Source organism: Streptomyces sp. 135, from assembly GCF_020026305.1.
In the GTDB taxonomy this organism is placed as follows: Bacteria; Actinomycetota; Actinomycetes; order Streptomycetales; family Streptomycetaceae; genus Streptomyces.
In genome coordinates this window covers 4315856-4546541 of sequence record NZ_CP075691.1, presented here as the reverse complement: position 1 = coordinate 4546541, position 230686 = coordinate 4315856, and the positions used below count along the sequence as shown (strand labels likewise).

The window sequence follows — 230686 nt, the reverse complement described above, 5'->3', positions numbered from 1 at the left end:
TCTCGATCGTCTCCGTGCGGCCCGGGCCCACGCCGATCGCGGAGATCGGGGCGCCGGACATCTCCTCCAGTGCCTTCACGTAGCCCTGCGCGTTCTTCGGCAGGTCGGAGAAGGTCTGGGCCTTGGTGATGTCCTCGGACCAGCCCGGCAGCATCTCGTAGATCGGCTTCGCGTGGTGGAAGTCGGTCTGCGAGTAGGGGAGCTCCTCCACGCGCTTGCCGTCGATCTCGTACGCGACGCAGACCGGGATCTGCTCCCAGCCGGTGAGGACGTCCAGCTTGGTGAGGAAGAAGTCCGTCAGGCCGTTCACGCGGGTCGCGTAGCGGGCGATCGGGGCGTCGAACCAGCCGCAGCGGCGGTCACGGCCGGTGGTGACACCGCGCTCGCCGCCGATGCGGCGCAGGTCCTCGCCGTCCTGGTCGAACAGCTCGGTCGGGAACGGGCCGGCGCCGACGCGGGTCGTGTACGCCTTGAGGATGCCGATGACCCGGCTGATCTTCGTCGGACCCACGCCCGTACCCGTGCAGGCGCCGCCCGCGGTCGGGTTCGAGGAGGTGACGAAGGGGTACGTGCCGTGGTCCACGTCCAGGAGCGTGCCCTGACCGCCCTCGAACAGGACGACCTTGTCCTCGTCGAGCGCGTTGTTGAGGATCAGGGTCGTGTCGGCGACGTACTGCTTGATGTTCTCGCCGTGCTCGAGGAGCTGCTCGATGATCTGCTCCGCCTCGATCGCGCGGCGGTTGTACAACTTCGTGAGCAGCTGGTTCTTGATCTCCAGCGCCGCTTCGACCTTCTGCTGAAGGATCGACTCGTCGTAGAGGTCCTGTACGCGGATGCCGGTGCGGTTGATCTTGTCGGCGTAGGTCGGGCCGATGCCGCGGCCGGTCGTACCGATCTTGCGCTTGCCGAGGAAGCGCTCGGTGACCTTGTCGACCGTGACGTTGTACGGCGTGATGATGTGAGCGTTACCGCTGATCAGCAGCTTGGACGTGTCGACGCCGCGCTCGTTCAGACCGCTCAGCTCGGAGAGCAGGACCGACGGGTCGACGACGACTCCGTTGCCGATGACCGGGACGCAGTCCGGGGAGAGAATCCCGGAAGGGAGGAGATGCAGCGCGTACTTCTGGTCGCCTACGACGACCGTGTGGCCGGCGTTGTTGCCGCCCTGGTAACGCACTACATAGTCCACGGAGCCACCGAGCAGGTCAGTGGCCTTTCCCTTGCCTTCGTCACCCCACTGAGCACCGAGCAGCACAAGTGCGGGCACAGGCGTACACCCCTTCCGGGCGGGGCATGTCCAAGGTCAGGGGCCGTAGCCGCCATATGGGTGTGCCTTGGATGCTGCCCCGGAATAGACGAAGCCCCTGGCGCAATAGCGCAAGGGGCTCTTGCACAAAGATGCTACCCGAGGTCTCAAAGAACGGCTAAAAGAAAGGGCGCAGGGTGTCGACTCGCGACCAGCTCCTAGTCGTCATCGACCCGGTCGCCCGGCGCACGGACGGTGAGTCGGTCCGGATCGCGAGGGACGTGCTCGGCGCGGGTGCGGCGGTGCGGGTGTGCCTGCCGGACGGACCCGAGGAGTTCACGAAAGCCCTGGCCAGGCGGGGTGCGCGCCGCCTCGTGGTGATCGGTGACGACCGGGCGCTGCTGCGGGCCGTGCAGGCGCTGCACCGGGAGCGGGGGCTGGCCGGGCCCGCGCTCGCCCTGATCCCCGTGGGCGCCGCGCAGACGCTCGCGCGCACGCTCGGCGTGCCCGCCGGGGCGGTCGCGGCGGCCCGTGCGGTCCTCGAAGGGGCCGAGCGGCGGCTCGATCTGCTGGTGGACGAGAGCGACGGGGTGGTGCTCGGCGACCTCCGGGTCCCGCCGGTGGACGGGGGGCTGCCGAGGCCGGGGGACCGGGCGGTCGCCTCCGCCGCGTCCGCCCGGATCCCGGGTCTTTCCCGTGCCTCCGCCGCCGACGGGCACGCGTGGCTGCGGTCCTGCCAGTCGTTCGTACGCACCCTGGCCACGCGCCCCTCGCGGGTGGCGGCGGCGCCGGTGGCGGGTCCTTCGCGGCTGCGGGTCGAGGCGGACGGCGTCACGCTGGTCGACCTGGACCAGCCGGTGGAGGGCGTGCGCGTCACCGCGGGGCACGGCGGCCTCGCGCAGGTGGAGGTGCGGCCGACCTCGGTGGGCGCGGAGGCGGCGCCGCTGCGGGTGCGGGCGCGGAGCGTCACGGTCTCGGGGGCGGACTTCCGCTACCGCGCCGACGCGACGGTGACGGGGCCGGTCCGCACGAGGACCTGGACGGTCCACCAGGGGGCGTGGGGGCTGACCCTGCCCCGCTGATCCTGCCGCCCGCGCGTCGGTCACGGCAGCCGTCAGCCGTGGTCGAACAGGGCCTTTCGGTGGGCCCGCCAGCGGTCCATCATCTCGGCCAGTTCGACTTCGAGGAACTCGAAGAACGCCAGCGTCTCCGCGAGCCGCCGCCCCGCCGGGGTGTCCGCGCCGAGGCCGGCCACGCCCTCCCGCAGCGCGTTCTCCCAGCGCTTGAGGACCGCGTCACGGCTGCCCAGCGCCTCGTACCACTGGTTGCTGTGCACCCGGAAGAGGTCGCGCCGCGTCCCGGGCTCCCGCTCGCGGGAGACCATGTGCTGCTGCGTCAGGTAGCGCACGGCGCCGGAGACGGCGGCGGGGCTGACCCGCAGCCGGTCGCCGAGCTCGGCCGCGGTGAGGGCGCCCGAGTCGGAGGCGAGCAGGGCGGCGAAGACGCGGGACGGCATCCGCGCCATGCCCGCCTCGACGAGCTGCGAGGCGAACTGCTCGACGAACCGGGAGACGACCTCCGCGTCAGCCTTTGTCCTGGCCTCCGCGTCCCCGGCGCTCCCGTCGCCCCGCGTCCGTTCCCGCTCGCGCGCGGCGTCCTCGCTCGTCATCTGCCGATCATCTCCCCTGGTCACCCGGGCCCGCCTCCAGCACCACGAGTTTATACGTTTCCTTAACTTCACAAGTTTGTGAAATTCCCGTACTTTCAGAACCATGGCCAAGGCAATCACCGTCTCGGGACTCCACAAGTCGTTCGGCAGGACACACGCCCTGGACGGTCTCGACCTGGCGGTCGAGACCGGCGAGGTGCACGGCTTCCTCGGGCCCAACGGCTCCGGGAAGTCCACGACCATCCGCGTCCTGCTGGGCCTGCTCCGCGCCGACTCCGGAGCCGCCCAGCTGCTCGGCCGCGATCCCTGGCGCGACGCCGTGGACCTGCACCGCCGCGTCGCGTACGTCCCCGGTGACGTCACCCTGTGGCGCAACCTCTCCGGGGGCGAGGTCATCGATCTGTACGGGAAGCTGCGGGGCGGGCTCGACCGGGCCCGGCGCGACGACCTCGTCGAGCGGTTCGAACTCGACCCCACCAAGAAGGGCCGTACGTACTCCAAGGGCAACCGCCAGAAGGTCGCCCTCGTCGCCGCCTTCGCTTCCGACGTCGACCTGCTGATCCTCGACGAGCCCACCTCCGGGCTCGACCCGCTGATGGAGGGCGTCTTCCAGCGCTGCGTCGCCGAGGAACGCGCGCGCGGGCGGACCGTCCTGCTCTCCTCGCACATCCTCAGCGAGGTCGAGACGCTCTGCGACCGCGTCAGCATCATCAGGAAGGGACAGACCGTCGAGAGCGGTTCCCTCGCCGAGCTGCGCCATCTGACGCGGACCAGCGTCCACGCCGAACTCGCGGGGCCGCCCGAGGGCCTCGCGGACCTGCCGGGCGTCCACCAGCTCGTCCGGCGGGAGACCGAGGGCGGGCGGGGGCACCGGGTGGAGCTGCACGTCGACACGGACAGGCTCGACGCCGTGCTCAAGTCGCTCACCGCGTCCGGCATCCGCTCGCTGACCAGCACGCCGCCCACCCTGGAGGAGCTGTTCCTGCGGCACTACCAGCAGGACGCGGCGGACGCGGCCGGCACGCAGGAAGAGGCGGTGGCGCGATGACCGCCGTCCTCGGCGCCGCCGCCGCACCCCGGAGCGGCGGGACGCGGCAACTCGCGGGCACCGGCGCCCTGCTGAGGCTCGCGCTGCGCCGCGACCGGGTCATGACGCCTATCTGGATCGTGGTCGTCGCCGGGCTGGTCCTGGCGATGCCGGGCTCCCTGGAGAGCGTCTACGCCACGGCCGCCGAGCGCGCCGACGCCATGGAGTCGATGAACGCCAACTCCTCGATGCGGGCGATGTACGGGCCCGTGTACGGCGACTCCCTCGGTGCCCTCACGGCCTGGCGCATCGGCTGCTTCGCGGGCATCCTCGCCGCCGTCATGAGCCTCGTCATCGTCGTACGGCACACCCGGGAGGAGGAGGAGACGGGGCGCCAGGAGATGCTCTCCGCGTCCATGGTGGGGCGGCGGGCGCCGCTCACCGCGGCCCTGCTCGCCGCGTTCGTCGCCAACGCCGGGGCCGGGCTGCTCATCGCCGTCGGTCTGGCAGGGCGGGGCGCGGCCGGGGCGCTCGCGCTCGGTCTCGGCGTCGCGGGCACCGGCATGGTCTTCGCGGGCGTGGCGGCCGTCGCCGCGCAGCTCACGCAGAGCGCGCGGCTCGCCAAGGGGCTGACGGCGGCGGTCCTCGGCACGGCCTACGTCCTGCGGGCCGCCGGCGATTCGGGAGACACGGGGGGCACGGGGGACACGGCCGGTTCGTCCGCCGCGACCTGGCTCTCGCCGCTCGGCTGGCAGCAGAACCTGCGGGCCTTCACGGGCGAGCGCTGGTGGGTGCTCGCGCTCGTCGGCGCCGTGATCGTGGTGCAGGGGCTGGCCGCGTACGAACTGGCGGGGCGCCGTGACGTCGGGATGAGCTTCCTGCCGACGCGGCCCGGTCCCGCGCGGGGACGTCTCGCCACGGCCGGCGCGCTCGCCCTGCGGCTCCAGCGGGGCAGTGTGGCCGGCTGGACGGCGGGCTTCCTGCTCGCCGGGCTCGTCTTCGGGCAGATGGCGTCCGGCGCGGCCGACATCGTCGGCGACAACGAGAACACCCGCGACATCTTCGAGCGGATGGGCGGCCAGTCCGGCCTGACGGACGCCTTCCTCGCCACGCTGGCCGGCCTCTTCGGCATGGTCGCCGGGCTGTACGTGGTGGCGTCCGTGCTGCGGCTGCACGGCGAGGAGACCTCGCAGCGCGCCGAGCCGGTCCTCGCGGGCGCGGTGGGGCGGCTGCGGTGGGCGGCCGGTCATCTGGTGATCGCCTTCGGCGGGACGGTGCTCCTGATGGCGGTCTGCGGCCTCGGCATGGCTGTCGGCCACGGCGAGGACATGGGCGCCGTGCTGGGCGCGTGCCTGGCGCAGCTGCCCGCGATCTGGGTCCTCGGCGGCCTCGCGGTGCTGCTCGTGGGGGCGTACCCGAAGGCGGCGGTGGCTTCCTGGGCCGTGGTCGGGACCTGCCTCGCGATCGGCTGGATCGGCCCGGCACTCGACCTGCCCCAGGCGGTCATGAACCTCTCCCCCTTCGGCCACCTCCCGAAGCTGCCGGGCACCGCGATGTCCTGGCCCCCACTGCTCACGCTCACGCTGCTGGCGGTGGTACTGACTGCCGGGGGCCTGGCGGGGCTGCGCCGCAGGGACATGATCACCTGAGGGGCGCCCCGTAAGGGGCGCGGGGAACTGCGCGACCAGCCACGACGCACCCGCGGCTCACACCTCCACGCACAGCTCCCGGAAGCCCCGGATCACGAAGCCCGGCGTCCGCTGCGGCTCCCCCGCGAGCCGCAGCGCCGGCGCCCACCGCAGCAACGCCCGCATCGACGCGGCCAGTTCGACGCGGGCCAGCGGCGCGCCGATGCAGTAGTGGATGCCCGCGCTGAAGGAGACGTGCGGGTTGTCGCGCCGGGCGAGGTCCAGCTCGCCGGGGCGGACGAACACCGCCGGGTCATGGTTGGCGGAGCCGAAGAGCAGGGCCAGTTCCGACCCGCGCGGAATCACCGTGCCGCCGATCTCGATCTCGTCGAGGACCCACCGTTCGAAGAGCTGGAGCGGCGTGTCGTAGCGCAGCAGCTCCTCCACGGCCGTGGGAACAAGCCGGTCCGGATCGGCGCGCAGGGCGGCCAGCTGGTCCGGGTGGCGCAGCAGCGCGTACCAGCCGTTCACCGTGGCGTTCACGGTCGCCTCGTGCCCCGCGTTCAGGAGCAGCACACAGGTGGAGATCATCTCCTGCTCGCTGAGCGACTGCCCGTCCTCGTAGGCGGCGATCAGGCCCGAGATCAGGTCGTCCCCCGGCTTCGCCCGCCGGGCGGCGATCAACTCCCGTAGGTAGGCGGAGAATTCGAGCGATGCGGTGACCGCTCGGGCCGCCGTCTCCTCGGACGGGTTCAGCTCGTACATCCCGCAGATCGCCGCCGACCAGGGCCGCAGCAGCGGCCGGTCGCTCTCCGGGATGCCCAGCATCTGGGCGATCACCGCCACCGGCAGCGGTTCGGCGACGCGCGCGGCGAGGTCCCCGCCTCCGTCCGCCACCAGGCCTCGCACCAGGCTGTCCGCCAAATCCTCCACGTAAGGGCGTAGTTCCTCGACCGTACGCGGTGTGAAGGCTTTGGCGACGAGGCGGCGGATGCGGGTGTGCGTGGGTGCCTCCAGGTCGAGCATGCCGTTGTCGTTGAGGACGTGGAACGGCTCGTGCTCGGGCGGCGGGGCCGGGCGGCCGAACTCCTCGTGGGTGAAGCGGTGGAGATAGGTGCGGCCGAGGCGGCGGTCGCGCAGCAGGGCGCGGACGTCCGCGTGGTGCGGGATCAGCCACTGGTCGGTGGGCGCGTTGTAGTGGGCGCGGCCCGCCGCGCGGAGTCGGGCGTACGCGGGGTAGGGGTCGGCCACGAACTCCGGTGCGGCGGGGGTGAAGATCTCGGAGGGGTCGAAGGGTGCGGGCGTCATGGCGCGACGCTAGGGGCTCCGCCGGTGTCGCGGATAGCCTGCGGGTGTGTGGGGGCTGGTCGCGCAGTTCCCCGCGCCCCTTGCGGGGGCGTGCCCGGCGCCATGAACCGACGGGACGCTGTGGGCTCCGCCGGTGTCGCGGATCGCCTGCGGGCCTGTGGGGGCCGGGCGCGCAGTTCCCCGCGCCCCTTGCGGGGGCGTGCCCGGCGCCACGAACCGACGGGACGCTGTGGGCTCCGCCGGTATCGCGGATCGCCTGCGGGCCTGTGGGGGCCGGGCGCGCAGTTCCCCGCGCCCCTTGCGGGGGCGCCATCCTCATCCCGGGGTCACCAGTCTCGCCTCGTACGCGAAGACCGCCGCCTGCGTGCGGTCGCGCAGACCGAGCTTCACCAGGACCCGGCTCACGTGCGTCTTGATCGTGGACTCGGCGACCACCAGGTGGGAGGCGATCTCCGCGTTCGACAGGCCCTGCGCGATGAGCACCAAAACCTCCGTCTCGCGCTCGGTCAGCTCGCCGTACTGCTGCGCCTGGACCGCCGCCGAGAGCCGCGGCGTCTGAGCCATCCGGGAGAACTCGGTGATCAGGCGGCGCGTCACGGTCGGCGCGAGGAGCGCCTCCCCCGAGGCCACCACCCGTACACCGTCCGCCAGTTGGCGGGCGGAGGCGTCCTTGAGGAGGAACCCGGAGGCGCCCGCGCGCAGCGCCTGGTACACGTACTCGTCGAGATCGAAGGTGGTCAGGACGAGCACCTTCGACACACCGTCGGACGCGACGATCTCGCGGGTCGCCTCGATGCCGTTCATCTCGGGCATGCGGATGTCCATCAGGACCACGTCGGGGGCGAGTTCGCGCACCCGCTCGACGGCCTGCCGGCCGTTGACCGCCTCGCCGACGACCTCGATGTCGGGCATGGCGTTGAGGAGGACGGAGAATCCCTCGCGGACCATCATCTGGTCGTCGGCGATGAGGACGCGGATGGTCATGCGCGCCCCTCCCCCGCCTGCCCCGCCTGCACCGAGTGGTCGGTCCGGTCGGCCAGCGGCACCGGCAGGAAGACGGTGACCTCGTAGCCGCCCTCGGGGGTCGGCTCCGCCGTCATCTCGCCGCTCAGCATGGTGACGCGCTCCCGCATGCCGGTGATGCCGTGGCCCGCGCCCGGGGAGGCCTTGACGAGGCCGGTCGCGGGGCCGTTGACGATGCGCAGGCCGAGGCCGCCGAGGACGTAGCCGACCTCGACGCGGGCCGGGGCGCCGGGCGCGTGGCGCAGGGCGTTGCTGAGCGCCTCCTGCACGATGCGGTACGCCGACAGCTCGACGCCCTGCGGCAGCTCGCGGACGGCGCCGGTGATCGCCTTGTCGACGGTCAGGCCCGCGTCACGGACGTTGTCCAGGAGCCGGTCGAGGTCGGCGAGGGTGGGCTGCGGGGCGTCCGGTGCCTCGTAGTCCTCGGCCCGTACGACACCGAGGACGCGGCGCAGCTCGGTGAGCGCCGACACCGCGTTCTCGCGGATCGTGACGAACGCCTGCTCCAGCTCGGGCGGCGGGTTCTCCACGCGGTAGGGCGCGGCCTCCGCCTGGATGGCGACCACGGACATGTGGTGGGCGACCACGTCGTGCAGTTCGCGGGCGATGGTGGTGCGCTCCTCCAGGAGCGTGCGCTTGTCGCGCTCGATGGCGGTGACGGTGCGCTGCACGGTGACCTCGCGCTGCGCCTCGCGGCGCACGTGCGCCATCGTGGTGACGAGCAGCCCGAGCGCCGAGAAGAACAGCAGCGCAGGGGCGTCGGAGCCGGCCCCGTAGTAGCCGTCGTCGATGAACCCTTCGGCGGCCAGGGAGTACGCCGCCGTGATGAGCCACATCCACAGGCCGGTGCGCGGGCGGGTGCGGGCGGCGACCACGACGATCACCACGATGTGCCCGAAGAAGGCGGCGGGGGTCCAGGGCCAGCCGTCCCAGACGTCCCCGGACGCCGCCGTGAGCGGCGTCGAGGCCAGCGACACCCAGAACGCGCCGACCGGCCTGACGAGTGTCATCAGCACGGCCGCGGCCGGGACGAGGCCCGTGAGGAAGTACGCGGCCTCGTTGCCCCCGATGCCCACCTGATAGGCGATGAACACGGTGATCAGGGCCGCGGCCACCACCAGGGCGTGCCGGGCCCAGACGGCGTACCCGCGTATCGCCCGCGGGAGGAGGCGGGCCGTCCGCCCGCCCGTCGTCCTGGGAGGCAGCAGCCGGTAGGCGAAGGCATCGCGGAACAGCGCTTCGCGCAGGCCGCCGAGGACCTCCCGCACGAGGTGGAACTCGGGGCTCTTGCGGCCTCTGGCCTTGAGCTGCTCAGTCGTATCGGTCACGCATACGACGGTACGGGGGCGCGGCGGCCGGGTCGTCCGCAGCGAGAGGGGTTCCGGCGGATCCGTCGCAGGTACTACTCGGCGTCCCGGGCACCGCCTCAGAACGCCAGCTGTGCGATCTCCTCCGCCACCACCGCGCACGCGTCCGCCGCCGGGTCGATGAGCGGGAAATGGCCCACGGCCTCAAGGAGCGTGAGGCCCACGACCTCGCCCGCCTTCGCCGCCGCGTCCGCGTACGACTCGGCCACGGGCTGCGGCACCACGATGTCCTCGCGGCCCTGTACGACGGTCGTGGCGATGCCCGTCGGGAGCAGCGCGGCCGGGTCGGCGTAGGGCAGGCGCTCCTCGAACCTGCCCTCACCGCCGAGCAGCTGGGCGGACGCGCCGCCGCAGACCTCCAGTGCCTCGGCGACCTTGAGGTCCGCGATCGGCGCGAGCGCGACGACTCCCCGCAGCGGGGCCGGGCGTTCGGTGCGCCACGGCGCGTCGGCGGGCAGCAGGTGCCGCGCCGCCGCCCACAGCGCGAGGTGGCCGCCCGCGGAGTGCCCGGTGACCACCGTGCGGCGCACGTCGGCCGCCGGCAGGGCCTTGCGTACCAGCGCGGGAAGCGCGTCGAACGCGGCGGCCACGTCGTCGAAGGTCTCCGGCCAGCGCCCGGCGACGGGACCCTTGCCGCCCTGCGCGGGGATGGAGCTGCCGCGCCGGTACTCGACGTTGGCGACGGCGAAGCCCCGGCGCGCGAGGAAGTCGGCGAACGGCGTGACGTGCCGCCGGTCGTACGGCGCGCGCCAGGCGCCGCCGTGCAGGACGACGACGAGCGGCGCGGGACGGGCCGTGTCGCCCCGGGGCGCGTAGAAGTCGACGACCTGGTCGGGGTGTGCGCCGTACGCGGCGGTGATGTCCGGCTCCACGGCGGGGTGCGAGAAGGCCGATGCCTCCTCGGCGGCATCGCGGGCCACGGCGGCGTCGTCCGGCATGCGGAAACCTTTCAACAGCGGTGCGGCTGGCGGGCAGGCCCCGCTCCGCACGGCGCGCGGAACGGGACCAAGATCCGCCGGACGCTACCAGCCCGGCGTACGCACGGGAATCACCCGCCCCGGGGGCCTCACGGCTCCAGGATCTCCGCGAGGACCCGCGCCGCCCGCTCGGCGTCGACGAAGGACACGTACAGCGGGGTGAATCCGAAGCGCAGCACGTCCGGCGCGCGGAAGTCACCGACCACGCCCCGCTCGATCAGCCGCTTCATGACCTCCCCCGCACCCTCACAGCGCAGCGCGACCTGGCTGCCGCGCTCGGTGTGGGCTGCCGGGGTCAGCGACTCCACCAGCCCCTGGGGTACGTACGCCTCCACGCACCGCAGGAAGAAGTCCGTCAGGGCGAGGGACTTGGCCCGCACCGCGTCCACGGACACGCCGTCCCAGACGTCGAGCGCCGCTTCGAGGGCGAGCATGGAGAGGATGTCGGGCGTGCCGACGCGCCCGCGCAGCGCGCCCTCGGCCGCCTCGAACTCGGGCCGCATCCCGAAGGGCTCGGCGTGGGAGTTCCAGCCGGGCAGCGGCGAGTCGAAGCGGTCCTGGAGCTCCTCGCGCACGTAGAGGTACGCGGGCGAACCGGGGCCACCGTTCAGGTACTTGTACGTGCAGCCCACCGCGAGGTCGACGCCGTGCTCGTCCAGGCCGACGGGCAGGGCGCCCGCCGTGTGGCACAGGTCCCAGACGGCGAGGGCGCCCGCCGCGTGCACGGCGGCCGTCAGACCCGGCAGGTCGTGCAGGCGGCCGGTGCGGTAGTCGGCGTGGTTGAGCAGCACGGCGGCGGTGCGGGGGCTCAGCGCCGCGGGCACCTCGGCCGGGGTGAGCGGGGTCAGCCGGCAGCCGGTGAGCCGGGCCGCGGACTGCGCGATGTAGCCGTCGGTGGGGAAGGTCGTGGCGTCGACGATGATCTCGTCGCGGCCGGCGTCCGCCTCGCCCCCGCCACCGTCGCCGCGGGCGAGCCGCACGGCCGCCACCAGCGCCTTGAACACGTTCACGCTGGTGGAGTCGCCGACCACGATCTGGCCGGGGGCGGCGCCGACCAGCGGCGCGATGCGGTCGCCGATCCGCTCGGGCGCGGTCCACCAGCCGCTCTCGTCCCAGGAGCGGATGCGCAGCCGGCCCCACTGGCGGGTGATGACGTCCGCGACGCGGTCCGGCACGTGGGCGGGCAGGGCGCCCAGGGAGTTGCCGTCCAGGTAGACGGTGTCATCGAGGACGAACTCGCGCCGCTTGAGCGCGAGTTCGTCCTCGGCGTCCAGGGCCTTGGCCCGGACATGCAGGTCAGACATGGCTCCTCGCCGTCCACAGCTCGGGGAACACGTTCTTCTGCGCGCGCTTCTCCAGCCAGGCCACGCCGGCCGAGCCGCCGGTGCCCGTCTTGGAGCCCATCGCGCGGCGGGTGGCGACCAGGTGGTCGTTGCGCCAGCGCCACACCAGCTCGGCGACGTCCGTCAGCGTCTCGCCGAGGCGGGCGAGGTCGCCGCTCTCGTCGCCGGAGTAGAGCTCGGTCCAGACGGCCTCGACCTCGGGCGACGGCTCGTACTTCTTGGAGAGGTCGCGCTCCAGGACGGCGGCCGGGACCGCGTACCCCCGGCGGTGGAGGAGCCGGAGCACCTCGTCGTACAGGCTCGGCTCGTGCAGCGCCTTCTCCAGCTCCGCGTGGACGCGCGGCGCGCCCCGGTGCGGCACCAGCATGGACGCCGACTTGTCGCCGAGCAGGAACTCCAGGCGGCGGTACATCGCGGACTGGAATCCGGAGCCCTCGCCGAGCGAGCCGCGGTAGGAGTTGAACTGCGCGGGCGTCAGCCCCGCCAGCGGCTTCCAGGAGTGGTTCAGGGCCTCCAGCTCGCGGATGCTGCGCTTGAGCGCGGCCACCGCGACGGGTATGTCGTCGCGGCGCAGGGCCTTCGCCGCGGTCTCCCACTCGTGGACGATCACGGTGAACCACAGCTCCATGACCTGGGTGGTGACCAGGAAGACCATCTCGCCGGGGTCGTTCGAGCGAAGGTGCTGGAGATGGGTGAGGACGTCCGCCTGGACGTAGTCCTCGTACGGGGTGGTGCCCGCGAAGTCGAGGTTCGGGGCCTCGGCCTCGTTCGCGGCCTCGGGCGTCTGCGCTGAGGCCTGCGCCTCGGTGGGCGTCTCAGGTGCCTCTGGGGACATCGCTGTCTCCTCGTACGTACTCCGGGTAGCGGTCCGCCCCTGCCGTTACCGGCACGGGGGCCCCGGTCCCCACCGGAATCCTCCGCAACTTTCCGGGAAACGGCAAGGCGCCACCGCTCGGTCAACAAGACCTAAAGCTGGACACTACTGTCACCCTTGTACGCGGCGACGCTCCCGGCAGGCCCGCAGGTGCGCGGCGTTCCCGCAGCCGCGCACCGAGTGCCAGACGCCGCTGTTGTTGCGGGAGCGGTCGTAGAACGCGGTGCGGCAGGACGTGTTCCGGCAGATCTTCAGGCGGCGCCAGACCCCCGAGGCCTGGGCGAGCAGCGCCTCGGCGAGCACGGCGGAGGCCAGCCAGCGGGCACCGGCGCCCTCCGGCTCCACGGTCAGCGTGCCGTCACCGGCGAGCCCGACGACCACCGGGGCGGAGGTGAAGCGCACCGCTTCCCCGCCCTGGTCGCCCGCGGCGAGCGCGCGCCGCACCTGGTCCCGCAGGCAGCGCAGCTTCGGCAGGTCCTCGTCCGCCAGTACGAGGTGCACGTCGGGCCGCCCCGTCTCACGGGCCCAGCCGCGCACGGCTCCGTCGGCCCACTCCTGGGCAGCGCGCAGCGCACCGTCGCCCAGGAGGTCGGGCAGGTCGGCGGGGCCGGGGCGGCCCGCGGGCGCGGTGTTCAGGAGCTCCTGGACGAGGGCGAGGCCGCCGGGCGCGGGGCTCAGGCAGTGGCGCTCGGTCGCTGGCCAGTTCATGCCTCTCAAGGTACCCGCCCTCAGGCCGACAACAGCAAAAGCCTTACAGTGCTGTCAATCGCGGGGGGTGCCCCGCGTACCGAGTGACCGACGAGAGCCCAGGAGGGCGACATGGAAGCCACGGAAGCCACGGAAGCGACGGAAGCGACACCGGAAGCCGCACAGCCGAACGGATCGGACGCCGCACGAGCCGCCCGCGTCCTCGGCCGCCCCTTCGACATCAACGGCCTGCCCCGACATCATGACCCGCGAACGGCCCACCGCGCTGATCGTCACCGCACGTACGTCGACCATGCGCGCGGGCTGGCAGCGCGTCGCCGAGGCCGTGCACGCGGCGGGCGGCGCGATCGTCCCGCAGCTGTGGCACGTGGGCGCGACCCGCGACGAGGGCCAGGGCCCGGTCCCCTCCGCGCCCCCGGCGGGCCCCTCCGGCCTCGGCCTGGACGGCGCCGCCAAGGGCCACGCGATGACGGGCGCCGACATCGACGCGGTCATCGGCGCCTTCGCCGACAGCGCTGCCGCCGCCGAGCGGATCGGCTTCGACGGCGTCGAACTCCACGGCGCCCACGGCTACTTGATCGACCAGTTCCTCTGGGGCACCACCAACCGCCGCACCGACGGCTACGGCGGCGACCTGGCCTCGCGCACCCGCTTCGCCCGCGAGATCGTCGAGGCGGTGCGCGCGGCGGTCTCGCCGGGCTTCCCCGTGATCTTCCGGCTCTCCCAGTGGAAGGCGAACGCCTTCGACGCGAAGCTCGCGGCCGGCCCGGCCGAACTGGAGTCCCTCCTCGCGCCGCTGGCGGCGGCCGGCGTCGACGCCTTCCACGCCTCCACGCGCCGCTACTGGCTCCCCGAGTTCGAGGGCAGCGACCTGAACCTCGCGGGCTGGGCCAAGAAGCTCACCGGCAAGGCCACGCTGTCCGTCGGCTCGGTCGGCCTCGACAAGGAGTTCGTGGGCCCGCAGGGCTGGGCGAAGGAGACCGCCTCCACCGGCATCGGCCTGCTCCTCGACCGCATGGAGCGGGACGAGTTCGACGTGATCGCGGTGGGGCGTGCGCTGATCGCTGACGCGGAGTGGGCGGACAAGGCGGTGACGGGCCGCCTGGCGGAGGCGGCGCCGTTCGACGCGAAGCTGCTGGGCGAACTGCGCTAGCGCCCCGAAGGGGCGCGGGGAACTGCGCGACCAGCCACAGCGGGCCCGCGGCCGAAACGACCACGGGCCCGCACAGACTCAGCCGAGCGTCTTCGCCGCCGTCTCCGACGAATCCCGCAGGAAGCCCGCGCAGCGCTCGTACTCCTCCTGCTCACCGATCGCCTGCGCCGCCCGCGCGAGGGCGTGCAGCGCGCGCAGGAAGCCGCGGTTCGGCTCGTGCTCCCACGGCACAGGGCCGTGGCCCTTCCAGCCGCTGCGGCGCAGGGCGTCCAGGCCGCGGTGGTAGCCGGTACGGGCGTAGGCGTACGACTCGACGACGCTGCCGCGCTCGAACGCCTCGTCGGCGAGCTGCGCCCAGGCGAGCGAGGACGTGGGGTACTTGGCGGCGACATCGGCGGACGCCGTGCCGTTCGCCAGCAGCTCGCGCGGCTCCGGGTCGTCGGGCAGGTGGGTCGGGGGCGGTCCCCCGAGCAGATCCTTGTGAATGGCCATGGGGCAAGTCTGCGCCATACGCGTACGGGCCCGGCACCCAGGGAAGGGTGCCGGGCCCGTATCGGTACGGACGCCTGCCGGACTACTTCAGCTTCGTACCGGTGGAGCGCAGGTTCGCGCACGCCTCGGTGACGCGCGCGGCCATGCCCGCCTCGGCCAGCTTGCCCCAGGTGCGCGGGTCGTACGTCTTCTTCGAGCCGACCTCGCCGTCGACCTTCAGGACACCGTCGTAGTTCTTGAACATGTGGTCCGCGACGGGACGCGTGAAGGCGTACTGGGTGTCGGTGTCGAGGTTCATCTTCACGACGCCGTTCTCCAGCGCGGTGGCGATCTCCTCGGCGGTGGAGCCGGAGCCGCCGTGGAAGACGAAGTCGAACGGGGACTGCTTGCCGTACTTGGCGCCGACGCCCTCCTGGAGGTCCTTGAGGAGCTCGGGACGCAGGACGACGTTGCCCGGCTTGTAGACGCCGTGGACGTTGCCGAAGGACGCGGCCAGGAGGTAGCGGCCCTTCTCGCCCAGGCCGAGCGCCTCGGCGGTGCGCAGCGCGTCGTCGACGGTCGTGTACAGCTCGTCGTTGATCTCGTGGCTGACGCCGTCCTCCTCGCCGCCGGTCGGGGTGATCTCGACCTCAAGGATGATCTTCGCGGCGGCGGCCTTCGCGAGCAGCTCCTGGCCGATGGCCAGGTTGTCGGCGAGGGTCTCGGCGGAGCCGTCCCACATGTGCGACTGGAAGAGCGGGTTGCGGCCGGCCTTGACGCGCTCGGCGGAGACGTCGAGCAGCGGGCGGACGTAGCCGTCCAGCTTGTCCTTCGGGCAGTGGTCGGTGTGCAGCGCGATCGTCACGTCGTACTTCGCGGCGACGATGTGCGCGAACTCGGCGAGCGCGACCGCACCGGTCACCATGTCCTTGCTGTACTGGCCGCCCAGGAACTCCGCGCCACCGGTGGAGATCTGGATGATGCCGTCGCTCTCGGCCTCCGCGAAACCGCGCAGCGCGGCGTGCAGGGTCTGCGAGGAGGTCACGTTGATGGCCGGGTAGGCGAACTTGCCTGCCTTCGCCCGGTCGAGCATCTCGTTGTAGACCTCGGGAGTTGCGATGGGCATGTGTCCGCTCCTTGTGATGTGCGGGTGGGGTGCTGTGTGCTGCTTGACCCTGACCTGGGGGCGACGACATCGTCGCCCCCATCTTTCCAGACTCGGCCGCCGGTACGGGCCCCGCCGTCAGTCCAGGCCGAGGTCGTCCTTGGAGTACGCGAAGAGGTACGGCACGCCCGCGCCCTCGGTGATCTTCTCGCCCGCCCCGGTGGCCCGGTCCACGATGGTGGCGACGCCGACGACCTCGGCACCGGCCTCGCGCACGGCCTCCACGGCGGTCAGCGGCGAGCCGCCGGTGGTGGAGGTGTCCTCGACGACGAGTACGCGGCGCCCCTTGATGTCCGGGCCCTCCACGCGGCGCTGCATGCCGTGGGCCTTGGCCGCCTTGCGGACCACGAAGGCGTCCAGGCGCCTGCCGCGCGCGGCGGAGGCGTGCAGCATCGCGCCGGCGACGGGGTCGGCGCCCATGGTCAGGCCGCCCACCGCGTCGAAGTCGAGGTCGGCGGTGAGGTCGAGCAGCACCTGGCCGACCAGGGGGGCGGCCTCGCCGTCGAGGGTGATGCGGCGCAGGTCGATGTAGTAATCGGCTTCGAGACCCGAGGAGAGGGTCACCTTGCCGTGCACCACGGCCTTGTCCTTGATCTGCTGGAGCAGCGCGCCACGTACGTCGTCAGTCATGCCTGTCAGCTTAAAGCCGCGTCCAGGTCCAGGTCGTCGCCGTCTCCAGCGGCTCGATGGGGGTGACCAGGCGCGGCGCGGTGTTGAGACCGTTGGGCGGGCCGGTCTGCGGCTCCACGCACACGGCCGCCTCCTGCTCGTCGTAGACGACGACCCACTGCTCGCGGCTCGTGACGTTCACCGCGAGGCGTCCGGGCCAGGTCAGCGTGATGTCGACGCCCTCGGGCATGCCGAAGCAGTCGTCCCAGGGGCCCGGCTCCGGGGCGATGCGGCGGCCGGTCGGCAGGTGGTCCTCGCCGCGCTCCTCCTGCCAGGCGGGGCTGAAGTCGACCCGTACGGGGTCGCCGCCGCCGTCCAGGGTGCGGTTGAACCACGGGTGCCAGCCCGCCTGCGCCGGGAAGGAGTCGCCGTACGTCTCGATGCCGAGGCGCAGCGTCAACGCGTCCTCGGTGAGTTCCACGATCTGGGTGACGCGCCCCGGGTAGGGCCAGGGGTCGGTGAGGTCGTACGTGAAGACGGCCTCCGTCCGCGAGGAGCGCGCCGTGCGCCATGCGGCGTCGCGGGCGAAGCCGTGGATGGCGTGCGGCGGGGAGTTCAGCGGCATCTGGTGGACGCTCGCGCCGTCGCGGAACCGGCCGTTCTCGATCCGGCCGCACCACGGGGCCATGGGGAAGGCGCCGTACCGCTCCCCCTGGCGCAGCAGCTCGACGCCGCCGATGCGCAGACTTCCGATACGGCAGCCGTTGCCCGGCCGCACGGTCACTTCCGCGTCGCCCGCGGTCAGAATCACGTCTTCGGTACTCATCCGGCCGACCCTACGGCGTACGCGGTCACCGGCGGCGGCGCAGGGCCCTGCCGACCACGATCGCCGAGGCGAGCGCGAGGGCCGCGGCGGGCGCGGCCCAGCGGAGCGTGGCGCTGGTCGACAGCGTCTCGGGGGCGGGCGCGGGGGCGTACCGGCCGCGCGGCGGGGCGTGGTCGACCTCCTCGGCGCTGCGGCCGATCATCGTGCGGCGGGCGTGGGCGGCCTCGGCGGGCGGCACGTCGAGGTCGCTGACGTCGTCGATGCCGTCGATGCCGTCGATGCCGCGCAGCTCCTCGTCGTCCTCGACGTTGACGGCGTCGTCGACCTCGATGTCGTCGAGGTCATCGTCATCGTCATCATCGTCATCAGCCTCGTCGATGTCGTCGCGGTCGTCGCTCAGCGGGTCGAGCGACGGCGGCGGCACCTCGGTCCCGAAGACGGTGGGCGCCCCGGCCGGACCGGAGTCCGCGGGCGCCGCCTCCGCGAGCCCCTCCGCGAACCGTTCGAGGAGTCTGCGCACAGCGGATTCCACAGCCTGTGGAGAACTTTCCGTGATCCGGCCCTCGGCGGCGGCCGTCCCGGCGAACACCACCGTGGTGCCCCCAGCGGCCGGCACGAGCCGCACGGTCAGCGTGAGCTTCACGGAACCGGAGCCGCGCACCTCCGCGCCCTCGCCCTCGATCACGTACGTCCCGTCGGCGCGGCCCACGGCCCGCGCCGCGCACCGGTAGGTGACGGTGTGCCCGCCCGCGCGCACCTTCAGACGCCCGGAGAGCGGCTCGGCCGCCTCCTCCGCGTCGCGCTGAAGCCCGGGGACCGCCCCGGCCACCCGCTCGGGGTCCGCAAGGACCTGCCGGAGACGCTCTGCCGAAACCGGAACGAACACCTCATGCTCCATGGCAGTCGAGCCTACCCACGCACGCGCGTCCATGTACGCCGGTTCGGCTGAGCGCGTACGTCAGTTCGCGTAACGCGGACGCACCAGCGTCGACACCGGGAGCCCCACCACCCTGGTCGGGCTTCGGCACGCACCAGGGGACGCAGCGCGGCCCGCCCGCGAGAGGCCAGCACGAACCCCCAGTCGCGTTCCCCGCGCGCCCGCTCCGACGTGCGGTCGGGCCCTGCGGCGAACCCGGACCGCCGGCCGCCCACGCGGTACGGCACGGTCCGCAGCCCCGCCGCCCGCACCGACGCCTCCACCGTCCAGAAGGTCCTCGGGCGGGTCGAGACGGGCCCGGCGTGCACGGCGAGGCGGCCGCCGGGGGCGAGGACGCGCGTGGCGAGGCCGTAGAACTCCAGGGAGTACAGCTTCGCGCCGGCGGTGATGCCCGGGTCCGGCAGATCGCAGAGCACCACGTCGTACGTCCCGCGCGCGGAGCGCAGCCAGCGGAACGCCTCGCCGTGGACCACCCGCAGCCGGGGGTCGCGGTAGGCGTGGCCGTTCAGCTCGCTCAGGGCCGGGTCGTGGCGCGCCAGGCCGACGACGCCCGCGTCCAGCTCGACGATGTCGACGCGGCGCACCCCGCGGTGGTGCAGCACTTCGCGCGCCGCGAGGCCGTCGCCGCCGCCGAGGACGAGCACGCGCGCGTGGGGGCCCCGCATCGCCGGTTCGACGAGCGCCTCGTGGTAGCGGCGCTCGTCGCGTCCGCTGACGCGCAGCCGTCCGTCCAGGAAGAGGTCGAGGGAGCGTCGCCTGCCGCCGGTGAGGACGACCTCCTGTACGTCGGTCCGGACGGCGACCCGCGCGTCCGCGCCGTACACCGCACGCCGCGCGGCCCGCTCGAAGTCGTCGACGAGCACGGCGGCGGAGGCGAGCACGGCAAGGACGAGGACGTTCGCGATGAGCACCGCCCAGCGGCCGCGCACGCTCAGGCCGCGCCCGAAGAGGCCGAGGACGAGCGCGCAGCCCACGACCGCGTTGACCGCGCCGGTGAACAGGGCGCCCGTGAGCTGTCCGAACGCCGGGAGCAGCAGGAAAGGAAAGGCGAGGCCGCCGACCAGCGCGCCCACGTAATCGGCGGCGAACACGTCGGCGACGGCGCCGCCCGCGTCCTGGCGCCGGATGCGCTGGATGAGCACCACGAGGAGCGGCACCTCGGCGCCGATGAGGACGCCGATGGCCAGGGAGAACGCGGCGAGGAGGTAGCGCGAGCCGCCCGCCCACGCTCCGCCGTGGTCACCCGTCCAGGCGAAGGCCGCGTACAACGCCATGGCGCTGCACCCGCCGATCAGCGCGAGCGCCGCCTCGACGAGGCCGAACCACATGGGGGCACGGCGCCGCAGACGCTTGGCGAGCAGCGAGCCGATGCCCATGGCGAAGACCATCACGGAGAGCACGACGGAGGCCTGGGTGACCGAGTCGCCGATCAAGTAGGCGGCGAGGGCGACGAGTTCGAGTTCGTAGACGAGCCCGCAGGCGGCGCAGAGGAACACGCCCAGCAGGACCAGGAACCGTCCCGTCCGGGCGGAGACCGGCAACCGCGCCGACGAATCGAGCATCCGAGAACGCTACGTCACGGACACCGCTACGCGGGCAGTGCGGCCCGTACTCCCACCCTCGACCGCGTGGCGACCAACTGGCCGTCCTGCGGGTACGCGTGCCACGTCCGCCACATCACCGCCCCCTCGTGCCGCTGCGCCAGCAGGGCCGTGAAGGCGTGCGGGCTGCCGGGGAACACCCCGGCGAGACCGTGCGGATGCTCGGTGACGAGGGCCAGCAACTCCTGGGCGCGGCCCGCGAATTGACCCTGCGAAAGCGTCTCGACGCGCGCGGCGAACTCGTACTCCCAGTCACCCACCCGTTTGGACACGCCCAGCGGGAGCGGTGTACTGCTGCCGGGAATGCAGGCCACGGTCTCCGAACAACTGCCCTGCTCCTCCTCCAGGAGCACCTGGTGCGAGGCCCCGAGAAGTCTCAACTGCACTCTGGCCTCGGCCAGTTCCACGTCGAGCGTGGCGAGCGCGGGCAACGGCTCGCGCCCCAGGGCCCAGGCCAGGTCCGCGGCGCGCGTGTCGGTGTAGACAGTCTTCAGGGTCGTGAGCATGGGTCGGCTCCGCTAACACGCAGTGGAAATGGGGCCGGCGCACCCGGATCGGTCACCGGGAGGTCGGAATACCGGCTCGTGCCCACGAGCACTTCCCCTACGGGTTTCCAGAGTTCGGTGCGTCAAACCCAGAAACCTGAAGGACGTCCGAGGGCGGTACTGACGTATAAGAGGGAATCATGGTCGACGACAGTGCCACAGCGTTTTTACCCAACTTCATAGGGTTTCCATCCCCCTGGGGGCTGCACAGTTCAACTGTTCAATGCCGCAACCATGCCGGACAACCTCAAAGCGCCCGGCGGGAGTTGCCTGCCCCGCCGGGCGCTTCCTCTGGGATCGGTGGACCAGCTGCCCCGTGTCAGCTGCCTCCGCCGCATCCGCCCCCGCCACCACCGCACGAGGAGCTGCCGCCCCCGCACGAGGATCCGCCTCCGCAGGAGTGACCGTCGTGGTGGCCCCCGTCACCACCGCCGCCCACCCACCAACTGCCGCCGCCCGCCGTGCTCGACGCGGTGCCCGAAGCCCACCGCGAGCGGGTGCGGCGCCTGCCGCTTCCGCCGCTTCCCCCGCTTCCCCCGAAGCGGATCGCCGCGACCACGGCGAAGATGAACACCGCACCGAAGATGAAGGCCACGAACACGGCCACCACGCCCCTTCCGTTCCCCCGAAGCGTGGTCCCCCGTGGGCCTCGCTTCTCGCGTGACAGGGGGATGCCCCCGGGCGCGGCGGCCCAAAGCAGAGTTGAGGAAGTCCAGAGGTTCGGCGCAGGATGGCCGCCATGACCTCCACTTCCGGGAGCGGGCGCCCGCTGCTCAACCGCCGCCTCGCCGAGTTCGGTACGACGATTTTCGCCGAGATGTCCGCCCTCGCGGTCACCACGGGCGCGATCAACCTGGGCCAGGGCTTTCCGGACACCGACGGCCCCGAGTCCGTCCGCGAGGCCGCGGTGCGGGCGCTGCGCGACGGGCGCGGCAACCAGTACCCGCCGGGTCCCGGCGTCCCGGAGCTGCGCACGGCCATCGCCGAACACCAGCTCGACCGCTACGGCCTCACCTACGACCCCGGCCTGGAGGTCCTCGTGACGGCGGGCGCGACGGAGGCGATCGCGGCGTCCCTGCTCGCCCTCGTCGAACCGGGCGACGAGGTCATCGCACTGGAGCCCTATTACGACTCGTACGCCGCCTCGATCGCGATGGCGGGCGGCTCCCGCGTCCCGGTGACCCTGCGCCCCTCGGAGGGCAGCTTCCGCCTGGACCTCGACGAGCTGCGCGACGCGGTCACGCCGCGCACCCGGCTGATCCTCCTCAACACCCCGCACAACCCGACCGGCACGGTCCTCACGCGCGCCGAGCTGACGGAGATCGCGCGGCTCGCCGTCGAGCGGGACCTGCTCGTCGTCACCGACGAGGTCTACGAGCACCTCGTCTTCGACGACGCCGAGCACATCCCGCTCGCCTCGTTCCCCGGCATGCGCGAGCGGACGGTCAGCATCGGTTCCGCGGGCAAGACGTTCTCGTTCACCGGCTGGAAGGTCGGCTGGGTGACCTCCACGCCCGAGCTGGTGGCGGCGGTCCGCTCGGCGAAGCAGTACCTCACGTACGTGGCCTCGGGGCCCTTCCAGTACGCGGTCGCGGAGGCCCTCGCCCTGCCGGGCTCCTTCTTCACCGACTTCCGCGCGGACATGCGGGCCAAGCGGGACCTGCTCAGCGAGGGCCTGACCGCGGCGGGCTTCGACGTCTACCGCCCGGCCGGCACGTACTTCGTGACGACGGACATCCGCCCCCTGGGCGAGACCGACGGCTTCACCTTCTGCCGCGCCCTGCCGGAACGGGCCGGGGTCGTCGCCATCCCGAACGCGGTCTTCTACGACCACCGCGACGCGGGCGCGCCGTTCGTGCGTTTCGCCTTCTGCAAGCGGACGTCCGTCCTCGAGGAGGCCGTGGCCCGCCTGAAGTCACTGGCGGGCTGAGGGCCCCGGGCATGGCGAGAGCCCGGCCGGGGTGGTGGTCGCCCCGGCCGGGCTCTCGTGCGCGCAGGGACCCTCAGGCCTCGTCGTCGCCCGGCTTCTCGCCCTCGGCGGAGTCCACCTCGGACTCCAGGCCGAGCTGCTCGACGAGCCAGCGGTCGAACTCGATCGCGGCGCGCACCCAGCTGACCGTCGACGACACGAAGTGCTCCAGGGAGACTCCGGTGCCGATCAGCATCTGGGCCTCGCCGATGAGGCGGACCGTGCCGTCGTCGTGCGTGTGGCTGTAGACCTTCGGCCACAGCGTGCGGCGGTTCCAGTCGTCGATCGACTCCAGAAGCTGCTGCTTCTGCTCGATCTGGTGGGGCCGGTCGTAGAACGTCCGCACCGAGAAGACCTGCTGGTCGTCCTCGCCACGGAACATGAAATACGTGCGGAACTCCTCCCACGGCGCCGCGAGGTCACCCTCGTCGTCGACGACGTGCTTGAGCTCCATCTGATCCAGGAGCTGCTTCACCAGGTCCTGGTCGGGGACGACGGGGCCCGCCGGTCCTGCGCCCTGCTGCGGTTCGGGCTGTCCCCCGAAATTCGGAATCGAGGACGGGTCGATGCTCACGTGCGGTGTCCCTTCGTATGGATGGGCCCATCCTCTCCCAGGATGGGCCCCCGGGGGCAAGCCCGGCCCCTCGTCTGCCGCGTTTCGGCCGTTCGCCGACCGCGGACAGGCTGTGGCTGGTCGCGCAGTTCCCCGCGCCCCTTGAGGGGCGGGGGGTGCGCCCCGTCAGGGGCGCGGGGAACTGCGCGAGGACGGACCACGGCCCGCAGACGGCATAGGCACCCGCCCGGCAGACGAGAAGCCGCTACAACGACTTCCCCGCGGCAGGGCCCACCCGCAGGCCCTCCCCCGCACGGTCCACCCGCACCGTGTCGCCGTCCTTGACCTCGCCCGACAGGATCTCCTTGGCGAGACGGTCACCGATGGCCGTCTGGATGAGCCGCCGCAGGGGCCGCGCCCCGTACGCCGGGTCGTTGCCCTCAAGGGCCAGCCAGTCCAGCGCCTCGGGAGTGACGTCCAGCGTGAGGCGCCGCTCCGCGAGCCGCTTGGCGAGGCGGGCGATCTGGAGCTCGGCGATGCGTGCCAGTTCGTCCTTGGTGAGCGCCGAGAAGACCACCAGGTCGTCCAGCCGGTTCAGGAACTCGGGCTTGAAGGACGCCCGCACCACTTCCAGGACCTGCTGCTTCTTCTCCTCCTCGCTCGTCAGCGGCTCGACGAGGTACTGGCTGCCGAGGTTGGAGGTGAGCACCAGGATGGTGTTGCGGAAGTCCACCGTGCGGCCCTGGCCGTCGGTGAGGCGGCCGTCGTCGAGGACCTGGAGCAGGACGTCGAAGACCTCGGGGTGCGCCTTCTCGACCTCGTCGAGGAGGACGACCGAGTACGGGCGCCGCCGCACCGCCTCCGTCAGCTGGCCGCCCTCCTCGTAGCCGACGTAACCGGGCGGGGCACCGACCAACCGGGCGACGCTGTGCTTCTCGCCGTACTCGCTCATGTCGATGCGGACCATGGCCCGCTCGTCGTCGAAGAGGAAGTCCGCGAGGGCCTTGGCCAGCTCGGTCTTGCCGACGCCGGTGGGGCCGAGGAAGAGGAAGGAGCCGGTGGGGCGGTCGGGGTCGGCGATGCCCGCGCGGGTGCGCCGCACCGCGTCGGAGACGGCGCGCACGGCCTCGCCCTGCCCGATGAGCCGCTTGCCGAGCTCGTCCTCCATGCGCAGCAGCTTCTGCGTCTCGCCCTCGAGGAGGCGCCCGGCGGGGATGCCGGTCCAGGCGCCGACGACATCGGCGATGTCGTCCGGGCCGACCTCCTCCTTGACCATGGTGTCCTTGGACTGGACGGCCTCCTCCTCGGCCTCGGAGGCGGCTTCGAGGTCGCGCTCCAGGGTCGGGATCTCGCCGTAGAGCAGCTTGGACGCGGTGTCGAAGTCGCCGTCGCGCTGGGCGCGCTCGGCCTGGCCGCGCAGCTCGTCGAGCTTCTCCTTCAGCTCACCGACGCGGTTGAGGGACTGCTTCTCCTTCTCCCAGCGGGCGGTGAGGCCGCGCAGCTCCTCCTCCTTGTCGGCGAGGTCGCGCCGCAGCTTCTCCAGGCGCTGCTTGCTCGCCGGGTCGGTCTCCTTGCTGAGCGCCAGCTCCTCCATCCGCAGCCGGTCCACGGCGCGCTGGAGCTCGTCGATCTCGACGGGCGAGGAGTCGATCTCCATGCGGAGCCGGGACGCGGCCTCGTCGACGAGGTCGATGGCCTTGTCGGGCAGGAAGCGGGAGGTGATGTACCGGTCGGAGAGCGTCGCGGCCGCCACCAGCGCGCTGTCGGCGATCTGGACCTTGTGGTGGGCCTCGTACCGCCCCTTGAGCCCGCGCAGGATCGCGATGGAGTCCTCCACGGACGGCTCGGCGACCAGGACCTGCTGGAAGCGGCGTTCCAGTGCGGGGTCCTTCTCGATCCGCTCGCGGTACTCGTCGAGGGTCGTCGCACCGACCATGCGCAGCTCGCCGCGGGCCAGCATCGGCTTGAGCATGTTGCCCGCGTCCATGGCGGAGTCGCCGCCCGCGCCCGCGCCGACGACGGTGTGCAGCTCGTCGATGAACGTGATGATCTGCCCGTCGCTCTCCTTGATCTCGGAGAGGACGGTCTTGAGCCGCTCCTCGAACTCACCGCGGTACTTGGCGCCGGCGACCATGGCGCCGAGGTCGAGGGAGACCAGCCGCTTGTTCTTCAGCGACTCCGGTACGTCGCCCTTGACGATGCGCTGCGCGAGGCCTTCGACGACGGCGGTCTTGCCGACGCCGGGCTCGCCGATGAGCACGGGATTGTTCTTCGTACGCCGGGAGAGCACTTGGACGACCCGCCGGATCTCCTGGTCCCGCCCGATGACGGGGTCCAGGCGCCCTTCGCGGGCCGCGGCGGTGAAATCGGTGCCGAACTTCTCCAGCGCCTTGTACTGACCCTCGGGGTCGGGTGTGGTCACCCGGCGCCCTCCCCTTGTCGTCTCGAATGCGTTCAGCAGCTTCTTGTCGGTGGCCCCGTGCCTGGCGAGGGCCTCCCCGGCCTGCCCGCCCTTGGCGGCGACGCCGATGAGCAGGTGCTCGGTGGAGAGGTACTCGTCGCCCAGCTCCTTCGCGCGCTGCGCGGCGTCGGCGATGACGGCCAGCAGCTCGCGGTTGGGCTGCGGCGGGGCGACGGTCGACCCGGTCACGCTGGGCAGCGCGGCGAGTACCCGCTCGGTGTCCGCGCGCACGGCCGCCTGGTCGGCGTCGACCGCGGCGAGCAGATCGATGATGTTCTCGTTGTCCTCACCCTCCAGCAGGGCGAGAAGCAGATGCGCGGGCGTCAGGTCGGGGTGCCCGTCCTGCACGGCCCGGTCGCCGGCCGCGTTGATGGCGGCGCGGCTCCTGTTCGTCAGCTCTGCGTCCACGTGCGCTCGTCCTCCTTACGGGTTCCCATGAACCACGGGTTCCAGGTTCCGGTGGGTTCAGACCCTTGACTCTGACCTGATCAACCTACACAAAGTTGAGTCTATTCCACTCAAGGGAGAAGCCGGAAGACGGGGCGGCTATGTTCCGGTCCATGAGCCCGAACGCATCCGCCCGGATCGACATACGCAAGCCGCCCGAGCCCTACCTCAGCTTCTGGCGTGAACGGCACCTGTGCACCTTGACGACGCTGCGGCCCGACGGGACGCCGCACGTGGTGCCGGTCGGCGTGACGTACGACCCGCAGGCGGGTGTCGCCCGCGTCCTCGCGCGCGGGACCAGCCGGAAGGTCGCGCACGTCCTGGCGGCGGCGGGCACCCCGGACGGCCCGGGGGCGCGGGTGGCGGTGTGCCAGTTCGCGGGGCGGCGCTGGGCGACGCTGGAGGGCCGCGCGACGGTCAGGACGGAGCCGGCGCTGATCGAGGAGGCGGAGCTGCGCTACGAGGAGCGCTACGAGCGGCGTCCGTCGCCCAACCCGGAGCGGATCCTGATCGAGATCGAGGTGACGCGGGCCCTCGGGAAGGTGTGAGGGGCGCAGGGGACCCACGGGGCGTGCGGGCACGGGGCGCCACCGTGTTGCTGCTGGGGAAGTGCCTGCGCGATTTACAACGACGGGGGAATCGCGTCAGGCACTGCGGGGGGTGGCTGTGGCGTTGTCCGGGGCGCCCGCCATCGCGCCCGGGTTTTGCTGTTCATGCTCTCCGACGAGCTGGTGGTCGCGCCGGTCGAGATTGACGAAGACCATCCCGTACCGAACGGCGCACCGCACGGGCTGCGGCGCGCCTCGCGGCCGCCGAAGGCACCGGTAGGCCCGGATCTCCTCCTCGTCGTCACGGGTGACGACGATCGGCTCACCGAGCAGGGTCACCATCAACGAGTCACCGCGGTGGGGGATCGCGGTCACGAGGTCGATGAAGTGCCAACCGGAGCGGTAGGCGGTGGCCATCTCCCTGCGGAAGGTGCGGTCGTCAGGAGGGGTGCTCATGCCTCGCCACCCTTCGGCAGGACATTCCACGACAGGTCCGACTGGGGAGCGGCTGTCACCGATCCGCCGGCCGGCACGCTGTTCCAGGAGAGATCCAGAGTGGTCACCGCGCCCAGGGCCAGCCCGACGGAGAAGGTGGTGACAAGCACCGAGCGAAGCATGCGCTTAAACATGGTCGGCTTCGTCCTCACTTGGTAGGTTCCTCTCCCCCGGCTCAACAAGACGATGTCTCAATCGAGCACGTCAAAGCCACAGGGTCGATGCATCATGTTCCTGCACGTTCAGGACCCTGGGGGGTGGAGATTTGCTCACAAGAGACGCCAAACCGACACATCCTCACCCCGCGACCCCACTTTGTGACGAGGGTGCGAGGCTTTACGCCAGCGCACTGAGCAACGGCCGTCTGGCACGGTCCGAGGCCGAGAACGCGCCCTGCCTCCTTGAGTCGAGCCTGTTGCGCCCGGACCCGGACGACGGCGCCTGGTTCCGTCCGATCTCCCCGTCCGCCGCACTCGCCCAGCGGATCAACCCCATCGAACGGGAGATTCAGGACCGGCGGCGACTCGCCGTGCAGCTCACCGACCTCTTCGAGCCATTTATGGCCATCACGGCCCGGACCGAGCCGACAGCGCACTCGATCACCGTGCTGGAGGACGTCGAGCACATCGACGCCGCGATCGAACGGGCCACCTCCGAATGCCGCTTCGAGATACTCACCGCCCAGCCGGGCGGCGGCCGCAGCGAGGACTCCCTCACCGTGGCGCTGCAGCGCGGCCAGACCGTACTCGAACGCGGCATCACCATGCGCACCCTCTACCAGCACACCGTCCGGCACAGTCAGGGCACTCTCGCGTACGCGGCGCGCATGGCCAAGGGCAACGTGCACATCAGGACCCTGGAAGAGCTGATCGACCGACTGATGATCTTCGATCGCACGGTCGCGCTCATCCCCGCCAGGGAGGACCGCCAAGTCGCCCTGGAACTGCGCCATCCCGGCATCGTCGAGTACCTCGCCAAGGTTTTCGAGCACCAGTGGAGCAGAGCGACGCCGCTGCTCGACGAGGTGCCGTACGCACCCTCCACCGACGGAATCACCGGCGTCCAGCGCTCCATCGCCAGGCTCCTCATCGAGGGCCACGTCGACGAGGCCATCGCGCGCCGCCTCGGCATGAACGTCCGCACCTGCCGTGCCCACATCGCCAAGATCGCCGCCGCCCTCGGCAGCGGCAGCCGCGCCCAGCTCGGCTACCTCATCGCCCAGTCGGGAATCCTCGACAAGGAGCGCCCCCAGTAGCTCCCGCGGCAACCCCCTCAGCGACCCCGGGGCGTCTCTGTACGGGAAGTGGACACTTCAATCAGAGGCCCGCACCCCTCCTCCGCGTCCTCTGCATAGAATCGCGGCGCTTCAACCGAGCGGGAGGGAGCACACATGAACACGGAGCACGTGCCACAGGGAGTGGAGGAACTCCGCGAGACAGGTTCAGCCGCACACCCGCGCGCCCTCCGCACCGGCCCGACCCCCACCGCCCCCGCCATCACCGTCCTCGACGGCCTCGACCGGATCAACGCGGCCATCGACCGCGCCATGGACGACGTCACGGAGGAGTTCCTCGCCATCCAGCCCGGCGGCACCCGCCCGCCCGAGACCCTGGCCGAGGCCTTCCCGCGCGACCAGGCGGTCCTCAGCCGGGGCTGCCGGATGCGGACCCTCTACCAGCACACGACGCGCCATTCCCTGCCCGTGCTCGCCTACTTCGAGCAGCTCGACGGCGACGCCGAGGCCCGCACCCTGGACGAGGTCACCGACCGCCTCTTCGTCTTCGACCGGACCGTGGCGTTCATCCCGGCGAGCAAGGACCGCACCGTCGCCCTGGAGCTGCGCCACCCGGCCCTCGTGGAGTACTTCGCCACCACCTTCTGGCGGCTGTGGCGCCTGGCCACGCCCATGTGGCCGCAGGCCGCCCCGCAGGTCTCCGAGGGCGGCATCACCCCGCGCCAGCGCGCCATCGCGGGCCTGCTCGTCGAAGGCCTCACCGACGCCGAGATCGCCGACCGCCTCGGCATGAACATCCGCACGGCCCGCGTCCACATCGCCAAGCTCGCCGCCACCCTGGGCAGTGAGAGCCGGGCCCAACTCGGCTTCCTCATCGGGCAGTCGGGCATCCTCGACCGGGAGCAGTGAGAGGCACGGCCGGCTTGCGCCTCACCCGTCGGTCCCCGCCCCGGCCCACTCCCTCAGCAACGCCTCCCGCTCCGCCGTCCTCGGCGTCCCCCCTTCCCGGCCGCGCCCCCACTCCGCCATCGCCGCCAGTGTCGTCAGGAGGGTGCCCGCGCCCTGGGTGAGGCGGGCGAGGAGGTCGCGCGAGAGGTCGTACTCCGTGGCGGAGTAGCCCGTCGCCGCGGCGGTGTACGCGGTCAGTTCATGCTCGGCGCCCCGCGCGTCGGCGAGCCGCACCGTCATCGTCGGCGCCGTGTCGCCACCGCCGAGGCCGACCGTCAGGGCCATGTCCACCAGGGCGCCCACCTGCCGCTTCAGCGTCCTCACGGGGGCGCCGTCGACCGCCAGGGCGTGTACGTCCTCCCAGGGCCACATCCCTGACTGCTTGTCACCGAGGGCCAGCACGCCCTCCGGGGTCAGGCGCACGCCGGCCGCCAGACCGGACGGTTTCGCGCCCACGTACACATCGCCCTCGGCGATCCAGAACAGCCCCACCATGGCCATGGAATCCCACTTCCCTCACGTCGCCCACCGCAACGCGCGAAGGGGCCGGGAGGTTCCCCTCCCGGCCCCGCGTGCGCCATGAGTCGGCGTCATGAGTCGTGTCTCATGAATGAGGGCGGTCGCTACTGCTCCGTCGTTCTCTTCGGCCGCCAGACCACCAGCGCGCTCGCCTGCTGCACGTCCTGGTACGGGACGAGGTCGCGACGGTACGAGGCGTGCACCGCCGCTTCCCGCTGCTGCATGGCGGCGGCTGCTCCCTCCACGGCCGCGGAGAGCTCCGCGACCCGTGACTGGAGCGCCGCGACCTGGTTCTCCAGCTCGATGATCCGCTTGATGCCGGCGAGGTTGATGCCCTCCTCCTGCGACAACTGCTGCACGGTGCGCAGCAGTTCGATGTCGCGCGCGGAGTAGCGGCGGCCCCGGCCCGCGGTGCGGTCCGGGGAGACCAGGCCCAAGCGGTCGTACTGGCGCAGGGTCTGCGGGTGGAGGCCGCTCAGCTGGGCGGCCACCGAGATGACGTACACCGGCGTATCGTCGGTGAGTTGATACGGATTGCGACGACGGCCGACCCTATCCATGGGTCACGCTCCCTTCGCGGCCTGGAACAGTTCTGCCCGCGGGTCGACGCCCGCAGTCGCCTTGCGGTAGGACTCCAGGGCTTCCTTCGCCGGGTCCGACAGGGAGGTCGGGACCGACACCTCCACCGTCACCAGCAGGTCGCCCCGCGTACCGTCCTTGCGGACGGCGCCCTTGCCGCGGGCCCGCATGGTGCGGCCGTTGGGCGTGCCCGGCGGCAGCTTGAGGGTGACGGGAGGCCCGCCCAGCGTCGGGACCTTGACCTCACCGCCGAGCACCGCCTCGGGGTACGTCACCGGCACCGTGACCGTGAGGTTGTCGCCCTTGCGGCCGAAGACCGGGTGGGCGTCGACGTGCACGACCACGTACAGGTCGCCGGCCGGACCGCCCCGCTCACCGGGGGCGCCCTTGCCGCGGAGCCTGATCCGCTGGCCGTCGCTGACCCCCGCCGGGATCCGCACCTGCATGGTGCGGGACGACTTCGCGCGCCCCGAGCCGTGGCAGACCTCGCACGGGTCCTGGGCGATCAGGCCCCGGCCCTTGCAGTCCACGCACGGATCGGTCAGCGAGAAACCGCCGCCGCCGCCCCGCGAGACCTGACCGGTGCCGACACAGGTCGGGCACACCCGCGGCGTGCCGTTCTTGTCGCCGGTGCCGGAACAGGCCTTGCAGGCGGCCTGGGAGGACATGCGCAACGGCACCGTCGCGCCGTCCACCGCCTCCGTGAAGCTCAGCGTGACCTCGGACTCGATGTCCTGGCCGCGCCTCGGCTGCGTACGCGTGCCCGTACCGGCACCCGCGCCGCCGCGGTTGAACAGGCCCCCGAAGACGTCACCGAGACCGCCCCCGAAGCCGCCGCCGGCCGCTCCGCCCCCGCCCTGGGCGCCTCCGAAGAGGTCGCCCAGGTCGAAGTTGAACGAACCGCCGCCGGCTCCGGGGCCCTGCCGGAATCCGCCGTTGCCGAAGAGAGCACGCGCTTCGTCGTACTCCTTGCGCTTCTTGGGGTCACCGAGGATGTCGTTCGCCTCGGAGATCTCCTTGAAGCGCTCCTCCGCCTTGGCGTTGCCCTTGTTGGCGTCCGGGTGGTTCTCGCGGGCGAGCTTCCGGTACGCCTTCTTGATCTCGGCTTCGGTGGCGTCCTTGGGGACGCCGAGGACCTTGTAGTAGTCCTTCTCGATGAAGTCCTTGGTGCTCATCCCCGACGTCCCTCCTTCCTACGTACGACAGATGCGTTGCTGACGTCAGCCCTCGTCCGGGCCACCGGTCTCCTTGTCCTTCGCCTCATCGGCGGAGGGGGAGTCGGCCGCGGCCGAGGACTCGTCGCCCTTGACCGTCTGCGCGCCGGGCTGCGGTTCGGCGACGGCCACCCGCGCGGGGCGGATGGTGCGCTCGCCGATGCGATACCCCGGCTGCAGGATCGCGACGCACGTCGTCTCGGTGACGTCCGGTGCGTAGCTGTGCATCAGGGCCTCGTGGATCGTCGGGTCGAAGGGCTCGCCCTCCTTGCCGAACTGCTGGAGGCCCATCTTGGCGACGACGGTCTCCAACGCCTCGGCCACCGACTTGAAGCCGCCGACCAGTTCGCCGTGCTCACGGGCGCGGCCGATGTCGTCGAGGGTCGGGAGGAGCTCGGAGAGGAGGTTCGCCGAGGCGATCTCCTTCACCGTGACCTTGTCCCGCTCCACCCGGCGGCGGTAGTTCTGGTACTCGGCCTGCAGCCGCTGGAGGTCCGCCGTGCGCTCGCTGAGCGCGGTGCGCACCTGGTCCAGCTGTGCGGTCAGGCTCACGTCCTGGGCGGACGTCTTGCTTTCCGCGTCCCCGGCCGGGGCCGCCGGGCCCTCCTCGGAGGAGGGCTCGGCGGCCTTCGGCGCCGCGTCGTCAGGGGTGGCGCCAGAGGGGACGTCAGGCTTCTCGGCGCTCTCGCCGAAACCCGGGGTCTCCTCGGTCATCAGACAGCGCCGCCCTTCGCGTCACCGGGCTTCTCGTCGTCGACGATCTCGGCGTCGACGACTCCGTCGTCCTCCTTGGCCTGGTCGGCGCCGGGGGCCGCGCCCTCGGCACCGGCCGCCTGCGCGCCCTGGGCGTCGGCGTACATGGCCTGGCCCAGCTTCTGCGAGACGGCGGCGACCTTCTCGGTGGCGGTGCGGATCTCGGCCGTGTCCTCGCCCTTGAGCTTCTCCTTCAGCTCGTTGACGGCTTCCTCGACCTCGGTCTTGACCTCGCCCGGGACCTTGTCCTCGTTGTCCTTGAGGAACTTCTCCGTCTGGTAGACGAGCTGCTCGCCCTGGTTGCGGGACTCGGCGGCCTCGCGGCGCTTGTGGTCCTCGTCCGCGTACTGCTCGGCCTCCTGGCGCATGCGGTCGACCTCGTCCTTCGGCAGCGAGGAGCCGCCGGTGACGGTCATCTTCTGCTCCTTGCCCGTGCCGAGGTCCTTCGCGGTCACGTGCATGATGCCGTTGGCGTCGATGTCGAAGGAGACCTCGATCTGCGGGACACCGCGCGGGGCCGGCGGCAGGCCCGTCAGCTCGAACATGCCGAGCTTCTTGTTGTACGCCGCGATTTCGCGCTCGCCCTGGTAGACCTGGATCTGGACCGACGGCTGGTTGTCCTCGGCCGTCGTGAAGATCTCGGAGCGCTTGGTCGGGATGGTCGTGTTGCGCTCGATGAGCTTCGTCATGATGCCGCCCTTGGTCTCGATACCAAGCGACAGCGGGGTCACGTCGAGGAGCAGGACGTCCTTGACCTCACCCTTGAGGACACCGGCCTGGAGCGAGGCGCCGATGGCGACGACCTCGTCCGGGTTCACACCCTTGTTGGCGTCCTTGCCGCCGGTCAGCTCCTTGACGAGCTCGGCGACGGCCGGCATGCGGGTGGAGCCACCGACGAGAACGACGTGGTCGATCTCGGAGAGCTGGATGCCCGCGTCCTTGATGACGTTGTGGAACGGCGTCTTGCAGCGCTCCAGGAGGTCGGACGTGAGCTGCTGGAACTGGGCGCGCGTGAGCTTCTCGTCCAGGTGCAGCGGGCCCTCGGCGGAGGCCGTGATGTACGGGAGGTTGATCGTGGTCTCCGTGGAGGAGGACAGCTCGATCTTGGCCTTCTCGGCCGCCTCGCGCAGGCGCTGGAGCGCCATCTTGTCCTTGGAGAGGTCCACGCCGTGGCCGTTGTTGAACTGCTTGACCAGGTAGTCGACAACGCGCTGGTCCCAGTCGTCACCACCGAGGTGGTTGTCGCCGTTCGTGGCCTTCACCTCGACGACGCCGTCGCCGATCTCGAGGAGCGAGACGTCGAAGGTGCCGCCACCGAGGTCGAAGACCAGAATGGTCTGGTCGTCCTTGTCCAGGCCGTAGGCCAGGGCGGCGGCGGTGGGCTCGTTGACGATGCGCAGGACGTTCAGACCCGCGATCTCACCGGCCTCCTTGGTCGCCTGGCGCTCCGAGTCGTTGAAGTACGCCGGGACGGTGATGACCGCGTCGGCGACCTTCTCGCCCAGGTAGGCCTCGGCGTCGCGCTTCAGCTTCTGGAGGATGAACGCGGAGATCTGCTGGGGGTTGAACCCCTTGTCGTCGATGTCCACCTTCCAGTCGGTGCCCATGTGGCGCTTGACCGAGCGGATGGTCCTGTCGACGTTCGTGACCGCCTGGCGCTTGGCGACCTCGCCGACGAGCACCTCGCCGTTCTTCGCGAAGGCGACGACGGACGGCGTGGTCCTGGCGCCTTCGGCGTTGGTGATGACGGTGGGCTCGCCGCCTTCGAGAACGCTGACGACGGAGTTAGTCGTGCCCAGGTCGATGCCGACCGCACGTGCCATTTCGGTTCCTCCAGAGGTACTTCTTGAGTGGATCTGGCTCAAGGATGCATGAGCGCTGCCCTGGCGTCAACAGATGTGAGTCTGGGGGGCTCAACTCTTATCCGGGGCTTACGCGCAACCTGGCCTCCCGGGGGCTCGGCGTTCGGCTGCGGGTCGCTTGCGGCTGGGCGCGCAGTTCCCCGCACCCCTAAAGGGGCGCGCCCTTTGGGGCGAGCGGCGCGGGAAGGGTTGCCTGAGCGACGCAGATCACCGGGTTGCTGGCTACAGTGCGGCGGAGTAAGTGGGTAGTCTCAGACGGACTGCATAAGTTACCGCTTAGTAATCACCACCTCGCAGGCCCGAGGAGCCCCCGAATGCAACTCGCCGCGATCATCGTGTCGCTGGTCCTGACCGTGGTCGGCGTAGCGCTGCTCGCTCGCGCCATCGGCCAGTTCGTCCGGTACTTCAAACTCGGACAGCCCGTGCCCGCCGGCCACCGGACCGACAACCCGTACCAGCGCAGCGTGACGCTGGTCAGGGAGTTCCTCGGTCACACCCGGATGAACCGGTGGGGCATCGTCGGCTTCGCCCACTGGTTCGTGGCCGTCGGCTTCCTGACGCTGCCGCCGACCATCGTCACCGCGTACGGCCAGCTCTTCCAGGCCGACTGGACGCTGCCGGTCCTCGGCGGCTTCCTGCCGTACGAGATGTACATCGAGTTCATCGGCGCCATGACCACCCTCGGCATCGCCGTGCTGATGGTCATCCGGCTGCTGAACCTGCCCTCGCGCCCGGGCCGCAAGTCCCGCTTCGCGGGCTCAAAGATGGGCCAGGCGTACTTCGTCGAGTACGTCATCCTCACCATCGGCCTGGCGATCTACGTCCTGCGCGGCCTCGAAGGCGCCCTGCACCACGTCGACCACTACGAGGCCGCGTACTTCGCCTCGTACCCGCTGGTCCTGCTCTTCAAGGGGCTCAGCGTCGCGACGCTGCAGACGCTCGTCTACCTCGCCGCCATGATCAAGCTCAGCACCACCATGATCTGGATGATCACGGTGAGCCTGAACACCAACATGGGCGTCGCCTGGCACCGCTTCCTCGCCTTCCCCAACATCTGGTTCAAGCGGGACGCGGACGGCTCCACCGCACTCGGCGAGCTCCAGCCGATGACCAGCGGCGGCAAGCCCATCGACTGGGAGGACCCGGGCGAGGACGACACCTTCGGCGTCTCCCAGGTCGAGCAGTTCTCCTGGAAGGGCCTGCTGGACTTCTCCACCTGCACCGAGTGCGGGCGCTGCCAGTCGCAGTGCCCTGCCTGGAACACCGGCAAGCCGCTCTCCCCGAAGCTCCTGATCATGTCGCTGCGCGACCACGCGCACGCCAAGGCGCCGTACCTGCTCGCGGGCGGCGGCAAGACCATGGAAGGCGAGGAGAAGGCGTCGGCCGAGCAGCTCGCCGATGTCCCCGCCGCCGCTCTCGCGGAGGCCGAGCGGCCGCTCATCGGCACCCTCGAAGAGAACGGCGTCATCGACCCGGACGTCCTGTGGTCCTGCACCACCTGCGGCGCCTGCGTCGAGCAGTGCCCGGTGGACATCGAGCACATCGACCACATCGTCGACATGCGCCGCTACCAGGTGATGATCGAGAGCGCGTTCCCGTCCGAGGCGGGCACGATGCTCAAGAACCTGGAGAAGAAGGGCAACCCCTGGGGGCTCGCCAAGAAGCAGCGCGTGGAGTGGACCAAGGAGGTCGACTTCGAGGTCCCGATCGTCGGCAAGGACGTCGAGGACCTCACCGAGGTCGACTACCTCTACTGGGTCGGCTGCGCGGGCGCCCTGGAGGACCGGGCCAAGAAGACCACCAAGGCCTTCGCGGAGCTGCTGCACATCGCGGGCGTCAAGTTCGCGATCATGGGCGGCGACGAGAAGTGCACCGGTGACTCCGCCCGCCGCCTCGGCAACGAGCCGCTGTTCCAGCAGCTCGGCCAGGAGAACGTCGCGATGCTGAACATGGCGTACGGCGAGGACGACGACGATCCGGAGACCAAGAAGCCGAAGTCGGCGAAGAAGATCGTCGCGACCTGCCCGCACTGCTTCAACACGATCGCCAACGAGTACCCGCAGCTCGGCGGTGACTTCGAGGTCATCCACCACACGCAGCTGCTCCAGCACCTCATCGACGAGGGCAAGCTGATCCCGGTGACGCCGGTCGAGGGTCTGATCACGTACCACGACCCCTGCTACCTGGGCCGCCACAACAAGGTCTACACGCCCCCGCGCGAGATCATGTCCGCCGTCCCCGGCCTCCGCCAGCAGGAGATGCACCGCCACAAGGAGCGCGGCTTCTGCTGCGGCGCCGGTGGTGCCCGGATGTGGATGGAGGAGCGGATCGGCAAGCGCATCAACACCGAGCGCGTCGACGAGGCGCTGTCCTTGAACCCGGACATCGTGTCGACCGCCTGCCCGTTCTGCCTGGTCATGCTGACCGACTCGGTCAACGGCAAGAAGAACGACGGCAAGGCGAAGGAGTCCCTCCAGGTCGTCGACGTCGCGCAGCTGCTGCTCGACTCGGTGAAGACGCCGGTCGACCCGGCGGGCGACGAGGAGTCGGCGGACGCGCCGGAGCCCGAGCCGGTCAAGTAACCGCCGCAGTACCGTGCCCAGGCCGGTTCCGCCCTTCGGGGCGGGACCGGCCTGACGCCTTTCGACCGAGGAGTCCCTATCCCTGAGATCCCTGAGGTCCCTGAGATCCCTGAGCGACAGCCGACGAGCCGGTGGGCGCGGTTTGGAGCGGCATGGGCCTGCGCCGCGTCCCTGCTCACCGGATGCGGTGTCCTCGGCCAGGGCGGCACGGACGACGAGGGCGGGCGGACGTTCGGGCGGCCGCCCGCGGGCAAGGCCGCCGAGGACCCCGCGCCGGGCGACTTCAACGGCGACGGGTACGACGACCTCGCCACCGTCCTGGTCTCCACCCGCAAGGACAAGGACGGCGACAAGCACCTGAGCAGCACGCTCACCGTCGTCTACGGCTCGGCGAAGGGCCTGCGCCCCGACTGGTCGCAGCGCCTGCCGGCGGGCACGAGCGACGGCAACACGGCGTTCGGACCGCTGCTGCGCGCCGACCTGGACGGTGACGGCTTCACCGATCTGGCCACCTATGCCGACGGCGACAAGTTCGCCCGGGGCACGTACGTCTTGTACGGCGGGCCGCGTGGCCTGTCCGGGCGCCGGCCCATCGAGGCGGAGGCGTTCCGGCCCGCCGCCGCGGGCGACTTCGACGGGGACGGCGCCGCGGATCTCTTCGACGGCAGGACGACGCTGTACGGCCCCTTCCGGCGCGGTGCCGGCACTGCCGCGCGCACGGCCACCGTCCCCGGCGGCCACACCGGCCCCCGGCAGGCCGTCGCGGGCGACTACGACGCCGACGGCCGTACGGACGTGGTCCTGACGTATCCGTTCAACGGCGACGACTACGAACAGAACGACGACCCGCCCACCGGCCGTCCTCCGCAGATCGACTATTACCAGGGCGGCCCCGGCGGGCTCAGGAACAGCGATCCCGTGCCGCCCGGCCTCGGCTCCATGGCCACCTATGAGGGACCGCGCCAGGGTGTGGCCGGGGATGTGGACGGTGACGGCGTCGACGACTTCGTGGCCAACGGCGAGCACCACGTCGAGGGCGCGGGTGCCCGGAGCAAGCTCACCGTCATCCACGGGTCGAAGGCGGGCCTCGGCCGCGCCAGGCCCCCCCGGGTCCTGACGGGGAGCGGCACCTGGTGGGGCAGCTCGCCGATGCTCGGCGACGTGACCGGCGACGAGAAGCCCGACCTGGTGGCGGCCCGGCCCGGCTTCAGCCTCACCGACACCGACCGGCTGCTCCTCTTCCCGGCGGGCGCGCGGGGGCCCGCCACGGAGGGGCAGCAGACCGTACGAGGGGACGACCCCGGCCTGCCCGGCGACCTGGAGGAGTTCAGCTTCGGGCCACTGGACCTGCTGGACGTGGACGGGGACGGCCGCCGGGACGTGATCGTCCACTCCCACAAGTACGGGCGTCCGTACGGGGACTTCGTGGTGCTGCGGGGTACGCCGAAGGGGTTCGTGCCGAAGGAGGCGCGGCACTTCACCTCCGACGACGTGGGGGTGCGGGTCGGCCGCCGCTGAGACAGCCCTGTTCACCCGGCGGTCACCGTGCCGCTTCCATCGCACAACCCTTCGTACGCCTCGCGAGTCACACACCCGGAAGCGAAGCCTTGCCCAAAGGCTCACTCTGAGCCCATTTCCGGGAGGACACGTGCGCGTAAGAAGCCTGGCGGTCACCGCCACCGTCGCGGCCCTCGCGGCGACGGGGCTGACGCTGCCGGTCGCGGGTCCGGCGAGCGCCGCCCCCTCCGCCCTGAAGGACGACTTCAACGGCGACGGCTACCGGGACCTCGCGATCGGCTCACCGCGCACCAACTCCGTCACCGTCACCTATGGTTCGGCGTCGGGCGTCGCCCCCGAGCGGGCCACCACCCTCACCCAGGACTCCACCGGGATGCCCGGCGTGACCGAGCCCGAGGACGAGTTCGGCGAGAACGTCACCACCGGGGACGTGAACCGTGACGGCTACGCCGACCTGATCGTCGGCGCCCCCGGTGAGCAGGCCGAGGGCAGGCCCTCCGGTTCCCTGACCATCCTCTGGGGCGGCAAGGGCGGCTTCACCTCCGGCGGCGTCGCCGTGAACGCGCCGGACAGCACGGCGGGCCGCTTCGGCGAGGCCACCACCTGGGCCGACGTCGACGGCGACGGCGCCGCGCAGCTGGCCGTGATCAGCGGCGACAACTGGTGGTTCTACGGCGACGACGGCGACCTCAGCCGCCCGCTCGGCCTGGAGTTCGACTTCCTCCCCGAGGGCGTCCGCCTGGCGGGCATGGTCGCGGGCAACTTCCGGCACAGGGACGGCATCGGCTTCGTCCTGTACGGCGAGCGCGCGGACGGCGGCGCCTACACCGCCCACATGAGCGGCGGCCCGGGCGACTACGGCTACGGCGCCGAGGTCATCGCCGAGGGCGACGACCCCACCGCCACCCGGGACGCGGCCACCGCCGGTGACGTCGACGGCGACGGCTACGCCGACCTCATCACCGGCAACTCCCGCGCCGGGGGAGGCGGCAAGGGCGGTTCGGTCACCGTACGGCTCGGCGGCGCGGCGAAGTTCGGTGCGCCGGTGACGTACGACCAGGACAGCCCCGGCGTACCCGGCGCCGACGAGGCCGACGACCGCTTCGGCGCGTCCGTCTCCGCGGGCGACGTGACCGGCGACGGCCTCCCCGACCTCGCGGTGGGCGCGCCCGGCGAGAGCGTCGGCACGGTGGCCGGCACCGGCAGCGTCACGCTCCTGACCTCCTCCGGCGGCTCCTTCGCCGCGGGCAAGGCCTGGCACCAGGAGACCGCGGGTGTGCCCGGCGTCGCCGAGCCGGGCGACCACTTCGGTACGTCCGTACGCCTCAAGGACATCAACAAGAACGGCAGGGCGGACCTGGCCACCGGCGCGACCGGCGAGGACATCGGCACGACGCGGGACGTCGGCGCCGTCTGGGTCCTGCGCGGCACGGCGACGGGCCTGACCTCGTCATACGCCGCCTCCTTCAACGGCGAGGACTTCGGCGTCGGCGCAGTGGACGCGGGCTTCGGCCACACGCTGCGCTGACACCGGCGCCTTGCCACCTTTCCCTCTCATCCGGCTGGAGACCTCTCAGTGACTCAGTACGTGCGCACGGCCGCGCGCAACAAGCTCATGGCGGCGGGCGCGCTGTGCGCCGCCACCGCCCTCGGCCTGACCGGCCTGACGGCGGGCAGCGCCGCCGCCGCCCCCGCGAAGCCGCGGGCCGACTACAACGGCGACGGCTACGCGGACCTCGCGGTCGGCGTGCCCGGCGCCACGGTCGGCGGCCAGGCCAAGGCCGGTTACGTCAGCGTGGTCTGGGGCGGCGTGAACGGCCTCGGCGGCCACGGCTCGACGACGGTCAGCCAGTCCACCGCGGGCGTGCCCGGCACGGCCGAGGCGGGCGACGAGTTCGGCAAGGCCGTCGACTCGAACGACATGAACGGCGACGGCTACGCCGACCTGGTCGTCGGCGCCCCCGGCGAGGACATGGGCACCGCCGCGAACGCGGGCAGCGTCGCGGTCGTGTGGGGCTCCGCGAGCGGCTTCAAGGGCGGCTTCACCGCGGTCTCCGGGAGCGACGAGTCCCGCGGCTTCGGCAGAATCCTCACCACCGGCGACTTCGACAAGGACGGCGACAAGGACATCGCCCTCAATACGCACAGCGACGAGACGAGTTCGCTCGCGATGCGGCCGGGACCCTTCACCGCGGGCTCGCCCGCCGCGTTGTCCCGGATCGACGGCTGGCACTTCGCTGGCCCGACCGTCGTCACCAGCGGCGACTTCGACGGTGACGGCGGGGACGACATCGCCCTGGCATACGGCGGCGGGGAGTCCAACGGCACCAGGGTGCTCAGCCGGGCGTCCGGCGAGTGGGAGCCGATCTGGGGCACCGGTGAGACCAGCCGCACCGCTCTGGCCGCCGGTGACTTCGACGGCGACGGCACCACCGACCTGGCCATCGGCGGTGTCCAGCCCAACCCTGAGTCCGAGGGCCCCGCCGCCTGCGAGGACCGGCTCGGCGGCGCCGTCCTCACCGTGTACGGCAAGAAGGGCGGCAAGCTCGGTGACGGCGGTGACTCCTGCACCACGCAGAGCAGCCCGTCGGTCGGCGGTGACGCGGAGGCCGACGACAACTTCGGCGCCCACCTGGCATCAGCCGACGTCGACCGGGACGGCATCGACGAGCTGATCGTCGGCGCCGACACGGAGGCGATCGGCACCGCCAAGAGCGCGGGCGCCTACTGGGTCCTCGCCTCGCTCGGCACCGGTGAGGCGTTCGTGGGCCCCTCCTTCAACCAGAACTCCACCGACGTGGCGGGCACCGCCGAGGCCGACGACCGCCTCGGCGCGGCCGTCACCACCGGCGACTACAACGGTGACGGCTACCCGGACCACGCGGTCGGCGCGCCGGGCGAGGACGGCAAGGGCGGCGTCTGGTACGCCCCGACCCCCAAGGACGGCCCGAACCCGCCGGTCACCTCGGTGACGCCGGGCAAGCTGGGACTCTCGGGTGTCACGCAGTACGGGGCCGTGCTGGGCCGGTAGACCGCCGGCGGCGTCACCGAACCCACGACCTCACGCGCCGGGCGGACCGGAGCTTCTCCCCTCCGCCCGGCATTTCCCTTTCCCACCAAACCCGGCAACCTCTGCCAACTCCCCGCCCCCATACAACCCTTGCCCTCCTCCGACGGTCTCCCCTTCGTCGACCACAGCGTGACGTCAGGGCCAATGCCCGGTGAACGCGCTGGTTCCGCAGCCCATTTGACCGCGGGTGCCCGCCAGGCATCCCCGCATGCCGCAGGAGAATCGCATGGCCAAGCACAAGCGCACCACCGACGCCGGACCCGGCCGCATACGCCTCGCGGCGGCCACGGCCGTCGCCGCCGCGATGTCCGGCGGACTGCTCGCCGCCACGGCGGGCACCGCCTCGGCCGCGCCCGCCGGCGCCACCCAGCCCGACGCCGACTTCAACGGCGACGGCGCCGCCGACCTCGCCACCTCCGCCTCGGGCGCCCACGTCGCCGGCAAGGACCGGGCGGGCCAGGTCACCGTGACGTACGGCGGCGCCGAGCGGCACCACACCACGTACAGCCAGGACAGCCCCGGCGTGCCCGGCTCCGCCGAGAAGGGTGACGGCTTCGGCGTCGACAGCGCGTACGGCGACTTCAACCGCGACGGGTACGACGACCTCGCGGTGGCCGCGATGGGCGAGGACGTCGGCTCCGACGTCGACGGCGGCACCGTACAGATCCTGTGGGGCTCGAAGAACGGCCTGTCCGGCGGCACCACGCTGAAGGACCCGCGCCCCACCAAGCACGACTTCTTCGGCGGTCCCATCCAGGCGGGCGACTTCGACGGCGACGGCAAGGACGACCTCGCCATCGGCTCCCGCTCGGGCGCGGCCACCATCGACGTGTACGAGGGCGGCTTCACCCGCGCCGGCGGCACCGGCAAGCACTACACCGTCACGCCGCCCATCCACAGCGGTGAGGGCGCGGGCCCGTTCAACCTGCACTCCGGTGACATCAACGGCGACGGCAAGGACGACCTGATCGTCGACGGCTACTCCGTCGCCGGCGGCGACAACGCGAACCTCTGGCTGCCCGGCAGCGCGAACGGCGTCACCACGACCGGCGTTCAGCGGCTCCCCGGCGGCGTCATCACCGACGTGGGCGACACGAACAGCGACGGGTACGGCGACATCGTCATCGGCATGACGTGGGACGACGGCATCGACGGCGCCCACAAGGGCGGCACCGTCTACGTCGTCAAGGGCAAGTCCACCGGCCCCTACGGCGGCAGCCAGGTGATCACCCAGGACACCGAGGGCGTGCCCGGCGCGGGCGAGAAGGGCGACTCGTTCGGCAACGAGCTGGACCTCGGCGACATCAACGGCGACGGCCACCTCGACCTCGTCGTGGGCACCCCCGGCGAGGACCTGGACGGTGTCTCCGACGCGGGTTCCGTCACCGTCATCTACGGCGCCACGGACGGCTCCGGCCTCTCCACGGCGGGCTCCGTCCTGCTCAGCCAGAACACCCCGGGCGTCCCGAACTCCAACGAGACGAACGACTTCTTCGGCTCGGACGTCCACATCGACGACCTCGACGACGACGGCCGCGGCGACATCGCGGTGGGCGCGGCCGGCGAGAATTCCGACAACGGCGCCCTCTACCTCCTGGACTCCAAGGCGGACGGCACGCTGTCCGGCGGGGCGGGCGTCTACACCTCCACGGTGGGCATCTCCGCCAAGGGCACCCCGAACTTCGGCTACAACTTCGCGGACTGACCTCCCCCCTGCCATGACCGCCGGGCCCGCACACCACGCGCGGGCCCGGTCGTCATCGTCCCCGGCGGCCCTCAGGGAACCGCCTCGGGCCTGAGACTCGACCACGCAAGAACTGGAGCCTCCGTGCGCACACGCATACGCACACGCACCCTCGCCCTCGCCGCGGCCACCACGCTGGCCGCCACCGGCCTGGCCCTCCCCCTCACGGCCACCGCGGCCTCCGCCGCGCCCTCCGAACGCCCGCCCCTGACCAGTGACTTCGACGGCGACGGCTACGCGGACCTCGCCGTCGGCGTGCCCTCCGGCACCGTCGACGGCAAGGCGCGGGCCGGCTACGTCAGCGTCGTCTTCGGCGGCGCTGACGGCCCGGGCTCCGGCGGCGTACGCCGCATCACCCAGGCCACCGTCGAGGTGCCCGGCACCCCCGAGACCGGTGACCTCTTCGGCGGCGCGGTCACCACCGCGCACGTGGACGACGACAAGTACGCCGACCTCGTCATCGGAGCCCCCGGCGAGGACATCGACGGCAAGGCGGACGCGGGCTCCGTCACCGTCCTGTACGGCACCGGTGACGGCTTCGCCCTGGCCGACACCGCCGCCCGCGGCGAGAAGGCCGGCGACGCGTACGGCATGTCGCTGGCCGCCGCCGACTTCACCGGCGACACCGACGTCGACCTGGCGATCGGCGGCAAGGACAAGGTCGTCGCCAACCTCAACCCGTTCGCGGCACGCACCGAGCCCGTCATGGCCGACCGCATGGGCGGCCGCGCCCCTGTCATGACGACCGGCGACTTCGACTCCGACGGCCGTCCCGAGCTGGCCATCGCGTACTACACGCAGAACCAGCCCTACACGCAGTCCCACATCCAGCTCTACAGCTACAACACGGACGTGTCCCGGTTCACCGGGTACTGGAACAGCGACAACGGCGCCGCGAACGCGCTGGCCGCCGGCGACTTCAACGGCGACGGCCACGACGACCTCGCACTCGGCAACTGCCGCGAGATAGCCGACGAGAACATCGACGATCCCTGCGGCCCGGAGCGGTTCGCCAAGGGCGGCGGCATCCACATCCACTACGGGAGCAGCCGCGGGCTCATATGGGAGGGCCAGACCCTCAACCAGGACACCCCGGGCGTGCCCGGCGTCGCCGAGACGGGTGACGACTTCGGCAACGCCCTCGCCGCCGCCGACATCGACGGCGACGGCAAGGACGACCTGATCGCGGGCGCCCCCGGCGAGGCCATCGGCAGCGCGGCCCGCGCGGGGAGCGTCACGGTCCTCAAGGGCGGCGCGAAGGGCATCCTCGACGCGTCGGGGGCGGCGAGCGCGGTCGCGTACCAGCAGGACTCCCCCGGCATCCCCGGCGTCGCGGAGAAGGGCGACGCGTTCGGCACGGCCCTCCTCACCGCCGACCACGACGGCGACGGCCGCCCCGACCTGTCCGTCGCGGCACCGGGCGAGAACGCCTCGGCGGGCGGCGTCTGGGAGCTGCCCTCCGTGACGGCGTCCGGCGTCACGGCCATCACGCCGAAGTCCATCGGCCTGCCCGCCTCTTCACACCCGTACGCGTACGGAGCGGTCCTGGCCCGCTGAGCGGCCTGGTCCGCGCCGCCGCGGCCGGCCCGTGGCGACCCCTGCGGGATTCCCTTAGGGGTTGTCACAGGTCGGCCGCAAAGCCTCTCTCCTCCCAAGGAGGGACGACCGCACTCCGTAAGACCAGGTACGTTCGATTCGTGGCTGGATTCAGGATCGGACGCGGCCGGGACAACCGCGCCCCGCGACCGCAACAACAACCGCGGCAGCAGCCGTACGGACAGCAGGCCCCCCAAGGGCAGCAGCAGCCGTACGGCTACCCACCCGCGCCGCCGAACCCGCAGCAGTACGGCGGCGGCGCACCCCAGTACGGCGGTGCCGGCCCCCAGTACGGAGGCGGTGGCCCGCAGCCCGGCAGAGGAGGCGGCCAGCAGTGGCCGCAGGCCGGCGGCGGTCACGGCGAGCCGGAGTACTTCGGCGGCCCGGGCGACCAGGGCCACGCCCCCCAGGGCGGCTACGACCCGTACGCGGCCAACAACCCCGGGCACACCCAGGCCTTCTCCATCGGCGAGGACCCCTACAACCAGGGCGACACCTACCGCGCGGGCCAGGCCCCCGCGGCGCCGATCGGACCGCGCCTGCACTGGAAGGACCTGCTGCGCGGCATCGTGCTGCGCCCGGGCCCGACCTTCCTCCAGATGCGGGACTACGCGATGTGGGCTCCGGCCGTCGTCGTCACGTTCCTCTACGGCCTGCTGGCGATCTTCGGCTTCGACGACGCCCGCTCCGACGCGATCAACGCCACGCTCTCGGCGGCGGTCCCGTACGTCCTCACCACCGGCGTCGCGATCACCATCAGCGCCTTCGTCCTCGGAGTGGTCACGCACACCCTGGCCCGCCAGCTCGGCGGTGACGGCGCCTGGCAGCCGACGGTCGGCCTCTCCATGCTGATCATGTCGCTGACGGACGCGCCGCGGGTGATCGTGGCGATGTTCTTCGGCGGCGGCCAGCCCTTCGTCCAGCTGCTCGGCTGGGCGACCTGGATCGCGGCGGGCGCGCTGCTGACGACCATGGTGAGCAAGTCCCACGACCTGCCGTGGCCGAAGGCGCTCGGCGCGGCCTCGATCCAGCTGTTGGCGATCCTGTCGATCGTCAAGCTGGGCACGTTCTAGCGGCGCCGCGACGAGGCAAGGGCCCGGCGGACTGAACGTCCACCGGGCCCTTCCTCATAAACGTACGACCCCGGTCAGGCGTCGAGAACCTGACCGGCCCGCTTCACTACGGGCGGCTCGACGCTCCACGGGAAGTTGATCCACTCATCGGTGCGCTTCCACACGTACTCGCACTTCACGAGCGAGTGCGACTTCTCATAGATGACGGCGGACCGCACCTCGGCGACATGGTCGAGACAGAAGTCGTGCACGAGCTTCAGCGTCTTGCCGGTGTCGGCGACGTCATCGGCGATCAGCACCTTCTTGTCGGTGAAGTCGATGACGTTGGGCACGGGCGCGAGCATGACGGGCATCTCGAGCGTGGTCCCGACGCCCGTGTAGAACTCCACGTTCACGAGGTGGATGTTCTTGCAGTCGAGCGCGTACGCGAGCCCGCCGGCGACGAAGACACCGCCGCGCGCGATGGAGATGATGACATCCGGCTGGTACCCGTCATCGGCGATGGTCTGCGCGAGCTCGCGCACGGCGCCGCCGAACTTCTCGTACGTAAGGTTCTCGCGTACGTCACTCATGCTGGATGTCACACCTGTGTCCGATGGAAATTGAGGAAGGACCGGGAGGCGGTCGGCCCGCGCTGCCCCTGGTAACGCGACCCGTACCGCTCCGAGCCGTAGGGCTCCTCGGCGGGCGAGGTCAGCCGGAACAGGCAGAGCTGCCCGATCTTCATGCCCGGCCAGAGCTTGATCGGCAGGGTCGCCAGATTCGACAGCTCCAGGGTCACGTGCCCCGAGAACCCGGGGTCGATGAACCCTGCGGTGGAGTGCGTGACGAGCCCGAGCCGCCCGAGGCTGGACTTGCCCTCCAGCCGGCTGGCGAGATCATCGGGAAGGCCGACGACCTCGTACGTGGAGGCCAGCACGAACTCCCCGGGGTGGAGGATGAACGGTTCGTCGCCCTCGGGCTCCACGAGCCGCGTCAGGTCGGCCTGCTCCACGGAGGGGTCGATGTGGGGGTAGCGGTGATTCTCGAACACCCGGAAGTAGCGGTCCAGCCGCACATCGATGCTCGAGGGCTGCACCATGGATTCGTCGTACGGGTCGATCCGTACCCGTCCGGAGTCGATCTCGGCCCGGATGTCCTTGTCTGAGAGAAGCACGCACCGAGGATACGCAGAGCGCGCGGGCCCGCCACAATCTCATGGACGGCAAGCCCCGCGCGCCCTGTGCTGTTACCGCTGTTACTGCCGTTACTGCTTGCTACCGCTGTGACTGCCGTTACTGCCGTTACTGCTTCTGCAAGGCCACCGGCACGGCGTGCCGGAGCCGGGCGCAGCGCGGACACCGGATGAGCCGGCCGGGCCCGAGCCGGTCGGCCTGCTGCATCGGGAACGACGCGGTGCTGAACACGTGCCCTTCGGCACATCGGACGACGGTGCGCTCCATCAAGTCCTCGAGTCCCTTCCCCAAAGCCGTGTGTGAACTCGTACGCCTGAGACCCGTTTCCGAGCCGACGACGAAAGCCCACATTACGGTACGAAAGGGGCGCCATTTCAAGCGGCACGACCAGAGGCGCGGCCCATCGACGGTCCGCCCACGGTACGCCCCAACTCCCTCCCGCCGCACGGCGCATCCACGTCCCGGACAGCGGGCGGGCCCCGCGGCGGGGGCGCCGGGGGCCGGTGATGAGGTAGAGTGTGCGACGGTACGCAACCGCTTCTGGCGGTGCGTTTTCGCGGGTGTAGTTTAGTGGTAGAACATCAGCTTCCCAAGCTGAGAGTGCGAGTTCGATTCTCGTCACCCGCTCCACGAAGAAGGCCCAGGTCATCGACCCGGGCCTTTTTGCTGTCCATCATGATCAGTTGTCGCGTGCCAGATTCGCGTCGGAACACTGATCGTCCGGTTTGTCCGGCGAGTGTCGCCGGGCGCGCACCGGCTCATCGCACCGAACCGTAAACCTCAGCGCTTGGACGTCGATGCCCCAGCGGCGGAGCCCGGCCAGCTCCTCGGGCTGGAGTGAACAGCTTCGTCGGGCGGTGCCCGAACCTCTAGCCCGCACCGACCATGGCATCACGACTCATCGCCTACTTAGGCCTGCGCAAACGCCTCGGAGCCGGTCCACGCATGCACCACACCACTGATGTCCAGCAATAAGAGCTGCCCACGGCGGCGTGCCGTTGGGAGCGACGTCTACCCCCTCACCACTGCCTCTCCCCCACCGGCGTGCCACCCGAGGTCGATGACGGCCGCCACGGCCGCGGGTTCGCAGAGGTCGCCCTCGAAGCGCGGGCGCACGAGCCAGTACGTGCCGGGGGGCCCTGTGCGGTCGAGCCCGGGTACGCCGAGGTAGGTGCCGCTGCTCAGGCGCGGTGCGCTGTCCTGGTGCTGCCACGCGCGCGCACGGGACGGCTTCGTCAGGGCGTAGTAACTGCCGCCCAGCGTGCGGCCGTCGTAGATGACAGGTCCCACGACGATCCGGGCGAGGCGGGCGGCGGCCTCCTGCGGGGCGGTGGCACCCACGGCTGCCTGCACCAGCGCCTCGGGAAGGCGGACCGCGTCGAACCGGCTTCCGAGCGGCAGCAGCGCCACACCGGATTCCTTCCACTCCCAGAAGGCATGCTCGGGGGCGGACTGACTGTGCGCGAACCACGCGCTCAGTGCCGTCACCGGGACTGAGGCTGGGGCCAGGGCTGTGCTTTCCGCGGTCGGCGTCCGGTCCGCGTTGTCGGCCATGTCGACTCCTTGGTGGTCGGCCATGCCCCGGGGCCGGACGTGTGCCTGCCTCGGGACGTTGTCTTCCACATGGAATCGTTCTTTCACACAGCGTGACAGGGACGTCGCGTCCTACTTTCGCGACGCTATTCGGCGACTCCCAGGGATTCCGCCAAGGGCCGTAGACCCGGCGGGTGGTTGGGGAGCGCCCACAGGTCACGCACGATGGCCACGGCCAAGGTGTGGTGCTGCATCCACGTGGGCGCCACGCGGTGCAGTGACTCCAGGGCCTTCACCGCGCCGGCCGCGTCGCCGAGGTCGGTGTGCGCCCGGGCCACATCCAACAGCAGCCACGTCCTCCAAGAGGCGGGCACTTCCTTGCCCAGGCGCATGCCCTTGGCCAGCGCCAAGGCTTCCTGCGGGTGGCCGTACTGCACGGCCAGCCGGACGCGCTCGATGCGTACCGATGACGGGCTGAACACGCTGACCATGCGGCTGTCGCTGCCAGGCGGCAGCTTGGCCACACGGGCGGCCTCTTCCTCGGCGTGCGCCATCAAGGCGGCTGCCCGCTCGTAGTCGTTGCTGCGCGCGGCCGATGTGGCCGCGGACATGGTCAGCGCACCCCAGACCTTCAGGCCGTCGGCGGTGTTCGTGTGGCCACCGTCCGCGGTGGCATCCGCGGCATGCAGGGCAATGCTCAGGGCATCGTCGAGCCGGCCCTGCCGCTGATACGTCCACGCAACGGAGTTGACGACTATGGGACGCAGCAAGGGATCACCGCAGCGATCCGCTGCGTCGATGGCCCGCTCCAGGCTGATCAAAGCGAGGTCGGTCTTTCCCATCCGTACGGCGACGTGCCCAGCGAGCTGCAGTGCCTTGCCCAGCGCCGCGAAACCGGCACCCTGGGCATCACCGTCGCCGTCGCCCAGGACGGTGGCCGCGCGCGCATCCGAGATCATGTCGGGCAGCGCCTTCATCACCGTGTCGAACTCGGCCGCGTGGTACTGAGTCCAGCCCTCCGCGACCTGCTCGCGCAGGACAGCGAGCGAGAAGCCGGGCCCAGGCGACTGCGGCTCCGGGCCCCCGAGCGCAGGCATGATGGCGCGCCGCACCGCCACGAAGCGTGGCCCGTCGTTCTCCCCGGTGGAGGAGACGGCAGGTGGGTCTCCAAGCAGCGTCGTCAGTTCCACGCCGAGACCATTCGCCAACGCGTGCAGCGTGGGCAGACGCGCCGAATGCTTCCGCCGCTGCTCAAGCTGCCGGATCACATCCACGCACACGCCCGAGCGCTCGGCCAAGTCCTCCTGTGTCAATGAGGCCAGACGGCGCAGGCGCCGGAGAGTCCGCCCCAAGTCATCGTTCGCCACGTAATCAAGGTACGCCGCCCCTCCAGGGCAAGCCGCTACAGGTCACGCAGACACGACGACCACCAAGTGGGCCGCCACTGCCCCGAAACCGGACGAGACGGGCTGTGCTCCTGCGGATTGGAATCACCCGAGGGCAGTCAACCCCCAGGGAGACACCGGCTGTTGAGCCTCATCAGACCGATTGAGTTACAACTTCCTCCACTGCTTTCAAGGCAGCTCGCTCCGCTCTCCACTCGCGGCCCAGCCGACCACCGGGCCTGTGCTCCTGCCTGTCCCGCTCCGCCGGCTGCCCGCACCGCGCGGCATCAGCGAAATACTCGTCGTGGCTTGCTACACCGATCTCTCACAAGGTCAAGAATCAGTAATAACCCAGTTCCGGGGCAGGCCACTCCTGTCGCGCAATACCACTGGAGAGCGCAATCTACCAGCGCCCTGGACAGCTTTTTGCAAAGCCACCTGCGGGTCCTTTGTCACGCTAAGCGCGCGCTGTACCGTCTCTCGCCGCTCAACATGCCCTCTCGGCTCATCGTCGAGAAATCTAATCTCTAAAGCGTCCGAAATTTTCACCTTACCAGCCAAGATTTCGGCGTCTCCGTCTCGGAGCATCCTCGCAGCTCTACTCGCAATTACATCGAACCCAAGAGCGATAGAGACCGCTTGGGTGCAGAAGTCCAGCAAATTTTGCGGCTGTACGTTAGCTTCCGGATTATGCGCAGCGGTGTGACGAAGACGCATAGCTTGATCGTACGCCGACTTCAATGGCAGGCTACCCGCGCCACAGCGGCTCGCTACGCGTGATATTTCGTTCCATGCATCCTGAGCGTTGAACGCAGTGAGAATACTTGCAATCTCTGAACTGCTCACATTCGACCCTAGGTACCCTAGGCTGTAGCGGCTTAGCTGCAGTGGACCTCCAGCAGTACTAGCCACGTGGCTAGCAGCAGCCTGCAACAAAGCCAAAGCGTCTTCGCCCGAGTTTTTAGCCATCTCCGCTCGAGCTCGAGCAGCCTTCATTGCACCCATCGTGGCAGCTTCCCGCAGGAGTGCAGGGAGATCAGAGAATGGGACCACTGTTCTACTGACAAGATCGAGCAGTTCGCCGGTTCGGGCGCGAATGAAATCCTCCAGAGAGGTGAACGCAACAACCATTAGGCCGTTCCTCAGCAGCTTGGCCCTGTCGTTGTGCTCAGCATCGGTCAGTAAACGGTCGATCAAAATCGGATCACTGGCCGCCTTCTGTATTGCCTCAACCCTGCGAAGCAAAGCATCATGACAAAACATTACTGGAGCCTCGACCTCTCCCTAGAAGGACGAGACCAGGTCCCAGACCTTGTCAATTCTATATTGCACACGTGAAGCGGTGTTAGTGGATACCCTGACAGAATTGTCGAACTGCGGATCCGTGAACAAAGCGCGCGTACCCTGCAGAACCTCACTCTTCCTTGAAATCATTGAGGCAATACGCCGTTCGTCGGCCAGCGTCACAGCGACCATTTGCGCGTCGAACATGCCTGCCAGCATCTGGTCGCGCCAGCCCTGACCGTCTGGCCGCTTGAAAGCGTACTCTCCCCAGACTGCTTCACAAGAGTCAAGAGCCCTTTTGAACTGAGATCTCAAGCTACCGATTTGGCTCTTCTTGATCCCAGCGTTACGCTCCATGAAGGCATCCATGGAATGGCGATAGTCACCAGAGAAGCTCTGCCACTCCTCGGCAAGAACAAAGTACCGAAGAACGAACTCGGCATCGGTCATAAGATTATAGGCCGACGATTTATTGTCCCGGATCTTAAGCTGCCTGCGAAGGAAGGGGGCTTCCGCCAACTCCATAATAAGATCATTCAGTGCGCCCCGATAGATGACGTTTCTAATCTCTTGCGCATTGAGCGGCTCGCCACCCGAGTTCAGACGATGGAATACCTCGTATTTAGTCGACCGGTCGGATTGCCTAAGGATCGTGATGGCGCGAATATACGGGCGAACGGTGAGTGAGTTCTGAAGCTGACTAGGAAGTTCCGAGAATTTCAGCCCGCTAATTTCATCGAACCTGTCAAGAGGACTTAGAGGGAATCGATCGGTCATGAAATCACGGATGGCTGTAATGCGCTGCTTCCCGTCGATCACCGAGTAGCTTCCATAATCGTCCTCCGACAGGTAGACGGGAGGAACTGGCACATTGAGCAAAAAGGATTCAATGAGCGCAGATTGGCGACGAACATCCCAACGCTCACGCCTTTGAAACTGAGGAGATACATCGATGGCTCCAGTCTGCGCCATCTGAGAAACTGTCTCCAGCGACAGATCGGACGCCTGAATTACGAGCGCATTCTGGGCGGATTTGAATTTTTCAACAATTTCCACTTCACTCGCCACTAAACTCTCCTTGGTCAGTCATGCTGCATGTGCAGTCAGCCAATTCTGCCCCACCTGCGGTTCGACTCGCTGCCCTTACCTCCAAAGTTGAGGCGACTACCCGCCTGGCAACGCTGACCAACAACGGCGGACGAGCGCGAACGTCTGTGGCCATCAGTGCAGGTATGCGCCACTCCGACCCAAGGCAGTGCCTCCCCCACTCAAGGTGCTTCGAGACGAAAAAGTCCGTGTACAAGGGCTCGTCACCACGGTTCCGAGGACGGGTGTCACGCTCTCATCACCTCGCGGCCCCGCAGTATGCCGCTGGCCTGCGGCTTCATGGCGCTCACCGGCGTCGATCCGGCATGAGAGCCCTCACCCTGCTCGCCCCGAGCGGCGCCGGACGCCTGAATCGCGTGTGACTCAGCTGCGCCCTGGGGCCTGCCTCATGTGTCAGCAAGGACCTGGCGCGTCGAAGCAGCGGGGGAAGGCGCTGGGGTGCTGGCGTGTCTGGACGTACAACCTTTCGTCCGGCGTACGTGTCATGGGGACACCTGTTTTTCGATCAAGGAGTTCCGTTGCGTAGAGCAGTCACGGCGGCCGCCGTGCTCACCGCTTCCGTCGCCGCCACCCTCAGCCCGGTGACGTCGTCTGCCGCCGCACCCTACAAGGGGGCCAACACGGCGGCCGTGCAGGACGACTTCAACGGTGACGGATACCGCGACCTGGCCATCGGAGCTCCGGGTGCCGCCAATGGGACGGTGGAGGAGGCCGGTTCGGTCGTCGTGCTCTATGGCTCCGCGTCCTCGGTGAGCACCACCCGCCGCACGGTCATCACCCAGGCGACCACCGACATCCCCGGCGCCGCCGAGGAGTCCGACCTTTTCGGGAGGACGGTGAGCAGCGCCGACCTGGACCGGGACGGTTATGCCGACCTGCTCGTCGGCGCCCCGGGCGAGGACGTCGACGAGGCCGAGTCGCGGGGCTCCGTGACCGTGGTGTGGGGCGGACCGAGCGGACTGAAGGGCGGCACGACCATCGCCCCTCCGGCCAAGTACGGGGAAGGCAGGACCTACTGTCGATTCGGCATGTCCATCGCCACCGGCGACATGAACGGTGACGGTGCCCCGGAGGTCGGCATCGGCTCCGGCTGCAGTCCCGCCTCCTACAGCGGCCCCTTCACCCGCACTGGCCAGGCCGCCGCCCGCTACCTGGAGTGGCGGAAGAACGCTCGTGGCGTGGTGATGGGGGATGTGAACGGCGACGGCAGGGCCGAGCGCTTCTACCTGGCCGGTCCCACCGATGGCGACATCCGGGGACCGGTGACCCTCGACGAGGGAGCCCCCGACTCCGAGGACCCGTCCGTCAACCAGGGCATCGAGCTGCCGGACGCCGACGGCCATGCGGGGCAGATCGGCGACATCAACGGCGACGGTTACGGCGACCTCGTCACCGGCATCGGGGGCGACGACTCCCACTTCAACGCACCCACCCCTGCGGCCCACCGTGGCGGCGAGATCCAGGTTCTCTATGGCGGTGCCCAAGGCATCACCGCCGGGCAGAAGCCGAAGGTCTTCCACCAAGGCACGGCGGGCGTCCCCGGCGCCGCAGAGTGGGGTGACTGGTTCGGCCAGTCCCTGAGCGTCGGTGACGTCGACGCCGACGGATACGCCGACGTCCTGGTCGGCTCGCCCGAGGAAGCGGTCGGGTCGCTCGCCTCGGCAGGCACCGCTGTCCTGCTGCACGGCTCCGCCTCCGGCCTGACGACGGCCAAGGCGGCCGGTTACAGCCAGAACACCGGGGGCGTACCCGGCACCGCGGAGGCCGGCGACGGGTTCGGCGCCGCCGTCCACCTCGCCGACCTGAACAAGGACGGCAAGGCGGAGACGGTCGTCGGCGCCCCCACGGAGAACTCCGACGGCTGCTTCTGGATCGCCCGCGGCTCGACGTCCGGCCCCCTCCTGAACGGCTCCGTCAACCTGTGTGGCAAGGCCGCCGGCATCGCCGTACGCGGCATGAATGGCTACTTCGGCGCCGCCCTGAGCAGCCCTCACGTGGAGAACTGATGCAGGCCGAGTCTGATGGGGCATGTCTGCGTCCTGGACACCGCCCTTCCTAGGGGGCCCTCCACACCACTCACTCCCGCCGAACCTCCTTCGCCGTCAGCAGGGCTGGAAGGACGGCAGCGGGACGTGAGCCGGGCGGCAGGGGGACGTGAGCGGGGTGCGGGAGGGTTGGGGATGTCAGCAGGTCAGCGCGGTCGCCGAGCGGTCGGGGTGGGCTTGTTTCGGCGCTTTCCGTATCGACTTCCGGGGGAACTCCCATGCGTACTTTCCGCAGCCGCACCACCGTCCTCGCCACCGCCGGCGCCGCCGTCTTCGCCCTCTCCCTCACCGCCTGCGGCGGTGACGGCTCGGGGGTGCGGTCCGCCGGGGCCGCTTCGGGTGACACCACCGTCACGGTGTCCTCATCGAAGTCGGCGGGGTCGTCGGACGTGGTGGGGGCCGCCAAGGGCTCGGACGGGTCGGTCGCGCGGGGCGCGAAGAGTGGTGGGGCCGGGGCCTCCGCCGCCGCCCCCGTCTGCACCACCAAGGACGTCTCCGTCAGTGCCACCCGCCACGGTGGTCCGCCGTACACCCACATCGTCCTCACCGCCGAGAACACCTCGGGCCGCAGCTGTGCGATGACCGGCTTCCCGGAGATCCAGTTCCTGGAGAGCCACCGCGAGAACGTGCCGCCGGTCGCCAAGAGCAAGCCCGCCGCGCCCGTCGTCCTCAAGGCCGGTGCCCCCGCCTACGCCCTCGTGAAGCTGTCGGACGGCGGGGCGCATGAGGACAACGAGGTCGTCACCGACTTCTCCGTGACGTTGCAGGGCGGTGGCGGCATGACCGCCGTCGCGGCTCCGGGCAAGGGCGGCATCGCCGTGGACCCGGCGAAGTGGGCGACCGGCTACTGGACGTACGAGCTGCGCAACGGTGCCGACGACTTCTGAGAGTCGTCCTCGGGGCGGGCGCTGAGCAGGGCGGGTGTTGAGTTGGGCGGGTGTTGCGTTGGGCGGGTGCTGAGCAGGCCGTACTAAGAGTTCGGGCTCGTGGCCAGGTCGGCCAGCGCCGCCGCCTCCTCCGTGCCCTCCTCCGCGCCGAACACATGCACCACCAGGCCGGGTTCGCCGGGCGCCGCCGGGACGTGGAGGCTCTCGAAGTCCAGGGTGAGGATGCCGGTCCGCGGGTGGCGCAGGCGTTTGCTGCCCGAGGCGCACATCACCACCTCCCCGCTGTCCCAGATGCGGCGGAACTCCGCGCTGCGCAGCATCAGTTCGGCTATGAGTGCGTCCAGTTCCGCGTCGTCCGGGTAGCGGCCCGCCGCCACCCGGAGCTGGCCCACGGCCTCCGCCGCCCGGTCGGTCCAGTCCGGGTGCACGTCGCGGGAGGCGGGGTCGAGGAAGACGTAGCGCGCGTTGTTGCGGTCGCGGCGGGCCGGGTCGGCGAGGCCGCCGAGGAGTTCGGCGCCGAGGGCGTTCCAGGCGACGACGTCCAGGCGGTGGTCGGTCGCGAAGGCCGGGAAACCGTCGGCCACGGCATCCAGGACGCGCCGCAGCAGCGGGCTGACCCTGGCCTCCGGCGCCGGGCCGCGTTCGGCGCCGGCGAGCGTGGTGAGGTGCGTACGTTCCGCCGTGTCCAGGGTGAGCGCTCGGGCCAGGGCGTCGAGCACTTCGGGGGACGGCTGGGTGGCGCGGCCCTGTTCGAGGCGTACGTAATAGTCGACGCTGATGCCGGCCAGCTGGGCCAGCTCCTCGCGCCGCAGGCCGCGTACCCGGCGGCGGGTGCCGCCCGGGAGACCGACGTGTTCCGGGGTGACCCGGGCCCTGCGGGCGCGCAGGAAGCCGCCCAGTTCCCGGCCCGTGTCTCTCCCGTCGCCCTGCGTCGCGCCACTGTCCATGGACCCCAGTATGGGTGGGACCGCCGGTACCAGGATTGCCGTTCCGCCGTCGCGCAGGGGGCTGGTCGGCGGTGCCCGGGCGGGAGAGCGTGGCGTCATGAACGCCAAGAAGGTCCTCGTCGTCAGCGCCCACCCCGAACCCCTGTCCCTCAATGCCGTCCTGGCCGACTTCGCCGTCGGCCATCTGCGCGCCGCCGGGCACGAGGTGCGGGTGTCCGATCTGTACGCGATGAAGTGGAAGGCCACGGTCGACGCCGATGACTACGAGGGCCCGGATGCCGGGTCCCGGCTGCGCGTGATGGCGGCTTCGCAGGAGGCCACCCTCGGCGGGCGGCTGACGCCCGATGTCGCGGCGGAGCAGGAGAAGGTGCGGTGGGCGGACGCGGTGGTGCTTCAGTTCCCGCTGTGGTGGTTCTCCGCGCCCGCGATCCTGAAGGGCTGGATCGACCGGGTCTTCACGGCCGGGTTCGCCTACGGGGCCGCCGTGCCGCCGCCGTACAGCGAGGGGGTCCTCGCGGGGCGGCGGGCGCTGGTGTCGGTGACGGCGGGGGCGCGCGAGACGTCGTTCTCGGACCGGGGCATCCACGGCGAGATGGCGGATGTGCTGTATCCGATCCAGCACGGCCTGTTCTGGTTCACGGGCATGGCGCCGCTCCCGCCGTTCGCCGTGTGCGGTGCCAACGAGCTGTCCGAGGAGCGGTTCGCGGCGGTACGGGAGGCGTACGCGGCGCGGCTCGACGGGCTGTTCACGGACGAGACGGTGCCGTTCCGTTCGCTCGTCGGCGGTGACTACGACCATGACATGCGGCTGCTGCCGGGGGTGGAGGAGCCGGGGGTCGGCGGGTTCGCGCTGCACCGCCGCCCCGGGCCGGCCCTTGTCCCTGTCCCGAGGGCTTGAGATCTGGTCCCCTTGCCCCGGGGGCTTGAGAACTGGTCCCCTTGCCCCGGGGGCTTGAGAACTGGTCCCCTTGTCCCTGGGCCTTGAGAGCTAGTCCCCGGAATTGTCGCTGCCGCCGCGGCCCTTCTTCGTGGCCGCGTTCTTGGTGGCCGCGGCGGCCAACTCGGCGGCCACGGTGGTGGCTTTGGCCACCCCGTGGACCCAGCGCGGGCCGCCCCGCGCCGCCCACACGACGGCGCCGAGGCCCGCCGCCGCGATCAGCACCCCCATGCTGAGCAGCAACACCATCATCGACATCCCCACCCCACCTGACGCGGGTCTCCGTAGAGCCCTTCGTTCGGGCCCCGATCATCTCAGACCCATGGGCAGAGCTTCACTGGTCCGTGGCGGTCCGCCTGGCCGGGAAGCCGTGGGTGCGGGAGATGACGACCACGAGCAGCACCGGGACCAGGAGCAGCAGGATCGTCCAGGGGAAGGCCGAGGTGCCGGCGAGGCCGAGGAGGACTCCGCCGATGACGCCGCCCGCCGCCATGGCCACGTTCCAGAGGGTGACCAGCATGGCCTGGGCCGCGTCCGCCGCGTCGCCGCCCGCGTCACCGGCGGCGGTCTGGAGGAGGGTGGGAGCGCCGCCCCAGCCGAGGCCCCAGAGGGTCACGGCGGCGTATACGAGCGCCGGGCTGTCGGAGAGCGTCGCCAGCACGGCCGCCGCCACGCCGACCAGGAGCACGGCGGCGAGGGTGAGCGCGCGCAGCCTGCGGTGGATCAGGGTGCCGACGATCCAGATGCTGAGCAGGGACGCGGCGCCGAAGACCAGGAGGACGAGGTCGGTGGAGCCGCCCATGCCGAGGCCGTCGAGGTACGTCGCGATGTACGTGTAGAGAACCGTGTGCGCGAGGACGAAGACCAGGGTGACGAAGAGGACCGGTGTCACGCCGGGTACGCGCAGCGCGCGCAGCATCGGCGGGGTCGCCCCGCGCGGCCGGCCGGGGTAGTCGGGCACGAGGGCCGCGATCCAGGCCAGGAGGCCCACCGTGAGGCCGGTCATCACGAGGAACGCCACCTGCCAGCTGAGCAGTTTCCCGAGGTAGGTGCCCGCCGGGACGCCGAGCGAGAGCGCCACCGGGATGCCCGCCATGGCGATGGCGATCGCCTTGCCCTGGAGGTGGACGGGCGCCATGCGGCGGGCGTACCCGGCGAGCAGCGCCCAGGCCAGGCCCGCGGCCACGCCCGCGATGAAACGGGCGGCCATCGTGAGGATGTAGTCGCCCGAGACCGCCGTGACGGTGTTCGCGGCGGCGAAGCCGGCCATCGCCATCAGGAGGAGCCGCTTGCGCCGCCAGCCCGCGGTGGCCGCGGTGAGCGGTATCGCGGTGAGGGCGGTACCGACGGCGTAGATCGTGACGGTCTGGCCGGTCGCGGACTCGCTGACGCCGAGGTCGGCGCTCATCGCGGGCAGCAGGCCCGCGGGCAGTGTCTCGGTGAGGCTGGTGATGAAGACGGCGGTGGCCAGGGCGAGGAGGGCGGCCAGGGGGAGTTTTTGGGGGTGCGGGTCGGGGGGTGGGGTGGCGGTTGTGGGGGGTGGGGTGGCGGTTGTGGGGGGTGGGGTGGTTGTGGGGTTGTGGGTGGCTGCGGGGTGCGCGGCTGCCGGAGTTGTGGGTGCGGGGTGCGTGGTTGCCGGGTGCGTGGCTGCGGGGTGTGCGGGTGCTGTGGGTGTGTGGTCTGTGGTGGTCATGGTGGTGACTCTGCTCGTGAGGGCTTCGGGAGTGCTGATGGTTCGCTGATGGTCGGCCCGGGGTCCGCTGGTGGGCGGTGTGTACGGTGATCCGTATGCGGTTCGGGGTGCTCGGTCCACTGGCGGTGTGGGACGGCGAGGGGGAGCCCGTGAGGGTGCCCGAGGTGAAGGTCCGGGCGCTGCTTGCCGATCTGTTGGTGCACGAGGGGCGGGCCGTCTCCGCCGACCGGCTCATCGACGACCTGTGGGGCGGCCGGCCGCCGGGTAATCCCGCCAACGCCCTTCAGGCCAAGGTCTCCCAGTTGCGCCGTGCGGTCGGGCGGGACCGTGTCGTGCGTCAGGCGCCGGGCTATCTGCTGCGGGTGGACCCGGCGGCGGGGGACGAGGTGGACGCGGTCCGTTTCGGTGAGCTGGTGGGCGGGGCGCGTGGCGAGGCCGATCCTCGGATACGGGCCGGACTCCTCACCGAGGCGCTTCAGTTGTGGCGTGGGCCCGCGTATGCCGACTTCGGGGACGCGGAGTTCGTACGTGTGTCGGCGCAGCGGTTGGCCGAGCAGCGCCTGGCCGTGCTGGAGGAGCGGGCCGAGGCGCGGCTTGCCTTCGGAGATCATGCTGCCGTCATCGGTGAGTTGGCGGAGCTGGTGGGGCGGCATCCGTTGCGGGAGCGGCTGCGGGGTGTGCAGATGCGGGCCCTGTATCTGGCGGGGCGGCAGAGTGAGGCGCTCGCGTCCTATGGGGAGCTACGGGAGCGGCTCGCGCGGGAGTTGGGGGTTGATCCCGGGCCCGAGTTGACCTCGTTGCGGGATGCGATTCTTCGGCAGGAGCTCTTGCTTGAGCCGGGTTCTTCCTTGCCGGCCCAGCCGCCCGCGGCCCCGCGGCCGCCTTCGCAGCGTAGGGGCCATGACCTCCCCCGTACCAACCTTCCCGCCCCCCTCACCGCCCTCGTGGGACGCGAGCCTTGCGTCGATGAGCTTCAGCGGCTGCTGGACGTCTCGCGGCTCGTCACGCTGACCGGGCCCGGCGGGGTGGGGAAGACGCGGCTCGCCGTCGAGGCCGCCTCGCGTGCGGTGGGGGGTGAGCGGTTTTCTGACGGCGCGTGGATCGTGGAGTTCGCCGGGCAGGGTGCGGGGGACGGTGTCGCCGGGCTCGCCCAGGTCGTCGCCGGTGTGCTCGGGGTCCGTGATGACGTGCCCGCCGGGGCGCCGGCGTCCGGGTCCGCCGCCGGGCCCCTCGAACGCCTCGCCGCCGCGCTGCGGGACCGCAACGTACTTCTCGTCCTCGACAACTGCGAGCAGGTCGTCGAGCAGGCCGCCGCGCTCGCGGAGGCGCTGCTGCGGGCCGCGCCGGGGCTGCGGGTCCTTGCCACCAGTCAGGAGCCGTTGGGGCTCACGGGCGAGGCGGTGTTCTTGGTGGAGCCGCTGCGGGGCGCCGACGCGGTCGAGCTGTTCGTTGCCCGTGCCGCTGCCGCGGCGCCGGGGTTCGCGCTCTCCGGTCCGCGGGACGCGGAGGCCGTCGCCGAGATCTGTCGGCGGCTGGACGGTATTCCGCTCGCTCTGGAGCTTGCCGCTACGCGCGTACGTGGCTTGGGCGTACGGGAGTTGGCCGACCGCCTCGGTGATCGCTTCCGGTTGCTCACGTCTGGGCAGCGGGGGGCGCCGGCCCGGCAGCAGACGTTGCGTGCGGTGATCGACTGGAGCTGGGAGTTGCTCAGCGAGCCTGAGCGCGTTGTGCTGCGGCGGCTTGCCGTGCATCGGGATGGGTGCACGTTGGAGGCTGCGGAGGCGGTGTGTGCGGGGGGTGGTGTGGGCCGTGAGGAGGTTCTCCACCTGGTGATGCGGCTTGTGGACCGGTCGCTGGTGGTGGTGGTGCCGGGCCGTGGGGGAGTGGGCGTCCGGTATCGGCTGCTGGAGTCCGTGGCCGCGTATGCGGTGGAGCGGTTGCGGGAGGCGGGGGAACTGGGCGGTGTGCGGGAGCGGCATCTGCGGCACTATCTGGCGTTGGCCGAGCGGGCGGGGGCGGGGCTTCGGGGTGGGGAGGGGCAGGGGGCTCGGGCGGCTGGATGCGGAGGCAGGGAATTTTCGGGCGGCGTTGGAGGAGGCGGTGGGGCGGCCTTGGCCTCGGGAGGCGGGGCGGTTGGTGGTGGCGTTGGCTTGGTGGTGGTTGCTTCGGGGGCGGTTGGTGGAGGGGCGGCGGGCGTTTGGTGCGGTGTGGGGGGTTGGGGGTGGGGGTGGGCCGGGGGTGTTGTGGGGGGAGCTTTGGTTGCTCGGCAGGGGGTTTGCTCTGTTGACCGGGGAGCGGGTGGGGGTGGAGGTGGGGGTGGGTTTGTGCGGGTGCGAGGGGGTTGTTCGCGCCGTTCCCCGCGCCCCTGAGGGGGCCGGGGCTGCGGTTGTGGGTTCGTGCGGGTGCGAAGGGGTTGCTCGCGCAGTTCCCCGCGCCCCTGAGGGGGCCGGGGCTGAGGTTGTGGGTTCGTGCGGGTGCGAAGGGGTTGCTCGCGCCGTTCCCCGCGCCCCTGACGGGGCGGGGGCTGCGGTTGTGGGTTCGTGCGGGTGCCGCGCCCCTGACGGGGACGGGGCTGCGGTTGTGGGCGGGGGTTTGTGGGCCCTTTGGTTTTGTGGGTATGGGCTGTTCAGTGTGGGGGAGTTGGGAGCGAGTCAGGACGTCAACTCTCGGGTTCTTCGGGGGGCCGAGGAGCGAGGCGATCTGTGGGGTCTTGCCGCTGGGCTTGCGCTTCGGGCCATGCATGCCTTGCTTCGGGGGGATCTCGACACCGTGGGGCGTGACGCGCTTCGGGCCGTCGAGGTGTTTCGGGGACTCGGGGACCGGTGGGGAGAGTTGCAGGGCGTCGCTCCGCTTGCCGTGCTCGCCGAGATCAAGGGGGACTACGACGAAGCCGCCCGCCGCCAGAACGAAGGGCTGCGCATCGCCCGTGAGCTCGGGCTGGACGCCGAGGTCGCCGCGCGGCTGTCCGGACTCGGGCGGCTCGCCCTGCTCACCCGGGAGTGGGAACGCGCCCGTGCGCTGCACGAGGAGGCACGGCGCCTCGCCGCCTCCCAGGGCTACCGCTACGGCGAGATCCACGCCGAGATGGGCCTCGCCCTGGGGGCCCGCCGCTCCGGGGATCTCGCCGCCGCCGAATCGTATCTGCTCCGCATCCGCGACCGCCACGCCGACGTGTCCTCCCCCGCCGGCGACCACCTGCTCCACGCGGAGCTGGGCTTCATCGCCGAACTCCGCGGCGACGCCACCCGCGCCGAGGCCGAGCACCTGCGTGGCCTGGAGATCGCCCGGCGTCTCGCCGAGCCGCGTGCCCTCGCCCTCTCCCTGGAGGGCCTGGCAGGAGCGGCGGCCCTGGGCGGTGACGCCGTGCGCGCTGCCCAGCTGCTGGGCACCGCCGACGCGGCCCGCCGTAGCGTCGGCGCCCCACTGCCGCCCGCCGAGCGAGGGGACGTCGATCGAATCACGGCGGCCACGAAAGCCGCCCTCCGCGATGCCGCCTTCGCCGAGGCGTTCGCGCGGGGCGCGAAGCTTCCACCGGACCACGATCACCCCGGCGACCCCACTGCCCCCGGCCACCCCGGTTAGGCTGGGCCAGATCCCGAGGCCGCGGCTCGTCCAGGTCACGGGGCATGGGGAACGATCCGCCGAGCGGATCCACACACTGGGGGGCCTGACATGGCACTTTTCGGCAACGCGCACACCATCGATCCGGGCAAGGCGCAGAACGAGTACGCCCGGCTGCTCGGCCACGGTGAGCAGGTGCACGCCGCGTACCTGCTGATACGCGACACCATGCTGTTCACCGACCGTCGGCTGATCATGGTCGACAAGCAGGGGATCACCGGCAAGAAGGTCGAGTACCACTCGGTGCCGTACCGCAGCATCACGCACTTCGCGGTGGAGACGGCCGGGCACTTCGACCTCGACGCCGAGCTGAAGATCTGGATCTCCGGCAACCAGGTGCCGCTCCAGAAGACGTTCACCAAGGGCGTCGACATCTACGAGGTGCAGGCGATCCTCACGCAGTTCGTGGCGCGCTAGGGCCTGTCTGACGATTCCCGTCGTCGCCCGGAGGGCGGCCTCGCGGCGCCCTGGCCTCCGGTCCTCCCGTGGCCATCCCTTCGGCCGGGGTCGCACAGACCTTCGGCCGATGGGCGTCGGGCACCCGCCCGCCAGGCTGGTGGTCCTACACCACACCACGGGAGGCGCAGTGCGTGACGCAGCGATCAGCAGGGCCCGGTTCCTCGCGGCGGCGGGGGCCGGGGCGGTGGCGATGGCGGCCGGTGGAGTGCCGGGCCTGACGGCCGGGCGGGCCGAGGCCGCGCCTGCCCGGGACCAGGAGCAGGAGCAGGAGCAGGCCCGGGACCAGGGCCAGGTCCAGGACCAACCCCGCGGTCTCACCTACCGCGGTGTCTGCTACCAGGTCGGCGACGGCGAGTCCCACGCCACCCGCTGGACCCCGGCCCGCATGCGCCACGACGTGCGGGCGATCCGGCGGGACCTCCACGCGAACTCCGTCTCCGTCTTCGGCGACGGCGTCGAGCGCCTCGCCGCGACCGCCTCCGAGGCCGCCGAGCGCGGCCTGCACGTCTGGCTCCAGCCGCGTCTCGCCGACGTACCGCAGGGCGACATCCTCGACCACCTCGCGGAGGTCGGCCGCCACGCCGAGCGGATGCGCCGCCAGGGGGCGCGGGTCCACCTCAGCGTCGGGTGCGAATTCGTGCTGTTCGTCCCCGGGATCGTGCCCGGCGCCACCACCATGGAACGCGTCGACAACTTGCTCAAGGGCGACTTCGACCCGCAGGCCATGGCGCGCGGGCTCCGCGACTTCATCGCCCGCGCCGCCAGGACCGGCCGCTCCGTCTTCCACGGCCCGCTCACGTACGGCGCGGCCCACGACGACGAGGTCGACTGGTCCCTCTTCGACATCGTCGGCGTCAACTACTACGGCTACCACCGCACCAAGGCCGCCTACGTGAAGGACCTGGCTCCGTACCAACGCTGGGGCAAGCCCATGGCGATCACCGAGTGCGGATCGTGTACGTACGAAGGAGCGCCCGTGGACGGCGGGATGGGCTGGTACGAGGCCATCGACCAGACCAAGGAGCCCGCGGAGATCAGCGCCGGCCTGCGTCGCGGCGAGCCCACCCAGGCCGCCTATCTCCTGGACGTCTTCGACGTCTTCGAGTCCATGAACCTGCACGCCGCCCTCGCCTACACCTTCGTCTCCCCCGAACTCCCGCACCACCCCGACGAGCCGCGCCATGACCTCGACATGGCGAGTCACGGCCTCACCAAGGCTGTCAGGGACCACTACGACGACCCCGAGTCCCGCTGGCACTGGGAGCCGAAGGAGTCCTTCCGCGCGCTGGCCCGCCACTTCGAACAGGCCACGCGGCCCTGACCGTACTTGGCACGCCGATGCCTTCCGCCCGGCGCCGCGCGTGTGCTTGCCTGGGGGTCATTTCAGCTGTCTGGGGCGGGAGTTGCCGGTGAGGAAAGTGTGGGCGGCGGCAGTGCTGGCCGGGGCGTTGCTCCTCGCCGGGTGCGGGGACCCGGGATCCGGGGGCGAGGCGGCGCCGCAGGACGTGCCGGACGCCCCGCGCGCCGCGCGGACCGAACGCGTGCCCTCCGCGCCGCCGCCCTCGGCGACCTCCACCACCCGGCAGCGGATCGCCGGCAGGCCCGGCACGAAGGTGCTCTATCTCGGGGACTCCCTGGCCATGGAGAACCAGGACGTCCTGGGCGCCCACCTCAAGGACCGCCTGGGCGCCCGCTACCGCAGCGCGCCGTACTCCGGCACCACCCTCTGCGACTACCTCGAAGGCACCGGAAAGGACTCCCTCGTCCCGGCCGCCGACAAGGCCGCCGCGCTGGTGCGCGCCGAGCGGCCGGACTACGTGGTGCTCCAGTTCTGGGGCAACGCGTGGGGCTACACGCCGTGCATGGACGGCATCACGTACGACAAGGCACGTGAGAAGTACTTCGACCGGTACGCCGCTGACGCGAAGGCCCTGGTCAGGCAGATCGACGCCGCCGCGGGAGCGGGCCGGACGCGCATCGTGTGGGTGCTTCAGGGCCCCGATCCGATCACGCCCGACCGGGTCCGCCGCGTCAACGCCCTCTACGAGGCGCGGGCCCGCGCATCCGGAGGTCTCGTGGCCGACGCGGGCAAGGCCGTGGCCCCGGCGTCCGCGCGGTACACCTGGGCCGAGAAGCTGCCGTGCACGTCGTACGAGACGCGGCACCCCGCGTACTGCACGGAGGCCGGGCGGAACCTCACCGCGCTCCACCGCGGCGACGACTACCTGCACTTCTGCCTGGCGCCGACCACGGCCAAGTCCCGTCCGTGCCCGGCCCGTTCGCCGGGCATTCGCCGCATGGCCTCCGCCATCGCCGGGGCTGTCGCGGCGGATCTGCGGTAGCCCGTTCGGAGTACGCCCGGTCGCCGCGCACGGCCCGCCGTCACAGGCTGTGAGTCCGTGACAGAGGAAAGAGGCGGGCCATGAGCAGCGCGACGCCCCATACGCCGGGCCACCACACGCCTGGTCACCACACGCCGGGCCAGGAGACGCCGGGCCCCCACCACCCGGTGGAGGAGAACCCGTGGGCCACCGGCGGCGCCATGTTCGCCGGTGTCCTGATGCTGGTGAACGGCGTCCTCGGCGTGTTCGTCGGCATCGCGGGCATCGCCAAGGACGACGTGTACGAACGTGTCGGCGACTACGTCTACAAGTTCAACCTCACCACGTGGGGCTGGATCCACCTCGTGCTCGGGCTCGTCATCGCGGTCACCGGCTGGGGCATCCTCAAGGGCGCGGCCTGGGCGAAGGCGACCGGCGTGGCGCTGGCGGCGCTCGGCGTCGTGGCGCAGTTCCTGTGGCTGCCGTACACGCCGGTGTGGGCGTTCATCTCCATCGCGCTCGGCGTCTTCGTCATCTGGGCCCTGTGCACGGACCGTTCGGACGTGGCCGGGCCCTGAAGCGGACGGGGAGTGTTGGTCAGTACGCGGCGGGGCCGCCGTTCGCCGCGACGGTGTCGCGGACCGCGCGGATGAACGCCTCGGAGCGGGCGTCGGTGCCCCCCGTGCGCCAGACCAGCGCGACGTCGGCGCAGGGCACGTCATGCAGCGGTACGAAGACGACATCCGGGCGGGAGTAGTACCGCTCCACGGAGGCGGCCATCGGGGAGATCCCCTGGCCGGTGGCGACCAGCGTCATCAGCTCCTGGAAGCCGGCGACGGCCCGGCCGCGGCGGATCTCGCGGCCGCTCGGCGTGCGGCGCGGCACGTGGAAGTCCCACCAGTAGGCGGGCGCGCCGTTGACGACGCCGAAGAAGGTCTCCCCCGCCAGCTCCTCCAGGGAGACCGAAGCCCTCGTGGCGAGCGGGTGGCCGAGCGGCACGGCGAGGACGCGCGGTTCGTTGATGACGACGGGGCCGACCGTCAGGTCCGGCTCGGCCACGGGCAGGCAGGTGAAGAGCACGTCGATCTCGCCGCCGCGCAGGGCGCCCAGCGGGTCCTGGTACTGCGTCTCGCGCATGGCGACCTCGCAGCCGGGGCAGCGTTCGCGGAACGTCGCGAGGATCGGGGCGGTCAGCGAGCCCGCGCCCGAGCCGAGGAAGCCGACGCTCAGCTCGCCCGCCACGCCCCGCGCGGTGTCCTTGGCCCGCGCCACGGCCGCCTCAAGGCGCGCGTGCAGCGGTGCCACTTCCTCGTACAGCTGCCGTCCCAGCGGTGACATCCGTACGACCCGGCTGGTGCGTTCGAAGAGGGGGGCGCCGATCTTGCGCTCCAGCTTCTTCACCGTCTGGCTGACGCGGGCCTGGGAGAGCAGGAGGCGCTCGGCGGTGCGGCCGAAGTGCAGCTCCTCGGCCAGCGTCAGGAAGGTCTCCAGCTCCTGCCGTTCCATCACGTTCCCCCTGTACCCCTGTGCGCCTGTGACCTGCATCGATAAGCGTGACCGCAGTGATCGTTCCATGGATCGCCATTGATCGTGCCGCGTGGCCGGTGGATCTTTGGAGAACCGAGGACCGAGAACCGGGCCCTTCCCCCTCAACTCCCTGGAGACCATGATGATTTCGCGTGCCCGTATGACCGCCGTCGCCACCGCCGCCGCCCTCGCGCTGACCGCGGGGTCCGTCCTGACCGGCGCCCACGCCATGTCGCCCGCTGATTCCCCCGCCAAGAAGCCGGAGGCGGGGTGGTCGGCCGCCTGGGCCGCCGCCCCGCAACGGCCGAGCACCGGCTTCAAGACCAACTGGTCGGAGGCCGGTTTCGCCGGGCAGACGCTGCGCCAGGTCGTCCGCGTCACCGAGGGCGGCGACCGGGCCCGCATCCGGCTCTCCAACCGGTACGGCGCCTCACCGCTGCGGATCGAGAGCGCCACCGTCGCGCGGACGGCGAAGGGGGCCGCGGTGGAGAAGGACTCGGTGCGGCGGCTCACGTTCGACGGGAAGGGCTCGGTCACGATCCCGGCGGGCGCCGACCTGTCCAGCGACGCCGCCGGCCTGCGTGTGGCGCCCCTGGAGTCCGTGACCGTCACACTGCACCTCGCGCAGACCACGGGCCCGGCCACCTTCCACGCCCAGTCCTTCGCCACCAGCTACCGCGCGGACGGCGACCACACCGCCGACACCGGCGCCAAGGCCTTCGGCGAGACGTCGGAGTCCTGGTACTACCTCGCGGGCGTGGACGTGAGCGGCGGCTCCGGGCGTGCGGCCGGGCGGGACGGTGTCGTGCTCTTCGGCGACTCCATCACGGACGGCTTCGCCTCCTCCACCGACCGGAACCGCCGCTGGTCCGACGCCCTCGCCGAACGCCTCGCCAAGGCGGACGACCGGCGGCCCGTGCTCAACGCGGGCATCGGCGGCAACATGGTCCTCAACGACTCGGCCTGGTACGGCGAGCGCAGCGCCAACCGTTTCGCACGGGACGCCCTCGACCTGCCCGGTGTCGGCACGGTCGTCGTCCTCGAAGGCGTCAACGACATCGGGTTCTACGAAGGCGAGCACCCCACGTACAAGCCCGCCCCGCGGATCACCGCCCGGCAGCTCATCAACGGCCACCGCAAGCTGATCCGCGAGGCCCGCGCCGAGGGCGTGCGGATCGTCGGCGCGACGCTGCTGCCGTTCGGCGGCTCCGACCACTACGGCAAGCACGCGGCGGCCGTGAGCGACGCGTTCAACACGTGGGTGCGTACGTCGGGCGAGTACGACGCGTACGTCGACTTCGACAAGGCCCTCGCCGACCCGGACCACCCGGAGCGGATCGCCCGCGCGTACGACAGCGGCGACCACCTGCACCCGAACGACGCCGGGTACCGGGCGATGGCCCGCGCGGTGGACCTGAAGTCGTTGTGACGCCGTTCCGCCACCGGGGCTGGCTCACTCCGTCGTGTAGTAGCGGTAGAACGTCACCGCGAAGACGCTCGCGGCGGCCACCAGCCCGAAGACCGTGGACCGCACCACGCTCGCCCCGCCCGCGCTGACCAGGAAGCCGAAGCTGATCCCCGCGAACGCCGCCCATGCCATGGCGCGCGGTTCTCGGGGGAGCGAGGGCGCCGCCCGGTGCAGGGCGTACATGAGGACGGCGAAGACGAGACCGGCGAGGACGCCGAACAGGGCGCTCCCCGCGGTGAGCGGACCGCCGTCGCGCCGGATCAGGCCGGCCCACAGGCCGTAGACGACGCCCATGAGCAGGGCGAGACCGGCCCAGCGGGCAGCGCTGGACGCGGCCCGCGAGCGACGGGAGCGGCGGAAGCGGAAGGCGGGTGCGGCGTGTGCCATGACGGTTCCCTTCTCTGGGGCGTTATCCGGTGCCGGTTCGTCCGGGGTCTTGGCGGTGCCGGTGTCCGGGGTCTTGCGCTGCCAGGCCCCGGGCCTTGCCGGTGCCGGTGTCCGGGTCTTGGCGGTGCCGGTGTCCGGGCCTTGGCGGTGCCGGGCCCCGGGCCTTGCAGGTGCCGGGCCCCCGGACCTTGCAGGTGCCGGTCACCGGGCCTTGGCGGTGCCGGTGTCCGGGGTCTTGCGCTGCCAGGCCCCGGGCCTTGCCGGTGCCGGTGTCCGGGTCTTGGCGGTGCCGGTGTCCGGGTCTTGGCGGTGCCGGTGTCCGGGCCTTGGCGGTGCCGGGCCCCCGGACCTTGCAGGTGCCGGTCACCGGGTCTTACCGGCGCCGGGCCCCCGGACCTTGCAGGTGCCGGTCACCGGGCCTTACCGGCGCCGGGCCCCGGGTCCACCAGCGCCAGCCTCCGGGCCGCGCCGGGCCTCGGGTCCACCAGCGTCAGCCTCCAGGCCTTACCGGCGCCAGCGCCCCGGGGGCCTTGCCCGTGTCGGCTGGGCGTCAGCGGTCACGGTTCGCGCACGGGTCGTGGTGGCAGTCACGGTCCCGCCACTGGGGGCAGGGGTCGGCGGAGCAGCTCGGGACGTGGCGGCCGTGGGTGTCCACGTACGCCGCGCTCACCCAGCCGCGGACGCCGGTCAGCCAGTACCAGTCCGCGTTGCCGTGCACCACGGTCGTGCCCCTGACGGCGCACTCGACGCGGTCCTGGCTGCCGTGCGGGAGCTTCGCGACGATCGCACCGTCGGTGCCCGGCCGGTCCCTCACCTTGAGGTCGGGGCCGGAGACGACGGTGCCCCAGATGACTCCGCGGTCGTTGTCGGCGGGGGTCGCGGCGGTGGCCGCGGCCGTGCTCCCGGCGGTACCTGCGGTCAGCACCGCCGCCGCGCACGCGGCCCCGAGGGTCAAAGCGATTCGCATGATCGGCCTCCTCGTTCCCACATCCGGGAAACGCCCGTTTCTCCAGGAAACACCCGTTCGGCCCAGCGCTCCACCCGAGCCTGTTCCACACTGGAGACCGATGAGTTTCCGGGGCGGACCCGGTCTACCCTCCCGACGACACTCCTTCGCGGAGACATTCGGCGAGAAAGCGGGCGGACATGAGCAGCATGGCCATCGAGACCGCGGGTCTGGTGAAGACCTTCGGCGACAACCGCGCGGTCGACGGCATCGACCTCGCCGTCCCGGCCGGCACGGTCTATGGCGTCCTCGGGCCGAACGGCGCGGGCAAGACCACCGCCGTCAAGATGCTCGCCACCCTGCTGCGGCCCGACGGCGGCGAGGCGCACGTCTTCGGCCACGACGTGGTGCGCGAGGCCGACGCCGTACGCAGCCGGGTCAGCCTCACGGGGCAGTACGCGTCGGTCGACGAGGACCTGACCGGCACGGAGAACCTGATCCTGCTGGCCCGCCTCACCGGGCACACCAAGAAGGCGGCGCGCGAGCGGGCCGGGCAGCTCCTGGAGGCCTTCGGCCTGACCGAGGCGGCGGCCCGCCAGGTGAAGAACTACTCCGGGGGCATGCGGCGCCGCATCGACATCGCCGCGTCCATCCTGAACACCCCCGACCTGCTCTTCCTGGACGAGCCGACGACGGGCCTCGACCCGCGCAGCCGCAACCAGGTCTGGGACATCGTACGCGCGGTCGTCGGCCACGGCACCACGGTCCTGCTCACCACCCAGTACCTCGACGAGGCCGACCAGTTGGCGGCGCGCATCGCCGTCATCGACCGGGGCAAGGTCATCGCCGAGGGCACCAAGGGCGAACTGAAGGCGTCCGTCGGCGCGGGCTCCGTACACGTACGGCTGCGGGACGCCGCACGGCGCGAGGAGGCCGCGCGGGTCCTCGGCACGGTGCTCGGCGCGCAGGTCCAGCTGGAGCCCGACCCCGTGGCCCTGACCGCCCGCGTCGGCACGGACGGCGCGCGCAACGGCCGCGGCGCCGCCGAGCAGGCCTCGCGCGCGCTCGCCGAGCTGGCCCACGCCGGGATCACCGTCGACGACTTCGCGCTCGGCCAGCCCAGCCTGGACGAGGTCTTCCTGTCCCTGACCGGTTCGGACACCGGCCACCACACCCCCACGACCGATCCGCAGAACCTCACGAAGGACCTCACGAAGGAGGCCACGGCATGAGCACCGCCGCCCCCGCCGAGACGCAGGACCTCGCGCCCGTCCGCACCGAGTCGCTCGCCGAGCTCCTCATCTCCACCGACCGGCCGCCGCGGCCGAGCGCGCTCTCCGCCTGTCTGACGTTCGGCTGGCGCGCCATGCTCAAGATCAAGCACGTGCCGGAGCAGCTCTTCGACGTCACGGCCTTCCCGATCATGATGGTGCTGATGTACACGTACCTCTTCGGGGGCGCGCTGGCCGGGTCGCCGAGCGAGTACATCCAGTACCTGCTGCCGGGCATCCTCGTGATGTCCGTCGTCATGATCACGATGTACACGGGCGTCTCGGTCAACACCGACATCGAGAAGGGCGTCTTCGACCGCTTCCGCACGCTGCCGATCTGGCGGCCCTCGACGATGGTCGGCTACCTCCTCGGCGACGCCCTGCGCTACGCCATCGCCTCCGTGGTGATCCTCACCGTCGGCCTCATCATGGGCTTCCGGCCGGACGGCGGGTTCGTGGGCGTCGTGGCGGGGATCGCGGTCCTGCTCGTCTTCTCCTTCGCGTTCTCCTGGATCTGGACGATGTTCGGGCTGCTCCTGCGCACCGAGAAGTCCGTGATGGGCGTCAGCATGATGGTGATCTTCCCGCTGACCTTCCTCAGCGACATCTTCGTGAAGCCGGAGACGATGCCGGGCTGGCTCCAGGCCTTCGTCAACAACAACCCCATCACCCACGTCTCCTCCGCGGTCCGCGCCCTGATGGACGGCACGTCGCCGACGACGGAGCTGGCGTGGACGTTCGGCTGGGCGCTGCTCCTTGTGGCGGTGTTCGGGCCGGTGACGATGCGGCTGTACAACCGCAAGTAGCGCGAATTACCCCATCTCCGGATTGCCCCATATGCAGTCGCCCCGGTCGCGTGCCACGCGGCCGGGGCTTTGCCTGTAGAGGTGCCGAAAACCGTCCTGTCCGCCGTCCTGCTCGTCCTCGCCTGCCTCCTGGTCCCGCTCGGCGCGCTCTCCACCTGGGCGAAGTACGAGATCGGGGACCGGGACAGCTACGTCGCCACGATGGCGCCGCTCGCCTCCGACGACGCGGTGCGCACGGCGGTGGCGGACGAGGTGACCGGTGCGGTGATGAAGGAGATCGACGTGGGGCCGCTCCAGGGCGCGGTCGAGGCGTTCGTAGGGGACGCGGTGCGGTCGTTCACGGAGACGGCGGCCTACCGGACGGCCTGGGACGCGGCGAACCGGGCGGCGTACGACGCGGTGCGGCGGGCCTGGGGGGATGACTCCGACGGTGCGGTCACCATCGACCTCGCGCCCATCACCGAGCAGATCAAGCGGCAACTCGCGGACGACGGGGTGCCGTTCGCGTCGAAGATCCCCGTGAAGCACACGGAGGTCACGGTGATGCGGTCCTCCGACGACCTCGGGTGGCTGCGGCGGGTCTTCGGCGTGCTCAGGTCGGCGGGGCTGTGGCTGCCGGTCGCGGCGGTGGTCCTCGCGGTGGCGGGGGTCCTCCTCGCCGCTTCCCGGCGGCGGGCGGTCGTCGCGACGGGGCTGGGTGGGGGGCTGGCGGCGGGGGTGCTTCTGGTGGGGGTCGCGGTGGGGCGCGGGGTGATGCTCGACGACTTGCCCGCGGAGGTTTCCCGTGGGGCCGCGGGGGCGGTGTACGACGCGTTGACTGCGTCGCTGTGGGCTGCGGCGTGGGTGTTGGTGGGGGTGGGGCTGGTGGTGGCACTGGGGGCATGGCTGTCCCCCCGATGGCGCAGTGCTCCGCGGGCCGGGCGGGGCTGGTCGCGCAGTTCCCCGCGCCCCTGAACGAGCCTCCGCCGGTCACACGTAGCCTGCGGGCCGGAGGGGCTTGCTCGTGCAGTTCCCCGCGCCCCTATCGGGGCCCATCCGCTCGCATCTCATCCGCGGGCCGAATGGGGTTGCTCGCGCCGTTCCCCGCGCCCCTGGCGGGGCGCCCGACCACCCACACCAGCCCCCGTTAGGGGGCGCGGGGAACTGCGCGACCAGCCACCGACCACCCGCACCCGACCAACCGCCCCTCAAGGGGCGCGGGGAACTGCGCGAGCAACCACCCACAACCCGCACCCGACCCAACCGCCCCTCAAGGGGCGCGGGGAACTGCGCGAGCAACCACCCACAACCCGCACCCGACCCAACCGCCTCTCAAGCGGCGCGGGGAACTGCGCGACCAGCCACGACCGGCCCGCACCCGACACACCCCGTACCCCGCATACGGCAGGATTCCGCACAGCCGAACACACCCGCCCCGCCCCACCCGAAAGCAGAGGCCCCGCCTTGGACAGCGTGACCGTCGCCCCGGACACCGAGCCGGAGGCGGCCCGCACCGCACCCCGCCGCCGAGGCCGAGCCGCCGCATGGACCGCGGCCATACCGCTGGCCGGCGTCAGCGCCGTCATCGGGTTCCGCGTCGCCGACTCCGACGGTTTCACACCCCTACCGCAACTGCTCGCCTTCCTGCCCTGGCTGCTCGTGCCCACTGCCGCCGGCCTGGCGCTGGCCCTGCTCGCCCGCTGGCGCCTCGGCATGGTGTGGGGCGTCGTCGTGCTCGGCCTCGTCGCCTGGTACATGGAGCCCTACGGGAACACCGACGCACCGCGCGGCGACGCCGTCGCCGAACTGCGCGTCATGACGTCCAACGTGGAGTACGGGCGCGGCACGAAGGGCCTGATCAAGGCCGTGCGCGAGGAGCGGCCCGATCTGCTCTTCGTCCCCGAGTGCGACCACGCCTGCGCCGCCCTGCTCCGCGAGGAACTCCCCCGCGCCGACTACCCCCACCGCGAGGCCGTCGCCGCGTACGGCCCCGAGGGCTCCGTCATCCTCTCCAAGGTGCCGCTGAAGGACCCGCACCGCGTGCGGGCCACGCTCGGAATGCCGGGTGCCATCGCCGACGTGAAGGGTCATCCGGTGCGGATTCTCCTCGCGCACCCCATGCCGCCGATGCCCCGCCAGGTCGACCTGTGGCGCTCGGAGATGCGCAAGCTCCAGGAGTACGCCGCCGACGGCGACGGCAGGTCCACGATCATCGCCGGGGACTTCAACGCCACCCAGGACCACGCCGCGTTCCGCTCGGTCCTCGACCAGGGGCTGCGCGACGCCGCCCGCCTCGCCGGCTCCTCGCGCACCCCCAGCTGGCCCACGGCCGTGCCCTCGCCGCTCGGCACGCAGATCGACCACATCCTCGCGACCCCGGACTTCGCGGCCCGCGACGCCCGTTTCCTGGAGATCGGCAACACCGACCACCGGGCACTCGTCGTCACGCTCACCCTGCACCGGCCGGACGGAACAGACCGCTGATCCACCGGCCAGGGCAAGCACCGTAAAGCGGCGATAATGGGCACATGCCCCGTGAGACCCCCGCCGCCCCACCGGAATCACGCGGCCCACTGCGCCCGCTCACCCCACCCGACTGGCTCGTCCGGTCCCTCAAGCCGCAGTCCGCGCCCATCCCCTGGGCGGCCGTCGCCCGCGCCTCGGTCGCCATGGCCCTGCCGCTCGCCGTCGGCATCCTCGCCGGACAGCCCACGTACGGCGCGCTCGCCTCCATGGGCGCCCTCTCCGGCGTCATCGGCGACACCGCCGACGCCTACCGCATGCGCGTCCTCAACATCGCCGTGCCGCAGCTCTTCGGCGCCCTCGGTGTCACCCTCGGCTCGCTCGTCTTCGGGCACGGCTGGGTGGCGGTCGGCGCCGTCACGTTCGTGGCGCTCGTCTCCGGGATGATGTCGACGATCGGCGCGGTCGCCTCCGTCGGCGGGCTGCTCCTGCTCCTCAACTGCGTGGTCGGCGCGGGCCTTCCGATGCCGGGCCAGTGGTGGCTCGCCCCGGCCCTGATGACCGGCGGCGGCCTCCTCGTCCTCGCGCTCGGCCTGCTCGCCTGGCCGCTGCGCTCCGGCGTCCCCGAACGCGCCGCCGTCGCCGCCTCCTACCGCTCGGTGGCCGCGCTCCTCGACGCCGCGGGCACGGACGCGTACGACGACGCGCGCGCCGCCGTCACCGCCTCCCTCAACCAGAGCTACGACCTCGTCCTCGCCCGCCGCACTCGTGACCACGGCCGCAACCCCGAACTGGTGCGGCTCGTCGCCCGGTTGAACGCCCTCACCCCGATCGTCGAAGCCGCCCCCGCCACCCATCTGAGCGCCCGCCACGCCTGCGTACGCCTGCCGCCCGAGATCCCCGCCGTCATCCGCGACATGGCGCGGGCGATCGAGCACGGCGGCGGCGCCCCGACCGCCTGGACCCCGGACCCCGAACGCCTCCCCGAACCCCGCGACCACGCCGCCCGCGCCCTCGACCACGCCGTGCTGCACGCCGTGGAGACGCTGGGCGACGCCGACCCGCTCGGCGTCATCAAGGCCGACGACCGGCTCGGCCACCCGGCGGCGCTGAGCGTCCGGATCCGCCGTGCCGCCCGCAACGTCGTCCTGTCCGGCGCCTCCTGGCGCTACGGCCTGCGGCTCGCGCTCTGCATCGGCATCGCGCAGGCCCTCGTCTCGCTGATCGACGTCCCCAGGTCGTACTGGGTCGCGCTCACCGTCACGTTCGTCCTCAAGCCCGACTTCGGCTCGGTCTTCTCGCGCGCCGTCCTGCGCGCGCTCGGCACGGCCGCCGGCCTGGTGGTCGCCGCCGCCGTCCTCGTCCAGGTGCCGCACGGCTGGTGGGACGTGCCCGTGATGATGCTGCTCGCCCCGCTCATCCCGGCCCTCACCACGCGCGGCTACGGCTACCAGACGGCGGCGATCACCCCGGTGATCCTGCTGCTCTCCGACATCCTCAACCACCAGGGGCTCGGCCTGGTCGTGCCGCGTCTGGTCGACAGCCTGATCGGCTGCGCCATCGCGCTCGTCGCCGGTTATCTGCTCTGGCCCGAGAGCTGGGGCACCCGGATCGGCGACCGGCTCGCTGACGCGGTCGCCGACACCGCCGGATATGTGGAGTCCGCGTTCGGGGCCGCCGTCGAACCGGCCGCCCGCGCCCGCATGCGCCGCCGCCTCTACCGCGACCTGTCCGTCATCCGCTCCGAGTTCCAGCGGGCCCTGACCGAGCCGCCGCCGACCGGCACGCGCGCCGCCGCCTGGTGGCCGCTGGTCGTCGCCGTCGAACGCATCCTGGACGCGACGACCGCCGCGAGGGTCCGCATCCGGCACGGAGCGCGGCCGCCGGCACCCGACGAGGTGGCCGAAGTGGCACGCGAACTACGGGAGTTGGCGGGCGGCCTGCGGGCGTCGGCGGTGCTCGAAGAGGTGCGTACGGAATTCACGGTCGGCCCGAAGGACAGCGTCCTGGAACCGTTGCGCCAAGAGGTCGGCGCGGCACGGGCCATCGCCTCCCCGAAGCCCTGAGCCCCTAAGCCCTGGCTCCCTGAAGGGGCGCGGGGAACCGCGCGACCGGCCACGACCGGCCCGCGGCTCCCCGACGACCGTTCCCTAGCGCACCTTGTGCAGCGCCTTCGCGAGCCCGTTGGCCCACAGCTGCTCCACCTTCGACCGCTCCGCCGCGTCCGGCTGCGCGTTCGTGCAGGACGGGCCGGGGCCGCCGCCCGACATCAGCTGGCTGCACGGCCCGTCGTAGGTGTCCGGCAGCCCGAGTACGTGCCCGGTCTCGTGGGTGGTGACGCGGGTCGCGTCGTACTCCTTGTTCTGCGCGTAGTCCAGGAAGATGTACCCCTTGCCGTGCCCGTCGGTGCTCGCGTACGAGCCGCGCGGGTCATTGCCCTCGCGGTACGAGAAGCTCGCGCCGGAGCTGCCCTGCTGCAGCTTGACGTTGGAGACCGCCGAGTTCCATATGGAGGTGGAACTCGCTATCTGCCGGGCGAAGGTGGGCGCTCCGGAGGCGTCGTAGACGACGGTCACGGACTTCGCCCCGGGGTTGGCCGCGCGCTTCTCGGCGACCGCCTTCACGACGGCCTCGAAGAACGCCTTGTTGGCCTTGGCCTCCCGCGCCGAACCCTCGTATGCCGATCCCTCGTACTGGGCGTACGAGGCGGAGGACGAGTTCAGGGCGGGGGTCGCGGCCGACGCCGACGTGGCGGCGCCACCGAGTCCGGTGACGGTGAGTCCGAGGACGGCCACGACGGACAGGTATCGCTTGCTCATGTGTGGGGGGGGCTCCCTACTCGTTCGACCGACCGTGGGGGGTCGATGAAAGGTGAACTTTTCGGTGGCTGTGAGTCTCGGGGAGCAGGGGGCGCGTGGGGATGATGGCAAGACGCGATAGCCCGGAGCTATCACCGGACTCGGCCGGTCCAGAACGGCTGGTTCTCACGGGGTTTGGGTGTCTGGTGCGGCGGCCGTACCGCCTCTACGCTCATCGACCATGGAGCTCGAGGTCAGGCACCTCCGCGCGTTGTGCGCCATCGCCGACACCGGCAGCCTGCACAAGGCGGCGCGTCAGCTCGGCATGAGCCAGCCGTCGCTGACGACCCAGCTGCGCCGCATCGAGCACGCGCTCGGCGGCCAGCTCTTCGCCCGCGAGCGCACCGGCTGCCGGCCGACGCCACTCGGCCGGGTCGTCCTGAGCCGGGCCCGCCCCCTGGTCACGGAGATGCGGTCCCTGGTCGCCGAGACCAGGGCCGCCGCCGCCCGCGCCGCCGAGGGCCCGCGGCTGCGCATCGGCTCCACGGCGAGCCGCGCCATACCGGGCTGGCTGCGCCGGCTGCGCGTGCGCCTGCCGGGCACGGAGATCTCGCTCCAGATGGACGTGTCCGCCAACGCGCTGCTGCGCATGGTGGCCGCGGCACAGCTCGACGTGGCGTTCGTGCACGAGGTGGAGGGCAGCCCGCTGCGGCTGCCGGAGGCCCTGCGAAGACGTGTCCTCCTCGACCGCGAGCCGCAGTTCGTCTCCCTGGCCGCCGACCACCCGGCGGCGGAGCGGCCCGTCGTGCGGCTCAGCGACCTCGCGGACGACCGCTGGATGGTCGACCCGACCGTCGACGGCGAGTGGGACGGCCTGCGCCGCGTCCTGACCACGGCCGGCCTCAACCCCCCTGTCCTGCACGGCGACTACCTCACCGCCGCGTCTCTCGTCGCCACCGGCGAGGTCGTCACGCTCTGCCAGCCGACCTCACGGGCCCGCGCCGACATGGCCGTACGCCCCCTCCACGGCGACCCCATCGGCGTACGCCTGATGGTGGCGGCCCGCACGGAGGACGAGCTGAACGCGGTCTACGGCGAGCTGGAGGCCGCCTACTGGGAGGCGGCCCGGCAGTCCGCCGCCTATACGGAGTGGCTGCTGCGGTCCGGCGACGCCCGCGGTGCCGCCGGCGGAACGCTGGTCCCGGCCGGCCGGTGACCTCCGGCGGATGACGCCTGCGCGGAAGGGGGCACCCGGCGGCTGCCGGATGCCCCTCCGCCTACGTACTCCCGCCTGCTTCCGGGTCAGACGCCGATGTCGCGGCCGTCCTTACGCCACACGGAGACGACCGACGGACGCACCAGCTTGCCCGGGCCGTCGGGCCAGGCGCTCGCGGGCTTCTCGACGGAGGCGCCGTCCACCTCGCCCGGGTGCTGCACGGCGACGAGCACGCGCCGGTCCTGGATGAGCGGACCGCAGGTCTCGGCGCCGGTCGGCATGGTCAGGAACTGCTTGAGCTCACCGCGCCGCTCGCCGCGCGTGGCCACACCGAACAGGCCGTCGTGGGAGCCGAGCTGGTTGCCGTCGGTGGAGAGCCACAAGTTGCCGTGCGGGTCGAAGGCGACGTTGTCCGGGCAGGAGATCGGGGAGACCCGGTCCTTGGGGAAGCCCGCGAAGTACGTCGAGGGGTCGTCCGGGTCACCGGCCACCAGGAACAGCGACCAGGCGAAGGTGGTGGCGTCGGCGCGGTTCCGGCGCTCGGTCAGCTCCAGGACCTGCCCGTGCTTGTTGAGGTTGCGCGGGTTGGCCTCGTCGGCGCCTGCCTTGCCCGGCTTGCCGCGGTCGGAGTTGTTGGTGAGCGCGACGTACACCTTGCCGGTGTGCGGCGACGGCTCGATGTCCTCGGGGCGGTCCATCTTCGTGGCGCCGACCTTGTCACCGGCGAGGCGCGTGAAGACGTACACCTCCTCGGCGGTCATGCCCTCGACGTGGCTGACGGCCTTGCCGCCGGGTCCGGCCGTGGCCAGCGGAATCCACCGGCCGCTGCCGTCGAACTCGCCGTCCTGCGGCAGCGTGCCCTTCCCGTCGATCTCGGCCGCCGGGGAGTCACCGGTCAGCTTGGCCACGTAGAGGGTGCCCTCGTCGAGCAGCGTGAGGTTGTGCTCGTGCGCGGCGCGGGACTTGCCCTTGGCCATGCGCTTGCTGCTGACGAACTTGTAGAAGTAGTCGAACTTCTCGTCGTCGCCCATGTAGACCACCGGGCGCCCGTCGTCCGTCAGGCGCGGCTGCGCGGCCTCGTGCTTGAAGCGGCCGAGCGCGGTGCGCTTGCGGGGCGTCGAGTCCGGGTCGAACGGATCGAGCTCGACGACCCAGCCGAAGCGGTTGGCCTCGTTGGGCTCCTTGGCGAGGTCGAAGCGGTCGTCGAACCGCTCCCACTTCCGCTCGGAGGCGGCACCGGACACGCCGTAGCGCTTGAGGCGCGCGGCGGCCGTCGGGTCGGTCACCTGCACCGCGTTGGCGAAGTACTGGTTGAAGTTCTCCTCGCCGTGCAGCGTGGTGCCCCAGGGCGTGGTGCCGCCGGAGCAGTTGTTGAGCGTGCCGAGAACCGTGGTGCCGCGCGGGTCGGCCTTCGTACGGACCAGGTCGCTGCCCGCGGCGGGGCCGGTCAGGCGGAAGCGGCTGGTGGCGGTGAGGCGGCGGTTCAGGTGGTGCCGGGTGACGGCGCGCAGCGCGCCGCTGCGCCGCTCCCCCTCCACCACGACGACGGAGAGGCCGTGCGCCGCCCAGGCGATCTCGACCTGCTCGCGGGTCGGGTTCTCGGGGTCGTACCCCTTGAACATCAGGATCTCGTCCGTGTACTCGTGGTTCGCGACGAGGACCTGACGGCCGTGCTCGCCGCGCAGCGGCAGGAGGGACAGGAAGTCGTTGTTGTAACCGAACTGCCCGGCCTGCGCCTTGGCGGTCTGCCGGTCGGGGTCGAAGGCGGGCGCGCCGCGCAGGATGGGCTCGCCCCAGCGGATGACGACGTTCTGTCCGTAGCCGGCGGGGACGGTGACGGCGTCCTTGGTGTTCGGTGCGACGGGCGCGAACCGCAGGCCGCGTGCGCCCCTGCCCTTTCCGGCCGTACGTCCTTCAGGCGCGGCCGCGGCGGCCTCACTGACTCCGGGGCCCGCTATGAGGGTGCTGCCCGCGGTGGCGGCGACCGTCACGACGGCGGCGGCGCGCATCATCGAACGGCGGCTGAGCGCACCGGCGATGACGTCGCCGACGTACTCGTTCTCGCTGGTGTTGGGCACCTCGCCGAAGCAGGCGTCGCCGCAGCGGAAGCGGCAGGTCAGGGCGGAACGGCCGCCGCTCCCCTGATGCGAGGTGATGATCGGCAGCAGCTTGGGCACGGATCCTCCGTCGTCATGGCGTGGCTTGATTCCGCCGTGAGGCTAGGTGTGGGTTCCGGCACGGCGGCGGCCTGCGGGTGAACGGAGGGTGAATCCGTGGCACATGGGAGGAAGTTGACAACGGGTTGACGCGAGGGATGGCCGGGCGGTGACCCTGCCGAAGATCGCGGACGGCGGCGGCTAACCTTACGTGTCCGCCCTGGCCAGGGATTCCAGGGGTTTTCGGGAATCAACTCACGCGGAGGGTTGCGCACATGGGCATTCTGAGTCGCCTGCGGAACGCGTTCGGTCGGTCACGCAAGGAGAGCGTTCCTGAGGCACGGGAGCCCGAGCGTGCGACCGCGGCAGGGGAACCGCACCCCGCGGAGGACGTGACGCTGCCGTCCCCGTCCCCGGAGCCCACCCCGGAGCCGGCCCACAAGGCCACGCTCCCGTCCCCCAGCCCCGAGCCGACCCCCTCCACGGTCGACGACCTGGTAGCCGCGGCGTTCGACAACGTGACGGTCCCGGCGCAGGGGGCAGACCACTCGACACCGAAGCCTGCGGCGCCTGAACCGGACGCCACCGCTACGCCTGCGGCTGAAGCGAAACCCGAGGCCGAGCCTGCGGCGGCTGAACCGGACGCCCCCACCGCAACCGTGGCCGAAGCCGAACCCGAGCCCGAGCCCGCGGCGGCCGAGCCGGACGCCCCCACCGCCGAGACTGCGGCTGAAGCGGAACCCGAGCCGAAGCCTGCGGCAGCCGAGCGGGCACAGCCCGAAGCTGCCGGTGCCGATGAAGCACCGGCAACTACACCGCCCGTGACGGAGCCCGAAGCCAAGGCGCAGCCGGAAACCCCGGCCGAACCCACCACCCCGGCGGAGCCCGAAGCCAAGGCCGAACCCGAAACCCCCGCCGAACCCAAGGCCAAGCCCGAACCCGAAGCCAAGGCCGAACCCGAAACCCCCGCCGAACCCAAGGCCAAGCCCGAACCCGAAGCCAAGGCGGCGCCCCCCGTCCTCTCCGCCGCCAAGGTCAAAGCCAAGGCCCCCGCCCTGGCCACCGCCTACAAGGCCGCCGGCGCCGCCCTGAAGAAGAACGGCCTCACCGGAACCCGCGCCCCCGTCTACCTCGTCCTGGACCGCTCCGGCTCCATGCGCCCGTACTACAAGGACGGCTCCGCCCAGAGCCTCGCCGACCAGACCCTCGCCCTGGCCGCACACCTGACGCCGGCCCCCGAGGCCACGGTCCACGTCGTCTTCTTCTCCACCGACATCGACGGCACCGCCACCCTCACCCTCCCCGAGCACGAGGGCCGCATCGACGAGCTGCACGCCGCCGCGGGCCACATGGGCCGCACCAGCTACCACCGCGCGATCGAAGAGGTCGTATCGCACTACGAATCGCACTACGCGAAGTCGGAGCACAAAGAGAGCAAAGAGAACGGCACCCCCGCCCTGGTGATCTTCCAGACGGACGGCGCCCCCGACGCGAAGGGCCCCGCGACCCAGGCCCTGGCCGACGCCGCCACGCACCCGCTCTTCTTCCAGTTCATCGCCTTCGGCGACCACGACGCGAAGGGCTTCGACTACCTCCGCAAGCTCAAGGCGGACAACGCCGCGTTCTTCCACGCGGGCCCCACCCCCCGCGAGCTCACGGACAAGGAGCTGTACGAGGGCCTGCTGGCGTCCTGGCGCCCGTAGCCCGACGGTGGGCGACGGCGGACCCGGCCACCGGAGCTGCCGGGTCCGCCCCTTGATATCGAGGTGAGTGGATCTTCGCGGGGCCGTTAGGATTTCGACCATGGCGGCCACTGGATCCGAGAAGCAGGGAGCGGACGAGAACGCGAAGGCGTTCTACGTATCGACCCCCATCTACTACGTAAACGACGCTCCTCACCTGGGCCACGCCTACACGACCGTTGCAGGGGACGTGCTCACGCGCTGGCACCGTCAGCGCGGCGAGAAGGTGTGGTACCTCACCGGCACGGACGAGCACGGTCAGAAGATCATGCGCACGGCCGAGGCGAACGACGTCACCCCGCAGGAGTGGTGCGACAAGCTCGTCACCGAGGCCTGGAAGCCCCTCTGGGAGCACCTGAACATCGCGAACGACGACTTCATCCGCACCACGGAGAAGCGTCACACGGACCGCGTGCAGGAGTTCGTCCAGGATCTCTACGACAAGGGCGAGATCTACAAGGGCGGGTACGAGGGCCCGTACTGCGTGGGCTGCGAGGAGTACAAGCTCCCCGGCGACCTCATCGAGGCCGAGGACGGCACGAAACTCTGCCCGATCCACAAGAAGCCGGTGGAGCTCCTCAAGGAGGAGAACTACTTCTTCAAGCTCAGTGAGTACGGCGACAAGCTCCTCGCCCTCTACGAGGCCAACCCCGGCTTCATCCAGCCGGAGTCGGCGCGCAACGAGGTCGTGAACTTCGTCAAGCAGGGCCTTCAGGACCTCTCCATCTCGCGCTCGACGTTCGACTGGGGCGTGAAGGTCCCCTGGGACGACAAGCACGTCATCTACGTCTGGGTCGACGCGCTCCTGAACTACGCCACGGCGGTCGGCTACGGCGCGGACCAGCGGAAGTTCGACGCCACCTTCCCCGCGAACGTGCACCTCGTCGGCAAGGACATCCTCCGCTTCCACGCGGTGATCTGGCCCGCGATGCTGCTCGCGCAGGGCCTGCCGGTGCCGGGCAAGGTCGCCGCGAACGGCTGGCTGATGGTCGGCGGCGAGAAGATGTCGAAGTCGAACCTGACGGGCATCAAGCCGCAGGATCTGACCTCGCACTTCGGCGTGGACGCGTACCGCTGGTACTTCCTGCGCGCCATCGCCTTCGGCAGCGACGGCTCGTTCTCGTGGGAGGACTTCTCCGCCCGCTACACCAGCGAGCTGGCGAACGACTACGGCAACCTCGCCTCACGCGTCGCGGCCATGGTCGGCAAGTACTTCGGCGGCGAACTGCCCGCGGCCACGGCCTCCGGTGACGCCGAGAAGGCGGTCCAGGACGGCCTGGCGAAGGCCGTCGCGGACGCCGACCGCGCGATCGGCGAGGAGCTGGACTTCCAGTCCGGCATCCTCTCGATCTTCGCCTTCGTCAAGCAGGTCAACGGCTACATCACGGAGCAGGAGCCGTGGAAGGTGGCCAAGGACGACTCGGAGGAGGGCCGCGCCCGCCTCGCGACCATCCTCTACACGGCGGCCGAGTCGCTGCGCGCGGTGGCGGTCCTGCTGAACCCCGTCATGCCGGAGACCTCCCAGAAGCTCTGGGACTCCCTCGGCGCCGAGGCCCCGCTCGGCGCGCTGGCCGACCAGCGGGTCCAGGACGCGGGCACGTGGGGCCGGCTGCCGGCCGGTTCGACGGTGACGAAGGGCGCGGTGCTCTTCCCCCGCCTTGAGGAGAAGCCGACCGCGTAACGCGTCGCGGACGACACCCGGCACCCGACATCGAGGTCCCGGCGCCGCCCCCTGATTCACGGGGCGGCGCCGGGACTTTTCCGTACCTACCCCTACCCCTGTCCGGTGCAGAGCCGCTACGGGGGGCCGGCCGCGACCGTTCCCCCGGCTACGCGCCGTACGCCCCGACCAGCCGGGCCAGTTGCCGGCCCACCGCCCGCAGCGGCTCCTCGCTCCGGCTGACCTGAGCCGTCACCTCGGCGCCCTCCAGGGCGCTGATCACGGTCGTCGCCAGCTCCCGGGCGTCCTCCGGGCCGATCCCCGACGCGGCGAGCCGCTCCTCGACGATCCGCTCCCAGCCGCGCAGCGCCTCCGCACAGACCCGCTGGATCTCGGAGTCCGTGCCGAGCGTCTCCAGGGCCGCCGCCGTGACGGGACAGCCGTCGATCCAGCCCGACTCCCGCAGCCCGACGGCGAGGACGTCGGCGCAGCGCTCAAGGGCCGGGCCCGGCGCGCCCTCACCGGCCAGCCCCTCGCGCAGCAGATCCGCGAACTCCTCGCTGCTGTGCCTGAGGGCGGCCACCGCCACGGCTTCCTTGCCGCCGGGGAAGAAGTGGTAGACGGAGCCGAGCGTGGCCTCGGCCTCCTTGGCGATCTGCTTGATGCCGGTGCCCACATAGCCCTGCCGCTGGATGAGCCGTGCGGCGACGACGACGATGCGGTCGCGGGTACTGGGGGTCGCGCTCTTCGCTGCGCTGCTGTCGGCCATGGGGCCACCTTACCCGAGCATTAAGTAGAGCGTTCGTTCTAGAGCTGTGGTACGTTCGGTCCGAGCCGCTAAATAGAGCGATCGTTCTAGCCGCTTCCTCTCTGACACCAGGAGCCCCCATGCGCACCTCCCCCTCCACCGCCACCGCCACTGTCACCGTGATCGGCCTCGGCCCGATGGGCCAGGCCATGGCCGCCGCCTATCTCGACCGGGGCTACCGCGTCACCCTCTGGAACCGCACGGCGTCCCGCGCCGACGCCCTCGTGGAGCGCGGCGCCACCCTGGCGGCCACGCCCGAACAGGCCCTGCGGGCCTCCGACCTGACGGTCCTCAGCCTCACCGACTTCGACGCGATGTACGGGATCCTCGAACCCGCCAAGGCGGCCATCGCCGGACGCACCCTGGTGAACCTCAGTTCGGACACCCCCGAGAAGGCGCGGGCGGGCGCCCGCTGGGTGACGGAGCTGGGCGGAATCCACCTCACGGGCGGCGTCCTGTGCCCGCCGCCCCTGATCGGCACACCGGACGCGTCGACGTTCTACAGCGGCCCGCGCGCCGCGTACGACACCCATCGCGCGGCCCTCGAAGTGATCACCGGCAAGACGGACTACCGGGGCGAGGACCCCGGCCTGGCCGCGCTGATGTACCAGCTGAACATGGCCATCTTCTGGCCGTCGATGATCGCCTACTGGCAGGCCGTGGCCGTGGCCGGCGCCCACGGCATCACCGCCGCGGAGATCGCCCCGTACGCCACCGAGAACTTCGCGGGCATGGGCCACTTCATCGACTTCTACGCCCCCCGCATCGACGCGGGCAACCACGCGGGCGACGTGGACCGCACCGTGATGGGCCTGGCCAGCATGGACCACGTGGTCCACACGGCGACGGACGCGGGCGTGAACGCGGCGTTCCCGGAGGCGGTACGCGACATCTTCCGCCGCGTAGTGGAAGCGGGCCACGGCGCGGACAGCTTCAGCCGGGCGGTGGAACTGATGAGAAAGGGCTGAGCCGTACCCGCCACCCGAACCCTGGACGTGAAGTTTTTCGCACACCGTACGCGCCCTGCGTACGGTGTGCGCTACGATGGCGGTGTTCCGTAGTCGAGGACGCATGAGGAGGCCGCCGTGCCCGGTGAGAAGAAGTCCGAGATCGCCTCGGTCTGGACCCGTCCGCGTCGGCAGCGTGAGCAGCTGAGCCGGGAGCAGATCGTGGCCGAGGCCGTGCGGCTGCTCGACGCGGACGGGATCGAGGCGCTCAGCATGCGCAAGCTCGGCACCCGCCTCGACGCGGGCGCCACCTCCCTCTACCGCCACGTCGCCAACAAGGACGAACTGATCGAGCTGGTCGTCGACGAGGTCTACGGCGAGCTCGCGGTGCCCGCCGCGACCGGCGCCGCCGACTGGCGCGAGGCGGCGGCCCGCAGCGCCTACAGCCTGCGCGCCATGATCCTGCGGCACCCCTGGGTCGCCGCCGTGCTCGGTCAGGTCGGCCTCATCCACCTCGGTCCGAACGTGACGAAGATGTCCCAGCGGATGGCCGCCGTCTACGACGCGGCCGGCTTCCCCGCCGACGAGACCGAGCAGGCGCTGAGCACCGTCATCTCGTACGTCATCGGCATGGCCACGAGCGAGGCCGCGTACCTGTCGCTGATCGCCCGTAGCGGCAAGACCGAGCGGGAGTTCGCGGAGAGTCTCGCCGCAGGGAGCGCCGATGCGGGTGACGTGCGGGTCGGGGATCCGCAGCAGGCCCGTGAGGAGACCTTCGACTACGGCCTCCAGCGCGTGCTCGACGGGCTCGCCGTGCGGCTCGGTCCGGTCGGCGGCTGAGCCATTCCCCCACGTCCGGAAGGCCGTTGGCCAACGTGGCCTGACTCACGGCTTACTTCACGGTGAGCTAAGTCATGCGGAGAGACGGCTTAATTTGACGCCGTCTTCACACTCCCCTACGTAAGCTTCACTGCATGGCCACGACTCCCTCCCCCGACCGGCGGCGCACCGCCGAGGAGGTCAACGAGGAGATCCGTGCGCTGTGGCTGGGCGCCGGCGGACGGCTGCGGCCCGACGAGCGGCGCGTGTATGAGCGGCTCGTCACCGAATGGGCCGAGGCCGAGGCTGATTCCTCGCCCACGCACGCCGCCTGAGGGTCCACCCCTCGGGGCGGGCGTCACCTGCCCAGCGCCGCCGCGTCTCCCATCACGACCACCGGTTTCCCGTCCGGCTCCAGCGTGCGGAGCAGTTCCTTCATGCGCGCCCTCGGCAGCGACACGCACCCCTGAGTGGGCCCTCCATGGTCCACATGCAGCCAGATTCCGCCGCCTCGCCCCGCGCCCAGCGGCCGGGTCCAGTCCAGCGGTGTCGTACCGGGCCTGCGGTTGTCGTTGACGGCGATGACGTAGTCGAAGGAGCCGTCCAGCGACTCGCCCTCGAAGCCGGTGCCGCGCGCCCTGAACGCCGGGCCCCTGTCGTACGGGAAGTCGGTCCCGGGATCCGGGAGCAGCCCGCCCGCGTCGGTCGGCCCGAAGACGCCCACGGGGGACCTGAGGTCGCCCTGGCGGTGGTGGTCGGTCCAGCCGCGCAGCGCGTTGTGCGCGGGCCAAGGACCGCTCACCGCCCGCCAGTCGGCCGTGCGGCCCTGCCGGGCGTAGAGCACCGCCGTCGAGCGGTTGGCGTCCCGCGCCTCGCCGGTCACCACCAGCGCCTGGCGTGAGCCGTCCGGTATGCGCGCCCTCGTCCGGGGCCCCAGCCCCGGTATCTCCCGCGCGGCGGCGACGAACGTCTCGAAGTCGCCCCCGCCGCCCATGTATCCACCGTTCTCTTCGGTCTCCCACAGCCGTGGAACGCGGTGGGCCGCCGCTCGGGTTGCCCGGGAAACGAAGATGAGGCCCAGGCAAGGGAGATGAGGCCCGGGAAACGAGAAAAGGGGCCCGGAACCGTTCGGTTCCGGGCCCCTTCCCTTCCGGCTACTGCGCCGCGGGCTTGCGCAGCGCGATGTTCAGCTCGCGCAGCCGCGACTCGTCCAGCTCGGTCGGCGCGCCCATCATCAGGTCCTGGGCGTTGCCGTTGAGCGGGAAGGCGATCGTCTCGCGGATGTTCGGCTCGTCGGCCAGGAGCATCACGATGCGGTCGACGCCCGGGGCGATGCCGCCGTGCGGCGGGGCGCCGAGGCGGAACGCGCGCAGCATGCCCGCGAACTCGTGCTCCACGGTCTCCGCGTCGTAGCCCGCGATCTCGAAGGCCTTCAGCATGACCTCGGGCTCGTGGTTGCGGATGGCGCCGGAGGACAGCTCGATGCCGTTGCAGACGATGTCGTACTGCCAGGCGAGGATGTCCAGCGGGTCCTTCTCCTCCAGGTCCTTCATGCCGCCCTGGGGCATCGAGAAGGGGTTGTGGGAGAAGTCGATCCTGCCGGTCTCCTCGTCCTTCTCGTACATCGGGAAGTCGACGATCCAGCAGAAGCGGAAGACGCCCTCCTCGAAGTGGCCCGCGCGCTTGGCCGCCTCGACGCGCACCGCCGACATGATCTTGGAGACCTCGTCGAACTCGCCCGCGCCGAAGAAGACGGCGTGGCCGGCCTCCAGGCCGAGCCGCTTGGTCAGCTCCGCGACGTTCGCCTCGGTCAGGAACTTGGCGATCGGGCCGGTCAGCGAGCCGTCCTCGGCGACGCGCACCCAGGCCAGGCCCTTGGCGCCGTGCTCGACGGCGTAGTCACCGAGGCCGTCGAAGAACTTGCGGGACTGCGAGGCCGTGTCCGGCACCGGCAGCGCGCGCACGTGCTTGCCCGCGAAGGCCTTGAAGTCGGAGCCCTCGAAGATGTCCGTGATGTCGTGCAGTTCGAGCTTCGCGCGCAGGTCGGGCTTGTCGTTGCCGTACTTCAGCATCGACTCGCGGAACGGGATGCGCGGGAAGGGCGAGGTGACCTCGCGGCCGCCGCCGAACTCCGTGAACAGCTCGGTCATGAGCTTCTCGATGGGCTGGAAGACGTCTTCCTGCTCCACGAAGCTCATCTCGACGTCGAGCTGGTAGAACTCGCCCGGCGAGCGGTCCGCGCGGGCGTCCTCGTCGCGGAAGCACGGCGCGATCTGGAAGTAGCGGTCGAAGCCGGAGATCATCAGCAGCTGCTTGAACTGCTGCGGGGCCTGCGGCAGGGCGTAGAACTTGCCGGGGTTCAGACGGGAGGGGACGACGAAGTCACGGGCGCCCTCGGGGGAGGTCGCGGTGAGGATCGGCGTCGCCATCTCGTTGAAGCCGAGGGCCACCATCTTCGAGCGGATCGAGGCGATCACGGCGCTGCGCAGCATGATGTTGCGGTGCATGCGCTCGCGGCGCAGGTCGAGGAAGCGGTACTCCAGGCGGCGCTCCTCGTTCACCCCGTCCTCGGCGTTGATCGTGAAGGGCAGCGGGCCCGCCGCGCCGAGCACCTCGACGTCGGAGGCCTCGATCTCGATCTCGCCGGTGGGCAGCTCGGTGTTCACGTTCTCCGCGCCGCGCGAGACGACCTTGCCGTCGACGCGGACGACCGTCTCCTTGGAGAGCTTGTCCAGGACCTCGGCGGCCTTGGTGCCCGGGCGGGCCACCAGCTGCGTGATGCCGTAGTGATCGCGGAGATCGATGAAGAGAATGCCGCCCAGGTCTCGGCGATTGTGCAGCCAGCCGCTCAGCCGGACGTCGGTGCCGACGTCAGAGGCGCGGAGCTCGCCGCAGGTGTGGGACCTGTACCGATGCATCGTCGTTCATCCAGTCTTCGCGAATAGGGGAGAGAGCAGACCCTCCCAAGGCTACCGTCCGGGCGAAGATCGGTTTCCGGATATCCGCCGGGGCCCGCCCGAGCGGGGCCGGTGCGGCCGGGCTCGGTGGCGACTTCGCCGTACATCTTCCTAAAGTGGGTCAATGCGCACCGACGATCCCCTCTCGCAGGTGGCGGACGATCCCCTGCCTCCCGTGCGGGACGTCCTGGCCGCCATCGCGACCGGCCTGTGGCGCTGGGACAACGCCTCCGGGACCGTCACGCTGGACGCGGAGGCGGCCCGGCTCCTCGGCCTGCCCGCACGCGCCCAGACGCTGACCGAGGCCGCCGTGCGCTCGCGCTTCCACCCGGTCGACTGGAACGAGATCTACGGAACCGTCCAGCTGGCCGTCGCCGAAGGCACCCTCGCCGAGGCCCGGCTGCGGATCATGGACGACACGGGGCGGCGCGTGCTGCGCACCGTACGCAGCCGCTCCAAGCCGGTGCTGCACGACGCGACCGAGGCGTACGAGCTGATCGGCACCCTCCAGGAGGTGACCGAGCCCGCGCCGGGCACCGCGGCCCGCACACCCGTGACGGGTGACTGGCGCCGCTCCCGCGAGGCGTTCCTGCTGGATGCGGGCCGCGCGCTCGCCGAGGCCCGGTCGACGGAGGAGGTGCTGCGGGTCGCCGCGGGGCTCTCCATGCCGGGGTTCTCGCCGGACGGGCTCGCGGTCTTCGGGGCGGCGGGCGACCGGCTGACGATCATCGGGCACCACGGCCACCAGCCGGGCGACGACGGGCCCTTCTCCGCGATGCCGCTGGACACCGACTACCCGGCGGCCGAGGTGGTGCGCACCGGCCGCGCGGTCTACCTCTCCTCGCCGGAGGACTACCGCCGCCGCTATCCGGCGGCCTGGCCGCTGGCCCGGCGCTTCGAGCGGCAGTCGTGGGCGTTCCTGCCGCTGACGGTGGCGGGCCGCACGATGGGCGCGTGGATGGCCGCCTTCGCCTACCCGGTGTCCTTCACCCCCGACGAGCGTTCCGTCCTGACGACGGTCGCCCGGATGCTGGCGCAGGCCCTCTCCCGGGCCGGGGTCGCGGAGTCCGAGCGCGAGCTGACCGAGGGCCTCCAGCGGTCGATGCTGCCGATGCTCGGGCCGCAGATCCCGGGGATGAGCGTGGCGGCCCGCTATGTGCCGACCGGCGGCGGCCTCCAGGTCGGCGGCGACTGGTACGACATGATCCCGCTGCCGAGCGGCCGCATCGCCTTCGTCATCGGCGACGTCCAGGGGCACGACGTGCGCGCGGCGGGCCTGATGGGGCAGCTGCGGATCGCCCTGCGCGCGTACGCGTCCGAGGGGCACCGCCCGGACGCGGTGCTCTCCCGGGCCACGCGCTTCCTGTCGGGCATCACGGAGTCCATCACGTACGGGTCCAGCGGCAGCGGCGCCGACGAGACCACGGTGTACGACCCGCGCTTCGCGACCTGCCTGTACGTCGAGGCGGATCCGGCGACCGGCGTCCTGGAGATCGGCCGCGCCGGCCATCCCGAACCGGCGATACGCATGAGTGACGGAACGGTTCTGCAACGGGCCACCGCGGGCGGGCTGCCGCTCGGCGTCGACCCGGACGCGGACTACCCCACGACCCGTCTCGTCCTGGAGCCCGGCGAGACGATGCTGATCTGCACCGACGGCCTGATCGAGACCGGCGGCCACGACCTGGACAGCGGCTGGTCGCGGATCAGGACGATCCTGGAGGAGTACGGGGGCGAGGGCGACGGCGGCGAACACGGGAACGGTCTCGAACAGCTCGCGGACTCGCTCGTGCAGGCCGTGCACGGGCCCTCCTCGCACTACACGACGGGCCCGCTGGCCGACCGCCGCGAGGACGACATAGCGGTCCTGCTGCTGAGCCGGACCAGCCGCCCCGAGCAGCGCACCGCCCGCCGCACGGTCCTGACGGTCGCGCAGGCCGAGCCGGAGCGCATCGCGGGGGCCCGCCGGCACCTGCGGGAGCTGCTGCACGACTGGGCGGACGACGACCAGGTCGACTCGGCGGTCCTGATGGTCTCGGAGATGCTCACGAACGTCCTGGTGCACACCGACGGCGACGCGCTGCTGGTCGCCGAGGTCAGCGGGGAGCCGGGGGCGCGGCGGCTGCGGGCGGAGGTCGCGGACGGCAGCGACGACCTGCCGCACAAGCGGCATCCCGGTGAGCTGGCGTCGTCCGGGCGGGGGCTGGTGCTGATGGAGTTGCTGGCGGACGCGTGGGGGGTGGATCCGCGGGGGGACGGGAAGAGCATTTGGTTCGAGCTGTATGAGGGGGCGGGGGCCTCCGGCGGTGGGGCGGAGTAGGGGCGGGTGGGTGGCTCGGGTCCGTCGGTTGGGTGCGGGTGTGTGTGGGCTGAGCGCGCAGTTCCCCGCGCCCCCTACGGGGCGGGGGCCGTGTAGCGGGAGCGTAGTTCCGCCAGGATGCCGAAGGCCGCTGCTGTCAGCGGGACCGCGAGGAGCATGCCGATGATCCCGGCGACGGACGCCCCGGCGGTGATCGCCAGCATCACCACCGCCGGGTGCATCTGCACCGTCCGGCTCTGGATGACCGGCTGGAGGATGTGGCCCTCCAGGACCTGGACGGCGAGGACCACGCCGAGCGCCCAGAGGGCGATGGCGAAGCCCCGGTCGGCGAGGGCGACCAGGACGGCGACCGCGCCGGACAGAAAGGCGCCGAGGTAGGGGATGTAGGCGCCGACGAAGACGAGCGCGCCGAGGCCCACGGCTCCGGGCACCCGCAGGACCAGCAGCCCCACGGTGATGCAGAGCGCGTCGATGAACGCGATGATCGTCGTGCCCCGCATGAAGCCCTCGATGGCGCCGAAGGCCCGGTGCGCCATGGCCTCCACGACATCGGCGGAGTCGCCGGGCGAGAGCGAGCGCAGGGCGGCCATCGCCCGCCCGGAGTCCCGCAGGAAGAAGAAGACCAGCAGCAGCGCGAGCACGGCCATGGCGATGACCTCGCCGACGACGCTGAGCCCGCTGAGCACCCCGGAGGCGGCGGTCCCGCCGAATTTGCCGAGGAGCTCCTTGGCGTTGGACGCCATGTCGTCCAGCGAGGTGCCCGCCGCCCCGAAGTACTTGGCGACGTCGGTCGCGGCCTGTTTCAGGGAGGCGATGATCTGGCCGCCGGTGTCGATCAGGGCCCGCACCACGATGTAGGTGACGCCGCCGACGACCGCGACGACGGCCGCGCAGGTCAGCCCGGCGGCCAGGGAGCGCTGCACCTTCATCCGGAGCAGGCGCCGGTACAGCGGTCCGAGGAGCGCGGTGCCGAGCAGGGCGAGCAGGACCGGTGTCACGGCCGTCTTGAAGGTGACGCACAGCCAGACGCCGACGGCACCCACGCCGACGACGAGCAGGACGACCACGCACCAGGCGGCCAGACGCCGGACGGGCTCGGGAAGAAGGGTCTGCACCCTCCCACCCGAGCACGCCGGACGGGGCCGCGCACGCCAGGTACGGCTGTCTGCCGTGCGCGTCCCCGGAACGTGCGAACTACATGCCGTGCACGGCGGGGACCGTCCCGAGAAGCCCCTTCTGGAAGTCCTCGAAGGCCTGCTGGAGCTCGGCCTGCGTGTTCATCACGAACGGCCCGTAGTGCGCCATCGGCTCGCGGATCGGCTGCCCGCCGAGGAGCACGACCTCCAGGTCGGGAGTGTTCCCGTCCTGCCGCTCGTCCGCCCGCACGGTCAGCGAGGAGCCCGCGCCGAAGACCGCCGTCTGCCCGCCGTGCAGGGGGCGGCGCTCGGCACCGGCCGTGCCGCGTCCGGCGAGGACGTAGGCGAGGCCGTTGAAGTCCGCGCGCCAGGGCAGCGTGACCTCGGCGCCGGGCCGCACGGTCGCGTGGATCATCGTGATCGGCGTGTGCGTGATGCCGGGGCCCTGGTGCCCGTCGAGCTCACCGGCGATGACGCGCAGCAGCGCGCCGCCGTCGGGGGAGGCGAGCAGCTGGACCTGGCCGCCGCGGATGTCCTGGTAGCGCGGGTCCATCATCTTGTCCCTGGCGGGGAGGTTCACCCACAGCTGGAGGCCGTGGAAGAGGCCGCCGGACATGACGAGCTCCTCCGGCGGCGCCTCGATGTGCAGCAGGCCGGAGCCGGCCGTCATCCACTGGGTGTCGCCATTGCGGATGGTGCCGCCACCGCCGTTGGAGTCCTGGTGCACGAAGGTGCCGTCGATCAGGTACGTGACCGTCTCGAAGCCGCGGTGCGGGTGCCAGGGGGTGCCCTTCGGCTCTCCCGCCTCGTACTCCACCTCGCCCATCTGGTCCATCATGATGAACGGGTCGAGGTACTTGTAGTTGATTCCCGCGAAGGCCCGGCGCACCGGGAACCCCTCGCCCTCGTAGCCGCTGGGCGCGGTCGTCACGGCGAGCACGGGGCGTGCCACGGCGTCGGCCGGTGCCACCACTCGGGGCAGGGTCAGCGGGTTCTCGACGGTCACTGCAGGCATGGTCGGTACCTCCTTGTGCGCTCACTTTAGTTGAACGTAGAACTTTCTGCCACCTGAACGAACGAGACCCGGAGGGCATTCCCTCCGGGTCCGGCAGGTGGCTTGATCTGTTCCGTTCAGGAGCTGCGTCTACGGCCCGACCGGCTCCAGTTGCAGATAGTCCAGGTTCCAGTTCTGGAACGCGCCCGCGTCCAGGGACAGCCGCACGTGGTGGTGGCCCCGGGTCAGCTGCCGCGGGTCACGGCTGTCCTGGAGTACGAAGGCATGGTGAGCCGTCGTGTTGGCGACCGGCACGGCCTTGCCGGGCGGGGCGCCGTCGTAGGCGATCCGATAGGTCCCGGCGGGTGTGTACGGGGACGAGGCGCGGGCCATGAGGGTGTAGCGCCCGTCCTTCGGTACGTCGACTCCGTAGGTGAGCCACTCCGAGCCGCGCATCCAGCACACCACCACCGCTCCGTCGTGGTCGCAGATGTCGACGTCCTCACCGGGCCGCCCCGGCCCGTCGCCCCGGTTCCCGGGGTCGATGTCGTGGTAGGCCCTGCCCCTGCCGCCCGGGGCGTAGTTCTCCGCCTGGACGCGCACCGCGCCCGGCGGGACGGGGTCCGCGACGCCCTGGGTCAGGTAGCGCCTGAGCGCCTCCACGTTGTCGGTCTGGAGGACCGTCGCCCGGTAGTGGGCGATCAGCGCGCCCCAGCCGCGCGCGGGGTCGATCAGCGAGGCCTCGTCGGTGAACCGGGCCGCGAAGCCGTTGCGCATGGTGTTGAACCACACGCGGCCCGTCGCCCGCAGCTCCTGGAGGAAGGCGGGGGCGGCCACCTGGTCGCGGACGTCGTCGAAGACGACCTCGAACGCGGGCGGCCGTGCCGCCCCGAAGTCCGCCACGGACGCCGCGTTGGCGTCGTCCACCACGTGCATGTACAGCGCGCCCCGATGGCCGTCGAGGAACGCCCGCACCTCGGGCACCGGCGCCCTGGACTTGAAGAGGCCGTTGCGCACGGTGCCGGTCTCCTCAAGGACCCGCCAGACGGCCTCGCGGTCCTGCCAGGCCCGGTCGAGGTTGACGAGGCCGAGCGTGCGGGCGGCCCGTATGGCCTCGGCGAGGGTGGGGACGCGCTCGCCGGTGACCGCCGCCTGGCGGCCGCCGAGCCCCGCGCGCAGGCGCAGGCCGCTCAGCTGGGCGTGGGTGAGGTCGGCGACGCGGCCGGTGCCGTTCGTGGTGCGGTCCACGGTCTCGTCGTGCATCAGGACGGGGACCCCGTCCTTGGTCAGCCGGACGTCGGCCTCGACGATCTCGGCGCCGTCCGCGAAGCCCGCCCGGATCGCGGCGAGGCTGTTCTCGGGCGCCTTGCGCCACTGCCCCCGGTGGGCGACGGTCATGACGCCCGCCCTCGGCCCGTGGTCGAGGAAGTCGCGGTGCGCGCGGTCGGCAGGGGTCTCGGCGGGCGCCCCGTGCGGAGCGGCCCCTTCCGTCACCCCCGTGGCCGGCGGCGCGGTGCACAGCAGTGCCGCGCACAGGACGGCGGTCACCGCGGCGGTGACGGGACGGCCGCCCGGGACGGCGACGGCACGGCGCGAGATCATGGACGCGGGCATAGCCGAGAGCTTCCCGCGTCCGCCCGCGGGCCGAACCAGGCCCGCGCGCCGTTCACCTGACGGGGCGGCAGCTGCCGTACCCCGCCCGGACGCGGGACGTCAGCCGTACATCCGCCGCATCGCGAAGTCGACCATCTGCTCCACGGCCTTCGCGTCGAAGACCATGCGGTGCTCGCCCTCCATGTCGAGGACGAAGCCGTACCCGGTCGGGAGCAGGTCGATGACCTCCGCGCCGGTGATCACGAAGTACTTGGAGTCCTTGCCCGCGTACCGGCGCAGCTCCTTGAGGGAGGTGAACATCGGGATGACGGGCTGCTGGGTGTTGTGCAGCGCGAGGAAGCCGGGGTTGTCGCCCCGCGGGCAGTAGACCTTCGAGGTCGCGAAGATCTGCTGGAAGTCCTCCGCGGACATCGAGCCCGTGGTGAAGGCGCGCACCGCGTCCGCGAGCGACGGGGGCGAGGGCTCGGGATAGAGCGGAGGCTGCTGGCCGTACCCACCGCCGGGCATGCCCTGCGTCTGCTGCGGAGGCGGCTGCGCGCCCGGCGGGGCGTACTGCTGCTGGGCGCCGGGATTCTGGTCGTAGCCATACATGCGCGTAAGCGTACTGAGTCACAGATGGCCGGTTAGGGGTTGCTTCTTATTACCGACGGGTAGCATCATCGTAGCTACTTGCTGGTATTCCATCCCTTTCCTGCTTACGGAGCCTTCGCCATGGGCCACTACAAGTCGAATCTCCGCGACATCGAGTTCAACCTCTTCGAGGTGCTCGGCCGCGACAAGCTGTACGGCACCGGCCCGTTCGCGGAGATGGACGTCGACACCGCCAAGAGCATCCTGGAGGAGCTGCGCCGCCTCGCCGAGAACGAGCTGGCGGAGTCCTTCACCGACGCCGACCGCAACCCCCCGGTCTTCGACCCGGAGACCAACACCGCGCCCGTCCCGGCGTCCTTCAAGAAGAGCTACCAGGCCTTCATGGACTCCGAGTACTGGCGCCTCGGCCTGCCCGAGGAGATCGGCGGCACCACCGCGCCCCGCTCCCTCATCTGGGGCTACGCGGAGCTGCTGCTCGGCTCGAACCCGGCCGTGTGGATGTACTCCTCCGGCCCGGCGTTCGCGGGCATCCTCTTCGAGGAGGGCAACGAGGCGCAGAAGAAGATCGCCTCGATCGCCGTCGAGAAGCAGTGGGGCTCCACGATGGTCCTCACCGAGCCGGACGCCGGTTCGGACGTGGGCGCCGGCCGCACCAAGGCCGTGCAGCAGGAGGACGGCTCCTGGCACATCGAGGGCGTGAAGCGCTTCATCACGTCCGGTGAGCACGACATGTCGGAGAACATCCTCCACTACGTCCTCGCCCGCCCCGAGGGCCACGGCCCCGGCACCAAGGGCCTCTCCCTCTTCCTGGTCCCGAAGTACGAGTTCGACTGGGAGACCGGCGAGCTGGGCGAGCGCAACGGCGTCTACGCCACGAACGTCGAGCACAAGATGGGCCTGAAGGCCTCCAACACCTGCGAGATGACGTTCGGCGACCGCCACCCCGCCAAGGGCTGGCTGATCGGCGACAAGCACGACGGCATCCGCCAGATGTTCCGCATCATCGAGTTCGCCCGGATGATGGTCGGCACGAAGGCCATCGCGACGCTGTCGACGGGCTACCTCAACGCCCTGGAGTACGCCAAGGAGCGCGTGCAGGGCCCGGACCTCGCCCAGTTCATGGACAAGACCGCGCCCAAGGTGACCATCACCCACCACCCGGACGTGCGCCGCTCGCTGATGACGCAGAAGGCGTACGCGGAGGGCATGCGCGCGCTGGTCCTGCACACCGCGGCCGTCCAGGACGAGATCCAGGTCAAGGAGGCGGCGGGCGAGGACGCGACGGCGCTCAACGCCCTGAACGACCTGCTCCTGCCGATCGTGAAGGGCTACGGCTCGGAGAAGTCCTACGAGCAGCTGGCGCAGTCGCTCCAGACGTTCGGCGGCTCGGGGTACCTCCAGGAGTACCCCATCGAGCAGTACATCCGCGACGCCAAGATCGACACCCTCTACGAGGGCACGACCGCGATCCAGGGCCAGGACTACTTCTTCCGGAAGATCGTCCGCAACCAGGGCGCCGCACTGAACGGCCTCGCCGAGGAGATCAAGAAGTTCCTGGCGGTCGGCACGGGCGGCGAGACGCTGGCCGCCGCCCGCGAGGAGCTGGCCAAGGCCGCGGTCGAGCTGGAGGCCATGGTCGGCGTCATGCTGACCGACCTCGCGGCCACCGAGCAGGACGTGAAGTCCATCTACAAGGTGGGCCTGAACACCACGCGCCTGCTGATGGCCTCCGGTGACGTCGTCGTCGGCTACCTGCTGCTGCGCGGTGCCGCGGTCGCGGCGGAGAAGCTGGAGACCGCCTCCGCCAAGGACAAGGCCTTCTACGAGGGCAAGATCGCGGCGGCGAAGTTCTTCGCGGCGAACGTCCTGCCGGGCGTCGCCACGGAGCGCAAGCTCGCCGAGGGCGTCGAGCTGGACCTCATGGAGCTGGACGAGTCCGCGTTCTAGACGTCCCAGCCGCCCGTCAGCTGTCCGTTTCGCCTGATACGGCCGTGGCCCGCCCCGTTTGAACACGGGGCCGGGTCGCGGCCGTCCCTCGTTAGGCTGACTCCATGAGTACAGCGCCCCGCTTCGACCGCGGTCACACCGAAGACCTCATGTCCTTCCTCGCGGCCGGCCCCACGCCGTACCACGCCGTGGCGAGCGCCGCCGAGCGTCTGGAGAAGGCCGGTTTCCGGCAGGTCGAGGAGACCGACGCGTGGGACGGCACGACCGGCGGCAAGTACGTGCTGCGCGGCGGCGCCATCGTCGCCTGGTACGTACCGGAGAGCGCCGACCCGCACACCCCGTTCCGCATCGTCGGCGCCCACACCGACTCCCCGAACCTCCGGGTGAAGCCGCGGCCCGACGCGGGCGGCCACGGCTGGCGTCAGGTCGCCGTCGAGATCTACGGCGGCCCGCTGCTCAACTCCTGGCTCGACCGGGACCTCGGCCTCGCAGGACGCCTCTCGCTGCGCGACGGCACCTCACGGCTCGTGAACGTCGACCGGCCGCTGCTGCGCGTGCCCCAGCTGGCCATCCACATGGACCGGTCCGTCCACACCGACGGGCTGAAGCTGGACAAGCAGAAGCACATGCAGCCCGTCTGGGGCCTGGGCGACGACATCCACGAGGGCGACCTCATCCGCTTCCTGGAGGAGGAGACCGGCCTGCCCGAGGGCGAGGTCACCGGCTGGGACCTCATGACGTACTCCGTGGAGCCCCCCGCCTTCCTCGGCCGCGACCGCGAGCTGGTCGCGGGGCCGCGCATGGACAACCTCCTGTCCGTGCACGCGGGAACGGCCGCCCTGGCCGCCGTCTCCGGACGCGACGACCTGCCGTACATCCCGGTCCTCGCCGCCTTCGACCACGAGGAGAACGGCTCGCAGTCCGACACCGGCGCCGACGGCCCGCTGCTCGGCTCGGTCCTGGAGCGCTCGGTGTTCGCGCGGGGCGGTACGTACGAGGACCGGGCCCGCGCCTTCGCCGGGACGGTCTGCCTCTCCTCCGACACCGGTCACGCCGTGCACCCCAACTACGCGGAGCGGCACGACCCGACGCACCACCCCCGCGCCAACGGCGGCCCCATCCTCAAGGTGAACGTCAACAACCGCTACGCCACGGACGGCGCCGGACGCTCGGTGTTCGCCGCCGCGTGCGAGAAGGCGGGCGTGCCGTTCCAGTCGTTCGTCTCCAACAACGCGATGCCGTGCGGCACGACGATCGGTCCGATCACCGCGGCCCGGCACGGCATCAAGACGGTCGACATCGGCGTGGCGATCCTGTCGATGCACAGCGTGCGCGAGCTGTGCGGCGCGGACGACCCGCACATGCTGGCCAACGCGCTCGTGGCGTTCCTGGAGGGCTGAGAGCGGCGGAGAAGTCCGCTTCCCCGTGTGGTGGTGGCCCAGCCGGGTACACGGTGCAACGCAGCCACGACCACAGGGAGGCGGTCCATATGGGCCTGGGCGGATGCATCATTCTCATCGCCGTGGGCGCCATTCTCACGTTCGCGACGGACTGGAAGATGGAGGGCTTCAACGTCACCGTCGCCGGCCTCGTCATGATGGCGGTGGGCCTCATCGGTGTCGCCGCGTTCACCAGCATCGCGCGGCGCAGGCGGGCGGTGGTGCCCCCGGTGGCACAGACGACGGTCGTCGACCCGGAGCAGGAGCGCAGGGGCTACTGAGCGGCGAGCCCCCTAAGGGGCGCGGGGAACTGCGCGAGCGACCACGACGGACCCGCAGCCACAAACGGACCGTGGCCACCCCGCGCCCCCACCCCGCCCGGCTCACCGCCGCGGCGGATCCATCCCCAGAAGCCGGTCCTTCAACGCCGGGAACTGCTCCCGCGTGGCCATGACCTTCGCCGGGTCCACATCCACCGTGAGGACCTCCTCACCGTCCCCCGCTTCGGCGAGCACCTCACCCCACGGATCGACGACGACACTGTGCCCGGCCTGAGGCACCCCCGCATGCGTACCGCCGGTGCCACAGGCAAGGACGTACACCTGGTCCTCGACCGCCCGCGCCCGCGCCAGCAGCAGCCAGTGCTCGCGCCGCCGCGCGGGCCACCCCGCCGGCACCACGAACATCTCCGCCCCCGCGTCCACCAGCCCCCGGAACAGCTCGGGGAAGCGCAGGTCGTAGCAGGTGGCGAGGCCGAGCGTGGTGGACGGCGTCCGTACCGTCACGAGCCGAGAGCCCGCGCCCATCAGGACCGCCTCGCCCTTGTCGAAGCCGAAGCGGTGGATCTTCCGGTAGGCGGCGGCGAGTTCACCGTCGGGGGAGAAGACGAGAGAGGTGTTGTAGAGGGGGCCTTCCGGGTCCCGCTCGGGGACGGACCCGGCGTGCAGCCAGACGCCCGCGTCCCGCGCCGCCTCGCGCATGGCCTCGTACGTGGGCCCTTCCAGCGGCTCCGCCTCGCTCGCGAAGGAGTCGTACGCGAAGGCCCCCGTCGTCCACAGCTCCGGCAGCACCACGAGGCCGGACCGCTCCCGCGCCGCCACCTCGCGCACCAGCCAAGAGACGCGCTCCCTGCGGGAATTGACGGATTCGCCCTCGTCCACGGCGATCTGGATGAGAGAGGCGCGCACACTACCACCGTCCTGGCATTCGATCCGTCGTCACCGTCAAACACAGCCTACGATCGTCACACGAAACCACTGCCGGGGTGACTGCGGGCAGCGTACTGTGATTTTCCGGGGCGGGGGACCTCCCCGAACCCCACGCCGCCGCCCAGCCACCCACCGCCCGCGTACGACCGCCGAGGGGTCCCGTGAGTCTCCATCCCAGCCTGCAAACCTACGCCGACGCCTGGACCCACTCCGTGGAAGCGATATCCGAGTTGGTCACACCGCTCGCCGAAGGAGAGTGGAACTGGGCCACTCCCTGCCCCGGCTGGTCCGTGCGCGACATCGTCTCCCACGTCATCGGCCTCGACTGCGAGATGCTGGGCGACCCGCGGCCGATCCACTCGCTGCCCCGCGATCTGTACCACGTGAAGACCGAAGGCCAGCGGTACATGGAGATGCAGGTCGACGTGCGGCGCCACCACACCGCGCCGGAGATGACCTCCGAGCTGGAGTACACGATCATCCGCCGCACCCGGCAGCTGCGGAACGAATCGCGGGACCCGGGCACCAAGATCCGCGGCCCCCTCGGCACCGAGCAGACCCTCGAACTGGCCATGCGGATGCGGGCGTTCGACGTGTGGGTGCACGAGCAGGACCTGCGGACGGCGCTGAAGAAGCCGGGCAACCTCGACTCCCCCGGCGCGTACGTGGCCCGCGACCTCCTCCTGCACGGCCTGCCGAAGGTCGTCGCCAAGAAGGCCGGCGCGCCCGCGAGCTCCGCCGTCGTCTTCGACGTGAGCGGCCCCGTGGAGTTCCTGCGCACGGTGCGCGTGGACGCCGACGGCAAGGGCACCGTGGACAACGCCCCCTCGCTCGGTCCGCTCGCCACCATCGCCCTCGACTGGGAGACGTACTTCCGGCTCGCCTGCGGCCGCGTGACGTACGCCGCCGTCGCCGACCGGGTCAAGTCCGAGGGCGACCACGACCTGGCCGAGGCGATCCTGCGCAACTTCGCCGTGACGCCGTAGCGTCACGCGGGCACGTGGACCGCCTCCACCCGTGAGGCGACGAGCCGCTCCCGCTCCCGGCGCACCGCCCGCCCGCGCAGCCGCAGGATCTGGCCGAGGCCGACCGCCTCCAGGACGAAGACCGCGGAGAAGGCGATCCGGTAGTCGTCCCCCGTCGCGTCGAGCAGCAGGCCGATCGCGAGCAGCGTCGTCATGGAGGCGACGAAGCCGCCCATGTTGGTGATGCCCGAAGCCGTGCCCTGCCGCTCGGGCGGGTTGGCGGGCCGCGCGAAGTCGAAGCCGATCATGGAGGCGGGTCCGCAGGCGCCGAGCACCGCGCACAGGACGATCAGCAGCCACATCGGGGCGTGGTCCCCGGGGTAGGCGAGCGTGGCCGCCCACGCCGTCGCCGTGGCCCCGATCGTGCCGAGCGCCAGCGGGAGCCGCGCCGCGTGGTGCCGGGCGACGATCTGGCCGTAGACCAGGCCGATGACCATGTTGGACAGCACGACGAGGGTGAGCAGCTCGCCCGCGGCCGCCCGGGACAGGCCCTGCGCCTCGACGAGGAACGGCAGGCCCCACAGCAGCAGGAAGACCATCGCGGGGAACTGCGTGGTGAAGTGCACCCACATCCCGAGCCGGGTGCCGGGCTCGCGCCAGGACAGGGCGATCTGCTCGCGCACGAAGGCCGCGCCCGTGTGACCGGCCGGTTCCGGCTCGTGCCCCTCGGGGTGGTCCTTCAGGAACAGCGTCATCAGGACGAGGACGACGACACCGCAGAGCGCGCTGCCCGCGAAGGCCGCGGTCCAGCCGACGGAGTGCAGCAGCCGGGCCAGGACGAGGGTGGAGACGAGGTTGCCCGCCATGCCGACGAGGCCCGCGAGCTGGGCGACGAGCGGGCCGCGCCGGGCCGGGAACCAGCGGGTGCCGAGCCGCAGGACGCTGATGAAGGTCAGCGCGTCACCGCAGCCGAGCAGGGCGCGGGAGGCGAGCGCCATCGCGTACGAGGGGGAGAACGCGAAGCCGAGCTGTCCGACCGTGAACAGCACGACCCCGATGGTCAGCACCTTCTTGGTGCCGAGCCGGTCGACCATCAGGCCGACGGGTATCTGCATGCCCGCGTACACGAGCAGCTGGAGTATGGAGAAGGTGGAGAGCGCGGAGGCGTTGACGTGGAACCGGTCGGCGGCGTCGAGCCCGGCGACGCCGAGCGAGGTCCGGAAGATGACGGCGACGAAGTAGACGGCGACGCCGATCGACCAGACCAGCACGGCCTTCCTGCCGCCGGGCGGGTCTCCGGGCAGGCGGACGGAGGCGGAGGCGGAGCTCACCGCACCTCACCCCGCGCCAGGTTCTGGAACCACCCCACGTGGCGCGTGACGACGGCCACCGCCGCCTCGGCGTCACCGGCGACCAGCGCGGCGAGGATCTCCTCGTGCTCCGCGAGCGTCTTGGCGATCCGGTCCGGGTGCGAGTGCATCACGGCGACCCCCATCCGCAGCTGCCGGTCGCGCAGCTGGTCGTAGAGGCGGGAGAGGATGTCGTTCCCGCCGCTGCGCACGATCTCCGCGTGGAAGCACCGGTCGGCGACGGCCGCGGCCGCGAAGTCCCCGGCGGCGGCCTGCACGCGCTGCTGGTCGAGGAGTTCGCCGAGCCGGGCGAGCAGCCCCGCCGACGCCGGCACCGCCTTGCGCACCGCGTGGGTCTCGACGAGGAGCCGGGTCTCGACGACGTCCGCGATCTCCTGCGCGGAGACGGGCAGCACGAGGGCCCCCTTCTTCGGGTAGAGCCGCAGCAACCCCTCCACCTCCAGCTTCAGCAGCGCCTCGCGCACCGGCGTACGGGAGACGCCCACGGCCTCGGCGAGCTCGCCCTCGGTGAGCAGCGTGCCGCCCTCGTAGCGGCGCTCCAGGACGGCTTGCTTGACGTGCGCGTAGACGCGCTCGGCGGCGGGGGGCCGCTTCAGGGTGGTGGCAGGGGCGGTGACGGCGGAGGCTGGCATGCGCACAGCATAGATACAACAGGTATACGCGGGAATCCCGGTCCACATGGCGGAATCCCGCATCCTCCGAGCACTTTCCGGGCCGCCGAGCACATCCATCGCCCCCTCTCGTGCGTCTAACGGGAGAGCGGCCCCCTCATGTGGCCGCAATCCAGGGGCATTTGGAGCAGAGATCTTGAAAACCGGCATCAAGGGCGTACGTCGCGTATCAGCCGTTACCATCACCGCGAGCGCGATACTGGCCGGCGGCGTCCTCACCACTCCGGCCCACGCGGCCGCACCGCCGAAGCCGTCCATCGTCGCCAAGGGCGGCTATGTGATGAACAACGGCACGGGTAAGACCCTCTTCACCAAGTCCGCCGACACCCGCCGGTCCACCGGCTCCACGACGAAGATCATGACGGCGCGCGTGGTGCTCGGCCAGCGGAACCTCAACCTGGATTCCAAGGTCACGATCCAGAAGGCGTACAGCGACTACATCGTCGACAACAACTACGCCTCCTCGGCCCGCCTGATCGTCGGCGACAAGGTCACCGTCCGCCAGCTGCTGTACGGCTTGATGCTGCCCTCCGGCTGCGACGCCGCGTACGCGCTCGCCGACAAGTTCGGCAAGGGCTCGACCCGCAAGGCCCGCGTGAAGAACTTCATCGGCCAGATGAACTCCACGGCGAGGACGCTCGGCCTGACCAACACCCACTTCGACTCGTTCGACGGCATCGGGCACGGCGCGAACTACTCGACGCCGCGCGACCTGACGAAGCTCGCGAGCAACGCCATGAAGTACTCCACGTTCCGCACGGTCGTGAAGACGAAGGCGACGAAGCAGAAGGTCACCACCAAGTCCGGTGGCTACCGCTACATGCCGTGGGAGAACACCAACAACCTCCTCGGCTCCTACCGCGGCACCATCGGCGTGAAGACGGGCTCGGGCCCCGAGGCGAAGTACTGCCTCGTCTTCGCCGCGACGCGTAACGGCAAGACGGTCGTCGGCACGGTCCTGACCTCCTCCTCGGTGGCCAACCGCACCTCGGACGCCAAGAAGCTGATGGACTACGGCTTCAAGGTCGCCTGACACCCGGCGCGCGTACGACGAGGGGGCCCACCGCGGTGATCGCGGCGGGCCCCCTTTCGCGTGCCGTCCTGCTCAGCCGGTGCTACGTCCAGGTCAGCAGCCGCTTCGGCCGCTCCAGGACGGCCGCCACGTCGGCGAGCACCTTGGAGCCCAGCTCCCCGTCGACCAGGCGGTGGTCGAAGGAGAGCGCGAGCGTGGTCACCTGCCTTGAGCTTTGCCCCTGGATCGCGGACCCAGGACGTGTCGCGGACGTTCGTTCGAGCTGCATCGACGCCGACGCCGACAGTTCGGGCACCGTCGTCCAGGCACGATGGCCGCGGCGACTCTGCCGCGGGGCCTCGTCGCCTGATCGCCACCAGCAGGGCCTTGGCGATGAGCAGCAGCGGATTGACCCGCAGCCCCTCGAAGCCGTACGTGCCGGGGTCCCGCTTGATCTCCTCGACCAGCTTCATCGTCCGCGTCACGTCGACCGTCACGAACTCCGTGACGTGCGGCGCGGTGAACGCCGAGCCGACCATCGCCTGCGCGGTGGCCTTGCGGACACCCTTGACCGGGATGCGGGTCTCTCGGGCGTCCGCACCGGCCACGGGGGCGGGAGCGGTCGGCGGCGCGGAGGCCTCGGCCGGCTCCGGACGGTCCTCTGCCCGCGGGGCCGGGGCCGCCGCCGCGTGCACGTCCTCGCGCGTGATGATCCCGTCGGGCCCGGACGGCGTAACCCTCGCGAGGTCCACACCGAGGTCCTTGGCGAGCTTGCGCACCGGCGGCTTGGCGAGCGGGCGGGCGCCATGGCCGTTCACCTCGCGCGGCGCCACCGGCTCCGGCTCCGCCACGGGCACGTCCTGCGCGTCCTGGGCCCCCGCCTTGCGGGCGCGGCGCTTCGTCGAGGACTCGGCGACGCCATACCCCACGAGCACGGGCTGGCGTCCCGCCGGGGCGGCCTCCTCCGCGGCGGCCTTCGGGGCGGGAGCCTCCTCGGCGGGGGCGGGCACGGCGGCCTCCTCGGCGGGGGCGGCCGGGGCGGCGCCGCCCGAGACGTCCACCGAGATGATCACCTGGCCGACGTCGACCGTGGTGCCCTCGGGGAAGCGCAGTTCCCGTACGACACCGTTGAACGGAATGGGCAGCTCGACCGCGGCCTTGGCCGTCTCGACCTCGCACACGACCTGGCCGTCGGTGACGGTGTCACCGGGCGCCACGTACCACTTGAGGATCTCCGCCTCGGTGAGCCCCTCGCCCACGTCGGGCATCTTGAACTCGCTCAGAGCAGCGTCTGTCATCGTCGTCACGACCCTCTCCCTCAGTACGCCAGCGAGCGGTCGACGGCGTCGAGCACCCGGTCGAGACCCGGCAGGTACTCCTCTTCGAGGCGCGCCGGCGGATACGGCGCGTGATAGCCGCCGACCCGCAGCACGGGCGCCTCCAGGTGGTAGAAGCACCGCTCGGTGATGCGCGCCGCGATCTCCGCGCCCGTGCCCAGGAAGACCGGGGCCTCGTGCACGACGACGAGCCGCCGCGTCTTCTCGACCGAGGCCTGCACGGCGTCGAAGTCGATCGGCGACATGGAGCGCAGGTCCAGGACCTCCAGGGACTTGCCCTCCTCCTCGGCGGCCGCGGCCGCCTCCAGGCAGACCTTCACCATCGGGCCGTACGCGGCGAGGGTGAGGTCGCTGCCCTCGCGGGCGACGACGGCCTTGTGCAGGGGGCCGGGGAAGGCGTCCGTGTCCACCTCGCCCTTGTCCCAGTACCGCCGCTTGGGCTCGAAGAAGATCACCGGGTCGTCGCTCTGGATGGCCTGCTGCATCATCCAGTAGGCGTCCGCGGAGTTCGACGGGGAGACCACCTTCAGGCCCGCCACGTGCGCGAAGAGCGTCTCGGGCGACTCGCTGTGGTGCTCGACGGCGCCGATGCCGCCGCCGTACGGAATGCGGATGACGACCGGCATCTTGATCTTGCCGAGCGCGCGGGCGTGCATCTTCGCGAGCTGCGTGACGATCTGGTCGTACGCGGGGAAGACGAAGCCGTCGAACTGGATCTCCACCACGGGGCGGTACCCGCGCAGCGCCAGGCCGATGGCCGTGCCGACGATGCCGGACTCGGCGAGCGGGGTGTCGATGACCCGCTCCTCGCCGAAGTCCTTCTGCAGCCCGTCCGTGACGCGGAAGACGCCGCCGAGCTTGCCGACGTCCTCGCCCATGATGAGGACCTTGGGGTCGTTCTCCAGCGCCGTGCGCAGCGATTCGTTGATCGCCTTGGCGATGGGCAGTTTCCGGACAGTCATGGTTACTTGACCTCCCCGCCCGCGGGGGCGTCGGCGAACGACGCCTGGTAGGCGGCGAACTGGGCGCGCTCCTCGTCCACGAGCGCGTGCCCGTCCGCGTAGACATTCTCGAAGATCGCCATCAGATCCGGATCCGGCATCGCCCGCACCACCTCTCGCACCCGCTTGCCCAACGCTTCGCTCTCCTCGTCGAGTTCCGCGAAGAACGCCTCGTCCGCGTGGCCCTCGGACTCCAGGTACGCCCGCAGCCGCAGGATCGGGTCCTTGGCCTCCCAGGCCACCCGCTCGTCGTCGTTGCGGTACTTGCTCGGGTCGTCCGACGTGGTGTGCGCGCCCATGCGGTACGTGAACGCCTCGATCAGCGCCGGGCCCTCGCCCGCGCGGGCCCGCTCCAGGGCCCACTTGGTGACGGCGAGCACGGCGAGCACGTCGTTGCCGTCGACCCGCACACCGGGGAAGCCGTAGCCCTGCGCGCGCTGGTAGAGCGGCACCCGGGTCTGGCGCTCGGTCGGCTCGGAGATCGCCCACTGGTTGTTCTGGCAGAAGAACACCACGGGGGCGTTGTAGACCGCGGAGAAGGTGAACGATTCGGCCACGTCGCCCTGGCTGGAGGCGCCGTCGCCGAAGTACGCGATCACGGCGGAGTCGGCGCCGTCCTTGGCCACGCCCATCGCGTAACCGGTGGCGTGCAGCGTCTGCGAGCCGATGACGATCGTGTACAGGTGGAAGTTGTTGCTGTTCGGGTCCCAGCCGCCGTTGTTCACGCCGCGGAACATGCCGAGCAGGTTGGTGGGGTCGACCCCGCGGCACCAGGCGACGCCGTGCTCGCGGTACGTGGGGAACACGTAGTCGTCGTCGCGGGTGGCCCGGCCGGAGCCGATCTGGGCGGCCTCCTGGCCGAGCAGCGAGGCCCACAGGCCCAGCTCGCCCTGGCGCTGGAGAGAGGTGGCCTCGGCGTCGAAGCGGCGGGTCAGGACCATGTCGCGGTACAGGCCGCGCAGCTCCTGCGCGGTGATGTCGGCGACGTACGACTCGTACCGCGCGTTCTCGACCCGCTTGCCCTCCGGGGTCAGCAGCTGTACGAGTTCGGGCTCCGTGCTCTTCTGCGGCGCGGCCTTCTTCGCGCTTGCGCGCTTGCCGCCGCCGGTACTGCTGCGGCGCGGTTTGCGCGCGGCGGTGCTCTCCACGGTCACGTGTGCTCCTCCGTCGGTCCGGCCCCCGGGATTACCGGGATGACCAGTACGGCTCGCCTGGTCCGTGCCCGCGCACGGGGTGGGTGCGTCTCGGCCGGGAACAGGCGTGACAGGTGCCCCGGCGAACGCCCTGCACAAAGCACGTTACCCAGTGCGTCCCATTTCTGTGAAACCCCATCTGACCTGCGAATTTGCTTGGATTTCCAAGTAAACGACGGATCACCGGCCGCCCGGATTTCCGAGCGGATCGAGAAAGGGGGGAACACTTCCTGGTCACAGCACTGATCACAGCCTGGCAGGGGGCCGGAACACCGGCACGTTATCCCGGCCACCCCGGGCTCGGGAAGGGTTCCGCCCGGGCACGGAGAGAGATCGTGTGTGAGACTGGCTCCGTGCGCGAAGACGGAAAAATTACGGTATTTCTACTCGACGACCACGAAGTGGTCCGGCGTGGAGTCCATGAGCTGCTCTCCGTGGAGTCCGACATCGAGGTCGTCGGCGAGGCCGGAACGGCGGCGGACGCCCTGGTCAGGATCCCCGCGACGCGACCGAACGTGGCCGTGCTCGACGTGCGCCTGCCGGACGGCAGCGGGGTGGAGGTATGCCGCGAGATCCGTTCGCAGAACGAGGACATCAAATGCCTGATGCTCACCTCGTTCGCCGACGACGAAGCCCTTTTCGACGCGATCATGGCCGGCGCCTCCGGTTATGTCCTCAAGGCGATCCGCGGCAATGAACTGCTCACCGCCGTGCGCGATGTCGCGGCCGGCAAGTCCCTGCTGGACCCCGTGGCCACGGCCCGGGTCCTGGAGCGGCTGCGCGACGGCAACAACGCCAAGGGCGACGACCGCCTTGCGGGCCTCACCGAGCAGGAGCGCAAGATCCTCGACCTGATCGGCGAGGGCCTCACGAACCGCGTGATCGGCGAGCGGCTGCACCTCGCCGAGAAGACGATCAAGAACTACGTCTCCAGCCTGCTCTCCAAGCTCGGCATGGAGCGCCGCTCACAGGCCGCGGCGTACGTGGCGCGCATGCAGGCAGAGAAGCAGCACTGACGGGACCCGGCGGCAGGGACGCGGTGACCGGACGCCGCGCGTGGGGCCCGGGACTTACGTCCCGTTTGATGGGGGCGGGGGCCTCTTTTCCGACATCCCGTCCGTGGACGAGGGTGGGGGTCATGTCCAGCGACCCCAGCGCCTCCACGGACTCCGTCGACCCCGATGAACAGCTCGCCCTCGAACTGCTGCGCCGTACCGACTACGGGCGGGTGGCGACCAGCATGCGCGCGCTGCCCTTCCTCGCGGTGGCCCGCCACGTCGTCGTCGGCGGCAAGATCCTCCTGCGCCTGCACAAGGGCTTCGGCTACCACCAGGCCTGCGTCGGCAGCGTCGTCGCGTACGGCGCCGACAACGCCGACGTGGCGTCGCCCCGTGACGTCCGGTGGACCGTGCAGTGCATCGGCCTGTGCGAGGCGGTCGAGCCGACCGACACCGAGCTGGGACTCTTCGGTCCGGCGCCGCGCTTCGCGGACGGCGAGCCCTTCGACCCGGTGTATCTGCGCGTAGAGCCGCAGGTGGCCAAGGTCCACACGCTCCGCGCCGGCCAGGACCACCGGCTGCAGCGCGTCCGCTGACCCGCGTACGCCAGAGCCCCTGTTCCGCCGTGGCGGAACAGGGGCTCTGGGTTTCGGCTCTCGGCCGGGCCGCGGGTCAGGACCCGTCGCCGTCCCCCGGATCCTCCGGGTCCCCGCCGTCGCCCGGATCCGTCGGGTCGTTCGTGGGCTGCGTCGGGTCCGTGGTCGGCTCCGTCGGATCCGTCGTCGGCTGTGTCGGATCGGTGGTCGGCTGCGTCGGGTCCGTCGTCGGCTGCGTCGGACGCCCCGTGGGCCGCGTCGGCCCGGTCGGCTGGTTCGTCTGCGGGGGGTAGCCGGTCTCTCTCCCGGTCTCCTCGCCCGGATCCGTCGCCTGGCCCGTCTCGTCCTTGTCGGGGCTCTTGCTGGGCTCCTTCTCCTGCGACTGCTTCGTCGAAGGAGTCACGGGCGGCTTCTTCTCCTTGGTGCCGTCGTTCGCGCTGAGCGCGAAGGCGACGCCCACGGCGATCGCGATGACCGCGAGCACGGCGAAGATCCACATCTTGCCGCGGCCGCCCTTGCCGCCCTGGTGCCCGCCCTCGAAGCCGCCGTCGTCACCCGGCGGGCGCAGCATCGGGCCCGGGATCTGCGCGGTGCCGGAGTCGGGGTGCGCCATCGCGCCGGCCCCCGTGACACCCATCGCCGGAGTGCTGCCGCCCTCGTGCATCGCCGCGAAGTCGACGGGTCCGGTGTTCCAGGTCCCCGTGTGGCTGCCCTGCTCGTGCAGCATCTGGAGCCCGTACTGGACGAGGCCGCGCATCTCCTCGGCGGTCTGGAACCGGTCGTCCGGGTCCTTGGCCAGGGATCGCATGACGAGCCCGTCCAGCTCCGGCGGCGCCTGGTCCGAGACCTGCGAGGGCGGTACGGCCTGGTCCTGGACGTGCTGGTAGACCACGGAGAGCGGCGTCTCACCGGTGAACGGCGGCCGCAGGGCGAGCAGTTCGTAGAGCAGACAGCCGGTCGCGTACAGGTCGGAGCGGTGGTCGACGGCCTTGCCGAGCGCCTGCTCGGGCGAGAGGTACTGCGGCGTGCCCATGACCATGCCGGTCTGGGTCATCGTCGACTGCGCGCCGTGCAGGGCGCGCGCGATGCCGAAGTCCATCACCTTCACCGCGCCGGTGTTGGTGATGATCACGTTCGCGGGCTTGATGTCACGGTGCACGATGCCGTGCTGGTGCGAGTACGCGAGCGCCTCGAGCACCCCGGAGACGATGATGAGCGCCTGCTCGGGACCCGGCGCCTCCGCGTTGAGCAGCAGATCGCGGATCGTGCGGCCCTCGACGATCTCCATGACGATGTACGGGACGACACTCGGCCCGACCACGTCTTCACCGGAGTCGTACACCGCGACCACGGCGTGGTGGTTGAGACCCGCGACCGACTGGGCCTCGCGCGTGAAGCGGGCCTTGGAGACCGGGTCCTCGGCGAGGTCGGAGCGGAGCAGCTTGACCGCGACGGTGCGGCCGAGACGTACGTCCTCGGCGGCGAACACCTCCGCCATGCCGCCCCGGCCGAGTCTGTGGGTCAGCCGGTACCGGCCGTCTCCGACGAGCCCGCCGTTGCCCCACAACTCGGGCGCGTCAGACATTCCGCCGCCAGACGCCTCGGGGTCGGACGGGCCCTGAGCGCGCTGCGTCTGTGCCATCAGTCCTCGCCGTCGTTTCTGGTCGTGGTACTTGGTGCTGAGTACGTCGCTGTACGGGTACTCCGACGGGCCACGCTACAGCCTTCACACCACCTGCCGGTTCGAGGTGGACCGGACATAAAAGTGTTCCCGGGCCCTCACGCGCAAACTTGTAACGCTTCCGAGACGCTTCTTGCGCGTACGGTCACGGAACGGGCACCGAGCTTGACGCGTCCTCGTCCTGGGGCAGACTTGGCCAGGAATAGCGGGTAATCGATCACCAGCCGCGGAGCCGTCCGGTTGCCGCGCGCCGATGGGGGACGCACGAGATGAGCAGCCAGGACGGCGCACAGGGGCGGTACGCGGGGCGTTCGCTGGCCGGCGGCCGCTACCAACTGCGCGATCTGCTCGGCGAAGGCGGCATGGCCTCGGTCCACCTCGCGTACGACACCGTTCTCGATCGCCAAGTCGCGATCAAGACGCTCCACACCGAGCTGGGGCGTGAGCAGTCCTTCCGCGAGCGCTTCCGCCGCGAGGCCCAGTCGGTGGCGAAGCTCACGCACACGAACATCGTGTCGGTCTTCGACACCGGCGAGGACGATCTCGACGGCACGACGATGCCGTACATCGTCATGGAGTACGTCGAGGGCAAGCCGCTCGGCTCCGTGCTCGACGCGTCCGTCACGCAGTTCGGCGCGATGCCGACCGACCAGGCGCTGAAGATCACCGCCGATGTGCTGGCGGCCCTGGAGATCAGCCACGAGATGGGCCTGGTGCACCGCGACATCAAGCCCGGCAACGTCATGATGACCAAGCGCAACGTCGTCAAGGTCATGGACTTCGGCATCGCCCGCGCCATGCAGTCCGGCGTCACGTCGATGACGCAGACCGGCATGGTCGTCGGCACCCCGCAGTACCTCTCGCCGGAGCAGGCGCTCGGCCGCGGCGTCGACGCGCGCTCCGACCTCTACTCCGTCGGCATCATGCTCTTCCAACTGGTCACCGGGCGGCTGCCGTTCGAGGCGGACTCGCCGCTGGCCATAGCGTATGCGCACGTCCAGGAGGAGCCGGTCGCTCCGTCCTCGATCAACCGTTCCCTGCCGCCGGCGGTCGACGCGATCGTCGCCCGCGCGCTGAAGAAGAACCCGAACGAGCGCTTCCCCACGGCCGAGGCCATGCGCGACGAGTGCCTGCGGGTCGCCCAGTCCTTGCAGGCCGCTCCTTCTCAGGCCCCCAGCATCGTGCCGGGCGCGCAGACGGCGAGCGGCGCGGGCGTCGGTTCGGCGGTCTTCCCGCCGGTCGACTCCTCGCTCCCGCCGCAGTCCGGCGCCGTCCAGACGCCCTACCAGCCGGGCCCGTACGCCCCGTCGACCCCGGCCCCGACGCCGGGGTACGGCTATCCGCCCCAGCAGGGCTACCAGACCCCGGCGCCCACCAACGCGTACGCGCCGCAGCAGGGGGCGCACACCCCGCCCCCGTACAACCTCTCCCCCCAGCCGGCCACGACGACGTCCTCCTCGGGCTCGGGCGGCGGCGGCAAGCGGCGGAACATGCCGGTGATCGTCGGCTCGATCGTCGTAGCGCTCATCGCCATCGGCGGCCTGATCACGGCGCTCACCCTCAGCGGGGGTGAGGAGGGCGGCAAGGAAGCCGGGGGCGACAAGTCGAAGCAGCCGGTGGCGGGGCACAAGGGGCCCGACCGCAACAACACGATGGAGGTGGAGGAGTGCAAGGAGCCGGAGACGTCGTACAACGACGAAACGAAGATCAAGGTCCCGGACTTCACCTTCAAGGACTGGAAGTCGGTCCTGTCCTGCCTCCAGGCGGCCGGCTGGAGCTACGACAAGCGCTCCGTCAACGAGAACGCCTACGGCGAGGACACGGTCATGCGGCAGACCCCGAAGGAGGGTTCGGACGTCGACCCGAAGAACGTGGACATCCAGTTCGACGTCTCCACGGGTAACCCGGCCTAGTCTCCGGCCCGCTGCGGCTTCTCTACGGCGAGGGCCCGGTACGCGTTGTTCCGCGTACCGGGCCCTCGCCGCATACCGGTCCTACAGGTAAGGGCCTCCCGTACGGCCCGCGAGGCCGCCCTCGTCGTCGTCCTCGCCGCCGCCCACGCCGGGCGGCAGCGCCCGTCGCATCTGCTCCAGCTGCGCCCGCGCCGCCATCTGCTGCGCGAACAGCGTCGTCTGGATCCCGTGGAAGAGGCCTTCCAGCCAGCCGACCAACTGGGCCTGCGCGATGCGCAGTTCCGCGTCGCTGGGGGTCGCCTCCTCCGTGAAGGGCAAGGAGAGCCGCTCCAGTTCCTCGACGAGCTCGGGGGCGAGGCCGTCCTCCAGCTCCTTGACCGAGCTGGCGTGGATCTCCTTGAGGCGCACCCGGCTCGCCTCGTCGAGAGGAGCCGCCCGCACCTCCTCGAGCAGCTGCTTGATCATGCTGCCGATGCGCATGACCTTGGCCGGTTGTTCGACCATCTCCGTCACCGGAACCTCGCGGGATTCGTCGTCTCCGCCACCACCGAGAGCCATTCCGTCCTGGCCCACGACCAGGACTTGGGGGCTCTCCGGTGACCGTTCGCTCCTCGGCATCTCCATGCCGCCATTCTGTCGCACCCGTGCACCACACATCGGTGGTGCCCCCGTACCGAGGTGATCCACCCTCGTGCGCGCGGCGTCCGCGCCTCAACCTCGCCTCAGCCGCAGGCCGAGGAAGCCGAGGCCGAGGCCGATCAGAACCAGGCCGGCGCCGAGCGGCAGGACGCGCAGGCCGGAGAGCGCGGGGTTCGCGGGCGCCGGCTGCCCGGCGTCGGCCACGGTGTCGCGCTGCGTCACGTGGGCCTGTTGCGGTTGCCGCGACGGCACGGGGGGCGGCGGCGTGGACGCTGGTGGCGGATCCGGAAGCGGCACATCGGCGCGTCCCGGCCGTGCGCGTCCCTCGCCCGCGCGGCTCCCGGCACGGGGCGTCTCGTCGACGGTGGTGAGGGGTCCTCGGGGGGCAGGCTGAACCGCGTACGACATGACGGCGGGGGCGACCGCCACCACGCCCGCGCACAGCACCGCCACCACGAGGACCATACGAAGAGTCACCCACGAAACCGCCACCGCACCGGTCGCCTCCCGCTGTCGGGACACCCGAGGTCAGTTCGGGGACCCAAGGTCAGAGGATCGTCACGCCAGTGACAGCGTCACACGGCATGACGCTTCCGGCACCCTGGCCACCCCCGCCCGGGGCATGGGCGCTAGCGCGTGAGCAGCACCTTGCCGATGTGGCTGCTCTCCTCCAGGACCCGGTGCGCGGCCGCAGCGTCACTCATCGGCACCGTGCGGTCGACGATCGGCCGTACATGGCCTCCGGCGATCAGCGGCCAGACATGCTCACGCACCGCCGCGACGATCGATGCCTTCTCGGCGGCGGGACGGCCGCGCAGCGAGGTGGCGGTGACGGCGGCGCGCTTGTTGAGGAGCGTGGCGATGTTCAGCTCGCCCTTGACGCCGCCCTGCATGCCGATGATCGAGAGGCGGCCGTTGACCGCGAGGGCGCGCACGTTCCGCTCCAGGTACTTCGCGCCCATGTTGTCGAGGATGACGTCCGCACCGGCCCCGTCCGTGGCCCGCTCGATCTCCTCCACGAAGTCCTGCTCGCGGTAGTTGATGAGGATGTCGGCGCCGAGCTCCTGGCAGAACGCCAGCTTCTCCTTGCTGCCCGCCGTGACGGCGACCTTCGCGCCGACGGCCTTGGCGAGCTGGATCGCCATGGTGCCGATGCCGCTCGAACCGCCGTGGGCGAGCAGCGTCTCGCCGGGCCGCAGGTGGGAAATCATGAAGACGTTGGACCAGACGGTCGAGGTCACCTCGGGCAGCGCCGCCGCCGTCACGAGGTCGACGCCCTCGGGTACGGGGAACAGCTGACCGGCCGGGACGGCGACCTGCTCGGCGTAACCGCCGCCCGAGAGCAGGGCGCACACCTCGTCGCCGACCGCCCATCCTGAGACGCCGGGGCCGAGCGCGGTGATCCGGCCCGCGCACTCAAGACCGGGGTACGGGGACGCGCCGGGCGGCGGGTTGTAGGCGCCCTGCCGCTGCAGCAGATCGGCACGGTTCACGGCGCCGGCCACCACCTCGACCAGCACCTCGCCCTCGCCGGGTACGGGATCGGGCACCTCGGCCCATACGAGCGCTTCGGGGCCACCGGGTTCGGGGATCGTGATCGCATACATGCGGCCGAGGCTACTCCCGCCCCTTCAAGGCCGCGGGGATCTCCACGCCCCTTCAGGGCCGCGGGGAACTGCGCGACCAGCCACGACGCACCCGCACCCACATATGCACCGGCACCGGCACAGCCCCCGCAGAACCTCAATCCGTCGGCAACGGCCTCGCATCCGGCGCAACCACCGTCCCCGGCGTCGCCCGCACAATCGTGATCAGCCGGTCCGTCAACTGCAGCTTCCCGACGGCCGGATCGTCATACCCCAGCACTCGATGCCCGCGTACGACACTCACGACCAGGTCCTCCGTCTCCCGAACGCCCCGCCCCACCTCCGCCTTTATGACCGGCCGCTCCACGAGGTCGAGCCCCGTGCCCTGCTGGATCAGGTCCTCCATGACCATGCCCGCACTCGGGCTCAGCACGGAGAGCCCGAGCAGCCGCCCGGCCGCACTGGCACTGGTGATCACCGCGTCGGCCCCGGACTGCCGCAGCAGCGGCGCGTTCTCCTCCTCGCGCACCGCGGCCACGATCTTCGCCCCGCGGTTCAACTGCCGCGCGGTGAGGGCGACCAGTACCGCCGTGTCGTCGCGCTGCGTCGCGATGATGATCTGGCGGGCCCGCTGCACCTCCGCGCGGAGCAGCACGTCGCTGCGCGTGGCGTCGCCGACGACACCCGCGTACCCCTCCGCCGTGGCCGCGTCGATGACCTTCGCGCTGGGGTCGACGACCACGATCTGCTCCGGCTTCAGGCCGGTCGCGCAGACGGTCTGGATCGCCGAGCGGCCCTTCGTCCCGAAGCCGACGACGACAGTGTGTTCACGCAAGTTGGACCTCCAGCGGGACAGACGCCATTCCTCGCGCGTCCGTTCCGTGAGCACTTCGAGGGTCGTGCCGACCAGGATGATCAGGAAGAGCACGCGCAGCGGCGTGATCAGGAGGATGTTGGTGAGCCGGGCGCTGTCGCTGTACGGCACGATGTCGCCGTAACCGGTGGTGGAGAGCGTCACCGTGGCGTAGTACGCCGCGTCGAGGAAGTCGACTCCCTCGTCGGAGTTGTCGTGGTAGCCGCCACGGTCGACCCAGACTATGAACGTCGTCAGGGCGAGCACCAGCAGAGCCATCGCAAGGCGCCGGGTGACCTGGCGCAACGGCCGCTCCACCACGCGCTGCGGCAGCTTGATCCGGTGGGTCGTGTGGTGCTCGGCGGGGTCGCGGGCGATCGCGTCGTGGCCGGGAAGTTTCACGTGAAACACTCCCCGCTCACGCCGTGGGCCCATGGCAGGTCGATGATCTCCAGCTCCTGGCCCTTGCGCGCACCGCCGGGCGGCACGACCGCGAGCCCGTCGGCCGCCGCGATGCCGCGCAGCATCGCCGGGCCGTTGAACCGCAGCGGCACGGCGTGCTCGGCCCGCAGGGTGACCGGCACGAGGCGGGTGTCGTACGGGTGGCCCTGCACGTCATCGCGTACCGGCGCCGTGTACGCCGGCTCCGTCGCGCCGCCGCCGACTCCCGCCGTGCGCCCGATGAGCGTACGCAGCAGGGGCTCGGCCAGCGTGAGCAGTCCGGAGACCGCGGCGAGCGGGTTGCCCGGCAGCCCGACGAGGTACCGGCCGGGGCTGAGGCGGGCCAGCAGCATCGGGTGTCCGGGGCGCACGGCGACGCCGTCCACCAGCAATTCCGCGCCGAGGCGGTGCAGCGTGGGGTGGACGTGATCGACCGGGCCCGACGCCGTGCCGCCCGTCGTGACAACCAGGTCGGCGGTGGAGGTCGTCAGCGCCTCGTGGAGCGCCTTCGCGTCGTCGCCCAGCCGCCGGACCGAGGTGACCTCGGCGCCGAGCGCGCGCAGCCAGGGCGGCAGCATGGGGCCGAGCGCGTCCCGGATGAGACCTTCGCGGGGCAGCCCCTCGGTCAGCAACTCATCGCCCAGTACGAGGACTTCGGCCCGGGGTCGGCGTACGGCGCGGAGCGTGTCGTACCCGGCGGCCGCGGCGAGCCCCAGCACGGCGGGCGTGACCTGGGAGCCGGCCGGCAGGAGCTGGTCGCCCGAACGGCACTCCTGGCCGCGCGGCCGGATGTCCTGGCCCGGCACCACCTCGCGCAGCGCGAACAGTCTGCCCTTGTCGTCGATGCGGCCGTGCTCGCTGCGCAGCACCGCCGTGGCGTCGCGCGGGATGCGGGCGCCCGTCGCGATACCGACCGCCTCGCCGTCCCCGAGCGGCTCCGGGAGGCCGTGCCCGGCGAGGACCCCTTCGGTCCGTACGGCCCAGGGGCCCGGGCCCGCGACGGCCCAGCCGTCCATGGCTGAGGTGTCGAACGGCGGCAGGTCCGTGAGGGCGGTGAGCGGGGCGGCCAGGGTCAGACCGAGGGCCTGGTCCAGCGGGACCACGACGGTCTCGCCGCCGGTCCGGGGCACGGCCCGCGCGGCGCGGGCACGGGCGGCGGGCCAGGAGGTGACGTCGTGGTGTCCGCCGTCGCCGGTGGGGTGGGCGGCTTGCGGGGGGCGACCTGGCCGTGCCGCTTGCGGGTGCCGGCCGGGCCGTCCGGGCTGCTGGGCAGGTGTGGGGGTCGACGCGGCCGGGGGCGCCGAGCGGGGGACGGCGCCGTGGCTGTCCCGGCAGTCGTTCACCAGGGCCAGGGCCTCGTCGAGGTCGGCGTCCGGCGCGGGATGCCCGCTCATCCGGCGTCCGGGTCGGTGCTGGGGGTGGCGTGGGGCGTCGCGTGGGGCAGCGCCTCGGGAGCGGCGCCGGAAGCGGGCTGGGGGTGTGCGCCGGTGGCGGCCTCGGCTTGTGCCGCGCCCGGCATCGCGTCCGGTCGGTCCTCGTCCGCCCAGCGTGCCGCGAGCGCCGCGGCCTTGCGTGCCGCCTCGGCCACCGCTTCGGGTCCGCCCGCCGTCCCGCCCCGCGCGGCGGCCTGCGCCGCCGCGTAGCCGACGAGGAAGGTGGTCAGCGGTGCCGCGGGCCTGGCCACACCGTGCGCGGCGTCGCGAGCGAGGTCGAGGAGGGTGCCGGTATCGACGTCGAGTTCGATGCCCAGCTCGTCCTTGACTGCGGAAATCCATTCATCCAACACGTGCCCATGCTCCCTGATGCGCGCCCGTGCGGCGGCGATGTCGTCCCAGGTGTCGCAGTCGAAGGCCGCCACGGGGTCGTCGACCCTGGTCAGGACGAGCCGCGCGGTGAGCAGCCGCAGGGGGCGCCCGGCGAGTCCCGAGCCGGCTTCGGTGACCTCGCGGGACTCGGGAACCTCGCGGGACTCGGAGGCCTGTCGGGACTCGGAGGCCTCCGGAAGAGCACGGATCGCGCGGATCTCACGCCGCAGCGACGCGCTCCGGTAGGCGGCGACGAGCGGCTGGTCACGGCCGTCGGGGTCGGTGAGGACCGCCCCGTCCGCGCCGCTGTCCCGCAGGGCGGCGAGCAGGCGGCGTACCGTCCGCTCATCCAGGAACGGCAGGTCGGCGGAGAGCACCACCACCAGTTCCGCGGCCGTGTGCCGCAGCCCCGCGTCGAGCGCGGCCAGCGGCCCGCCGCCCTGCGGCTCCTCGCGCGCCCACACGACGGGCCGCGCGGTCGGCCTCGGCTCGGCCACGACGACGGTGGTCCCGGCGCCGGAACAGGCGGCGAGGACCCTGTCGATCAGCGCCCGGCCGCCCACGCGCACGCCGGGTTTGTCGGCGCCGCCGAGCCGCGCGGCGCCGCCACCGGCGAGCACCACGGCGTCGTAGGGGGCACCCTCATTCGCGGTCACCCCCCGAGTATGGGCATACGGAGGATCATTGCCACCCCCGCGAAGGGCCCTTCGGGCAAGGGACTTACATCACCGTCACACCGTCACACCGACCGCAGCAGCACCGCCGGCTGTTCGACGCAGTCCGCCACGTACCGCAGGAAGCCGCCCGCTGTGCCGCCGTCGCACACCCGGTGGTCGAAGGTGAGCGACAGCTGCACCACGTGCCGTACCGCCAACTCGCCCTGATGCACCCAGGGCTTGGGCACGATGCGGCCCACGCCGAGCATGGCCGCCTCGGGGTGGTTGATGATCGGCGTGGAGCCGTCCACCCCGAACACGCCGTAGTTGTTCAGCGTGAACGTCCCCCCGGTCAGCTCACCGGGAGTCAGCTTCCCGGACCGCCCCGCCTCCGTGAGGCGGATCAGCTCGGCGTTGATCGACGCGGTCGTCCTCGACTGCGCGTGCCGTACGACGGGCACGACCAGCCCCCGGTCGGTCTGCGCGGCGAACCCGATGTGGATGTCCGCGAACCGGCGCACCTCGCGCGCCTCCATGTCCACCGTGGAGTTGAGCATCGGGAACCGGCCGAGCGCGGCCACCGCGATGCGGGCGAACAGCGCGAGCAGCGACACCTTCTGGCCGTCCCCTGCCGCCGTCGCGGCGTTCGCCTGGGCGCTCACCGCGCCGTTCATCGCGCCGTTCATCGCGGCGCGGGCCGCGAGCAGTTCGGTCGCGTCGGCGTCGACCCAGCAAGTGGCCTCCGGGATCTCGCGCCTGCTGCGGGCCATCTTGTCCGCGACGAGGCCGCGGATGCCGGTCAGCGGGTGCCGGGACTCGATGCCCGCGCGCGTGGGCTCCTGCCCCGCCTCGACCTGGCGGCGCGCCTCGGCCCTTCCCGCGCGGACCAGCTCCTCGTCCTCACGGGCCGCCGTCTTCAGCGCCGCGGCCTCGCGCGCCATGGTGTCCTCCCACGCCTCGCCGGAGGCAAGGCCGACCACGGACGCCACCGCGCGGCCCGCTCCGGTGGCCTGACCGGTGACCGCCCTGGTGGCCGCAGTGGCGGCCGCTCCGATGGCCGCCTCGACGTCGGCCCGCGTGATCAGCCCGTCCGGACCCGAACCCACGAGCTCGCGCAGCTCCACACCGTGCTCCCGCGCCAGCTTGCGCACGAGAGGCGAGATCACCGGGACAGGGCCGTCCCCGCGCGCGGGGGGCCTCTCCGGGCCGCGGTCCGTGGAGGCCGCAGGGGCTGCGGGGGCCGCGGCGGGCATCGGCGAGGCGGCCCGCGTGGGCCGCACCCTCCTGCGGCGGGCGGGCGCCGCCCCGGTGCCGTAACCGACCAGGACGTTCCCGGAGGACTCCTCCTCCGCCGCCGTCCGCAGAGCACGCTCGGCGGGCTCCTCAGGGGCGCGCGTATCGGCCGGGGTGCCCACGGCGACCGTCAACAGCGGCGACCCGACGGGCAGTTCCGTGCCCTCCTCGCCGAAACGGGCGGTGACCACGCCTCCATAGGGGCAGGGCACCTCGACCATCGCCTTGGCCGTCTCGACCTCGACGACCGGCTGGTCCACGGCGACGACGTCCCCGACCTGGACGAGCCAGCGGACGATCTCGGCCTCGGTCAGCCCTTCGCCGAGGTCGGGCAGTTTGAATTCCAGACTGTTCACGTCAAAAGCGGGCGCCATCAGTTCTCCGCCTCCCACTGCAACCGCGCGACCGCGTCCAGGATCCGGTCCACGCCCGGCAGGTGGTGCTTCTCCAGCATCGGTGGCGGATACGGGATGTCGAACCCCGCGACCCGCAGCACAGGCGCCTCCAGGTGATGGAAGCACCGCTCGGTGACCCGCGCGGCGATCTCCCCGCCGGGTCCGCCGAAGCCGCCCGACTCGTGCACGACGACCGCGCGCCCCGTGCGTCGTACGGACGCGGCGACCGTCTCGTCGTCGAAGGGCACCAGCGAGCGCAGGTCGACCACTTCGAGGCCCCAGCCCTCGGCGCGCGCGGCCTCGGCCGCCTCCAGGCAGACGGGCAGGGACGGGCCGTACGTGATGAGCGTGGCGCTGCGCCCGGGGCGCCGCACCACCGCGCGCCCGATCGGTTCGACGGCCTGCGGGGCGTCCGGATTCCAGTCGGCCTTGGACCAGTACAGCCGCTTCGGCTCCAGGAAGACGACCGGGTCGTCGGAGGCGATGGAGGCCCGCAGCAGGCCGTAGGCGTCGGCGACCGTGGCGGGCGTGACGACATGGAGCCCCGGAGTCGCCATGTAGTACGCCTCGGAGGAGTCGCTGTGGTGCTCGACGCCGCCGATCCCGCCCCCGTAGGGCACGCGCACGGTGATGGGCATCGGCATCGCGCCCCTGGTGCGGTTGCGCATCCGCGCCACATGCGAGATCAGCTGCTCGAAGGCGGGGTAGGCGAAGGCGTCGAACTGCATCTCGACGACCGGCCGCAGGCCGTACATGGCCATGCCGACCGCCGTGCCGAGGATGCCCGCCTCGGCCAGCGGCGTGTCCGTACAGCGGTCCTCGCCGAACTCCTCGGCGAGCCCGTCGGTGACCCGGAAGACGCCGCCGAGCGCGCCGACGTCCTCCCCGAGGACGTGCACCGAGGGATCCTCGGCCATGGAGTCGCGCAGCGCCCTTCCGAGCGCCTGCGCCATGGTGGCCGGTTTGGTGGCCGGCTTCGCCGCGACCGTGGTCATCGCGTCTCACCCTCCGATGCGTCCGCCTCTTCCGAGGCCGCTGCCAGCTCCGCGCGCAACTGCGCCGCCTGCTCCCGCAGGTGCGAGGTCTGCTCGGCGTAGACGTGCGTGAAGAGGTCCATGGGGTCGAGCAGGGGGTCCTGGTTCATGCGTTCGCGCAGGTCGGCGGCCATGGTCTCGGCGTCCTGCGCCACCTGCCGCCTGATGTCGTCGTCCAGCAGTCCACGCTCCGTCAGCTCTCGCTCCAGGAGCAGGATCGGGTCGTGGTCACGCCAGGCGTCGACCTCGGCGTCGCGGCGGTACCGCGTGGCGTCGTCGGCGTTCGTGTGGGCTTCCATGCGGTAGGTGACCGCCTCCACGAGCGTCGGGCCGCCGCCCTCCCGCGCGCGGGCGACCGCTTCGCTCAGGACCTCGTGCATCGCCGCCGCGTCGTTGCCGTCCACCAGGCGGCCCGGCATGCCGTAGCCGACGGCCTTGTGGGCGAGGGACGGGGCCGCGGTCTGCTTGGCGAGCGGCACGGAGATCGCGAAGCCGTTGTTCTGCACGAGGAAGACCACCGGGGCCTGCCACACGGCGGCGAAGTTCAGCGCCTCGTGGAAGTCGCCCTCGCTGGTGCCGCCGTCTCCGACCATGGCGAGCGCCACCACGTCGTCGCCCTTGAGCCGGGCGGCGTGCGCGAGGCCCACGGCGTGCGGCAGCTGCGTGGCCAGCGGGGTGCACAGGGGTGCGACGCGGTGCTCGCGCGGGTCGTATCCGGTGTGCCAGTCACCGCGCAGCAGCGTCAGGGCGCTCACGGGGTCGAGACCGCGGGCGACCACCGCGAGGGTGTCCCGGTAGCTGGGGAAGAGCCAGTCCCGCTCCTTCAGGGCCAGCGCGGCGGCCACCTCGCAGGCCTCCTGCCCGGTGCTGGAGGGGTAGACCGCGAGCCTGCCCTGCTTGGTCAGCGCGGTCGCCTGGGTGTTGTAGCGGCGGCCTCGCACCAGCTCGGCGTAGAGGCGGCGCAGGAGCCCCGGATCGGCCTTCGCGGCGGCCTCGGTGCCGAGGACGCGGTAAGGCTCCGCGTCCGGCAGCAGCGGCGCCGGATCGGTCCTGGGCTGCCAAGCGGGGGGCGGGGTGGGCCGGTAGGCGCCCCGCTGCTCCATGACCGTCATCACGGCACCTCCTGGTGGAAGCGGACTCCTCGTGGGAGCGGCAAAAGAGGCGCAGCGGTGTGAGGCGCCTCACCTACCGATTGTTCGGTCGTCGGCACATTTTGGCTACAGGCACCTCCAGGCTGTGGACAAACGGTTCTCCACAGCCTGGGATGGATGCAGTACGTCCATGGTAGGGAGGCGGGGGGACATGGCATCTGAACGAATGGCCGACCAGCATGCCGACGACCGGCCGGAGCCCCGAGTGCCCGATCCACCGGAGCCCCGAGTACCGGAATCAAGGGCTCCGGAGCCCCGGCTCGCAGAGCCCCGGCCCTTGGACGCCATCGACCGCGACATCCTCCAGATCCTGCACACGGACGGTCGCGCCTCGATACGTTCCGTGGCCGAACGGGTCCATGTGTCGCGGGCCAACGCGTACGCGCGCATCAACCGCCTGATCGACGACGGCGTCATCCGGGGCTTCGGGGCGCGGATCAACCACGAGCGCGCCGGGCAGGGCGCCTCCGCGTACATCACGCTCAAGATCGTCCAGAACACCTGGCGCACGGTGCGCGAGCATCTGCGCGCGCTGCCCGGGGCCTCCCACATCGCGCTGGTCAGCGGCGACTTCGACGTCCTGCTCCTGGTCCACACGCCGGACAACCGCGCCCTGCGGGAACTGGTGCTCACCCGGCTCCAGTCCATCCCCGAAGTCCTCAGCACGCGTACGTTGCTGGTCTTCGAGGAGGACGACCTGGAGAGCACCGTCAGCGCCGAACCCGGCGGTTCAGCGCCCCGTCAATGAGCGCTCAGCGGTCGGTGCGCAGCCCCGCGAAGGCCAGCTGCACGACGGCGTCGGCGATCTGCGAGCCGTTGGCCGCGCCCCGGATCTCCGGGCGGTACCACTCCACGATGGAGTTGATCATCCCGAAGAGCAGCCGGGTGGCGAGGCGCAGCTCGACGTCGGAGCGCAGGTCGCCGTCCGCGACGGCCTCCTTGAGCAGCTCGGCAACCTGCTGGTCGAACTCCCTGCGCCGCTCCAGGGCCCACCGTTCGGTGTCCGTGTTGCCGCGCACCCGCAGCAGCAGCGTCACGTAGGGCAGCTCGGCGACCAGGACCTCCACCGTGCGGCGCGTGACGTACTCCAGGCGCGCCACGGCGCTGCCCACGCGCGCGTGCTCCTCGGCGAGGATCCCGAAGAGGCCGTCGATCGCCCGGCTCACCGCGCGGCGCAGCAGCTCCTCCTTGCCCGTCACGTGGTGGTAGATCGACGACTTGGAGATGCCGGCCGCCTTGGAGAGGTGCTCCATGGACGTGCCGTCGTAGCCGCGCTCGTTGAAGACCCGCACGGCGACGCCCAGCAGCGTCTCGGGGGTGTACGTGTCCCGTCGGGCGGTGGTCATGAGTACTCCTCTCGCACGGCCTGGCGCCGCAGTGCCTGGGAGGGCGCGTAACGCCCGGTGGGGTACTCGCCGTGCAGAAGGTCCAGCGCCTCGGCCACGCGGTACGCGGTGAGGCGGCGGCCCCATTCGACCGGGCCGAGCGGGTAGTTGACGCCAAGGCGCATGGCGGTGTCGACGTCCTCGGCGCCCGCCACCTCGCGCCCCACGGCGTCCAGGGCGAAGTCCACGAGCATCCACACCGTGCGGGCGACGATCATTCCCGGAGCGGGGCCGATGACGCTGACCTTCTTGCCGAGCGCCTGGAAGAGACCGATCGCCTCCTTGAGGGCCGGTTCGCCCACCCGGCTCGACGGGGCCAGGGCGATGCGCGTCGCCGCCCGGTAGTCGAGCGCGAGATCGAAGTGGATCGTGGGCTCCGCCGCGGCGTCGGGGGACATCCCGTCGGCCAGTTCGAGCCGTGCGCCTCCGGGCAGCTCGATGGAGCCGGGGTAGCTAGGGGTGTCCTTCCCGTGCCCGACCCGGATGCCGGCTTCCCGCATGAGGCCGAGCAGACCGTCCGCCGCGAAGAGGTCCCCGTGGACGGTGACGGACTCCGGAGCCCGCTCGGGCCCGGCGGTGTGCGGCTCCGCGCGCGGGGCGCCGTCCCCGTACGCGTACCAGCCCTGGCCCGATTTGCGGCCGAGACGGCGTGACTCGACGAGCCGGCGCTGCGCGAGCGAGGGCGTGAACTTGGGGTCCTGGAAGAACGACTCCCACACCGAGCGCGTGACCGCTTCGTTGACGTCCTGGCCGATGAGGTCGGTGAGTTCGAAGGGGCCCATCTTGAAGCCGCCGCACTCGCGCAGCACCGCGTCGATGGTGGCCGGGTCGGCGACCCGCTCCTCGTACAGGCGCAGGGCCTCGGCGTAGAAGGGCCTGGCCACACGGTTGACGATGAAGCCCGGGGTGTCCGCGCAGCGCACGGGTGTCTTGCCCCAGGCCTTCGCGGTCTCGTACGCGCGCGTGGCCGCCCGCTCGTCGGTCGCGAAGCCGCTGACCACCTCCACGAGGGGGAGCAGCGGCGCCGGGTTGAAGAAGTGCAGGCCCACGAAGCGGCCCGGCGCGCGCAGGGCGCCCGCGATGGCGGTCACGGAGAGGGAGGAGGTGTTGGTGGCCAGCAGACAGTCCTCGGCGACGACGCCTTCCAGGTCCTGGAACAGCCGCTGCTTGACGTCCAGTTGCTCCAGCACCGCCTCGACGACGAGGCCGCAACCGGCCAGCTCGGCGAGGCTCTCGGCGGGCGTGAGCCGGGCGGCCGCGGCCGCGCGGTCCTCGGCCGTGAGCCTGCCCTTCTCGACGAGCCGGTCCAGGCGGGCGCCGATCGCGTCGGCCGCGTCCTTGGCCCTGCCGGGGGCCGCGTCGTACAGCCGCACGGGGTGGCCGGCCACCAGGGCGACCTGTGCGATGCCCTGCCCCATGGTTCCGGTGCCGACCACGGCAACGGCGCTGCTGAGCTCGAGTGCTGTCATGTTCGCGATCCTCCCGCACGGTCCGTCGGCCGACGGGTCCGGGGTGGTGGTCCCGGAGGGTTCGGGGTGGTGGCCCCCGAGGGTTCTGAGTGGCCGCGGAGAAGTTGTCCACAGGTTTGGCGGACCCTCTTGTCCCGACCGATCGTTCGGTTACTCTAGCTCTGTCAGCCAGTCCCTGCCCACTGTTCCCGCCCACTCGCCAGCTCGATGGAGAGCTGACCGACGAGGAGTTGGTCCTGTCATGGCCGCCGAACTCACCGCGCACCAGCTGATCGCCAAGCACCGGCCCACCCTCGACCAGGCGCTGGAGACGATCCGGACGCGCGCCTACTGGTCCCCGCACCCCGAGCACCCGAAGGCGTACGGGGAGGACGGCAGCCTGAGCCTGCCCGAGGGCAAAGCCGCCTTCGACGCCCTCCGGGGCACCCGCTTCGACCTGGACCAGCCCGGCACGGACGACTGGGTGGGCGGGGAAGTCTCGCCGTACGGCCCGGAGTTGGGGATCACGTATCCCCACCCCGACATCGACACCCTGCTGCCCGCCATGCGCGCCGGGATGCGCGCCTGGCGCGACGCGGGCGCGGAAGCGCGGGCGATGGTCAGCCTGGAGATCCTGGCCCGGATCAGCGCCCGTACGCACGAGTTCGCGCACGCGGTCATGCACACCAGCGGCCAGGCCTTCATGATGGCCTTCCAGGCGGGTGGCCCGCACGCCCAGGACCGCGGCCTGGAAGCGATCGCGTATGCCTACGTCGAGCAGGCCCGCACCCCCGACACGGCCGAGTGGCACAAGCCCCAGGGCAAGCGTGACCCTCTCGCGATGACCAAGCGGTTCACGCCGGTGGCGCGCGGCCTCTCGCTCCTGATCGGCTGCAACACCTTCCCGACGTGGAACGGCTACCCGGGCCTCTTCGCCTCGCTCGCGACCGGCAACCCCGTCCTGGTCAAGCCCCACCCGCGCGCGGTGCTCCCCCTCGCGCTCACGGTGCGGATCGCCCGCGAGGTCCTCGCGGAGGCCGGCTTCGACCCGAACCTGGTCTGCCTGGCCGCCGAGCGGCCCGGCGAGGGCATCGCCAAGACGCTCGCCGTGCGCCCCGAGATCAAGATCATCGACTACACGGGCTCGTCGTCCTTCGGCGACTGGCTGGAGACCAACGCCCGCCAGGCGCAGGTCTACACGGAAAAGGCCGGGGTCAACACCGTCCTCGTCGACTCGACGGACGACTACAAGGGAATGCTGGCCAACCTCGCCTTCTCCCTGTCCCTCTACAGCGGCCAGATGTGCACCACCCCGCAGAACCTCCTCATCCCGCGTGACGGCATCCGTACGGACGCCGGAGCCAAGTCGTACGACGAGGTGGTGGCCGACCTCGCCGCTTCGGTGAACGGCCTGCTCGGCGACGACGCCCGGGCGAACGGCATCCTGGGCGCGCTGGTCAACCCCGACGTGCGGAGCCGCCTGGACGCCGCCGCCGGGCTCGGCGAGGTGGCTCTGCCGTCACGGCAGATCACGAATCCCGAATTTCCCGACGCCGTGGTGCGTACTCCGGTGATCGTCAAGCTGGACGGTGCGAAGCCGGACGCCGAGGCGGCGTACCTCAGCGAGTGCTTCGGCCCCGTCTCCTTCGCGGTCGCGGTCGACTCGGCGGCGGACGCGGTGGAGCTGCTGCGCCGCACGGTGCGTGAGAAGGGAGCGATGACCGTCGGGGCGTACACCACCTCGGAAGAGGTCTCCGCGGCCGTCGAGGAGACCTGCCTGGAGGAGTGCGCCCAGCTGTCCCTGAACCTCACGGGCGGCGTCTATGTGAACCAGACGGCGGCGTTCTCGGACTTCCACGGCTCGGGCGGCAACCCCGCGGCGAACGCCGCGCTGTGCGACGGCGCGTTCGTCGCCAACCGCTTCCGCGTGGTGGAGATCCGCAAGGACGCGTGACCCGCGCGCGGGACGGGCTCGGCGGGTTCAGGCCTCCAGGCCCGGAGGCCTGCCCGCCGACCAGTGGAAGAGCGCCATGCCGACGCTCGTCGCCAGGTTGTAGCTGGAGACCTGCGGCCGCATCGGCAGGGACACCAGGTGATCGGCCCGTTCGCGCAGGGCGGCCGACAGACCGCTGCGCTCGGACCCGAAGGCGAGCACGGCATCGTCCGGGAGCTCCAGCCCCCGGATGTCCACGCCCTCCGCGTCGAGCGCGAACACCGGCCCCGGCGGCAGCTCGGCGGCCTCCATCCGCTCCACGGCCGTCGCGAAGTGCAGGCCGGCCCCGCCGCGTACGACCGTGGGGTGCCAGGGGTCGAGCGTCCCGGTCGTGACCACACCGGTCGCGCCGAACCCGGCGGCGAGCCGGATCACCGCCCCGGCGTTGCCGAGATTGCGGGGGTCGTCGAGCACCACGACCGGCGCGGGCCTCGGCATGCGCGCCAGCGCTTCGAGGTTGGCCGCCCGCGAGGGACGTACCGCCAAGGCGGCCATCGCGGTGGGGTGCAGACGGGGCACCAGCGCGCGCAGCCGCTCCTCGGGGACCTCCACCAGAAGCGCGTCCAGCGCGGCCCTCACATCGGGCGCCAGTTCGTCAGCGAGGGCGAGCGCACCGGCCCGGTCGACGGTCAGCGCGACCGGCACCCGCGCGTCGAACCGCAGCGCGTGCTTGATCGCATGGAAGCCGTCGAGCAGCACGGAGGTGTCGGCGAGCCCGCGCCAGGCGCGCACGGCACCGTCAGGACCCGCAGCGTCCGTCCTGGTCATGCGGGGCCCGCCGCATCCGTCCTGTTCATGGAGTGAAGCCTACGCGCGCGTGACCGGCGGCTTTCCCGTCCCGCTGCGCGTCCGTGGGGGTCCGCGGCAGAGGGCCCCTGCGCGTCAGACGGGCGAGCGCCGGACGGGCGCGCGGCACACGGGAAACCACCGCTCCACGCGCGCGTGCCGCCCACCCGCCCAGGCGCAGCAGGAACGACGTCGGCAGGAAGACCGCGTCGGCCGCGATCATCGCCAGTGAGAAGAACGGCAGCCCGAGGACGACGGCGATCACGGCGTGCTCGAAGATCATCGCCGCCAGCAGGACGTTCTTCACCCGGCGGTTGATGAGGGTGAAGGGGAAGGCCACCTGCACGGCGACCGTCCCGTACGTCACCAGCATCAGCATCACGCCGTTGGACGACAGCAGGTCCGAGAGGGCGGGCCACGGGGAGAAGTAGTCGAGGTTCAGCGGGTAGTACACGGCCGTGCCGTCCTGCCAGCGACTGCCCTGGATCTTGTACCAGCCCGCGGTGGCGTAGATCAGGCAGGCCTCGACCATGATCAGGAGAAGGCCCGCGTTGTGGACGATGTTGGCGAGGACGTCGAGCAGCTTGCGCAGCTCGCCGTGCGGGGCGCGGCGGCCCACCGCCCCCCACAGGCCGTGTGCGAGCCACAGCCCCCAGAAGATCAGCAGCCACCCGCCGCTGAGCTCCCCCATGAAGGTCACGACGGACAGGGCGAGCCCGAGCACCCACCACAGCACGGGCCCGACCCGGTCGACGCCCCAGCCGGCGGCCTGGCCGACCGCCTGGCCGACCTCCTGGCCGACCGCCCTGCCCGCTTCCGCACGCGCGCGTGCCGCACGCCGCGCGTCCAGCGACCAGACCTGGCCGCACCGGGTCAGCACCAGATAGGTCGCCATGAGATGGATGACGTTGTCGCCGCCGTCGCCGATGAAGATGCTGCGGTTCTGGAGCGACAGCACACCGATCATGAACAGCACGGACATCGTGCGCGTGCGCCAGCCGAGCATCAGCAGGGCGCTGCTCAGCATCGCCAGCGCGTAGACGACCTCGAACCAGAGCCGCCCGTCCGACCACATCAGGACCGTGAAGGCGTGGTTGCCCGAGATGAGCTGCCGGGCCATGTCCCAGTCCCAGGGGCCGTCCGGCCCGTACATCTCGTGGCGGTGGGGGAATTCCCGCAGCAGGAAGAGCAGCCAGGTGGCGGCGAAACCTATGCGGACCACCGCGGTCTGGTACGGGCCGAGGGCGGCTCCCGTGGCCTTGTTGACCCCCCGCACCAGCGGGCGTTCGATACGGGTCACCGGGCAGTCCCCTCGGCGTTCGGACGCGGACCGCTTCCCGAACCGTTCTCCGAACCGTCTGACGAGGTGCTTCCCGACCCGTTCTTCGAGCCGTTCTCCGAGGTGTCTCCCGAGGCGAGCGGCAGGTCGTCGGGCGTCACGGACCACCAGGGGAGCAGCCGGTGGACCGGCTTGGGGGAGACCTTCTCCTCGCTCCACTTGGGCGGCCGCACGTTCGTGGTCCTGGAGCGCAGCTGTACGCGCACGATCTCGTCGCCCTTGCCGCCGGGCCGCTCCCGTTCGAGCCGCATGTACGCGATGCGGCGGATGTAGCGCTCGGACAGCTGGCCCCGCAGGCCGACGGGACGATTCTGCGCGTCGTGCGAGCCGGCGTAGAAGTCCCAGGCGCGCCGCAGCTCGTTCTGCTGCGTGTGGCTGGGCAGCAGGTTGCCGTCGATGTCGGCGCCGTCCCGCGCGGAGAGGTCGTACCAGTCGGTCGTCCGCACCCCCCCGTCGGCCGTACGGAGCTCCGCCCGGGCCTGCACCGCGATGTTCTGCTGGAGGGGGTTGGGCGCGAAGAGCTTCCAGTTCTGCTCGAACTCGGGGTAGATCCACGCGTCAACCGCGTCGCCGTGCCGCTTGGTCAGGGTGTTCGAGGGAGCCACATGGAGGAAGAGCATCCCCACGTGGACGCATGCGGCCACGGCGACGAGCACGAGGACGCAGGCCGCGGCGATCTGGTAGCCGAGCTTCAGTCCGGCGATGCCGGGGGGTGGAGGGGTGGGCGCCGCTGCCGGGGCGGGCGGCGCGGCAGCCGGGTGCCGGGCGTGGCCGCCGGGTCGGGCGGCAAGGCGGGCCTGGCCCTGAGGCCTGCGGGCGGGGCCCGGCAGGCTCCCTGGGCTCCCCGCCCGTGCCCTTGTCGTTCCCGTCCATTCCGCCCCGTTCCCCGATCCCGCTCGAACCCTGCCGCCGGAACGGTACTCAGGCCCGCCCGCCGCGCACAGCGTTCGCGAAGTTATCCACAGGGTTGACACCTTATGGCGCCGCGCCGCACCATTGAATCCAACGAACCGAACGATCGGTCGGTCGGTTCGCTCAGGTCGAGTTCGCTCAGGTCGAGGGGGACCGAGATGGCGACAGCAGCCGCACACAGGGCGGCGAGGACGGAGCCGGTCGAAGCGACGTCCTCGGCCGAGCAGCAGGCCGCCTTCGACGAGGCGGTCGCCGCCGACGAGCGCATCGAGCCGCGCGACTGGATGCCGGACGCCTATCGCGCGTCCTTGGTCCGGCAGATCGCGCAGCACGCCCACTCCGAGATCATCGGCATGCAGCCGGAGGCGAACTGGATCACGCGCGCCCCCTCCCTGCGGCGCAAGGCGATCCTCATGGCCAAGGTGCAGGACGAGGCGGGCCACGGCCTGTATCTCTACAGCGCCGCCGAGACGCTCGGCACCAGCCGCGACGAGCTGCTCGACAAGCTGCACTCGGGCCGCCAGAAGTACTCGTCGATCTTCAATTACCCCACGCTGACCTGGGCGGACGTCGGCGCGATCGGCTGGCTCGTGGACGGCGCCGCGATCACCAACCAGGTCCCCCTCTGCCGCTGTTCATACGGCCCCTATGCCCGCGCGATGGTCCGCGTCTGCAAGGAGGAGTCCTTCCACCAGCGCCAGGGGTACGAGTCCTTGCTCGCCCTCAGCCGCGGCACCCGGGCGCAGCACGAGATGGCGCAGGACGCGGTGAACCGCTGGTGGTGGCCCTCGCTGATGATGTTCGGGCCGCCCGACGACGAGTCCTCGCACTCCGAGCAGTCGATGACATGGAAGATCAAGCGCCACTCGAACGACGAGCTGCGCCAGCGCTTCGTGGACATCTGCGTCCCCCAGGCCGAGTCGCTCGGCCTGACACTCCCCGACCCGGACCTGGTGTGGAACGAGGCGCGGGGCCACTACGACTTCGGCCCCATCGACTGGACGGAGTTCTGGGACGTCCTCAAGGGGAACGGCCCCTGCAACGACCAGCGCATCACCCAGCGCAGGCGCGCCCACGAGGAGGGTGCCTGGGTCCGGGAGGCCGCGGCGGCCTACGCCGTGAAGCAAGCGGCCGCGCCCCGCACGGACAGCCCGCACGCCGGCGACACCGCACGACAGGGCACCGCCGCACGACAGGGCACCGCCGCACAGCACGGAGAGGCGACAGCATGAGCAGCTCGACCGACTGGCCGCTGTGGGAGGTCTTCGTCCGCTCCCGCCGCGGGCTCTCCCACACCCACGCCGGCAGCCTGCACGCGCCCGACGCGGAGATGGCCCTGCGCAACGCCCGCGACCTCTACACCCGCAGGAGCGAAGGCGTCTCCCTCTGGGTCGTGCCCTCCGCCGCGATCACCGCCTCCTCGCCGGACGAGAAGGACTCCTTCTTCGAGCCGGCCGGTGACAAGCCCTACCGCCACCCGACGTTCTACGAGATCCCGGAGGGGGTGAAGCACCTGTGACCGCCACACCCACCCCCGCCGCCACGTCGACGCGGGCCCAGCCCGCCCTCGCCCTGGGGGACGACGCCCTGGTGCTCTCGCACCGCCTGGGGGAGTGGGCGGGACACGCCCCCGTCCTCGAAGAGGAGGTCGCCCTCGCGAACATCGCCCTCGACCTGCTCGGCCAGGCCCGCGTCCTGCTCTCCCTGGCCGGCGACGAGGACGAGCTGGCATACCTCCGCGAGGAGCGCGCCTTCCGCAACCTCCAACTGGTCGAGCAGCCGAACGGCGACTTCGCACACACCATCGCCCGCCAGCTCTACTTCTCCACCTACCAGACCCTGCTGTACGGCCAGTTGGCCGCCGGAGACGGCGAGTTCGCGCCCCTGGCGGCGAAGGCCGTCAAGGAGGTCGCCTACCACCAGGACCACGCCGAGCAGTGGACGCTGCGGCTCGGCGACGGGACGGCAGAGAGCCACGAGCGCATGCAGCGCGGACTCGACGCGCTGTGGCGCTTCACCGGCGAGATGTTCCAGCCGGTGGACGGCCTGGACGTCGACTGCCAGGCACTGCGGGACGGTTGGACGGCCTCGGTGACCGCCGTCATCGAGCGGGCCACCCTGACCGTGCCGGACGGGCCGCAGGTCGGTGCGTGGACGGCGGGCGCCGGACGCCAGGGCCTGCACACCGAACCGTTCGGACGCATGATCGCCGAGATGCAGCATCTGCACCGCAGCCATCCGGGGGCGTCATGGTGACGACCTCGCCCAGCGCCCTGGAGGCGGAGCTCCTGGCCCTCGCGGGCTCGGTCCCCGACCCGGAGCTGCCGGTGCTCACCCTGGCCGACCTCGGTGTGGTGCGCGGCGTGCGGCTCCTCGCTCCCGGCAAGGTCGACGTCGAGCTGACCCCCACGTACACCGGCTGCCCGGCGATCGAGGCCATGACCTCCGACATAGAGCAGGTGCTGTACGAGCACGGCATGGCCGAGGTCTCGGTGCGCACGGTGCTCTCCCCCGCCTGGTCGACGGACGACATCAGCGCCGAAGGCCGCCGCAAGCTCGCCGAGTTCGGCATCGCGCCGCCGCGCTCCCACCCGGCGGACGGCCCGGTCCCCCTGAGCCTGACGATCCGCTGCCCGCACTGCGGCTCGACCGACACGGAGCTGCTGAGCCGCTTCTCCTCCACGGCCTGCAAGGCGTTGCGCCGCTGCGCCTCCTGCCGTGAACCCTTCGATCACTTCAAGGAGTTGTGATGGCCCGCTTCCACCCGCTCCGGGTAGCGGCGGTCGACCGGCTCACCGACGACTCCGTGACGCTGACCTTCGACGTGCCGCCCGCCCTGCGCGAGGAATACCGCTTCGCCCCGGGCCAGCACCTGGCCATACGCCGCTTCGCCGACGGCACCGAGATCCGGCGTACGTACTCGATCTGCTCCCCCGCCCCGCGCCCCGACGCCGCGGACGAGCCCCGGACGCTGCGGGTCGGGGTGCGCCTCGTCGAGGACGGCGCCTTCTCGACGTACGCCTTCAAGGAGCTGGCCATAGGCGACGAGCTGGAGGTGATGACTCCGGCCGGCCGTTTCACCCTGGAGCCCGCGCCCGGACGCTACGCGGCGGTGGTCGGCGGCAGCGGGATCACCCCGGTGCTCTCCATCGTCACGACGCTCCTGGAGCGCGAACCGCTGGCCGACTTCTGCCTCATCCGCAGTGACCGCACCGCCGCCTCGACGATGTTCCTGGAGGAGGTCGCCGACCTCAAGGACCGCTGGCCTGACCGGTTCCAGCTGGTGACCGTCCTCTCCCGCGAGGAGCAGCAGGCTGGCCTCGACTCCGGACGTCTCGACGAGGAGCGGCTCACCCGGCTCCTGCCGGCGTTGCTGCCCGTGGCGGAGGTCGATGGCTGGTTCCTGTGCGGCCCGTTCGGCCTTGTGCAGGGCGCGGAGCGGACCCTGCGCGCCCTGGGGGTGCCCCGTGGGCGCATCCACGAGGAGATCTTCCACGTGGACGGCGGTGTGGCCACCGCGGCCCAGGCCCCGACCCCGACGGCCACGGTCTCGGACAGCACGGTGACGGCCACCCTCGACGGCCGCTCGGGCACCTGGCCCGTCCTGGACGGCGAGACGCTGCTGGAGACGGTCCTGCGCAACCGCGCGGACGCGCCCTACGCCTGCAAGGGCGGGGTGTGCGGGACCTGCCGCGCCTTCCGGGTCTCGGGCGAGGTCCGGATGGACCGGAACTTCGCGCTGGAACCGGAGGAGACGGAAGCCGGCTATGTACTGGCGTGCCAGTCGCGCCCGGTCACGGCCACGGTGGAGCTGGACTTCGACCGCTGACCGCACGTCCCCAACCGCCGGACGCCCCGTCCCCACCCCCGCCTCACCCGCGCCTCTCCCTACCCCTCCCTGCCCCTCTCTGTTCCCTTCCTCTAGAACCTGTTCTATCTTGACGCCCCGTCAGGTACGCGGGACCGGTGCACGGGAGGACAGGCAGTGGACTTCACCTTCACCGAGGAACAGCAGGCCGTGGTCGAGACGGCCAAGGCGCTCTTCGCCGACGTCGTACCGGACGGGGTGCCGAGCCCGGCACTCACGCCCGGCGCCGTCGCCGAGGACTTCGACCGCGCCCTGTGGTCCAGGCTGGCCGACGCCGACCTCCTCGGCCTGCTCGTCGGCACCGAGCATGACGGCGTGGGCCTCGACGCCATCGCCCTGTGCCTGGTGCTCCGCGAGTCCGCGAAGGTCCTCGCACGGGTCCCACTGCTGGAGAACAGCGCCGCCGTATGGGCCGTACAGACGTACGGCGGCGATGATGTGAAGCAGCGGGTTCTCCCCCGAGCCGTGCGCGGAGAACTCGTCCTGACCGTCGCCGCCACCGGCCGCACCGGCCACGACCCGGCCGAACTGGCCGTCACCGCGCGGCGCGACGACGGCGCCTGGCTCCTCGACGGGCTGCACACGGCCGTCCCCTGGGCGCAGAACGCCGACCTGGTCGTCATCCCCACCCACACACCCGACGGGCGCACCATCCTCGCCCTCGTCCCGCGCGACCACGACGGCCTCACCCTCGCCGAGCAGTACTCCACCAGCGGAGAGCGCCTCGCCGAGCTGCGCCTGGAGGGCGTCCGCGTCGCCGCGTCCGACGTCATCGAGGCCGACGGCGCCTGGGACCGGCTCCGCGACCTGCTCACCACCGGCGCCTGCGCGCTCGCCCTGGGCCTCGGCGAGGGCGTCCTGCGTATGACCGCTGAATACACCGGCAGGCGCGAGCAGTTCGGCCACCCCGTGGCCACGTTCCAGGCCGTGGCCGTGCAGGCCGCCGACCGCTATATCGACCTGCGCGCCATGGAGGTCACCCTCTGGCAGGCCGCCTGGCGCGTCAGCACCGGCGCGGACGGCGCCCTGCCCACCACCGCGGACGTGTCCGTCGCCAAGATCTGGGCGTCCGACGGCGTACGAAGGGTCGTGCAGACGGCCCAGCACCTGCACGGCGGTTTCGGCGCCGACACCGATTACCCCCTGCACCGCTACCACGCCTGGGCCAAGCAGCTGGAGCTCTCCCTCGGCCCGGCAGCGGCACACGAGGAGACCCTGGGCGATCTGCTGGCCACCCACGCGCTCGGCTGAGGCGGCTCAGGCAGCTCGGCGCAGACGGGTAAGCCCATACGCCGCGGGCGCGGTCTCAGATGACGGAGCCCGGCTCGCCCTTGTCGTCGACGACGGGGCGGCCCGCGGCGGCCCAGGCCTCCATGCCACCGGCGACGTTCACCGCGTCGATGCCCTGCTGCCCGAGGTACATCGCGACCTGGGCGGAGCGACCGCCGAACCGGCAGATGACGTTGACCTTGCCGTCCTGCGGCGCGGCCTCGGTCAACTCGCCGTAGCGGGAGACGAATTCACTCATCGGAATGTGCAGCGCACCCGCCGCGTGGCCCGCCTGCCACTCGTCGTCCTCCCGGACGTCCAGCAGAAAGTCGCCGCTCGTGAGGTCTTCGACGCCGACCGTGGGCACATGAGTTCCGAAAGCCATGTCCCCGACGCTACCCGACCCGCGCCCGCCCGCGGACGCGACCGGCGCGACCGAGGCGCCCGGCGCGACTAGGCGGTCAGCCGCTCCAGCTCGGCCTCGCGCTCGGCGACCTGCGCGAGCAGCTGCTCGGCGATCTCGTCGAGGAGCGTGTCCGGGTCGTCGGGCGCGAGGCGCAGCATGCCGCCGATCGCGCTCTCCTCCAGCTCCTTGGCGAGGACCGTGAGGAGTTCCTTGCGCTGGGCGAGCCATTCGAGCCTCGCGTACAGCTCCTCGCTGCGGGTGAGCCGCTGCTCCTCGGGCACCGGCCCCGCGGCCCACTCCTCGGAGAGCTCCCGCAGCAGCGCCTCGTCCCCGCGGGCGTACGCGGCGTTGACACGCGTGATGAACTCCTCGCGCCGCTGCCGCTCGCCCTCTTCCTGCGCCAGGTCCGGGTGGGCCTTGCGGGCCAGCTCGCGGTAGAGCTTGCGGGCCTCCTCGCCGGGCCGCACCCGCTGCGGGGGCCGCACCGACTGATCGGTCAGCATCGCGGCGGCCTCGGGGTAGAGCCCCTCGTCGTCCATCCAGCCGTGGAACAGTTCCTCGACGCCCGGCATCGGCATCACCCGCGCCCGCGCCTCTTCCGCCTTGCGCACGTCCTCGGGGTCGCCGGTGCGGGCCGCGGTGGCCTCGGCGATCCGCGCGTCCAGTTCGTCGAGGCGCGCGTACATCGGGCCGAGCTTCTGGTGGTGCAGCCGGGAGAAGTTCTCGACCTCCACCCGGAAGGTCTCCAACGCGATCTCGTACTCGATCAGCGCCTGCTCGGCGGCGCGCACGGCCCTCTCGAGGCGCTCCTCGGGCCGCGCGACCGGCTCCTCACGAGGCGCTTCGCCCTCGCCCGCTCCTTGTGACCGCGCCCTGAGCCGCTCCTTCAGCTGGTCCTTGAGCCGCCCCTCGGAGCCCGGTCGCCGCGCCCCCTCGCCGGGGGTCTCAGGAGACGCGGAGGCCTCAGAAGACACGGGGGTCTCAGGGGACTCGGGCTGCGTCGGCTCGGCTTCCGGGATCGTCACTCGTCCAGCGTAGGGCACCCGGCGCCCCGCCCCGGAAGTACACCGCGAGCACGTCCGTCACACCCCCGCCTCGGCGGCTATCCGCCCCTCCTTGACCGCCCGCACCAGCAGCGCGTGATCCGCCTCCGTACGGTCCGCGTACGCCGTCGCGAACCGTGCCATCGCCTCGTCCAGCTCGTCGCTCTTGCCGCAGTACCCCGCTATGAGACGTGGGTCGGCGCTGTGCGCGTGGGCACGGGCCAGCAGGGCGCCGGTCATGCGGCCGTAGTCGTCGAGCTGGTCGGGGCTCAGCGCCGCCGGGTCCACGCTGCCCTTGCGGTTCCTGAACTGGCGTACCTGGAAGGGCCGTCCGTCCACCGTCGTCCACCCGAGGAGGAAGTCGCTGACGACCTGCATCCGCTTCTGACCGGACACCACCCGCCGCCCCTCGTGCGCGGTGTCGGGCACCTTGAAGCCCGCCCCGGGCAGATGCGGCAGCAGGGCGGAGGGCCGCACCTCCTTGACCTGGAGCACCAGCGGCTCGCCCCGGTGGTCGAGCAGCAGCACCACATACGACCGCAGGCCGACGCTGCCCGTGCCCACCACGCGGAATGCCACGTCCTGGATCGCGTACCGCCCGAGCAGCGGCAGCCGGTCCTCGGTGAGCGTCTCCCGGTACTCCCCGAGGGAAGCGGCCACGGCGGCCGCTTCCGCGTCCGGTACGCGGCGCAGCACGGGCGGGGTGTCGACGAAGCGCCGACCCTCGGAACCGTCACCGCCCTCGACCCGCTCCGTCGACTTCGCGGCGAACCGGGCGCTCGTGTTCTGCCGGGCCTTCTCGGAGACGCGCTCCAGCGTGCCGAGGAGGTCACGCGCGTCCGTGTGCGAGACCAGTGCCTCGTCCGCGATGGCGTTCCACGCGTCCAGCGCCGGGAGCTTCGCGAGCAGCCGCATGGTGCGGCGATAGGCTCCGACGGCGTCCAGTGCGGCGACCGCGCAGACGTCCTCGCCGGCCCCGGCCTCGCGCCCCGCGAGGACCAGGGAGGTGACCAGCCGCTTGAGGTCCCACTCCCAGGGGCCGTGCACCGTCTCGTCGAAGTCGTTGAGGTCGATGACGAGGCCGCCGCGCGCGTCCCCGTAGAGCCCGAAGTTCGCCGCGTGCGCGTCCCCGCAGATCTGGGCGCCGATACCGGTCAGCGGGGCACGCGCGAGGTCGTACGCCATGAGTCCCGCGGAACCCCGCAGGAACGCGAAGGGAGAGGCGGCCATCCTGCCCACCCGGATCGGCGCGAGCTCCGGGAGCCTGCTGCGGTTCGACTCCTCGACGGCGGCCACGGGGTCAGGGCGTCCGACGCCCTCCTCGAACTGCGCGTGCGCGGAGCGGGCGACCCGCTTACGCAGCGCCTTGCCCTCGTCCTTGGGAGATCCCTGCGCGGGCCAGGCCGCGAACCCCGGCACCCTCGGCAGCCGCCCGTCCGGCGCCGCGTCCCGCCCCCGGCCGCCTCGCTGTCCGGGAACCGCGCCCCCGAACCCCTCGCCCCTGCTCAGCTCCGCCATGCCCATCGCCCCCGCCGAAACCCGCCCGACCAACGACCCTGGCCTCGAAGGTACCGCCGCTCGTCGACGCCCGTCAGAGCCTGTGGATAACTTCGGTGACATACATCACTGCCCCGCACCGGGCAGCGACCAAGTCGATCTCGGACCGGCGACGGACACAGAAAGAAGCGGTCCTCCTCCGGACTTTCATCCGGAGGAGAACCGCTTCCTCATGGTGCGCGAGGGGGGAGTTGAACCCCCACGCCCTTTCGGGCACTGGAACCTGAATCCAGCGCGTCTGCCTATTCCGCCACCCGCGCATGGGTGTTGTCTTTGGGTCTCTCACTGTGTGGTGCGAGCGCCTGCCGACATCCAGAAGATTAGCACGCTGCGGAGGGTGGATTCACATCCGTATTCGGCGGGCACCTGCCCAGGGATCCGCCCCTCACCGACGCGCGCCACCGTCCCCGCTCCCACCCCGCCCCGCGTCCGAACCCCGCGCCCGCACCCCCGCTCGCACCCCCAGGCTCCACACCACGCCCGACCCGCACTCAACCCCCGCCCGCCCCCGGACACCCCGAACACCCGTCCACACCCCACCCACGCCCCACCCGCGCCGCCCCGCTCCCCGCCGAGCCGCCGAGGTCGGCAGCCAGGTGCGGGACACTGGATTGGGACCCCCTCTACGATCCCTGGTAAGAGGAGTCTTGAGCAGGCATTCCGAGCACCCACCCGGAAGGGTTTCCGGAACCGGAAGTCAGGGGCTCGTCAGGGGTCCTGGGAGGATCCCTGGGGCCTGGTGCGGGCATGCCTTGTGAGAGGCGACACTCGTCGACTGGGCGGACAGGGGGAACCAGCCGATTTCCCGGCGCGTGGATACGATCAGTAAGCAGTACCAGGATGACTACGACGGAGGAGGTGCCCCATGGGAGTCCTGAAGAAGTTCGAGCAGCGACTCGAAGGTCTGGTCAACGGCACCTTCGCCAAGGTGTTCAAGTCCGAGGTTCAGCCTGTCGAGATCGCCGGCGCCCTCCAGCGTGAGTGCGACAACAACGCGACGATCTGGAACCGCGAGCGGACCGTCGTCCCCAACGATTTCATCGTGGAGCTCAGCGCGCCCGACTTCGAGCGTCTGAGCCCCTACTCCGGGCAGCTCGGCGACGAGCTCTCCGGCATGGTGCGCGACTACGCCAAGCAGCAGCGCTACAGCTTCATGGGGCCCATCAAGGTCCACCTGGAGAAGGCCGAGGACCTCGACACCGGCCTGTACCGCGTCCGCAGCCGCACGCTCGCCTCCAGCAGCTCCCAGGCTCCCGAGCGGGCCGCGACGGGCCCCGGCCCCAGCGGCCCCGCGGCTCCCGGCCGCGGAGCGGGCGGCGGCTATGGCTATCCGCAGTCGCCTTCCTCCAGTTCCTCCGGGGCTCCCGGCGGGGCACCTCCCATGCCGGCGGCACCACCGCCCGGCGCCGGCCGCCCCGGCGGCCAGTCCCCGGCGGCGGCGAGACCTTCGGGCCCCGGCGCCGGTCCGCTTCCGGGCGCCCAGGTGCGGCGCTGGATCGAGATCAACGGCAACCGCCATCAGATCTCCCGCCCGACGCTGGTGCTGGGACGCAGCACCGACGCCGATGTGCGGATCGACGACCCCGGCGTCTCCCGCCGGCACTGTGAGATCCGGACCGGAACGCCCTCGACGATCCAGGATCTCGGGTCTACCAACGGCATCGTGGTAGACGGGCAGCACACCACCCGCGCTACGCTCCGCGACGGCTCGCGGATCGTCGTGGGCCAAACCACCATCGTTTACCGGCAAGCCGAAGGGTGAAGCGGGGGCAATGTCAGAGCTGACCCTGACGGTCATGCGGCTAGGTTTCCTAGCTGTTCTGTGGCTGTTCGTGATCGTGGCCGTCCAGGTCATCCGCAGCGACCTGTTCGGAACGCGCGTCACACAGCGCGGTTCGCGCCGCGAGCGGCCGCAACAGGCCGCCCGACAGCAGCAGGCCGCGCCTCCCCAGCAGCGCCAGCAGCAGGGCGGCGGTGGCCGCCAGCGCCGCGGCGCCCCCACCAAGCTGGTCGTCTCCGAGGGCATCCTCGCGGGCACGACGGTCGCGTTGCAGGGCCAGACCATCACGCTGGGCCGTGCGCACGATTCGACGATCGTGCTGGACGACGACTACGCCTCCAGCAGGCATGCCAGGATCTACCCGGACCGTGACGGCCAGTGGATCGTCGAGGATCTCGGGTCCACCAACGGCACGTATCTCGACCGGACCCGACTCACCACCCCGACGCCCGTTCCGCTGGGCGCGCCGATCCGCATCGGCAAGACCGTCATTGAGCTGCGGAAGTAGTGCTACATCATGAATGAGCGCGAGCGGAGCGAGCGAGCCGAAGCGGCTGTCCAGGCACTGGACGCCGGCGCGCTCCCGACCGGAGGGTGGGCACCGTGCGGATGTACCCGGAGCCGACGGGCGAGGTGCGCATGAGTCTCTCTCTGCGTTTCGCCGCCGGATCGCACAAGGGCATGATCCGGGAGGGGAACGAGGACTCCGGTTACGCCGGCCCCCGTCTCCTCGCCATCGCCGACGGCATGGGGGGCCAGGCGGCGGGCGAGGTGGCGAGTTCCGAGGTCATCTCGACGCTCGTCACGCTCGACGACGACGTCCCGGGCTCGGACATCCTGACGTCGCTCGGCACGGCCGTGCAGCGGGCCAACGACCAGCTGCGGCTGATGGTCGAGGAGGACCCCCAGCTGGAGGGCATGGGGACGACCCTGACCGCACTCCTGTGGACGGGGCAGCGCCTCGGTCTCGTACACGTCGGCGACTCGCGCGCGTACCTCCTGCGGGACGGCGTGCTCACGCAGATCACCCAGGACCACACCTGGGTGCAGCGCCTCGTCGACGAGGGCCGCATCACCGAGGAAGAGGCCACCACCCACCCGCAGCGCTCCCTGCTGATGCGCGCGCTGGGCAGCGGTGACCACGTGGAGCCGGACCTCTCCATCCGCGAGGTCCGCGCCGGCGACCGGTACCTGATCTGCTCGGACGGCCTCTCCGGAGTCGTATCGCACCAGACCATGGAGGACGCCCTCGCGTCCTACCAGGGCCCGCAGGAGACCGTGCAGGAGCTGATCCAGCTCGCGCTGCGCGGCGGCGGCCCCGACAACATCACGGTGATCGTCGCCGACGTCCTGGACATCGACAGCGGCGACACCCTCGCCGGTCAGCTGTCCGACACCCCCGTGGTGGTCGGCGCGGTCGCCGAGAACCAACTCCAGTCGCAGGACGACGGCGCCATGCAGACGCCCGCGGGCCGCGCCTCGGGCCTCGGCCGTCCGGTGCCGCCGCAGAGCCCCCACGGGCAGGGCGGCGGCTTCGGGCCCCCCGGAAGCGGCGACACCACGGGGTACGTCCCCGAGGGCAGCTTCGGGGCGTACGACGACGATGACTTCGTGAAGCCCGGCGGCCGCAAGTGGCTCAAGAGATCCCTCTACGTGGTGCTCGCGCTCGCCGTCATCGGCGGCGGTCTCTACGGCGGCTACCGCTGGACGCAGACCCAGTACTACGTGGGCACGAAGGACGAACACATCGCCCTCTACCGCGGCATCGACCAGGATCTCGCCTGGGTCAGCCTGTCGAAGGTGGAGAAGGACCACCCCGAGATCGAACTCAAGTACCTGCCGCCGTACCAGCGCAAGCAGGTCGAGGCCACCATCGCCGAGGGCAACCTCGACGAGGCCAGGAGCAAGATCCAGGAGCTGGGTCTCCAGGCCTCCGCGTGCAAGAAGGACGCCGAGCGCCGCGAGGTGGAGCGCGAGAACCGCCAGGAGAACGCCAAGCCCGGTGAGGGCGAGGCGGGCGGCACGACCGGCTTGACCAAGGCTCCGGGCGACGACCCCACCACGAACCCGTCGGACCCGGCCGACAAGAACGACAAGAACAGCACCACCGACAAGAACAAGTCCAAGACCGCACCGACTCCCACACCCGGCCCCAGCCTCTCCGAGGATGAGCAGAAGCTGGTCCCGCTGTGCGGTAAGCAGTAAGCAGCCGTTGGGGGCCTCTGCACGCCATGAGCAGTACTACACAAACGTCGACGATCGGCGCGATCGGAGCGCCGAGCCGGCGCAACACCGAACTCGCGCTGCTCGCTTTCGCGGTCGTCATCCCGTTGTTCGCCTACATGAATGTGGGACTCGCACTGACGGGCGAGGTGCCCACCGGCATGCTCGGGTACGGGATGGGGCTCGGCCTGCTTGCAGCCGTCGGCCACATCGTCGTACGCAAGTTCGCCGCGTACGCGGACCCGCTGTTGTTGCCGTTGGCCACGCTGCTCAACGGCCTCGGTCTGGTGATCATCTGGCGGCTGGACCAGTCTGAGCGGCTCCAACAGCTGGCGAAGGACCAGTACGGATCCTTCAGCCCCTCAGCTCCGAATCAGCTGATGTACTCGGCGATCGGTATCGCTCTGTTCGTCGGAGTGCTCCTGCTGATGAAGGACCACCGGGTTCTGCAGCGTTACACCTATATCTCAATGGTCAGCGCGCTCGTATTGTTGCTGCTTCCATTGGTCCCAGGCCTCGGCATGAATGTCTTCGGCGCCAAGATCTGGATCAGCGTCGGCGGTTTCTCCATCCAGCCCGGTGAGTTCGCGAAGATCGTTATTGCCGTCTTCTTTGCTGGTTACCTGATGGTGAAGCGGGATGCCCTGGCCCTGGCGTCACGTCGCTTCATGGGGCTCTACCTGCCTCGGGGTCGCGACCTCGGTCCGATCATCGTCGTTTGGGCGATGTCGATCCTCATCCTCGTCTTCGAGACCGACCTTGGTACGTCGCTGCTTTTCTTCGGAATGTTCGTCGTCATGCTGTACGTCGCCACAGAGCGTACGAGCTGGATCATCTTCGGTTTGTTGATGTCTGCAGTCGGCGCGGTTGGTGTGGCGAGCTTCGAGCCGCATGTGCAGAGCCGTGTGCAGGCTTGGTTGGATCCAATGCGTGAGTACATGCTCAGCCGCCAGGGTGTGCCTGGCCACTCCGAGCAAGCGATGCAGGCTCTTTGGTCCTTTGGTTCCGGCGGTGTGCTCGGTGCTGGTCTCGGGCAAGGCCACTCGGATCTGATCAAGTTTGCTGCCAACTCCGACTTCGTCCTCGCAACTTTCGGCGAGGAGATCGGACTCGCCGGAGTCATGGCGATCTTGTTGATTTACGGTCTGATCACGGAGCGCGGTCTTCGCACCGCGCTCGCTGCTCGTGATCCGTTCGGCAAGCTGCTCGCGGCTGGCCTGTCCGGTGCCTTCGCCATCCAAGTCTTCGTCGTCGCCGGAGGCGTCATGGGCTTGATCCCGCTGACAGGCATGACCATGCCCTTCCTCGCATATGGCGGTTCCTCCGTCATCGCCAACTGGGCCTTGGTCGGCATCCTGATGCGCATCAGCGACACCGCCAGAAGGCCCGCACCTTCACCAGCAGCCAGCCCCGATGCCGAGATGACCCAGATTGTCCGGCCAGAGTAAGACATCATCTCAGTGGGTGAGTCTTCGATGGCATCACGGCGAGGCTGTGATGCCATCTTCCGGTCTCCGCTCGTAGCGGCGGTGGAGGTGTCGGCCATCGGACAGCAAGGACATGGTCCGCTCGACGGCGACGCAGCGGTGCCGACCCAGCGGAATCAGGGCCTGGTTGTCATGGAGGTTCGCGGTGCCCTCGCCGACGTGCTCCTCCGCCCTACGGACGTTGCGGAGCTGTTGGGACCACCCGCTGAAACCGCTCCCACTGGTCTTTCGGCGCCACCGTTCGACCAACGCAGCAGTCGTCACACCAGGCTGCCGCAAGCACACCAACTGAGCTGACGTTTAGGCGCGGGCTGTCTCCCGCTCACTCATCGTGAAGCCATCGGCTGTAGTACTAGACTCCTCCGCACCTGGCCATGGTGATCGCAAGTCGAAGAGGTTCGGACCGTGAACAAGCCGCTACGCCGGATCGCTGTCTTTTGTGGTCTGCTGGTCCTCGCGCTGCTCATCCGCGACAACTGGCTTCAATACGTCGCAGCCAGCGACCTCGAGAGCGACAAGGCCAACCCCCGCGTCACCATCGAGCGCTACTCCCAGCCGCGCGGCGACATCATCGTGGACGGCAAGCCCATCACCGGCTCCAAGGCCACCCCGGGCAGCGACCTGAAGTACAAGCGGACCTGGAAGGACGGGCCCATGTGGGCCCCCGTCACCGGCTACTCCTCGCAGCGCATCGGTGCCAACCAGCTGGAGTACATCGACGACGGCATCCTCACCGGCAACGACGACCGGCTCTTCTTCCGCCGCACGCTCGACATGCTGACCGGCGAGAAGAAGGAGGGCGGCAATGTCGTCACCACTCTCAACGGCGCCGCGCAGAAGGCCGCGTACGAGGGCCTGAAGGGCCGCGGCAAGGGTGCCGTCGCCGCGATCGACCCGTCCACGGGCGCGATCCTCGCCCTCGCCTCCACCCCTTCGTACGACCCCGGTGACTTCGCGGGCAACACGAACGAAGAGGCCGAGAAGTTCATCGAGCTGGACAAGGACAAGGACAAGCCGCTGGTCAACCGCGCGCTGCGCGAGACCTACCCGCCCGGCTCCACCTTCAAGGTGGTCACGGCGGCGGCCGCCCTGGAGCACGGCCTGTACGACGACATCGACGGCAAGACGCGCTCGCCGCTGCCGTGGGTCATGCCGAACACCACCACCCCGCTGAAGAACGAGGGCGACCTCCCCTGCAAGAACGCCTCGCTGCGTGAGGCGCTGCGGGTCTCCTGCAACACCGTCTTCGGCAAGATCGGCTCCGATCTCGGCAAGGACAAGATGCTGGAGACGGCGAAGAAGTTCGGGTTCAACTCCGAGCAGTTCGTCCCGGTGCGCTCCAACGCCTCCAACTTCCCCGAGGACATGGACAAGCCGCAGACGGCGCTGTCCTCCATCGGCCAGTTCGAGACCGCCGCGACGCCGCTCCAGATGGCCATGGTCGCTTCCGCGATCGCCAACGACGGCACGCTCATGGAGCCGTACATGGTCAGCGAGCTCCAGGCGCGCAACCTCGACGTCGTCGAGAAGCACTCGCCCAAGGAGATGAGCGAGCCGCTCTCGAAGGAGAACGCCCAGAAGCTCCAGGAAATGATGGAGACGGTCGTCAAGACGGGTACGGGCACCCGGGCGCAGATCCCCGGCGTCACCGTCGGCGGCAAGACGGGTACGGCCCAGCACGGCGTCGCGAACAGCAAGAACCCGTACGCCTGGTTCATCTCGTACGCCAAGACGGACTCCGGGTCGCCGGTAGCCGTCGCCGTGGTCGTCGAGGACAGCGCCGCCGACCGGGGCGACATCTCCGGTGGCGGGCTCGCGGCGCCCATCGCCAAGGACGTCATGAAGGCAGTCATCGCCAGCAAGAAGTGACCCCTGTCACGGCCCCTCCACATCGGTGCACGTTGCGGTACCGGTCCGGTATCGGGTGACGGTCGAGGCCGGGTCACGCAAGTCGAGCCGGGTACGGTATGCCCGGACAGCACACCGCCGGACCACACAAGGTGCGGTCGGGACCGACGGAGAGGGCTGGATTAGCTATGGAAGAGCCGCGTCGCCTCGGCGGCCGGTACGAGTTGGGCCAGGTGCTCGGCCGTGGTGGGATGGCAGAGGTCTACCTCGCGCACGACACCCGCCTCGGCCGGACCGTGGCGGTGAAGACGCTGCGGGTGGATCTCGCCCGCGACCCGTCGTTCCAGGCCCGGTTCCGCCGTGAGGCCCAGTCGGCCGCCTCGCTCAACCACCCGGCGATCGTCGCGGTCTACGACACCGGTGAGGATTACGTCGACGGGGTCTCCATCCCGTACATCGTGATGGAGTACGTCGACGGCTCCACGCTGCGTGAGCTCCTGCACTCCGGCCGCAAGCTGCTGCCGGAGCGCGCCATGGAGATGACGATCGGCATCCTCCAGGCCCTGGAGTACTCCCACCGGAACGGCATCGTCCACCGCGACATCAAGCCCGCGAACGTCATGCTGACACGCAACGGCCAGGTCAAGGTGATGGACTTCGGCATCGCCCGCGCCATGGGCGAGTCCGGCATGACGATGACGCAGACGGCCGCGGTCATCGGCACGGCCCAGTACCTCTCGCCGGAGCAGGCCAAGGGCGAGCAGGTCGACGCGCGCTCCGACCTGTACTCGACCGGCTGTCTGCTCTATGAGCTCCTGACGGTCCGGCCGCCCTTCGTGGGCGACTCCCCGGTCGCGGTGGCCTATCAGCACGTGCGTGAGGAGCCGCAGGCCCCGAGCGTCTTCGACGGAGAGATCACTCCGGAGATGGACGCCATCGTCCTGAAGGCCCTCACCAAGGACCCCGACTACCGCTACCAGTCGGCCGACGAGATGCGCGCCGACATCGAGGCGTGCCTCGACGGCCAGCCGGTCGCGGCCACCGCCGCCATGGGCGCGGTCGGCTACGGCGGGACCGACGGCTACGGCGCCGACCAGCAGACCGCGATGCTGCACCCGCAGAACGGCGGCGGCCAGACGACGATGATGCCGCCGGTCGGCCCCGAGGGCGGATACGGATCGGACGAGGGCGGTCACGGCCGCCGCCAGAAGAAGAGCAACACGTCGACGTGGCTGCTCATCCTCGCGGGCGTCCTGGTCCTGGTGGGGGCGATCCTCATCGGGAAGGTCGCGTTCAGCGGGGACGGTGGCGGCGACGGCACGATCAAGGCGCCGAACTTCGTCGGCGACACGCTCGCCGAGGGCAAGGAGTCGGCCACCAACGCCGGCGTCGAGCTCAAGGTGGGCAAGCGCGAGCCGTGCGAGAAGTACCCCAAGGGCGAGATCTGCGCGCAGACCCCGGCCGCGGACACGGACATCGAGAAGGGCGACACGGTCACGGTGACCGTCTCGTCGGGCACCCCGAAGATCGCTGTGCCGGACGTGCAGGGTCTGACCTACGCGAAGGCCAAGGAACAACTCGCCGACAAGGGCTTCAAGAACGTCGAGAAGACGACACAGGAGTCCGACCAGACCCCGGGCATCGTCATCGCCCAGGACCCCAAGGGCGACACGGAGGCGGAGAAGAGCGAGACCATCACGCTCACCGTCGCCCAGGAGAAGAAGCAGGTCAGCGTCCCCGACGTGACCGGCCTCGACTACGCGGCCGCGGAGAAGCGGCTCAAGGAGAGCGGCTTCACCGCCACGCGGTCGGACGTCGCCTCCGATGAGGTCGACGAGGGCAAGGTCATCAAGACCACGCCCGCCGCCGGCACGCCCGCCGACCCGGGCTCCACGGTCACCGTCCAGGTCGCCAAGGCGCCCGAGGAATCCACCGTCCCGCCGCTGACCGGGCAGAAGCTGAAGGACGCCCGCAAGGCCATCGAGGACGCGGGGCTGTCCGTCGGGTCCATCACGGGGCCGCAGGACGACGACGCGCTCGTGGTCTTCTCCGATCCCACCGCGGGCACGAAGGCCGCCCCCGGCACGGCGGTCAACCTCACCACCGCGGGCGGCAACGGCAACGGCGGGAACGGCGGCGGTAACGGCAACGGCGGGAACGGCGGCGGAGACGACGGCGGTGGCTTCATCGGCGGCCTGTCGCAGCGTGACTCCCACCGCGACTCGCACTGGGGCTCGAACCGCGACGACGACTGATCCGGCTCGGCACACCGCATGAAGCAGAGCCCCGGTACCGCTCAGCGGTCCCGGGGCTCTGTCATGTCGATCCGCGGGGCGCCGGCGGACCGTCAGCGGATCACTTCAGTTCCGCCGGAGGCGTTCGCTGGTTGTCGACCTTCTCGATCCGCTCCAGCTTGCCCCACACCACGTAGCGGTAGTTCGAGGTGAAGACGGGCGTGCAGGTCGTCAGCGTGATGTAGCGGCCCGGCTTCTTCGCGCCGGACTCCTTGGGGATCGGGTCCAGGACCTTCACGTTGTACTTCGAGGTCGACGGCAGCGTCGCGTACACCTTGTAGACGTACCACTTGTCCCGCGACTCGTAGACGATCGCGTCGCCCTTCTTGATCTTGTCGATCTTGTGGAACTTCGCGCCGTGTCCGTCGCGGTGCGCGGCCAGCGTGAAGTTGCCCTTCTTGTCCTCGGGCAGGGCGGACTTGACCGGCTTCTTGTAGTAGCCGGCGACGCCGTCGTTCAGGAGCTTGCTGTCGGTGCCCGGCTTGACCAGGATCTCGCCGTTGCCCATCGCGGGTACGTGGAGGAAGCCGATGCCGCCCCTGGTGTCGACGCTGCCCGGACCGCCCGCCCAGCGGTCGCGCACCCTCTCGCCCTGCTTGTGCGCCTCGCGGTCGGCGACGACGTTCGTCCACCACAGGGAGTAGACGACGAAGAGCCCGAGCACGAGGCCCGCGGTGATCAGGAGTTCGCCGAAGACGCTGACCGCCGTGGCGATGGGGCCGCGGCCCCTGCGTCGTGGTGCGGGCGCCGGAGCGGGCGCCTCGGCCTGCTTCTCGTCGTCTTCGGTCGTGGCTGCCACTGGATCTGCCCCGTTCTCACACTGCTAGTCGACCAGCGCGCTCGGCTTGCCCTTGCTGCGCGGCCGTTCCTCGGCCATCTTGCCCCAGACGATCATTCGATACTTGCTCGTGAATTCCGGGGTACAGGTGGTCAGTGTGATGTAGCGGCCTGGTTTCGTGAAGCCGGAGCCCGGCGGGACCGGGCCGATGACGCTCGTGTTGCCGGGGTCCGTCTGCGGCAGGATGCTCGCCATCTTGTAGACGTAGTACTTGTCCCGCGTCTCCACGACGATGGGGTCGCCCGGCTCCAGGCGGTTGATGTAGCGGAACGGCTCGCCGTGGGTGTTGCGGTGGCCGGCCACCGCGAAGTTGCCCGTCCTGGCGTCCGGCATGGCGGTCTTGGTCGCGCCCTCGTTGTAGTGGCCGACCATGCCGCGGTCGAGCACCTTCTGCTTGTCGATGCCCTCGGCGACCGGCACGACGACGTCCAGCCGGGGGATGTGCAGGAGCGCGAAGCCCTGGCCGGGTTCGAAGGTCCCGGGCTTGCCCTTGCCCTTCGCCCACTCCTCCTGGAGGTCGTGGGCGGCGCCGTCCGCCTGCTGCTGGGCCCGGATGTTCGTCCACCACAGCTGGTAGGTGACGAACAGCAGCATCAAGACGCCCACGGTGATGAAGAGTTCGCCGAGCCCCCTGCTGATCGCCGCACCGGGCGAGGGCCTGCGGGCGCGCTCGGCACGGCGGGCCTCCAGCCGGGAGAGCGGAGTGCCGTCCGGCCGGGTCCGCGGGGTCTGGGTCTGTGCGGGCTGCCGGGTCTGCGCGGGGCGCGTGCCGCCCTTCTTGGCTGCCTTGCGGCGGGCGGCCCTGCCCCCGGTGGGACGGGGTTCCGCCGCACGGCGGGTGTCGGCGGTCCGCAGACCCACCGTCTCGTCGTCGGCTGTCGGCCCGGGGGCATAGGCGCCGTACAGCTGCTCGTACGTGGGTTCAGACGCCCCCTGCGGCCGCGCTTGCTGCCGCGGCTGCTGCTGCCGCTGCTGCGGGAGGCCCTGGGGCTGCGGCGCCGCCTGCCGCTGCTCCTGCGGGAGGCGCTGGGGCTGCGGCGCCTGCTGACGCTCCTGTGCGGGGCTCTGCGGCTGTTGCGGCAGCTGCGGCCCCGCCGACGTGCTGCGGAACCACGGCGAGGGGTGCTGGCCCGGCAGTGGATCGGTCAGCGGGTCGGCCAGGTGATCGACCGCTTCCTCCAGAGCCGCGGTCTCGTCCGGGCCCCCGGCGCCTCCGTGCGCGTAACCGCCGCCGTCCCCGTGCGCGCCGCTCGCGCCGTACGGGGCTCCGGAGGAGTCGTGCTCGGGGCGCAGGGCCGTCACGCCGTGGCCCTGCCCACCACCGGGGCCAGCCCACTCGATCGCTCGACGGCGCCGGTGTCGCCGCACTCCGCCAGCCAGTTGGCGAGCATCAGGTGACCGTGCTCGGTCAGTACGGACTCCGGATGGAACTGCACGCCCTCGACCGGCAGTTCCCGATGGCGCAGGCCCATGATGATGCCGTCCTCCGTGCGCGCGGTGACCTCAAGCTCGGCGGGGACCGTGGCGGGCTCGGCGGCGAGCGAGTGGTAGCGGGTCGCGGTGAAGGGCGAGGGCAGGCCCGCGAAGACTCCCTTGCCCTCGTGGCTCACCAGCGAGGTCTTTCCGTGCAGGAGCTCAGGGGCGCGGTCCACCACGCCGCCGTACGCCACCGCCATCGACTGCATGCCGAGGCAGACGCCGAAGACGGGCACGCCGGTCGTGGCGCAGTGGCGCACCATCTCGACGCAGACGCCCGCCTGCTCAGGGGTGCCGGGCCCCGGCGAGAGCAGGACGCCGTCGAAGCCGTCCTGCGCGTGCCGGAGCTCCACCTCGTCGTTGCGCAGCACCTCGCACTCGGCACCCAGCTGGTACAGGTACTGGACGAGGTTGAAGACGAAGCTGTCGTAGTTGTCCACGACCAGGACGCGGCTGCGGCGGCCGCCGGCGGTACTCACTGGCCGTCCACGGTGACGTCGTTGAAGGGGAGCAGCGGCTCGGCCCACGGGAAGACGTATTGGAACAGCACATAGACCACCGCGAAGACGAGCACCAGAGAAATCAGCGCCCTTACCCATGCGTTTCCCGGCAGATGCCGCCAGATCCAGCCGTACATGCCGTCCCTTCCGTCGCGTACGGCAACGGGCCTCCCTCGCCGTACGGCAACAGACTAACGGCGCAGTGCCTCCGGTTTCCCGGCCTCCACGGGCTGAGTGGCGTCCAGATGCGCCCAGACGATCAGCCGGTGGCTGTGCCCCCACTCCGGTTCACAGGTCGTAAGGGTGAGGTAACGGCCCGGCCCGTCGAAGCCGGATTTGCGCGGGACGGGGTCGATGACGCCGATGTCGCCGGGCAGGGTCCGGTAGGGCTTCTTGTCGATGCGGTACGTGAACCAGGTCGCGCCGTCGGTCAGGACGACGGGGTCGCCGGGGCGCAGCTTCGGGAAGTCCTTGAAGGGGTCGCCGTAGGTGCGGCGGTGGCCGGCCACGGAGAAGTTGCCCTTCTGTCCCAGCTGGGCGGTGGAGGCGTAGTGACCGAGGCCCTTCTTCAGTACGTCGGTGCCGGTGCCCTGGAGCACGGGCTTGTTCCACGTGAAACCGAACCGGGGGATGTACATGACGGCGAAGGGCTTGCCGTCCTTGTAGGGGGCGGGCTTCGCGGGCGATGTCCCGGCCGGCTCGTCGCCCGCCCCCGAGGAGACCGCGCCCTGCGCCCACTGGTCCTGCAAGGCGTCGATCTGGCTGTCCATGGCGTTGTCGGCCTTCACGCCGGTCCAGAACAGGACGTACACGACAAAGAGCACGATCAGCGCGCCGATGGTGACGCAGAGTTCGCTGAACGTCCTGACGAGCACACGCACGGACATACGCACGGACACAGGACGGTCCCTCCCCGGGGCTCGCTCCGTCTCACTCCACAGGCTTCGCGTAGTGGAGATCCACTGTGCCCGAGTAGCCGGGAAGAGTCACCGCCCCGTCGTCGTCCACTTTCCAGCCGAGACCGTACGCGTTGACGTACAGCATGTAGTTCTGGATCTCGGGGGACGCGGCGAGGGCGTCCTTGAGCTTGTCGGGGTCGCCCACGGCGGTCACCTTGTAGGGCGGCGAGTAGACCCGGCCCTGGAGGATCAGGGTGTTGCCGACGCAGCGCACGGCGCTCGTGGAGATCAGCCGCTGGTCCATGACCCTGATGCCCTTGGCGCCGCCCTGCCACAGGGCGTTGACCACGGCCTGGAGGTCCTGCTGGTGGATGACCAGGTCGTTCGGCTGGGGCTCGGGGTAGCCGGGGAGCTTGGCGGTGGCGTCGGGCGGGGCGTCGGCGAGGGTGACCGTGACCGCCTTGCCGCTCAGCTCCTTGGTGCCCGCGTTGGCCTCCAGGGCCTTGAGCCGGGCGTCGTCGGCCTTGGTGGAGCCGTTGTCGCGCTGGGCGAGGGCTTCCACGTCGTCCCGCAGGGAGCCGTTCGACTCGTCCAGTGTGCCGTTCTTGTGGCTGCGCTCCTGAATCAGGTCCGACAGTTTCAGCAGCGAGGCATCGGTGCGGATGTTGGTGCCCTTGGCCGTGTTGAAACTGGTGAAGAAAATCAGGCCCGCGAGCGCGAAAACGGCGCCCGTAAGCACGCGAACCGGACGCCATCGGGGGCGGCGCCCGGCACCTTCGGGGGAGTCGGCAGAATTGCTCAACGTACCCTTATCTCCTTCAGCGCCGCGGAAGCACTACGCTAACGGACGCCCGGGGGAGGCTCAGCTCCCGGTGAAGCCCGCCCGGCCAGACCACAGTTACCTGCGCGGCCACGCAGCGCATCGACAGGAGAGACCCTCGTGCCGAAGTCACGTATCCGCAAGAAGGCAGACGACTACACGCCGCCGCCGTCCAAGAAGGCGACGGCCATCAAGCTGACCAATCGCAGCTGGGTGGCCCCGGTGATGCTGGCGCTCTTCCTCATCGGACTCGCCTGGATCGTCGTCTTCTACGTCACGGACGGCAAGCTGCCGATCGACACGCTCGGCAACTGGAACATCGTGGTCGGCTTCGGCTTCATCGCGGCCGGGTTCGGCGTCTCGACGCAGTGGAAGTAGCCTCTTCCGGCCTCTCCGCGCAAGCCCTGCCCTGAGTTATCCACAGCGCTATCCACACGAGTGGAAAAGGTCTGAAGATCTGTGGATAACTCTCCGCCGGTTGACACCGGTGTGACTGGCTCCTCGCGTTGCCTCCCCGGCTCGCCCCTTGTCCTTCCTGGGGAAACCCAGGTCAGTGACGAGGGGCACAGCTGTTCCCCACAGCGTGCACAGGGTCGAGTACACGCTGTGGACAACGTGCGTCACCTCATGTGAGCTGCCCGGTCCTGACGACCACCATCACCACGGCCGCGAGCAGCACCAGCGCGCAGCTGCCGAACTGGATGAGGCTCCGCCGCTCGCGGGGCGCATGCACCATCGCGTAGCCGACGATGACACCTCCGACGAGCCCTCCGACGTGGGCCTGCCACGCGATGTTGGGCCAGAAGGCCGTGATGAGCAGGTTGATCGCCAGCAGGGCGATGACCGGCCGCATGTCGTAGTTCAGCCGCCGCATCAGGATGGCGGTCGCGCCGAAGAGACCGAAGATCGCGCCGGACGCGCCGAGCGAGGGCTGGTTCTGCTCGTCGAGTAGGTAGGTCAGCGCGCTTCCCGCGATGCCGGACGCCAGATACAGGGCGATGTAGCGGACCCGGCCGAGTGCCGCTTCGAGCGGACCGCCGATCCACCACAGGCTCAGCATGTTGAAGGCGATGTGCATGATGCTGCCGTGCAGGAACATCGCCGTCACGAGGCGGTACCACTGCCCCTCGGCGACACCCTCGACCGACCCGAACTCCGGCACGAACGCCTGACCGAGCAGGACGTACTGATCCGTGAAGCGGTCCCCCACCGACTGCTGCACCAGGAACAGGGCGAGGTTCATCCCCACCAGGATCTTGGTGATCAGGCGCGGGTCCGCGGTGACCGCGCCGCCCGCGACCGTGCGCGGCTGGTTGGCCGCCGGCGCGTGGCCGGTGCCCGAGCCCTCGCGGACGCACTCCGGGCACTGGAAACCGACCGAGGCGCTGATCATGCACTCGGGGCAGATGGGCCGCTCGCAGCGCGTGCAGCTGATGCCGGTCTCCCGGTCCGGATGCCGGTAGCAGCCGGGCAGGCCCGACGCTCCTTGCGGGTCCTGCGGGCTGCCTGGCACCTGGTCCATGGGATCCCCTCAATCTCCGTACGAAGAACACTGTGCGGCGCTGCCTGCGCCGGCGCGGCGCACATGGCAACACGCCGCCCCGCCCTTCCTTACGGATGGGCGGGGCGGTTCGGTTCCCTCGCCGATGGGCTCGGGTACGCGCTGATCAGGCGTCGCGGGTCTCGATGACCACGGACTGGATGACCACGTCGTTGACCGGACGGTCGGTGCGCGGGTTGGTCTTGGTGGCCGCGATGGCGTCCACGACCTTCTGGCTGGCCGGGTCGGTGACCTCGCCGAAGATCGTGTGCTTGCGGGTCAGCCACGCGGTCGGCGACACAGTCACGAAGAACTGCGAGCCGTTCGTGCCCGGACCGGCGTTGGCCATGGCCAGCAGGTACGGCTTGTCGAAGGAGAGGTCCGGGTGGAACTCGTCCTCGAACTCGTAACCCGGGCCGCCCGTGCCGTTGCCCAGCGGGTCACCGCCCTGGATCATGAAACCGCTGATCACCCGGTGGAAGACCGTGCCGTCGTACAGGCGGTCCGTCGTCTTCTTGCCGGTCTGCGGGTGGACCCACTCGCGCTCGCCCTGGGCGAGCTCCACAAAGTTCTTGACCGTCTTCGGCGCGTGATTCGGCAGCAGCCGCACCTCGATGTCGCCGTGGTTGGTCTTCAGGGTGGCGTAAAGCTGCTCAGCCACGATCTGCCTTCCGTTGTCTTCTGTGACACCCCGATCCTCGCACGGACCGGATCGGGACGAGTAGCCACCGAGTGGGCGCGCGCCGAAGCGATCCGTGGCATTGTCGGCGAAGAGGTCTTCTCGCACCGATTCTCCGCCTGATCAAGGGCCAGCCGGGTACACGTGACTGAGCCGGATGCCCGTCCTCTCATACCTGGGGGCGATCCGGAAGGCATGATCCTTGAAAGGGTGGAAAGGTGACATACGTATACGCCACCGAGGAGGAGGATCACGTGACCCGCATCGACAGCGTGCGCGCCGCGACCGGCTCGGCCAAGGACAGCGTGCGGCACGCCGCGGACGCGGTGGCGCCATACGCCGACACGGCCAAGGACCGGGCCGCACAGTACGCCCAGGAGGCGCGTGCGCGGCTGGCGCCCAAGGTGTCGCAGGCGGCCGAACAGGCCCGTGTCCAGTACGGCGCCCACGTCGCCCCCCGCGTCGAGCAGGCGCGTACGCACGTGCCGCCGAAGGTCGACCATGCCGCGCAGGAGGCCGCCGCACGCACCCGCAAGGCCGCCCGACAGGCGGCCGACTACTCCAAGCCCCGCATCGAGCACGCGGTGGCCGCCGCGCAGCCCGTCCGCGAGGAAGCCGCCTCCCGCAGCGCCGCGGCCCTCGCCGCGCTGCGCGGTCAGGTCTCGGCCAAGGAGATCCAGCGCCTGGTCCGCAAGCACGAGCGCCGGGCCAGGAACGGTCGCATCGCCAAGAGGATCGCCGTCTTGGGCATCCTCGCGGGTGGCGCCATCGCCGCCTGGAAGTGGTGGGACAAGCAGGCCAACCCCGACTGGCTGGTCGAGCCGCCCGCGGCCACCGAGGTCCCGGACACCACGCCGCTGACCTCGGTCGACGGCAGCGACCAGACGTCCCTCGACCCCGAGGTCCAGGCCAAGCAGGCCGAGGCGGAGGCCGAGGAGGCGGACCGGGACAAGCGGAGCTGACCCCAGCGGCTCACCCGCGCCACCCGGCGAAGACGCGACGCCGAGGGACGGCGGACCACACGGTCCGTCGTCCCTCGGCGTTTCGGCGTTTCACGTGAAACAGTGCCGCGCCCACCTCGCGGAACAGTCAGTCCACCGTCACCGGGTCGTCAGTGTCTCCGGCGACTGTTACCGCCATGACGTCGATCGTGGCGGTCTCCAGCTGCCTTCCCGACACCATCCCGATCTCCCGCTTCCAGAAGGAACTCCAGCTCACAGATGTCCAGCTAAGGCGTTACGAGCGTTTCTACGGGCTGTCCGAGGTCTGCCGGGACCCGCAGGCGACCGAGCCCGAGCTGCTCCTGCGGGCCGCGACGAAGCTCGTGGAGTTGCGGGGACAGGAACAGCGCGTCAAGTACGTCCTCCAGGCGCGGACCATGCCCTCGCCGCTGCCGTACCCACTCACCTCGCTCCGCCCGGTGCAGGCCGAACTCGGCCTGGAGCACGCCGCCGGGTTCGTCGTCTCCCACCACGCCTGCGCCTCGGGGCTGCTCGCCGTGGACATCGCGGGGACGCTGCTCGCCGCCGACCCGGACCCGGACGCGCTCGCCCTCGTCCTCGCCGGGGAGAAGGTGTGCACGGTCCAGACGCAGTCCATCCCTGACGTCACGGTGATGGGCGAGGGCACGGTCGCCGTTCTGGTGAGCGCGAACCCTGCCGGGGGCGACCGGATGCTCGGGTACGCGGCGCGCACCCACACGCGGTTCGGCGACGAGTTCATCATGGGCGCCGAGGCGGCCAAGGAGTTCCAGGACCTCTACGGGCCCGGCCTGTGCGAGGTGATCAGCGCGGCCCTGGAGGAAGCGGGGTGCGGCCTCGACGACCTGGCACTCGTGCTGCCGCACAACGTCAACCGGCTGTCGTGGATCGGCGTCTGCAAGACGCTCGGGCTGCCCCTCGACCGGGTCTTCCTCGACCTGGTGCCGGAGACCGGCCACTGCTTCTGCGCCGATCCCTTCATCAATCTGCAGAGGGCCGGGGAGCTGGGACGGCTACGGCCCGGCGACCGCTACCTCATGACCAGCGTGGGGCTCGGGGCGACCTTCGCCGCCATGGTCTTCGAGCACTGAGTACCCGTCAGCCGTACACCGCGCACCCGAGCGGGCGCACACAGAGAAATGAACGAGGTCGACATGCATCTTCCGTCCGCCGGCTTCAGCGGGCGCCTCAAGCACGCCGTCACCGGGGCCGTCGACACGCCCCTGGTGTTCCTGGGCAACTTCGAGGTGGAGAACCAGTGGGCGCTCGGCGAACCGGCGCTGCCCCGGGTCGCCTCCCACGCGGGGAGCGCCGTCGTGAACCGCATGGACGAGTTCGCGCTGCTGCTCGGCGGCAAGGACGACCACGTCGTCCTCAAGACGCCCCTGGACGACGGCTACCGCGCCTACTTGGAGGGGCTCGGCCTCACCCTGCCCACCGTGCACGTGGTCGCCGACCAGGACCCGCAGCGCACGGTCAGCGAGGACGCCCTCGCCGACCCGGAGCTGCTGCGCACCCTGTCAGCGCTCGCCGACGACGGGGCCCGGCTGACGGCGCACGGCATCTCCACCGTGGAGGAAGAGCTGGCCGAGCGGACCGGGCTGCGCCTGGGCGCTCCCCCGGCCGGCGTCTGCAAGCGGGTCAACAGCAAGGTGTACAGCCGCAGGCTCGCCGATGAGCTCGGCATCCGGCAGGCGCGGGGCTGGGCCTGCGAGACGCTCGACGAACTGGCCGATGCCGTCACCGCGGCCGGGGAACTGCTCGACGCGGGGCGCAAGGTCGTCGTCAAGGACGCCTTCGGCGTGTCCGGCAAGGGCATCGTCGTCCTCGACAGCGCCAAGCGTCTCGCCCGGCTGCACCGGATGGCGGTCGCGCAGGCCGAGCGCGCGGCGGCCGCCGACGGCACGAGTCCGCGTACCGCCCTCGTGATCGAGGAGTGGGTCGCCAAGCGGGCCGACCTCAACTACCAGTTCACGGTCGGCCGGGACGGCTCCACCCACTTCGACTTCGTCAAGGAACTGCTCACCGAGAACGGCGTCCACAAGGGCCACCGCATGCCTGCCCGGCTGAGCGAGGAGCAGGTCGAGGAGATCACCCGCACCGCGCACCGGCTCGGGGAGCGGCTCCACGCCGACGGCTACTTCGGAGTGGTCGGCGTCGACGCGATGGTCGACCCGGACGAGGGCCTCTACCCCGTCATCGAGATCAACGCCCGCAACAACATGTCCACGTACCAGAACGTCGTGCACGAAGGGCTCGCCGGCCCCGACGAGGTCGCCGTCGCCCGGCACTTCACGGTCCGCCTGGACCGGCCGCTCCCCTTCGCGGAGCTGCGCGAGGTCCTGTCCGGGCTGCTGCTGGAGGAGCGGGGCCCGCGCCCCCACGGCCTCTTCGTGAACAACTACGCCACGGTGAACGCCGCCGCCACCGACGGTGCGGACGGCTTCGAGGGCCGGCTGTACGGCGTGCTCGTGGCGGCCTCCGACGACCTGGTCGGCGCACTCGACGCCGACATCACCCGCCGCCTCGCGGCCCACACGGAACGGAGCTGAACGTGAGCGTCGCATTTGAGGTGCAAGGCGTCGGCATCACCGAACTCGCCGAGGAGTTCGGCACCCCCCTCTACCTGTACGACGGCGAGGAGATCACCACCCGCTTCCAGGGGCTGCGCGAGCAGCTGCACCCCTCCCTGGAGGTCTTCTACTCCCTCAAGGCCAACCCCAACATCTCCATCTGCTCCCTGCTGTACCGCTGCGGTGCCCGGGCCGAGGTCTCCTCGCTGACCGAGCTGGTGACGGCGCGCCGCGCGGGTGTCGCACCGCGCGACATCATCTTCCTCGGCCCCGGCAAGAGCCGCGCCGAACTGGCGGCCTGCCTGGACGAGGGCATCTACGCGCTCGTCTGCGAGTCCCTCGGCGAACTGGCCCTCATCGACGAGGTGGCGCGTGAGCGCGGCGTCACGGCGCGCGTCGCGCTGCGCGTCAACCCGAGCTTCTCCGTGAAGGGCTCGGGCCTGACGATGGGCGGCAAGCCGCGCCAGTTCGGCATGGACGAGGAGCAGCTCCTCGCCGAGACCCCGGAGCTGGCCGCCCGCTACCCCGCCGTGCGGCTCATGGGCGTCCAGGTCTACCTGGGCACGCGCATCCTCGGCGAGGAGACGGTCGTCGAGAACACCCGCCGCATCCTGGACCTGGCCGAACGCGTCTCGGCCCACCTGGACTTCCCCCTGGAGATGGTCGACATCGGGGGCGGCCTCGGCATCGCCTACTTCGACAACGAGAAGGACCTGGACCTCGCGGAGCTCTCCGCACACCTCAACCCCCTCATCGAGGGGTTCACGTCCCGGCACCCCGACACCCGCATGATCATGGAGTTGGGCCGCTTCCTCGTCGCCGCGTCCGGCACCTATGTGACGCGCGTGCGCTACACCAAGACGTCGATGGGGGAGAACTTCGCCGTCACCGACGGCGGCACCAACCACCACATGGCGGCGGTCGGCATCGGCTCGTACGTGAAGCGGAACTTCCCGATGGCCGCCCTGGAGCGCATGGACGAGCCGGCCACCGAGCCGTGGCACATCACGGGACCGCTGTGCACCCCGAACGATGTCATCGGCAAGAAGGTGCCGATGCCGGCGCTGCGGGCCGGCGAGCTGGTGGGAGTGCAGCGCTCCGGCGCCTACGGCCCGACGGCCTCGCCGGTGCACTTCCTGAGCCACGGATACCCGGCGGAGGTCCTGGTCCTGGACGGCCGGGCGCGGCTGATCCGCGAGCGGGACGACGTCGAGGTGATGCTCGGGCGGCAGCGGCTGTACGACGCCACGGGCACCGACGAGAGCTGAGCCCCGCCCGCCGGACCGACCGTCCCCGCGCCCGCGTCACCCACGCACCGAACCATTCACCCGCCGAACGACCCACCCCTGAACAAGGAGATCGACATGACCGAGAACACCGCAGTCGCCCTGAGCACCGCGGACCGCGAGCGGTATGTGAACGCTGTCCGCGAAGGCCTTTCGGAGGTCCTGAACAAGGACGTGACCGGGGCCGAGGAGAGTGTGCGGCTCTTCGACGAGCTGGGCCTGGACTCCAGCAGCGCACTCGAACTGCTCATCACCATCGAGGAGATCCTCGGCGTCCAGTTCGACGCCGATGAGCTGGAGATGACGCACTTCGAGACGGTGGGCTCCCTCGCCGGCTTCGTCGCGGCGGAAACGAGCGGCTGAGCATGTTCCGCACGACTGCGCCCGTGCGGCGTCCCCCCGCCGGGGCCGACACCCCGGCGGCCGTGCCCCGGATCATCCGGGCGGCGCGGCATACCGCGCCGGAGCCGGGCGGGGTCTACGAGCCCGATCCCGTGCGGGAGGGCTTCTTCCGCGAGATGGGCGCCCCCTACGGGGCGTCCTTCGACCGCGAGCGGTACGCCGCCTCGGGCCGGCGCACCTCCGTGGAGCTGGCGTACGGCGCACTCGACGCGTTGGGGCCGCTGTCCGCGCAGGAGTGCCCCGAGGTGGTGGTGGTCGCCTACGCCACCCCGGATTTCGAGCACGCCGAGCTGGTCGCGTCCTGCCTGAAGCGGCGGCTGCCGGGCGAGCCCCTGTCGTTCGCCCTCTCCGACCAGGGTGTCCTCGCGCCGTTCAGCGCGCTGCGGGTGGCGGTGGAGTACGCCCGACGCTGTGGCTTGTGCCGGCTCCTTGTGATGATCGTCGATCAGGGCACACAGCCGTACGCCGTGCCGGACTCGGGCCAGGCGGCCGTCCGTGCCGACGCGGCGGTGGCGCTGCTCGTGGAGTGGCCGGGGGGCGAGGGCGCCGTGCGGGGCATGGCGCAGGGCAGGCCGTCGGCCGAGGTCTTCACGCAGTGGGACGAGCGGGCGGCGGTCGTGGCCGGGGCGGGTCTCCCCGCTCGCGGAGCCGATGAGGAAGGCGCGGCGGGGCCCACGCTCCCGCCGCGCGGCGAAGTGGTGGCGAGGGGTGCGCTCGGGCAGCCGTGCACGGGCGTGTGGACCGCGCTCCTGGAGGCCGCGGCCCCGGCCCGGCACCTGGTCGTGGCCGACTACGACCGCGAGCGGGACTTCTTGGCCTACTGCACGCTCGACACGGGGGAATGGGGGACTGCTGATGGTCTCGGCCGAGGTGCGTGAGCACGGACACGAGGCACGGGTGAACGCACGCGCGGACGGATTGGTGCCCGCGCTGACGCTGCTGGCCCGGGCCCTGTCCCCCGGGGTGCCGCCACGCGGGCCGCGTGGCCATGCCGTCCTGCCGAAGGAGCTGCTCGACGAGTTCGCCGCCATGGAGGGCTCGCGGGACGCCCGGAGCGGGAGCGACGGAGGCCGGAGCGCGAGCGAGGACGAGGAACCGCTGCCGGGCCTCGCCGTCCTGCGGCCCGGTGCGGGCGGCCGGGAACCACGGCCCGGCGCCGGACCCGCGCCCCTCGACTGGAACGCCAGTCTCGCCTGGCTGCGGCTCGGCATGTCCGAACGGCTGCGGGACGACTGCATCGCCTATCTGGCGGCACGGCAGGTCGAAGGGGTCTCGCTGCTGATGCAGCAGATGGTCAAGGGCGCGCTCGCCGACGTGCTGATCGAGCACCTGGAGATCGAGGGCGTCCTCGATGACCTCGCCGACGGCGCCGCGGCCGACGACACGCCCCTCGGCCCCCGCCTGCCGGTGGACGAGCACACGCTCACCCGGATCCAGGCGCAGATCACCCGGACCGACCGGGCGCTGCTGCGGCTGCTCGGCGCGCACGGCTTCACCTCGGCGGGGCCCGGCACGGCCGCCCACGCCTCCGAACTCCTCGCCGACGTGTACTGCGGGCCACGGCCCGGCACCTCGTACGAGACCGACCGGACCGGCGATACCGGTGACACCAGCCATACCGGGCATACCGGCCATACCGCCAAGGGGGCCGTGTGATCAGCCTGCCCGGCTCGCTCCTCACCACGCACCGGTACGTACGGGACTGGGCCGACGGCCTGCGCGCGGGCGCCCTGGAGCTCGACCGGGACCCGGACGCCATCCACCGGTACCTGGACCTGCCCGCGGTGCGCTTCCTCGCCGGGCACGAGGTCCCGCCCGGCTGGGAGCGGTCGAGCCGGGACGCGGGCAGCGGTCCCGCGCACGGACTGGCCACGCTCGAACGGGTCCTGGTGAGCGAGGAACTGGCGCGCGGTGACGCCGGGATGATGCTGGCCTCGCCCGGCCCCTCGATGTGCGGGGTACTGCTGGGCGTCCTCGGCAGCCAGGAGCAGCGGGACTGGGTGTACGGCAGGCTCGCCGAGCGCCCCACCTGGACCTGCTTCGCCCTGACCGAGCCCGAGCGGGGCTCCGCCATCGGGGAGATGACCGTCACGCTGACCCCGGCGGGCGACGGCTCCTACGTCCTCGACGGCCAGAAGCGGTACGTCGGCAACGCCGCGCGCGCCGACATCGCCGCCGTCTTCGCGCGCGTCGCCGGTACCGAGCGGCTCGGCGTGACGGCCGTCCTCGTGGACACCTCCGACCCCGGCTTCCGGGCGGAGCCGCTGCCCACGGTCGGGCTGCGCGGCGTCCAGCTCACCCACATCACGCTCGACTCGGTACGGGTCCCGGCCGGGCGGGTGCTCGGCACGCACCTCCCGCCGACGCGCCGCGGCATGTGGAGCATCGTCAACGTCTTCAACCAGCTGCGCCCCAGCGTCGCGGCGATCGCCCTCGGCATCGCCCGCGCGGCCCACGAGTACGTGGCCGAGCACCGGCAGCTGCTGCGGGGCGCGGAGCGCGAGCTGTTCGACGAGCTGGGCCGGCGCATCGACGCCGCCCGGCAGCTGACCTACCGCGCCGCTCGCGCCGTGGACGCCCGGCCGTCCGCGGGGCATCTCGCGTCGGCGGCGAAGGCCCGCGCGTGCGAGCTCGCGGAGGACGTGACGATCCAGGCCCTCGGCTTCTTCGGGCCCGGCGCCCGCCTCGACCACCCGCTCCTGGACAAGCTCGCCAGGGACGCGCGGGGCGTGGAGTTCATGGAGGGGACGCGCACCATCCAGAAGCTCAACCTCTTCCAGGGGCTCCACACGGGGAAGGTGGGGAGACGCTGAACCGGGCACCCCTTCGCCGTGAGACGGACCAGGTGGTGGTGTGGCACATACCGCTCGGTGCGGGGAGCGGCCCGGACGGGTATCCGCCCGCCCTCGAAGACCTCCTCGACGAGGAGGAGACGGCGCGCGCACGCCTCGGACTGCGTCCCGGCATGCGGCGCCGTTTCGTGATCGCGCACGCCGCCGCACGGATCATCATCGGTGAGCACGTGGGCCGGGCGCCGGACACCCTGCGCTTCGAGCGGGGCCGCTGGGGCAAGCCGCTCGTCGCGGGGGCGGGGCGACCGCACTTCAACCTGTCGCACTCGGGTGACCTGGCCCTGCTCGCCCTGGCTCCCCGGCCGGTCGGCGTGGACGTGGAAGAGGCCCGCGCGGACTTGGACGGCATGCGCCTCGCTCAGCGCTTCTTCCCGGAAACGGAAAGGCAGTTGGTGGCATCCGGCGGCCGCGCGGCCTTCACGCGCCTGTGGGTCAGGAAAGAGGCGTGTGTGAAGGCCGCGGGCGCCCGGCTCACTCAAGGTATGGGACTCCCTGTCGCCCACGCCGACGGGCAGGCTATTGTGCGGCCCTCCACCGGGCCGCTCACCGGGCCCTGGAGAGTCGCCGACCTGCCACTCCCCGAAGGACGTGCCGGAGCCGTTGCGTTGGTGGGCGAAAGGCCTTTTCATGTGTCGCTGAGGATGTGGTGTCCCGCCGTGTCAAGTGGAAGAAACTCCCCCTCCAATCAACGTACTTGTACCCGTGGCCCGGAATCGGGGCGTCACTAGATTGAAAGCGTAAGAGCGCGCGGTAAAGACCGGCCGGAACGTGAAGCCAGGCCTGCGTCCCGCGATCCCGTGTTTTCGTTCGAGGAGGGGAAAGTAATCGTGGGAGGCAGGAACCTGATCACCAGGTCCGCCCGGTGGAGCGCCGTCCATCCGTGGTGGGCGATGACGCTCTGGGTGGTGTTCGTCCTGGGCGCGCTGGTGGTCGGCGGCATGGCCGGTACCCGGTCGGCCACCGACTCGGACCTGGCCATAGGCCAGTCCGGCCGGTCGGCCGCCATCGCCAAGAGCGGCGGCCTGGAAGACCATGCGGTGGAGAACATCCTGGTCACTCCGTACCGGGACAAGCTCGACCCGGGTGTGGCGCGGGCGGCGGCCGACGACGCGGTGGCCGCGCTGAAGGGCGCCAAGGGCGTCGCCTCGATCGGCAGGCCCGTCCGGGCGCCGGACGGCTCGGCGCTGCTGGTGCCGGTGACGCTCAAGGGCGATCCGGAGACGGCCGCCGACCGGGTGCAGCCGCTGCTCGACAGGCTGGACGAGACCCGCCGGTCCCACACGGACGTACGCGTCGAGCTGGTCGGCGCCGGGACCATCAAGGCCGGCCTCGACGACATGCTGGCGAAGGACCTCACGAAGGCGACCGGGCTGAGCCTGCCGGTGACGCTGATCGTCATGGTCTTCGTCTTCGGCGCGATCGTCGCCGCGAGCGTCCCCGTCGTCCTCGGCATCTCGTCGGTCCTCGCCGGCCTCGGCCTGTGGGGGGTCGCCTCCCAACTCGTGCCGGACCCGGGCCCGGTGACGCACATCATCGTCCTGATGGGGATGGCCATCGGCGTCGACTACTCGCTCTTCTACCTCAAACGGCAGCGCGAGGAACGCGCTCTCGGCGCCCGCAACATCGACGCCATCGAGATCGCCGCGGCCACCTCCGGCCACTCCGTGATGGTGTCGGGCCTGGTCGTCATGGTCTCCATGGGCGCGCTCTACCTGGCCGGGCACATCGCCTTCGAGTCGATGGCGACCGGAGCGGTGCTGGTCGTCGCCATCGCGATGCTCGCCTCGCTGACCGTGCTGCCGGCCATGCTGTCCAAGTTCGGCTCCTACCTGGACAAGCCGCGGGTGCCCCTGGTGTGGCGACTCACGCAGAAGGGCGGCCTCAAGCCCCGTCTGTGGTCGACGATGCTCAAGCCGTCCCTGCGCCACCCGGTCATCGCCCTGGTGCTCTCCGTCGGCGTACTGCTGGCCCTCGCGCTGCCGGCCCTCGACCTGAAGCTGAAGGCCACCGGCATCGACGACCTGCCCAAGTCGATACCCGCGATGCAGGCCAACGCGCGCCTGACCCAGTCCTTCCCGAGCCAGGCGGACACCCACACCGTCGCCGTGAAGGTGCCCGACGGGCAGCGCGGCGAGCTGCGCACCGCGGTCGCGGCGCTGGTCGAAAGCGCCGAGCGGAACAAGCTCTTCACGCACACCCCGCCGCCCGAGGTCCATACGTCCAAGGACGGCACGGTCGCCACGATCGCCGTCGGCACCCGCTTCAACAGCAGCTCCGAGAAGGCCCGGGAGTCCCTGTCCGTGCTGCGCGAGGACATCGCGCCGAACACCGTCGGCTCGGTCGAGGGCGCCGAGTTCGCGGTCGGCGGCAGCGACGTGGCCTACGACGTGGACTACCGCGCGAACGTCGTCGAGAAGATGCCCTGGGTGCTCGGTGTCGCGCTGCTGCTGACCTTCCTGGTCATGGCCATCGCCTTCCGGTCGCTCATGCTCGCCCTGATCACGGTGGTCCTCAACGTCCTGTCTGCGGTGGCGTCGTTCGGCCTGCTCGCGCTGATCTTCCAGCGGACCTGGGCGGAGGGCATCCTCGACTTCGAGTCCACGGGCCGGGTGGTGGCCTGGCTGCCGCTGATGCTCTTCGTCATCCTGCTGGGCCTGTCGATGGACTATCACGTCTTCGTCGTCAGCCGGATCAGGGAGGCGGCGCGCGGCGGGCTGTCCATCCGGGACGCCGTCGAGCAGGGAATCACGCGGACGGCGGGGGTGGTGACGAGCGCCGCGGTGGTGATGGTCTGCGTGTTCGCCCTGCTCGCCTCGTTGAACTTCATCGAGATGAAGCAGATGGGCGTCGGCATGGCGTGCGCGGTGTTCCTGGACGCCACGCTCATCCGGATCGTCGTCCTGCCGGCCGTGGTCACGCTGCTCGGCTGGAAGACGTGGTGGCCCTCGCGGCTCGCGCACCAGGACGAGTCGAAGCCGACGCGCCTGCCGGCCGCGGTCGAGGAGCGAACGACCGTCTACTGACCGGTATTCAACTCCCGAAAGACATATCCCCGGCTGCTGGGGGAGGGCAAGAGCCCTCCCCCAGCAGCCGTCTTTGCATGCTCTTCGCCTGGCGGACCAGCTGGATGTCCTGTGTTCAACTTGTGATGGCTGTGGCTGAAAGTGGTGGGAGTTGTAGACTCGCGTGTGCGTTCGCTGGCGACCTTACGGCGTACGCACAGGGGGAGTAGGTCGACCAGGGGGAGCGAGTCATGGGCAATGACGCCGAGGTGCCCGCGGTGCGTTGGCAGATCGAGCTCGCTCGGGTGGGGTCCCTCTCCGAACGGGAGACCCAGGTATTCGGATTGCTGGGGGCCGGTTATTCCAACCGCGGTATCGCGGCCCGGCTCCACGTCACGGAACGCACGGTCAAGGCCCACGTCGCGGCCATTCTCGCCAAGCTGGAAGTGGAATCCCGACTTCAAGTCGGCCTGGTGGCCCAGGCACATCAGCTCATGTACGAAGGTACAGTGCCGGATCAGCCGACTGTGACTGATAATTGACCGGTTAGGGGTTTACCCCAGGCTTTCCCTCTGTCAGACCGGGCCGAACAGTCGACCGCTGTTTTGCGCCCCGGGCCCGACACCGCAAGGTGCAAGGTGGGATTCTATGGCTTCAATTCTTAGCTAGGGGACGGGAATTGGTACACATCTCCATATTGGGCCCGCTGCTGATCGGGGACGGTCATAGAACCGTCGGCATGCGGGCGAAGAAGAATCGAGTCATGCTCGCGATGCTGGCCCTGAACTCCGGGCTGGTGGTCGCATTTGATGAACTCATCGACGAGTTGTGGGGGGAGACCACACTCAAGAACGCGCGGAACGCCCTGCATGCGAACGTGAAGCGCATGCGCCAGTCATTGGGGGAACTGGGCCTCGACGGCCCCGACCGGGTCCACATCCGTACGGTGGACAACGGCTACGTCCTTGAGGCCCCTGAGGGCTCCCTGGACGCGTACCGCTTCCTGCGTACGGCGGAGAAGGGCGCGAGCCTGGTCGACGAGCGGCCGCACGAGGCCATGGACCTGCTGCGCGAGTCCCTTTCCATGTGGCGGGGCCCCGCCCTGCTCGACGCCAGCGACGGCCCGCGGTGCAGAGCCGTGGCGCTCCGTCTCGACGAACAGCGCAAGACCGCGAGGGAGAATCTCATCGCGGCTCAACTCCAGGCCGGCGAAGCGGGGGTCGTCGTCGCCGAGTTGAAGCAGCTGCTCGCGCAGTATCCGGAGCGCGAGCGGTTCAGCGAGCAGCTGATGATCGCCCTGTACCGCTGTGGGCGGCAGTCCGAGGCCGTCGATATCTTCCACCGCACACGCAAGTGGCTCGACGACGAGCTGGGGCTCAAGCCGAGCCGCCGGCTGCACCACCTCTACCAGGCGATCCTGATGCAGGACCCCTCGCTCTGAGGTCCGGGTGACAGCCGTTCACCCTGTCGCGGCGCGGCTCCGTAGCGAGCTGCGCGCCGCCGCGTTCAGCGATGTCCCAGAGCCGCGTCGACCAGGGCGCCGATGTCCCGGGCGGCTCGCGGGGTGAGCATCTCCTCGTGGCCGCAGGGCACTTCGTGCACGGTGAGCGGCCCCTCCAGGTGCGGGAGCCAGCGCTGCGGGAGTGCGGCGTCCGGGGCCTGCTGTTCACCGGCGGCGACGAAGAGTGTCAGCGGTCCGGCGAACCGCCCGGGGCTGAACTCGCGGGCGATGTCGGTGTGGTGGCGCATGACGGCCATGAGACGGCGCAGGTCCTCCGCGCCGATGTCGGCGCCCGTGGCGTGGTGTTCGAGGAACGCGGCGCGGATCTCCTCGTCGGAGGGGTTCGGGTCGTCGGGCGCCACGGGATAGACGTCCAGTGCCGCCAGGAAGGCGACCTCCTCGCCCGCCGCCTGGAGCCGGACGGCCATCTCGTGCGCGACCAGGCCCCCGAACGACCAGCCCAGCAGGTGGTAGGGCCCGTGCGGCTGCACCTGCCTGACGCGTTCGACGTACGTCGCCGCGAGCGCCGGGATGTCCTTCGGCCGGTCCCAGCCGTCCGCGTCCGCCGCGATGCCGTCGGACTGGAGGGCGTACAGCGGCCGGTCCGCGTCGATGTGCGGGGCGAGTTCCGCGTACGGCAACCCGAAACCGACCCCGCCGTGGACACAGAAGAGGGGGGCGGCGGTGCCGGTGGGCCGGATGGGCAGGAGTGGGGCGAGCGGGACGGCCTCGGTGGGCGCCGAGGGGGCGGTGGTGCGGGCGGCCGCGGCGAGGGCCGCCACCGTCTTGTGGGCGAAGACGTCGGCCAGCGAGAGCGTGAGTCCCGCCTTCGCGGCGCGGCTGACGATCTGTACCGACCGCAGGCTGTCGCCGCCCAGGGCGAAGAAGTCGCCGTCGGCGTCCACCTCTTCCAGGCCGAGCAGCTCGCAGAAGACGCCGGCCAGGATCTCCTCGGCGGCCGTCCGCGGCGGGCGCCCGGGGGCGACCGCCTCGGTGGCGCCGGCCGCCGTGGGGTCGGGCAGGGCACGGGTGTCGAGCTTGCCGTTCGCCGTCAGGGGCAGCGCGGGCAGGGTCACCAGGGCCGCGGGCACCATGTGCGCGGGCAGGGACTCGGCGACGTACGCGCGCAGGACGGGCACGTCGACGGCGGCGACGCCGGAGACGGGCACGACGTACCCGGTCAGCTGCGGGGCGCCGGTCCGTGACGGCATGAGGGTGACGGCGGCCTGGTCGACCACCGGGTGGCGGGTGAGGGTGGCCTCGATCTCGCCCGGCTCGATGCGGAAGCCGCGGAGCTTGACCTGGTGGTCGGCGCGGCCGAGGAAGTCGAGGGTGCCGTCGGGCCGCCAGCGCACGAGGTCACCGGTGCGGTACATGCGCGCTCCGGGCGGCCCGAACGGGTCCGCGACGAAGCGGTCGGCCGTGGTGGCGGGGCGGCCCAGATATCCGTGGGCGAGGCCGTCACCGGCGACGTAGAGCTCACCGGTGACACCGACGGGTGCCGGTGAGAGGGCCGGGTCGAGGACGTACACCCGGACGTTGTCCAGGGGGCGCCCGATCGGCGGCTTGCCGCCCGTGGCCAGCGGCTCGCTCCAGGTGGCGCAGACCGAGGTCTCGGTCGGCCCGTAGGCGTTGCGCAGCGGGGTGCCGAGCCGGGCGAGACGCTCGGCCACGGCGGGGGGACACGCCTCGCCGCCGACGAGCAGGCACAGATCATCGGGGAACTCGGCGGCCTCCGGGAACGAGGCGACCACGGTGGGCGGCAGGACCACGTGGTTGATGCCGTGCTCCATCAGCAGGTCGACCAGGATCTCCGGGGAGAGTCTGCTGTCGGCGGTGGCGAGGACGAGTGTGCCGCCCGAGAAGAGCGAGGCGCACAGCTCCCACACGCTGGCGTCGAAGCTGAACGAGGCGAACTGAAGGACCCGCGTGCCGGGCCCGGTGCCGAGGCGTGCCCGCTGGTTGGCGGCCAGGTTGGCCGCACCCGCGTGGGGCACGACGACGCCCTTGGGGCGCCCCGTCGAGCCCGAGGTGTAGATGACGTACGCGCGATCCCGCGGCGTCAGCGGGCGGGTGCGGTCGGCGTCGGTGGGGCCGGTGCCGGGCCCCTCGGCGAGCCGGGCAAGGGTGTCCGGGTCGTCGAGGACGAGGCAGGCGGCTCCGGCGGGCAGCGCGGGAAGGCCCTCGGCGGCCGCCGCGTCGGTCAGGACCTCGGCGGGTGCCGCGTCCCCGAGCATGTACGCGATGCGCTCGGCCGGGTAGTCCGGGTCGACCGGCAGATAGGCCGCGCCGGTCTTGAGGACGGCGAGCAGCGCGACCACCAGCCGGGCGGAGCGTGGCAGGGCCAGGGCGACGAGGTCACCGGGTCCGACACCGCGCCGCAGGAGGAGGTGGGCGAGCTGGTTGGCCCGGGTGTCGAGTTCGGCGTAGGTGAGGTGGGCGGGCCCGGCGTGGCCCGGATCGGGTGCGATCAGTGCCGGCTGGTCCGGGGTGCGGGCCGCGTTCGCCTCGAAGAGGGAGACGAGGGTGGCCGGCGGCTGCGGGTGGGGGTGACCGTTCCACACCGTGAGGAGCGTGTGGCGCTCCTCGGGGGTGAGCAGGGCCAGCGAGCTGAGCGGGGCGTCGGGGGTGTGCGCCGCGGCGTCGAGCAGGGTGGCGAGGGCCTGCGCGATACGAGCCGCCGTCGCCTCGGTGAACAGGTCCTCGCTGTACTCAAGGAGGATGTCCAGGCCGTCGGGGGTGCCGTCCGCGGCCGTCCGCTCCGTCACCTGGAAGGAGAGGTCGAACTTCGCCGTGACCGTGCCGACCGGCTCGACCTCGGCCGTGAGGCCCGGCAGTTCGGGCAGCGGGTCCGCGCTGTTCTGGAAGGCCAGCATGACCTGGAAGAGGGGGTGCCGGGCCAGTGAGCGGGCCGGGTTGAGCTCCTCGACGAGGTGCTCGAAGGGCAGCTCGGCGTGGGCGTACGCCGTCAGGTCGCTCTCCCGCACCCGGGAGAGCAGGTGGGTGAACGTGGGGTCGCCGCTGGTGTCGGCGCGCAGGACGAGCGTGTTGACGAAGAAGCCGACCAGATCGCGGACCGCCTCGTCGGTGCGCCCCGCCACGGGGCTGCCCAGTGGGATGTCGGTGCCCGCGCCCAGCCTGGTCAGCAGGGCGGCGAGCCCGGCGTGGACGGTCATGAAGAGACTCGCGGTGGTGCGCCGCGCGAGATCCGCCAGGCGGGCGTGGGTTGTGGCGGGGACCGTGCACGCGACGCTTCTGCCGCGGTGTCCGGCCCGCGCGGGGCGCGGGAAGTCGGTGGGCAGGTCAAGCTCCTCGGGGAGGCCGGCCAGCGCCTCGCGCCAGTGCGCGAGTTCCTTCGCGAGCAGGCTGTCCGGGTCGCTCTTGGCGCCGAGCAGCTCCCGCTGCCACAGGGCGTGGTCCGCGTACTGCACGGGCAGCGGCTCCCACCGCGGTGCCGCGCCCGTGAGCCGGGCCCGGTAGGCGGTCGTCAGATCGCGGGCGAGCGGCCCGAGGGACCAGCCGTCGGCGGCGATGTGGTGCACCGTCAGGGCGAGGACGTGGGAGTCGGCGCCCAGGGTGAGGAGCCGGGCGCGCACGGGTGCCTGGGACGACAGGTCGAAGGGGTGGGCGGCCTCGGCGGCGAGGACCGCGGCGAGAGCGGATTCGCCGGGCAGGTGCACGTGCTCCAGGCGGGCGCCCGCCTCGTCGGCCTCCTCGCGGGAGAGGAGCAGCTGGGCGGGGAGTCCGTCGGCCTCCGCGAAGACGGTGCGCAGGCTCTCGTGCCGGGCGACCACATCACGTACCGCCTCCGTCATCGCCGCGGGGTCGAGCGGGCCGCGGAGGCGGACGACCAGGGGGATGTTGTACGTGCCGGACGCGCCGTCCATCCGGTTCAGGAACCACAGGCGTTCCTGTGCGTACGAGAGGGGGACGGCGGTCGGCCGGTGCGGGAGGGCGCGCAGGGGCGGGCGGCGGGTGCCGGACGCGGTGGGCGGCCCCGCGGGGGCGCCGGAGGCCTCGGGCAGCGTGCGGGCCAGGGCCTGCGCGGTGCGGGCGTCGAACAGGGCGCGCACGGGGACGTCCACGCCGAGGGCCGAGCGCAGCCGGTTGGCGACCCGGATCGCGGACAGCGAGTGACCGCCGAGGGCGAAGAAGTCGTCGTCGGCGCCGATCCGCTCCAGGCCGAGCACCTCCGCGAAGACCGCGCACAGCAGTTCCTCCTGTGCCCCCACCGGCGCCCTGCCCGCCCCGGCGCGCTCGCCGGGGGGCGCGGGCAGCGCCTTCCGGTCGACCTTGCCGTTCGGGGTCAGGGGCAGGGCGTCCAGGGGAACGTACACGGCAGGGACCATGTGCTTGGGCAGCACCACGGACGCGCGCTCCCGCAGCCGGTCGTGGTCGGTCCCTGCCGGTACGACATAGGCGACCAGGCGGGTCTCCCCGCCGTGGTCGGTGCGGGCCGTGACGACGGCCTGCTGGACACCGGGCTGCGCGCCGAGCACGGACTCGATCTCGCCGAGCTCGATCCGGTAGCCGCGGATCTTGACCTGGTGGTCGCTGCGGCCCGCGTACTCGAGGGCCGTGCCGGCGGGGTCCCAGCGCACGATGTCCCCGGTGCGGTACATGCGCGCCCCGGGCGGCCCGAACGGGTCGGCGATGAAACGCTCCGCCGTCAGGCCCGGACGGCCCAGGTATCCGCGGGCGAGCCCCGACCCGGCGATGTACAGCTCGCCGAAGGTGCCGTCGGGGACGGGGCGCAGGGCGCTGTCGAGGACGTACACGCGGGTGTTGGCGAGGGGGCCGCCGATGGGGGGCGGGCCCGGCTCGGACGGCGCGTCGTCCGTCGTACGCGGGGTGGGCGGCGCGGTGGGCACGGGGGCTGTCAGGGCCGCGGCCGTCGACCAGATCGTCGTCTCCGTCGGGCCGTACACATTGGTGACGGACGCGCAATGCGCGGTGAGTGCGCGGGCGAGCGGCCCGGGCAGCGCCTCGCCGCCCACCAGGGCACGGACCCCGGCCAGCCGGGGCCCGTGGTCGGCGGCGAGGGCCTGCCAGAGGCTGGGTGTGGCCTGCATCAGGGTGGCACCGAGCGACGTGACGGCGGTGGCCAGGGCGGCCGGGTCGCGCACGGTCTCCCGGTCGGCGACGAGCAGCTCGGCACCGGCCGCGAGCGGCACGAACAGCTCCAGGTTGGCGATGTCGAAGCCGAACGTCGTGACCGCGAGGAACCGGTCGACCGCGGTGACGCCGGAGCGCCCGCACATGTCGTGGACCAGGTTGGTGAGGGCGCCGTGCGGCACGACGACGCCCTTGGGACGGCCGGTCGAGCCCGAGGTGTAGATGACGTAGGCCGGGTGGTCGGCGCGCGGGGAAGGGAAGGGCCCCGGCAGGCCGAGGTCTCCGGCGGCCGGCGGACCGGCGGAGGCGTCCGGTTCGTCGAGGACCCACAGCTCGCCCGCGCTCGCCCCGTCCTCCTCGGCGAGGAGGGCCCGGACGCGGCGGTGGGTGAGCGTCACCACGGGCGCGGCGTCCGCCAGCATGTAGTGGAGGCGGTCGACGGGGTAGTCGGGGTCGAGCGGGAGGTAGGCCGCGCCGGACTTGAGTACGGCCAGGGCGGCGACGACCAGGTCGCAGGACCGGTCGAGCGCGATGGCCACCACCCGTTCCGGTCCCGCGCCCGCCGCGCACAGGGCGTGGGCCAGCCGGTCGGCCCGCGCGTGCAGCTCCCGGTGGCTGAGCCGCTCGTCGCCGCAGGTGACCGCCGGGGCGTCGGGGCTCCGGACGGCCCACTCCTCCAGGAGCGGTGCCAGCCAGTGCCCGGGGAGGTCCGCGGCGGTGTCGTTGCGTACGTCGATGACGTCCGCCCGCTCGGCCCGGTCCAGGACGTCGAGGCGTCCGCACGGCACGTCGGGCCGGGTGACGGCGTCCTCCAGGAGGCGCGCGAAGCGGCGCCCGACGCGGTGGGCGGCGGCGTGCGGGAGGCGGGAGGGGATGTGGTTGACGGTCAGCCCGAGGGGCGTGCCGGGAAAGACGGTGAGGGTCACGGGGTAGTGCGTGGCGGAGCGGATGTCGACGCCGGTCACCCGAGGGCTCGCGTCCGTGGTGAGCGGCAGCTGTCCTATCGGGTAGTTCTGGAACATCAGGGCCGTGTCGAAGAGTTCGCCGCGTACGGGGGTGAGCTGCTGCACCTCCGCCAGCGTCAGGTGCTCGTGCGGGAGGAGGTCCGTCTGGGCCCGCTGCACGGCGGCGAAGAGGTCGGCCGGTGTGCGGGACGGGTCCACGTGGACGGCGACGGGAAGCGTGTTGGCGAACAGGCCCACCATGCGCTCGACGTCGGGGATCTGCGCCGGCCTGCCCGATGTCACGGCGCCGAACACCACGGTGTCCTGGCCGGTCAGCCTGGACAGGAGCAGGGCCCAGCAGCCCTGCACCACGGCGTTGACGGTCAGGCCGCGGGAGCGGGCGAACCGCACGAGCGCGGCGGAGGCCTCGGGCGTGAGGTCGACGGGGACCTGCTCGGGCAGTGCCCCGCGGTCCTTTGCCCGGGCGCCGCTCCCGGCCTCCGCGGGGACGAGCCGCGTCGGTTCCGACACGCCCGCGAGCGCGTCCGACCAGGCCTGCCTGGCGGCCTCCTTGTCCTGCGCGTCGAGCCAGGACAGGTGGGCGCGGTAGGGGGCGGTGGCGGGCAGGTCCCGTCCGGCGGGGGCGGGCACGGGGGCGGCGGTGGCGGTGGAGACGGCGGGCGGCTCCGACGCGGACTCCTTCGCCAGTTCCGCGAGTTCGCGGATCAGCTCCGCCATCGACCACCCGTCGACCAGGATGTGGTGCACCGTCCACACCAGGCGGCAGCGCCCGCCACCCGCCCTGATCAGCGTGAAGCGGTGCAGGGGCGGGCGGGACAGGTCGAAGCGGCGCAGCCGGTCCTCCTCCGCCACGAGGTCGAGCTCCGCCGCCGTGGGCGTCCGGTCGCCTGCGCCCAGGTCCACCTCGCGCCACGGAAGCTCCACCGAGGCGGGGATCACCTGGATCGCCTCACCACTCTTCCGGTGCCGGAAGCAGGCCTTCAGATTGGGGTGCCGTTCCAAAAGCGCGCCGGCCGCACCGCGCAGGGCGGTGACGTCGGAGCCGGTCATCTCCTCGAAATCCACCACCAGCTGAATGGTGTAGACGTCCGTTTCCTCGCGGTGGTACTCGGAAAGAAAGAGCAGACCCTGTTGCAAAGGCGAGAGCGGAAGTACTTCACTGATGGCGGACGGGCGATTCAAGCCGTGCTCCTCACGGAAGAGCCAGATATCGGAATTCGACAATTTCCGATGGCACTGACCGGCAACTGACGAGGGGCTGACGTCCCGCTGACGAAACGCGCCCGGCACCGCCTCCGGCCTGCGATGCCGGGACCGTCATCAGTCCGTCAGCCCATCGTCAGCGCGCGGAGGGAGTGTGCACGGCGAGGCTAATTCGTTACCGAAGGCCAGGAGTCGTCAGTGCCGGTTATATCCGCGTCGCATGAATTCGATGTCAGCGACCTCTTCGTGAATCTGCAGCCGTTCTTCGGACGCCGTCTCTTTCTGAAGGTCGAGGGATTCAACTTCGCCGGATCCATCAAGCTGAAGGCCGCTCGCGAGATGGTCGCGCAGGCGGAGGCCGCCGGTGTGCTCGGCGCCGGCTCGACCCTGGTGGAGTCCTCATCGGGGAACATGGGAGTCGCCCTGAGCGTGCTCGCCGCCGCCAAGGGCTTCAAGTTCCTGTGCGTGACCGACTCCCGCTGCAACGCCGTGACCCGGCGCACCATGGAGTCCTACGGCGCCGAGGTCCACGTCATCACCGAGCCGCACGAGACCGAGGGCTTCCTCGGCGCGCGGATCCGCCACGTCAAGGCGCTGCTGGCCGCCGACGAGAAGAAGGTCTGGCTCAACCAGTACCTGAGCCCCGGGAACGCGCTGGCCCACTACCGGACCACCGCGCCGGCCATCGCCCGGCAGTTCCCCGACCTGAACGTGCTGTTCATCGGCGCGGGCACCACGGGCACCCTGATGGGCTGTGCCCGCTACTTCCGTGAGCGGCGGCCCTCGGTGCGGGTCGTCGCCGTCGACAGCGTCGGCTCCGTCACCTTCGGCGGCCCCGCGGCCACCCGGCACATCCCGGGCCTCGGCACCAGCGTGCGGCCCGCCCTCCTCGACGAGTCCCTGGTCGACGACACGGTCCACGTCGCGGAGGCGGACACCGTGCGCGCCTGCCGGGAGCTGATGCGGCACGGATTCCTCTTCGGTGGCTCCACGGGCACCGTCGTGGCCGGCTCGCTGCGCTGGCTCTCCGAGCAGTACGGGGACGGAGCCGGAGGCGTTCGCGACGAGGTGACCGCCGTGACCATTTCGCCGGACCTGGGCGAGCGCTATATGGACACCGTCTACCACGACGACTGGGTACGGAATTCGCTCGGTTCCGAAATCCTCACGAGCGACGGAATCACGGAGGGCGGGATCGCGGGGGGCGGCCTCATGGAAGGCACCCTCGCGGAAGGCGCCCTCGCGGAAGGCGACCTCGCCACGGAATTCGACGCCGGATTCGAGACGGTTTCCGGCTGAGTGGCAGGGACGGTTGGGTCCGGAGTCGGGGCAGAGCTGAGGCTGAGAATGACGGGGAAGAAAGAAATGACGACCAAGCGAGGCGCCGTCCTCCCGCTCACCGCGGCGCAGGCCGAGATCTGGTTCGACGAGCAGTTCACCACCGGACCGCTCGCCTACAACATGGCCGACTACATCGACCTGCGCGGCCCGCTCGACACCGAGCTGCTCGGACGGGCGCTCCAGCGCCTCGGTCACGAGGCCGAGGGACTGCGCGTGCAGTTCGTCGAGGAGGCCGGGGCCCCGGGCCAGATCGTCCGGCCGCTCGCCCAACTCCCCCTGAAACCCATGGACTTCAGCGGCGAGGACGATCCGCTCGCCGCCGCCGAACGGTGGATGCGCGCCGATCACGCCGAGCCCATGAGGGTCACCGACTTCCCGCTGTTCCGCGGCGCGCTCATCACCCTGGGCCCCGAGCACCACCTGCTCTACCTCTGCATGCACCACATCCTCGCCGACGGCTTCAGCCGCGCGCTGCTGTACCCGAAGCTCGCCGCCCTCTACACCCGGCTCGCCGCCGGCGGTACCGAGGCGGAACTCGACGGCGATGCCATCCCGCCCTTCCACCGCCTCCTGGACGCCGAGCGCGACTACCTGGACTCGCCGAAGGTCGACCGGGACCGCGCCTACTGGACCGGGCGCCTCACCGCCGGTGGCCAAGACGGGCGGGCGCCCGAGCTCGTCTCCTTCTCCGCGCAGGAGCCCGCCCGGGGGCGCGGTGCCCTGCGGCACACCTGCCGCCTCGACGCCGAAGCCACGGACGCGCTGCGCGCCATGGCCGCGGACGGCAAGGTCACCATGCCCGTCCTGATGGTCGCCGCGATGGCCGCCTACGCGCAGCGCATGACCGGCGTCGCCGAACCGCTGCTCACCCTGCCGGTGACCGGACGCGTCGGCGCCGTCAGCCGTGAGATCCCCGGCATGCTCGCCAACTACCTCCCGCTCGCCGTGCGCGTGCGGCCGGAGATGACCCGCTCGCAGCTCCTGCGCCAGGCCTGGGTGGAGGTGTCGGGCGCCCTCAAGCACCAGCGCTACCGGGGCGACCGCATCCGCCGGGACATCGGCCTGCACATCGACGACCGGCGTGCTTTCGGGCCGTTCATCAACGTCCTCAACCAGGACCCGCAGCTCGGCTTCGGCGACACCTGCCGGGGCACGGTCGTCAACCTCTCCACCGGCATCGTCAACGACCTGATCATGACCGTCCTCAACACGGCCGACGGCACGATGGAGATCCACCTCGACGGCAACCCCGAGCTGTACGGCTCGGCGGAGCTGGCCGCCCATCTCGCCCGCTTCGTGGCCTTCTTGGCCGACCTCGCCGCGATGCCCGCCGACCGGCCCCTCGGGCAGACCGGCCTCGGTGCGCCCGGTGAGCCCCTCGGTGTGCTCGGCGCCTGGGACCCGGCCGCCGAGCGGGAGGCGTACGAGGGACTCGTCGAACGGGTGCGGGCCGTGGCGGCGCGCACCCCCGACGCCGTGGCCGTGGCCGACGGCACGCGGAGCGTCACCTACCGCGAGCTGCTGACACGGGCCGCGGGCGTCGCCTCCCGGCTGGGCACCGCACGGATCGCCACGGGTTCGGTGGTGGCGATGCTGGCCGATCCGGGTGTGCCGTTCGTGGCGGGTGTGCTGGGTGTCCTGGGTGCGGGCGGTGCCTACCTGCCGCTGGACCCGGCGGCTCCGGTGGCCCGCAACGCCGCTCTGCTGAAGGACAGCGGCGCCCGCTTCCTGCTCACGGGCAGCGCCTACCGGGAGGCGGCGGCCGCGCTCACGTCCGCGCTCACGGCTGCTGACGGAGACCGGACGGAACTGACCGCGCTCGCGCTCGCCGAGCCCGCCGACGCCGACTGCGCCACGGAACTCCCGGCGGTGGGAAGTGGGTTGGATCTGGCGTATGTGATGTTCACATCGGGTTCGACGGGCCGTCCCAAGGGTGCGATGGTGCAGCGCTCGGGCATGGTCAACCACCTGTGGGCCAAGGTCGGCGACCTGGACCTGGCAGCAGGCGAGACCGTGGTGCAGAACGCGCCCCTGACCTTCGACGTGTCCGTATGGCAGATGCTGGCACCCCTCCTCGTAGGCGGCCAGGTACGGGTCTCCGGCACCGAGATGGCCGCCGACCCCGCCGCCCTGTTCACCATGGCCCACACCGAACAGATCACCGTCCTCGAAGTAGTGCCCTCACTCCTGCGAGCCGCCCTGGACGCCTGGGACATACAAGACGACGCCCCCCAACTCCCCGACCTGCGCTGGCTCATGGTCACCGGCGAGGCCCTCCCCGCCGACCTGTGCGCACGGTGGCACACCCGCTACCCGCACATCCCCCTCATGAACGCCTACGGACCCACCGAGTGCTCCGACGACGTCACCCACGCCGTCATCACGGCAACCGACACCCTCAACGGACGCGTCCCCATCGGCGCCCCGGTCCGCAACACCCGCCTGTACGTCCTCAGCGACGAACTCCAGCCCGTCCCCACCGGAACCCCCGGCGAGCTCTACGTCGGAGGAGCCGGCGTCGGCCGCGGCTACCTCCACGACCCCGCCCGCACCGCCACCACCTTCATGGCCGACCCCTTCGCCGGACCCGGCACCCGCATGTACCGCACCGGCGACCGCGTCATCCAACGCCCCGACGAACAACTCGAATTCATCGAACGCCGCGACCACCAAGTCAAAATCCGCGGACGCCGCGTGGAGACCGGTGAGATCGAAGCCGTCATCAGGGGACTGGACACCGTGGTCGACGCCGCGGTCGCCGTCCTGCCCGACGCCTCCGGCAACCCGCGCCTCTTCGGTTACCTGACCGGTCCCGACGTGGACGCCGCCCGGGTCCGCGCCGAGCTCGCCCAGCTGCTGCCCGCGTACATGATCCCCGCCTCCTGGCTGGTCCTTGACGCCATGCCGCTCACCCCCAACGGCAAGCTCGACCGCAAGGCCCTGCCCAAGCCCGCGGCCGTCGAGCAGGACACGACACGCGGTCCGCGCGACGAGCGCGAGAGGATCCTGTGCGGCATCTTCGGCGAGGTCCTCGGCCAGTCAACCGTCGGCATCGACGAGGACTTCTTCGCCCTCGGCGGCGACAGCATCCGCTCCATCCAGGTCGTCAGCCGCGCCCGCAAGGCCGGACTCTCCCTCACCACCCGCGACATCTTCACCCACAAGACCGTCGCCGCCCTCGCCCGCACCGCGGGCGGGGTCGACACGGACTCCGTGAGCGGAATCGGCACGGGTGACGACGGCACAGGTGTCGGCGTGTACGAACTCACGCCGATCATGGGGCAGTTGCACGAGGACACCCGGAGTCTGACCGGTCCCGTCGTCAAGTACAGCCAGCACGTCGTCGTACGCGTCCCGGCCGGCCTCGACGCCGACCACCTCGACGCCGCCCTGCACGCCGTCGTCGACCACCACGACGCCCTGCGCACCCGGGCCACCGAGCCGTCCCCCGGGCTCTGGCAGACGGAGGTCCTCGCGCCCGGCGCGCTGAACGGCGTACGCCTGGTCGCGACCGTGGACGCGGGCGGCGCGTACGGCATCAACAGGCCCGCAGACACCACAGACACCACAGACAGTACGGACACCACAGACAGCACGGACAGCAGCACGGACAGCACGACGGGCGCGGGCACGGAGGATGCCAAGGACGCCAAGGACGCCAAGGACGCCAAGGACATCCTCGGCCTCGCCGAGCGGCAGGCCGCGGCGGCCCGCGCACGCCTCGACCCCGCCGCCGCCGTCATGATCCAGGCCGTACTGCTCGACGCGGGCCCCGGCGCCGGCACCGGCTGGCTGGTGCTCTGCGCCCACCACCTCGTCGTCGACGGCGTGTCCTGGCGCATCCTGCTGCCCGACCTGGAGGCCGCCTGCCAGGCGCTCGCCGAGGGCCGCACCCCGGCCCTCGACCCCGTGGGCACCTCGTACCGCAGCTGGTCCCGGCTGCTCATCGAGCAGGCCCGCACCCAGGTGCGCGGCGGCGAACTCGCCCTGTGGCAGGACATCCTGGAGGGTCCCGACCCGCTGGTCGGCACCCGCAGGCTCGATCCCGCCCAGGACATCTACGGCACCCGGCGCGGCCTGCGCCTCGAACTGGGCCCCGACCTCACCGGCCCGCTGCTCACCGACGTCCCCGCGGCCTTCCACGCGGAGGTCAACGACGTCCTCCTGACCGGACTCGCCCTCGCCGTCGCGGACTGGCGCAGGCGGCACGGCCACGCCCACTACGCACAGACCCTGATCGAACTGGAGGGCCACGGCCGCGAACAGCTCGTCGACGGCCTGGACCTGTCGCGCACCGTCGGCTGGTTCACCAGCGCCTTCCCGGTGCGTCTCGACCCCGGTCCCCTGGACTGGGACGAGGTGTGGGCGGGCGGCCCGGCGCTGTCCGGTGCCCTGAAGCGGATCAAGGAACAACTGCGCGCCCTGCCCGACCGAGGCGTCGGCCACGGCCTGCTGCGCTACCTCAACCCCCACGCCGCCCGCACCCTGTCCGGTTACCACCGGCCGCAGATCGGCTTCAACTACATGGGCCGCTTCGACGCCCGCGAGGCCGGGCTGTGGGAGCCCGCCGGCGGTGACGGCGTCGTCGGCACCGGGGCGCACCCCGGCATGCCGCTGCCGCACCTCATCGACGTCACGCCCGCGACCGAGGACCGCCACGACGGCCCGCACCTGATCGCGAACTGGGCCTGGGCCGGACAGGCCGTGGCGGACGAGGACGCGCACGACATCGCGCAGACCTGGTTCCGTGCCCTGGAGCTGCTGTCCCGGCACGCCGCCCACCCGGACGCGGGTGGCCGCACCCCCTCCGACCTGCCGCTGGTGGAGGTGGCCCAGGAGGAGATCGAGGAGTACGAGGCCGACCTCGCGCGCTCCGGCACGGCGCTGGCCGACATCCTGCCGCTCACGCCCCTGCAACAGGGCATGCTGTTCCACGCGGAGTACGACGCCGCCGGCGCCGAGGACGGCAGGAACGGCCAGGACGGCCAGGTCGGCCGGGCCGGGCAGGACGGCCAGGAGGCCGTGGACGTCTACACCCTGCAGATCGTCGCCGAGGTGGCGGGCGGCCTCGACCCCGCCGTGCTGCGCGCCGCCGGGCAGGCCCTCCTCGACCGGCACCCGAACCTGCGCGCCGGCTTCCGGGCCCGCCCCGGCGGCACTCCGGTGCAGATCGTCCCGCAGAGCGCCGAGCTGCCCTGGCGCGAGGCCGACCTGCGCCACCTCCCCGAGGCCGAGCGCGCCGCCGAGCTCGACCGGATCACCGAATCCGAGCGCACCCGGCGCTTCGACCTGGCGGCCCCGCCGCTGCTGCGCTTCACGCTCGTCACCCACGGCGAGGGACGGCACCGCTTCATCTGGACCAGCCACCACATCCTGGTCGACGGCTGGTCGATGCCGCTCCTCGTGAAGGAGCTGTTCGCGCTCTGCGCGCCCGGCGCGGACGTCACTGCACTGCCGGACCCCGCCCCGTACCGCTCCTACCTGGCCTGGCTCACGGCGCAGGACCGCGACGAGGCCCGGCGGGCCTGGAGCGCGGTGCTCGGCGACGTGACCGAGCCCACGCTGCTCGTCCCGGCCGACCCCGACCGCGCGCCGGTGCTGCCCGACTCCGTACGGGCCGAGGTGTCCCCGGAGCTGACGGCGGCGCTCGCCGGCTGGGCCCGCGGCCAGGGGCTCACCCTCAACTCCGTCGTCCAGGGCTGCTGGGCACTGCTCCTCGGACGGCTCACCGGACGCCAGGACGTCGTCTTCGGCGCCGTCACCTCAGGCCGCCCCGCCGAGGTGCCGGACGTCGAGTCGATGATCGGCATGTTCCTCACCACGGTCCCGGTCCGCACCCGCCTGCACCCCGGGGCCACCCTGACGGAGCTGCTGCGCGCCCTCCAGGACCAGCAGACGGCGCTGCTCCCGCACGAGCACCTCGGCCTCGTCGAGATCCACAAGGCCGCCGGGCTCTCCGGCGAGGTCTTCGACACGGTGGTGCTCTTCGAGAACTTCCCGCTGGACGCGGGTGGTCTGGACACCGGTACCTCCGACGGGGGCCCGCGCGTGGTGAGCGCCGAGGCCAGGGACGCACGTCACCACCCGCTGAGCATGGCCGTCTTCCCCGGCGACACCCTGAACCTGCGCCTGGACTACGCGCCGGACCTGTTCACGCGTGCGGACGTCGAGCGGATCGCCGTGATGTTCGAGCACCTGCTGCGCACGGTGGCCGAACACCCCGAGCTGCCCATCGCCCGGATCGACGTGACGGCTCCCGCGATCCTCGGCAGAGCCGGTGCGCCCGGTGAGCTCGGCGGCCTGCTGGGCACCTGGGACCCGTCGATCACCGAGGAGAGCCTCGGCGTCGTCGAGCGCGTACGCTCCGTCGCCGACCGGATCCCCGACGGGACCGCCGTCACGGACAACGCAGGATCCGTCACCTACCGGGAGCTGGTGGAGTCGGCCGGCGGCCTGTCCCAGTCACTCACCGGGCGCGGTGTGGCCACGGGTTCGGTGGTGGCGATGCTGGCCGATCCGGGTGTGCCGTTCGTGGCGGGTGTGCTGGGTGTCCTGGGTGCGGGCGGTGCCTACCTGCCGCTGGACCCGGCGGCTCCGGTGGCCCGCAACGCCGCTCTGCTGGCGGACAGCGGGGCCCGCTTCCTGCTCGTCGGTGCCGGGTACGAGGTAAGCGCCCGCGAGCTGACCGCCGTACAGGACGCGGCCGCTCCCGTCACCGTCATCGCTCTGGAGGACGGTCTGACCGCGCGGGCGGTGCCGCCGGCCGTGGGTGACGGTCTGGATCTGGCGTATGTGATGTTCACATCGGGTTCGACGGGCCGTCCCAAGGGTGCGATGGTGCAGCGCTCGGGCATGGTCAACCACCTGTGGGCCAAGGTCGGCGACCTGGACCTGGCAGCAGGCGAGACCGTGGTGCAGAACGCGCCCCTGACCTTCGACGTGTCCGTATGGCAGATGCTGGCACCCCTCCTCGTAGGCGGCCAGGTACGGGTCTCCGGCACCGAGATGGCCGCCGACCCCGCCGCCCTGTTCACCATGGCCCACACCGAACAGATCACCGTCCTCGAAGTAGTGCCCTCACTCCTGCGAGCCGCCCTGGACGCCTGGGACATACAAGACGACGCCCCCCAACTCCCCGACCTGCGCTGGCTCATGGTCACCGGCGAGGCCCTCCCCGCCGACCTGTGCGCACGGTGGCACACCCGCTACCCGCACATCCCCCTCATGAACGCCTACGGACCCACCGAGTGCTCCGACGACGTCACCCACGCCGTCATCACGGCAACCGACACCCTCAACGGACGCGTCCCCATCGGCGCCCCGGTCCGCAACACCCGCCTGTACGTCCTCAGCGACGAACTCCAGCCCGTCCCCACCGGAACCCCCGGCGAGCTCTACGTCGGAGGAGCCGGCGTCGGCCGCGGCTACCTCCACGACCCCGCCCGCACCGCCACCACCTTCATGGCCGACCCCTTCGCCGGACCCGGCACCCGCATGTACCGCACCGGCGACCGCGTCATCCAACGCCCCGACGAACAACTCGAATTCATCGAACGCCGCGACCACCAAGTCAAAATCCGCGGACGCCGCGTGGAACTGGGCGAGATCGAGGCCGTCGTCCGAGGGCTCGACGGCGTCGCGGACGCCGCCGTCGCCGTAGTGCCCGACGCCTCCGGCAACCCGCGGCTCGTCGGCTACCTCTCCGGCGTGGGAACGGCCCCCGACCCCGAACGCGTCCAGCAGCACCTGTCCGGGCTGCTGCCCGCGTACATGATCCCCGCCTCCTGGCTGGTCCTTGACGCCATGCCGCTCACCCCCAACGGCAAGCTCGACCGCAAGGCCCTGCCCAAGCCCGCACACATGGACGAGGCGGAGCGGCGCGGGCCGCGCGACGAGCCGGAGAGGGTCCTGTGCGGCATCTTCGGCGAGGTCCTCGGCCAGTCAGCCGTCGGCATCGACGAGGACTTCTTCGCCCTCGGCGGCGACAGCATCCGCTCCATCCAGGTCGTCAGCCGCGCCCGCAAGGCCGGACTCCCCCTCACCACCCGCGACATCTTCACCCACAAGACCGTCGCCGCCCTCGCCCACACCGCCGCCGAGCGGGAGCGGGACGAGCCGCCCGTGCCCGCCGTGGACCCGGAGAGCAGCCTGATCGCCCTCTCCGACGAGGAACTCGCCGACCTCGAACTCGAGCTGAGTGAGGATTTGTCGTGACCGCGCCCAAGACCGGGTCGAAGATCAGTGAAGTGCTGCCGCTCTCGCCGCTCCAGCAGGGGCTGCTCTTCCTGTCCGCGTACGACCGGGCGGAAGCCGCCCTCTACACGCTCCAGTTCGTCGCGGACATCGAAGCGGACGTCGATGGGGACGCCGAGGAGACCGGCGATCGCCTGCGCGCCGCCGCGGCCGCCCTGCTGCGCCGCCACCCGAACCTGCGGGCCTGCTTCCGCAACCGCAAGAACGGTGAACCCGTCCAGGTCGTCCTCAAGGAAGAAGGGATGGAACCGGACTGGGAGGTCCGGGACCTGACCCGGCTCCCCGAAGCCGAGCGCGCGGCGCAGGCGCGGCGGATCGAGCACGAGGACCGGCTGCGCCCGTTCGACCCGGCACGGCCGCCCCTGATGAGGTTCACGCTGATCCGGCTCGGCGAGCGGCACCACCGGCTGCTGTGGTCCGTGCACCACATCCTCATGGACGGCTGGTCCTTCCCGCTCGCCGTACGCGAACTGCTGCTGCTCGGCCAGGGGCACGGCAGCGCGGAGCTGCCCGCGCCCCTGCCCTACCGCTCCTACCTGGCCTGGCTGCAGAGCCGGGACCGGGACGCGGCGCGGGCGGCGTGGGCCGAGCTGCTCGACGGTCTCGACGGCCCCGTGCGCGCCCTGCCCCACGCGGAACCCTCGCCGGAGCTGCCCGTCACCGTGCGGCACGCCCTGTCCCGCGAGCGGACGGCGGCGCTCGCCGGCTGGGCCCGCGGCCAGGGGCTCACCCTCAACTCCGTCGTCCAGGGCTGCTGGGCGCTGCTCCTCGGACGGCTCACCGGACGCCAGGACGTCGTCTTCGGCGCCGTCACCTCAGGCCGCCCCGCCGAGGTACCGGGCGTCGAGTCGATGATCGGGCTCTTCGCCAACACACTGCCCGTGCGCGCCCGTCTCCGCCCCGGCCTGCGGGCGAGCGACCTGTTCCGGGAACTGGCCCGGCAGCAGATCGCGATGATGCCGCACGAGCACCTGCCGCTCGCCGAGGTACAGGCCGCCTCCGCCGTCCAGGGCGAACTCTTCGACACCGTGCTGGCCTTCCAGAACTACCCGCTGGACGAGGAGAGCCTGCGCCGGGAGTCGGCGGGCGCGGTGAGCGCGGCGCAGGTGCGCTCGGCCACGCACTACCCGCTGAGCCTCACCGTGTTCCCCGGCGAACGCCTGGAACTGCACCTCGCCCACAAGGCCTCGCCGACAAAGCCGCAGGACGCCCGGCGGCTCCTCGACCGCCTCGCCCGCGTCCTGGGTGAGGTCGCCGACGACCCGGACACCCTTCTCGCACACCTCGGCACCCTGGAACCCGCCGAACGGCACCGCATCCTCACCGAGTGGAGCGGCGGCGGCCCGGACACCTCCGGGACGCCCTCTCGCCGTACGACCATCCCCGCGCTCTTCGCCGCGCAGGCCGCGCGGACACCCGACGCCGTCGCGGTGACGGTGCCCGCGTCCGAGGGGCCCGGCACCTCCCTGACCTACCGCGACCTCGACGCGCGCGCCAACCGGCTCGCCCACCTCCTCATCCGGCGGGGTGCGGGGCCCGAGACGTTCGTGGCGCTCGCGCTGCCGCGCGGCGCCGACCTGATCGTCGCGGTGCTCGCCGTCCTCAAGGCGGGCGCCGCCTATCTGCCGCTCGAACCCGGCCACCCCGCCGACCGCATCGCCTACACGCTGCGCGACGCGCGCCCGGCGCTCCTGCTGACCGCTGACGGACAGTTCCCCGAGCCGCCGCACGGGCTCGCCGTGGAGCGCGTCGACCTCGGTGACGAACGGACGCGGGCCGAGCTAGCCGCGGGCCCGGACACCGACCCGGGCTCCGCCGTCGGTCCCGAGCACCCCGCGTACGTCATCTACACCTCCGGGTCCACGGGCCGCCCCAAGGGCGTGGTGGTGCCGCACCAGAACGTGGTGCGGCTCCTCGACTCCACCGACCCGCTCTTCGGCTTCGGCTCCGACGACGTCTGGACGCTCTTCCACTCCATCGCCTTCGACTTCACGGTGTGGGAGCTGTGGGGCGCGCTCCTGCGCGGCGGGCGCCTGGTCGTCGTGCCGTACGACGTGTCGCGCGCGCCGGACGCCTTCCTCGACCTGCTCGCCGAGGAACGGGTCACCGTCCTCAACCAGACGCCCTCCGCCTTCCACCAGCTCATGCGCGCCGATGCCGAAGCCCGTCCGCCGCGCGAACTCGCCCTGCGGCACGTGGTGTTCGGCGGCGAGGCGCTCGACGTGGGCAGGCTCGACGACTGGTACGCGCGCCACGGCGACCACGGCACCGGCGCGCCGCTCCTGGTCAACATGTACGGGATCACCGAGACCACCGTGCACGTCTCCCACCACGCTCTCGACGCGGCGACGGCGGCCGGGGGCGGCGCCAGTGTGATCGGGCGCGGCATCCCCGACCTGCGGGTGTACGTCCTCGACAGCGCGCTGCAACCCGTACCCGCGGGCGTGCCCGGTGAGCTGTACGTCGCGGGCCCCGGCCTGGCACGCGGCTACCTGGGACGCCCCGACCTGACGGCCGCCCGCTTCGTGGCCTGCCCGTTCGGCCCCGCGGGCGCCCGCATGTACCGCACCGGCGACCTGGGGCAGTGGCGGCCGGACGGCACCCTCGACTACCTCGGACGCGCCGACGAGCAGGTGCAACTGCGCGGTTTCCGCATCGAGTTGGGCGAGATCGCGACGGTCGTCGGCGGGCACCCGCGGGTCGCCGAGGCCGCCGTGCTGGCCCGTGAGGACCGGCCGGGCGACCAGCGCCTCGTCGCGTACGTGGTGGTGGACGACGACGGGACGGACGGCGCTGCCCTCGCCGCGGAGCTGAGGCGGTTCGCCGGTGAGCGGCTGCCCGACTACATGGTCCCGGCGGCGTTCGTCCCGCTGGCCGCCCTGCCCCTGACCGCCAACGGCAAGCTCGACCGCCGCGCCCTGCCCGCGCCCGAGTACGCCACGTCGGCGCGCGCCCCGCGCACCCGCGAGGAAGAGGTGCTCTGCGGCGTCTTCGCCGAGGTCCTCGGGCTCGAACGGGTGGGCGTGGACGACGACTTCTTCGCCCTCGGTGGCCACTCGCTGCTCGCGACGCGCATCGTCAACCGGGTCCGCGCCGAGCTGGCCGTCGAACTCCAGGTGCGGGACCTGTTCGAGGCCCCGTCCGTGGCACGGCTCGCCACCCGGCTGCCCGGCGCGGAGCGGAGCAGGGCCCCGCTCGTCGCGGGCCCGCGCCCGGAACGGCTGCCGCTGTCGTACGCGCAGCAACGCCTCTGGTTCATCGAACACCTCGGCGCGCCCGGCGGGCTCTACAACATCCCCCTGGCGGTGCGGCTCTCCGGAGACCTGGACGTGGTGGCCCTGGAGGCGGCACTGCACGATGTCGTCGCGCGCCACGAGGCGCTGCGCACCGTCTTCCCGCCGCTGCCCGGGACCGCCGCCCCGCACGGCCCCAAGACCATCGGCGCCGGGTCCTCCCCCGGCCCTGGCGCCGATTCCCCGGGCGGCGTCGGCCCGGCCGAGCAGCGCGTGCTCGAGCCGGGCGACGCCCCCGTACCCCTGCCGGTGAGCGTCACGACCGAGCCGGTCCTGCCCTCCCTGCTCGCCGCCGAGGCCGCCCGCGGCTTCGACCTGGCGACGGAGATCCCGGTGCGGGCCCGCCTCTTCGCGCTCGGCCCCGACGAGCACGTCCTGCTCCTGGTCCTGCACCACATCGCGGGCGACCGGTGGTCCCTCGCGCCGCTCACCCGCGATCTGACCGAGTCCTACGAGGCGCGCCGCGCCGGCCGCGCGCCCGCACTGCCGCCGCTACCCGTGCAGTACGCCGACTACGCCCTGTGGCAACGGCGGGTGCTCGGCGACGAGAGCGACGCGGACAGCGAGCTCGCCCGCCAACTCGCCTACTGGACCAAGGCGCTGGAAGGCCTGCCGGAGGAGCTGGCGCTGCCCTTCGACTTCCCGCGCGGAGCACGGACCAGCCACCGCGGCGGTACCGTGCGGACGGCCGTCCCCGACGCGCTCGCCCGTGACCTGCGCGAGCTGGCGGCGCGGTGGGGTGTGAGCGTGTTCATGGTGCTCCAGGCCTCGCTCGCGGCGCTGCTCACCCGGCTCGGCGCGGGCACCGACATCCCGCTCGGCAGCCCCGTGGCGGGCCGCACGGACGAGCGCCTCGACGACGTCGTCGGCATGTTCGTGAACACGCTGGTGCTGCGCACCGACACCTCTGGCGACCCGGGCCTGCGGGCACTGGTGGACCGGGTCAAGGAGTACGACCTGGCGGCCTACCGGCACCAGGACGTGCCCTTCGAGAAGCTCGTGGAGGCGGTCAATCCCGAGCGGTCCATGTCCCGGCACCCCTTGTTCCAGGTGATGCTCGGCCATCAGGAGGCGCCGGACGCACCGAACGCGCCGAGCGCGGCGGCCACGGCCCACACAGCCCGCACGGACGCGGACGCCGCGCTCCTGGTACGGCAGGAGCCGATGCCCGGCGCCACGGCCAAGTGGGACCTCTTCCTCCAGTTCACCGAGGAGGGCGAGCCGGGCCGCGAGCACGGCCGGGGCCTCACGCTCACCGTCGAGTACAGCTCCGACCTCTTCGAGCCCACCACGGCCCGCCGTATCACCGACGCCTACCTGCGGCTGCTGGCCGCCGCGCTCGCCGAGCCCGACCGGCCGCTGTCCCGCCTGGACATCCTCGACCCCGAGGAGCAAACGGAACTCCTGGCCCTCGGCACCCACCACCTCGGCACCCCCCGGACCACGGTCACCGACCTGGTGGCCCGGCAGGTCGCCGCCGCACCGGACGCGGTCGCGCTGATCCACGCGGAGCCCGGCGCCCCCGGCCGGCTCGTACGGACCACGTACGCCGAACTGGACGCCGAGGCCAACCGCCTGGCGCACCTCCTGATCGACCGGGGCGCCCGGCGCGGCGACCTCGTGGCCCTGTGCCTGGAACGCGGCCCCGCCGTGGTGACAGCCGTCCTGGCCGTCGCCAAGGCGGGCGCGGCCTACCTGCCCATCGACCCGTCCCACCCGGACGAGCGGGTGCGCGGCATGCTCGCGGACAGCGGGGCCCGCCTCCTGCTGACCCAGGAGTCACTGGCGGACCGCCTCGCGGACGCGGCCACCGCCGCAGCCGGGACGCCTGGAGCCGGCGGCCTCCCCCCGGAGACCGTGGTCCTCGACGCGCCCGCCACCCGCGATGTCCTCGCCGGGCTGCCCGGCACTCCCGCGCCCGCCGTACGCCCCGACCCCGACGACCTGCTCTACGTCATCTACACCTCGGGCTCCACCGGCAGGCCCAAGGGCGTCGCCGTCTCCCACCGGGCCGCCGCACGGCTGGTGTGCGGGCTGCCCCAGCTGCGCATCACCCGCGACGACACCTTCCTGTACTTCGCGCCGGTCGCCTTCGACGCGTCCACCTTCGAGCTCTGGGGACCGCTCACCCACGGCGCGCGCCTCGCGGTCTGCCCGCCGGGGCCCGCGGACCCCGAGACCCTTCAGGCGTTCCTCGGCCGGGCCGGGGTGACGATCGCCTTCCTCACCACCCAGTTCGTCAACACCCTCGCCGACACGCGGCCGCGCGCCCTCGCCCCCCTGCGGGCGCTGCTCACCGGCGGCGAGGCGCTCTCCAAGGAGCACATCGAACGGCTGCGGGCCGCACTGCCGGACACGGACGTCCACAACGTGTACGGGCCGACGGAGACCACCACCTTCGCCACCATCCAGGACACGGCCCTGGCCACCGACGGCGGCAGCGTCCCGATCGGCCTGCCCATCGGTGACACCCGCGCGTACGTCCTGGACGAGGCGCTGCGCACGGTGCCGCGCGGGGTGGTCGGCGAGCTGTACCTGGCGGGCGAGGGGCTCGCCCGCGGATACCTCGACCGGCCCGGCCTGACCGCCGAGCGCTTCGTGGCCTGCCCGTACGGGGCGCCGGGTGCCCGGATGTACCGCACGGGCGACCTGGTCCGCTGGGACGGCCAGGGGCGCATCGACTACGTGGCCCGCGCGGACCAGCAGGTGAAGATCCGGGGCTTCCGCATCGAACTCGGCGAGATCGAGCAGCTGTTGGCCGCCCACCCGGCGGTGGCACGGGCCGCCGTCCTGGCCCCCGCCGGGCGCGACGGCCGGCGGCACCTGGTCGCCTATGTCGTACCCGCCCCGGACCACGGGCACCCCGAAGCCGCGGAGCTGCAGCAGTACCTGGCGCTGCGGCTGCCCGGCTACATGGTGCCCGGCAGCTGGGTCGCGCTGTCCGAACTGCCGCTGACCAGCAACGGCAAGCTCGACGTCACGTCCCTGCCGGCCGCGCCGGCCCGTCCCGCCACGGCAACCGGCGAGCACCCTCCGCGCGGGCCCCGCACCGAGCGGGAACGGCTGCTGTGCCTGGCCGTCCAGGACGTGCTGGACATCGGCCCGATCGGCCCCGACGACGCCTTCTTCGCACTCGGCGGGGACAGTCTCAAGGCGATCAGGCTGGTCAACAGCGCTGCCCGCGCAGGGCTGCGGATCAGCCTCGCCGCCGTCTTCGAGCACCGCACCGTCGCCGCCCTGGCCGCGAGCGCGGACACCACCGGCGGTGAACTCGACCTGCTCGGGCCGGTCCTGCCGATCCGCGCCACCGGCAGCAGGCCTCCGCTCTTCTGCGTGCACGGCGGCCTCGGCTTCGGCATCCCGTTCACGGCGCTCGCCGGGCACCTGGACCCGGAGCAGCCCGTCCACGCCCTCCAGGCGCGCGGCATCGCCGAGGCCGAACCCCTGCCCAAGGACCTCCGGGACGTCGCCGACGACTACCTGGACCGGATCACGAGCATCCAGCCGACGGGCCCGTACCACCTGCTCGGCTGGTCCTACGGCGGCGTCGTCGCGCATGAGATGGCCGTACGGCTGCGCGAGCGGGGCGAGGAAGTGGCGTACCTGGCCAACCTGGACGCGTACCCCGACGACGCGCGGGGTCTCCGCCCGACCGACGAGGAGTTCCTCGCCGACTTCCTGGCGGAGGCCGGCGCCGAAGCGGCGGGGCCCGGCCGGCTCACCCCGGAGGGCGTCGCCGCACACCTCGCACGCGGCGGCGGCCCGCTCGCCGGGCTCGGCCAGGACACCCTGGAGCGCCTGCTGAGAGTCATGCGCAACAACCTGGAGCTGTTCCAGCGGTTCACCCCCGGCCGGTTCGACGGCTGCCCGATGACGCTCTTCGTGGCGGCCGGCGGGGACAGCGGCGACCACCGCGGGCCGACCGCCGAGGAGCGCGCCCTCAAGGTCAGGAGCTGGGGTCCGCACCTCGGCCGGGACATCGACGCGTACGACGTGGACTGCGGTCACCAGCAGATGCTGCGGCCCGCCCCGGCGGCGGCCATCGGACGCACGGTCGAGCGCCATCTGGCCGCCCTGGCGGCAGTGCGGTCCGCGGCCCCGCCCACCTGACGCTTCAGCACCACCAAGGCACCAAGCCCTCAAGGCATCACGGCATCACGGCATCAAGAGATCTGGAGAAAGTCATGGCCAACCCCTTTGACAGCGAAGACGGCACGTTCCTCGTCCTCGTCAACGAGGAGGGTCAGTACTCACTGTGGCCTTCCTTCGCCGCGGTGCCCGACGGCTGGCGGGTGGAGCTGCCGGCGAGCGACCGCGCCACAGCCGTCGCCCACGTGGAAAGCAACTGGACGGACATGCGTCCGCTCAGCCTCCAGCGTCAGGCGGGCTGAGGTGGCCTCCACCGACATCGCCATCCACGCCGAGGGGCTGCGCAAGCAGTACCGCACGCACACCGCGCTGCACGGCATCGACCTCTCGGTGCCGGCCGGCAGCGTACTCGGCGTGCTCGGCCCCAACGGCGCGGGCAAGACCACCACGGTCCGGATCCTGGCCACCCTCGTCGAACCGTCCGGGGGCCGGGCCACCGTGGCCGGACACGACGTGGTCGGCCAGAGCAAGGAAGTACGGCGGCGCATCGGCCTCGCCGGGCAGTACGCGGCCGTCGACGAACTCCTCACCGGACGCGAGAACATGGTGCTGCTGGGCAAGCTGCTCCGGTTCGGCCGGCGCGGCGCGGCCCGGCGGGCCGTCGAACTGCTCGACCGGTTCGAGCTCACGGAGGCCGCCGACCGTCCCGTGAGCACCTACTCCGGTGGCATGCGCCGCCGCCTCGACCTGGCCACCTGCGTCATCGGCGAGCCGGAGGTCCTCTTCCTCGACGAGCCCACCACCGGCCTCGACCCCACCAGCAGGACCGTCCTGTGGGACGTGGTGCGCGACCTGGTGGCCGGCGGGGTGACCATCCTGCTCACCACCCAGTACCTGGAGGAGGCGGACGAGCTCGCCGACCGGATCGCCGTGATCGACGCCGGCCGGGTCATCGCCGAAGGCACCCCCGAATCCCTCAAGCGCCAGGTCGGCAGCGACCGCCTTGAGGTGACCGTGGCCCGCCCGGAGAGCCTGGACGACGCGGTCGCCGCGCTCGCCGGCCTCGGCGGCGCTCACCCCCCGGTGGCCGACGCGGCCACCTCGCGGGTGTCGGTGCAGCTCGGCGAGGGCGTCCTCGACGACGTGGCCCGCGCCGCCACGGCACTGCGCGACAAGGGCGTGCACACCGTCGACTTCGAACTGCGCAGACCCACCCTCGACGACGTGTTCTTCGACCTCACCGGCGCGGGAGAGCGCAAGGAGGCCCGGCGATGACGCCGACCACGACCACCACGACCACCACGACCTCCACCGACGGCACCGCGGACCCGGACACCGGGCCCGCCGACACGGCCCGGTCCGCCGCCGGGCGTCCGCCCGGCGGTGCGCCCGTGCGGCCCGCGGAGTCCCGGGGCGCGCTGCTCGGCTATCTCGGTGACTCGTTCGCCCTGGCCGGACGGCACCTGACGCATCTGCGCCGGTCCCCCGGCCGGCTCGTGCTCGTCACGATGAACCCGCTGGTGATGCTGATCGCCGTCGGCTACATCTTCCGCAACTCCATGAACGTCCCCGGCGGCATCGCGTACGAGGACTTCATCATGGCGGGCATCGCCATCCAGGTCGGTCTGACCAGCGTGGGCCCCACGGCCATCGGTGTCGCGCTCGACCTCCGGCACGGCCTGGTGGACCGGTTCCGCTCGCTGCCGATCGCGCCGAGCTCGGTGCTGATCGGCCGCACCCTGTCGGACCTGGTGGTCGGCGCGTTCAGCCTGACGGTGGTCTCGCTGGTCGGCCTGGCCGTCGGCTGGCGGCCGCACGAGGGCTTCTTGCGCACCGCCGCCGGATTCGGCGTCCTGCTCGCCTTCATCTACACGATGCTGTGGGTCGGAATTCTGCTCGGAACCACGCAGAAGAACGTCGAGGCCATTGACGGGACGGGCGCGCTCGTCCTTGTCGTCTTCAGCTTCCTTTCCAATGCGTACGTCGGTGTGAGCGGCCTGCCGGGATGGCTGCGCCCGGTCGCCGAATGGAACCCCGTCACCTCGGTCATCACCACGTGCCGCAGGCTGTGGGGCAATGATCCGGCGGGCGCGACCGGCAGCGGATTCCCGGCCGACCACCCCGGCCTCGTCACCGCCATCACCCTGTCTGTCCTGCTGCTCATCGCGGTCACCGGCAGCGTCCGGGGCTTCCGCAAGGCCGTCGGCAACTGACCCGCAAAGACCGTCAGTGAACGGTCACTTGGACGTCATCGACGCTGTCTAATTTTCATCGCGAAGCGATTGAGAAACACTCTGAAACTCAAAAACGGAGGAACGAACGTGACGACAGTTGCGCCGGAGAGACTTTCACGAATCCGGGAAATCATCGCCGAGAACATCGAAGTCGATGTCGAACGCATCTCGGACACGGCCCTTTTCGTCGATGAGCTCGGCGCCGACTCGCTGAAGCTCATCGACGTGCTCAGCGCCCTGGAGATGGAGTACTCCATCGACATCGACATGAACGAGCTGCCCAAGATGGTGAACGTGGAGGCCACGTACCAGGTGACCGCCGAGGCCGCCGGCTGGTGAGCGGGACGGGGCCTTGGCCCCGTCCCACAGGCATCCCACTGCTTAAGGAGTTCCATGTCCACCGCACAGTCACCGGCTGCGTCCGAGGCCCCCGCGCCGACGGACCGCCGAAGGGTCGTCCTCACCGGCATGGGGGCGATCTCCAGCATCGGCACGGGCCTCGAGGAGTACGCGCAGGGGCTGCGCACCGGCCGCTCCGGCGCACGGCCGATCACCCGCTTCGACACCGAGGGATTCGGCCAGAACGTCGCCTGCGAGGTCCCCGACTTCGAACCGGAGCGCTGGATCCGCAACGTACCGCTCGACGACATGGGCCGCGCCGGGCAGTTCGCGGTCGCCGCCGCGCGGATGGCCGTGGAGGACGCGGGGCTCACCGAGGACGACCTGGGCGAGCGGCAGGCGGTCATCAGCGTCGGCACGACCGACGGCGAGTCGCACGACATCGCCGTACTCCTGGAGCAGGAGCTGGCCGCCGGCGACCCCGAGGCGATGGACCCGGTCCTGTCCCGCCGCATCAACGCGGGCCGCCTGACCACCGTGATCGCCCGCGAGCTGCGCATGCCGAACGTGGAGCCCACGACGATCACCACGGCCTGCGCGGCGGGCAACTACTCCATCGGCTACGGACTGGACTCCATCCGCTCCGGTGACGTCGACATCGCGCTGTGCGGCGGCGCCGACGCCGTGTGCCGCAAGGCGTTCGCCCTCTTCAAGAGGTTCGGCGCGCTCACCCCGGACGTGGTGCGGCCCTTCGACAAGGACCGGCAGGGCATCCTCACCGGTGAGGGCGCGGGCATCCTCGTCCTGGAGAGCCTGGAGTCGGCGCTCGCGCGGGGCGCGCACATCTACGCCGAGGTCCTCGGGTACGGCCTCAGCTGCGACGCCAACCACCCCACCGCGCCGGACCGCGACGGCATCGCGCGCGGCATCCGCCTCGCCCTCGACGACGCCGGGGTCAAGCAGGAGGAGATCGACTTCATCTCCGCGCACGGCACCGGCACCAAGGCCAACGACCGCACGGAGTCGGCCGCCATCCTCGACGTGTACGGCGACGCACCGCCGCGCACCGTCGCCGTGAAGTCGATGCTCGGCCACTCCATGGGGGCGGCCAGCGCACTCGGCGCGATCGCCTGCGGCCTCGCCATCGAGCACGGGTTCATCCCGCCCACCATCAACCACCGGGAAACCGACCCGGAGTGCCCGCTCGACGTCGTACCCAACGCGGCCGTCGAGGCGGACGTACGGATCGTGCAGAACAACTCCAGCGCCTTCGCCGGCAACAACGCCATCCTGATTCTCGGCACGTACGGGGAGCGAGTCCGCCCATGAGTACCGCAGCAGCCACCCCGGCGGCACCGTTGCCGCCCCAGACACCCGTCATCACCGGATGGTCGGCCGTCTCGCCGTACGGCCTCGGCCGCGAGGAGTTCGCCGCGGGTCTGCGCGGCGGCGCGAAGACCGCCGTGCGGGCGGACCCGGAGCTGGGCCCGCTGCCGTCGCCCGACGCGTGCATGGTGCCGGGCTTCGACATCCAGGGCCTGCTCGGCAAGAAGGGCACGGCCAAAATGGACCGGCTCACCGCCCTGGCCCTGGTCGCCTCCGACGGGCTGCTCCTGGACGGCGAGGGCAACAGGACGGTGCGGACCGACGACAGCACCGGGGTCGTCCTCGGCATCACCATGGGCAGCCTGGAGAACGTCACGAACTTCCTGCGCCAGTCGTACACCCAGGCACGCCCCTTCCACGTGGACGCGGGCCGCATCCCCTTCGGCAGCCTCAACCACGCCGCCGGCGCCACCGCGATCCGGCACGGCCTCAAGGGCCCCAACACCACGGTCGCGGGCGGCCGCGCCAGTGGACTGCTCGCCCTCAACTACGCGCGGCGCCTGATGAGCCAGGGCCGCGCGACGAAGTACCTGGTGGGCTCCGCCGAGGAGTTCTCCGCCGCCCACGCCTGGTACGAGCACACCGCCGCGCCGGGCGAGCCCGCGCCGCTGCTCGGCGAGGGCTGCGGCCTCCTCCTCGTCGAGCACGCGGGCACCGCCGAGCGCCCGCCGCTGGCCGCGGTGCTGAGCGTCGAGACCCGCGTCGACATCGACGACGACCCGTACGCGGCCGTCACCGCGTGCGCCCGCCGCGCCCTGGACCGCGCCGGAGTCGGCGCCGACGAGGTGTGGGCCGCCGTTCCGTGCGCGGCGCCCTCCGCCGCCGGACGGGCCGAGCACGAGGCGCTGGCCGCGCTGCTGCCGGCCGCCGCGCTGTCCCGCGTGCCGTCCATGGAGCTGCTCGGTGACACCGGCGCCGCGTCGGCGTCCCTCCAGATCGGGGCGGTGCTCGCCATCGCCGGGTCCGACCACGACGCCCAGGGGCGAATCGCCCTGGTGTCCGCGGTCGACCAGGACGGTGCCGTGGCCTGTGCCGTACTGCGACTGATGGGGGAGAACGCGTGATCGCGCTGGTCAGCGGCGGGTCCCGGGGCATCGGCAAGGCGATCGTGCTGCGCCTGGCCCAGGACGGGTACGACGTCGCCTTCTGCTACCGCTCCAACGAGGACGCCGCCGAGCAGCTCACCAAGGAGGCGGCCGAGTACGGCACCCGCGTGGCGGCGACGCGCTGCGACGTCTCGGACGCCGCCGACGTACGCGACTGGTACACGCGGACCGAGCGCGAGCTCGGCCCCGTCGACGCCGTCGTCACCTCGGCGGGCATCACCAAGGACCGGCCCGTCCTCCTCATGCCCGAGGACGACTGGAACCAGGTTCTGCGCACCAACCTGGACGGCGTCTACCACGTGTGCCGCGCCGCCGCGTTCTCGATGAGCAAGCGCAAGGCGGGCACCATCGTCAACCTGTCGTCCGTGTCCGGTATCTACGGCAACACGGGCCAGGCCAACTACGCCGCGTCCAAGGCGGGGATCATCGGCTTCACCAAGTCCCTCGCCAAGGAGTGCGGGCCGCGCGGTGTGCGCGCCAACGTGGTCGCGCCGGGCCTCATCGACACCGACATGGTCCGCGACATGACGGAGGCGGCGGTGGCCCGGCAGCTGAAGAACGTGGCCCTCGGCCGCTTCGGCCGCCCCGAGGAGGTGGCCGACCTGGTGTCCTTCCTGGTCTCCGACCGCGCCACGTACATCACGGGGTCGGTCTTCGAGATCCACGGCGGCGGCACCTTCTGATGGGAGCGGCAATGCAGGGGGACCAGAGCCGGTACGACGCCATCGTCGTCGGCAGCGGCATCGGGGGCCTGGTCGGCGGCGGCTACCTGGCCGCCGACGGCCGCCGCGTCCTCGTACTCGAACAGCACGACGTGGCGGGCGGCAACGCGCACGTCTTCCGCAGGCGCCGCAAGTACGAGTTCGACGTCGGTACGCACTACCTCGGTGACTGCGGGCCCGACGGGCTCATCCCCGCCATCCTGTCCGGCCTCGGCGTCCGTGACCGGGTGCGCTTCAGGCCCATGGACAACGAGGGCGGCTTCGACCGGATCATGACGCCCACGGCCACCGTGGACGTCCCCGCGGGCTGGGAACCCTACCGTCACCGCCTCAAGCAGGCCGTGCCCGAAGAGGCCGACCGGATCGACCGGTTCATCGACCTCGCCGTGGCCGTGGCCACCGCGAGCCGGGCCGGTCTGCTGGGCGAGCCCATGGTGGAGCTGTTCCGCAAGTCCCCGCAGACGATGCGCTGGAGCCGCCGCACCCTGGGCCAGGCCCTCGACCACTGCGGCCTGTCCGCCAAGGGCCGCACCCTGGTGGCGGCGCAGGCGGGCAACTACGGCGCCATGCCGGACGGCATCGGCTTCGCCGAGCACGTCAACATCATGGACCACTACCTGCGCGGCGCGTACTACCCCGAGGGCGGCGGCCAGGCGCTGGTGGCCGCCCTGGTCGAGGCCCTGGAAGCCTACGGCGGCGAACTGCGCACCCGGTGCGCGGTGCGCCGCATCCTCATCGAGGGCGGGCGCGCCACCGGAGTGGAACTCACCGACGGGCAGCGGATATCGGCGCCCCTGGTCATCTCCAACGCCGACTACCGCCGCACCGTCCTGGACCTGTGCGGCGGTGAGGCGGCCTTCCCCGCCGACCTGGTCGCGCGGACCCGTGACGCGGTCATGCGCAGCGCCGTCGTCGCGGTGTACGTCGCACTCGACACCGAGCTGCCCGGCCTGCCCAACGCCAACATCTGGTGGCACGACAGCGACGACATGGAGGGCGCGCACGCGGCGGTGCAGGAGCGCTACGAGCGTGACGGCACCATGGAGTCGGTGCCGCAGCTGGCGTTCTCCTTCGCCTCCATCAAGGACGCGGGCGCCCCCGCCGTCTGCCCGCCCGGCCACAGCAACTTCCAGATCATGACGGGTTGCCCGCCCGGCTACGCGTTCTGGGGCCTCGAGGGCGGCCCGGTCGACGGCGAGCCCTACCGCCGCAACCCCGCCTACCTGGCGCGCAAGCGGCAGCTGACCGAGACGATCCTGGACACCGCCGAGAAGGTCCTCGGCCCGTTCCGGGACCGCATCACGCATGTGGAGACGGCCACCCCGCTCACCAACGAGCGGTACATCCGCGCCAGTGGCGGCACCCCGTACGGCATGGCCACGTGGGGCGGCGCCGGCCAGCGGCCCGACGTGCGCACCGGAGTCGAAGGGCTGTACGTGGTCGGGCAGAACGTCCGCTACGGCAGCGGAGTGGGCGGCGTCGCGACGGGCGGGGTCGCCGCCGCGTCGCAGATCCTCGGCCGTCCCCTGCTCGCCGAGGTGTACGCGGGCACGGTGCTCGGTGACGCGTCCCAGCTGCCCGAACGGGCCCCGGACTGGGATCCGTTGGCGGTGTCGCGCGGGCGGGCGCGGCAGCACGCGAAGGGTCTGGCCCGCATCGGCTGACGGGCGCCTCCCGCATCGGCCGACGGGCCCGGCCGTGCACCTTTCCCTCTCTTCTTCCCGACCAGGAGCAGTCTTCCCATGAATCAGGTACCTCCCTTCGCCGTGGTCTCCGGCGCCCAGGTGCACCAAGCCCTCGACGGACGTGAGAACGAGGTCGTCGCGGCGGTCGAGGCCGCCTACCGGCTGCACGGCGAAGGACAGACGGTCAACCCCGACTCGTACTTCCTGCGCTTCCCCGACCGCCCGTCGTCCCGGATCATCGCGCTGCCCGCGTCGGTCAAGGGCGACGTGGGGGTGCACGGCATCAAGTGGATCTCCAGCTTCCCCGAGAACGTGGCCGCCGGAGTGCCGCGGGCCTCGGCCGTCCTCATCCTCAACGACGCCGAGACCGGCTATCCGTTCGCGTGCCTGGAGAGCTCCATCATCAGCGCGGCGCGCACCGCGGCCTCCGCGGCCCTCGCCGCCGCCAGGCTCAGCGAGGCGCGCGGCGGCCGTCCCACCCGGGTGGGCTTCTTCGGCGTCGGCCTGATCGCCCGCTACCTCCACATGTACCTCGCGGCCACCGGCTTCGACTTCGACTCGATCGGCGTGCACGACCTGTCCGCCGAGCACGCCGACGGCTTCAAGGGCTATCTGCGGCGGGCCGAGGGCGAGGACTGCGAGATCACCGTCCACGACAAGGCCGAGGACCTGATCCGCTCCAGCGACCTGGTGGTCTTCGCCACCGTCGCGGGCGAGCCGCACGTGAGCGACCCGCAGTGGTTCACGCACAACCCGCTGGTGCTCCACGTCTCCCTGCGCGATCTGTCGCCCGAGATCATCCTCCAGTCGTGGAACGCCGTCGACGACATCGACCACTGCATGAAGGCCAACACCTCGCCCCACCTGGCGGAGCAGCGGGTCGGCCACCGCGACTTCGTCGCCGGCACCCTCCACGACGTCCTCACCGGACGGATCACCCCGCCGTCCGACCGGCCGGTGGTCTTCTCACCGTTCGGCCTCGGCGTCCTCGACATGGCCGTGGCGAAGTACGTCTACGACCGCGTCGCGGAGGCGGGCCAGCTGCACACCGTCCCCGGCTTCTTCCACGAGCTCAAGCGGTACGGCTGACGGGCAACTGACGTCGCGCTGACCGAACGGCCCCGAAGGCCGGGGACGCCTTGTCCCCGGCCTTCGGGGCCGCACACAATCGGGGCCATGAGATCTTTCGCCGACCTGGCCGAATTCGTCGACGCCACGGGTGAGCACCTCGGTTACAGCGAGTGGCTCGAAGTCACCCAGGAGAAGGTGGACCAGTTCGCCGGAGCCACCGGTGACCTCCAGTGGATCCACGTGGACCCGGAACGGGCGGCGACCGGCCCGTTCGGCGGGACCATCGTCCACGGCTATATGACGCTCGCGCTGCTGCCCGCGATGATGCGGCAGATATTCGAGATAGAGAACGTCGAATTGGGCGTCAATTTCGGCCTCGGCAAGGTGCGTTTTCCCCGTCCTGTCCCGGTGGGCTCCCGGGTCCGCGGCGGTGCCGAGCTGACCAGTGTGCGCGAGGGGCCTTCGGGCCACCTGACGGCCGTGCGGATGACGGTGGAGATCGAGGGCGAGGCGCGGGCGGCCTGTGTGGCGGACACCCTGTCGCTCTTCGTCGGGGGGAAGAACCTCCCCATCCCGGCCGCGGGATAGGGGAGTTAGTACCACCGCTTTCCGTGCCCGCCCGCCGCCACAATGAGGGCACGGCCACTTCGGCCCAGCGATGCGCGTGGCACTGGAGAGAGGAACGAGTCCGATGGAGCACAGCACTATGCAGCTGGCGGAAACCCGCCCGCCGGAAGAGATCAAGGGATTCTCCGTCTCGGCCGGGACAGTGGGCCTGCGGCATGCGCTCGCCCTGTGCTGGACGGCGTTCGCGGCCCTCGGCCGTTCCCTCGCCGTCTCCTCGGCGATCAGCCTCGTCGGTCCGGGCCTCGGCATGGTGCCGCGCGCCATGGAAGGCGTACGCAGCCTGAGCGCACGCCGTCGTGAACTGGCCGCCCGCTGGTCCGGCGTGCACATCCCGCCCCCGCCGGGTCCGTTGCCGCCCGTGCCCGCGGGAGCCTCCGGTGCCGTCGCCCGCTACCGCTGGATCATGAGCGACCCCCAGACCCGGCGGGAGTTCGTCTGGGTCCTCGCCGACCCCATCGCCGGCGCCTTTCTCGCCTTCTTCCCCATCGCGCTGGTCCTCAGCGGCGTCTGGGGCATCGGCCTCGCGTTCTTCGGTGTCCCCCTCTCCGTGGAGTGGGACGGCCTCTGGTACCAGTTCATCCCGATCGAGGGCCCGGTCACCGCGGTGCTCGCGGGGGTGCTCGGCGCGCTGCAACTGCCGCTGGCCCTGTGGGCGGCGCCGCGAGCCGTCCGTAGGCACGCCCTCTACACCCGCTCGATGCTCGCCCCGAGCGAGAACGAACTGATGGCCAGCCGTATCGAGCACCTCGCCACGACCCGGTCGGACGCGGTGGACACCCAGATGACCGAGATCCGCCGCATCGAGCGCGATCTGCACGACGGTGCCCAGGCCCGCCTGGTGGCGATGGGCATGACCCTGGACGCCGCCGAGCATCTCCTGGACGCCAACCCCGAGGCCGTGCGCGCCCTGCTGATCGAGGCCCGCCAGTCCTCCTCCAAGGCGCTGGAGGAGCTGCGCAACCTGGTGCGCGGCATCCACCCGCCGGTGCTCGCCGACCGCGGCCTCGCCGACGCCGTACGGGCCTTGGCCATGGTCTGCCCGGTCACCACCGAGGTGACGGTCGATCTCCCGGGCCGCCCCGAGATGCCGGTCGAGTCCGCCGCGTACTTCGCGGTCTCGGAGATCCTCACCAACGTCGCCAAGCACGCGCACGCCGGCCGGGCCTGGATCGACATCCGTTACGATCACGGCATGCTGCGCCTCACCGTCACCGACGACGGGCAAGGCGGCGCGGATGCCAGCCGCGGTACCGGCCTGCGCGGCATCGAGCGACGGCTCGCCACATTCGACGGTGTGCTGGCCGTGAACAGCCCCGTCAACGGCCCGACGATGGTGACGATGGAGCTTCCGTGCGTATTGTCCTCGCCGAAGACCACTTCCTTCTGAGGGACGGTCTGGTCCGGCTCCTGGAGGCCTACGGCCACGAGATCGTGGCCGCGGTGGACAACGGCGCGGACCTCCTGAGGTCGCTCACCAAGGAGCAGCCCGACGTCGCCGTCGTGGACGTGAGGCTGCCGCCGAACTTCACCGACGAGGGTCTGCGGGCCGTCCTGGCGGCCCGCCGTGAGATGCCCGACCTCCCCGTCCTGCTCCTCTCGCAGTACGTCGAGCCGCTCTACGCCCGCGAGTTGCTGGGCAGCGGCGGCCGCGGGGTCGGTTACATGCTGAAGGACCGGGTGACCAACGGGTCCCAGTTCCTCGACGCCATCCGTCGCGTGGCCGAGGGAGGCACCGCGATGGACCCCGAGGTGATCACCCAGCTCCTGATGCGCAAGGAGCGCGACGAGAACGTGGCCAGCCTCACTGGACGCGAGCGCGAGGTCCTGGAGTGGCTGGCCCAGGGGCGGTCCAACGCCGGCATCGCTCAGGGCCTCTTCATCTCGGAGAAGGCCGTCGCCAAGCACATCAGCAGCATCTTCACCAAGCTGGGCCTGCTCCCGGCCGACGGCGACAACCGCCGCGTACTGGCCGTCCTCGCGTACCTGGAGCAGTGACCCCGGCGGCGTTGCCCCCATGCCGTCGCCGGGAAGACGCACAAAGAGCCCCCTGACCCGCGTTTCCGCAGGTCAAGGGGCTCCTGGACGGTGGAGCCTAGGGGAGTCGAACCCCTGACATCTGCCATGCAAAGACAGCGCTCTACCAACTGAGCTAAGGCCCCGGAAGCGATGCGCCGACCCGGAAGAATCACCTCCCGGCGTGCATCGCACACCAGACTACCGGGTCTTCCCCCGGATCTCGCAAAAGGATCGGGGCTCCCGGTCGACGACCACGCTCCGTAAGATGCACGACGTGGTTCGCGGCAGCGAACCGCGGTCTTAGGGGAAGCGATGGGGAGACGCAATGGACGCCGCACAGCAGGACACCACCGCGAGAGCACGAGAGCTCCAGCGGAACTGGTACGGGGAGCCGCTGGGGGCGCTCTTCCGTCGCCTCATCGATGACCTGGGCCTGAATCAGGCCCGTCTGGCCGGGGTCCTCGGCCTGTCGGCACCCATGCTGTCCCAGCTGATGAGCGGCCAGCGCGCCAAGATCGGCAACCCCGCGGTCGTCCAGCGCGTCCAGCTGCTCCAGGAACTCGCGGGCCAGGTCGCGGACGGCAGCGTGAGCGCCGCCGAGGCGACCGACCGCATGGACGAGATCAAGAAGTCCCAGGGCGGCTCGGTGCTGACCAACACCGCGCAGTCCACGACCAGTTCGGGCGCTCCCACGGTCAAGCGCGTGGTGCGCGAGATCCAGTCACTGCTGCGCTCCGTCGCGGCTGCCGGCGACATCATCGACGCCGCCGACTCCCTCGCCCCGACCCACCCGGAGCTGGCAGAGTTCCTCCGGGTGTACGGCGCCGGGCGCACCGCGGACGCGGTCGCCCACTATGAGGCGCACCAGAGCTGAGCCGTCGACCGGGCCGCCACGCGGCCCGGAAGGGGAGCGGAGCGCGACCATGGGTGAGGTCTTCGCCGGTCGGTACGAACTGGTCGACCCGATCGGACGCGGGGGAGTCGGAGCGGTCTGGCGGGCATGGGACCACCGGCGGCGCCGGTATGTGGCCGCCAAGGTCCTGCAACAGAGCGACGCCCACGCCCTGTTGCGGTTCGTGCGGGAGCAGGCTCTGCGGATCGACCACCCCCATGTGCTCGCGCCCGCCAGCTGGGCCGCCGACGACGACAAGGTCCTGTTCACCATGGACCTGGTCGCCGGTGGCTCGCTGGCCCATGTCATCGGGGACTACGGCCCGCTTCCGCCCCGCTTCGTCTGCACGCTCCTCGACCAGCTCCTCTCGGGCCTCGCGGCCGTCCACGCCGAAGGCGTCGTGCACCGTGACATCAAACCGGCCAACATCCTGCTCGAAGCCACCGGCTCCGGGCGCCCGCACCTGCGGCTGTCCGACTTCGGCATCTCGATGCGCAAGGGCGAGCCCCGGCTGACCGAGACCGACTATGTGGTGGGCACGCCGGGTTACTTCGCTCCTGAGCAGATGCTGGGCGCCGAGCCGGATTTCACCGCCGATCTCTTCGCCGTCGGCCTGGTCGCCCTGTACCTCCTGAAGGGCGCCAAGCCGGACGCCAAGGCGCTGATCGAACGCTTCGCCGAGCACGGCACCCCGGGCCCGCCCCAGGGCATACCGGAGCCGCTCTGGCAGGTCATCGCCACGCTGCTCCAGCCCGACCCCCAGGCGCGCTTCCGCACCGCCACCGGCGCGCGCAAGGCGCTGTCCTCCGCCGCGGAGATGCTGCCCGAGCCGGGCCCCGACGACGAGCTCGTCGAGATCTTCGACCAACTGGCCCCGCTTCCCGCGGGCTTCGGCCCCGACGGCCCCCTGACCTCGCCGCCACGACCGGGCACCGCACCCGCTCACGTACCCCCTTGTCCACATCCGGACGGCCCGGCTTCCGGCTCCGTCTCCGCACCCGCCGGCCAGCCACAGGCACAGCCGCGACCCCAGCCACAGCCACAGCCCCCCACGCCTCCCCCATGGCAGCCCCCGGCCACCAGCCCCGGCGCGGAGACCGACGGCTTCCACCTGCCCCCGCCACCGCCCAAGCGACCACCCCATCCGTCCACTCCCCCCACACCCATGCCCCTGCGCGCCCCCGCGCCCGAACCCACACACGTGCCCTCCCCCCGCCCCATCACGGCCCCCACCCCCGCAGTCCACGAACCGGCCCAGGCCGTGACGTCCGGGGCCCAGCGCCCCCACGCTCCTACTTATCCATACACCGCTCACGCCGCTCAGGTTCCACATCGGAATCCGGCAATTCCTCAGCCCCACGTCCAGGCCTCTCCCGCCCCGCAGCGGCGGCCTGGTCCGCCCGCGAAGGTGGCGGTGCCGATCCTGTTCGTCGCGCTGGCCTGCCTCACGATCGGCCTCTGGGCACTGACGCGGCTCTGACGACCACGGGTCGAAGCAGCCACTGACCGAAGCGCCCGCAGCGCCACTCCGCTCACCAACGCCGAGGCGGCCCGAATCCGTGCTGAGCAGGAGCGGGTGCGGCAGCGGCCCCAGGCGAAGCACCACGCCCAGGCTCAGCGAAAGCCGCAGCCGAGCCTGACACCGCAGCCACCCTCCGCCGAGCGATCAGCGTCCACCCACCCAGGACCCCCAGCAGCGCCACGCCCACGCCGATACCCCCGACCGCAAGGACCACCATCACCCGGTCGTCCCCGCTACCCGCACCGCTTCCGGCAGCCGCCGCCGTCTCCCCCCGCCGCGCGGCCTCCGCGTCCCGCTCCGTGACACCGAACTCCTCGGCGGGCATGTGCGGACCCACGTACTCCGGACCCGGCCGCGCCGCCCCGCCGATGTCCACGCGGAGCGTCAGGGCCAGGGGGCCGCCGCCGAACTTCTCCGCGACATCCGCGCTGAGGTGGACCGCCAGGTAGTACCAGCCGGCGAACCGCATCGCGGCCACCTCGTCCGCCGGGGCGTAACGGTTCTCGTACGCGACCGGTGGCAGCGGGTCCAGCGCCGTCGTCTTCTGCTTGCCGTCGTACGCCGTGTCCGCGTCGTCGACCTCCACGCGCGCCGGATTCGCCAGGGCCATGACCAGCGCGGAGGAGACGAAACCGCTGTCATGCGTCGCCGACCCGCGCCCTGCCCCGCCGTCCGACCCACCCCTCTCACCCGTGCTGCCCAGCTCAGCGCTGACGGAGAGCTGCTGGCCCCAGTCGACGGGCACCCGGTAGAAGAGCGTCTCTCCGGGCTCGACGTCGGCGCCCCAGACGCCCTTGTCCAGCGCACGGGCGTCGTTGAAACTCGTGCCGCCCTCACGCCGCTTCCGCTCGCCGGTCGGCGGCGCGGGTGTCGCGGAGTTCCAGGACCGCGGGGGCTCCGTCCCCGTCGCCCCCGCCGACCGCAGCGAGGGCTCGGAAGCGACCCGCAGCTCCAGATCCCAAGCCCCCCGGGAGGACTCCGGAGCGCTGCTCCGCTCGACGAGCACGTAGTAGGTACCGGCCCCCTCACAGGTCTTCTCGTCGGGGCCGGCCCTGCGCACCGCCGTGGCCGTGATGGGGCGCGGGCTCTCCGAAGCCCCGAACCGCGCCTCCTGCGCCTCTACGGGACTGCAGTTGTTGCCGTCGGCGTCCTGTACGGACACCTCGACACCATCGGCGTAGGAGACCCTGCTGCCGAACTCCGGCACCGCCGTGACCGCGACGTACGCGCTCTCCTCGGCCTTGAGGTCCAAGCGGTAAAAACGCTGTCCCGCGCGCGGGAGGGCACTTTTATACGTCTTGCCGGAGCGGAGCCGGGGCCCTTCGATGTTGCTCGCCGCGCCGTCGACCGTCTCGGCGCCCTCGGCGAAGCCGTACGGAGTGGGCGTCCCCATGGCCCCGGCCCGCATCCCGGCGGCGGCATTCGCCTGCGTCGCCAGAGCGTCGGCCCGCCCTGGCGACACCACCACCGCGCACGTCCCCGCACACAGCGTCACGCAGAGCCCCACGGCCATGAACCCCCCCGGCCGGAGCCCTCCTGAGCCCCGCCCTGCCGAGCTCCAGCTCCTGCCAAGCCGCCGCCTCATCACGCGCCACCCCTCGTCGCGAACTCAGCCGTCCCGAACGGTCCTGCCCGCCCCGACCGTCCGGCCCGCCCAACACCAAGCGGACACCACCACGGGACCGCCATGAACGCAACCGCGCCCCCGTTTCCCGCCCTCCCCGACCCCCACCCCCGACCACACCGAAATTCGCTTAAGCAATCAAATAATTCACGCAAGCGAACCGATTCGTCGCTGAGACGGACAGCACAAAGCCCCGGCCGCAGGAGCGACCGGGGCTTGTGAAGTGACTGGTGTCGATGACTCACGAACCCGTGGGCACGGAGTCAGTCGCCTCCGTCCACAGATCCTGCTCGGCGCGATCCGCCTGGATCTGGCGGTACACGAGGAGCCCGCCGATGGCGGCCAGTGCGACCAGGAGAAGCTTCTTCACCGCGCGACCTCGTCTTTCCTTGACGTAGGGGACTTCTGGCGCCCGACTATACACACCGATCGATATCGATCGGTGACCTGGATCCGCCTCCAACTCCCGCCCCGCGGACAGCGATCGAAACGGACCACGGCGGCCCGTCCACCGCCGTCCCGCTGTGATTTTCGCCGCCCTTGCCCCCTTCTCAGACCTCTTGGGGCCATCCGGGTGGTGTTGATCTGAACATAGGCGCCGCGCGAGCGTCGGTGCTTCGTTCCTGGCCCCACATACACATCATGAGGAAAGTACGCAAATCGCCCAACCCGAATTGAGGGGTCATGACCGGCAACAAGCCCATGAAGCTGTGGACCACGATCGTCACCGCCTTCCTCGCGCTCTTCGCCGCGCTTGGATTCACCACGACGGCCACCGCGGCCACAGCGGTACAGGAGACCACGAACGCTCGCAACGCCACGGAGTGCGCGTCGCCGACGGCGCCGTTCATGGCCCTCTGGACGGCCGCGTACGAACGGTCCCTGCCCCCGACGATGAAGCAGCGCATCCGCGCCGAGGCCCACGGATCCTCACCCAGCTGCCGGCACCTGCCCCCCACGGACACGGAAGCCGAGGCCGAGGCCCCCACCCATGAGCCACGGCTCGCCGCAGAACCGTAATCCGGCCCGCATCCGGGCCCAGCCCCCAGAAACTTCCGAAGGCCCCCAGCCACCCGGCTGGGGGCCTTCGTGCGGGCAGCGACCGCCGACACGGACAGCGCAACACGAAGAGGGCGCCTCCCCTGTGGGAAGCGCCCTCTTCGTTCACTGCTGCTGTGGGGCTAACAGGATTTGAACCTGTGGCCTCATCCTTATCAGGTCGATCATGGGGAGCTGTCGACGTCGGTCAACTCGCTTGACGCCCCGCCCGGACGACCGCTGAGGCCCGACGTGGGCCGCCGACGTCCGCCCCTGTTGGTGTCAGCCGCTGATGTCAGACATCAAGCTGCCGCTTGACAGTTTTCCCTCCCACGCCTTTCCGCCCTATCGATCAGAACCGCAGGCTTGCCACCCACCCCCCTGCCACCCTTCCTGCCACCCACCCTGCCGGTCTTTGCCGGTCCCTGCCGCATCGTGTAGAGTCTGAGGCGACAGGAGCGATTGGTGTGAGGGGAGGAAGCATGGCTGCGGTGACGACGGAGGGTCTTCCCGACTGGCACGACGCGCACGGTGGCGGTCTGGTGCGAGGCGCGCTGTGGCTAATGCAGGAAGTGGGCCCGGGGAATACCTTCACCAAGAGCCAGCTTCGGGCAGCATTCCCCGACATCGCGCAGATCGATCGACGGATCCGGGATCTTCGGGACTATGAATGGGTGATCGCTACCAGCCGCGAAGATCCCAGCCTCGACCAGGCGGAACAGCGGTTTGTGGAGCCGGGCATCAAAGTCTGGGATCCAGAGGAGCGCAAGAAGAGGAACCGGGCGGCCGTCAGTACGGCGACTCGTCGGCCCCTGTTCCAGCGTGGCACTTTCGCGTGCGAGCTGTGTGGCCGGCCGGTCGTCAGCCTGCGTCACGGCCCAGGGGTGGAGCTTGTTCATCGCGTGGCCCTGGCGGATGGGGGCAGCGACGAGCCGGAGAACCTCATGGTTCTATGCAGCGCCTGCCATGCCGCTCGGGATGGGGCGGACGGCGTCTCCGAACTTGCGGCCCGGGCATCTTCATTGCCGATCCGTGAGCGAACCCGCCTGCTGACGTGGATCACTATGGGGGAGCGCCCACGCACGGCCACTGAGGACATCTGGGCTCAGTACCAGAAGCTCGCCGACGGCGACCGGCAGCAACTGGCTCGCCATCTCGCGCGCCTCCTCAATGAGGACACACAGGCGGAGGATGCCATGCCGTGACGTCGAGTGAACAAATGTTCGAGTCAGACTGGCGTGTGCCCCGGGTTTTCGAGGGCGGACGCTAGGATGACTACCGCCTCACCTAAACCTTCCTGAACTCGCTGTTGAGAGAAGCGAGTTCACATGCCCGCGGGGTCCGACCATGGGCACCGCACGAAGGTGGAGGGAGGTGATGCGATGAGCTCCGACCCGAACGAGGAGCCCCCGTGGTCCGGCCCTGAGAAGTGGCAGGTCGCCATCGGGGTGCTGAGCCTTCTGGTTGCGCTCGCCGCGCTTGCGGGACAGTTCACTCAGGGATTCTGAGTTGGGCCGCCCCGTGCGAGACGGTCGGATAGAGGTCGTGGACGCTGCTCAAGCGGCGAGCCCGGCCGCGTAGTAGTCGACCGGGCTCGTAAGGGCTCAGCTCTGGTTCCCGCCGGAGCTGGGCCCTCTTGCTTGTATACCCACCCAGGTGGCAACTTTGGCGGCTACCGACGCCAAAAAAGGGTTGGATGGACAACTCTTAATCTCTCACGGCTGCCGGCAACCATCAAGCTCACACCAGCGAACCACTAACAAGCTGGCGTCTCCCGACCCGGTTACCGGGATGAAAGCGGCTCGGGACGGTCACCCACGGTCGCAGTACTTCGCTGCTGTACGCAGTCGGCTACCTCGCCCCTCCCAAACCCCCTCAACCCACCACTCACCCCAGCTTCCGTCCCGTCCGCCGTCGACCCACACACCGTGGAGCGGGCGTGGTTCAGGGCGTCAAGGTGGAGCGCGCCACTGTACGAACGACCTTGACGCCCTGGGCCTCGTCTGCTCGGCTCTGCCTGGGTCGATGGTGGTCGGGATGGAAGCTCCCTGTGCACGCCACTACGGACCGGCAGCCTCGAACGGCGCCCCCTCCGCCCCGGTGCCGGCCGATCCCCCGCCGGAGGCTCGTTCTGACCGTGGCCGCTCATACGGTGCTCAACTCATGGCTTCCGGCCCTATCCACTGTGGGCGCGCGTCGGCGGCGGCAGCGCCGAGCGGGCCGAAGGCAGGAGCGCGGGCGCAGCCAGAGCCGGGAAGCGCGCCCGGCGGAGCGGAGCGCAGCCGGGGCTTGATGAGGTAGAGAAACTTGTAACAGGTCTAGGCGCCCTTGCCGGTCTGGTGACTAGCTGATCCCATTGCATGGGGACGGCACTTGTCTGGCGGTTCGGGGGTGAGCCATGGGCGATCTGACGGTGAACCCGTGGAAGCGGCATGGCAGGGATCGGCTGTATGTGAATCTCCCGGACGGGACTGCCGTCGCATGGGCTGATCGGCCGACGAAAGTGGTCACGATCAAGGTGCCGAAGTATCGGGAAGAGGCGTTGGCGCTCCTGCGGCAGCACCTCGGTGCCGGAATCACCTTCGGCTCGACATCTGCGCCACCTGCGAATGCTCCAGGAGCATCCCTTCCCCCACCTGCCCCACGTCCCATCCAGTCGGCTCGCCCACGTCGTGGAGAGCCATTGGCTCCCCTCCCTACCCCACCTCCCAGTGACGACCTGGCGCGTAACCGTCCTGGGGCGGGTGTGCTGGGGCTTATCGCTGAGCGAGGCCCTACCCCAGCTCAGAGGTTATGGGCGAAAGTGCTACGTCGGCCTTCGGAGTGGGATAGCTGGTACCTCGGCCTCGAAGGTGAACGACGGGTGGGCCGCGAGTTGGAACGACTTGTTTCGTACGGGTGGCATGTCCTGCACGGGGTGCCGAAGAGCAACGGTGGGGACATCGATCACTTACTGATCGGCCCAGGCGGTGTCTTCAGCCTCAACACCAAGACCCACCCCGGCGCCTCTGTCTGGGTCGGCGACACCATGGCCAAGGTCAATGGCGGGAAGCCAGTTCCGTATGCAGCCGCGAGCAAGGCTGAGGCCGACTACGTGCAAGGGGTGTTGGGGAAGCATTGTGGCATCGCCGTCCCCGTCGAACCTGCCCTGGTCTTTGTCGGGACCGCGTCACTTGACCGGGCAGCCACGCAGTACGCCGTGCGTATCTACCAGGAAAGAGACGTGGCGGCGCTCGGTCCACTCGCAGGCAGGCTCACCATGGAGCAAGTGGAGCACGTCTTCTCCGTCGCGCGGCGCCGCCGCATCTGGCTGAAGTCCTGAGCGCACCCCTTTGGGGGCCTCAGCCGAGAGCGTCTGTCCGCTCCGCCAGAGCCCTCAGCTCATCCGAAGCCGCTCGACCGGCGACGAGCATCAGTTCCCTGATGACTGCGCGAGCAGCAATGTGCGTATGGATCATTTCGGGGGCCAGTTCCTCAGCCGCCAGCAGGCAGCTCAGAGCGTCACCGAAGTGCCGTCGCTGGGCGTGAGCACGCCCCAAATCCATGAGCAGTCGCGCTTGCCGCTCGATCGACAAACCGGTGGTGGCCAAGCCCTCCCCGATGTCGATCGCTTCCCCCGCATCCCCTAGATCTACGGCTGTGGACACTGCTTGGATTTCGACGTTGGTGGGGCCGAACTCTAGGTTGAAGTCGTTGCGATCTTCACCAAGTTGCTGCGCGACTTCGCGGGCCTTCTCGATCTGCTTGCGGGCTGCTGATCGTTCACCGGCTCGCGCATGCACGAGAGCAAGCATGAGGTACAAGGAACCGAGAACGGACAGGTGTTGGGGCGTTGGCTTGTGGCTGCTGACGTAGGACCGCAAGGCGTTCACAGCCATCATCGTGGCGTGCTCAGCCTGGTCAAGGTGCTTGAGCCGCACGAAGGAATGGGCCAGTCGGTAGGTCCCGGCGAATACGCCGAGCGGCTCACCGGACAATTCGGCTTCACGGATTGCGCGGTCCGCTGCGACCCAGGCCGCATCTGCCTCGTTCTGTCGCACAAACGCGGCTGCGAGGGCTTGATACGTGCGTGCGCTGAGGCCGTGCAGCTCGGCTCGGTACTCCTCGGGAGCCGTCCGAGCAGCCCGCTCAAGACGGGGAACCAGCTGACCAAGCGTCGCGCTGAGTTCGGCGAACTGGCCGGTGTGGGTTAGGTCCCAGATCCGCTCGGCTGCCTCGCGCAGATCTTGCATGGCACTCGGCCGGAAGTCCTCACGCGGGCTGAGCAGGATGTCAATTGCCGGATGCCCCGAGAGAACCAGACGTGCCTGGTCAAGGTCATTCGTTTCGGTCTCTGCGGCAGGCTGCTGCTCCATGGGCGATGGCGCATCAGGCTGGAGAACCTGGAGCGGCACGCCCAACCCGTCAGCTAGCAGACGAAGTACATCCAGGCGGTTGACCGGCTGGATTCCACGTTCCACCTGGGAAAGCCAACTGGACGTACGCCCGATTGCCGCTGCCAACTCGCCCTGGGTCAAGCCACGCTGTTTGCGTAGCTCAGCCACTCGCGCGCCGAAGACGCGCCGCTCCTCGGAACTCACTTCTGCGCTGCCACCTTCCCCGCGATCACATCGAGGAACGTCACCTCGACACCGGCAAGGTACTGCTCCCGCTCAGCAAGGAAGTGCTTGATGTGCGGCTGAGCTTCATGTGCGTCGAACGCGGCCCGGTCTGCGTACAACTCGTAGAAGACCCGCACCAGCGGCTCTCCCTCCGGCGTGTGGATGACGTAGGTGAGTGTCTGCGGCTCGCGGGCCCTGATCCCCTCCAATGTCCGTGCGCACAGTTCATCGAACTCTGCCGCCGCCTTCTCGTCGCGCAGCGCGAAGCGGACGAATAGGCCGTAACCCTTGCTCATACGTGCACTCCTCTCAGTCACAGACAGTCTCCCAGGACTACAGAGATCCTGCGAGTAGCAGAACTTCTTGACTCGCAGTTTTTCTGTGAGTACGGTCGTAATGAAGCTGCTACCTGGAGTGGCCGGGTGGCTATCTGCCGCACTGAGGAGACGCAATGCCGTCCTTCAAGATCGACCTTTCGACCGCCATCGTGTTCGTGGCGACGCCGCCGGAGCCGAAGATGGTCAACAAGAAGACTGGTGAGCGGGCCGTGGACCGGGAGTCCGGCGCGGGCCTGTCGACGGTGGGTCTGCTGGTCTCGGATGAGGGTGAGGGGAACCTCTACCAGGTGACCGTCCCCGAGACGGGTGTCCCGCAGGACCTGACGCCGGGCACGCCGGTTTCGGTGGTGGGGCTGAAGGCGCGTGACTGGGAGAACGAGTTCAACGGCCAGAAGCGTCACGGCATCAGCTTCCGTGCGGTCGCGATCACGCCGGGGGCCTGATCATGACCACCTGGTTACTGCTGGCCGCTGTTGTGGTGGCCGTTGGCGGGCTCGGCTACGCCAAGGTCCGCGCTCCTCGCGTGTACTGGTCGCTGGTGGGTCTGCCGCTGACGTGGGGCCGGTTCACGGTGACCTACCGCTCCACGATGGAGGTGTGCGGGCTGACGGTGCAGCCTTCGGGGATGCGGGCGTTCATGACCCGCACTCTGGCCCGTCAGGAGGTGAGGCCGCAGCCTCCCAAGGTCCGCCGGGTGCGGCCTACCTCCACCGGGTTGCGGGTGTCCCTGCGGCTTCCCGCTGGACTGGAACCGGCGGATGTGGCGGCGGCCTCGGAACGGCTGCGGCATGCCTGGGGGGTGCGCTCGGTGATCGTCCACGAAGTCCGCCCGGGCGTCGTTGAACTGCGCATGACTGGTTATGACGTGCTGGCCACGGTCCGCATGCCGCGTTCGAAGAGTGATGACGGGCCGATGGTTGTTCCGGTCGCGTTGCGCGAGGACGGTTCGGTGTTCGTCCGGGACTATCCGAAGGTTCCGCATGCTCTGACGCTGGGTGCGAATCAGTCGGGCAAGTCGATGTACCAGCGCAATCTGGTGGCCGGTCTGGCGAAGCTGCCGGTGGGTCTGGTGGGGATCGACTGCAAGCGCGGGGTGGAACAGAGCGCGTATGCGCCTCGCCTGTCGGCGCTGGCCACGACCCCGCAAGAGGCCGCATCCCTGCTTGATGCGCTGGTCACCGAGATGGAAGACCGTTTCGACCTGCTGAGCCTTCACGGCGTCTCGGACCTGTGGGGCCTGCCGGAACACGTCCGGCCGGTGCCGCTGGTGGTCCTGGTCGATGAGGTGGCGGAACTGTTCCTGGTGGCCGCGAAGAAGGATGAGGAACGCCGGGACCGCATGGTCATGCAGATGGTCCGCCTCTCCCAGATGGCCCGTGCGATCGGCATCTACCTGGAGGTCTGCGGGCAGCGCTTCGGCTCCGAACTGGGCAAGGGTGCCACCACACTTCGCGCGCAGCTCACCGGCCGTGTGGTGCACCGTGTCAACGACAAGCAGACCGGTGAGATGGGCCTGGGTGATATCGCCCCCGAAGCGGTGCAGGCGGTGACGACGATCCCGCCCGACCGCCCCGGTGTCGCGGTGGCCGGCGACTCCTCCGGCGGCTGGTCCCGCATCCGCACCCCCGCCATGTCCCCCGCTGAGGCTGCGGCGATCTGCCGGGAGTTCGCTCACCTGACCCCGGCCCCGGCCTTCCTGGCCCCGTTCCGGCCGCCGGTCCGCACCGAGCCGACCCTGGTTCCGGCCCCGCCACGGGTGGCCCCGCGCCCGGTCACCGAGTAACACCGCTCGTTCCATCCCAGTCGGCGTGACCGTTCTCGCGCCAGGTCCCTACCCCGCCCATGCCGCAAGCCAGAAGGGGAGATCCACATGGCCGCACGCAAGGCCGCCGCCAAGCCTCGGGTGAAGAAGTGCCCGGAGTGCAAGGGCAAAGGCGAGATCACCGAAACCGTCCGCGTCGGTGCCCGCAAGGGCCGCGCCACCGCCGACGAACAGACCGCCCTGTGTACGGAGTGCTGGGGTTCGGGCGAAGCACTTCAGGACTGACACCCGCCGCCAACAAGAAGGGAGCCCGTGATGGCTCTGTTCGGAAAGTCGCCGCGTACCGCCGACTCCACCCCGGAAGGCGAGTGCCCGCAGTGCTGGAAGCACGCCTACGACAAGAGCATCCACCGCCGCCTGGGGCCGCGCGAGGACTGCCCGCAGTGCGTGGACCACATGGTCAACGGCTGCCCCGGCTTCAACCGACGCTGACCCCCGCCAAGGCCGGGCGGCCGGACACGCCCCCGCCCGGCCCCGGCCCCACCCCCCGCGAAGGAGGTGAAGACATGCTCCGCTCACTCCGCTTCGACGCGGTACTCATCCAAGCCGTGATCGCTGGTGCGCTGTCCTTCGCTCACCTGCATGACCTGGCCGCCGCCGCCGGACAGACTGGCTGGAAAGCCTGGGCCTACCCCATCTCGGTCGACCTGCTGCTGGTGGCGGCCTGGCGTCGGCTTCGCGGTAGTGGCCCGTCCCGGCTGGCCTGGTGCTGGTTCCTTATCGCTCTGGTCGCCTCGCTGGGCGCCAACGTCGCCACCGCCGGGTTCCTCGACATGCAGCACCCCCCGGCCTGGCTGCGGTTCGGCGTCGCTGGATGGCCCGCGCTGGCCTTCCTCGGCGGCACGCTCCTCGCCCACTCGCCTGCTCCGGATGGGGACCGGTCACCGGTTTCGCCGGCATCCGCAGCCCCGGCGCCCGCACCGGAAGTTCCTGCACCCGATCCGGCTCCGGAGCGCGAAGAGATCCCCGCCCCCGGTCCGGCCCCGGCGCTGCCCGAGGCGGCCCCGGCGGTGCCCCCGGCCCTGGTCGATCACGCCCGCAAGGTCGCCACCGAACACCACGCACGGACCGGGACCGCGATCGACGCGGCCACCCTGCGCGCCCGCCTCGGAGTGCCCGAAGCGCTCGCCAACTCGATCGTCGCCCAACTCGCCTGAGCTGAGAGGAGATCCACGATGCCCGTTCACCGCCGCTTCCGTGACGTCCGAAGGTTCGGCCCGGTGAAGGTCGCCACCTTCTACGACGGACACGGACGCGACAAGCACTCTGCGGCCTGCACCGCGCCCCGCTGCGGCTTCTCGGCGGAGTACCACGACCACTCCGCCGCCGAACTCGCCGCTCGTACCCACCGCTGCACGGCCTGACAAGGAGCGTTGTCCCATGAAGCTGCCCGATGAGCAGTTCCGCGCCGGACACATCCCCACGGAGCTGTACCGGCAGGTACCGCCCGGCACCGACATGGCCAAAGTCGTGATCGTGCAGGAAGCCCCCCGCTCCTACAAGGGCCCGATCCTGCTCACCCTGACGATCACCGCCGGGATCGTGCTCGTGATGCTGGTGGCCGCCTTCGTCGCCCAGATCATCGCCGCATCGATCATCGCGGTTCTCTCGGCGAGCTGCGGTCTCGGCTACACGTTCAGCCGCGCCAACCGCAGCGCCCGGCCCGGCCGCGCGGTCAAGGGTCGTTCGCGTGCTTCGCGTCGTCGCCCCGCACGTTCCCGGCCCGCCCGGTCTCGCAGCCGCTACCGCAAGTAGCGCCCTCCGGGGCGGCCTCTACCGCCAAGTATCCGCCGCCCCGGACGGCTCAACCCCAATCCGATCTTTCGACCCGAAAGGGCTCATCCATCATGCCCCGGCACGCCCCGAACCACCCGGTCTGCCGCCACTGCGACGGCTTCCCCGTCGTCTCGATCACGACCGGCGACCGTCACCGCGACGGCACCCGCGTCACCGTCCAGGCCACCTGCCGCACCTGCAACGGCACCGGCCACGCCACCCCCGCCAGCCTCGCGCGGACGGGGTGGTGATCACGGTGGCTCTCCTCGACTGGCGCTCTCCCGAGCACTTCGACCACTCCGGCGACAAACCGTGCGTGATCTGCACCAAGCCCACCCCGCTGCGCTCCGACCGGGGCAAGCCCGTGCACAAGGTCTGCGCCGAGGACTGGATCGACCGCCACCCCGCGAAGGAGGACGGTCAGTGAACGCCGCGCTTCCCAACGGGCTGCGAGTGCTGGACCTGTACTGCTGCCAGGGCGGCGCCTCCATGGGCTACCACCTCGCCGGCTTCGACGTCGTCGGAGTCGACCTCGCCCCGCAGCCCCGCTACCCCTTCTCCTTCGTCCAGGCTGACGCGCTCGCCTTCGTCCGTGAACACGGGGCGGAGTTCGACTTCATCCACGCCTCGCCCCCGTGCCAGCGATACACCCTTGCCCAGCGCATCCAGCGCCGCGAACACCCCGACCTGATCGCCCCCACCCGGACCGCCCTGCAAGCCACCGGCCGGCCGTGGGCGATCGAGAACGTGGAAGACGCCGCCCCGGAGCTGCGTGAGCCGGTGACCCTGTGCGCTGCCCCGTTCGGCATGCGCACCTACCGGCACCGTTTGTTCGAGACCGGTGGCGGCTTCACCTTCACGCCACCCCGTCACAAGCGGCACACCGCGCCGCTGACCAAGATGGGCCGCCCTCGGGCTGCCGGGCACTTTGCGCACTACGTCGGCAACTTCTCCGGAGTCCAGGAAGCCCGCGACGACATGGGCGTGCCCTGGATGAACCGCGACGGCATCCGCGAGTGCATCCCGCCCGCCTACACCGAACACATCGGCACCGCTCTCTACGCCTCCCTGCTGGAGGTTGCCGCGTGAACAACGCCGCCACCATGGCGGGCCTGGACCCGGCCACCCTCGCCGACGTGCTGAGGCTGGCCGGGTCCCCCGGCTTCGACCGCATCCAAGACCAGATCCGCCGGACCGGCGGCTGCTCCGACCCCATCCACCTGACCGGCTCCACGGCCACCCGCGACGCCACCACCGGGCAGGTGCTCCACTCCTACTCGACCGACACCGAACCCGGCGGACACCTCCGCGTCGCTTGCGGCAACCGCCGCGCCTCACGGTGCCCGTCGTGCGCCTGGACCTACGCCGGCGACACCTACCACCTGATCCGCGCCGGACTCGTCGGCGACCCCGATAAGGGCACCCCGCGCACCGTCCGCCAACACCCCCGCGTCTTCGCCACCCTCACCGCTCCCTCGTTCGGTCCGGTCCACAACCGTCCCGGCACCCGGCCCTGCCGCTGCGGCACCCGCCACTCCGAAGACGCTCCCGAACTGGGGACCCCGCTCAACCCCGAAACGTATGACTACGCGGGCGCGGTGCTGTGGAACAACCACGCCTCCGACCTGTGGCGCTTCTTCACCATCTACCTGCGCCGCGAGATCGCCAAGCGCGCTGGGCTCACGCAGAAGGCAGCCAGGGAACAGTCCCGGCTCTCCTTCGGCAAGGTCGCCGAGTACCAGAAGCGCGGTGCCGTCCACTTCCATGCCGTCATCCGCTTCGACGGCCCCGAAGGACCCGACACCCCGCCCCCGCACTGGGCCACCCTCGCGTTGCTCACCGACGCCATCCACGCCGCAGCCGCCCGTGTCCGCATCGACCTCCCCGCTGCCCGGGAGTTCCCAGCCCGCGTCCTGTGCTGGGGTGACCGGCTCGACGTCCAGCCCATCGAGGCGTTCGGGGACGGCTCGGAGATCACGGAACAAGCCGTGGCCTCCTACGTCGCCAAGTACGCCACCAAGGCCGCCGAGACGACCGGAGCCGTGGACCGATCCGTGGCATGCCGGGCCTGCGGTGGCACCGGCGGCTACCGCCACATCCACCGCAAGGACGGCACACCCGTTCTGTGCAACTCCTGCGAGGGAACCGGCATCGGCGCCGACCTGCGCACACTCGACGTACCCGACCACGTCCGCCGCCTCATGCACGCCTGCGCCGACCTGCACGCCGCCTACCCCGAACGCGGACTCGCCCGCTGGGCCCACATGCTCGGCTTTCGCGGCCACTTCAGCTCGAAGTCCCGCCACTACTCCACCACCCTCGGCGCCCTCCGACAGGTCCGCGCCGACTACCGCGCCGCCCAACAACGCGCCGCCCTCGGCCTCCCCGATGCGGACGAGATCCCGGAGGGGACCACGCTCACCCTCGCCCACTGGGCCTATGCCGGCCACGGCCACACCCCCGGCGAATCCTGGCTCGCCGCCAACATCCGCCGCGACCTCGAACAGAACCGCGAACTCGCCCGCGAGGAGAAGGCCGCTCTCCTCGACCTTGAAGGAGAGGCACCGTGACTACCGTTGTCCCCGAGCTGCTGACCGTGCCGGAGGTCATGGCACGACTCAAGGTCGGCCGGACGAAGGTCTATGACCTGATCCGCACGCATCGCCTGGTCTCCATCAAGGTCGACGGATGCCGCCGCATCCCGGATCACGCGGTCCGCGACTTCATCGTCGGCCAGATCGGGGAGGCTGCCTGATGGCGAAGCGTCGGCCCAACGGCGGCGGCACGATCACCAAGCGGTCTGACGGCCGGTACCAGGGTGCTGCCTATGTGACGGACACGGACGGCAACCGGGTGCGTAAGTACGTGTACGGCCGTACGTGGGATGAGGCCAACGAAAAGCTCGGCAAGCTCCAGGACCAGGAGCGCAACGGCGTGCCCGTGCCGTCCAGGTCCTGGACGCTCGGTGAGTGGCTGGCCTACTGGCTGGAGCACATCGTTGCACCGGAGCGCGAGCACAACACGTACGTGAAGTACGAGTCCAAGGTCCGGCTGTACCTGCTGCCGCACCTCGGCAAAAGACCGCTGGTCAAGCTCACGCCAGCACAGATCCGGGCCTTCATGGCGGCCCTGACCCGGGAGAAGGTCGGCGCCTCGGCCCGCTTCGAGGTCCTGCGCGTGCTCCGTAACGCCCTCAACCGGGCCATGCGCGAGGAGCTGGTCACGCGCAATGTCGCGCTCCTGGTCGACATGCCCAAGGTCAGCAAGGACAGGGGTACGGCGTGGAACGCCCGGGAAGCGATCGCGTTCCTGCGCTCGGTCCGCGCCCACCGGCTCTACGCGGCCTGCGTCCTCGTCCTGGTCCTCGGCCTGCGGCGTAGCGAGGTGCTTGGGCTGCGCTGGCAGGACATCGACTTCGAAGCGGGCCGCTTCATCCCGGTCAAGCAGGTGCAGCGGGTCAAGGGCGTGGGCCTGGTCCTCAAAGACCTCAAGACGGAGTCCTCACAGGCCGTGCTTCCCCTTCCCGAGTTCTGTGCTCGGGTCCTGGAGGAGCGGCGGGAGCTGCAAGAGTTGGAACGGAAGATCGCCGGTGACCACTGGTCCCAGGAGCCGGACCATGACCTGATCTTCTCCTCCGAGCACGGCGGCATGATCGACCCGGTGGGCTTCTCCCGCACCTTCGACCGGCTGGTCAAGCGGGCTGACGTCCGCCGGATCACGGTGCGCCTCGCCCGGCACACCTGCGGGACCCTGCTGGCCTTCCTGAAGGTTCATCCCAAGGTCGCTCAGGCGATTCTTCGCCACAGTCAGATCAGCATGACCATGGATGTCTACACCCACGTGGTGGGCGACAGTGAGCGGGAAGCGGTCGGGATGCTCGCCGAGCTACTGGAAGATCCACTCATCGGCTGATGTCACCCGTAGATGTCAAAGACCCCCAACCATGATCGGTTGGGGGTCTTTGCGCTGGTGGGGCTAACAGGATTTGAACCTGTGGCCTCATCCTTATCAGGGATGCGCTCTAACCAACTGAGCTATAGCCCCGCCGCGCTTCGGTGTGTCCCGCGCGCTGACCCCTGAAGATTAGCGCACCTGCTGGCCAGTCCCAAAATCGATACCCGCGCGGTCGGCGGATCAGCTTCCGCCGCGACCCCCGCCACAGTCACCACCACCCAAAAAAACCGTCGGCCGAGCCCCGGAAGAACCGAGACACAGCCGACGGCCGAAAACCGGTGAGGACGGAGGACTCCGCGGCGGGACCCGCCGCGACTCGCCCTCAGCCGCCGCTACTCATCCTCCGCGAGGGTCAGCTCGACGCCGCCCACGAAGCCCGCGGAGAGGTTGTAGATGAACGCGCCGAGCGTCGCCAGCGCGGTCGCCAGGACGACGTCGATGACCGCGATGATCGAGGTGAACGTCAGGACACGCGGCAGCGAGAGGAAGGACTGGAGGTCGAAGCCGTTGGACTCGTTCGAGCCCGTCGCCTCGGAGATCGTGCCGCCCACCGTCGAGAAGACACCCATCGCGTCCATGACCATCCACAGGACGGCGGCCGCGACGATCGTGCAGATGCCGAGCGCGATGGAGAGCAGGAAGCTGACCTTCATCACCGACCACGGGTCGACCTTGGCGACCCGCAGCCGCGCCTTGCGCGTACGCGGGATCGTGCGGGCCCCCGTCCGGGGCTTGCGCGCCGCGGCCGCCCCCGCCTTGGTGCCCTGCTCGTACGCCTGCGGCGGGTGGTACGGCTGCGATGCCTTGGCCTCGGGCTTCCGCTCCCCGGGCAGCGCCCCGCCCGCCGTGTCGGCGTCTCGGGTGTCCGTCACAGTCCCCCCCTGGGATCCATGAGACTCATCGGAGTCGTGTGCATCGGTGGCGGAGCCACGGGCACCGTCCGTACCGGTAGTGCCGGTTCTCTTCGTCCCGGCGCCCGTGGCTTTACTCACGACTCACTCCTCGCGCTACTCGGCCGAGGAGTCCGTGCCCTCGTCCGTACCGGCGGCCGGCTCCGCACCGTCCGAGTCGTCGACGACGATGTCCCCGTCGACTTCCTCGGCCTCGCGCCCGGCCTCGGCGTTACGAGCGATGCCGACCACGGCATCGCGCTTGCCCAGGTTGATCAGTTGGACGCCCATGGTGTCACGGCCCGTCTCCCTGACCTCGTTGACTCGCGTACGAATCACACCACCGCCCAGCGTGATGGCGAGGATCTCGTCGGTTTCCTCGACCACCAGGGCGCCCACGAGTTCGCCGCGGTCCTCCACGATCTTGGCGGCCTTGATACCGAGGCCACCGCGACCCTGGACGCGGTATTCGTCGACGTTGGTCCGCTTTGCGTACCCACCGTCGGTGGCGGTGAACACGAACGTACCCGGCCGCACGACATTCATCGAGAGCAGCTCGTCGCCGTCGCGGAAACTCATGCCCTTCACACCCGACGTGGCGCGGCCCATCGGGCGCAACGCGTCGTCCGTTGCGGTGAACCGGATCGACTGGGCCTTCTTGCTGATGAGCAGCAGGTCGTCCTCGGCCGAGACCAGCTCGGCGCCGATCAGCTCGTCGTCCGAACCGTCCTCCGTCTCACGGAGGTTGATGGCGATGACGCCGCCCGAGCGGGGCGAGTCGTAGTCCTTCAGGGAGGTCTTCTTGACCAGACCGCCCTTGGTGGCGAGCACGAGGTAGGGCGCCGCGTCGTAGTCGCGGATGGCCAGGATCTCGGCGATCTGCTCGTCCGGCTGGAAGGCGAGGAGGTTCGCCACGTGCTGGCCGCGGGCGTCGCGTCCGGCGTCGGGGAGCTCGTACGCCTTGGCGCGGTAGACACGGCCCTTGTTGGTGAAGAACAGCAGCCAGTGGTGCGTCGTCGACACGAAGAAGTGGTCGACGATGTCGTCTTCCTTGAGCTTCGTGCCGCGTACGCCCTTGCCGCCGCGCTTCTGCGAGCGGTAGTCGTCCGTCTTGGTGCGCTTGACGTAGCCGCCGCGGGTGATCGTGACGACGATGTCCTCTTCGGCGATCAGGTCCTCCATGGACATGTCGCCGTCGAAGGGCACCAGGGCCGAGCGGCGGTCCTCGCCGAACTTGTCGACGATCGCCGCCAGTTCCTGGCTGATGATCTGGCGCTGCCTCTCGGGGGAGGCCAGGATCGCGTTGTACTCGTTGATCTTCGCCTGGAGCTCGTCGTGCTCGGCGACGATCTTCTGGCGCTCCAGGGCGGCGAGCCGGCGCAGCTGCATCTCGAGGATGGCGTTGGCCTGGATCTCGTCGATCGAGAGGAGGCCCATGAGGCCCTCGCGCGCGATGTCGACGGTCTGGCTGCCCCGGATGAGCGCGATGACCTCGTCGATGGCGTCCAGGGCCTTGAGGAGGCCGCGCAGGATGTGCGCCCGCTCCTCGGCCTTGCGCAGCCGGAACTTCGTACGGCGGACGATGACCTCGATCTGGTGCGTCACCCAGTGGCGGATGAACGCGTCCAGCGAGAGGGTGCGCGGCACGCCGTCGACCAGGGCCAGCATGTTGGCGCTGAAGTTCGACTGGAGGTCGGTGTGCTTGTAGAGGTTGTTCAGGACGACCTTGGCGACCGCGTCCCGCTTCAGGACGATGACCAGGCGCTGGCCGGTCCGCGATGAGGACTCGTCGCGGACGTCGGCGATGCCGCCGACCTTGCCGTCCTTGACCAGGTCGGCGATCTTCTGCGCGAGGTTGTCCGGGTTGGTCTGGTAGGGGAGCTCGGTGACCACCAGGCACTGGCGGTTCTGGATCTCCTCGACCGCGACGACCGCGCGCATCGTGATGGAGCCGCGGCCCGTGCGGTAGGCCTCCTCGATGCCCTTGCGGCCCACCACCAGGGCGCCGGTCGGGAAGTCGGGGCCCTTGATGCGCTCGATCAGGGCGTCGAGCAGCTCCTCGTGCGTGGCCTCGGGGTGCTCCAGGGCCCACTGCGCGCCCGCCGCGACCTCGCGGAGGTTGTGCGGCGGGATGTTGGTGGCCATGCCGACCGCGATGCCCGCCGAGCCGTTGATCAGCAGGTTCGGGAAGCGGGCCGGCAGGACCGTCGGCTCCTGGTTGCGGCCGTCGTAGTTGTCCGTGAAGTCGACGGTCTCCTCGTCGATGTCACGGACCATCTCCATGGCCAGCGGCGCCATCTTGCACTCGGTGTACCGCATGGCGGCCGCCGGGTCGTTGCCCGGGGAGCCGAAGTTGCCGTTGGAGTCCACCAGCGGCATGCGCATCGACCAGTGCTGTGCGAGGCGCACCAGGGCGTCGTAGATGGAGGAGTCGCCGTGCGGGTGGTACGTACCCATGACGTCGCCGACGACGCGGGCGCACTTGTAGAAGCCCTTCTCGGGGCGGTAGCCGCCGTCGTACATCGCGTACAGGACACGACGGTGGACGGGCTTCAGGCCATCGCGTACGTCGGGCAGCGCGCGCGAGACGATGACGGACATCGCGTAGTCGAGGTAGGAGCGCTGCATCTCCGTCTCGAGCCCGACGGGCTCGACACGCATGCCCACACCCGGAACGGCAGGTTCCTCTTCGGGCATCACAGGGGTGTTCTCGTCGGCCATTGCTGGTCAAAGTCCTTTCGAGGTGCGGCTTGTACGGGCCGACTCAGATGTCGAGGAAGCGAACGTCCTTGGCATTGCGCTGGATGAACGAGCGCCGTGCCTCGACGTCCTCTCCCATCAGCACCGAGAAGAGGTCGTCGGCCTGTGCCGCGTCGTCCAGGGTGACCTGGCCGAGCACGCGGTGTTCCTGGTCCATCGTCGTGATGCGCAGCTCCTCGGCGTTCATCTCGCCGAGGCCCTTGAAGCGCTGGACCGAGTCGTCCCTGATGCGCTTGCCGGCCTGGCGGCCGAGCTCGATCAGGGCGTCGCGCTCGCGGTCGGAGTACGCGTACTGGAAGTCGTCCCGCGACCACTTGATCTTGAACAGGGGCGGGCGCGACAGGTAGATGTGCCCGTGCTCGACCAGCGGCCGCATGAAGCGGAAGAGGAACGTCAGGAGCAGCGTGTTGATGTGCTGGCCGTCGACGTCGGCGTCCGCCATCAGGATGATCTTGTGATAGCGGAGCTTCTCGATGTCGAAGTCCTCGTGCACACCGGTGCCGAAGGCCGAGATGAGGGCCTGGACCTCCTGGTTGTGCAGGATCTTGTCGACGCGCGCCTTCTCGACGTTCAGGATCTTGCCTCGGATGGGCAGGATCGCCTGGTACATCGGGTCGCGGCCGGACTTCGCCGAACCACCGGCGGAGTCACCCTCGACGATGAAGATCTCGCACTTCGTCGGGTCGTTCGACTGGCAGTCGCTCAGCTTGCCCGGCAGGGAGGCGGTCTCCAGCAGGCCCTTGCGGCGGGTCAGGTCGCGCGCCTTACGGGCGGCGACCCGGGCCGTGGCGGCCTGGATGCCCTTGCGGATGATGTCCGCGGCCTCGTTGGGGTTGCGGTCGAACCAGTCCGTGAGGTGCTCGTGGACGACCTTCTGCACGAAGGTCTTCGCCTCCGTGTTGCCCAGCTTGGTCTTCGTCTGGCCCTCGAACTGGGGCTCGCCCAGCTTCACCGAGATGATCGCGGTCAGACCCTCGCGGACGTCCTCACCCGTGAGGTTGTCGTCCTTCTCGCGCAGCAGCTTCTTCTCGCGCGCGTAACGGTTCACCAGGCCCGTCAACGCGGCCCTGAAACCCTCTTCGTGCGTACCGCCCTCGTGCGTGTGGATCGTGTTCGCGAAGGAGTACACGCCCTCCGTGTACTGCGAGTTCCACTGCATCGCGATCTCGACCGAGAGCAGGCGCTCCTTGTCCTCGGCCTCGACGTCGATGACGGTCGGGTGGATGACCTCACCCTTGCGGGAGTTGAGGTACTTCACGAAGTCGACGATGCCGCCTTCGTAGTGGTACGTGACCGTGCGGGCCTCGGGGGCCTCGTCGTCGGTCGCCTCGGGGGAGTCCGCACCCACCGTGGCCTTCGCCGACTCGCGCTCATCAGTGAGTTTGATGGTCAAACCCTTGTTGAGGAACGCCATCTCCTGGAAACGCCGCGCGAGCGTCTCGAAGGAGTACACGGTGGTCTCGAAGATCTCGGGGTCGGCCCAGAACGTCACCGTGGTGCCGGTCTCGCTGGTGGCCTCGTGCCGCTCGAGCGGTGCGGTGGGGGCGCCGCTCTTGTAGTCCTGCGTCCAGCGGTAGCCGTCCGTCTTGATCTCGACGGCGAGCTTGGTGGACAGCGCGTTCACCACGGAGACACCGACGCCGTGCAGACCACCGGAGACGGCGTACCCGCCACCGCCGAACTTGCCGCCCGCGTGCAGCACGGTGAGCACGACCTCGACGGCCGGCTTCTTCTCGACGGGGTGGATGCCCACCGGGATGCCACGGCCGTTGTCGATCACGCGCACGCCGCCGTCGGCGAGGATCGTGACGTCGATCGTGTCCGCGTGGCCGGCGAGGGCCTCGTCCACGGAGTTGTCCACGACTTCCTGCACCAGGTGGTGCAGGCCACGCTCACCGGTCGAGCCGATGTACATGCCGGGTCGCTTGCGGACCGCGTCCAGACCCTCGAGGACGGTGATCGCGCTGGCGTCGTACGAGGGCGGTGCCTCGACGTTCTCGCCGGCGGCGGTGGACTGGATGTTCTCGTTGGGGTTGCCGGAATCGGCCACGAAGCGCCCTTTCTGGCACAGCACAAGCCAAGCTCCCGGCGGTGGCCGGAGCGGCTGCGGCGTGTTTGTTCGGTAAGCCCTAGTCAGCGTTGCTCGGTGCGTCCCACAGGTGGGGCGGGATTAGCTTCCAGTCTACCGGTAGCACTGACATTGATGGGGGCTTGCCGGTACCTGAGTCCTCATGTGCCGCCCTGAACCGGACTCGGCCGACTCCCCATATGCGGAACGGGGCTCCAGAGGGCTCACAGCGGCACTCAGCGCTTCGAGCCGTCAACCCCCAGCAACCGTCGCCGGCGGTCTCAGCCGTAGGTGTCGCCGGGGCCCGTGCTGCCCGGGGCGCGCAAGGGTCCGAAGCGGCGCGGGGGGCCTCCGGGGCCGAGCACCTTGATGAGGCGCACGGTGCCGTGGCCCAGGTCTTCGTTCAGGCGGGCGACCAGCTGCGGGGCCATCAGGCGCAGCTGCGTCGCCCAGGCCGTCGAGTCGCACTGCACAGTAAGGATGCGCTCGTCCTCGTCGTACTTCTGCGGGACGCAGTGCTTGGCCAGGTCGTCGCCGACGATCTGCGGCCAGCGGCCCATGACCCCGCCGACCGCGGCGGGCGTCTCCCAGCCGCGCTCGGTGATCAGCCGGTTGATGGCGGAGCCGAGCGGCAGCGGATCACGGCCGTCGGCGCGCGCGCCGGACCGCAGGCCGCCACGGCGGGCCTGCTTCTTCTGCTGAGCGGCGTCCCCACGCGCGCGTGCCTGTTCCTTGGCGGCGCGCAGGGCGACCCGGGCCAGGTCGACGCCGGAGGGCTCGGGCGTCTTCTGCGGCCCCTTGGCATCGCCCTTGGCGGGCTCCTCGGCGCTCATACGCGCTCCACGACGCCATCCGCCACCGCGTACCTCACGCCGGAGAGCACGCCCGGGACGTCGTCGTCGACCGCGGCCGTGACCAGCACCTGCTCGCCGGGCGCCACCAGCTCCGCGAGCCGCTCCCTGCGGCGCGCGTCGAGCTCCGCGAAGACGTCGTCCAGCACCAGCACCGGTTCGTTGCCCTCGGCCCTGAGCAGGTCGTACGAGGCCAGGCGCAGCGCCAGGGCGTACGACCAGGACTCGCCGTGGCTCGCGTACCCCTTCGCGGGGAGCTGGCCGAGCTTGAGCAGCAGGTCGTCGCGGTGCGGGCCGACCAAGGTCACGCCGCGCTCGATCTCCTGCTTGCGCGCCTCTTCGAGAGCGGCTCTCAGCTGCTCGTACAGCGCCTCGCGCGTGTGGCCTTCGCCGGGCGCGGACGGCTTGTACTCCAGGGCGACCGGGCCGCCGCCGGGGGCGAGCTGTTCGTACGCCTTGTCGGCCAGCGGCTGGAGCGCCGAGATCAGGTCGAGCCGCTGCGCCAGCAGCTCGGCGCCCGCGCGCGCGAGGTGCTGGTCCCAGACGTCGAGCGTGGACAGGTCCATGGAGCGCCCGCCGTGGCGCCGGGCGAGGGCGGCCGATTTCAGGAGGGTGTTGCGCTGTTTGAGGACGCGGTCGTAGTCGGACCGGACGCCGGCCATGCGCGGGGAGCGCGCGGTGATCAGCTCGTCCAGGAAGCGCCGCCGCTCGCCGGGGTCGCCCTTGATGAGCGCGAGATCCTCGGGCGCGAACAGCACCGTACGGACGATCCCGAGCACGTCCCGCGGCCTGACCTGCGAGGAACGGTTGATGCGGGCGCGGTTCGCCTTGCCCGGATTGAGTTCGAGCTCGATGAGCTGCTGGCGCTCGCCCTGGCGGACATTGGCCCTGATGACGGCCCGCTCCGCGCCCATGCGCACCAGGGGGGCGTCGGAGGAGACCCGGTGGCTGCCGAGCGTGGCGAGATAGCCGACGGCCTCGACGAGGTTGGTCTTGCCCTGGCCGTTGGGCCCCACGAAAGCGGTGACGCCCGGGTCGAGCGGGACCTCGACCCGGGCGTACGAGCGGAAGTCGGCCAGCGACAGATGCGTGACGTGCATGGTGTGCGCCGACCTCCCCCGGCCTACTTCACTTGCTTGAGGCCTGTGCACAACCGCCGGGGTCGTGCACAGGCTGTGGATCAGTGCTCGCTCTTGGACTCGACCGCGTGGCCGCCGAACTGGTTGCGCAGCGCGGCGATCATCTTCATCTGCGGGGAGTCGTCCTGGCGCGAGGCGAACCGCGCGAAGAGCGAGGCCGTGATCGCGGGCAGCGGCACGGCGTTGTCGATGGCCGCCTCGACGGTCCAGCGGCCCTCGCCGGAGTCCTGCGCGAAGCCGCGCAGCTTCTCCAGGTGCTCGTCGTCGTCCAGGGCGTTGACCGCGAGGTCGAGCAGCCAGGAACGGATGACCGTGCCCTCCTGCCAGGAGCGGAAGACCTCACGGACGTCCGTGACCGAGTCGACCTTCTCCAGGAGCTCCCAGCCCTCGGCGTAGGCCTGCATCATCGCGTACTCGATGCCGTTGTGGACCATCTTCGCGAAGTGGCCCGCACCGACCTTGCCCGCGTGCACGGAGCCGAAGTCACCCTCGGGCTTGAGGGCGTCGAAGATCGGCTGCACCTTGGCGACGTCGTCCTTGTCGCCGCCGTACATCAGGGCGTAGCCGTTCTTCAGGCCCCAGACGCCGCCGGAGACGCCGCAGTCGACGAAGCCGATGCCCTTGGCCTTCAGCTCCTCGGCGTGCTTCTCGTCGTCCGTCCAGCGAGAGTTGCCGCCGTCCACGACGACGTCGCCGGGCTGCAGCAGCTCGGACAGCTCGTCGATGGTGGACTGGGTCGCGGCCCCGGCCGGGACCATCACCCACACCACGCGCGGGCCCTTCAGTTTGCCCACGAGCTCTTCGAGGCTGGGGACATCCGCGAGGTCCGGGTTGCGGTCGTATCCGATGACGGTGTGACCTGCGCGGCGGATGCGCTCGCGCATGTTGCCGCCCATCTTGCCGAGGCCGACGAGACCGAGCTCCATCAGAGGTTCCTTCACTAGCGAGGTGGCGTTACGGCACTTTCGTACCTGCGTCCGAGCCTACGCCCGGACGCACGCACACACCTGTGGGCTCAGCCGCTCAGACGTACAGGCATGATCAGGTACTTGTAGGCCTCGTCCGCCTCGGCGTCCACCGCCGGCCTGCCGCTCAGCAGCGCGGGCTTCGTGGAGGTCGTGAACGACAGCTGGGCGACCGGCGAGTCGATCGCGCTCAGGCCGTCCAGCAGGAACGTCGGGTTGAAGGCGATGGAGATGTCGTCGCCGTCCAGCTGGGCGTCGACCCTTTCCACAGCCTGTGCGTCGTCGCTGGAGCCCGCCTCCAGGATGAGCACGCCCTGCTCGAAGCTGAGCCGCACCGGGGTGTTCCGCTCGGCGACCAGGGCCACACGCTTGACGGCCTCCACGAAGGGGGCGGTCTCGATCACGGCGACCGAGTTGAACTCGGTCGGGAACAGCGTGCGGTACTTCGGCAGGTCGCCCTCGAGGAGACGCGTGGTCGTCCGCCGGCCCGCGCCCTCGAAACCGATGAGGCCCTCGCCCGCGCCCGAGCCGGACAGGGCCAGGGTGACCGTGTCGCCGCTCGTGAGCGCCTTGGCGGTGTCCAGGAGCGTCTTGGCGGGCACCAGGGCGACCGCGGACGCGTCCGGGTTCTCCGGCTTCCACAGGAACTCGCGGACCGCGAAGCGGTAGCGGTCGGTGGAGGCGAGGGTGACCGTGTCGCCCTCGATCTCGATGCGTACGCCGGTCAGCACGGGCAGCGTGTCGTCGCGGCCCGCGGCAATGGCCACCTGAGCGGCGGCCGAAGCGAAGACCTCGCCGGGGACGGTGCCCGTCGCGGTCGGCATCTGCGGCAGCGCGGGGTACTCCTCCACAGGAAGCGTGTGGAGTGTGAAGCGCGAGGAGCCGCAGACCACCGTCGCCCGTACACCGTCTGTGGAGATCTCCACCGGGCGGTTGGGGAGCGCGCGGCAGATGTCCGCGAGCAGGCGGCCGGACACGAGGACCGTGCCCTCTTCGTCCACCTCCGCGTCCACCGAGACGCGCGCCGAGACCTCGTAGTCGAAGCTCGACAGGCTCAGTGCGCCTTCCTCGGCCTTCAGCAGCAGGCCTGCGAGGACGGGCGCAGGCGGCCGGGCCGGGAGGCTGCGCGCCGCCCAGGCCACCGCCTCCGCGAGTACGTCGCGTTCAACCCGGATCTTCACCGTAAGCCG

General features: G+C 71.1%; 191 protein-coding genes, 4 tRNA genes and 3 pseudogenes (1 of these 198 only partly in view). 105 read left to right on the top strand and 93 right to left on the bottom strand.

Annotated features, from left to right (window positions below):
* Positions 1-1267 carry the 5' portion of an adenylosuccinate synthase gene (locus KKZ08_RS20450; protein ID WP_223775835.1) on the bottom strand. 17 nt of this gene lie to the left of the window's left edge, so only the first 1267 of its 1284 coding nucleotides appear in the window; it begins with the start codon at positions 1265-1267; its stop codon lies off the left edge, out of view.
* 176 nt (positions 1268-1443) lie between these two features.
* On the opposite strand from KKZ08_RS20450, the gene KKZ08_RS20445 reads away from it, so the two are divergent.
* Positions 1444-2328 (top strand): diacylglycerol kinase family protein, encoded by an 885-nt coding sequence (locus tag KKZ08_RS20445; RefSeq protein WP_223775834.1) that lies wholly within the window; start codon positions 1444-1446, stop codon positions 2326-2328.
* A gap of 32 nt (positions 2329-2360) precedes the next feature.
* On the opposite strand, the gene KKZ08_RS20440 is transcribed toward KKZ08_RS20445, so the two are convergent.
* A complete protein-coding gene (locus tag KKZ08_RS20440) occupies positions 2361-2915 on the bottom strand; it encodes a helix-turn-helix domain-containing protein (protein WP_223775833.1) in 555 nt (184 codons plus the stop codon).
* Between the two features lie 103 nt (positions 2916-3018).
* Here KKZ08_RS20440 and KKZ08_RS20435 point away from each other — a divergent pair, with 103 nt between their 5' ends.
* Both KKZ08_RS20435 and KKZ08_RS20430 read left to right on the top strand, forming a co-directional pair.
* Positions 3019-3963, top strand: coding sequence for an ABC transporter ATP-binding protein (locus tag KKZ08_RS20435; protein ID WP_223775832.1), 945 nt, complete (start codon positions 3019-3021; stop codon positions 3961-3963).
* Positions 3960-5591, top strand: coding sequence for an ABC transporter permease (locus KKZ08_RS20430; RefSeq protein ID WP_223775831.1), 1632 nt, complete (start codon positions 3960-3962; stop codon positions 5589-5591). The genes KKZ08_RS20435 and KKZ08_RS20430 overlap by 4 nt, the downstream gene beginning before the upstream one ends.
* 57 nt (positions 5592-5648) lie before the next feature.
* Here KKZ08_RS20430 and KKZ08_RS20425 read toward each other — a convergent pair whose 3' ends face one another.
* The 7 genes from KKZ08_RS20425 to KKZ08_RS20395 form a co-directional block, all read right to left on the bottom strand.
* Positions 5649-6878: a cytochrome P450 gene (locus KKZ08_RS20425; RefSeq protein ID WP_223775830.1), complete on the bottom strand. Its 1230-nt coding sequence runs from the start codon at positions 6876-6878 to the stop codon at positions 5649-5651.
* A gap of 315 nt (positions 6879-7193) precedes the next feature.
* Positions 7194-7862: a response regulator transcription factor gene (locus KKZ08_RS20420; RefSeq protein ID WP_223775829.1), complete on the bottom strand. Its 669-nt coding sequence runs from the start codon at positions 7860-7862 to the stop codon at positions 7194-7196.
* Positions 7859-9229 (bottom strand): histidine kinase, encoded by a 1371-nt coding sequence (locus KKZ08_RS20415; protein WP_223775828.1) that lies wholly within the window; start codon positions 9227-9229, stop codon positions 7859-7861. Before KKZ08_RS20415 ends, KKZ08_RS20420 begins: the two co-directional genes overlap by 4 nt.
* A 98-nt stretch (positions 9230-9327) precedes the next feature.
* Entirely contained in the window at positions 9328-10206 is an 879-nt protein-coding gene (locus tag KKZ08_RS20410; protein WP_223775827.1) for an alpha/beta hydrolase, read from the bottom strand.
* Positions 10207-10334: 128 nt separating this feature from the next.
* Positions 10335-11549 (bottom strand): kynureninase, encoded by a 1215-nt coding sequence (kynU, locus tag KKZ08_RS20405; RefSeq protein ID WP_223775826.1) that lies wholly within the window; start codon positions 11547-11549, stop codon positions 10335-10337.
* On the bottom strand, positions 11542-12423 hold the full coding sequence (locus KKZ08_RS20400; protein WP_223775825.1) for a tryptophan 2,3-dioxygenase family protein: 882 nt from the start codon (positions 12421-12423) through the stop codon (positions 11542-11544). Before KKZ08_RS20400 ends, kynU begins: the two co-directional genes overlap by 8 nt.
* A gap of 150 nt (positions 12424-12573) precedes the next feature.
* Positions 12574-13170: a CGNR zinc finger domain-containing protein gene (locus KKZ08_RS20395; RefSeq protein WP_223775824.1), complete on the bottom strand. Its 597-nt coding sequence runs from the start codon at positions 13168-13170 to the stop codon at positions 12574-12576.
* Positions 13171-13411: 241 nt separating this feature from the next.
* Between KKZ08_RS20395 and KKZ08_RS20390 the strand changes: the two genes are divergently transcribed.
* Positions 13412-14323, top strand: a complete 912-nt coding sequence (locus KKZ08_RS20390; protein WP_223775823.1) for a 12-oxophytodienoate reductase — start codon at positions 13412-13414, stop codon at positions 14321-14323.
* A gap of 78 nt (positions 14324-14401) precedes the next feature.
* Here KKZ08_RS20390 and KKZ08_RS20385 read toward each other — a convergent pair whose 3' ends face one another.
* The 7 genes and pseudogenes from KKZ08_RS20385 to KKZ08_RS20355 all read right to left on the bottom strand — a co-directional run bounded on the left by KKZ08_RS20385 (position 14402) and on the right by KKZ08_RS20355 (position 20438).
* Positions 14402-14815, bottom strand: coding sequence for a DUF3151 domain-containing protein (locus KKZ08_RS20385; protein ID WP_223775822.1), 414 nt, complete (start codon positions 14813-14815; stop codon positions 14402-14404).
* An 82-nt stretch (positions 14816-14897) separates the two neighbouring features.
* Complete coding sequence (gene fbaA / locus KKZ08_RS20380) at positions 14898-15920, bottom strand: class II fructose-bisphosphate aldolase (protein ID WP_223775821.1); 1023 nt, start codon at positions 15918-15920, stop codon at positions 14898-14900.
* Positions 15921-16037: 117 nt separating this feature from the next.
* Positions 16038-16589, bottom strand: coding sequence for an orotate phosphoribosyltransferase (pyrE, locus tag KKZ08_RS20375; RefSeq protein ID WP_030788873.1), 552 nt, complete (start codon positions 16587-16589; stop codon positions 16038-16040).
* A 10-nt stretch (positions 16590-16599) separates the two neighbouring features.
* Positions 16600-17394: an aldose 1-epimerase gene (locus KKZ08_RS20370; protein ID WP_223775820.1), complete on the bottom strand. Its 795-nt coding sequence runs from the start codon at positions 17392-17394 to the stop codon at positions 16600-16602.
* Between the two features lie 25 nt (positions 17395-17419).
* Complete coding sequence (locus KKZ08_RS20365; RefSeq protein WP_223775819.1) at positions 17420-18292, bottom strand: SRPBCC family protein; 873 nt, start codon at positions 18290-18292, stop codon at positions 17420-17422.
* 60 nt (positions 18293-18352) lie between these two features.
* Positions 18353-19893: pseudogene (locus tag KKZ08_RS20360) on the bottom strand (polyamine aminopropyltransferase).
* A gap of 26 nt (positions 19894-19919) precedes the next feature.
* Positions 19920-20438 carry a DUF2617 family protein gene (locus KKZ08_RS20355; RefSeq protein WP_223775817.1) on the bottom strand — a complete coding sequence of 173 codons (519 nt, stop codon included), beginning with the start codon at positions 20436-20438 and terminating at the stop codon, positions 19920-19922.
* 778 nt (positions 20439-21216) lie between these two features.
* On the opposite strand from KKZ08_RS20355, the gene KKZ08_RS20350 reads away from it, so the two are divergent.
* A complete protein-coding gene (locus KKZ08_RS20350) occupies positions 21217-22407 on the top strand; it encodes a pyridoxal phosphate-dependent aminotransferase (RefSeq protein ID WP_223775816.1) in 1191 nt (396 codons plus the stop codon).
* A 73-nt stretch (positions 22408-22480) separates the two neighbouring features.
* On the opposite strand, the gene KKZ08_RS20345 is transcribed toward KKZ08_RS20350, so the two are convergent.
* Together KKZ08_RS20345 and clpB are read right to left on the bottom strand one after the other, a co-directional pair.
* Complete coding sequence (locus KKZ08_RS20345; protein ID WP_062774584.1) at positions 22481-23020, bottom strand: YbjN domain-containing protein; 540 nt, start codon at positions 23018-23020, stop codon at positions 22481-22483.
* A 244-nt stretch (positions 23021-23264) separates the two neighbouring features.
* Positions 23265-25868: an ATP-dependent chaperone ClpB gene (clpB, locus tag KKZ08_RS20340; protein WP_223775815.1), complete on the bottom strand. Its 2604-nt coding sequence runs from the start codon at positions 25866-25868 to the stop codon at positions 23265-23267.
* A 152-nt stretch (positions 25869-26020) separates the two neighbouring features.
* Between clpB and KKZ08_RS20335 the strand changes: the two genes are divergently transcribed.
* Complete coding sequence (locus tag KKZ08_RS20335) at positions 26021-26455, top strand: pyridoxamine 5'-phosphate oxidase family protein (RefSeq protein ID WP_223775814.1); 435 nt, start codon at positions 26021-26023, stop codon at positions 26453-26455.
* 96 nt (positions 26456-26551) lie between these two features.
* On the opposite strand, the gene KKZ08_RS20330 is transcribed toward KKZ08_RS20335, so the two are convergent.
* Positions 26552-26911, bottom strand: a complete 360-nt coding sequence (locus KKZ08_RS20330; RefSeq protein WP_223775813.1) for a hypothetical protein — start codon at positions 26909-26911, stop codon at positions 26552-26554.
* A complete protein-coding gene (locus KKZ08_RS20325) occupies positions 26908-27084 on the bottom strand; it encodes a hypothetical protein (RefSeq protein ID WP_223775812.1) in 177 nt (58 codons plus the stop codon). The genes KKZ08_RS20330 and KKZ08_RS20325 overlap by 4 nt, the downstream gene beginning before the upstream one ends.
* 131 nt (positions 27085-27215) lie before the next feature.
* On the opposite strand from KKZ08_RS20325, the gene KKZ08_RS20320 reads away from it, so the two are divergent.
* Positions 27216-28205, top strand: a complete 990-nt coding sequence (locus KKZ08_RS20320; protein ID WP_223775811.1) for a helix-turn-helix transcriptional regulator — start codon at positions 27216-27218, stop codon at positions 28203-28205.
* A gap of 135 nt (positions 28206-28340) precedes the next feature.
* Positions 28341-29093, top strand: a complete 753-nt coding sequence (locus KKZ08_RS20315; protein ID WP_346657889.1) for a helix-turn-helix transcriptional regulator — start codon at positions 28341-28343, stop codon at positions 29091-29093.
* 21 nt (positions 29094-29114) lie between these two features.
* Here the strand turns inward: KKZ08_RS20315 and KKZ08_RS20310 are convergent, their stop codons facing one another.
* From KKZ08_RS20310 to dnaK, 5 genes are all read right to left on the bottom strand, one after another.
* Complete coding sequence (locus KKZ08_RS20310) at positions 29115-29633, bottom strand: hypothetical protein (protein WP_223775810.1); 519 nt, start codon at positions 29631-29633, stop codon at positions 29115-29117.
* Between the two features lie 122 nt (positions 29634-29755).
* Positions 29756-30211 (bottom strand): helix-turn-helix domain-containing protein, encoded by a 456-nt coding sequence (locus tag KKZ08_RS20305; protein ID WP_223775809.1) that lies wholly within the window; start codon positions 30209-30211, stop codon positions 29756-29758.
* Positions 30212-30214: 3 nt separating this feature from the next.
* On the bottom strand, positions 30215-31405 hold the full coding sequence (gene dnaJ / locus KKZ08_RS20300) for a molecular chaperone DnaJ (RefSeq protein WP_223775808.1): 1191 nt from the start codon (positions 31403-31405) through the stop codon (positions 30215-30217).
* 45 nt (positions 31406-31450) lie between these two features.
* Complete coding sequence (grpE, locus tag KKZ08_RS20295; RefSeq protein WP_223775807.1) at positions 31451-32158, bottom strand: nucleotide exchange factor GrpE; 708 nt, start codon at positions 32156-32158, stop codon at positions 31451-31453.
* The gene (dnaK, locus tag KKZ08_RS20290; RefSeq protein ID WP_223775806.1) at positions 32158-34020 is read right to left on the bottom strand and encodes a molecular chaperone DnaK; all 1863 of its coding nucleotides are present in this window, start codon (positions 34018-34020) and stop codon (positions 32158-32160) included. Before dnaK ends, grpE begins: the two co-directional genes overlap by 1 nt.
* Positions 34021-34373: 353 nt before the next feature.
* On the opposite strand from dnaK, the gene KKZ08_RS20285 reads away from it, so the two are divergent.
* The 7 genes from KKZ08_RS20285 (at position 34374) to KKZ08_RS20255 (ending at position 45642) form a co-directional block, all read left to right on the top strand.
* Positions 34374-36641 carry a (Fe-S)-binding protein gene (locus KKZ08_RS20285; RefSeq protein WP_223775805.1) on the top strand — a complete coding sequence of 756 codons (2268 nt, stop codon included), beginning with the start codon at positions 34374-34376 and terminating at the stop codon, positions 36639-36641.
* A gap of 552 nt (positions 36642-37193) precedes the next feature.
* Positions 37194-38159: a VCBS repeat-containing protein gene (locus KKZ08_RS20280; RefSeq protein ID WP_223775804.1), complete on the top strand. Its 966-nt coding sequence runs from the start codon at positions 37194-37196 to the stop codon at positions 38157-38159.
* 130 nt (positions 38160-38289) lie between these two features.
* Positions 38290-39687 (top strand): FG-GAP-like repeat-containing protein, encoded by a 1398-nt coding sequence (locus KKZ08_RS20275; protein WP_223775803.1) that lies wholly within the window; start codon positions 38290-38292, stop codon positions 39685-39687.
* Between the two features lie 48 nt (positions 39688-39735).
* A complete protein-coding gene (locus KKZ08_RS20270) occupies positions 39736-41190 on the top strand; it encodes an FG-GAP repeat protein (protein WP_223775802.1) in 1455 nt (484 codons plus the stop codon).
* A 343-nt stretch (positions 41191-41533) separates the two neighbouring features.
* Positions 41534-42934: an FG-GAP repeat protein gene (locus tag KKZ08_RS20265; protein ID WP_223779123.1), complete on the top strand. Its 1401-nt coding sequence runs from the start codon at positions 41534-41536 to the stop codon at positions 42932-42934.
* A gap of 123 nt (positions 42935-43057) precedes the next feature.
* Positions 43058-44530 (top strand): FG-GAP repeat protein, encoded by a 1473-nt coding sequence (locus tag KKZ08_RS20260; RefSeq protein WP_223775801.1) that lies wholly within the window; start codon positions 43058-43060, stop codon positions 44528-44530.
* 140 nt (positions 44531-44670) lie between these two features.
* Positions 44671-45642: a Yip1 family protein gene (locus KKZ08_RS20255; protein ID WP_223775800.1), complete on the top strand. Its 972-nt coding sequence runs from the start codon at positions 44671-44673 to the stop codon at positions 45640-45642.
* A gap of 74 nt (positions 45643-45716) precedes the next feature.
* Here the strand turns inward: KKZ08_RS20255 and KKZ08_RS20250 are convergent, their stop codons facing one another.
* The 3 genes from KKZ08_RS20250 to KKZ08_RS20240 form a co-directional block, all read right to left on the bottom strand.
* Positions 45717-46214 (bottom strand): phosphoribosyltransferase, encoded by a 498-nt coding sequence (locus tag KKZ08_RS20250; protein ID WP_223775799.1) that lies wholly within the window; start codon positions 46212-46214, stop codon positions 45717-45719.
* Between the two features lie 8 nt (positions 46215-46222).
* Complete coding sequence (gene dcd, locus KKZ08_RS20245) at positions 46223-46798, bottom strand: dCTP deaminase (protein ID WP_223775798.1); 576 nt, start codon at positions 46796-46798, stop codon at positions 46223-46225.
* Between the two features lie 127 nt (positions 46799-46925).
* Positions 46926-47084: a hypothetical protein gene (locus tag KKZ08_RS20240; protein WP_223775797.1), complete on the bottom strand. Its 159-nt coding sequence runs from the start codon at positions 47082-47084 to the stop codon at positions 46926-46928.
* A 289-nt stretch (positions 47085-47373) separates the two neighbouring features.
* Here KKZ08_RS20240 and KKZ08_RS20235 point away from each other — a divergent pair.
* Positions 47374-47447: transfer RNA gene (locus tag KKZ08_RS20235), tRNA-Gly, on the top strand.
* 381 nt (positions 47448-47828) lie between these two features.
* Here the strand turns inward: KKZ08_RS20235 and KKZ08_RS20230 are convergent.
* The 3 genes from KKZ08_RS20230 to KKZ08_RS20220 all read right to left on the bottom strand — a co-directional run bounded on the left by KKZ08_RS20230 (position 47829) and on the right by KKZ08_RS20220 (position 52087).
* On the bottom strand, positions 47829-48371 hold the full coding sequence (locus KKZ08_RS20230) for a hypothetical protein (RefSeq protein ID WP_223775796.1): 543 nt from the start codon (positions 48369-48371) through the stop codon (positions 47829-47831).
* 125 nt (positions 48372-48496) lie between these two features.
* A complete protein-coding gene (locus KKZ08_RS20225; protein ID WP_223775795.1) occupies positions 48497-49717 on the bottom strand; it encodes a helix-turn-helix domain-containing protein in 1221 nt (406 codons plus the stop codon).
* Between the two features lie 1302 nt (positions 49718-51019).
* Positions 51020-52087, bottom strand: a complete 1068-nt coding sequence (locus KKZ08_RS20220; RefSeq protein WP_223775794.1) for a DUF262 domain-containing protein — start codon at positions 52085-52087, stop codon at positions 51020-51022.
* Positions 52088-52644: 557 nt separating this feature from the next.
* On the opposite strand from KKZ08_RS20220, the gene KKZ08_RS20215 reads away from it, so the two are divergent.
* Positions 52645-54132, top strand: a complete 1488-nt coding sequence (locus KKZ08_RS20215) for an FG-GAP-like repeat-containing protein (RefSeq protein WP_223775793.1) — start codon at positions 52645-52647, stop codon at positions 54130-54132.
* Positions 54133-54389: 257 nt separating this feature from the next.
* Positions 54390-55058: a DUF4232 domain-containing protein gene (locus KKZ08_RS20210; RefSeq protein ID WP_223775792.1), complete on the top strand. Its 669-nt coding sequence runs from the start codon at positions 54390-54392 to the stop codon at positions 55056-55058.
* An 83-nt stretch (positions 55059-55141) separates the two neighbouring features.
* On the opposite strand, the gene KKZ08_RS20205 is transcribed toward KKZ08_RS20210, so the two are convergent.
* Positions 55142-56005 (bottom strand): helix-turn-helix transcriptional regulator, encoded by an 864-nt coding sequence (locus KKZ08_RS20205; RefSeq protein ID WP_223775791.1) that lies wholly within the window; start codon positions 56003-56005, stop codon positions 55142-55144.
* A gap of 97 nt (positions 56006-56102) precedes the next feature.
* Between KKZ08_RS20205 and KKZ08_RS20200 the strand changes: the two genes are divergently transcribed.
* Positions 56103-56903: an NAD(P)H-dependent oxidoreductase gene (locus KKZ08_RS20200; protein ID WP_223775790.1), complete on the top strand. Its 801-nt coding sequence runs from the start codon at positions 56103-56105 to the stop codon at positions 56901-56903.
* A gap of 90 nt (positions 56904-56993) precedes the next feature.
* Here KKZ08_RS20200 and KKZ08_RS20195 read toward each other — a convergent pair whose 3' ends face one another.
* Positions 56994-57200, bottom strand: a complete 207-nt coding sequence (locus tag KKZ08_RS20195) for a hypothetical protein (protein WP_223775789.1) — start codon at positions 57198-57200, stop codon at positions 56994-56996.
* Positions 57201-57276: 76 nt separating this feature from the next.
* On the bottom strand, positions 57277-58635 hold the full coding sequence (locus KKZ08_RS20190) for an MFS transporter (RefSeq protein WP_223775788.1): 1359 nt from the start codon (positions 58633-58635) through the stop codon (positions 57277-57279).
* 95 nt (positions 58636-58730) lie between these two features.
* On the opposite strand from KKZ08_RS20190, the pseudogene KKZ08_RS20185 reads away from it, so the two are divergent.
* The 5 genes and pseudogenes from KKZ08_RS20185 to KKZ08_RS20165 all read left to right on the top strand — a co-directional run bounded on the left by KKZ08_RS20185 (position 58731) and on the right by KKZ08_RS20165 (position 65614).
* Positions 58731-62217: pseudogene (locus KKZ08_RS20185) on the top strand (BTAD domain-containing putative transcriptional regulator).
* A 90-nt stretch (positions 62218-62307) separates the two neighbouring features.
* The gene (locus KKZ08_RS20180) at positions 62308-62673 is read left to right on the top strand and encodes a PH domain-containing protein (RefSeq protein WP_127911138.1); all 366 of its coding nucleotides are present in this window, start codon (positions 62308-62310) and stop codon (positions 62671-62673) included.
* 169 nt (positions 62674-62842) lie between these two features.
* Positions 62843-64036: an abortive phage infection protein gene (locus KKZ08_RS20175; RefSeq protein WP_223775787.1), complete on the top strand. Its 1194-nt coding sequence runs from the start codon at positions 62843-62845 to the stop codon at positions 64034-64036.
* Between the two features lie 88 nt (positions 64037-64124).
* Positions 64125-65057 carry an SGNH hydrolase domain-containing protein gene (locus tag KKZ08_RS20170; RefSeq protein ID WP_223775786.1) on the top strand — a complete coding sequence of 311 codons (933 nt, stop codon included), beginning with the start codon at positions 64125-64127 and terminating at the stop codon, positions 65055-65057.
* A 200-nt stretch (positions 65058-65257) separates the two neighbouring features.
* Complete coding sequence (locus KKZ08_RS20165) at positions 65258-65614, top strand: hypothetical protein (protein WP_223779122.1); 357 nt, start codon at positions 65258-65260, stop codon at positions 65612-65614.
* Positions 65615-65633: 19 nt separating this feature from the next.
* On the opposite strand, the gene KKZ08_RS20160 is transcribed toward KKZ08_RS20165, so the two are convergent.
* Positions 65634-66542, bottom strand: coding sequence for a LysR substrate-binding domain-containing protein (locus tag KKZ08_RS20160; protein ID WP_223775785.1), 909 nt, complete (start codon positions 66540-66542; stop codon positions 65634-65636).
* A gap of 163 nt (positions 66543-66705) precedes the next feature.
* Between KKZ08_RS20160 and KKZ08_RS20155 the strand changes: the two genes are divergently transcribed.
* A complete protein-coding gene (locus KKZ08_RS20155; protein WP_223779121.1) occupies positions 66706-67992 on the top strand; it encodes an SGNH/GDSL hydrolase family protein in 1287 nt (428 codons plus the stop codon).
* Between the two features lie 24 nt (positions 67993-68016).
* Here KKZ08_RS20155 and KKZ08_RS20150 read toward each other — a convergent pair whose 3' ends face one another.
* Positions 68017-68418 (bottom strand): hypothetical protein, encoded by a 402-nt coding sequence (locus KKZ08_RS20150; RefSeq protein ID WP_223775784.1) that lies wholly within the window; start codon positions 68416-68418, stop codon positions 68017-68019.
* 550 nt (positions 68419-68968) lie between these two features.
* Positions 68969-69385, bottom strand: coding sequence for an SH3 domain-containing protein (locus KKZ08_RS20145; protein WP_223775783.1), 417 nt, complete (start codon positions 69383-69385; stop codon positions 68969-68971).
* A gap of 179 nt (positions 69386-69564) precedes the next feature.
* On the opposite strand from KKZ08_RS20145, the gene KKZ08_RS20140 reads away from it, so the two are divergent.
* From KKZ08_RS20140 to KKZ08_RS20120, 5 genes are all read left to right on the top strand, one after another.
* The gene (locus KKZ08_RS20140) at positions 69565-70596 is read left to right on the top strand and encodes an ATP-binding cassette domain-containing protein (protein WP_223775782.1); all 1032 of its coding nucleotides are present in this window, start codon (positions 69565-69567) and stop codon (positions 70594-70596) included.
* A complete protein-coding gene (locus tag KKZ08_RS20135) occupies positions 70593-71441 on the top strand; it encodes an ABC transporter permease (RefSeq protein WP_223775781.1) in 849 nt (282 codons plus the stop codon). Before KKZ08_RS20140 ends, KKZ08_RS20135 begins: the two co-directional genes overlap by 4 nt.
* A gap of 81 nt (positions 71442-71522) precedes the next feature.
* Positions 71523-72395 (top strand): hypothetical protein, encoded by an 873-nt coding sequence (locus KKZ08_RS20130; protein WP_223775780.1) that lies wholly within the window; start codon positions 71523-71525, stop codon positions 72393-72395.
* 489 nt (positions 72396-72884) lie between these two features.
* A complete protein-coding gene (locus KKZ08_RS20125) occupies positions 72885-73904 on the top strand; it encodes an endonuclease/exonuclease/phosphatase family protein (protein WP_223775779.1) in 1020 nt (339 codons plus the stop codon).
* Between the two features lie 44 nt (positions 73905-73948).
* The gene (locus KKZ08_RS20120; RefSeq protein ID WP_223775778.1) at positions 73949-75949 is read left to right on the top strand and encodes an FUSC family protein; all 2001 of its coding nucleotides are present in this window, start codon (positions 73949-73951) and stop codon (positions 75947-75949) included.
* A gap of 84 nt (positions 75950-76033) precedes the next feature.
* Here KKZ08_RS20120 and snpA read toward each other — a convergent pair whose 3' ends face one another.
* Positions 76034-76702, bottom strand: coding sequence for a snapalysin (snpA, locus tag KKZ08_RS20115; RefSeq protein WP_223775777.1), 669 nt, complete (start codon positions 76700-76702; stop codon positions 76034-76036).
* Between the two features lie 220 nt (positions 76703-76922).
* On the opposite strand from snpA, the gene KKZ08_RS20110 reads away from it, so the two are divergent.
* Positions 76923-77897: a LysR family transcriptional regulator gene (locus tag KKZ08_RS20110; protein WP_223775776.1), complete on the top strand. Its 975-nt coding sequence runs from the start codon at positions 76923-76925 to the stop codon at positions 77895-77897.
* Between the two features lie 86 nt (positions 77898-77983).
* On the opposite strand, the gene KKZ08_RS20105 is transcribed toward KKZ08_RS20110, so the two are convergent.
* Positions 77984-80074, bottom strand: coding sequence for a PhoX family protein (locus KKZ08_RS20105; protein ID WP_223775775.1), 2091 nt, complete (start codon positions 80072-80074; stop codon positions 77984-77986).
* Positions 80075-80328: 254 nt separating this feature from the next.
* On the opposite strand from KKZ08_RS20105, the gene KKZ08_RS20100 reads away from it, so the two are divergent.
* Both KKZ08_RS20100 and metG read left to right on the top strand, forming a co-directional pair.
* Positions 80329-81756 carry a VWA domain-containing protein gene (locus tag KKZ08_RS20100; protein ID WP_223775774.1) on the top strand — a complete coding sequence of 476 codons (1428 nt, stop codon included), beginning with the start codon at positions 80329-80331 and terminating at the stop codon, positions 81754-81756.
* 100 nt (positions 81757-81856) lie between these two features.
* Positions 81857-83476: a methionine--tRNA ligase gene (metG, locus tag KKZ08_RS20095; protein ID WP_223775773.1), complete on the top strand. Its 1620-nt coding sequence runs from the start codon at positions 81857-81859 to the stop codon at positions 83474-83476.
* A 148-nt stretch (positions 83477-83624) separates the two neighbouring features.
* Here metG and KKZ08_RS20090 read toward each other — a convergent pair whose 3' ends face one another.
* Positions 83625-84224, bottom strand: a complete 600-nt coding sequence (locus KKZ08_RS20090) for a TetR/AcrR family transcriptional regulator (RefSeq protein ID WP_223775772.1) — start codon at positions 84222-84224, stop codon at positions 83625-83627.
* Between the two features lie 119 nt (positions 84225-84343).
* Between KKZ08_RS20090 and KKZ08_RS20085 the strand changes: the two genes are divergently transcribed.
* The 3 genes from KKZ08_RS20085 to KKZ08_RS20075 all read left to right on the top strand — a co-directional run bounded on the left by KKZ08_RS20085 (position 84344) and on the right by KKZ08_RS20075 (position 86364).
* Entirely contained in the window at positions 84344-85231 is an 888-nt protein-coding gene (locus KKZ08_RS20085) for an NAD(P)-binding domain-containing protein (protein WP_223775771.1), read from the top strand.
* 117 nt (positions 85232-85348) lie between these two features.
* Positions 85349-86050 carry a TetR/AcrR family transcriptional regulator gene (locus tag KKZ08_RS20080; protein ID WP_223775770.1) on the top strand — a complete coding sequence of 234 codons (702 nt, stop codon included), beginning with the start codon at positions 85349-85351 and terminating at the stop codon, positions 86048-86050.
* A gap of 134 nt (positions 86051-86184) precedes the next feature.
* Positions 86185-86364: a hypothetical protein gene (locus KKZ08_RS20075; RefSeq protein ID WP_223775769.1), complete on the top strand. Its 180-nt coding sequence runs from the start codon at positions 86185-86187 to the stop codon at positions 86362-86364.
* Between the two features lie 23 nt (positions 86365-86387).
* Here KKZ08_RS20075 and KKZ08_RS20070 read toward each other — a convergent pair whose 3' ends face one another.
* Complete coding sequence (locus KKZ08_RS20070; RefSeq protein ID WP_223775768.1) at positions 86388-87023, bottom strand: L,D-transpeptidase family protein; 636 nt, start codon at positions 87021-87023, stop codon at positions 86388-86390.
* A gap of 160 nt (positions 87024-87183) precedes the next feature.
* A complete protein-coding gene (gene aspS, locus KKZ08_RS20065; RefSeq protein ID WP_223775767.1) occupies positions 87184-88947 on the bottom strand; it encodes an aspartate--tRNA ligase in 1764 nt (587 codons plus the stop codon).
* Between the two features lie 163 nt (positions 88948-89110).
* Here aspS and KKZ08_RS20060 point away from each other — a divergent pair, with 163 nt between their 5' ends.
* Positions 89111-91306 carry a SpoIIE family protein phosphatase gene (locus KKZ08_RS20060; RefSeq protein ID WP_223775766.1) on the top strand — a complete coding sequence of 732 codons (2196 nt, stop codon included), beginning with the start codon at positions 89111-89113 and terminating at the stop codon, positions 91304-91306.
* 74 nt (positions 91307-91380) lie between these two features.
* Here KKZ08_RS20060 and KKZ08_RS20055 read toward each other — a convergent pair whose 3' ends face one another.
* The 4 genes from KKZ08_RS20055 to KKZ08_RS20040 all read right to left on the bottom strand — a co-directional run bounded on the left by KKZ08_RS20055 (position 91381) and on the right by KKZ08_RS20040 (position 95641).
* Positions 91381-92421 carry an AI-2E family transporter gene (locus KKZ08_RS20055; RefSeq protein WP_223775765.1) on the bottom strand — a complete coding sequence of 347 codons (1041 nt, stop codon included), beginning with the start codon at positions 92419-92421 and terminating at the stop codon, positions 91381-91383.
* Between the two features lie 79 nt (positions 92422-92500).
* Positions 92501-93457, bottom strand: a complete 957-nt coding sequence (locus KKZ08_RS20050; RefSeq protein ID WP_223775764.1) for a pirin family protein — start codon at positions 93455-93457, stop codon at positions 92501-92503.
* Positions 93458-93586: 129 nt separating this feature from the next.
* Positions 93587-95038 carry a glycerophosphodiester phosphodiesterase family protein gene (locus KKZ08_RS20045; protein ID WP_223775763.1) on the bottom strand — a complete coding sequence of 484 codons (1452 nt, stop codon included), beginning with the start codon at positions 95036-95038 and terminating at the stop codon, positions 93587-93589.
* 111 nt (positions 95039-95149) lie between these two features.
* Positions 95150-95641: an SseB family protein gene (locus KKZ08_RS20040; protein WP_223775762.1), complete on the bottom strand. Its 492-nt coding sequence runs from the start codon at positions 95639-95641 to the stop codon at positions 95150-95152.
* A gap of 120 nt (positions 95642-95761) precedes the next feature.
* Here KKZ08_RS20040 and KKZ08_RS20035 point away from each other — a divergent pair, with 120 nt between their 5' ends.
* From KKZ08_RS20035 to KKZ08_RS20025, 3 genes are all read left to right on the top strand, one after another.
* Positions 95762-97588, top strand: a complete 1827-nt coding sequence (locus KKZ08_RS20035) for an acyl-CoA dehydrogenase (protein ID WP_223775761.1) — start codon at positions 95762-95764, stop codon at positions 97586-97588.
* Between the two features lie 104 nt (positions 97589-97692).
* Positions 97693-98988, top strand: a complete 1296-nt coding sequence (locus KKZ08_RS20030; protein WP_223775760.1) for a M18 family aminopeptidase — start codon at positions 97693-97695, stop codon at positions 98986-98988.
* A gap of 89 nt (positions 98989-99077) precedes the next feature.
* Positions 99078-99308, top strand: coding sequence for a hypothetical protein (locus KKZ08_RS20025; protein WP_223775759.1), 231 nt, complete (start codon positions 99078-99080; stop codon positions 99306-99308).
* Between the two features lie 102 nt (positions 99309-99410).
* Here KKZ08_RS20025 and KKZ08_RS20020 read toward each other — a convergent pair whose 3' ends face one another.
* A complete protein-coding gene (locus KKZ08_RS20020; protein WP_223775758.1) occupies positions 99411-100214 on the bottom strand; it encodes a carbon-nitrogen family hydrolase in 804 nt (267 codons plus the stop codon).
* Positions 100215-100396: 182 nt separating this feature from the next.
* Between KKZ08_RS20020 and KKZ08_RS20015 the strand changes: the two genes are divergently transcribed.
* Positions 100397-101221 carry a maleylpyruvate isomerase family mycothiol-dependent enzyme gene (locus KKZ08_RS20015; RefSeq protein WP_223775757.1) on the top strand — a complete coding sequence of 275 codons (825 nt, stop codon included), beginning with the start codon at positions 100397-100399 and terminating at the stop codon, positions 101219-101221.
* Between the two features lie 2 nt (positions 101222-101223).
* On the opposite strand, the gene KKZ08_RS20010 is transcribed toward KKZ08_RS20015, so the two are convergent.
* Together KKZ08_RS20010 and KKZ08_RS20005 are read right to left on the bottom strand one after the other, a co-directional pair.
* Positions 101224-102531 (bottom strand): MFS transporter, encoded by a 1308-nt coding sequence (locus KKZ08_RS20010; protein WP_223775756.1) that lies wholly within the window; start codon positions 102529-102531, stop codon positions 101224-101226.
* A complete protein-coding gene (locus KKZ08_RS20005; protein WP_223775755.1) occupies positions 102528-103202 on the bottom strand; it encodes a GntR family transcriptional regulator in 675 nt (224 codons plus the stop codon). The genes KKZ08_RS20010 and KKZ08_RS20005 overlap by 4 nt, the downstream gene beginning before the upstream one ends.
* A gap of 175 nt (positions 103203-103377) precedes the next feature.
* Here KKZ08_RS20005 and KKZ08_RS20000 point away from each other — a divergent pair, with 175 nt between their 5' ends.
* A complete protein-coding gene (locus KKZ08_RS20000; RefSeq protein ID WP_223775754.1) occupies positions 103378-104274 on the top strand; it encodes a serine hydrolase in 897 nt (298 codons plus the stop codon).
* 88 nt (positions 104275-104362) lie between these two features.
* On the opposite strand, the pseudogene KKZ08_RS19995 reads toward KKZ08_RS20000, so the two are convergent.
* From KKZ08_RS19995 to pdhA (KKZ08_RS19985), 3 genes and pseudogenes are all read right to left on the bottom strand, one after another.
* A pseudogene (locus KKZ08_RS19995) lies at positions 104363-105551 on the bottom strand (dihydrolipoamide acetyltransferase family protein); the annotation flags it as partial.
* A gap of 20 nt (positions 105552-105571) precedes the next feature.
* Complete coding sequence (locus tag KKZ08_RS19990; RefSeq protein WP_223775753.1) at positions 105572-106552, bottom strand: alpha-ketoacid dehydrogenase subunit beta; 981 nt, start codon at positions 106550-106552, stop codon at positions 105572-105574.
* 2 nt (positions 106553-106554) lie between these two features.
* On the bottom strand, positions 106555-107745 hold the full coding sequence (gene pdhA, locus KKZ08_RS19985; RefSeq protein WP_223775752.1) for a pyruvate dehydrogenase (acetyl-transferring) E1 component subunit alpha: 1191 nt from the start codon (positions 107743-107745) through the stop codon (positions 106555-106557).
* Between the two features lie 392 nt (positions 107746-108137).
* Here pdhA (KKZ08_RS19985) and KKZ08_RS19980 point away from each other — a divergent pair, with 392 nt between their 5' ends.
* Together KKZ08_RS19980 and KKZ08_RS19975 are read left to right on the top strand one after the other, a co-directional pair.
* Positions 108138-108800: a response regulator transcription factor gene (locus KKZ08_RS19980; protein WP_223775751.1), complete on the top strand. Its 663-nt coding sequence runs from the start codon at positions 108138-108140 to the stop codon at positions 108798-108800.
* A gap of 122 nt (positions 108801-108922) precedes the next feature.
* Entirely contained in the window at positions 108923-109378 is a 456-nt protein-coding gene (locus tag KKZ08_RS19975) for a pyridoxamine 5'-phosphate oxidase family protein (RefSeq protein WP_223775750.1), read from the top strand.
* A 76-nt stretch (positions 109379-109454) separates the two neighbouring features.
* Here the strand turns inward: KKZ08_RS19975 and KKZ08_RS19970 are convergent, their stop codons facing one another.
* Positions 109455-111020 carry a protein kinase gene (locus KKZ08_RS19970; RefSeq protein ID WP_223775749.1) on the bottom strand — a complete coding sequence of 522 codons (1566 nt, stop codon included), beginning with the start codon at positions 111018-111020 and terminating at the stop codon, positions 109455-109457.
* A gap of 308 nt (positions 111021-111328) precedes the next feature.
* Here KKZ08_RS19970 and KKZ08_RS19965 point away from each other — a divergent pair, with 308 nt between their 5' ends.
* A complete protein-coding gene (locus tag KKZ08_RS19965) occupies positions 111329-112972 on the top strand; it encodes a protein kinase (protein WP_223775748.1) in 1644 nt (547 codons plus the stop codon).
* 81 nt (positions 112973-113053) lie between these two features.
* Here KKZ08_RS19965 and KKZ08_RS19960 read toward each other — a convergent pair whose 3' ends face one another.
* The 9 genes from KKZ08_RS19960 to pdhA (KKZ08_RS19920) form a co-directional block, all read right to left on the bottom strand.
* Positions 113054-113596, bottom strand: a complete 543-nt coding sequence (locus KKZ08_RS19960) for a bacterial proteasome activator family protein (protein ID WP_223775747.1) — start codon at positions 113594-113596, stop codon at positions 113054-113056.
* A gap of 87 nt (positions 113597-113683) precedes the next feature.
* Positions 113684-114088 carry a hypothetical protein gene (locus KKZ08_RS19955; RefSeq protein ID WP_223775746.1) on the bottom strand — a complete coding sequence of 135 codons (405 nt, stop codon included), beginning with the start codon at positions 114086-114088 and terminating at the stop codon, positions 113684-113686.
* A gap of 152 nt (positions 114089-114240) precedes the next feature.
* Positions 114241-115218, bottom strand: a complete 978-nt coding sequence (locus tag KKZ08_RS19950; RefSeq protein ID WP_223775745.1) for an NAD(P)H-quinone oxidoreductase — start codon at positions 115216-115218, stop codon at positions 114241-114243.
* Between the two features lie 136 nt (positions 115219-115354).
* Positions 115355-116461, bottom strand: a complete 1107-nt coding sequence (locus KKZ08_RS19945; RefSeq protein WP_223775744.1) for a potassium channel family protein — start codon at positions 116459-116461, stop codon at positions 115355-115357.
* Complete coding sequence (locus KKZ08_RS19940) at positions 116449-117885, bottom strand: molybdopterin molybdotransferase MoeA (protein ID WP_223775743.1); 1437 nt, start codon at positions 117883-117885, stop codon at positions 116449-116451. Before KKZ08_RS19940 ends, KKZ08_RS19945 begins: the two co-directional genes overlap by 13 nt.
* Positions 117882-118952 carry an NTP transferase domain-containing protein gene (locus KKZ08_RS19935; protein ID WP_223775742.1) on the bottom strand — a complete coding sequence of 357 codons (1071 nt, stop codon included), beginning with the start codon at positions 118950-118952 and terminating at the stop codon, positions 117882-117884. Before KKZ08_RS19935 ends, KKZ08_RS19940 begins: the two co-directional genes overlap by 4 nt.
* An 83-nt stretch (positions 118953-119035) precedes the next feature.
* A complete protein-coding gene (locus KKZ08_RS19930; RefSeq protein WP_223775741.1) occupies positions 119036-120619 on the bottom strand; it encodes a dihydrolipoamide acetyltransferase family protein in 1584 nt (527 codons plus the stop codon).
* Positions 120619-121635, bottom strand: coding sequence for an alpha-ketoacid dehydrogenase subunit beta (locus KKZ08_RS19925; protein ID WP_223775740.1), 1017 nt, complete (start codon positions 121633-121635; stop codon positions 120619-120621). Before KKZ08_RS19925 ends, KKZ08_RS19930 begins: the two co-directional genes overlap by 1 nt.
* A complete protein-coding gene (gene pdhA, locus KKZ08_RS19920) occupies positions 121632-122786 on the bottom strand; it encodes a pyruvate dehydrogenase (acetyl-transferring) E1 component subunit alpha (RefSeq protein WP_223775739.1) in 1155 nt (384 codons plus the stop codon). Before pdhA (KKZ08_RS19920) ends, KKZ08_RS19925 begins: the two co-directional genes overlap by 4 nt.
* A gap of 190 nt (positions 122787-122976) precedes the next feature.
* Here pdhA (KKZ08_RS19920) and KKZ08_RS19915 point away from each other — a divergent pair, with 190 nt between their 5' ends.
* Entirely contained in the window at positions 122977-123573 is a 597-nt protein-coding gene (locus KKZ08_RS19915; protein ID WP_223775738.1) for an Lrp/AsnC family transcriptional regulator, read from the top strand.
* Positions 123574-123577: 4 nt separating this feature from the next.
* Here the strand turns inward: KKZ08_RS19915 and KKZ08_RS19910 are convergent, their stop codons facing one another.
* Positions 123578-124171 carry a TetR/AcrR family transcriptional regulator gene (locus KKZ08_RS19910; protein ID WP_223775737.1) on the bottom strand — a complete coding sequence of 198 codons (594 nt, stop codon included), beginning with the start codon at positions 124169-124171 and terminating at the stop codon, positions 123578-123580.
* Complete coding sequence (locus KKZ08_RS19905) at positions 124168-125679, bottom strand: 3-hydroxyacyl-CoA dehydrogenase (protein ID WP_223775736.1); 1512 nt, start codon at positions 125677-125679, stop codon at positions 124168-124170. The genes KKZ08_RS19910 and KKZ08_RS19905 overlap by 4 nt, the downstream gene beginning before the upstream one ends.
* A 241-nt stretch (positions 125680-125920) precedes the next feature.
* Between KKZ08_RS19905 and paaN the strand changes: the two genes are divergently transcribed.
* Positions 125921-127612 (top strand): phenylacetic acid degradation protein PaaN, encoded by a 1692-nt coding sequence (gene paaN / locus KKZ08_RS19900; RefSeq protein WP_223775735.1) that lies wholly within the window; start codon positions 125921-125923, stop codon positions 127610-127612.
* A 27-nt stretch (positions 127613-127639) separates the two neighbouring features.
* Here paaN and KKZ08_RS19895 read toward each other — a convergent pair whose 3' ends face one another.
* Genes KKZ08_RS19895 through KKZ08_RS19885 form a run of 3 tightly spaced genes read right to left on the bottom strand, consistent with a single transcriptional unit; the run spans position 127640 to position 130606 of the window.
* Positions 127640-128419 carry a TrmH family RNA methyltransferase gene (locus KKZ08_RS19895; protein WP_223775734.1) on the bottom strand — a complete coding sequence of 260 codons (780 nt, stop codon included), beginning with the start codon at positions 128417-128419 and terminating at the stop codon, positions 127640-127642.
* Positions 128420-128444: 25 nt separating this feature from the next.
* Positions 128445-129737 carry an HTTM domain-containing protein gene (locus KKZ08_RS19890; RefSeq protein WP_223775733.1) on the bottom strand — a complete coding sequence of 431 codons (1293 nt, stop codon included), beginning with the start codon at positions 129735-129737 and terminating at the stop codon, positions 128445-128447.
* Complete coding sequence (locus tag KKZ08_RS19885; RefSeq protein WP_223779120.1) at positions 129734-130606, bottom strand: DUF5819 family protein; 873 nt, start codon at positions 130604-130606, stop codon at positions 129734-129736. The genes KKZ08_RS19890 and KKZ08_RS19885 overlap by 4 nt, the downstream gene beginning before the upstream one ends.
* Before the next feature lie 240 nt (positions 130607-130846).
* Here KKZ08_RS19885 and paaA point away from each other — a divergent pair, with 240 nt between their 5' ends.
* From paaA to KKZ08_RS19855, 6 genes are all read left to right on the top strand, one after another.
* Positions 130847-131920, top strand: coding sequence for a 1,2-phenylacetyl-CoA epoxidase subunit PaaA (paaA, locus tag KKZ08_RS19880; RefSeq protein WP_223775732.1), 1074 nt, complete (start codon positions 130847-130849; stop codon positions 131918-131920).
* Positions 131917-132207, top strand: a complete 291-nt coding sequence (paaB, locus tag KKZ08_RS19875) for a 1,2-phenylacetyl-CoA epoxidase subunit PaaB (protein WP_223775731.1) — start codon at positions 131917-131919, stop codon at positions 132205-132207. The genes paaA and paaB overlap by 4 nt, the downstream gene beginning before the upstream one ends.
* Complete coding sequence (paaC, locus tag KKZ08_RS19870) at positions 132204-132944, top strand: 1,2-phenylacetyl-CoA epoxidase subunit PaaC (protein WP_223775730.1); 741 nt, start codon at positions 132204-132206, stop codon at positions 132942-132944. Before paaB ends, paaC begins: the two co-directional genes overlap by 4 nt.
* Positions 132938-133438 carry a 1,2-phenylacetyl-CoA epoxidase subunit PaaD gene (gene paaD, locus KKZ08_RS19865; protein ID WP_223775729.1) on the top strand — a complete coding sequence of 167 codons (501 nt, stop codon included), beginning with the start codon at positions 132938-132940 and terminating at the stop codon, positions 133436-133438. Before paaC ends, paaD begins: the two co-directional genes overlap by 7 nt.
* Complete coding sequence (locus KKZ08_RS19860) at positions 133438-134517, top strand: 2Fe-2S iron-sulfur cluster-binding protein (RefSeq protein ID WP_223775728.1); 1080 nt, start codon at positions 133438-133440, stop codon at positions 134515-134517. The genes paaD and KKZ08_RS19860 overlap by 1 nt, the downstream gene beginning before the upstream one ends.
* A gap of 156 nt (positions 134518-134673) precedes the next feature.
* A complete protein-coding gene (locus tag KKZ08_RS19855) occupies positions 134674-135807 on the top strand; it encodes an acyl-CoA dehydrogenase family protein (RefSeq protein ID WP_223775727.1) in 1134 nt (377 codons plus the stop codon).
* 55 nt (positions 135808-135862) lie between these two features.
* Here the strand turns inward: KKZ08_RS19855 and KKZ08_RS19850 are convergent, their stop codons facing one another.
* From KKZ08_RS19850 to KKZ08_RS19835, 4 genes are all read right to left on the bottom strand, one after another.
* Positions 135863-136192 carry a rhodanese-like domain-containing protein gene (locus tag KKZ08_RS19850; protein ID WP_223779119.1) on the bottom strand — a complete coding sequence of 110 codons (330 nt, stop codon included), beginning with the start codon at positions 136190-136192 and terminating at the stop codon, positions 135863-135865.
* 86 nt (positions 136193-136278) lie between these two features.
* Positions 136279-137022, bottom strand: coding sequence for a hypothetical protein (locus KKZ08_RS19845; protein WP_223779118.1), 744 nt, complete (start codon positions 137020-137022; stop codon positions 136279-136281).
* Positions 137023-137313: 291 nt separating this feature from the next.
* Complete coding sequence (locus tag KKZ08_RS19840; RefSeq protein ID WP_223775726.1) at positions 137314-138792, bottom strand: DUF2252 domain-containing protein; 1479 nt, start codon at positions 138790-138792, stop codon at positions 137314-137316.
* 212 nt (positions 138793-139004) lie between these two features.
* Positions 139005-139091, bottom strand: a tRNA-Leu gene (locus KKZ08_RS19835).
* A 605-nt stretch (positions 139092-139696) separates the two neighbouring features.
* On the opposite strand from KKZ08_RS19835, the gene KKZ08_RS19830 reads away from it, so the two are divergent.
* The 6 genes from KKZ08_RS19830 to pknB all read left to right on the top strand — a co-directional run bounded on the left by KKZ08_RS19830 (position 139697) and on the right by pknB (position 148424).
* Positions 139697-140593, top strand: a complete 897-nt coding sequence (locus KKZ08_RS19830) for a DUF3662 and FHA domain-containing protein (RefSeq protein WP_223775725.1) — start codon at positions 139697-139699, stop codon at positions 140591-140593.
* A 10-nt stretch (positions 140594-140603) separates the two neighbouring features.
* Positions 140604-141119, top strand: a complete 516-nt coding sequence (locus KKZ08_RS19825) for an FHA domain-containing protein (protein ID WP_127909422.1) — start codon at positions 140604-140606, stop codon at positions 141117-141119.
* A gap of 131 nt (positions 141120-141250) precedes the next feature.
* Positions 141251-142816, top strand: coding sequence for a Stp1/IreP family PP2C-type Ser/Thr phosphatase (locus KKZ08_RS19820; RefSeq protein ID WP_223775724.1), 1566 nt, complete (start codon positions 141251-141253; stop codon positions 142814-142816).
* 26 nt (positions 142817-142842) lie between these two features.
* Positions 142843-144282, top strand: coding sequence for an FtsW/RodA/SpoVE family cell cycle protein (locus tag KKZ08_RS19815; RefSeq protein ID WP_223775723.1), 1440 nt, complete (start codon positions 142843-142845; stop codon positions 144280-144282).
* 444 nt (positions 144283-144726) lie between these two features.
* On the top strand, positions 144727-146190 hold the full coding sequence (locus KKZ08_RS19810) for a penicillin-binding protein 2 (protein WP_223775722.1): 1464 nt from the start codon (positions 144727-144729) through the stop codon (positions 146188-146190).
* Positions 146191-146357: 167 nt separating this feature from the next.
* A complete protein-coding gene (gene pknB, locus KKZ08_RS19805) occupies positions 146358-148424 on the top strand; it encodes a Stk1 family PASTA domain-containing Ser/Thr kinase (protein WP_223775721.1) in 2067 nt (688 codons plus the stop codon).
* A gap of 100 nt (positions 148425-148524) precedes the next feature.
* Here pknB and KKZ08_RS19800 read toward each other — a convergent pair whose 3' ends face one another.
* From KKZ08_RS19800 to KKZ08_RS19775, 6 genes are all read right to left on the bottom strand, one after another.
* Positions 148525-149262 carry a class E sortase gene (locus tag KKZ08_RS19800; protein ID WP_223775720.1) on the bottom strand — a complete coding sequence of 246 codons (738 nt, stop codon included), beginning with the start codon at positions 149260-149262 and terminating at the stop codon, positions 148525-148527.
* Positions 149263-149286: 24 nt separating this feature from the next.
* Complete coding sequence (locus KKZ08_RS19795) at positions 149287-150483, bottom strand: class E sortase (protein ID WP_223779117.1); 1197 nt, start codon at positions 150481-150483, stop codon at positions 149287-149289.
* A gap of 116 nt (positions 150484-150599) precedes the next feature.
* Positions 150600-151256: an aminodeoxychorismate/anthranilate synthase component II gene (locus KKZ08_RS19790; protein WP_223775719.1), complete on the bottom strand. Its 657-nt coding sequence runs from the start codon at positions 151254-151256 to the stop codon at positions 150600-150602.
* Complete coding sequence (locus tag KKZ08_RS19785; RefSeq protein ID WP_107097924.1) at positions 151253-151414, bottom strand: hypothetical protein; 162 nt, start codon at positions 151412-151414, stop codon at positions 151253-151255. Before KKZ08_RS19785 ends, KKZ08_RS19790 begins: the two co-directional genes overlap by 4 nt.
* A 54-nt stretch (positions 151415-151468) precedes the next feature.
* Complete coding sequence (locus KKZ08_RS19780; RefSeq protein WP_223779116.1) at positions 151469-152158, bottom strand: class E sortase; 690 nt, start codon at positions 152156-152158, stop codon at positions 151469-151471.
* Between the two features lie 49 nt (positions 152159-152207).
* Entirely contained in the window at positions 152208-152978 is a 771-nt protein-coding gene (locus KKZ08_RS19775; protein ID WP_223775718.1) for a DUF881 domain-containing protein, read from the bottom strand.
* 138 nt (positions 152979-153116) lie between these two features.
* Between KKZ08_RS19775 and crgA the strand changes: the two genes are divergently transcribed.
* Positions 153117-153374 carry a cell division protein CrgA gene (crgA, locus tag KKZ08_RS19770; RefSeq protein WP_223775717.1) on the top strand — a complete coding sequence of 86 codons (258 nt, stop codon included), beginning with the start codon at positions 153117-153119 and terminating at the stop codon, positions 153372-153374.
* A 247-nt stretch (positions 153375-153621) separates the two neighbouring features.
* Here the strand turns inward: crgA and KKZ08_RS19765 are convergent, their stop codons facing one another.
* Together KKZ08_RS19765 and KKZ08_RS19760 are read right to left on the bottom strand one after the other, a co-directional pair.
* Positions 153622-154518: a rhomboid family intramembrane serine protease gene (locus KKZ08_RS19765; RefSeq protein ID WP_223775716.1), complete on the bottom strand. Its 897-nt coding sequence runs from the start codon at positions 154516-154518 to the stop codon at positions 153622-153624.
* Positions 154519-154663: 145 nt separating this feature from the next.
* On the bottom strand, positions 154664-155197 hold the full coding sequence (locus KKZ08_RS19760) for a peptidylprolyl isomerase (protein ID WP_223775715.1): 534 nt from the start codon (positions 155195-155197) through the stop codon (positions 154664-154666).
* A gap of 272 nt (positions 155198-155469) precedes the next feature.
* On the opposite strand from KKZ08_RS19760, the gene KKZ08_RS19755 reads away from it, so the two are divergent.
* The 12 genes from KKZ08_RS19755 (at position 155470) to KKZ08_RS19700 (ending at position 167751) form a co-directional block, all read left to right on the top strand.
* Positions 155470-156177 carry a DUF5324 family protein gene (locus KKZ08_RS19755; RefSeq protein WP_223779115.1) on the top strand — a complete coding sequence of 236 codons (708 nt, stop codon included), beginning with the start codon at positions 155470-155472 and terminating at the stop codon, positions 156175-156177.
* Between the two features lie 176 nt (positions 156178-156353).
* On the top strand, positions 156354-157286 hold the full coding sequence (locus KKZ08_RS19750; RefSeq protein ID WP_223775714.1) for a 3-oxoacyl-[acyl-carrier-protein] synthase III C-terminal domain-containing protein: 933 nt from the start codon (positions 156354-156356) through the stop codon (positions 157284-157286).
* A 63-nt stretch (positions 157287-157349) separates the two neighbouring features.
* Positions 157350-158747, top strand: coding sequence for an ATP-grasp domain-containing protein (locus KKZ08_RS19745; RefSeq protein WP_223775713.1), 1398 nt, complete (start codon positions 157350-157352; stop codon positions 158745-158747).
* A gap of 2 nt (positions 158748-158749) precedes the next feature.
* Positions 158750-160036, top strand: a complete 1287-nt coding sequence (locus KKZ08_RS19740; RefSeq protein ID WP_223775712.1) for a type III PLP-dependent enzyme — start codon at positions 158750-158752, stop codon at positions 160034-160036.
* Between the two features lie 96 nt (positions 160037-160132).
* Positions 160133-160417 (top strand): phosphopantetheine-binding protein, encoded by a 285-nt coding sequence (locus KKZ08_RS19735; protein ID WP_223775711.1) that lies wholly within the window; start codon positions 160133-160135, stop codon positions 160415-160417.
* Between the two features lie 2 nt (positions 160418-160419).
* Positions 160420-161334 (top strand): hypothetical protein, encoded by a 915-nt coding sequence (locus tag KKZ08_RS19730; protein WP_223775710.1) that lies wholly within the window; start codon positions 160420-160422, stop codon positions 161332-161334.
* A complete protein-coding gene (locus KKZ08_RS19725; RefSeq protein WP_223775709.1) occupies positions 161312-162112 on the top strand; it encodes a hypothetical protein in 801 nt (266 codons plus the stop codon). Before KKZ08_RS19730 ends, KKZ08_RS19725 begins: the two co-directional genes overlap by 23 nt.
* Complete coding sequence (locus KKZ08_RS19720; protein ID WP_223775708.1) at positions 162109-163269, top strand: acyl-CoA dehydrogenase family protein; 1161 nt, start codon at positions 162109-162111, stop codon at positions 163267-163269. The genes KKZ08_RS19725 and KKZ08_RS19720 overlap by 4 nt, the downstream gene beginning before the upstream one ends.
* Before the next feature lie 35 nt (positions 163270-163304).
* Positions 163305-164036, top strand: coding sequence for a 4'-phosphopantetheinyl transferase superfamily protein (locus KKZ08_RS19715; RefSeq protein WP_223775707.1), 732 nt, complete (start codon positions 163305-163307; stop codon positions 164034-164036).
* Positions 164037-164135: 99 nt separating this feature from the next.
* Positions 164136-166331 (top strand): MMPL family transporter, encoded by a 2196-nt coding sequence (locus tag KKZ08_RS19710; RefSeq protein ID WP_223775706.1) that lies wholly within the window; start codon positions 164136-164138, stop codon positions 166329-166331.
* Between the two features lie 230 nt (positions 166332-166561).
* Entirely contained in the window at positions 166562-166852 is a 291-nt protein-coding gene (locus tag KKZ08_RS19705; RefSeq protein ID WP_223775705.1) for a helix-turn-helix transcriptional regulator, read from the top strand.
* A gap of 221 nt (positions 166853-167073) precedes the next feature.
* A complete protein-coding gene (locus tag KKZ08_RS19700) occupies positions 167074-167751 on the top strand; it encodes an AfsR/SARP family transcriptional regulator (RefSeq protein ID WP_263303351.1) in 678 nt (225 codons plus the stop codon).
* A gap of 65 nt (positions 167752-167816) precedes the next feature.
* On the opposite strand, the gene KKZ08_RS19695 is transcribed toward KKZ08_RS19700, so the two are convergent.
* Entirely contained in the window at positions 167817-175073 is a 7257-nt protein-coding gene (locus tag KKZ08_RS19695) for a non-ribosomal peptide synthetase (protein ID WP_223775703.1), read from the bottom strand.
* A gap of 219 nt (positions 175074-175292) precedes the next feature.
* Here KKZ08_RS19695 and sbnA point away from each other — a divergent pair, with 219 nt between their 5' ends.
* The 15 genes from sbnA to KKZ08_RS19620 all read left to right on the top strand — a co-directional run bounded on the left by sbnA (position 175293) and on the right by KKZ08_RS19620 (position 203235).
* Complete coding sequence (gene sbnA, locus KKZ08_RS19690) at positions 175293-176393, top strand: 2,3-diaminopropionate biosynthesis protein SbnA (RefSeq protein ID WP_223775702.1); 1101 nt, start codon at positions 175293-175295, stop codon at positions 176391-176393.
* Between the two features lie 66 nt (positions 176394-176459).
* The gene (locus KKZ08_RS19685; RefSeq protein ID WP_223775701.1) at positions 176460-184649 is read left to right on the top strand and encodes a non-ribosomal peptide synthetase; all 8190 of its coding nucleotides are present in this window, start codon (positions 176460-176462) and stop codon (positions 184647-184649) included.
* Positions 184646-192091, top strand: a complete 7446-nt coding sequence (locus tag KKZ08_RS19680; RefSeq protein WP_223775700.1) for a non-ribosomal peptide synthetase — start codon at positions 184646-184648, stop codon at positions 192089-192091. The genes KKZ08_RS19685 and KKZ08_RS19680 overlap by 4 nt, the downstream gene beginning before the upstream one ends.
* A gap of 74 nt (positions 192092-192165) precedes the next feature.
* Complete coding sequence (locus KKZ08_RS19675; RefSeq protein ID WP_223775699.1) at positions 192166-192372, top strand: MbtH family protein; 207 nt, start codon at positions 192166-192168, stop codon at positions 192370-192372.
* Position 192373: 1 nt separating this feature from the next.
* On the top strand, positions 192374-193345 hold the full coding sequence (locus KKZ08_RS19670) for an ATP-binding cassette domain-containing protein (protein ID WP_223775698.1): 972 nt from the start codon (positions 192374-192376) through the stop codon (positions 193343-193345).
* Positions 193342-194283, top strand: coding sequence for an ABC transporter permease (locus tag KKZ08_RS19665; protein WP_223775697.1), 942 nt, complete (start codon positions 193342-193344; stop codon positions 194281-194283). Before KKZ08_RS19670 ends, KKZ08_RS19665 begins: the two co-directional genes overlap by 4 nt.
* 108 nt (positions 194284-194391) lie before the next feature.
* A complete protein-coding gene (locus KKZ08_RS19660) occupies positions 194392-194643 on the top strand; it encodes an acyl carrier protein (protein ID WP_223775696.1) in 252 nt (83 codons plus the stop codon).
* Positions 194644-194697: 54 nt separating this feature from the next.
* Positions 194698-195972, top strand: a complete 1275-nt coding sequence (locus KKZ08_RS19655) for a beta-ketoacyl-[acyl-carrier-protein] synthase family protein (RefSeq protein ID WP_223775695.1) — start codon at positions 194698-194700, stop codon at positions 195970-195972.
* The gene (locus KKZ08_RS19650) at positions 195969-197093 is read left to right on the top strand and encodes a beta-ketoacyl synthase N-terminal-like domain-containing protein (protein WP_223775694.1); all 1125 of its coding nucleotides are present in this window, start codon (positions 195969-195971) and stop codon (positions 197091-197093) included. Before KKZ08_RS19655 ends, KKZ08_RS19650 begins: the two co-directional genes overlap by 4 nt.
* On the top strand, positions 197090-197818 hold the full coding sequence (gene fabG, locus KKZ08_RS19645; RefSeq protein WP_223775693.1) for a 3-oxoacyl-[acyl-carrier-protein] reductase: 729 nt from the start codon (positions 197090-197092) through the stop codon (positions 197816-197818). The genes KKZ08_RS19650 and fabG overlap by 4 nt, the downstream gene beginning before the upstream one ends.
* A gap of 11 nt (positions 197819-197829) precedes the next feature.
* The gene (locus KKZ08_RS19640; protein ID WP_223775692.1) at positions 197830-199521 is read left to right on the top strand and encodes an NAD(P)/FAD-dependent oxidoreductase; all 1692 of its coding nucleotides are present in this window, start codon (positions 197830-197832) and stop codon (positions 199519-199521) included.
* Positions 199522-199599: 78 nt separating this feature from the next.
* Positions 199600-200631 carry a 2,3-diaminopropionate biosynthesis protein SbnB gene (gene sbnB, locus KKZ08_RS19635; RefSeq protein ID WP_223775691.1) on the top strand — a complete coding sequence of 344 codons (1032 nt, stop codon included), beginning with the start codon at positions 199600-199602 and terminating at the stop codon, positions 200629-200631.
* Between the two features lie 87 nt (positions 200632-200718).
* Positions 200719-201201, top strand: a complete 483-nt coding sequence (locus tag KKZ08_RS19630) for a MaoC family dehydratase (RefSeq protein WP_223775690.1) — start codon at positions 200719-200721, stop codon at positions 201199-201201.
* Positions 201202-201304: 103 nt separating this feature from the next.
* Entirely contained in the window at positions 201305-202627 is a 1323-nt protein-coding gene (locus KKZ08_RS19625; protein WP_223775689.1) for a sensor histidine kinase, read from the top strand.
* Positions 202591-203235, top strand: a complete 645-nt coding sequence (locus tag KKZ08_RS19620) for a response regulator transcription factor (RefSeq protein WP_223775688.1) — start codon at positions 202591-202593, stop codon at positions 203233-203235. The genes KKZ08_RS19625 and KKZ08_RS19620 overlap by 37 nt, the downstream gene beginning before the upstream one ends.
* A 91-nt stretch (positions 203236-203326) precedes the next feature.
* On the opposite strand, the gene KKZ08_RS19615 is transcribed toward KKZ08_RS19620, so the two are convergent.
* A tRNA-Ala gene (locus KKZ08_RS19615) sits at positions 203327-203399 on the bottom strand.
* 182 nt (positions 203400-203581) lie between these two features.
* On the opposite strand from KKZ08_RS19615, the gene KKZ08_RS19610 reads away from it, so the two are divergent.
* Both KKZ08_RS19610 and KKZ08_RS19605 read left to right on the top strand, forming a co-directional pair.
* Positions 203582-204130, top strand: coding sequence for a DNA-binding protein (locus tag KKZ08_RS19610; protein ID WP_127909386.1), 549 nt, complete (start codon positions 203582-203584; stop codon positions 204128-204130).
* A 49-nt stretch (positions 204131-204179) separates the two neighbouring features.
* Complete coding sequence (locus tag KKZ08_RS19605) at positions 204180-205628, top strand: serine/threonine-protein kinase (protein WP_223775687.1); 1449 nt, start codon at positions 204180-204182, stop codon at positions 205626-205628.
* Between the two features lie 52 nt (positions 205629-205680).
* Here the strand turns inward: KKZ08_RS19605 and KKZ08_RS19600 are convergent, their stop codons facing one another.
* A complete protein-coding gene (locus KKZ08_RS19600; RefSeq protein ID WP_223775686.1) occupies positions 205681-207183 on the bottom strand; it encodes a hypothetical protein in 1503 nt (500 codons plus the stop codon).
* 352 nt (positions 207184-207535) lie between these two features.
* Positions 207536-207664: a DLW-39 family protein gene (locus KKZ08_RS19595; protein ID WP_003999697.1), complete on the bottom strand. Its 129-nt coding sequence runs from the start codon at positions 207662-207664 to the stop codon at positions 207536-207538.
* 314 nt (positions 207665-207978) lie between these two features.
* Here KKZ08_RS19595 and KKZ08_RS19590 point away from each other — a divergent pair, with 314 nt between their 5' ends.
* The 3 genes from KKZ08_RS19590 (at position 207979) to KKZ08_RS19580 (ending at position 211654) form a co-directional block, all read left to right on the top strand.
* Positions 207979-208314, top strand: coding sequence for a DUF6344 domain-containing protein (locus KKZ08_RS19590; RefSeq protein WP_223775685.1), 336 nt, complete (start codon positions 207979-207981; stop codon positions 208312-208314).
* A 500-nt stretch (positions 208315-208814) separates the two neighbouring features.
* Positions 208815-209537: an HNH endonuclease signature motif containing protein gene (locus tag KKZ08_RS19585; RefSeq protein ID WP_223775684.1), complete on the top strand. Its 723-nt coding sequence runs from the start codon at positions 208815-208817 to the stop codon at positions 209535-209537.
* Between the two features lie 1193 nt (positions 209538-210730).
* On the top strand, positions 210731-211654 hold the full coding sequence (locus KKZ08_RS19580; RefSeq protein WP_223775683.1) for a nuclease-related domain-containing protein: 924 nt from the start codon (positions 210731-210733) through the stop codon (positions 211652-211654).
* 19 nt (positions 211655-211673) lie between these two features.
* Here KKZ08_RS19580 and KKZ08_RS19575 read toward each other — a convergent pair whose 3' ends face one another.
* Positions 211674-212912, bottom strand: a complete 1239-nt coding sequence (locus tag KKZ08_RS19575) for a helix-turn-helix transcriptional regulator (protein WP_223775682.1) — start codon at positions 212910-212912, stop codon at positions 211674-211676.
* A complete protein-coding gene (locus KKZ08_RS19570) occupies positions 212909-213229 on the bottom strand; it encodes an antibiotic biosynthesis monooxygenase (protein WP_223775681.1) in 321 nt (106 codons plus the stop codon). The genes KKZ08_RS19575 and KKZ08_RS19570 overlap by 4 nt, the downstream gene beginning before the upstream one ends.
* A 155-nt stretch (positions 213230-213384) precedes the next feature.
* Here KKZ08_RS19570 and KKZ08_RS19565 point away from each other — a divergent pair, with 155 nt between their 5' ends.
* From KKZ08_RS19565 to KKZ08_RS19505, 13 genes are all read left to right on the top strand, one after another.
* Entirely contained in the window at positions 213385-213714 is a 330-nt protein-coding gene (locus tag KKZ08_RS19565) for a hypothetical protein (protein WP_223775680.1), read from the top strand.
* A 2-nt stretch (positions 213715-213716) separates the two neighbouring features.
* On the top strand, positions 213717-215054 hold the full coding sequence (locus KKZ08_RS19560; protein WP_223775679.1) for an FtsK/SpoIIIE domain-containing protein: 1338 nt from the start codon (positions 213717-213719) through the stop codon (positions 215052-215054).
* 87 nt (positions 215055-215141) lie between these two features.
* Positions 215142-215318 carry a hypothetical protein gene (locus KKZ08_RS19555; protein ID WP_223775678.1) on the top strand — a complete coding sequence of 59 codons (177 nt, stop codon included), beginning with the start codon at positions 215142-215144 and terminating at the stop codon, positions 215316-215318.
* 30 nt (positions 215319-215348) lie between these two features.
* Positions 215349-215525 carry a pRL2-8 gene (locus KKZ08_RS19550; RefSeq protein WP_223775677.1) on the top strand — a complete coding sequence of 59 codons (177 nt, stop codon included), beginning with the start codon at positions 215349-215351 and terminating at the stop codon, positions 215523-215525.
* A gap of 74 nt (positions 215526-215599) precedes the next feature.
* Positions 215600-216250: a DUF2637 domain-containing protein gene (locus KKZ08_RS19545; protein WP_223775676.1), complete on the top strand. Its 651-nt coding sequence runs from the start codon at positions 215600-215602 to the stop codon at positions 216248-216250.
* Positions 216251-216268: 18 nt separating this feature from the next.
* The gene (locus KKZ08_RS19540; RefSeq protein ID WP_223775675.1) at positions 216269-216457 is read left to right on the top strand and encodes a mobile element transfer protein; all 189 of its coding nucleotides are present in this window, start codon (positions 216269-216271) and stop codon (positions 216455-216457) included.
* A gap of 16 nt (positions 216458-216473) precedes the next feature.
* Complete coding sequence (locus KKZ08_RS19535) at positions 216474-216848, top strand: hypothetical protein (RefSeq protein ID WP_223775674.1); 375 nt, start codon at positions 216474-216476, stop codon at positions 216846-216848.
* Between the two features lie 92 nt (positions 216849-216940).
* Complete coding sequence (locus tag KKZ08_RS19530; RefSeq protein ID WP_223775673.1) at positions 216941-217120, top strand: hypothetical protein; 180 nt, start codon at positions 216941-216943, stop codon at positions 217118-217120.
* On the top strand, positions 217117-217296 hold the full coding sequence (locus KKZ08_RS19525) for a hypothetical protein (RefSeq protein WP_223779382.1): 180 nt from the start codon (positions 217117-217119) through the stop codon (positions 217294-217296). Before KKZ08_RS19530 ends, KKZ08_RS19525 begins: the two co-directional genes overlap by 4 nt.
* The gene (locus tag KKZ08_RS19520; protein WP_223775672.1) at positions 217293-217958 is read left to right on the top strand and encodes an SAM-dependent methyltransferase; all 666 of its coding nucleotides are present in this window, start codon (positions 217293-217295) and stop codon (positions 217956-217958) included. Before KKZ08_RS19525 ends, KKZ08_RS19520 begins: the two co-directional genes overlap by 4 nt.
* Entirely contained in the window at positions 217955-219439 is a 1485-nt protein-coding gene (locus KKZ08_RS19515; RefSeq protein ID WP_276573900.1) for a replication initiator, read from the top strand. The genes KKZ08_RS19520 and KKZ08_RS19515 overlap by 4 nt, the downstream gene beginning before the upstream one ends.
* A complete protein-coding gene (locus KKZ08_RS19510) occupies positions 219436-219624 on the top strand; it encodes a helix-turn-helix domain-containing protein (RefSeq protein ID WP_223775671.1) in 189 nt (62 codons plus the stop codon). Before KKZ08_RS19515 ends, KKZ08_RS19510 begins: the two co-directional genes overlap by 4 nt.
* Entirely contained in the window at positions 219624-220781 is a 1158-nt protein-coding gene (locus tag KKZ08_RS19505) for a site-specific integrase (RefSeq protein WP_223775670.1), read from the top strand. The genes KKZ08_RS19510 and KKZ08_RS19505 overlap by 1 nt, the downstream gene beginning before the upstream one ends.
* A 55-nt stretch (positions 220782-220836) precedes the next feature.
* On the opposite strand, the gene KKZ08_RS19500 is transcribed toward KKZ08_RS19505, so the two are convergent.
* From KKZ08_RS19500 to dnaN, 8 genes are all read right to left on the bottom strand, one after another.
* Positions 220837-220913: transfer RNA gene (locus tag KKZ08_RS19500), tRNA-Ile, on the bottom strand.
* Between the two features lie 242 nt (positions 220914-221155).
* Positions 221156-221815 (bottom strand): DUF3566 domain-containing protein, encoded by a 660-nt coding sequence (locus KKZ08_RS19495; RefSeq protein WP_223775669.1) that lies wholly within the window; start codon positions 221813-221815, stop codon positions 221156-221158.
* A 15-nt stretch (positions 221816-221830) separates the two neighbouring features.
* Complete coding sequence (gyrA, locus tag KKZ08_RS19490; protein WP_223775668.1) at positions 221831-224434, bottom strand: DNA gyrase subunit A; 2604 nt, start codon at positions 224432-224434, stop codon at positions 221831-221833.
* Positions 224435-224477: 43 nt separating this feature from the next.
* A complete protein-coding gene (gene gyrB, locus KKZ08_RS19485; protein WP_276573899.1) occupies positions 224478-226547 on the bottom strand; it encodes a DNA topoisomerase (ATP-hydrolyzing) subunit B in 2070 nt (689 codons plus the stop codon).
* Between the two features lie 275 nt (positions 226548-226822).
* Positions 226823-227374 (bottom strand): DciA family protein, encoded by a 552-nt coding sequence (locus KKZ08_RS19480; protein WP_223775667.1) that lies wholly within the window; start codon positions 227372-227374, stop codon positions 226823-226825.
* The gene (gene recF, locus KKZ08_RS19475) at positions 227371-228492 is read right to left on the bottom strand and encodes a DNA replication/repair protein RecF (protein WP_223775666.1); all 1122 of its coding nucleotides are present in this window, start codon (positions 228490-228492) and stop codon (positions 227371-227373) included. Before recF ends, KKZ08_RS19480 begins: the two co-directional genes overlap by 4 nt.
* An 80-nt stretch (positions 228493-228572) precedes the next feature.
* Positions 228573-229457, bottom strand: a complete 885-nt coding sequence (gnd, locus tag KKZ08_RS19470; RefSeq protein WP_223775665.1) for a phosphogluconate dehydrogenase (NAD(+)-dependent, decarboxylating) — start codon at positions 229455-229457, stop codon at positions 228573-228575.
* A gap of 89 nt (positions 229458-229546) precedes the next feature.
* On the bottom strand, positions 229547-230677 hold the full coding sequence (gene dnaN, locus KKZ08_RS19465; protein ID WP_223775664.1) for a DNA polymerase III subunit beta: 1131 nt from the start codon (positions 230675-230677) through the stop codon (positions 229547-229549).
* Positions 230678-230686: the final 9 nt, after the last annotated feature.

What these genes read in the sequence shown, in the direction of transcription:
- KKZ08_RS20440 (WP_223775833.1), bottom strand. Translation starts at nt 2,915, where the DNA reads ATGACGAGCGAGGACGCCGCGCGCGAGCGGGAACGGACGCGGGGCGAC.
- KKZ08_RS20435 (WP_223775832.1), top strand. Translation starts at nt 3,019, where the DNA reads ATGGCCAAGGCAATCACCGTCTCGGGACTCCACAAGTCGTTCGGCAGG.
- KKZ08_RS20430 (WP_223775831.1), top strand. Translation starts at nt 3,960, where the DNA reads ATGACCGCCGTCCTCGGCGCCGCCGCCGCACCCCGGAGCGGCGGGACG.
- KKZ08_RS20425 (WP_223775830.1), bottom strand. Translation starts at nt 6,878, where the DNA reads ATGACGCCCGCACCCTTCGACCCCTCCGAGATCTTCACCCCCGCCGCA.
- KKZ08_RS20420 (WP_223775829.1), bottom strand. Translation starts at nt 7,862, where the DNA reads ATGACCATCCGCGTCCTCATCGCCGACGACCAGATGATGGTCCGCGAG.
- KKZ08_RS20410 (WP_223775827.1), bottom strand. Translation starts at nt 10,206, where the DNA reads ATGCCGGACGACGCCGCCGTGGCCCGCGATGCCGCCGAGGAGGCATCG.
- kynU (WP_223775826.1), bottom strand. Translation starts at nt 11,549, where the DNA reads ATGTCTGACCTGCATGTCCGGGCCAAGGCCCTGGACGCCGAGGACGAA.
- KKZ08_RS20400 (WP_223775825.1), bottom strand. Translation starts at nt 12,423, where the DNA reads ATGTCCCCAGAGGCACCTGAGACGCCCACCGAGGCGCAGGCCTCAGCG.
- KKZ08_RS20395 (WP_223775824.1), bottom strand. Translation starts at nt 13,170, where the DNA reads ATGAACTGGCCAGCGACCGAGCGCCACTGCCTGAGCCCCGCGCCCGGC.
- KKZ08_RS20390 (WP_223775823.1), top strand. Translation starts at nt 13,412, where the DNA reads ATGACCCGCGAACGGCCCACCGCGCTGATCGTCACCGCACGTACGTCG.
- KKZ08_RS20385 (WP_223775822.1), bottom strand. Translation starts at nt 14,815, where the DNA reads ATGGCCATTCACAAGGATCTGCTCGGGGGACCGCCCCCGACCCACCTG.
- fbaA (WP_223775821.1), bottom strand. Translation starts at nt 15,920, where the DNA reads ATGCCCATCGCAACTCCCGAGGTCTACAACGAGATGCTCGACCGGGCG.
- pyrE (WP_030788873.1), bottom strand. Translation starts at nt 16,589, where the DNA reads ATGACTGACGACGTACGTGGCGCGCTGCTCCAGCAGATCAAGGACAAG.
- KKZ08_RS20370 (WP_223775820.1), bottom strand. Translation starts at nt 17,394, where the DNA reads ATGAGTACCGAAGACGTGATTCTGACCGCGGGCGACGCGGAAGTGACC.
- KKZ08_RS20365 (WP_223775819.1), bottom strand. Translation starts at nt 18,292, where the DNA reads ATGGAGCATGAGGTGTTCGTTCCGGTTTCGGCAGAGCGTCTCCGGCAG.
- KKZ08_RS20355 (WP_223775817.1), bottom strand. Translation starts at nt 20,438, where the DNA reads ATGCTCACGACCCTGAAGACTGTCTACACCGACACGCGCGCCGCGGAC.
- KKZ08_RS20350 (WP_223775816.1), top strand. Translation starts at nt 21,217, where the DNA reads ATGACCTCCACTTCCGGGAGCGGGCGCCCGCTGCTCAACCGCCGCCTC.
- KKZ08_RS20335 (WP_223775814.1), top strand. Translation starts at nt 26,021, where the DNA reads ATGAGCCCGAACGCATCCGCCCGGATCGACATACGCAAGCCGCCCGAG.
- KKZ08_RS20330 (WP_223775813.1), bottom strand. Translation starts at nt 26,911, where the DNA reads ATGAGCACCCCTCCTGACGACCGCACCTTCCGCAGGGAGATGGCCACC.
- KKZ08_RS20325 (WP_223775812.1), bottom strand. Translation starts at nt 27,084, where the DNA reads ATGTTTAAGCGCATGCTTCGCTCGGTGCTTGTCACCACCTTCTCCGTC.
- KKZ08_RS20315 (WP_346657889.1), top strand. Translation starts at nt 28,341, where the DNA reads ATGAACACGGAGCACGTGCCACAGGGAGTGGAGGAACTCCGCGAGACA.
- KKZ08_RS20310 (WP_223775810.1), bottom strand. Translation starts at nt 29,633, where the DNA reads ATGGCCATGGTGGGGCTGTTCTGGATCGCCGAGGGCGATGTGTACGTG.
- KKZ08_RS20305 (WP_223775809.1), bottom strand. Translation starts at nt 30,211, where the DNA reads ATGGATAGGGTCGGCCGTCGTCGCAATCCGTATCAACTCACCGACGAT.
- dnaJ (WP_223775808.1), bottom strand. Translation starts at nt 31,405, where the DNA reads ATGAGCACCAAGGACTTCATCGAGAAGGACTACTACAAGGTCCTCGGC.
- grpE (WP_223775807.1), bottom strand. Translation starts at nt 32,158, where the DNA reads ATGACCGAGGAGACCCCGGGTTTCGGCGAGAGCGCCGAGAAGCCTGAC.
- dnaK (WP_223775806.1), bottom strand. Translation starts at nt 34,020, where the DNA reads ATGGCACGTGCGGTCGGCATCGACCTGGGCACGACTAACTCCGTCGTC.
- KKZ08_RS20285 (WP_223775805.1), top strand. Translation starts at nt 34,374, where the DNA reads ATGCAACTCGCCGCGATCATCGTGTCGCTGGTCCTGACCGTGGTCGGC.
- KKZ08_RS20265 (WP_223779123.1), top strand. Translation starts at nt 41,534, where the DNA reads ATGTCCGGCGGACTGCTCGCCGCCACGGCGGGCACCGCCTCGGCCGCG.
- KKZ08_RS20250 (WP_223775799.1), bottom strand. Translation starts at nt 46,214, where the DNA reads ATGAGTGACGTACGCGAGAACCTTACGTACGAGAAGTTCGGCGGCGCC.
- KKZ08_RS20240 (WP_223775797.1), bottom strand. Translation starts at nt 47,084, where the DNA reads ATGGAGCGCACCGTCGTCCGATGTGCCGAAGGGCACGTGTTCAGCACC.
- KKZ08_RS20230 (WP_223775796.1), bottom strand. Translation starts at nt 48,371, where the DNA reads ATGGCCGACAACGCGGACCGGACGCCGACCGCGGAAAGCACAGCCCTG.
- KKZ08_RS20210 (WP_223775792.1), top strand. Translation starts at nt 54,390, where the DNA reads ATGCGTACTTTCCGCAGCCGCACCACCGTCCTCGCCACCGCCGGCGCC.
- KKZ08_RS20205 (WP_223775791.1), bottom strand. Translation starts at nt 56,005, where the DNA reads ATGGACAGTGGCGCGACGCAGGGCGACGGGAGAGACACGGGCCGGGAA.
- KKZ08_RS20200 (WP_223775790.1), top strand. Translation starts at nt 56,103, where the DNA reads ATGAACGCCAAGAAGGTCCTCGTCGTCAGCGCCCACCCCGAACCCCTG.
- KKZ08_RS20195 (WP_223775789.1), bottom strand. Translation starts at nt 57,200, where the DNA reads ATGTCGATGATGGTGTTGCTGCTCAGCATGGGGGTGCTGATCGCGGCG.
- KKZ08_RS20190 (WP_223775788.1), bottom strand. Translation starts at nt 58,635, where the DNA reads ATGACCACCACAGACCACACACCCACAGCACCCGCACACCCCGCAGCC.
- KKZ08_RS20180 (WP_127911138.1), top strand. Translation starts at nt 62,308, where the DNA reads ATGGCACTTTTCGGCAACGCGCACACCATCGATCCGGGCAAGGCGCAG.
- KKZ08_RS20165 (WP_223779122.1), top strand. Translation starts at nt 65,258, where the DNA reads ATGTTCGCCGGTGTCCTGATGCTGGTGAACGGCGTCCTCGGCGTGTTC.
- KKZ08_RS20160 (WP_223775785.1), bottom strand. Translation starts at nt 66,542, where the DNA reads ATGGAACGGCAGGAGCTGGAGACCTTCCTGACGCTGGCCGAGGAGCTG.
- KKZ08_RS20155 (WP_223779121.1), top strand. Translation starts at nt 66,706, where the DNA reads ATGATTTCGCGTGCCCGTATGACCGCCGTCGCCACCGCCGCCGCCCTC.
- KKZ08_RS20150 (WP_223775784.1), bottom strand. Translation starts at nt 68,418, where the DNA reads ATGGCACACGCCGCACCCGCCTTCCGCTTCCGCCGCTCCCGTCGCTCG.
- KKZ08_RS20145 (WP_223775783.1), bottom strand. Translation starts at nt 69,385, where the DNA reads ATGCGAATCGCTTTGACCCTCGGGGCCGCGTGCGCGGCGGCGGTGCTG.
- KKZ08_RS20140 (WP_223775782.1), top strand. Translation starts at nt 69,565, where the DNA reads ATGAGCAGCATGGCCATCGAGACCGCGGGTCTGGTGAAGACCTTCGGC.
- KKZ08_RS20135 (WP_223775781.1), top strand. Translation starts at nt 70,593, where the DNA reads ATGAGCACCGCCGCCCCCGCCGAGACGCAGGACCTCGCGCCCGTCCGC.
- KKZ08_RS20120 (WP_223775778.1), top strand. Translation starts at nt 73,949, where the DNA reads ATGCCCCGTGAGACCCCCGCCGCCCCACCGGAATCACGCGGCCCACTG.
- snpA (WP_223775777.1), bottom strand. Translation starts at nt 76,702, where the DNA reads ATGAGCAAGCGATACCTGTCCGTCGTGGCCGTCCTCGGACTCACCGTC.
- KKZ08_RS20110 (WP_223775776.1), top strand. Translation starts at nt 76,923, where the DNA reads ATGGAGCTCGAGGTCAGGCACCTCCGCGCGTTGTGCGCCATCGCCGAC.
- KKZ08_RS20100 (WP_223775774.1), top strand. Translation starts at nt 80,329, where the DNA reads ATGGGCATTCTGAGTCGCCTGCGGAACGCGTTCGGTCGGTCACGCAAG.
- metG (WP_223775773.1), top strand. Translation starts at nt 81,857, where the DNA reads ATGGCGGCCACTGGATCCGAGAAGCAGGGAGCGGACGAGAACGCGAAG.
- KKZ08_RS20090 (WP_223775772.1), bottom strand. Translation starts at nt 84,224, where the DNA reads ATGGCCGACAGCAGCGCAGCGAAGAGCGCGACCCCCAGTACCCGCGAC.
- KKZ08_RS20085 (WP_223775771.1), top strand. Translation starts at nt 84,344, where the DNA reads ATGCGCACCTCCCCCTCCACCGCCACCGCCACTGTCACCGTGATCGGC.
- KKZ08_RS20075 (WP_223775769.1), top strand. Translation starts at nt 86,185, where the DNA reads ATGGCCACGACTCCCTCCCCCGACCGGCGGCGCACCGCCGAGGAGGTC.
- KKZ08_RS20070 (WP_223775768.1), bottom strand. Translation starts at nt 87,023, where the DNA reads ATGGGCGGCGGGGGCGACTTCGAGACGTTCGTCGCCGCCGCGCGGGAG.
- aspS (WP_223775767.1), bottom strand. Translation starts at nt 88,947, where the DNA reads ATGCATCGGTACAGGTCCCACACCTGCGGCGAGCTCCGCGCCTCTGAC.
- KKZ08_RS20060 (WP_223775766.1), top strand. Translation starts at nt 89,111, where the DNA reads ATGCGCACCGACGATCCCCTCTCGCAGGTGGCGGACGATCCCCTGCCT.
- KKZ08_RS20050 (WP_223775764.1), bottom strand. Translation starts at nt 93,457, where the DNA reads ATGCCTGCAGTGACCGTCGAGAACCCGCTGACCCTGCCCCGAGTGGTG.
- KKZ08_RS20045 (WP_223775763.1), bottom strand. Translation starts at nt 95,038, where the DNA reads ATGATCTCGCGCCGTGCCGTCGCCGTCCCGGGCGGCCGTCCCGTCACC.
- KKZ08_RS20040 (WP_223775762.1), bottom strand. Translation starts at nt 95,641, where the DNA reads ATGTATGGCTACGACCAGAATCCCGGCGCCCAGCAGCAGTACGCCCCG.
- KKZ08_RS20035 (WP_223775761.1), top strand. Translation starts at nt 95,762, where the DNA reads ATGGGCCACTACAAGTCGAATCTCCGCGACATCGAGTTCAACCTCTTC.
- KKZ08_RS20030 (WP_223775760.1), top strand. Translation starts at nt 97,693, where the DNA reads ATGAGTACAGCGCCCCGCTTCGACCGCGGTCACACCGAAGACCTCATG.
- KKZ08_RS20025 (WP_223775759.1), top strand. Translation starts at nt 99,078, where the DNA reads ATGGGCCTGGGCGGATGCATCATTCTCATCGCCGTGGGCGCCATTCTC.
- KKZ08_RS20005 (WP_223775755.1), bottom strand. Translation starts at nt 103,202, where the DNA reads ATGCCAGCCTCCGCCGTCACCGCCCCTGCCACCACCCTGAAGCGGCCC.
- KKZ08_RS19990 (WP_223775753.1), bottom strand. Translation starts at nt 106,552, where the DNA reads ATGACTGTCCGGAAACTGCCCATCGCCAAGGCGATCAACGAATCGCTG.
- KKZ08_RS19975 (WP_223775750.1), top strand. Translation starts at nt 108,923, where the DNA reads ATGTCCAGCGACCCCAGCGCCTCCACGGACTCCGTCGACCCCGATGAA.
- KKZ08_RS19970 (WP_223775749.1), bottom strand. Translation starts at nt 111,020, where the DNA reads ATGGCACAGACGCAGCGCGCTCAGGGCCCGTCCGACCCCGAGGCGTCT.
- KKZ08_RS19965 (WP_223775748.1), top strand. Translation starts at nt 111,329, where the DNA reads ATGAGCAGCCAGGACGGCGCACAGGGGCGGTACGCGGGGCGTTCGCTG.
- KKZ08_RS19960 (WP_223775747.1), bottom strand. Translation starts at nt 113,596, where the DNA reads ATGGAGATGCCGAGGAGCGAACGGTCACCGGAGAGCCCCCAAGTCCTG.
- KKZ08_RS19950 (WP_223775745.1), bottom strand. Translation starts at nt 115,218, where the DNA reads ATGTATGCGATCACGATCCCCGAACCCGGTGGCCCCGAAGCGCTCGTA.
- KKZ08_RS19940 (WP_223775743.1), bottom strand. Translation starts at nt 117,885, where the DNA reads ATGAGCGGGCATCCCGCGCCGGACGCCGACCTCGACGAGGCCCTGGCC.
- KKZ08_RS19930 (WP_223775741.1), bottom strand. Translation starts at nt 120,619, where the DNA reads ATGGCGCCCGCTTTTGACGTGAACAGTCTGGAATTCAAACTGCCCGAC.
- KKZ08_RS19925 (WP_223775740.1), bottom strand. Translation starts at nt 121,635, where the DNA reads ATGACCACGGTCGCGGCGAAGCCGGCCACCAAACCGGCCACCATGGCG.
- pdhA (WP_223775739.1), bottom strand. Translation starts at nt 122,786, where the DNA reads ATGACGGTCATGGAGCAGCGGGGCGCCTACCGGCCCACCCCGCCCCCC.
- KKZ08_RS19915 (WP_223775738.1), top strand. Translation starts at nt 122,977, where the DNA reads ATGGCATCTGAACGAATGGCCGACCAGCATGCCGACGACCGGCCGGAG.
- KKZ08_RS19910 (WP_223775737.1), bottom strand. Translation starts at nt 124,171, where the DNA reads ATGACCACCGCCCGACGGGACACGTACACCCCCGAGACGCTGCTGGGC.
- KKZ08_RS19905 (WP_223775736.1), bottom strand. Translation starts at nt 125,679, where the DNA reads ATGACAGCACTCGAGCTCAGCAGCGCCGTTGCCGTGGTCGGCACCGGA.
- paaN (WP_223775735.1), top strand. Translation starts at nt 125,921, where the DNA reads ATGGCCGCCGAACTCACCGCGCACCAGCTGATCGCCAAGCACCGGCCC.
- KKZ08_RS19895 (WP_223775734.1), bottom strand. Translation starts at nt 128,419, where the DNA reads ATGACCAGGACGGACGCTGCGGGTCCTGACGGTGCCGTGCGCGCCTGG.
- paaA (WP_223775732.1), top strand. Translation starts at nt 130,847, where the DNA reads ATGGCGACAGCAGCCGCACACAGGGCGGCGAGGACGGAGCCGGTCGAA.
- paaB (WP_223775731.1), top strand. Translation starts at nt 131,917, where the DNA reads ATGAGCAGCTCGACCGACTGGCCGCTGTGGGAGGTCTTCGTCCGCTCC.
- paaD (WP_223775729.1), top strand. Translation starts at nt 132,938, where the DNA reads ATGGTGACGACCTCGCCCAGCGCCCTGGAGGCGGAGCTCCTGGCCCTC.
- KKZ08_RS19860 (WP_223775728.1), top strand. Translation starts at nt 133,438, where the DNA reads ATGGCCCGCTTCCACCCGCTCCGGGTAGCGGCGGTCGACCGGCTCACC.
- KKZ08_RS19840 (WP_223775726.1), bottom strand. Translation starts at nt 138,792, where the DNA reads ATGGCGGAGCTGAGCAGGGGCGAGGGGTTCGGGGGCGCGGTTCCCGGA.
- KKZ08_RS19830 (WP_223775725.1), top strand. Translation starts at nt 139,697, where the DNA reads ATGGGAGTCCTGAAGAAGTTCGAGCAGCGACTCGAAGGTCTGGTCAAC.
- KKZ08_RS19825 (WP_127909422.1), top strand. Translation starts at nt 140,604, where the DNA reads ATGTCAGAGCTGACCCTGACGGTCATGCGGCTAGGTTTCCTAGCTGTT.
- KKZ08_RS19820 (WP_223775724.1), top strand. Translation starts at nt 141,251, where the DNA reads ATGAGTCTCTCTCTGCGTTTCGCCGCCGGATCGCACAAGGGCATGATC.
- KKZ08_RS19815 (WP_223775723.1), top strand. Translation starts at nt 142,843, where the DNA reads ATGAGCAGTACTACACAAACGTCGACGATCGGCGCGATCGGAGCGCCG.
- pknB (WP_223775721.1), top strand. Translation starts at nt 146,358, where the DNA reads ATGGAAGAGCCGCGTCGCCTCGGCGGCCGGTACGAGTTGGGCCAGGTG.
- KKZ08_RS19785 (WP_107097924.1), bottom strand. Translation starts at nt 151,414, where the DNA reads ATGTACGGCTGGATCTGGCGGCATCTGCCGGGAAACGCATGGGTAAGG.
- KKZ08_RS19765 (WP_223775716.1), bottom strand. Translation starts at nt 154,518, where the DNA reads ATGGACCAGGTGCCAGGCAGCCCGCAGGACCCGCAAGGAGCGTCGGGC.
- KKZ08_RS19750 (WP_223775714.1), top strand. Translation starts at nt 156,354, where the DNA reads ATGACGTCGATCGTGGCGGTCTCCAGCTGCCTTCCCGACACCATCCCG.
- KKZ08_RS19745 (WP_223775713.1), top strand. Translation starts at nt 157,350, where the DNA reads ATGCATCTTCCGTCCGCCGGCTTCAGCGGGCGCCTCAAGCACGCCGTC.
- KKZ08_RS19735 (WP_223775711.1), top strand. Translation starts at nt 160,133, where the DNA reads ATGACCGAGAACACCGCAGTCGCCCTGAGCACCGCGGACCGCGAGCGG.
- KKZ08_RS19730 (WP_223775710.1), top strand. Translation starts at nt 160,420, where the DNA reads ATGTTCCGCACGACTGCGCCCGTGCGGCGTCCCCCCGCCGGGGCCGAC.
- KKZ08_RS19725 (WP_223775709.1), top strand. Translation starts at nt 161,312, where the DNA reads ATGGTCTCGGCCGAGGTGCGTGAGCACGGACACGAGGCACGGGTGAAC.
- KKZ08_RS19705 (WP_223775705.1), top strand. Translation starts at nt 166,562, where the DNA reads ATGGGCAATGACGCCGAGGTGCCCGCGGTGCGTTGGCAGATCGAGCTC.
- KKZ08_RS19700 (WP_263303351.1), top strand. Translation starts at nt 167,074, where the DNA reads ATGCTCGCGATGCTGGCCCTGAACTCCGGGCTGGTGGTCGCATTTGAT.
- KKZ08_RS19685 (WP_223775701.1), top strand. Translation starts at nt 176,460, where the DNA reads ATGACGACCAAGCGAGGCGCCGTCCTCCCGCTCACCGCGGCGCAGGCC.
- KKZ08_RS19675 (WP_223775699.1), top strand. Translation starts at nt 192,166, where the DNA reads ATGGCCAACCCCTTTGACAGCGAAGACGGCACGTTCCTCGTCCTCGTC.
- KKZ08_RS19665 (WP_223775697.1), top strand. Translation starts at nt 193,342, where the DNA reads ATGACGCCGACCACGACCACCACGACCACCACGACCTCCACCGACGGC.
- KKZ08_RS19655 (WP_223775695.1), top strand. Translation starts at nt 194,698, where the DNA reads ATGTCCACCGCACAGTCACCGGCTGCGTCCGAGGCCCCCGCGCCGACG.
- KKZ08_RS19650 (WP_223775694.1), top strand. Translation starts at nt 195,969, where the DNA reads ATGAGTACCGCAGCAGCCACCCCGGCGGCACCGTTGCCGCCCCAGACA.
- KKZ08_RS19640 (WP_223775692.1), top strand. Translation starts at nt 197,830, where the DNA reads ATGCAGGGGGACCAGAGCCGGTACGACGCCATCGTCGTCGGCAGCGGC.
- sbnB (WP_223775691.1), top strand. Translation starts at nt 199,600, where the DNA reads ATGAATCAGGTACCTCCCTTCGCCGTGGTCTCCGGCGCCCAGGTGCAC.
- KKZ08_RS19630 (WP_223775690.1), top strand. Translation starts at nt 200,719, where the DNA reads ATGAGATCTTTCGCCGACCTGGCCGAATTCGTCGACGCCACGGGTGAG.
- KKZ08_RS19625 (WP_223775689.1), top strand. Translation starts at nt 201,305, where the DNA reads ATGGAGCACAGCACTATGCAGCTGGCGGAAACCCGCCCGCCGGAAGAG.
- KKZ08_RS19610 (WP_127909386.1), top strand. Translation starts at nt 203,582, where the DNA reads ATGGACGCCGCACAGCAGGACACCACCGCGAGAGCACGAGAGCTCCAG.
- KKZ08_RS19605 (WP_223775687.1), top strand. Translation starts at nt 204,180, where the DNA reads ATGGGTGAGGTCTTCGCCGGTCGGTACGAACTGGTCGACCCGATCGGA.
- KKZ08_RS19600 (WP_223775686.1), bottom strand. Translation starts at nt 207,183, where the DNA reads ATGGCCGTGGGGCTCTGCGTGACGCTGTGTGCGGGGACGTGCGCGGTG.
- KKZ08_RS19590 (WP_223775685.1), top strand. Translation starts at nt 207,979, where the DNA reads ATGACCGGCAACAAGCCCATGAAGCTGTGGACCACGATCGTCACCGCC.
- KKZ08_RS19585 (WP_223775684.1), top strand. Translation starts at nt 208,815, where the DNA reads ATGGCTGCGGTGACGACGGAGGGTCTTCCCGACTGGCACGACGCGCAC.
- KKZ08_RS19580 (WP_223775683.1), top strand. Translation starts at nt 210,731, where the DNA reads ATGGGCGATCTGACGGTGAACCCGTGGAAGCGGCATGGCAGGGATCGG.
- KKZ08_RS19570 (WP_223775681.1), bottom strand. Translation starts at nt 213,229, where the DNA reads ATGAGCAAGGGTTACGGCCTATTCGTCCGCTTCGCGCTGCGCGACGAG.
- KKZ08_RS19565 (WP_223775680.1), top strand. Translation starts at nt 213,385, where the DNA reads ATGCCGTCCTTCAAGATCGACCTTTCGACCGCCATCGTGTTCGTGGCG.
- KKZ08_RS19560 (WP_223775679.1), top strand. Translation starts at nt 213,717, where the DNA reads ATGACCACCTGGTTACTGCTGGCCGCTGTTGTGGTGGCCGTTGGCGGG.
- KKZ08_RS19555 (WP_223775678.1), top strand. Translation starts at nt 215,142, where the DNA reads ATGGCCGCACGCAAGGCCGCCGCCAAGCCTCGGGTGAAGAAGTGCCCG.
- KKZ08_RS19550 (WP_223775677.1), top strand. Translation starts at nt 215,349, where the DNA reads ATGGCTCTGTTCGGAAAGTCGCCGCGTACCGCCGACTCCACCCCGGAA.
- KKZ08_RS19545 (WP_223775676.1), top strand. Translation starts at nt 215,600, where the DNA reads ATGCTCCGCTCACTCCGCTTCGACGCGGTACTCATCCAAGCCGTGATC.
- KKZ08_RS19540 (WP_223775675.1), top strand. Translation starts at nt 216,269, where the DNA reads ATGCCCGTTCACCGCCGCTTCCGTGACGTCCGAAGGTTCGGCCCGGTG.
- KKZ08_RS19535 (WP_223775674.1), top strand. Translation starts at nt 216,474, where the DNA reads ATGAAGCTGCCCGATGAGCAGTTCCGCGCCGGACACATCCCCACGGAG.
- KKZ08_RS19530 (WP_223775673.1), top strand. Translation starts at nt 216,941, where the DNA reads ATGCCCCGGCACGCCCCGAACCACCCGGTCTGCCGCCACTGCGACGGC.
- KKZ08_RS19505 (WP_223775670.1), top strand. Translation starts at nt 219,624, where the DNA reads ATGGCGAAGCGTCGGCCCAACGGCGGCGGCACGATCACCAAGCGGTCT.
- gyrA (WP_223775668.1), bottom strand. Translation starts at nt 224,434, where the DNA reads ATGGCCGACGAGAACACCCCTGTGATGCCCGAAGAGGAACCTGCCGTT.
- KKZ08_RS19480 (WP_223775667.1), bottom strand. Translation starts at nt 227,374, where the DNA reads ATGAGCGCCGAGGAGCCCGCCAAGGGCGATGCCAAGGGGCCGCAGAAG.
- recF (WP_223775666.1), bottom strand. Translation starts at nt 228,492, where the DNA reads ATGCACGTCACGCATCTGTCGCTGGCCGACTTCCGCTCGTACGCCCGG.
- gnd (WP_223775665.1), bottom strand. Translation starts at nt 229,457, where the DNA reads ATGGAGCTCGGTCTCGTCGGCCTCGGCAAGATGGGCGGCAACATGCGC.